The following is a 230,686-nucleotide window of genomic DNA, read 5'->3' as shown; positions in this document are numbered from 1 at the left end:
AACTCTTTGCTGCGCGCTTCGTGTGCCTTGATTTCGGCCAGCTTGGCCTGCAGATGCAGGTTGTGTTTCTCCAGCCCTTCCGCCGTCAGGTTGAGCGACGTGATCGAGCGGTGGTGGCGGCCGGCCGCTCCGCTCAGCGCCCAGTCTGGTCTCTCGGTGCGCAAGGGTTTGCTTGGCGGCATTTCGGCCGGTTCCATCATCTGCCCGATGGTGCCATCGGCCAGGATGACGACCGTGGTGCGGTATTTGTCGGCCAGGTCGAAGGCCTCGTAGGTCATGTCAACGGCCTCTTGCACGGTGGCCGGCGCCAGCACGATATTGTTGTAGTCGCCATGCCCGGCGCTCTTCACCATCTGGAAGTAGTCTGACTGTGACGGCTGGATGTTGCCCAGGCCAGGCCCGCCGCGCATGATGTCTACGATAACGCAGGATACTTCTGATCCGGCGATGTATGAGAGGCCCTCTTGCATCAGGCTGACGCCGGGGCTGGACGAGGATGTCATGACACGGGAGCCGCCGCACGCGGCGCCGTACACCATGTTGATGGCGCCCAATTCACTTTCGGCCTGCAAAAAAACCCGCCCAAGTGCAGGCATCTGGGCGGCCATATATTCCAATAATTCAGTCTGTGGGGTGATGGGATAGCCAAAATAGGCTTCCAGGCCGGCACGGATGGCGGCCTCGGCTATTGCTTCGTTGCCTTTCCATAGCTCCTTTGCCATGGTCAATCTCCTTTGCTGCGTGCTACCTGATGCTCGCTTACGCGACGGCTGCTGCCCGCTGCGGCATCTTTGCCTGATAGCGGTAGACCTTGAACACGACATCGGGGCAAATCACCGCGCACAGGCCGCAGCCTGTGCATCGGTTCTGGGGATCGTTCAGCTCGACCGGGTGATACCCCTTGGCGTTCAGGGCGGTTGACATATGCAACACCTCCTGTGGGCAGACAGTGGTGCATAGTTCGCAACCTTTACAGCGATTCGTCGTGATGATTACAGTACCTCTGGCCATTGTTGTTCCTCCATTGGAATCTCATCTGGCATCTCATCCGGAATTTCATCTGGCATCTCATCCGGAATTTCATCCGGAATCTCGTCGTCGTTGACGATGTTTCAGGTTGGCGCCTGATTTCGCTGAACCACTTATTCGGCCTCAAGCAGTTCGATCAAATGGTCGAGCAGGTCCGTTTCGGTGATGATTCCCACCAGCACGTCGCCGCGTACGATCGGGATGCCACCGATTTTGCGGCTGCGCATGATGACGGCCGCCTCGAGTATGTCCGCATCCGGTGACAGGGTTGTCGGGTTGGACGTCATGCAGGATCCCACCTCGATATGTTCGAGGAGGAAGTTGTCATACCATGTTTCGTGCAACAGGATAGGCGAGTTGGTCGCACGGCGCATGTCGCGATCGGTCACGATACCAACCAGGCGCCCGTTTTCGACCACCGGCAAGCGGCGGAAGATTCCCTGGCGCATCAGGGCAATGGCTGTGCCAATAGATTGCGAAGGTTGAATTGTGACAGGATCCTCTGTCATGATTTCGGCAACTCGGGTCATCCGTTTTCACCTTTGACAAGTGTTGAACTCGCGTACCATGGTGGGCTACCGCCGCTGTGAGTTCATTGTAACCCCAAGAACGCCGTTTCAACATGATACCCATCATACATCTGCTGACGATGGGTCGCCATTTGTAACGCACTGTGCCACGGACGCGTGCTGTCCGGCCTGATGTGCGCAGGGTCGCAGCGCCAGCAGGTAGAAATGAAAAAACCGGGATGCCTTGCGCAACCCGGTTTCGGGAACAGTCTGGAGCCTTAGCGGATCTGGTCTACAGGTAGAAAGTCATGCGTTGCAGGTGCGCCACCGGGTCAATATACTGCACGCGCACACCGTGTGGAACCGTCAGGGTGATGGGCGCATAGTTGAGGATTGCCCTGATCCCTGCGCTGACCAGGGCGTCAGCCACGGGTTGGGCGCCGCTGGCTGGCGTGGCAATCAGCGCCACGTAGATCGCCTGCTGGCGCACGACATCCACCAGGTCTTGGCTGTCCTGGATGACGAGGTTAGCCAGGGGCTGGCCTACCTTGTCAGGGTCGCTATCGAACACCGCGGCGATGCGAAAGCCGCGCCCGCTAAAGCCGCCGTAGTGCGCCAAAGCATGGCCCAAATCGCCGGCGCCGATCAGCACGACATCCCAGATGCGATCCACCTGCAGGATGCGCTGCAGTTGATCGCGCAGGAAGGAGATGTCGTAGCCGGTGCCTTGCTTGCCAAATTCACCGAAGTGCGATAAATCTTTGCGGATTTGGGCCGAACTGATGCCTAATCTATCGCCCAGCTCTTGCGAGGACGTGATTTCACGCCCCTCTGCCACCAAGAAGTTGAGCGCTCGCAGATAGATGGGCAAGCGACCCACCACGATGTCGGGTATGGTGATGATTGACATCGAATGGCGTTCCTTTTTGTGTACGAAATTTAACTTGTGTGACTTTTGTGAAGTTGTGTACACAATACTAACACACCCGACGTTTTTATGCAAAACGCAGGCCCTCCCCCCCTCTCCCGTCGTGTGCTTTTCCACGACGGGAGAGGGGGCCGGGGGGTGAGGGCCGGGTGACTGTTATCGCCCGTTCGCCGTCATATCAGGGTACAGAAAGCGGCGCCGTTATTGACGCGGAGTGACAGGCGTGGTAGAGTAGGTTTATGCAAAGCTTTGGCAAACCTGGCTTGATTGACGGTGCCTTGCTCCCTGGCTGAGCTGAGCTTGAAAAAAAGGAATAGAAAAACGAGACGAATCTATGCGCAGAACTCTGATTATTTTAGTCATTTTGGTAGTCGTAGCGGCCGGGGGCTTTCTCCTGTGGCGAACACTGGCACAGGCCCAGGCGCCCCAGACGCCCAAGTATGAGACAGTGCAGCCAACCCGCACAACGCTGCGTTCGATTGTCAGCGCCACGGGCAGCATCGAGCCGGAGGGGCAAGTCTCCCTGGCCTTCAAAGGCGCGGGCCGTGTGGCCGAGGTGAAGGTCAAGACAACGGACCGCGTGCAGGTTGGGCAGGTTTTGGCCCTGCTCGATAGCCAGGATGTGGCGCTGTCGGTGCTGCAGGCTGAGGCCGGCCTGGCCAGCGTACAGGCCAACCTGGCCCAGTTGACGCGCAAGGCGCGCCCGGAAGACCTGGAGGCCAGCCAGGCATCGTTGGACAGCGCGCAGGCCAGTGTCAAGAGCGCCGAGGCCAATCTGCTCAGCGCCCGCGCCAGCTACACCAAGCTGCAGGCCGGCGCCACAGAAAATGACAAGAAGGTGGCCGCGGCCAACCTGGAGCGCACGCAGGCCGCCTTGCAACAGGCGCAGTCTGCCTACGACCAGGTAGCCAGCCTGCCCAACGTGGGGCTGCTCCCGCAGTCGCTCAACCTGCAGCGGGCGACCATTGATTACGAGCAGGCGAAGGCGCAATACCAGATTGCCACCGCCGGCGCGGACGCGGCGCAGCGTGCGCAGGCGCTGGCCGCCGTTGCCCAGGCCGAAGCGGCCGTGGCCGGTTCACGCGCGCAGGTCGCACAGGCCAAGTCTTCGCTGCTGAAGTTGCAGGAAGGCGCCACGCCTGAGCAGACGGCCGCCTCGCAGGCGCAGGTCAAACAGGCCGAAGCGGTGCTGGCGCAGGCGCACCTGAATCAAGACAACACCATTCTGCGCAGCCCCATCGCGGGCGTGGTCGCGCAGGTGAACATCACGCCCGGCGAGTTCCCCAACGCCGCACGGGCCGCCATCGTCATTGTCAACATTGATCGCTTCCACATTGACATCAGCGTAGATGAAATTGACATTGGGCAGATCAAGGAAGGCCAGATCGCCGTGATTACGCTGGAGTCACTGCCCGATGCGCAGGTGACCGGGCAGATCAGCCAAATTGCCCCGATGGCCGAGGCCAACACCAGCGTGGTCTCTTATCTGGTCACCGTCGTGCTCGATCCCACCGATGCCGTGCTGCGCGCCGGCCTCAGCGCCACGGCCAATGTGACCACGGCCGAGGTTGAGAACGTGCTGGTGCTGCCCAACCGCGCCATTCAGCGCGACCGCACTTCGGATAAGACCTATGTCGAGAAACTGGTGGATGAGGCGCCGCAGCGGATCGAGGTGAAGATTGGCATGCGCAATGAAGGCCAGACCGAGATCAGCGAAGGGGTGAGCGAAGGCGACGTGATCATCATCCCCAATACGACTGCGGGCGACCAGTTGCGGCGCACTTTTGGCTTCTAGGGTTCCTCGAGCAAACTCGTGCGGGAAAGGCCCGTGCCAGGAAAGGCAAGACGATGGCAGACAATAACAAGCCAATGATCGAGATCCGGGATCTGCGCAAGGTCTACCGGATGGGAGAAATGGAAGTACACGCGCTCAGCGGCGTTGCGCTGCGCGTGATGCCGGGCGAAATGGTCTCCATCATGGGGCCGTCCGGCTCAGGCAAGTCCACGTTGATGAACATCATCGGCTGCCTGGATCAACCCACCAGTGGCACCTACCTGCTCGATGGCGCTGATGTGTCGCAGATGAACGACAACCAACTGGCGGACATTCGCAATCGCAAAATCGGGTTTGTTTTCCAGAGCTTCAACTTACTCTCGCGCACCGAGGCTCTGCAAAATGTGGAGCTGCCGCTGATCTACGCTGGCACCCGCCAGCGCCGGCAGAAAGCGATTGCCGCGCTGGAAGCGGTGGGCTTGGGCGAGCGTATTCATCATCGCCCCAATGAGCTATCGGGCGGCCAGCAGCAGCGTGTGGCAATTGCGCGTGCCCTCATCAATGACCCGTCCATCATCCTGGCGGACGAGCCGACCGGCAACCTCGATTCGAAGTCGGGCGCTGAGATTATGGCGATCTTCCAGCACCTGAACGAGGAGCGCGGCATCACCATCGTGTTCGTGACGCACGAGCCGGATATTGCCGAGCATACGAAGCGTATCGTACGCATCATGGACGGCTGCGTCGAATCTGATAACCTGGTGGCACATCAACGCCGCGCCGGCGAACGCGCCTACACCCGACGCACGCGCGACCTGGTGCAAGGCGGCGAGCAAATGGACGCCGTGGCAGCCGGTATCTGATTTTAGGAGTAAGTTGTGAATTTAAGCGAAGCACTACGAGTCGCCCTGCGGGCACTTGCGGCCAATAAATTGCGCTCGGTGCTCACGATGCTGGGCATCATCATCGGCGTGGGCGCGGTCATTACTCTGCTTTCGGTGGGGCGCGGAGTTGAACGCTACGTCACCGATCAGTTCCAGAGCATCGGCTCCAACCTGCTGTTCGCGGTGCCGGGGCAACTCACCAGCGGCGGCCCCCCGCGCACGCGCGCGAACACAGGCTCCAGCCTGACGATGCGCGATGTGATGGCGCTGCGCGACACCTTGCGGGTGCCTGATGTGATGGCGGTCGCCCCGGAAGTCAGCCGCGTGGCCGCGGTCAAGGCGGGCAAGCGCGAAATCACGCCTCAGATAGGCGGTGTGGAGCCTGAGTACGCGGCCGTGCGCAATTGGGTGGTCGAGGCCGGGCGCTTCATCACACCTGAAGATGTGACGGCCCACGCACGCGTGGCCGTCATTGGTCAAACGGTCGTGACGCGCCTCTTCCCCGAGGAGGAAAACCTTGCCAATCGCACCATCGAAATCAACGATGTGGCCTTCCGCATCGTGGGCGTGCTGCAAAAGCGCGGCGGCAGCGGCTTTGGCGATGAGGACAACCAGATCTTCGTGCCCATCACCACCGCACAATCACGCCTCTTCCCCAGCCGCACGCCAAGCGGCGACTATCGGGTGTCGGTCATCTACTTGCAGGCCACGGCCGAGGACCGCATGGAAGCTGCGGCCAGTCAAATTACCGACGTCTTGCGTGAGACGCACGGTATCACCTACAGCAACGATGATGATTTCAGCGTGGTCAGCCAGGCGGACCTGATCAACATCTTCGGTCAGATCACCGGCGTGCTGACGCTATTCCTGGGCGCCATCGCCGCCATCTCGTTGTTGGTCGGCGGCATCGGCATCATGAACATCATGCTGGTGTCGGTGACGGAGCGCACGCGCGAGATCGGCATTCGCAAGGCGGTCGGCGCCAAACGCCGCGACATCCTGGCCCAATTCCTGCTCGAAGCCGTTGTGCTCTCTCTCATCGGTGGCTTCGTTGGCATTGGCCTGGGCGCCAGCGGCGCGGCGGCCGTCTCGAGCTTGCAGAGCGATTTCCAAACCTTCGTCACGCTCGACTCGGTGGCCCTCGCCACCGGTTTCTCCGCGGCGGTCGGACTCTTCTTTGGCATCTACCCGGCCACACGCGCCGCGCGTCTGAACCCGATTGATGCACTGCGCTACGAGTAAACCAAGAAATGCTACAATTCGTGTTCACCCTTCGATGGCGCAGCAGGCGCCTACCCATGCGTCCCCTACTGATTCCTCTGGCTCTTCTCATCGGCTCTTTCGCGCTGACGGCATGTAGCACACCGCCGGCGGCGCCGACGCCAACCCTGGTGCCGCTCGCCGGCGATGAGACCACCGCGACGGTCATGCCGACGACCAGGCCGCTGCCGAGCGTGACGCCTCTGCCTACGGCCACAGCCACGCTCGCGCCGACGCTCACCGCGGTGAGCGCAACAGCCACAGCGACGGTAGCTCCCGGCGCAGTCACGCCGGCAGTCACGGTGATCGGCGACGCGGCGATCCATGTGCGCAGCGGCCCCGGCACGGCTTATCCGATTGTTGGCCGTCTGTTGCCGGCGGTCGCGGCCGAGGTCAGCGGCCGTGATGACAACGGCGCCTGGTGGCAGATCACGTTGCCGGGCGGTCAGCGCGGTTGGGTAGCCGCCAGCCTGGTGCGCCTAACCGGCGAGCCAGCGGCGCTGCCGGTGGTCAAGGTCGCGCCCGCGCCAACAGTTCGACCGCAGCCTGCGCCGGCCGGCAAGATCGTCTTCCAGGAGAGCAACGGCGGCTCCATCTACCTGGTCAACGCCGATGGCAGCGGCCTGCGCCGCTTGACCAGTGGTTTCGACCCGGCCCTGGCGCCGGACGGACAGCGTGTGGCCTTCACGCGCTGGAACGAGCCGCGCGGGGTCTGGATCTACGACCTGCGCACGAACGAGGAGTATCTGCTGGTGCAGGCCAATGGCGCGCGCACCCCCACCTGGTCACCGGACGGCAGCGAGCTGGCTTTTGCCTGGTGGCGCAAGACGATTCCTGGCCGCCAGGTGTGCATTGGCGATTTCTGCTTCGACATTCCACCGGAAGACTATAATGGCCTGGCCACGGTGCGAGTGGATGAGAAGATTCTGCGCGATCTGCCCGCCAGCCAGACGGTGCAGTCCCCGGCCTGGGAGCCGAATGGCCTGCGCATTGTCTACCGGGGCAAGCAGGGCCTCAAATCTACCGAGCCAGGCAGCGCGGATGCGCGTGAAGATGTCTTGACAGCCAATCTGTTCCAGGAATCTCCGGCCTGGAGTCCCGACGGCCAACATCTGCTGGTGCAGACGCGCCTGCACGATCATCGCGATATTTTTATGCTCGATCGTGATGGGCAGGTTGTGGCTCGCCTGACGGCCAATGATCCCCTGGCCGACCGCGCCCCCAACAACGTTGCCCCGGCCTGGTCGCCTGACGGGCGCCAGGTCATCTTCTTGAGCGATCGCAGCGGCTCCTGGCAGGTGACTATGATGGAAGCGGACGGGTCGAATCCGCGCTTGTTCCTGCCGGCTGTGTTCGGTCAGATGACGTTTCGTTACGACTTTGCCGCGGAGCGCATGTTCGATTGGGGATCCTGATCCCCGTTGCCCGGCGTTGCTGCGCGCAGGCTGGCAATCAGCGCGCCGGCCAGCAGGCCGAGCAGCATGGCGGCGCGCCACGAACTGGTGAGCCAGGGGTAGTTGTCGAACAGACCGCACACGAACAGCGCCAGCCAGCAGGCCGAAACGGCATCGAAGAGCGCCAGCGCGGCGCTCCCCTGCGCCGCATGTCCACGGCGCAGGCCGACCAACCAGGCCCCGTTGAGCCACAGCCACAACAACCCGCCGCCAACCCCCAACTCCGCGGCGGCCAACAGCGGTGCATTGTGGACCACCGGCGGGGACGCGCCAGGTACCAGCGTCATCGCGTACAACCCACTGCCGACGCCCAGCAGCCACTGATCTCGAATCAGGCCAGCCGCGGCGATCAGTCCACTCACGCGCTCGCTGATGGACCGCGCTTCGAGCGGACTGGTCAGATCGAAGAAACGAGTCCAGAGCAGATCGGGCTGGCGCCACACGAAGAAGATCACCCCAATCAGCATCCCCAGCAGCAGCCAGCGGCTGCGCCGCCAGGCGTGACGTTGGCGCCAGCAGAGCCAGGCCGCGCCAACCCCAAATCCCAACCAAGCCGCACGTGAAAAGCTGACCAGCAGCCCCATCAACCCGACCGCGCCAATGACCAGCCAGAGCACGGTGCTGATCGCGGGTGACACGCGCGGCCAGGGCACGCCTGCCAGCCATCCCGCCATGATCCACAGGAGGCCGATGCTGAGCAGGCCGCCCAACACGTTGGGATGCGCGGTCAGGCCATAGGCGCGCAGGCGATGTTGACCCTCCGGACCCACCACGCTGGTGGCTTCGACGCGTGGATCGAGCGCCGGTTCGCCCAGGAAGGTCAGATGGGCGGAGTCCTGGCGCACGAACTGCACGACGCCAACGGTGCTTTGGCCCAAGACGACCAGGGCAAACAGCAGCGAGAGCCAGCGCATCACCTGCGCGGCCGGCGCCTGGGCCAGCCAGAAAGTCAGCAGCCAGAAGAAACCAATGCCGGCCAGGACGATCAAGGCCATGCCGGGCGCGACAGCCGGGCGCAGCCGTAGCAAGGTCAGCGCGCCGAGGCCGATCACCGGCAGCAGCACCGGCCAGGCGTCGCGCCAGGCGTGGAAGCGCATCGAGTCGCGGCGCGCGGGGCGAACCATCCACGCGGCAACCCGCAGCAGCGCAGCCAGCAGCGGCAGCAACGCCAGCAGGCCAATCTGCGCCGGGCGCCCGGCCAGATTGGCGGTCAGCAGCGGCCACCAGGTGAACGGCCCCTGGCGCCAGGACGGGGTGAGAAAGGCCAGCGCCAGGAAAATGGTGAGCAGGGTATGGGCCGCGACGGTTAGCCGCGACTGCACCTGGCTGCACGCGGCCCGGCTCGCTGTGACGGCCGACGCGGGCAGGACAGGGACGGGCGACGTCTCGACGCTCATGCCGCCATGACCTGACGGTAGATGGCGGCCGTTTCGGCCGCTGTGCGCGCCCAGGAAAACTCGGTCGCGCGCGCAAGCCCGCGTGTGCGCTGGGCAAAACGCTGAGCATCATCGCTGAGCAAGGTGACCAGCGCCTCTGCCAGCGCCTCGGGGTCGTGCGGATCGGCCAGGGTGGCGGCCGCACCGGCAATCTCGGCCAGCGATGAGCCGTTCGAGGTGAGCACCGCCGCGCCGCAGGCCATGGCCTCGATGATGGGCAGGCCAAAGCCTTCATAGATGGAAGGGAACACGAAGACCGTGGCCAGGTTGTAGAGCGCAACCAGGTCTTCCGTGGGCACATAGCCGACGAAACGCACAGCCTCGCGCAGCCCCAGGCGCTCGATGGTTGCCAACAGGTCGTGGTAGGGGAGCGGTCCCCATTGGCCAGCGATCAGCAGCGGCACGTGCAGCCCTCGGTGGTGCAGCAGGGCCAGCGCTTCGACCAGGCGCACCAGGTTCTTGCGCGGTTCGATCGTGCCGGCATAGAGCAGAAAACGGTCGGGCAGGGCGTAGCGTTGACGCACGGCTGCCAGGTTCGCCGCGTCGTGCAGGACGCGAAACTGCGGCGCGGCGGCCTCATAGATCACATGCACCATGGACGCGGGAACGCCCAACACCCGTACCAGGTCGGCCTTGGCGCTGGCGCTGACGGTGATGATGGCCTGTGCCCGGCGCACAGACGGTTTGATCAAAGGACGCGCCATGAGCAGGCTGCGCGGGCGATGGTACCGGGGAAACAGGAAGAGCGACATATCATGGACGGTGACGATCATGCGGCCGTGGGCGGCCAGCGGCAGGAGCGAGTTGGTGAAATGGCACACATCGAGGTTGAGTTGGCGCAGCCAGAGCGGCAGAACGACCTGCAGCCAGAGCGGCCGCAGCGGCATCGAGGGGCCGCGTGGGCCGACCGGCGGCACGATGGCGCCGGCGAGTGCATGCGCCAGGTGCGGCGAGCGGCGATTGCTCAGCAGCTCGAAGCACCAGGGGTCGGCGCGGCGTAAGAGATGGGCGAGGAGATGCGCCGAGTAGTAGCCAACGCCGGTCATTTGCCCTTCCAGGGTGGTGACATCATAGCCGATGCGCATCACGGCGTTTTCTCCGTTGACGCCCTCACCCCCCGACCCCCTCTCCCGTCGTGAAACAGCACACGACGGGAGAGGGGGAGACGAAGCGAAACGCTCTGTGCCCCGATCTCTGTTGTGCAGGAGGCCAGGCTGCCGACCAGGATCCACCACAGCAGGTAGGTAGGCGTAAACTCCAGGAAATAGTCGAAAAACCCATGCACCAGGAAGGCGACCAGGGCCGCACACAAACCAAGTAGCCAGTTGAGGGAGTGAATGCGGGACTTTGCAGGTAAGGTGGGTGGGGCAAGGGTCAGCAGCCAGCGCAGCCGCGTGAAGACGTGCTGTGCCAGGCTGAGCAGGAGCCAGGCGAAGCAAGCGCCTCCCGCCAATCCAAGCGTCACCAGAATTTCGACATACAGGCTGTTGCTGTGCAGGACAGACGCCTGCCCGGCCGGGCGCCAGTCTGTCAAGCCCAAGGCGTCGCCCCACAGGTAGCGGAAATTGTCCGGGCCGACGCCCAGCCAGGGGTGTTGGCGCCACAGCAGCCAGGCAGCCCGCCAGAGGGTGGTGCGCTCAACCTGGGTGCTGCCCTGGGCTGCGGTCAGCAAGCTGGCGGAAAGAGGGGGCGGCAGGGGTGGGGCCGCAGCGCCGCCGGCCCCGGCCGCCACGTCAACCGTGGTGCGCCCCAGGCCAGCTCCACGCGTGGAGAACCAGGCCACGTGGTTTTGCAGCAGGTCCCAGGCCAGAATGTAGCGGCCAGGTTGAAGGAGCGGCAGGACGTAGGCCGACACCCGCGCGGACCCGCCGGGCGGCACATCATGGGGCAGGGCGGTGCGATCGCCTTCGAAGAAGACGATCATCTCGGCGCTGGCGTCCAGCCAATGATAGCTGAGCAAGATCGGCTCCGCGCCGTGTGCCCGCCAGAGCAGGCGCCCGGCATTAGTAAGATGCACCGGAACCTGCGTGCGTTGACCGGCAACCAGGGTGAGATGGGCCGGCGCGGCATACTCGGCCTGCATGAAGCCGGCTTCAACCTCGCGCTGCAGGCGCGCCTGCTGCACCGGACTCAACGCCACCTGGACGCTCGCCAGCGCCACAATCACGATGATCGTGATGGCGGCCGCGCGGGGCAGCGACACACCGACGAGCGGGGGAGAATCGGGCGCCAGCCGGCGCAGGCGGCGCAGGCTCCAGCAGGCGGTCGCCAGCAACAGCCCGCTGCTGAGTAGGATGGCTACCAGGCCGCCGCGGCTGGCCGTCAAGACGAGTGCCGCGCCCATGAGGCCGATGGCGAACAGGATTAGAATTTGGTCGCGCCGCCGGCTGACGGTGGTGAGCAGAACACTGAGCAATACCAGGGCCGCTTCCCAGTACTGGGCGGCGATGTTGGCATAGCCAAATGTGCCGCTGGCCCGGATCGTACCGGCGACGCGCGTGGTGTGGAGCTTGAAAAGGCTCAGCCAGGGGGTCAGCACGGCAGGCCACAGGACCTCGGCGCAGCCGAGGACGGCAGCTAACAGGGCGCCGCTCGTCAGCGCCCAGGCCAGGGCGGCGACAGGGCCGGTTGCGCGCGCATCTGCGGCGCGCTGCCTGGTCAGCACATCGAATGCAGCCAGACTCACGATGACTCCGGCCAGGCTGCGCAAGGCGAACTTGAGCGCAGCGCCCCGTTCGGTTGGCGCGAGCAGGGCCGACAGGCACAAGACCAGGCTCCAGGCCAGGAGCGGCCACCCCAGCCAGGCCGGCCAGCGCGGCATGCGGCGGGCCGCCAGCAGAGCAAGCGCCCACAGCATGAGCGCGAGCGCGGCCAGCAGTTCGAGATTGGTAAAACGCAGCGGGCCGGCCTGCAGCCAGGGCTGCACGGCCTCGAAGGGCAGGCACAGCGCCAGGGCTAAGAAAGCCAGCCAGGTGATGCGTTGTAAAAAGAATGCGGATCGTGTCATCGAACAGGTAGCCGGTTCAGATTTTCAGCGACCAGCGGTGCGTCGCGGGTTCATTATAAAGAAATCGAAGCGATGTGTAAAACCTTGCAAGGCAACTAAAATTAGTGTATGATGACTGCAATTGTTGAGCGGTTGTCAGCACGTTCGCAGCAGATTGACCTCGTTTGCTTCGTTATAAAAGGGGGACAAAAGGGGGACGTATGTTACGTAAGTTGATCGTTGTGTTCGTGATCGTCTTGGGTATTTTGTTCGTACTCTCGGCCTGTACCGGTCCCGTCGGCCCGGTTGGGCCGTCCGGGCCACAAGGCGCCCCTGGCCCGCAGGGGCCGGCTGGGCCTGCTGGCGCCCCAGGTCCCGCTGGGTCTGCCGGTCCTGCCGGCGCTGTGGCCAGCGCCGCCATCGGCGCTGAATACGTTGGTTCTGACAAGTGCGGCGCCTGTCATAAAGCAACTTATGATCTGTTCATGAAATCGGGCCACAGCTACAAGTTGAACAAGGTGGTGGACGGCAAGGCGCCAACCTATCCCTTCACCGCGGTGGAGAAGCCGCCCGAAGGCTACACCTGGAACGACATTTCGTATGTGATCGGCGGCTACAACTGGAAGGCGCGCTTCATGGATAAGAACGGCTACATCATCACCGATAAGCCGGGTGCCACCATCAGCGACACCAATTACCTGAACCAGTACAACTTTGCCAATGTGGCTGTGGGCAAAGAGGCCGGCTGGGTCAAGTACAACTCCGGTAAGCCCAAGCTCGTTTACAACTGCGGCGCCTGTCACACGACCGGTTATCGGCCAGACGGCCATCAGGACGATCTGCCGGGCATCGTGGGCGTCTGGGCCGCGCCGGGCATCCAGTGCGAGGCGTGTCATGGGCCGGGCAGCCTGCACATGGCAAATCCGTACGGGATCGCGCTGAAGGTTGATCGCAGCGGTGAGGCGTGCGGCGCGTGCCATCGCCGTAACGCCGTCGAAGCGGTTGACGCCAGTGGCGGCTTCATCGAGCACCACGAGCAGTACGAGGAGTTGTACCAGAGCAAGCACATCACGCTGGATTGTGTGGTGTGCCACAACCCGCACGAGGGTGTGGTGCAGTTGCGCGCTGAGGACAAGCCGCCGACGCGTACCACGTGCGAAAATTGCCATTATCAGCAAGCGCAGAATGCCCAGGTGAGCAAACATGCCGCGCTGAACGTGCAGTGCGTTTCCTGCCACATGCCCCGTGTGGGCAAGAGTGCGTGGGGCGACGCCACGAAATTCACCGGCGACATTCGCACGCACCTGATGGCCATTGACCCCACGCAGACGAGTCAGTTCAGCGCCGACGGGAAGAAGGCGCTTTCGCAGCTTGGCCTCGATTTTGCCTGCAAGAGCTGCCACATTCCAGGTTCGGCGGTTGAAAAGACGGACGAGGCCCTGAAGGCTGCTGCTGTCGGTTACCACGATAAGCAGTAGACGGGCAGCGCTAACATCTGTTGACTGTTGACGACGACGCCTCTACCGGGCCGGCGCCCACCGGCCCGATAGTTTATGCTGAACGATGCTGAACACTGAAGTGGAGGAGTAACGGATGAAAGGTGCGCAACGTTGGTCCGGAGGCATAAGCGGTTTGAGCCTCGGCTTGATGGTGGTCTTTGCTGGCGCGGTGCTGTGGCTGGCTGCCCTGACCTGGCCCGTGGCTCCTGCGGCCGCCGCCCCGCCTGTACAAGATACGACGCCCCCCACCAGTTCCCCTCTGTCCCCGCCAATCATGGTGAGCAACGAAACCTGCCTCGCGTGTCACGCGACCGCTGCAACGACCAGGCTGCCGAGCGGCGAGGATCTGTATCTGGGGATTGACCCGGCGCGCTACGCCGCTTCGGTGCATGGCAGCGGGGGCTACTTGTGTACTCAGTGCCACACGAACATTTCGGGCTATCCTCATCCTCCGCAGCAGGCGCAAGACCTGCGCGGGTATGCCATCGCCAATTACGAATTGTGCAAGACCTGCCATGCCGACAAGTATGAACTGTCCAAAGACAGCGTGCATCAAACTGCGCTGCAGGCGGGCAACCGACAGGCAGCCGTCTGCGCAGATTGTCATGATCCGCACGCGCAGGGGCGCATCCTGGATCAGAAGACCCATCAACCGCTGCCGGACGCGCACCTGGCTATTCCACAGACCTGCGCGACCTGCCATAACACGATCTACGAACAGTACAAGACGAGCGTGCATGGCGCGGCCCTGGTAGATGCGCAAAACCCGGATGTGCCAACCTGCATTGACTGTCATGGTGTGCATGGCATCGCCGATCCCACTTCCGCAACCTTTCGCTTGAACTCTCCATCTGTGTGTGCCAAGTGCCACACCGACGCGGCCAGAATGGACAAGTACGGCATCTCGACCCAGGTCATGAACACCTACCTGGCTGATTTCCATGGCTCGACGGTGACGCTGTTCGAAAAGCAGGCGCCAGACCAGTTGACGAACAAGCCGGTTTGCATTGATTGCCACGGTTTTCACGACATCAAGCAAGCCAGTGATCCCCAGAAGGGTTTGCATGTGCGCGAAAACCTCGTGGCCCAGTGCCAGAGTTGTCATCCCGACGCCAACGCCAATTTCTCTGAAGCCTGGTTGAGCCACTACACGCCCGATCGCGAGAAATACCCAATCGTCTACTATGTCAATCTGTTCTACCAGATTGTCATCCCCACCCTCATCGGCGGCATGGTTTTGTTTGCGGCCGGGGACGCCGGCCGTCGTTTTCTCAACCGGCGGCGCATCTCCACTCCCCCCGCAGCGAAGGGAGAGAAAGGAGCATGACTACGACCACGAAAACCTATCTGCGTTTCTCTCTTTCCCAGCGTATCGAGCATCTGTTGATGGTCGCCGCCTTTGTCGTTCTCGCGCTGACCGGGTTACCGCAGAAGTTCATCGGCCAGCCCCTGGCTGAGATCATGATCGGGCTGTTCGGCGGTATCGAGGTGACGCGTGTCATTCACCGTGTCGCAGCGATCGTTCTGATGCTGGAATCGGTTTACCATGTCGTTGTCGTTGCCTACAAGATCTATGTGCGCCGCGTTTCCCTGTCCATGCTGCCCGATCTGCAGGATGTCCGCAACTTCGGGGGTTTGATTCTGTATCTCCTGGGGCGCCGTTCTGAACGACCGGCCATGGGGCGCTATGCCTTCGATGAAAAGGTCGAATACTGGTCCCTGGTGTGGGGCACCCTGATCATGATCCTGACCGGCTTCATGCTTTGGAATCCCATCTCCACGACGCGTTTCATGCCCGGCGAGTTCATCCCGGCCGCCAAGGCCGCGCACGGCGGCGAGGCGCTGTTGGCTGTGCTGGCGATCATCGTCTGGCACATGTATCATGTTCACCTGCGGACGCTCAACAAGAGTATGTTCACCGGCGTGCTCAGCGAAGAAGAGATGCTGCACGAGCACCCGGCCGAGCTGGCCGCCATCAGGATGGGTACGGCCACGCGACCGCTGGATCCCCAGAAGATGCAGCGCCGGCAGCGCCTGTTTTATCCGACGGCCGGTGTTCTGTCAGTCGCTCTGTTGATTGGCCTTTACCTGTTTGTCTCCTTCGAGCAGACCGCGATCACCACCCTGCCGGTGCGGGCGACTGTGGTGGTCTTCGTCCCGCAGACGCCAACGCCCATCCCGCAGACGCCAACGCCGGCCCCGAGCACACCGCCGGCGGTCGGCGCCGTCACCTGGGATGGCTTCATCGGCCCGCTGTTTGTGCAAAAGTGCGTCGCCTGTCATGGCGCTCTCGGCAATCTGTCACTGGCCAGCTATGCGGACGCGCAGAAAGGAGGGAAGTCAGGCCCGATCTTCACGGCCGGTAAGTCAGATGAAAGCCTGGTCGTGACGATACTGAGCGGCAGCGCGCATCCGCTCAAACTGAGCGATCCTGAGATGGCTCAGATCAGGGCCTGGATTGACGCCGGCGCGCCAGAAAAATAGGCTTGTGTCTTATGATAGATGTCATAGACGCGTAACGCCAGCGCAGGTAGACTTGCATCTATCCCACGCATTTTGTTTCGTCAAGCCCTCTCGCCGTGCGACGGAAGTCAAGACAGCCCTCCGCCGTGCTTGATTGGCCGACCGACGAGGAGCCTCAGCCATCTCCGGAAATCCTTGACGCTGTTGTCAGGGAAAGATTGCTCGCTGGAAAGGAAGGGTTCCTTATGAAGGTCCTTATGAAGGTAAGAGATGGATTGTTTGGTGTTCTCGTGCTCGCAACCATCGTTTTTCTGCTGGTTGCGTGCCAGGGAACGCCCCCGCCGCCCACCGCGGCGCCGGCGCCGACGCCGGTGCCATGTCCCACCTGCGCGGCTTGCCCCGCACCCGCGCCCTGCCCTGAAGCGAAGCCAGCCGTCGAAGTGCCATTCGAAGCGGCCTGGACCGGTTCACCGCATAATGACAAAACAGCCGAGGCATTCGTCCATTGGGATGCCGCCACCCCAGCCGAGGTTCCGGCCAGTTGTGCCAAGTGCCATAGCACCCCTGGTTACCTCGACTTCCTGGGCGCCGACGGCAGCGCCGCGGGTAAGGTTGACAAGGCGGCCGCGATCGGGACGACCGTTCAGTGCGCGGCCTGTCACAACGACGTGACGGCCACCAAGACCAGCGTCACCTTCCCGTCGGGCATTGAAATTCAGGACCTGGGTGACGAGTCCCGCTGCATGGAATGTCACCAGGGCCGTGAGTCCAAGCTCAGCGTGGACAAGTTGATTACCGACACGTTCAAGATTACGGACATGGATGCGGTCGTCAAGCCGTTCGTGGATAGCAAGGGCGTCACCCAGACCTTTGGCTTCCGCAATGTTCACTACTTTGCGGCCGCGGCCACTCAGTACGGCACCCTGGTCAAGGGCGGCTACGAGTATGAAGGCATGCTGTACGATGGCAAGTTCCGCCACGTAGAAGGGTACGACACCTGCATCAGTTGCCACAACTCGCACACCCTGGAAGTCAAGGTTGAGGAATGCACCGCCTGCCACAAGGACGTCAAGGCCGTGACCGATCTGCTCGATATCCGCATGAACGGCTCACTGATGGACTATGACGGCGACGGCAATGCCAAAGAAGGGGTGTCGGCGGAGGCGGCCGGTCTGCAGGAGAAGCTGTTGGTCGCCATCACGACCTACGCCAAAGAGGTCCCGAAGCAAGACATCGGCTACGATGCGGTCACTTATCCGTACTTCTTTGCCGATGCGAACGCCAACGGCAAGCTCGACACCGGTGAGAAGTCATATTCCACCTGGACCGCCCGCCTGTTACGGGCCGCGTACAACTACCAGGTTGCGAGCAAGGACCCAGGCAAATTCGCGCACAATGCCAAGTACATCATCCAGCTCCTGCACGACTCGATCGCAGACCTGAACACCAAGCTGGCTGCACCGCTGGACCTCTCGAAAGCTGCTCGCAACGATGCCGGTCATTTCGACGGCACAGCGATGGCCTTCCGAGACTGGGACGATGCGGGCATGGTGCCGGCCGGCTGCGCCAAGTGCCACTCGGCCACCGGCCTGCCCCAGTTCCTGACCAATGGCGGCACCGTGGCTGTTACCGGCAGCGGTTCGATTGTGACATCGGGCGTTGTTGGGGCCGAGCCGTCCAATGGCCTGGCCTGCACCACCTGTCACGATGACCTGACCGACTTCTCGGTGCGCGCGGTGACAAGCGTGCCGTTCCCCAGCGGCAAGAGCGTCACCTTCAGCACGGAGAAGGACGAGAAGGGTAACCTCAAGCCGGTGGATGCGAATCTATGCATCGAGTGCCACCAGGGTCGCCAGTCCACGGTCGCGGTCAACAACCGCCTCAAGGGACTGGAGGACGATGTTGTGCCGGAGAAGAAGCTGAGCTTCCTGAACGTACACTACTTCGCAGCCGGCGCCACGCTGTTTGGCAACGATGCGCAGGTTGCGTATCAGTACGCGGACAAAGAGTACGCGGGCCGCAATACCCACGCACCGGGTCTCGACACCTGCACGGGATGCCATCAGACGCATGAGCTTGAACTGAGCTTAGACAAGTGCGTCACCTGCCATGCCGGCGTCAAGTCGCCGCAGGACATTCGCGCCACCGCCGCCGACTTCGACGGCGACCAGGATACGAAGGAAGGCGTCGCGGGTGAGATTGCGACCCTGGAAGAGAAGCTGTTCGTCGGTCTGCAAACCTACGCGCAGGATGTCGCCAAGACCGCCATCGCCTACAGTTCGACTGCCTATCCTTACTTCTATGCAGATGCCAACGGCAACGGCGCGGCGGACCAGGACGAAAAGGCCTACACCGATTGGACGCCGCGCCTGCTGCGTGCGGCTTACAACTACCAGTACGTTCAGAAGGATCCGGGCGCCTTTGCCCACAATCCCAAGTACGCCGCGCAGATTCTGTACGATGCACTGGAAGATCTGGGCACGGGCGGCGTCAAGATAGACATGACCGGCATGACCCGGCCCTAACCTCTGCGTTAGTTTGCCCCTATTGATCGTTGTTGCAGCCGGGCGTTCAGTTTCTGACTGGGCGCCTGGCTCCTGTTTTTGCCTCTGTCAGCCAGGCAGGTACACCAATGAAACGATTCTTTTCCTGGATCAGGTCTCTGCGTCGCCCCTGGCCGTGGATTGTTGGCGGGTCGCTGACTATCCTGATTGTGCTGGCCACCATCACGGTCAGCGCAACCGCGTGGGAGTACACCAACAGCGCCCAATTCTGTGGCACCACCTGCCACACTATGCCCCCCGAATACCTCGCCTACCAGGCTTCACCCCATGCACGCGTGGCGTGCGTGGACTGTCACCTGGGACAAGATTCGATCCTGCTCACGGTGCCCCGCAAGGCGCGTGAGTTGAGCCATGTGATCAACGCCCTGACCCAGGCGTATGAACCACCCATCTATGTCAAGAGTCTGCGCCCTGCGCGCGACACCTGCGAGCAGTGTCATAGTCCCGATAAATTCTCCTCAGATACTTTCATTGAGATCAAACGCTACGCCGGTGATGAGCAGAACACACACACGCGCAACTACATGGTCATCAAGACCGGCGGCGGTTCGCAGCGTGAGGGGCTTGGACGCGGTATTCATTGGCACATCGAGAGCGAAGTCTACTATTACACCGATGACCGCCTCAAACAGACGATTCCGTATGTCAAAGAGGTCGCGCCAGATGGCAAGGTGACGGAGTACTTCGATGTGGAAGCCGGCCTGCCGCCCGATTTTGGCACGCAGGTCGCAAGCCAGTTGCACCGCATGGATTGCATTGACTGCCATACCCGCATTTCCCACCTCTTCCGTTCGCCCAATGATGCCATGGACGCTGCCCTGGCACGCGGTCAGGTTGACAGCACCATCCCCTACATCAAATGGCAGGGTAGCCAGATTCTGAGTCAGGACTACACCAGCCTGGACGCGGGCATGAAGGCGGTTGAGGGAATCGAGGAGTGGTACAGGAGCAATCAACCCGCCTATTACGCGGCCAATGCGCAGAAGGTGCAGGAAGCCGTCATTGCGGTCAAAGGCATTTTCAGCCAGACTGTCTTTCCCAATCTGAAGGTTGGTTGGCAAACCCATCCTGACAACGCCGGGCACCTGGAATTTCCTGGCTGTTTCCGCTGCCATGATGGCAAACACGTCTCTCCGCAGGGTCAGACGGTGCGCCTCGAATGTAACGTGTGCCACTCGATCCCGGAAGTGGTGACAGGCGACGATACCGCACCAGTGCTCAGCGTGGACAGGCCAGGCGAACCCGAATCGCACAAAGACTCCAATTGGATCGCCCGTCACCGTTTCGTGTTCGATGAGAGCTGCGCCGGCTGCCACAACGTCACGAATCCCGGCGGCGCCGACAACAGCAGTTTTTGCAGCAACAGCGCCTGTCATGCCTCTGAGTGGAAATTTGCTGGCCTGGACGCTCCCGCTGTGCGCCAGTTGGTGCAACCGCCCGCGGTGCCTGGGTCTGGGCAACCCCGTCCGGTGCCACACCCGGTCGGTGAGCGCACCGATTGTGTGTTGTGCCACGGCCTCAAGGCTGCGGTGCGCCCGTTCCCTGAGAATCACGCCGATTTCGAGCGTTCGTTGTGTACGCAGTGCCATGCGTCGGCTGCCACCGATGCCAACGCTCAGCCAGGCGAGCCGGCCACTGCTGCCCCGCCGGCGATTCCGCATTCGCTCGAAGGACGACGCGATCAGTGCCTGGTCTGTCACGCGGCGGGTGGGTTCAAGCCGTTCCCGGCCAACCACCAGGGGCGTACCACTGAATCTTGCCTGGCGTGCCATAAGTCGCAGAGTTGATGTGAAAATAGCACCTCCCGGCCGTAGGTCACGTCTCCGGCGTGACGGCGCTCTCTGCAATAGATCACGCTCTCCCGCGCCCAACGTCGTCCTACTCCTCTCCCCCCCTTCCCCCCTTCTCCTCTCCGCACAGCGGAGAGGAGAAGGGGCCGGGGGATGAGGTGAGGCCGCTCTCCGGAACTTGCCAAAAACAGACCCTGCCAGCAAGAGCTGGCAGGGTCCTTTTTGTGGTCATGGCCCGACAGAAAGATCAGGCCGAGCCGTGGTGCTGGCTAGTTGCAGCCGGGATACTTGAAGGCGCCGATACGGGTCTGCCAGTTGTTGCCGGTCGTCTCGTAGTATTCAGTGGTGAACCAGAAAGTGCAGTCGTTACTCGGATCCACCGACATGGACGCGTAGTCGCCCCAGCGGTTGTAGCCGCCCGATTGTGCGCCGGTGCCCGCGATCAACGTCGCCTCACCCTGCGCCAGTTGTCCCAACGCATCGCCCACCAAACGTCCCGCATAGTTGATGGCCGGGAACATCTGCTTGCTGGAAACGCTGTAACCTACGGCCATGTTTCCCTGCTTGTCCACGGCCAGGCTGCCCATCCAGCGATACTTGGTGTCCGGGGCGTAGGTGCCCTGCTGATAGACCGCAGGGGCACCGCTCATGCCGCGCACTTCATACCAGCGCACACCGGTCGAGGTTGAGCCGACGGCCACGGTATGGTTGACCCACAGCGATTCGACGCCGCCAATGTTGCGGTACTGTAGGGCCGACATCAGGCGGTCGCCCAAGGTGTCCAGGCGCTCGCCGCTCTTCTGGGGCACGCGGCCGCTTGGCGTGGAGTAGCTGGCGACGCTGATGGAGGTTGGCCCGGTGAAGGTGGAGCTGGCCTGGTTGGCCCAGTTGACCGAGAACTTCCACAGGCGCAGCGCGCTGCTGGTGCGTGAAACGAAGTAGGCGGGCGCGCCGGCGGGCGGCATGGCGCCGCGTACATTGCTCGGCAGCAAACTGGCATAGGCGGTGCCCAGCGAGAAGGCCACGTTGCGCAGCGGCGCGCCGCTGATCAGGTCATCGCGGTTGAACGCCCAGACCTTGACGCCGTTGAAGCTGCTGGCGTTGAGGAACATGTTGGCCGACATGTAGATGCCGTCGGCCCAGACGCCGAGTTTGGGATAATCATGCAGGGCGTTACTGCTGGCCACAAAACCGTAGAACCACCAGCCGCCGCTGACCGGATCGGCCGTCTTGGAAACGGCGATGCACTCATAGAATGGCCCGGAGGTGGATGACCAGGCGAAATCGGTTACGATCCAACGGCCAGAGACCGCGTCGTACAGCACGTAGGGGTCGCCCCTGTTGTTGGCATCGCACGGGGTGCCGGTGCCTGCGAACAGGGTGTCGAAGGTAAAGGCGGCTAACTGCGTTCCAGTCTTGCTGTAGATGCCGATCGATGTGTTGACGGCCTGCACGTAATGGTTGGGACCAACGTCGCCATGGGTATCGGGCGGCCAACCGGCGCCCCAGGCCTGCAGATAAAGGCCCTTGAAGCTGACCGAAGCGGCCGGCATGGCCAGGGGGCCATCGGCGCTCTGCAGCACCGGATCGGGCGCGGTCACGGCGTCGCGCAGGTTGCGCGGCAGCTCCAACTCGCGAAGAACGGTCTTTGTTTCAGGGCCAGTCTGCGGCAGCGAGCGCACATCACCATCGAACGAGACGGCCGCGACCGCTTCGCCCACGATGGGAGCCGAAATGTCGAACGTTGGGGCCACATCGAGGAGAGGAACGCCATCGGCATCGGGGGTTGTCCCCTCATCCAGACCGGGTGCGGCTAACTGGGGAGCCACACTGGCGACAGGGTTTGACGGCCGCACGGCCACCACGGCCAGGCTGACCACGACAAGCAGAGCAACAAGAGTGAGAACGGTGCGTTTATTCATAGGTGGTTGATTCTCCTAAGCTGAGCTAACGATTCTGTGGGGCAAAAGCCCCAAGCCTGACGGTGCGGGCCGTCATCGGGATTGAGTGACACATTGAGTCCCGGCGATCATGTGAGGGCAAGATTGGATTCTCCTCCTTTCCCCTCTTTTCTCCTCCTTCGTGCTGCGATGCGGCTCGGCGGGTCGAGTCTGTGTACCGAATCAAAGCGGTGCAACTGTATACGATATAACACAAACCGTCAAGCTGGAATAGTGTACTATATGACCATTTTTGCGTGTCGCCCTGAGAAAGGCAGTGGGCCTACACTTGCCGCGCGCCGATCCAATGAGGCTTCGTCCCCAGGCTCCCCTGCCTGCTGCAAGGAGGTGGCAAAGAGGTTTGACAGCGCTGTGTGAACTGGCTATAATCGCGGGGAATCTCTAGGAGACGATGATGGTATGGCGATTCGTGAAATAGTCAGAATTGGACAGCCGGTGTTACGCCAGCGTGCCAATAAGGTGAATCGGTTTGGGAGCGGCCTGAAAACCCTGATTGATGATATGGTGGCAACGATGCGCGCAGCGCCAGGTATCGGCCTGGCGGCGCCCCAAGTGGGTGTGCCCGAACGGGTCATCGTGGTTGAAATACCCGAAGATGAGAAAATCCCCGGCAGCGGGAAGCTGTATACACTGGTCAACCCAGAAATTGTGAAAGCCTCACGCGACGAAGTGCTGGGCGAGGAGGGCTGTCTCTCTATTCCGAACCTGGTGGGCGATGTCTGGCGCGCGCAGTGGCTGACCATCAAGGGCCTGGACGGCGACGGTAAGGAAGTGCGCATCAAGGCCGCAGACTGGCTTGCCCGTGCCTTTCAGCACGAGATTGACCATCTGAACGGGCGCTTATTTGTGGACATGGCGACCGAGATTCGCCGCCTGGTGCGCACCGAGGATGGGGTCGTGGCGGTGCCATTGGACGGCAGCGGTACTTCAAGCCCGGGTACGCCGGTCATCCACTCAAAGACGCCGAGCCTGGGCTGACCTGAAAACAGCCCTGTAACGCAATCCTCCGGATTGTAGCGCCCACAGAGGCAAGCAGCCGGCTTGCGCACCATTTTCATCTATGGTTGTGTCCCACGGCGCATGGGCAACTAATCACACATCAATCGCGTGTGTCATCGTCGTTGTGTGTTCTATTGCAGAGACCCGTTTTCTGTCAGAAAACGGGTCTCTTGTGTCATGAGAAATCCGTTTTCTGCGAGAAAACGGGTCCCTTGTCTATTGCTGCTTAGCGTCGGCCGCCGCGATCACCGCCGCGTGAGCCGCCGCGGTCACCACCGCGTGAGCCGCCGCGGTCGCCGCCGCGATCACCGCCGCGGTCGCCGCCGGGTGAACGACGGTCGCGCGAGCGGGCTTCGTCCACGGTCCAGCCTTCGAGGACGGCCTGGCGACTGAGGCGAATCTTGCCCTGGTCATCCACATCGGTGACCATGACCATGACTTCGTCGCCGATGCGTACGACATCTTCGACGGACGGGGCGCGGTAATCGGCCAACTGCGAGATATGCACCATGCCATCTACACCGGGCAGAATTTCGACGAAGGCGCCGTAACTCTCGGTGCGGACCACGGTGCCCACATAGGTTTTGCCAACTTCCACCGTCTCGGTCAGCCCTTCGATTTCGTGAACGGCCGCTTGCGCACTGGCGCCATCACTGGCCGCAATGTAGACGGAGCCGTCGTCCTCGATGTCAATCTTGACGCCGTACTTCTCTTGCAAGGCCCGAATCTGCTTGCCGCCGGGGCCGATGATCTTGCCGATCTTTTCTGGGTCAACGTGGATCGTCAGGATGCGCGGGGCCAACATCGAAAGGTCCGGTCGCGAGGTGGGCATCACAGCCAGCATCTTGTCCAGGATGAACAAACGCCCCTCGCGTGCCTGTTCCAGCGCCTTTTCCATGATGCTCATGCGCAGGCCCTTGATCTTCATATCCATCTGCAGCGCCGTGATGCCATCCTTGGTGCCGGCGACCTTGAAGTCCATGTCGCCCAGGGCATCTTCCATGCCCTGGATGTCACTGAGCACGGCGTAACGGTCGCTGTTTGATTCGGTGATGAGGCCCATGGCAATGCCGGCCACCGGCGCCACGATCGGCACACCGGCATCCATCAGCGCCAGGGTGCTGCCACAGACAGACGCCATCGAGGTGGAGCCGTTGGATGACAGCACTTCGGATACCACGCGCAGGGTGTACGGGAACTTGTCCACGGCCGGGATCATGGATTGCAGGGCGCGCTCGGCCAGGGCGCCGTGCCCGATCTCGCGGCGCTTGGGGCCACGCATCGGGTAGACTTCACCGGTGGAGTAGGGCGGGAAGTTGTAGTGGTGCATGTAGCGCTTCGATTCTTCCGGCATCAGGGTGTCCAGCGTCTGCGCCTCGCGCGGCGTGCCCAGCGTGGCGATGGAGAGCACTTGGGTTTCGCCGCGGGTGAACAGGCCGCAGCCGTGCGTGCGCGGCAGAACACCCACCGCGCAACTGATCGGGCGGATTTCCGCGGTGCGCCGGCCATCGGGGCGGATGCCCTCATTCAGAATGCGATCACGCACCTGCTTCTTGACCAGACTGTCAAAGACGGCGATGCGCTCGCGGGTATCGTCAATCGTATCTTCTTCATCCACCACTTCGCTGCGCAGGATGTCCAGCGCATCGTTGCGTTCGCTCTTACCCATGCCACTGGTCACCACCTCGGCAATTTTGCTCTGGATTTGCTCAGTGACCGATTCAACGGTCTCGGATTTGGGCAGGTACGACTTGAACGTCATCTTGGGCTTGCCCACCTGCGCGGCCATTTCAATCTGCATACGGATCACATCCTGGATGGACTCGTGTGCGAGGCGCAGCGCCTCCACCATCGTGTCCTCAGGAATCTCGTCGGCGCCGGCTTCCACCATCAGGATGGCGTCCTTGGTGCCCGCGACACGCAAGTCCAGGGTGCTATTCGCCATTTCAGTGGCCGTGGGGTTGACGATGAATGCGCCATCTGCGTAGCCGATGCGCACAGCACCGACCGGCTCGCCGAAGGGAATGTCGGAGATCATCAGCGCGGCTGAGGCGCCAATGATCGCCAGCGTGTCCAGGTAGTGGTCTGGGTCAGCGGAGAGGGCGGTGAGAATGACCTGAACTTCGTTGCGGCAACCTTTGGGGAAGAGCGGGCGCAGCGGGCGATCTACCAAGCGGCAGAGCAGGATGGCGGACTCACTGGGGCGCCCTTCACGGCGGAAGAAGCTGCCGGGGATCTTGCCCGCGGCATAGAGTCGCTCTTCGAAGTCAACGGTCAAAGGGAAAAAGTCAATGCCAGCACGGACGGTTTTGGATCCGGTGGCGGTGGCCAGGAGTACGGTGTCGCCAATGTGAATGGTCACTGCACCACCGGCCTGTTGGGCCAGGGTGCCGGTCTCGATGGCAATCTCATGATTGCCCAGCCGGGCACTAAAACGATGCTTCTGTATCATATTCGGTCCTTTCATGCCTGGGTCAACAGGCACGAGTGTGTCCCCCTTTGATCGTGGGGGAGGGTGGGGGCAACAGCAGTCAGTGAGGTGTATCAACTCGTGCGATACACCAGCGCCTGGCGTCTGGATTGACCAGCGCCAAATTTATGGGTCGGACCGAAAGGCCAGGAACTGGGGAAAGCGGAGAACAGACCTCTGTTCTCCGCTTTCCCCAATGCCTGTTCCTCAGGCCGAGGTGCGTGATAATCCGTTTCGACGGTGAGGCGGGAGACCGCCTGCCGCGGCGCCGTAAAAACGGTGAGCCTACTTGCGCAAACCGAGACGACCAACCAACGCCATGTAACGGTCGTTGTTGATGTGGTTCAGATAGTTAAGGTGGCGACGGCGTTTGCCAACCAGTTTGAGCAGGCCGCGGCGCGAATTCTCGTCATGCGCGTGCGCCTTGAGATGCTCGACCAGGGAATTGATGCGCTTGGTCAGCAGGGCCACCTGAACTTCGGGTGAACCGGTATCGGTTTCGTGCGTGTGGTATTCCTGGATGACGACTGATTTGTTTTCACGTGACAGTGACACAGTTTCTCTCCTTTTTTGCAATCCCTTTGCGTGAAGCCAGGGCACCGCTGGAACACCAGTGACGTATGCTCTCGCAACCGCAGTTTCAGATTATAGCATAGGCGGGGGTCTGTAGCAAATGGTTTGTCGCTTTTTAATCATCCGGGGGAATCCGGGGTAGGGGCATGGCCTTGCGCCTGCCCGTGTGGGCGACCGCAAGGGTGCGCCCCTACAAATTGAGAAGGTGCCGCGATGAGGCCCCTACGCCTCACCATGCAGTGTCAGCAGCACCTGCCCTTGATCCACGCGATCGCCCGGTTTGACCTTGACCTGGCCGATGATGGACGCGCGCGGCGCCTTGAGGTCGTTTTCCATCTTCATGGCTTCCAGGATGACAAGACTCTGCCCGGCATGCACGGCCTCGTCTTCGGCGACCAGTACCTTGACCACCAGGCCGGGGATGGGCGCCTTGAGTTGTAGCTCGCCGCCTTGCACCGCGAGAAGATCACGCGCTTGATTCAGGCGACGCCAGCGTTCATCCTCCACCCGTACTTCCAGGACTTCACCGCCGATCATTATCCGGTAGGTGTTGCCCTGCAACTCCTCGGCCACTACTTCGTGCGAGGCTTTGTTGAGCAGCAGCGAAAAGACCGGCAGGGTGCCGATGCGCTTGAGATCAACGTCGAACGGCTTGCCGTCCACCGTGATGTGGTGGTCCAGGTCAATCTCAACCAGGAAGTCCTTACTCTGGACGGATGCAATATACTTCATACGCGTAACCCTCCCCAACGGCTGGCACGCTTCCAGATTGAGGTGCCGGCGTCGGCCGACTGGCGGACGCTGATGGCCCGGCGTTCGCTTTCGTGCAAGAGGAGCGTGGCGATAATCGCGGCAATCTCTTTATTTTCCGGCTTCTCAGTGCTTTGCAGGGCAAAGCGCTGCTCCAGGAAGGTGGTATCGAACGTCCCCCACATGAAGCGCGTGCTGTCCATGATCTGTTGATGGAATGGGATGCTGGTCTTGATTCCGCCAATTTTATATTCACGCAGCGCGCGGCGCATGCGTAGAATCGCTTCGGGTCGTGTCTCGCCCCACACAATCAACTTGGCAATCATGGGGTCGTAGTATAGCGACACCTCAAAGCCTTCGTAGATGCCGCTTTCCACGCGTACCCCTGGCCCCGTTGGTTCCGACAGTGTGACCACGCGGCCGCCGGACGGCATGAAGTTGTTGAAGGGGTCCTCGGCGGTGACGCGGCACTCGATGGCCCAGCCGCGCGGGCGAATGTCCTCTTGCTTCCAGCGCAGCTTACGGCCGCTGGCAATGGCAATCATCTCTTTGACGATGTCCACGCCGGTGACCATCTCCGTCACCGGATGTTCCACCTGCAGGCGGGTGTTCATCTCCAGAAAATAGAAATGCCCATCGTGATCGAGCAGGAACTCGAAGGTGCCGGCGTTGACGTATTTGACCGCCTGCGCGGCACGTACGGCAATCGCCCCCATGCGCGTGCGTAATTCGTCGTTCACCGCCACCGAGGGCGCCTCTTCGATCAGCTTCTGGTGACGGCGCTGAATGGAGCACTCACGTTCGCCCAGGTGGATGACGTTGCCGTGTTGGTCGGCCAGAATCTGAATCTCGATGTGGCGGGCGTTCTCCACCAGTTTTTCCATGTACACGGTGTCGTTGCCAAATGCGTTCCTGGCCTCGCGGCGTGCGGCATCCAGGGAACTCAGCAGGTCTTCGGCGCGGCGCACCGCGCGCATGCCCTTGCCGCCGCCGCCGGCCGCCGCCTTGATGAGCAGGGGAAAGCCAATCTGCGCCGCGGCGCCCGGGGCTTCATCGTCGCGCAACCCGTGCGGCGTGCCCGGCACCACCGGTACCCCGGCCGCCACCATGCTGCGCCGCGCCTCCACCTTGTCACCCATCGCGCGGATGGCGGCGGCCGGCGGACCGATGAAGGCGATGCCTTCAGCCTCACAGGCTTCGGCGAAATCTGCATTTTCAGATAGAAAGCCGTAGCCAGGATGAATGGCCTCGGCGCCGGCCTTGTGCGCCACTTCCAGGAGCTTGTCAATGCGTAGATAGCTCTCACGCGACGGCGCCGGGCCAATGTGGTACGCCTCATCAGCGAAACGCACATGCAAGGCGTTGCGGTCGGCATCCGAATAGACAGCGACGGTTTTCAATCCGCGCTCCTCACACGCGCGCAGGATGCGCACGGCAATTTCACCGCGATTGGCGACCAGAACTTTTTTGAACATAAAATGGTTTGCCTCCTGTTGGAGCAACCGGTGTACGCCCCCGGAGCGGGTCATAGGGCCGGCCGGGTTTGTCGGGGGGGCGGATGCTCCAGGTTTTACCAGCTTGCGACATACTTGAAGTCAGCGGGCACTTCGTGCAGTGCCTCCCAGGCCGCCACAACCGCCGGATCGAACTGTGAACCGGACGCGGCTGCCAGGCGACGCATGGCCTCGCCGTGCGGCATACCTTTACGATAGGGACGATCCATGGTCATGGCATCGTATGAATCGGCCACGCTCAGCGCACGGGCGACAGGTGGAATGGCCTCACCCTTGAGGCCGGCCGGATAACCCCGGCCGTCCCAACGTTCGTGATGATGGCGCAGGAGGGCCAGCGCCTCATCGCTCAGGCCCAGGGCAGCCTGCAGCAGAATCTCCACCCCCTCTTCGGGATGGCGTTTCATCAGATTGAACTCGTCTTCGGTCAAGGCGCCTGGCTTGTTGAGAATCTCCGGCGGCACGCGCATCTTGCCCAGGTCGTGCAAGGGGCCGATGTAGGCCAGGGCGTCTATGCCTGCAGCCGGCAAGTTGAGCTGCCGCGCCAGCAGGAGCGCATAACGCACCACCCGATCGCTGTGATCTGCCACCTCTTCTTCCACGGTGTACATATCGAAGAGCAGATCCATGACCTGGCTGAGCAATACGAACGAACGTTCATCTTCGGTCGAGAGCAAGTTGGGCCGTGCCGTGGGTAGCAAACTGCCGCCCTCCAGCAACATGCGCCCCAGGGCCAACTGCAAATGGACGCGGTCGGCCTCGGCCACCATGCCCCGGTGATGGTAGATGCGTTCGGCGCGCTGCAGACAATCGAGGCCGGTCTGGTAGGCGCCGCTGGCCAGGTAGATGTTGCCAATCAGGGCATTGACGTCGGCCACCACGGAGCGGTCGAAATGGAACAACTGGCGCACGTGCATGTCGAGCGCCTGGCTGGCGTAGCGCCAGGCTTCACGCAGTTCGCTGCGGCGGAAGCAGACTTCGGCGCGCATCTGGTGGAAGTAGCTCAGGCGCTCCAGCCAATCGGCATGGGTGGCCGTGCGCGCCAATTCTTCACCTTCGATCAGATACGCTTCGGCTTGCGCATAGTTGCCCAGCAGGATCTCATAGTGGCCCAGATTTTCAAGCAGGGTGATGAGAGCCACCTGGTTGCCCACCGCCCGCGCCAACTCCAGACCTTTCAGGTACAGGTCACGCGCCTGCAGGTACTCGCCAACCAGGGCAAACGAGTTCGCCAGGTTGATATACGCGCGCAGCAAGGTGCGCTGTTCGTGTACCGACAGATCAACCGGCTTGCGCTGCTGCATTTCTGCCAGCGTGTCCAGCGCCTCACGCAGCGCCCAGACTGAATCTACGTAATGATGCTCTTGGGCGGCACAAAAGCCAATGACACTGTAGGCCGTGGCGATTTTCGTCTTGTTGTCGCCGAGGAGCTGTTCGCTCAACTCCAGGCAGTGTCGCGCATTCTGCGCCGCCGCCTCGTAGCTGCCCAGCAGAAAGGCCTGATCCTCAGCCAGGTGGACATAGATGTTGGCCTGCTGCGCCAACATGCCGTGCTGCTCGGCCAGTTTGTTGGCCTCTTGCGCCTTTTCAATGGCCGCGACCGGCAGGCCCTGGCTGGTGAAGTAGGCGCGCGCGCGCAGCAGTTCGACGATTTGCGCCAGGGCTTCGGCGGAGGTCATTGACGCACCAGGTTCGTTCACAGATTCCCGCCTCGACCATGCAGGGTCACGTACACCAGGTCCGGGCCAAACGGCAAGGGGGCCAGCTCGGCCAGCGCTTGAAGATTGCCAAAGGTCTCTTCCGTGCTGCGCAAGCAGCACTGTTGAATCTCCTGCACGATGGCGGTCAGAGGTTGACCCAACAGGCGCGTGTCTGATTCGGCCATGACGGCGGTCAGCACCACCAGACCGCTGACCCACAGCCCGTGCAGCGGCAGTTCGCTGTTGTCTGGCAGGCAGGTAAAGCGCACGGACAGGCCGCAATCCACCTCGAATTCGAGCAGGGTGTCATCGTCCACCTGGAAATCGGTGATCGCGGTGACCACACCGGCTAACGCGTAGACGCCCGGGGCCAATGCCACCAGGCGCGGCTTGCCCTGCACGGCACGGTGCAACTGGCCCAGGCCACCCTCTTCGCCGAAGGTGACGGCGCCGCCATCGGGGATGACGGTGATGAGCGAGCCAGGGCGGAGGCTAGGATAACCAGCGGCGGCAAATTGCCAGCCAGGTAGTTCGATCGTGAGTTGCATAAGAGTGGGCGACTTTCAGAGCGGAATGTTACCGTGCTTTTTCGGCGGGTTCGTGTCGCGCTTGTTTTGCAGCATCTCCAGCGCGTTGATCAGCCGCGGCCGCGTTTCCCGCGGCTCGATGACATCATCAATGTAACCGCGGCTGGACGCCACATAGGGATTGGCAAATTTGGCGCGATACTCCGCTACCAGGCGCGCTTTTTCGGCCTCCGAATCCGCGGCCTCCATCAACTGGCGTCGGAAGATGATGTTGACCGCACCCTCCGGCCCCATCACCGCAATTTCGGCCGTGGGCCAGGCCAGGTTGAGGTCGCCGCGAATGTGTTTGCTGCTCATCACGCAGTAGGCGCCGCCGTATGCCTTGCGCGTGATGACCGTGATCTTGGGCACCGTGGCCTCGCACAGCGCGTAGAGCAGTTTGGCGCCGTTGCGGATGATCCCGCCATGCTCCTGGGCCGTACCCGGCATGAAACCGGGCACATCCTCGAACGACCACGATCGGAATGTTGAAACAGTCACAGAAACGAACGAAGCGCGCCGCCTTCCAGGATGCGTCTATGTCGAGTACGCCGGCCAGCACCATCGGTTGATTGGCAACCAGGCCCACGGTACGACCGCCCAGGCGCGCGAAACCGATCAGGATGTTGCGCGCAAAGTGCTCATGCACCTCCAGTAGATCGCCATCGTCCACGATGCGCTGCAGAATATCCCTCATGTCATAAGGCTTGTTCGGGTTGTCGGGCACTAACTGATCCAGCGCCGCATCCATGCGCAGCGGATCGTCACTGGCGGTGCGCCGAGGCGGGTCTTCCAGGTTGTTCTGCGGGAAGAATCTCAGCAGCTTCTGACTGAGGAACATGGCCTCTTCTTCACCTTCGGCCACGAAGTGCGCCACCCCGCTCTTGTTGGCATGAACCAGGGCGCCACCCAACGTCTCGAAGGTCACATCTTCGTGCGTCACGGTTTTCACCACCTCCGGCCCGGTGACGAACATGTAGCTGGAGTCCTTGACCATGATGATGAAGTCGGTGATGGCTGGCGAATAGACGGCGCCGCCGGCACAGGGGCCGAGAATGACCGATATCTGCGGCAGCACGCCGGAGGCCAGGGTGTTACGCAGGAAGATGTCGGCGTAACCGCCCAGGGAAACCACCCCTTCCTGGATACGAGCGCCGCCGGAATCGTTCAGCCCCACCACCGGTGCGCCATTCTTGAGGGCGAGATCCATCACTTTGCAGATTTTTTCGGCATGCGCCTGCGACAGGGACCCGCCAAATACGGTGAAGTCCTGGGAATAGACAAAAGTCAGGCGTCCATCAATCGTGCCGTAGCCTGTCACCACACCATCACCCAGGATGAGCTGATCGGCCAGGCCGAAGTCAGTGATGCGGTGGGTAACGAACATGTCAAGTTCGCGGAAGCTCCCTTTGTCCAGCAGAAGTTCCAGGCGCTCACGCGCCGTGAGCCGGCCTTTTTCGTGCTGACGGGCGATGCGCTCGGCGCCGCCCCCCAGCGTGGCCTGCTCTTTCAACTCACGTAGTTCTTTGATCTTTGGGTCGAGCGTCACTGGCCTGACCTCCAGTCGAGATTAGGATTTGCTACCAGATGCTTGCAACACGGGCGCCTTGCGTGCAGCCAGGAAGGCCACCCACGCGCACAACAACCACGTCATGCTGATCGTATGCCACTGCATGAGCCATAAAGGCACGCTTGGATAGAAGAACGGGTATTCGCCCAGGCCGTAATCCACAAAATCACTGAGCACAAACCAGGCCAGGGCGACCAACACATGACGCATTTCGGCACGGAACTGCGTCAACAAAAAGATACCTTGCGTAATCATACCGAGGTGGGCGACGGTCATGATGACACCTTCCAGGGTGATGGGGGCGCCCACGTTCCAGTACGTAAGCCAAAAAGTGACCGTCCACACGCCATACTTGATCAAACCGATGGCGGTCACGGCGTAGAACCAGTTCCAGTCCCTGTGGCGGCGTAAGCCGATGTACGCCAGCACAAAGAGGAACGCAAAGAGCGGGCAGTCAGGGATGAACACCCAGAGCAGGGGTGACGGCGCGCCCAGGCCGTTCTTGCCGACCATGAAATGCGGGCCATACCAGTAGACTGTGCCCACGATAAAACCGATCAGGTTCAGGCTGATGATCGTCCAGGCCAGGTCGCGGCGCTGCAATAGATCGAAAAGTTGTCGCAGGGGCCGATTGACATTCAACATAGCTCAGCTCTCCGCTCCCCGCTCTCAGCTTCAGCCAGCACCCGAACAGGCACGCCGCCCACGGTGGCGCCGGGTGAAACGTCCCTGTTGACCAGGCTCATGGCCGATACCACGGCGCCATCACCGATGATGATCCCCGGCAGGATGGTGCAGTTCGCGCCAATGACGACATTGCGCCCGATCACCACCGGCCCTTTACGCCATTCCCGCTGCAGATACTCGTGCGCCAGAATGACCGTGTTGTAGCCGATGATCGAATTGGCGCCGATCGTGATCTCTTCGGGAAAAAAGACATCGAACACCGCGGCAAGTCCCACCGATACATCCTCGCCGATGGTCACGCCGACGGCCTGGTACAGGCGTCGTTTGACATGCAGCCACGGCAGGTAGCGTGCTGTGTAGATGACCAACCAGTTGCGCACCACCCGCCAAAAGGGAACTGTGCTGTACAGGTGCTGCAGCGTGTTGCGTTCATCAGGGGATGGGCGAATCTGCAGACGGTCATGGCGTCTGTTGCTCGGTGTCATAACGGCTTATCCGATCTCCACGACGAGCTTGCCGAAGTGCTGGTCGGTCATCATGCGTGCCAGCGCCGCCGGGTACGCCTGCAACGGGAAAACTTCGTCTACCGCCACCTTGATCTTACCCGCGAAGATCAGGGTCATCACCTTGTTGAAGTCCGCCTGACTGCCCATGGTGGAGCCGATGATGTGCAGTTGACGGGCAAAGACGAGATTGATGGGCGTGACCGCATTGTAACCGGCCGTGCCGCCCACCGTCAACAGGCGGCCGCCGGCGCCCAGGCTGCGCAGGCTGTTGAGCCAGGTGGGTTCCCCCACATTGTCAACCACCACGTTGACGCCGCGCCGGTTGGTTCTGGCCCACACCGCCTTGCCCCAATTGGGCTGCACGCTGCGATCAATGGCCCAATCGGCGCCCAGGGCCAGCGCGGCCTCGGCCTTGGCGGCATCACCGGCTATGACAAAGACGGTGGCGCCGGCAAATTTTGCCAGTTGCACCGCTGCCGTGTTGACGCCCCCGCCCGCGCCGACAATCAGCACACTTTCGCCCGCTTGCAGGTTGCCCTTGGTGAACAGCATGCGCCAGGCAGTGACGAAAACCACCGGCGCCGCGGCCGCCGCCAGCAGATCGGCGTCATCCGGCACGGCCAGCAGATTGCGTGCCGGTACGCGCACGTACTCGGCGTAGTTGCCGGGCGCATGTTCACCCAGCATCGCAAACTCGTCACAGTAGGGGTGTTCGCCGGCCACGCAATAGGCACACTTGCCACACCACAGCGTGGGATTGTAGGTCACCCGCTGACCGATCTGCCAGCCGCTGACGCGTTCGCCCAGAGCGGCAAGCGTACCGGCGCCGTCAGAGCCGAGAATGTGCGGCATTTTGAGCTGCAGGCCGGCCCAACCCCTGCGCACGAAGTTGTCCAGCCGATTGAGCGCAGCATAGCGCACCTTCACCAGTACATCGTCCGCACCGATTTCAGGTACCGGAATATCCTCCCGGTATTGCAGCACTTCGGGGCCGCCGTGTTCGTAAAATACAACCGCTTTCATTGTTTACTTTGTTTACTTTGTCTACTTTGTTTACTTTCGATTCAACGCAGTCCCAGTTCGCTGCGGGCAATCACCAGTCGTTGCACTTCGCTGGTGCCTTCGTAGATCTCAGTGACCTTCGCATCGCGGAAATAGCGCTCCAGCGGCATCTCCTTGCTGTAACCCATCCCACCGTGAATCTGAATGGCCTGATGCGTCACGAACATGGCCGTCTCACTGGCGTGCAACTTGGCCATGGCCGCCTCCAGCGTGTAGCGTCCGCCGGTTTCTTTGGCCGCCATCTTTGCCTGCGCAGCATTGTAGATGAGCAGGCGGCTGGCTTCGATGCGGGTCTTCATGTCGGCAATCTTCCATTGGATGCCCTGAAATTCACCGATGGCCCGACCAAACGCCTGGCGCTCACGGGCGTAGAGCACACTGGCCTCGTACGCGGCTTCGGCCACGCCCAGCGCTTGCGACGCAATGCCAATGCGCCCAGTGTCCAGCACCGTCATGGCGATGCGGAAACCCTGACCCGGCTGGCCGATCATGTTTTCGGCCGGGCAGCGGTAATCCTCGAAGATCAACTCCGACGTGGCGCTGGCCCGAATGCCCAGTTTTGGTTCTACCTTGCCCGGGCTGAAGCCGGGCCGGTCGGTTTCGATGACGAACGCCGAAATACCATTGTGGCGCTTCTCCGGCTCGGTCATTGTAAAGAGCACCACATAATCGGCTACCGGCCCGCTGGTGACCCACGATTTGCGGCCATTGATGACGTAGTGGCTGCCGTCCGCACTGCGCACCGCACGACTGATCATACTGCCGGCGTCCGAACCGGACATCGGTTCGGTGAGCGCGTACGCGCCAATGGCCTGTCCGCTGGCAATCGGCGCCAGGTATTTCTGTTTTTGCGCCTCGCTGCCAAATTTGAGCAAGCCGTGGCCATAGAGCGAGTTGTTGACCGACAGGATGGTGCTGGTGGCGACATCGGCTTTGGCCACTTCTTCGATAGCCAACACATAGGATAACGTGTCCAGCCCGGCGCCGCCGTATTCTTCCGGCACCTCGATGCCCATCAGGCCCAGGGCGCCCAATTTCTTCACGATCTCGTAGGGGAATTCCCCGGTCTCATCGTGGTGGGCCGCAACCGGCGCAATTTCCTTGCGCGCAAAGTCGCGCGCCATATCACGAATCATGCGTTGCTCGTCATTGAGCCTAAAGTCCATTTCTGACCTCCATTGATATCTCTCGGCTGATATCTCTCGGCTGATATCTCTCGGCTGATATCTCTCGGCTGATATCTCTCGGCCATCTCTCGGCCTCTATTAGCCTTTGTTGAACTGCGAGCACTGAATGCCTGCGTCCCGGATCAGGTTTGGAGCCAGCAGGTGGCATGCCGGCGCACAGCCTAGCTGCCGGTGATCAGAACCGCCAGCATCGCCCATACAAGCCCGCAGCCCAGGAAGACGCCAAGTAGCACGGGTAGCGCGATCAGGGTGGCGACCAGGTTGCCGGCCGGCCTGCCGTCTGGTCGCGACAAGGCAAACGCCAGGCCAAAACTGATGGCCAGGGTGAGGATGCCGGCAGTGAGTTGACCGATCCATGGGGTTGTTGGCAGCACAGCGGTCAACAGGTAGAGAACGGCAGCGCCAACGATCAAACCGCAACTGGCGCTCAGCAGGGCAATGCCTAATCGTTTCAAGCGGGTGTTCCTCTCGCGAGACAGTGAGATAGATTCATTTTACACGATCCGGGGAAAAATCACAAGGCAAATTAGCAGAAATCAGCAGAAACTAGCAGAAATCAGAAGAAAGGAGAGCCTGCCCTTCACCGGCGGGGATCAGGTGGCGCCATGGGGTCGAGCACAGCCAGCAAGCGCTCATAGGTAGTTTCCAGCGCCTCCGGGATGACGCGTGTGCGGCCGGTCACCGTCATGTAGTTGGTGTCCGCACCCCAGCGCGGCACGATGTGCATGTGGACATGCTCCGCCACTCCCGCGCCGGCCACAGCGCCCAGGTTGACGCCCAGGTTGAAGCCGTGCGGCTTGAGCGCCTGACGCAGCGCAGCCAACCCCTGGTTGGTCATGACCATCATCTCGGTCAGCGTCTCCACGGGCAGATCTTCGATGCTGGGCCGATGGGCGAAGGGGGCAACCAACAAATGACCATTGTTATAGGGATACAGGTTCATCATCAAATAGTTGTACTGCCCGCGCAACAAGATCAACTCGTCGCGGTCGTGCGCACCGGCGGGCTTGTCACAGAAGATACAGCCGACGATCGGTTGCTGGGAATGACTACGAATGTAGCTCATGCGCCACGGCGCCCACAGGATTGACATGGTGATGCTACCTTCCAGAACGGTTTCTCGTCCCAACCCGTGTCTCGACTGTCGTGCCCGAAATCAGGGTTCTCGATTGCCGGATGATGTCCGAAGTCGCTGGATACGCTTGCAGTGTACCAGATATGCCGCGCAGCGTCAACTCAGAACCAGACCGTGCTGTTTGCGGAAGCTACCTTTCTTGACCTGGCAGCAGAACCGATGTATCGTATGGGCATGACGCATGACTTACAGACGCTGCCCGATGATTTGACCACGGCGCTGCGCGCGGGCCGACCGTTGACCCTGCCGACACGCCGCCTGGGCCACCCGTTGCGCTACCTGCCCATCGTGCCCTCCACCCAGCCGCTCGTGCATATCGCCGCGCAGCAAGGCGCCGGCGATGGCTTCGTGCTGCTGACCGACGCGCAGACGGCCGGCAAGGGACGCCTGGGACGCGTCTGGCAGGCGCCATCTGGCTCCAGCCTGTTGCTCTCCATGCTTTTTCGCCCCGCGCTCAGCGCGCCACAAGCTTGGCGCGCCACAAGGCCCCCGCTTGACCATGTGCGTGGGTCTGGGCGCCGCGGCCGCGGTGGAAGAGGTTACCGGGCTGCCTGTGCAGTTGAAGTGGCCCAACGATCTCCTTCTGCACGGGAAAAAGCTGGCGGGCGTGCTGACCGAAACTCAGTTGGAGGGCGATCGCATCGCCTACGCGGTCGTGGGGCTGGGGCTGAACGTCAACCTGGCGCTGCCGGCCGACCACGAACTGGCGCCGACCGCCATCAGCCTTTCCCAGGCGTTGGGGCAGCCTGTCAGCCGGCTGGCGCTCTTGCAGGCGCTCCTGCGTCACATCGAGGACCATTACACACGCCTGCAAGCAGGACATTCACCCTATGCCGCGTGGGCGCAGCGGATGGCATACTACGGACAGACCGTGCAGGTGACGCTGCCGGACACGACGCTCACCGGTACGGTGGCAGGTGTCAATCCCGACGGCGCTCTGCTCGTTCAGGACGCGGCCGGCCTGACTCACACCGTATGGGCCGGCGATGTGCTGTTGTTGCACAAGAAAATAGCAGACGATAGGTAGCTCCATGAGCATTCAGTTCGATTGGCATGATTCTGAAGACGAGCGCTGGCGTCATGGGGATGGCGACCACCGCCCGGCCCGGCACGATTGGCGACCGCCTGAGGACCAGGAGTCGGCGCCGCCTGCCGCATCGGCTCTCCCGCAAAAGCCAAAGGGGCGCCAGGTTGCCTCGCAGCACACCACGCATTGGGAAGCCACGCGCGTCGTGCGCTATCTCGGCCTGGGCGCCCTGATCGGCACGATCATCAGCCTGGGCGTGATCTATGCTGTGGCCCAGCGTAATCGTGAGATCGCACAGGCCGACCTGCAGGCAGTCATCACCGTCGAGGCCAACGCGCTGGCGGCCGGTGATGAAGAGATTTTCCTTACGTTTCAGGATGACAGCGATGCCGCCTGGCAAAATCTGCAAAAAACGCAGATGGATCAACTGAGCAGCAGCGCCGTCAGCGCGACGTTGACCCTGGAAGACTTCATCCTGACCGGCGATGTCGCGTGGGCCACGGTACGCTATCAGCACGACCAGGTAGATTATCAACGCATCCAGTTCTACCGGCTGGTTGCGGGCCATTGGAAACGCACCGCGCCCGACACTGCGTATTGGGGCGAGGAGCGGAGCCTCGAAACCCGACACCTGATCTTTCACTACCGTGAAAAGGACGAGGCGCTGGTCAAGGCCCTCAGTGACCTGGCCGAGGATTTCTACAGCCGGACGCATCTCGATTTCAACGTGGGCGCCAGCCCGCAGCTTGAGTTTTACCTCGATGCGGACGCACCACCCACGCAGGCGCGCTTCGATGAGGGGCGCTTTCACCTGTCGTCACCGCAGCTCAGTGGCGTGCGCCTCGACGGTCAACTGCCAGCAGAGCTGGTGGACACTGTCGCCTATGACATCAGTTTGCGCCTGGCCATGGAGAAGTCGGGGCTGTTCCTGCGCACGCGCAACTTCGCCAATGGCAACTGGGTGCTGCTGCAAGGGGTGGTCTTCTGGCAACTGCAGCGCCTTGTGCCCGACAACGCGATGACCGCAGGCATCAGCGAACAGTTCGGAACTGTCGCCTCCCAGGGGCAGTTCTTGCCCATCAGTGCCCTGTGGCCGCCATTCCGCTACGGCAGCATCGAACGCACCTCGCAGGCGCTGGCCCAGTCCTACCAGGTGGTCACTTATCTGGCTAACAGCACCGACCCCGGTCGCATTCCCGTCCTCCTGCGCGCCCTGGGTGACGGTCTGTCGCCCAGCGACACGATGCAGCGTCTGGGTCTCGACCTGCGTGAATTCGAGCAGCAGTGGCGCGCTTATGCGTTGGCGCCCTGATGGTCATCTGCACTCATGGCCCCAAGCGCGGGCTTGCCGATGTGTGAATATAGTGATTCGATTCTTTCTTGATTGTTACCGCCATCTTACTGCGCTCGTGGCGCGGTCCGCGGCTGAACGTCGGCTGCAGGCGCCTGCCACCGCAACGCACGGTGCGCGCAGCTTGCTGTGGCTGGTGCTGGCTTCTCTGTTGATCGGCCTGCAACTTGAAGCCGGTCGCGCCGCGCCATTGCCTTTTCAATCGAATTCCACGAACCCCACCGCGACGCCCACGCCCACCATCACCCCGACCTGGACACCCTCGTTCACCCCAGGCGCCGTGACCGATACACCGATGCCGACGCCGACGGCCACTCCCCTGCCCGCAGCCACCCCGCCGACACCCACGCCCACGCTGCCTGGGCCGACGGCTTTCGTTACCGCGACTCTTACCGCGACTCTGCCTGCCCTGACCGACACGCCTACCCCGGCCAGTCCCGATACGCCGCCGCCCCCAACCGAGGTGATGACACCCACCGCTCTACCTGCCCTTCTACCTGCGACCTTGCTGCCCGCCGTGGTTGCACCACCGCTGCCGCGGCCGCCTGCCACCGATGGCCTCGTGCAGCCCGCCACACCCACACCGCCCGTTGCATCCGCGGGTGAAGCCGGCCTGTTCGCGCAAACCCTCATCCAGGCGCTCAGTTTCGTCTGGCTGGGCTGCGGCATTCTCGTCATCTTGGGCCTCGGCTCCGGGCTGTTCTTCCTGCTGCGGCGCGGGCCGGCCGAGTAAGCTGCCATGCACCGGCCGCCACGCTCAACTCAACCCGCCGCCGCGCTGACAGTCGCCCGGTCGCCGGCCAGCCGGGAGCACCCTCACCCCTTTCCCCTCTCCCAGCGGGAGAGGGGCCATGGGTGAGGGTCGCCGCCGTCACCCATGGCTCTTGTGGGCCATCATCCTGCTCGCCTTTGCCCTGCGCGTCTATCACCTTGATTTTCAGAGCCTGTGGCGTGATGAGGTGGACGCCCTGCGCTTTGCCACGCGCCCGTTGGCGCAACTCCTGGACACGTTCACGAAGCCCGGGGAAAACGGGCCTCTCTTCTTCCTGCTCCTGCGCCCTTGGCTGCAGGTCTTCGGCCAGAGCGAGACCGCCCTGCGCTTCCCTTCTGTGCTTTGGGGAACCCTCAGCGTGCCGCTGACCTGGGTGCTGGCGCGGCGTCTGCTGCGTTTTGGCGCCACAGCGACGGCGCACGCGGGCGCGGCCGGCGTCTCCACCCTGGCGATGCTGCTCACCGCCACGTCGCCCTACCTGGTGTGGTACAGCCAGGAGGGCAAGATGTACGCCCTGGTGGTGGCGCTGGCGCTGGGCAGCGTGTTGGCCCTCCTGTGGGCCTTGACCGCCGCGGCCGCGGACATCCGCCTGCGCTGGTTGGTTTATATTGCGCTGACCAGCCTGGGCTTCTATCTGCATGTGATGTTCGTGCTGCTGCTGCCGGTGCATGCGGTGCTCTTTGCCCTGGGTTGGCCGTCCACGCGACGGCATTGGCGCGGCGCGCTGCTGGCTCTGGCCAGTTTCGTCTTGCCCTATCTCCCCCTGGTCTGGTGGCAATGGCGGCTGTTCACCTCACCCACGTTCGACCCCGGCTTCAGCCCCGTGTCCCTACCGAGGATGTTCGCCATTCTGCTGGTGGCTTTTGGCCGCGGTATGCGCGGTGTGCCCACCATCGGCCTGGTGAGCGTCTGGGTATTTCTGCTGTTGGCGGCCCTGCTGCTGGCGGGCGGTAAACCAGGCTCCTGGCGACGGCCGGTCATCATACTGGCGGCCTGGCTGCTGGTACCGCCGCTGCTGCTCTTTGTCATCACCCTGCGTGTCCCGCTGTTCAACGACCGCTACCTGATCTACCTCGGCCCGGCGTTCTATCTGCTGAGTGCGGTTGGCGCCTACCTGGTGGCCCAGCGCAGCCGCGCCCTCGCGGCCGGCGCGCTCCTGTTGGCGCTGAGTCTCAACCTGGTGGGCGTGGGCGGCCAGGCCGTGACGCCCATCAAGGCCGACTTTCGGACCGCGGCCGCGTTCGTGCAGGCGCAGCGTGGCCCGACCGATGTGCTGATCTTCCTGCACCCCTACAGTCGCTTCACCTTCGCCTATTACGCGGGCTGGGATTACGCCTGGCGTGAGGCGCCGTTCACTAACGACCGCCAGCGCGTGTCACTCGACAGCACCGGCGCGGTCCTGACCCGGCTGGTGCAAGGGGCCGACCACGTCTGGTTGATCGAATCGGAGGCAGAGACGTGGGATCGGCGCGCTTTCAATCGGCAGTGGCTGGACGCGCACGGAGAGCCGGTGGTCACGCATGCGGTTACCGGGGTGCGCGTCACGCGCTGGGCGCTGCGCTGAGTCGCTCTCCGTGGCGACGCCGCGCCGCTCCCTTCATGGTTTGACACGTTTGACTTTTGGCGCTTTGGGCGATGGCGGTTCTTGGGCGGCCGCGCTGGCCTTGCTTACACTGCTTACCCTGACCGGCTTCTCGGTGATGGCCGCGGGCGCGGCGGCGGAGAGGCGGAGAAGGGGAGAGGGGGAGATGCGGAGAGGCGTGGACTTGCCCGGTTTGGCCGGGGGAACCGCCGCTGGGGCCGGCGCCGCAGGCACAGATTTGGGCGCGGCCGCGGTCTTGCCTGGCTTGGCTGTGGGCGCGGCCGCTGCTGGCACGGGCGCGGCGGCCACCGGCGCGGACTTGGGCGCGGCCGCGGTCTTGCTCAGCTTGGCTGCGGGAGCGACTGTTGCTGTCACGGGCGCGGCAGCTACCGGCGCGGACTTGGGCGCGGCCGCGGTCTTGCCTGGCTTGGCTGCGGGCGCCGCCGCTGCTGTCACGGGCGCGGCAGCTACCGGCGCGGACTTGGGCGCGGCCGCGGTCTTGCCTGGCTTGGCTGCGGGCGCGGCCGCTGCTGGCACGGGCGCGGCGGCCACCGGCGCGGACTTGCCTGGCTTGGCTGCGGGCGCGACTGTTGCTGTCACGGGCGCGGCGCGGCGGCGGCCGACCGCCTGGGGGGGCGGGCTGCGGGGGCGACCGGCGGGACTTGGGGCACCGGCGGACTTGCGGCCGCGGTCTTGTCTGGCTTGGCTGCGGGCGCGACTGTTGCTGTCACGGGCGCGGCGGCCCCCGGCGCGGACTTGGGCGCGGCCGCGGTCTTGTCTGGCTTGGCTGCGGGCGCGACTGTTGCTGTCACGGGCGCGGCGGCGGTGGTCTTGCCCGGCCCAGGCGCGATCGTTGTCACGGGCGCGGCGGCGGTGGACTTGCCCGGCTTGGCTGCGGGCGCAGTCCTGGCTGCGGCGGCCGGCGCCTCCCTGCCTGACGGTAGGGCCAGGGTCAACTGGCGCTCGGCTGCGGGCTGCGCCTGACCCTTCGCCCCGCGCGCGGCACTGCTTGGCGGTCGGTTAGCGGCCGGGGGAGTCTCTCTGGTCTCACCTGGCTCAGCGCTCCCCCCCTGACCCACCACCAGCAGTCCGCTCACCTGTTCGCCGCGGGCCAGGGAGAGCAGCGCCTTGCCCTGCGTGTTGCGTCCGGCCAGCGGCACATCGGCCAGGGCCAGGACGTGCCATGACGCTTGACTGGCGCCCAGCGCCAGCAGGCCCCCCGGCGCGGCCACGGCCGCCTGTGCCAGCTTACCGGAACGAGCGTTGAGGCTGTGCGCGACGACGCCGCTGCCGGCGCGGCCTTGCGTGGGAAAATCGCCCAGCGCGCTGCGCTTCAGGTAGCCCAGTTCGCTCACTGTCAGCAGTTCGGCCGCGGGCGCGGCCAACCCTGCGTGGATGACCTGATCCTTGTTGCCCAGTTTGATGGCGTTGACGCCGCCCGCGGGCAGACCGACGGGACGCACATCCTCGTCCTTGAAGCGAATGGCCTGCCCTTGGCGGGTGACGAGCAGCAGCTCGCTGCCGGCCGGCGCCAGCATGACCCAGCCCAGTTCGTCCTTGTCATCCAGATTGAAAACGACGGTTGGCTCCAGGTTGACGCTGTCCAGGAAATCGTTCAGCGCCACGCGCTTGATCCGGCCCTGCCGCGAAACCAGTACCAGGAAACTATCGCCGTTGAGATTGCGGGGTATGGTGACGATGGCCGCGATGCGGTCGCGCCGCGTGAAGCCGCTGAGATCGGCCCAGTGACTGCCGCTGCCCTGATTGCCCTGATTAACCTCGTTAACCTGGTGCAGCCCCAGGCGTACGCTGCGGCCATCGCGACTGAACAGCGCCAGGACGTGGCGCGTGTTGGCGCGCAGTAGCGCCAGGTCGCTGTTGGCTGCCAGGCTGCGCAGCATGGCGGGCTTCAGTTCCTCCAGCGGGCGGCGGGCAAGCGTGCCTTCGCGGGCCGCCATCACCCACACGTCCTGGTCGGGCAAGAGGTCCTGCGCGCTCATTTTGCCTTTGGCCCGTTCTACAATCTGCGTGCGGCGGGCGTCGCCGTACGTGGCCTTGAGTTGGCGCAGTTCCTCTTGAATCAGGGCCAGCATCTTGCCCTGCGAGGCCAGCAGCGCCTCCAGGCTGGCAATCAGGCGCAGTAATTCCTTGTGCTCCTGCTCCAGTTTTTGCTGTTCCAACTGCGCCAGGCGTTTGAGCGGCATGTCGAGGATGGCCTGCGCCTGAACTTCACTCAGTTGAAAGCGACCCATCAGGTTGGTGCGCGCGGTCTCGGCGGTGCGCGAACTGCGAATGATCTGAATGACCTCGTCCAGGTTCTTGAGCGCGATCAACAGTCCTTGGATGATGTGCGCCCGCGCGCGGGCGCGGGCCAGATCGAACTCCGTGCGGCGCCGAATGATCTCGCGACGATGCTCGATGTAGTGGGTCAGGATTTTCTTGAGCGACAGCAGGCGTGGCTCACCGTCCACCAGGGCCAGCAAGGAGACGGCAAACGTCTGCTGCATGGGCGTCAGGCGGAAAAGGTCGTTCAGAATTTGCTGTGCGTTCACCGTGCGCGTGAGTTCGATGGCGATGCGCATCCCTGTGCGATCAGATTCGTCGCGCAGGTCGCTGATGCCTTCCAGGCGGCCATCGCGCACCAACTCGGCGATGCGCTCCAGCAGGCGCGTCTTGTTGGTCATGTAGGGCAGCTCGGTGACCACGATGCGATTGCGGTTGCGGCTCATCTCTTCCAGGTGCGCTTTGGCCTGGATGACGAAGCGCCCCTTGCCCACGGCATAGCTCTGAGCGATGAGGTCTTCCTGCTCGCCGGTGGCGGTACCGCCATAACGGAAGACCAGCCCACCGGTGGGAAAGTCCGGGCCTTGGATGAACTGCATGAGGTCTTCGATGCTGACATCGTCCATACGTTGGACGTTGTCAATCAGATAGATCAGCGCGTCGCAGACTTCGCCGATGTTGTGCGGCGGCACGTTGGTGGCCATGCCAACGGCAATGCCGCTGGCGCCGTTGACGAGCAGATTGGGCAGGAGGGCCGGCAGGATGATAGGCTCGCGCAGCGATTCGTCAAAGTTGGGGCCAAAGGGCACGGTGTCTTTGTCCAGATCAGCCAGCACGGTGGAGGCAATGCGCGCCAGGCGGGCCTCGGTGTAGCGCATGGCCGCGGCGTTGTCGCCATCTACGGAGCCGAAGTTGCCCTGGCCGTCCACCAACATGTAGCGCAGGGAGAAATCTTGCGCCATGCGCACCATCGCCTCATACACCGCGGCGTCGCCATGCGGATGGTACTTGCCCAACACTTCACCGACGATGCGGGCGCTCTTTTTGTGCGTCCGGTCATGGCTCAAGCCCATGTCATGCATGGCGTAGAGAATGCGCCGATGCACCGGTTTGAGTCCATCGCGCACGTCGGGGAGCGCACGGGCGACGATGACGCTCATCGCGTAATCCAGGTAAGCCGTCTGCATTTCCTGGTCAATGTCAATGGGTTTGATAATACCGATATTCATAGGTGGTTCCATCTACTGCTATGGCGCGTGTTTTGAGCTACATGCAAACTGGTAAGATACTAAGGGTCGGGTAGTAGTGGGCGTGCAGGTGATATCCGGGTGGAACGCCCCTGCGGCCCGAATTCATTCGGCGGCCGTAATCGGCGCCGGATGCCTGAGCGGTTACGTTTTCTTCAAAAATGAGTCAGCCAATCCGCGAGATGGGCGCGCGGCGCGGGCGGGGGGGGGGGCGGGGGCGGGGCCCCCCGGGGGGCCGGGGGGGCGGCGGGCGCGCCCCCCCCGCGCCCCCCGCGGCCCGGCCCGGGCCGCCCGGGGGGGGGGGGGCGCGGCGGGGGGGGGGCCGGCGGGGGTCGGCCGGGGGCCCCGGGGGGGGCGGGGGGGGGGGGGCGGGGGGGGGGGGGGGGGTGGGGCGCGGGTGGGGGTGTGAAGCGGCCCCCCCCCGGGGTCCTCCCCCCGCCCCGCCCCCCCCCCCCCCTCTCTTCCCCTCCCCTCCCCCCCCCCCCCCCCTCCCCCCCCCGCGGGCTCCCCCCTCCTTCCCCCGGGCGCCCCCAAGAGAACAACTTGTCCGGCCTGTTTCATGCGAACACCACCGTGAGGTCAGATAGCGCGTAGGTGGGTGTCTCTTCGTCCTCCATTCCGCGCATAGCAAAGGAGAGCGACAACGACGACCAATCATCCTCTCGATACACTGCCTCGCGTTTCGCTTTTGCCAGAAGATACTCAGTGAAATCAAGCACTTCTGTCTGGTAGGAAGGAGGCAATCTCAGAAGAACTTGTTGAATTCGTTCCAGAGCGACCATGTCTTTACACCCCTTTCGATTTCTATCATTCCGAAGTCGGCTGATCTGTTGGCCTTTTTTCAATCTGCCGCTATCGATCGCGTCATGGTCACATTCTATCATTTTCTCGACGGGTGGTCAACCGTCCTTTGCGTGCAGCAGGTCGTCTGGCGCTGCGGGCAGCAGGTCGTCTGGCGCTGCGGGCAGCGTCACGATGAAGGTTGTCCCCTGCCCGCTGGCGCTGGCAACCTCGATGGCGCCGTCATGGCCGCGGATCAATTGACGGGCAATCGCCAGCCCCAGCCCGGCGCCGCCGCCGCGGCGACTGCGGCTCTTGTCCCCGCGATAGAAACGATCGAAGACATGCGGGAGGTCATCCGCGGCAATACCCGAACCGGTGTCGCTGATCTGCATCTGCACCTGGTCGGCGCGGTGGGCCAGGCGCACGGTGATGGCGCCGCCGGCGGGCGTGTGGCGCAGCGCGTTGCTCAACAGGTTGCGCAGCACCTGCGCCAGGCGATCAGCGTCGCCCAGCACAACGGCCGCGGCGTCGTCAGCCGCCAACTCCAGCCTGACGCCCGCCGCCTCGGCCGCCGGGCCGAATTGATCGAGCGCGCTGGCAGCCAGCTCGGTCAGGTTGACCGGCAGCCGCTCCAGGCGTAGTTGGCCGGCGTCGGCCAGGGCCAGATCGTGCAGATCATCCACCAGGCGGGTCAGCAGCCGCGTTTCGTCGTGAAGGCCGGCCATCTGCGCCATTTCCAGTGGGTAGACGCCATCCAGGATCGCCTGCAGATTGCCCTGGATGATCGTCAGGGGCGTGCGCAGTTCGTGTGAGATGTCAGCCACCAGGTTCTTGCGCAGCGTCTCCGATTCAGCCAGGCTGGCAGCCATCTCGTCGAAAGCCGCGCCCAGGACGCCGATCTCGTCATGGCTCTGCACCGCGACGCGCTGCGAAAGATCGCCGCCGGTAATCGCCTGCGCGGCCTGCGTCAGGCGCGCCAGCGGCGCGGTCAGCAGGCGACTGACGAGGACGCCCAGGGTGAGCGAGAGGGCGGCCGCCAGGAGCGCGGCCCAGGCCAGGGAGTTCTGCACGCGGCTCAGGAATGCCAGTCCCTGCGCATCGAGCACCACATCGGCCGGCCGCACATTGACCAGGGCGCCGATCGGCCGGCCATTCAGCGTCAAGGCAACGCCCTGCGCCAGCGCGCTGGCCGGCAGGACATCGCCGACAAGCTCTCCGGTCCTACTCGCCACCACGCGGCCGGAGGCGTCGGCCACCGCGATGTTGGGACCGGCCGCGCCGGCCCGTCCGCGCCCCATGTTGCCAGGGCCAAGCTGCGCCAGCACGCTCTCCACGCCATCCCAACTGCCGTTGGCCGCATAGTAGTCGGTCAAAGTCTGCGCCCAGGCCGGTTGACCGCTCATGCCGCTGGCAACCACGTACTGGCGAAACTGTTCGCCGGTGGCGAGGGCCGAAAACACAGCCACCACGCCGATGGCGGCCAGGGAGATCGCGAGGAAGGCCAGGCTCAGCTTGAGCCACAGGCGGTTCACAGATCGCCTCCCAGTCCCCCTAGTCCCCCTAGTTTATAGCCGATGCCGAACACCGTTTGGATGAAGCGCGGGTGGCGTGGGTCATCGCCTAACTTGGCGCGCAGGTTCTTGATGTGGGCGTCAATCGTGCGCTCATAGCCCTCATAGGCATCGCCCTGCACGCGGTCGAGCAGTTCCAGCCTGGTGAAGACGCGTCCGGGGTTCTGCAAGAGCACGGCCAGGAGCTCGAACTCGGTTGGGGTGAGATCGAGGATGCGACCATCGAGGGTGGCCTGGTGTCCGCCCGTGTCCAGGACCATTTCGCCGGCGCGCAAAACCGCCGGCGCCGGCGCTGCGCTCCCGGTCCGCCGCAGAACCGAGCGCACCCGCGCCACCAGTTCGCGCGGGTTGAACGGTTTGGTGATGTAATCGTCCGCGCCCAGTTCCAGCCCCACGATCTTGTCGGTATCTTCGATGCGCGCGGTCAGCATGATGATGGGCGTGGCCCGCTCGCGGCGCAAGGTGCGCGTAACCTCAAGCCCGTCCAGCCCAGGCAGCCCCAGATCAAGCACGATCAGGTCTGGCTGCTCGCGCCGGGCCTGGATCAGCGCAGTTTGGCCGTCAGCGGCCTCCACAACCGCAAAGCCGGCCTGTTCCAAATACGAACGCACCAGCTTGACGATCTTGGCTTCATCATCCACAACCAGGATTTTTGCAGTCATACCCCTTCCGTCCAATCCTTTGATTCAGCCAGTCTTCCGAACGCGAGGCGGGTCCCTCCGCCTCACGGCGCTGGCGACCCTGCGCGAGCGGCCAGCCATGCCCGCAAATCGGCCGTTGAGAAGGTGTCGCTCTCCAGCGACTTGATCTGTGTCGCGCCGGGTGTATCGGTCGGCAGATTGAGCGCCGCCAGCATCTCCGCCACGGGCACCTTGTAGGCAGCCGACACATCGTCCAGTGTCATCCAGCCCTTGATCTCCTCCGCGTTGGCGCCTGTCGGCAGGACTTTGCCGCCCGCTGAGGTCATGCGGCCGGAAATGGACCAGAACCCCGCCGCCTTTGCCCCGCCGATGACGCCGAAAAAGAGCGTCAAGATCAGTATACCATAAACAAATGGATTGACTCTCACGGTTGATTCTCCTCTCGCTGCTCAATGACCAAAGACCGGCAGGCCAAGTTTCAGTTCCAGGGCGCCCTCGCGCGGGCACTCATCCACGCACTCCAGGCAGCCGATGCAGTCCGCGCTCTTGATGGTCGTCGCCGTGTGGACCGCCAATCCCATCGGACAGGCTTTGGTGCAGATGGCGCACGCCTTGCAGGCCTCAACCTCACGCTTGAGGTAGAAGGGACTGAGCGCGCCAACCAGTCCGGTGGCTGCGCCCAGGGGACAGGCGTAGCGGCACCAGGGGCGTTCCACAAAGAGCGATCCGATCAACGTCAGCGCCAGCACGGCTACGCCCGGGCCAATGCTCAGCTCCAGCAGATTCCAGAGAGCCGCCCAGGGATCGTAGTCGCGAAACACCATGAATCCGTAGACGGCCGCGCCGGTCACAGCCCAGGCCAGAACGCCGTACTTCAGGAAACGCAGATAGCGGTCGAGTACAGCCAGGCGCTGCCCGCGCGCCTTGAGCGTCTTGACCGCGCGGCGAACGGCCGGCACGCGCTTTTGCACCAGGGTCGAGAAACGGCTGGTCATGTCCTGAATGAAACCAAGCGGGCAGAGCCAGCCGCAAAAGGCGTTGCGCGCCAGCAGGGCCGTTGCCAGCGCGGCCGCCAGTAGGACGATATTGGAAAGGTGCGTGTGTGAAACAAAACTGCCGCCGGTGGTCAGATATTTGACCATCGTCTCCAGGCCGCCCATCGGGCAGTAGGCTTCCCAGGACGCGGTGACCGTCCCGCTCTCTTCGCCCACCAGCAGGTGCTGGACGGCAATGAACAGAATGAACAGAAACACGCCGAGCTGCGCCAGTCGGCGGAAGGTGTGGTGCGTGAGCCAGGCTGCCAGGCCCTTGCGTCGGGGTTTGATCCTACCAAAATTCGGAATGTGGGCGGTCGTCGTCATGAGCTTGATTCCTCCATCTTCTGTCTCTCTCTCTTGTCAGTTTGCACCGGAGCTGTTCGACTACCCCGGCCGCGCCTTCATCGCCTTCATCATCGCGACGCGCTGAGAAGATCTGATGCGCGACTTGCGCAGAAGTTGTGAAGAAGGAGTGCGTACGATCAGCGCATCCAAAGCAGGGAGGAGAGCGAAATGGGGACTCCGCGGGCAGAGAACCAATCGAAAGGCTGCGTTCGCGATCGGTGTTCATGGCATCACCTCCGCAGATGCGACAAGGTTAGCGAACCAATTCAGGATGGCGCCGATGCACCTGATTACGGAGCCGACGCGCGATGAGCACTTCATCATTCAGGAGATCGAGCATACAGCACTTTCCCTTCGCGCAGTGCAGGCCGGATGATCGTGCCAACGATGTCGCGTCGCCGGGTCACTTCGTCCGGAGTCGCCAGAATGATGTCTTTTGGAATGGTGATGTCACGCAGCGCCACGCGCATCTCAAGTTGTTTGGCGCGCTTGGAACCGCTGAACGGCATGATCACCAACAGGTCTACGTCGCTGGCCGGGTTGGCCGACTCGCGCGCCTGTGAGCCAAACAGAATGATTTGCTCGGGATCGAAGCGAGCGACCAATCGCTCTACCATCATTTGGATAGCTTGTTGGACTGTCTGATTTGGCATGATGTTCCTCGCTACCTGAAGTATACCATCTTCGGGCCGCGGCGCCATTCGGGCCGCGGCGCCAGACCTGAGAGGGCTATCGCCGGGCGCGGCCGGCGAAGGGCAGCGCCCGGCGCACGGTCTGCATGTCAGGGTCGCTAAAAGTTCCGCTGAGGATCAGGATGACGAGGTAGATCAGCGCGGCCAGCGCGATCTGCGCCAGCAGCGGCAGGGCCAGACGCTGTGCGCCGAGCAGGCTCGCGGTCATGCCCAGCCCGGCCAGCAGCGGCCGGCCGGCGATTTGTCCCCACGGCAACGGCCCCACGTGCCGGTAGACGCTGAACATGAAGGTGATGCAGAGCGCCAGTTCCGACAGTCCGGTGATGGCGGCCGCGGCGTATAAATTAAAGATCGGGATGAAGACCAGGTTGGCCGCGACGTTGAAGACCACGCCGATGATGAAGGCCCGCGTGAGGAAGCGCTGTTGATCCACGGCGATGAGGACGTATTGGGTGACGCTGTTGGTGAAGCCGATGGGAATGGACCAGATGAGCAGTTGCAGGGCGATGGCGGAGCCGGGCAGATAGGCCGCGCCGCCCAGGATGGCGATCAGCGGGGTGGCGATGAATGTGACCAGGATGGCGATGGGCAGGCTGACGAGGACGAGCAGGCGTAGGGCCACGACGTAGGAGCGCAGGAGCGCGGCGCGGCCACCGTTGCCCTGGCCGGCCTGCGCGTAGCGTGACAGCAAGGGGAAGATCGCCAGCGTGAAATAGGAGGGGATGACGTTGAGACCGTCAATGTACTTGTAGGCCGCGCCGTAGAGGCCGACGGCCGCCGCGCCCGCCAGCGGTTTGAGAATCCAGACATCGAGGCGGAAGAAGATGTGCGCCAGCAGGTGATTGAGCATGAGGGGCAGCGAGCCGGTCAACATGCTGCGCTGCAAGGTCGGGTCGAGATCGCGGCGCGTGAGCGGCGCGAGCGGCAGCTTGCTGCGCATGAGGGCCAGCAGCCAGAAGACCTGCAGCAGGTTCATGACGACGGAGACGCCGGCCAGGCCGACGAAGCCCCAGGAGAGGGGCGGCAGGAGCACGAGCGCGCCGAGGGCGACCTTGCCCAGGACGATGGCGGTCGAGACGCCGGACGGGTATTCCATCCCCTCGAACGCGTTGAAGACGGCGCTGATGCCATCGGAGATGGCGGCGAAGAGCAGGGCCAGGGCGAACAGGCCAATCGCCCAGCCCTCCGCCGGCGTCAGCCCGCCCCAGGCGCCGTAGGCGAGCATGACGAGCGCCAGCAGCGGCAAGGAGGCCAGCCACAGCCAGCCGCGCAGGACCGTGACGTTGAGCAGATAGCGACCGGCCTGGCTGCGGTCGCGCGCCACTTCACGCGTCAGCAGGGTGCCGAGGCCGAAGCGCACCAGGATTTCGAAGATGACGTAGAAGCCGATGGCGAAGGTGTAGCTGCCTTCGCCGGCCGGGCTGAGGATGCGCAGGCGCAGCAGGGCAAAGGCAAAGTCAATGCCTTTGTTGAGCAGCGCCAGCCCCATGGGCACCAGGCTGTTCTTGGCGACGCGTGAGACCTCGTGCGCCTCGTGTTCGCCGCGGTAGAAGCGTCCCCATGCCCACCAGCCCAGGAGGAGGAGGAGGGTCATCAGCGCCAGAAAACTGGTATAGAGGCCCAGTTGGAACGACAGCGGCGCGTACTTGAAGCGCACCGTTTGCTTGCCTGCGTCCAGATGCACCGCGCGGAAGTTGCCGTCGGCGCGCCAGAGGGTCAGGGACTGTTCGGGCAGCACGCCTTCTGCGGCCAGGGGACGCGTGTACGCCTTCCAGCCGCTGAAGTAGGCGTCGGTCAACACCAGCCAGGCCGGCGCGGGCAGGTCAACGAAAATGGTAATCTCGTTGGGCTGGTAGCTGGCGATGTTGACCACGGTCGCCAGGAACCCCCCTGACCCCCCAACTTTGGGGGGGGCGGAGGGCGACGCTGCGCCCAGCGCCGCGGGGTCGTCGAAGAGGACAGTCTGGCGCAGGTCCACCTCGGTCAGGCGGTCGAGCAGGCGGTCGGCGGGGACGAACTCCGCGGAAGGGGCCGCAAATGCGCGCGGGAAAGCACCCTCGTTGCGGTAGATCTTGACCGGCTCGGTCGGCAGGCCCCCCCCTGACCCCCCAACTTTGGGGGGGACGGAGGGCGACGCAGGGTAGATCAAGGTGTAGCCGGGAAGGTCGAGGGTGAGTTCGGTCATCACCCAGCGCACGCCGAGCAGATGCGTGCGCGGGTCGGTGAGCGAGGCCGGGTCGTAGAAGGGCGAGATGCGGTTGTAGAGCAGACCACCCTGCGGCTCGATGGCCTGCATGTACTGCACATACTGGCGGGGGATGATCGAGTCGTAGCCGCGCACATCCTGCAGGCCCAGCAGCCAGCCCAGGTTGGCGTTGAGGGTTTTGGAGGTGCTGCCATCCTCGAAAGTGGTAATGCGCCCCAACTCCTGGCCGGCCTGCTCCCGCAGGAAACGGACGGACGGCGGCTCGACCGCCAGCAGCGCTGGATCCACCGCGGGGTTGAAGGCCCCCGTGGCCAGCCAGAGGTCGAGCGCAACCAGGGCCACCGCCAGCAGCGGCCAGCCGCGGCTCAAGGGTCCGGGCCTCTCATTCCGCTGACTCCAGCGCAAGACCGCGCCGGCGCCGGCCAGGGCCAGGGCCAGCTTGAGCAGACCGGGCGCCTGGTAGCTCCAGAACGCGGCGCCATCGCTGAACGCGACGCGGGCCAGGTCCGAACGGGCGAGCACGCCGGCGCCCAGGGCCAGGAAGGGCGCGGGCCAGACCAGGCTGAGGCCGACGGCCGCGGCGAGGGCAGCGCCGGTCAGGATCAAGGGCCAGGCCAGCCGCGCCGGCCCACGCCGGCCCGCGCCGGCCCGCAGCGCATCCAGGCCAAACGCGGCCAGCACGGCCAGGCTGAGGGTGAGCGGGAAGACCCAGCGGAAGGCGGAGTGCAGTTGACGGTAGCCGGGCAGGCCGTAGAAGAGGATGGCGTAGAGCGGCGTGCCGAAGGCGAAGGCGAGGGCGAGCAGGGCCAGGACGGCGAAGAAGAGGACGGTGGCGCGGCGGAGAGGGGGAGAGGGGGAGAGGGGGAGAGGCGGAGAGGCGGAGAGGGGGAGAGGCGGAGAGGCGCGACGCGGGCGGCGGCCGTGGAGCAAGACGGCGACGCCGGCCAGAAGCAGGGTGAGAATGCCGACGTAGTTGGCGCCTTCGACGTAGTTCTTGACGCCCCAGAAGATGGGGGGGGTGGCCTGCCAGGCGCGCGTCCAGAGGTCGGTGAAACCGTGATGGGAGGGGTTGCCGAAGAAGTCGGGCAGGAGGAAGGTGACGAACTGGCGCACGGGCCAGGCCCAGCCCACCACCTGGTCGTAGGAGGCGGAGCCTGCGCGAAAGCTGCTGCTGACCAGTTCGACCAGGGGCCAGAGCTGGACCGCGGCCAGCGCGAGGCCGAGCGCGGTCATGACGGCGAACCAGGCGGCGAGGCGCAGCACGGGGCGCCAGGCGGCCAGCAGGCGCTGCAAGGTCCACAGGCGCCAGAGGGCAAAGAGGGCCATCACGAGCAGGGTGTAGTAGGTGATTTCGATGTGACCCGCCAGCACTTGAACGCCGAGCACGAGCGCGCCGCCGACGATGTAGGGGACGGGCGAGAAGGGCGCGTTGCCTTTCTCAGCCTGTTTCTGAATCACCTTTTCGATGATTGCCAGGAGCAGGGGCAGCCAGGCGATGGCGGCCAGGATCATGCTGAAGACGACGCTGGCGATGCTGAACGCGCTGAAGGCGAAGACGATGCCGGCCAGGGTTGCGGCCAGGCGCGAGCGTTGGAAGACGCGTGCCAGGATGTAGACGTTGAGGCCGGTGAGGGCGAGCTGCAGCGCGGTGAACCAGCCGTAGGCGGCCGGCAACGGCAGGATGTAGAAGAGCAGACTCAGCGGGTAGAGCGCGGAGTGCTGGCCGGCCGCCAGGAAGGGCACGCCGCTGAAGATGTACGGATTCCAGAGCGGGAGCTGGCGCTCGGCCAGGGCCTGGCGCATGAAGGTCTTCCAGGGCAGATTTTCGAGGAGGAGGTCGCTGAGCAGGCTGTTGTGCGGCGCGGTGATGCCGTAGGTCGCGGCCAAGCTGCGCCAGGGCTCGAAATCGAAGAGGTTGTCGGCCGGCAGCAGGGTGCGATTGCTGAACAGGACGGGCGCAAACCACAGGAGCGGCAGGACGATGAGGATGAGCGCCGGCCCCCTGATCAAGCGGCGCAGCCAGGCGGCCAGGATCGGTCTCATGAACGTCCGGGCGCGCCATTGGGGGATTGCGCCGGAGCCGGCGCGGGGCGGGCCAGGGGACGAACCTGGCGGTAGCGCCAGCGCAGGAGCCAGGTGCGCCAGGCGGCTTCGATCTTGATCCGGTTGGACATCTTGGAGCGGCCGGCGCGGCGGTCCTCGAAGTAGATGGGGATTTCCTGGGTGTGAAAACCGAGGCGCTGCGCCAGGTAGGCCATTTCGACCTGGAAGACGTAGCCGTTGCTGCGGATGGGGTAGGCCAGGATGGCCTCCAGGGTGGCGCGGCGCCAGCACTTGAAGCCTGCGGTGGCGTCCTTGACGCCCAGCCCCAGGATGATCCTGGCGTAGATGGCGTTGGCCCACCAACTGAGCAGATGGCGCCACCAACTCCAGTTGCGATCGAGACGGCCGCCCTCGACGTAGCGTGAGCCGACGACTACATCACAGGTCTGGATGTGGCGCAGGAATTCGGTGAGGTAGGTCGGGGAGTGAGAGAAATCGGCGTCCATCTGGATGATGAGGTCTGCGCCCTGGTCGAGGGCAAAGCGAAAGCCGTCGCGGTAGGCCGAGCCGAGACCCAGCTTGCCTGGCCGGTGCATGACGTGCAGATGACGCGGATGGGTCCGGCGCAGGCGTTCGGCCACATCGCCGGTGCGATCAGGGGAGTTGTCGTCTACAATGACAATGTGCAGGTTGTCAATCGCCAGCGCAAAGAGGGCGCTCACGATGGCAGGCAGGTTGTTGGCCTCGTTGTAGGTGGGGATGATCACGAACGTGGCTGGCGGCGTTACGGTAGCGCGTGGGTTGGTGCTCATCATGACGACCATTATACTAGCCTGCCACATTTGGCGCAAGACGCAAATTGGCCGAACTACAAGCTCTCAGCCTCTGAATTTAGGTCGTCCAGATCGCACAGGAAGGTTGTGACCTCCTGCGCCTCGGCGGCGCTGAGGCGTGCGGTGGCGAAACCGATGTTTGCCAGCACGTAATCTCCCACCTGCACCTCAGGCAGGTAGGCCAGGCAGATGCGTTGAATGTTGCCGGCAAAGTCAACCGCGCCCATGGTCATGCCCAGCGGGTTTGGCTCGATGGTCACGATGCGACCTGGAAGTCCGAGGCACATAAGGCTCTATTTCCTCTCCCGGTTGGCGGCCGCAGCCGACGCCAGCCACTGCATCCACGGCTCGAAGCCGGCGCCGCTACGACAGGAAAGCACGAACAACGGCACGCCCGGATTGACCATCTGCAGGCCGCGGCCGAAGTAGTCCAGCTCGAAATCGAAGACGGCCAGCAGATCGGCCTTGTTGAGGATGACGACCGTGGCGCTGGCGAACATGCCGGGGTATTTGTATGGCTTGTCGTGCCCTTCGGGCGCGCTGGCAATGACGATGTTGGCATGGGCGCCGAGCGCGAAGTTGGCCGGACAAACCAGGTTGCCCACATTCTCGATGAAGAGCAGATCAAGGTCAGGCAGGGGCAGCGCCGGCAGCGCGGTCTGGATCATCGGCGCATCCAGATGACAGCCGCCGCCGGTGTTGATTTGCACCACGGGGATGCCCTGACCCGCGATGCGATCGGCGTCAATGCGCGACGCCAGGTCGCCTTCGATGACGCCGGGCCGGAGGTAGGGGGAGAATGCCGGCAGACGGCTGGCGGTTGCCAGGATGAAGCTGGTTTTGCCCGCGCCTGGTGAGGCCATCAGGTTGAAGACCGTGACCCCGGCCGCGTCGAAGGCCGCGCGGTTGGCGGCCGCAACTGCGTCGTTGGCGCTGAGGATGGGCTGTGCCACCGTGATGGTTGTTGTCATCTGGCTTTGGCTCCGTCTGGTAACTGCTCACCCTGCAAGTTGATTTGACAGGATGAACAGGATGAACAGGATTCTTGCTCTGTGGTGTGCAAAACTACCGCCACGAGAGTTCGAATATCCTGTCAATCCTGTGAATCCTGTCTGAATTCCAGGCAGACCCAGCAGTTACGATAAGAGCCTGACCCGGATGGTCAAAAACTGATTGAAGGGAGCCTATAACGGTAACTGCTCAGCCAGGCAGTGAGAATGGTCTCGATAGCGCCCGGAGTGCCCCCCTGCCCCCCAATCCTGGGGGGAAAAGCATTCGGCTCCCCCAGGATTGGGGGGCAGGGGGGCCGCCTGAGCAGTTACCTACAACGTCTGGTTGGCAAGGCGCAGGTGGTACTGCGTCCAGTATTCGAGCTGACGCACCTGCGCCGCGGTCAGGGCTTGACACGCCCAACCCCAATGAATCGAAATCCAGTCGCCCGGTTGCACGTGGTCGGTAAAACCACGCCCGTCAATCTGGCGCAGCACCTGGCGCATGACCGGCGCGGCGAGGGTGAGTTGACCGTCCTGCAAGATGAGCGGCGGCGTCGCGGTCCGGAGTTCGGCGCCAACCAAGCCCTGCACCTGCCCCCAACTGATGCGGCAGTTATCCATGTAACCCAGCGCCTGCGGCCAGCCGTTGCGCGGGCACACTTCGATCACGTGGAAGCTGTGGTGGGGCCGGGCGCCGGCCGGCGCCTTGCCCAGCACCAGTTCCAGCGTCTTTTGGCTCATCTGGCGGGCGAAGCGCGCCTGGAGGGACGCGTGCAAGGCCCGTGCTTCGACGTGATTCAGCAAGTCGTTGCCGATCCAATAGGCTTCGACCACGCGGCGATCGAAGGGGTCTGCAATCAGATTGCCCTGGGCGATCAGCTTCATGTAGGGCACTGCGCCCTGAAACGAACCGAGCAGCAGGCGCAAGCCGGTGTCGGTCATACCGGCGACGGCATAGTCGAACAGCGCGCCAGGGTCATCCGCGCCGCAGTAGCCCAGTTGATTGGGCATGAACGAGTAGCGCGCAAAGACCTGGGGGCCATCCAGCCGGGCGCTGCTGTCCCCGTTGGGTAGGACTTGGCGTGCAGGCGGCGTCAACAGCGCCACCGTCACGCTGCGGCCTCGGCGCGGGGCAGGGCGCGCAGTTGTCGCCAGAGAAACAGCAGACAGCCGCTGATGAGCAGCGCGGAGCCGGCCACCTGCAAGCCGGTGGTGGGTTTGCCTTCGAGCACGATGCTCAGGCCCACCGTGAGGACGGCGCCGATGGTCAACACACTGGTGACGACCGTGGCCGGCGCGGTTTGCAGCGCCCGATACCATGTCCACACATAGCCCGAGAGGAGTACGGAGGTGAGGAGCACCCATATCCATTGCGTGCCGCTGAGCGTGAGGGCCGCACCCGCGCGGCCGCTGAGGATCAGGAAGCCCCACATGACGATCGCGCCCACGCCCATACGACTGAGCGCGCCGGTCTGCCCGGCCACGGTGCAGTAGACGCCGCCGTCCTTCAGGGGGATGGCGCCTTCGACCACGGCGATGAATTGTCCGGGCATCTGAAGGCTATTATGGAGGGTGTCCATGAGCGATTTCTCGGCCATACGGCCGGCCGGCGCCATGATGGTCTCGTGGTAGTTGACCGACAGGAGTTTCAGGACGATTTCGGTCACGGTGGGGTCGCTGGCGCGCAGGAAGGACTCGGTGTTGCCAGCGCAGTCCTGAAATTCCAGCCAGACGACCGCGACGCGGGGGGCTGCAGCCAGGGCGCTGGCGATGCGTGGCGCGAAGCGGGGCGGCAACGCCAACGCCCCGGCCATGGCGCCGCAGAATTTGAGAAACTGGCGCCGACTGATACCACGTTGCGCCAGGCGTTCGGCCAGCCCTGGCGGGGCCGGCGCACTGACGGGCGACGAAGCTTGCATGCAGTGCCTCCTTTTCATGTATCTTGTAGGGGCGCACCCTTGCGGTCGCCCACGCGGGCAGGCGCAAGGCCATGCCCCTACCCCGGGTTCCCCCGGATTATTGAAAAGATACCATCAGGGGGGCGCCCCGGCGCCCTGGAGTGACCCAGGCGGGCAATTTCTGAAGAGCGGATTGGCGGGAAAGGTCGAGCGCGGCAATGTGAGTTTGTACTTGCCGCCCTGGCGCGCCGGTATGATATAGATCGTATCCGCCGTGCAGATTTGGCCGCACCTGTGACGCGATGCGTAAACCAGTGCAGTTGAACATCGTGTGCTTACCCCCGACGCCGGCGCGCATTGGCAACATCGGACCGATCACGCCATCCCCGATCACGGGGGGCGCCTGCTTGAAATTCAGTCGGTGGGACGCGACGTCACCGAGCACAGAGAGTCCCATGAGCGCGTGCGCCGCACGGCGGCCGCCTGCACAACAGCAGCGAGATCGGCGTGGGCGCCCCCGTTGCTGTTGAACTGCCCCTGGCGGAGGAATCGGAAGATTAAGATGCCGTGAAGAAGCAGTAAAGGGCGCTTCGCGTTGCAGCAGACACTTTGACAAGTGCCAGTTGATGTGCTAAACTCAAAGTTGTCCATTCCGTTCATTGTTCATCCTTCGATCACGCCCAGCCAGGGAGGCGCCCATGGGAGTCCTGCTTGATGTTCGTGGACTGCGCACTCAGTTCTTCACAAAAGATGGCGTAGTCAATGCTGTCAATGGCATCTCTTATTCACTCAATGAAGGGGAAACCCTGGCCATCGTCGGCGAAAGCGGCTGTGGCAAGAGCGTCGGCGTCATGTCGTTGACCCGGCTCATTCCCTCGCCGCCCGGTAAGGTTGTGGCTGGTGAGGTCATTTTTGATGGCCGTGACCTGTTGAAGCTGGATCCGGATGAGCTGAGGCAGATTCGCGGCAATCGCATCGCCATGATCTTTCAGGATCCGATGACCTCGCTCAACCCCGTGCTCACCATCGGCTTTCAGATCAGCGAGACGCTCATCCTGCACCTCGGCATGAACAAAGAGCAGGCGCGTAAGCGCAGCGTGGAGCTTTTGGAGCTGGTCGGTATTCCGGCCGCAGCCGATCGTCTCGACGACTACCCGCACCAGTTCTCGGGCGGCATGCGCCAGCGTGTGATGATCGCCATGGGCTTGTCGTGCAACCCGCAGTTGCTCATCGCTGATGAACCGACTACCGCCCTGGATGTGACGATTCAGGCCCAAATCGTTGACCTGGTGCAGAGCCTCAAAGATAAGATCGGCATGGCGGTCATTTGGATCACCCACGACTTGGGCGTGGTGGCCGGCATGGCTGAGCGCGTGCTCGTGATGTATGCCGGATTCATCGTCGAAGAGGCGGCTGTGCGTGAGCTGTACCACAACCCGCGCCACCCTTACACGTTGGGTCTGCTCGGGTCATTGCCCCGCCTGGACGAAGACAAGCCGGTGCGCCTGAAGTCTATCGAAGGTTTCCCACCAGACTTGATTGCGCTGCCAAAGGGGTGCCCGTTTGCGGCCCGCTGCGAATATAAGATTGGCAAATGCGAGGAAGATAACCCGCTGCTGGCGCCGGTTGGTCCGGGACACAAGGCGGCCTGCTGGGTAGACGTCACCACAGGAGGAGCGCGGTCATGAGTACGAACGGTTCAGTAAAGTCCGACGACTATATCCTGCGCGTGGATGGCCTGAAGATGCACTTCCCCATTACCCAGGGGATCATCTTTCAGAAACAGGTCGGCGCCATCAAGGCGGTTGACGGTTTGAACTTTAACATCAAGCGCGGGGAAACCCTGGGCCTGGTCGGCGAAAGCGGCTGCGGCAAGTCAACCACCGGACGCTCGATTTTGCAGCTCTACCGCCCCACGGCCGGCCATGTCTTCTTCGAAGACAAGGACCTGACTGCCCTCAAGGGTGAAGACCTGCGTCGCCAGCGCCGCCAAATGCAGATGATCTTCCAAGATCCCTATGCCTCGTTGAATCCACGTATGACCGTGGGCAGCATCGTGGGTGAACCGCTGGATGTACATAACGTTGGCGACAAGCAGAGCCGCCGCAACCGTGTGCAAGAACTGTTGCAGATCGTGGGCCTCAATCCGTATTTCATCAATCGCTATCCGCACGAGTTTTCGGGCGGCCAGCGCCAGCGCATCGGCATTGCCCGTGCCCTGGCCATCAACCCACAGTTCATCGTCTGTGACGAACCGATTTCCGCGTTGGACGTTTCGATTCAGGCGCAGATCGTCAATTTGTTGGAAGACCTGCAGGCCAAGTTCAACCTGACCTATCTGTTCATTGCCCATGACCTCTCGATGGTGCGCCACATCAGTAATCGGGTGGCCGTCATGTACCTGGGCAAGATTGTGGAACTGACCGAACGCGTCGAGTTGTATCGCAACCCGCTGCATCCATACACCCAGGCCCTTCTGTCGGCTGTGCCGATCCCGGACCCCCAGGCCGAGCAAACACGTAAACGCATCATTCTGAAGGGGGATGTGCCCAGCCCGGCTAACCCACCTCCGGGCTGCTACTTCTCCACCCGCTGTCCGCGGGTCATGGATATTTGTCGCCAGGTGGAGCCGGAGTTCAAGAGCGTCGGCAGCGACCATTTCACGGCCTGCCATCTCTACTAGAAGCCTATCCGCAGTAGCTGCCGTGGACCGGCCAGAGCGGTTTTTGGGATAGGCGCTCATTGCGGTCGTCATGCTGCTCCGGCTGTGCCCCTGGGCCGGCGCAGGTTGGCGAAGAAAGACGTAACGTCTTGCAGGCGCCCGAATTTACAGATCGCGCCTGTGACTGCCGTATATTTTATGGATGAAGGGGGGTGATTGAGGCTCGATGATTCGTTTGCTACTGCATACGGCCTGGCACGCTGCGTAGAAGGTGGCACAACGCGCTTCACGACAAATGGTCGTGAACGCGACAATTTCTGTACACCCTTTTAGGAGGAGATACTCATGCGTTCGACAAAGCGGACTGTTTTGCTCGCAGTCCTGGTTATTGCTAGTTTAGTTCTGTCGGCTTGCGGCGGCGCTGCACCGACACCGGCCAAGGAAACCGTCGTGGTTGAGGTCACCAAGGTAGTCGAGAAGACGGTGGTGGTCGAGAAGACGGTGGTTGTGGAAGTGACGGCAGTCCCGCCGGTAGGCCCCAAGGTTCTGCGTCAGAACTTCGGCGCCGGCGATGTGCCGACGATTGACCCGGCCCTTTCGAGCGATACGTCGTCCGTGCAGGTGGTGGATTCCACGACCGTCGGCCTGACCCGTCTCGAGGAAGTGACCTCGGCGCTCAACCCTGGCATGGCGACCAAGTGGGACATCTCAGCAGATGGCAAGAGCTACACCTTCCAACTGCGCAATGATGTGCCGTGGGTCAAGTATGATGGCGCCAAGAACGTCGTCAACAAGGTTCAGGACTGCAACGGCGCGGACCGCATGGTCAATGCCTATGACTTCCAGTATGGCATTCTGCGCACACTCAAGCCTGAAACCGCCTCTGACTACGCGTACGTGCTGAGCTTCGCCGTTGCCGGCGCCACCGACTTCAACAGTGGCACGGTCACCGACACAGCCACGGTGGGCGTCACAGTGGTTGACACCTACACCCTGAAGGTTGACTTCAACGAAGCTGCTGCCTACAATGCCAACATCATCGGCCTGTGGGTCGCTCATGCGCAGCCCAGTTGGGTCATTGATGGCAGCGACTGCACCGACGCCCGCGGCGATCGCTGGACCGAGCCTGGCTTCTTCCAGAGCTATGGCCCCTTTACGCTGAAGAGCTGGATCCATGACTCGCAGTTGAGCATCGTCAAGAATCCCTTCTGGCCCGGTACCGATGCCGTGCCTCAGCCCAAGGTGGACGAAGTGGTCTTCTCGATGCTGGATGAAACGGCCGCCTTCTCCGAGTACGAAGCCGGCAATCTGGATAGCACCAGTGTGCCGCTGGCCGACATTGATCGCGTCAAGGCTGACCCTGACCTGTCCAAGCAGTATGTGACGGCCCCGAACCTGTGTACCTACTACTATGGCTTCAACACCCAGGCTCCGTTTGTGGACGACGCCCGCGTGCGCCGTGCCCTCTCCCAGTCCATTGACCGCCAGAGCCTGATTGACAACGTGCTCAAGGGTGGCCAGGAGCCGGCGCAGTGGTTTGCTCGCCCCGGCCTGGCTGCTGCACCGACCATGGCGGATCACCCGGATCTGGGTATCAAGTTCGATGTCGCCGCGGCCAACAAGAACCTGGATGAGTACCTGGCCGAAAAGGGTCTGACCAAGGACAAGCTGGATATCACCCTGATGTTCAACACCTCTTCCGGCCATAAGAAGATTGCTGAGGCCATCCAGCAGATGTGGAAGACCAACCTGGGCGTTGATATCAAGGTGACCAACCAGGAATGGAAGGTCTTCTTGCAGACGATCCGTGATCCGATCGGTACGCCGCAGATCTACCGTCTGGGCTGGTGCCAGGATTACCCGGATGCCAACAACTTCACCCGCGAAGTGTTCATCAAGGGTGGTTCTGCGAACCCGACCGAGGGTGGCGGCATCAACTGGCAGAACGATACGTTCCAGGAGATCGTCCTGAAGGCTGCAGTCGAGGCAGATCCTGCGAAGCGCCTCGAGCTCTACGCGCAGGCGGAAGACATCCTGGTCAACACTGACGCTGCGATTGCACCGATCTACTGGTACACGCGCAACACAGTGACCAAGCCGTACGTCGTCCGCACCTTCTCGGCCTCTGGCCATGAGTCCTACGAGAAGTGGGACATCACGCAGTAAGTTGATCCAATGGGGTGGGAGGAGCAGTGCTTCTCTCACCCTCTGTGCGGTGAGATGGCGGACATGTTCGCCATCTCACCGCCGCCGGCAATGCGTTGTGTCATGCTGAAGGCAGCGAAGCGACTGGCCGCGGCTGCCCCATCTGTGCGCAAGATGTCCTTTCGCCTCATTTCAGGATGACAGAACTTCCACCGTAAGCCCTCACCCCCTACCCCCCTCTCCCGTCGTGTGCTTTTCCACGACGGGAGAGGGGGCCGGGGGGGTGAGGGTCTGAACGCCTACCCACCTTCTTTGCTGCACGCTGATGGATAAAGGAGACCGCAGAAAATGGGACGTTACATCGTACGCCGCCTGCTCTGGATGGTGCTCACCATGTTTGTGGTGTCAGCCATCACGTTTACCCTCATGCACTCTGTGCCCGGTGGCCCGTTCGACAAAGAGAAAGCCTTGCCGCCTGAGATCATTGCGATCTTGGACAAGCGCTATCATCTGAACGATCCCCTCTACAAACAGTATTTTGACTATCTGTCCAACGTGATTGTGCCCAAGCTCTCCTCTGTACCGCCCAACACCTCTCTCCTGGATGACGCCATCGTCAACATCAAGGTGGGTGACAAGCAGTGGATCAAATGGATGAATTTTGGGCCGTCGTTTACGTCACGCAGCCGCACAGTCAATGATATCTTCCGCCAGCAATTCCCCATCTCCGCGCAACTGGGCCTCATCGCCCTCATCGTAGCGGTGATTATCGGTATGCCACTTGGCATCCTGGCTGCTCTCAAACAGAATTCGTTTTTTGACTATCTCGGCATGGGTGTCGCTATTTTCGGTGTCTCGGTGCCGGTCATCGTGATGGGGCCGATCCTGGTGTGGATCTTTGGTGTCACCCTCAAGTGGCTGCCACCCACCGGCTGGGGCGCTCAACCGCCGTTCGTGCTCGGTTTTCTGCCCTCCAACCTGGGGCCGGATTTTTTCCGCTATGCAGCCATGCCCTGTATCGCGCTGGGGCTGGGCAGCTCCGCCATCATCGCCCGCCTGACACGCGCCAGCTTACTCCAGGTGGTCCGCGAAGACTACATCCGCACGGCGCGCGCCAAGGGCCTGACCGAGCGCACGGTGGTGACACGCCACGCGCTCAAGAATTCGCTCATCCCTGTGGTCACCATCCTGGGACCGATGTTTGCCGGCTTAGTGACCGGTACCTTTGTCACCGAAACCATCTTTGGTATTCCGGGGATGGGCAAATACTTCGTTACCAGTATCACCAACCGTGATTACCCCGTGATCATGGGCACGATTCTGCTCTACGCCATCCTGCTGGTCATCGCCAACCTGGTCGTGGACGTTCTCTACGGCTTCCTGGATCCGCGTATCCGCTACGCCTAAATTCGGAAGAGGAGCCTCGCAAATGAGTACACAAAATAGCAGCGCCGTCACGATCAACTTGGCGCGCAAGGGCGACAGCTTGTGGGCTGAGGCCTTCCGCCGGCTCATCCGCAATCGCGCAGCCGTCATGGGCATGGCGATCATCTTCCTGCTCATTGTTCTGGCTGTGGGCGCCCCCTTCATTGCGCCCAGGTCATTTTCTGACCAGACGCTGCTGGATGTCAACAAAGTGCCTACCTGGGTGCCCACCATCTTTACCTCCATGAAGCCCTACGCCAGGTACAGCGCGGACTATCCTGTCGGGGCCGACTATGTGGGCCGCGATATTTTCAGCCGCATCGTCTTCGGCTCGCGCATCTCCCTCACCGTGGCCATCATCGGTCCATTGGTGAGCCTGCTGATCGGCGTGATCTTTGGCAGCGTTTCCGGCTACCTGGGCGGTCGTGTTGACAACATCATGATGCGCATCGTGGACATTCTCTACGCCTTCCCGCAGATCCTGTTCATCATTCTGCTCATGGCGTTCTTCCGCTCCACCTTCGCCAAACCAGAGCCAGGCACTTTTAGTTACGCGATCAGTCAACTGGACGCCGCCCTGGGAGGTGTGCTCTTCATCTACGTGGGCATTGGACTGACCGCCTGGGAGACGATGGCCCGCCTCTCCCGCGGCCAGGTGCTGTCAGTCCGTGAAAAGGAATATGTCGAAGCGGCCCGCACCATCGGCGCCAAAGACATGTCCATCATGTTCCGCCACATCATGCCCAACATCATTGGCCCCCTGATCGTGGCCGAAAGCCTCTCCATTCCCGGTTACATCAGTCTGGAGGCGTTTCTCTCCTTCATCGGCCTGGGGGTCAATCCGCCGACGCCCTCGTGGGGTTCGATGATTTCTGATGGCTCCCAGGTGATACGCACCTATCCCAACCAAGCCATCTTCCCCGCCCTGGCCCTGGCCATTACGATGTTCGCCTTCAACTTCCTGGGCGATGGTCTGCGCGACGCGCTCGACCCACGCCTGAAGGGTACCAGCTAACAGCCAACCATGGCAGCCTTGTACATCAAGCCCGGCGGTGACAGCCGGGCTTTTTGTTGGACAGGATTGACAGGATTAACAGGGTTTCTGCCTGAACGCCTCAACTATGAAAACAAGTCTAATCGCTCCCCTCTTGCTTGTCATCGTGGCCGGCGTCGCGGTCGCAGCCTGGTTGGCTCAACCGCCGGATGTGGCGCCCTATCGTTTTGCCGGCACACCCACTCCCCCCGGCCAGACCGGCGTCGAAGTCTACGCCCAGCGCTGCTCCACCTGTCATGGCGACGTGGGCCAGGGACTCACCGCAGCCTGGCGCGCCACCTGGGACGAGGAGCACCAGAACTGCGCCTCTGCCAAGTGCCACGGCCGTGACCATCCGCCGGAAGGTTTCCAAATACCCAACAACTACGCGCCGGCCGTGGTCTCTGCCGGCGCCCTGCGTCGTTTTGCCAACGCCCAGGTTTTGTACGATTACGTCTCGCTCACCATGCCCTACTCTGCGCCGGGCGATTTGACCCCAACCCAGTATTGGCGCGTGGTCAACTTCTTGCTCTGGGCCAACGGCGTCACCGATGTCCCCAACGGCGTCACGGCCGAAAATGCGGCGCAGATCGAGTTGGGCACGCGCCTCCACACCCTGCCGGTCATCCAGCCGGCCACTCCCGTGCCTCAACCCATCATGGGCGGGAGCAGCCGGCCATAGCGCGCCGGCGGGAGCCATTGCCATGAGCATCGAGGATTGCCTGGCTGAGTTGCGGCAGGACGCCGACTTCATGCGCCAGGTAACTGCCTGGCAGGAGCTGCCAGCCCGCGCCGGGCAATTCGCGCCCATTCCGACCGCGCTCGACCCGCGCCTGCGCCAGGCGCTGCAGCAGCGCGGCCTGACCCACCTGTACACGCACCAGGCTGAGGCGTTGGAAACCGCCCTGGCCGGCGAGAACCTGGTCATCGTCACCGCCACGGCGTCAGGCAAAACCCTGTGTTACAACCTGCCGGTCCTGCACACCCTTCTGCAGCAGCCGCAGGGCCGCGCCATCTACCTTTTCCCCACCAAGGCCCTGGCCCAGGATCAGTTGGCCGAACTGAACACCTTGCTGACCACCCTCCACGCCGCGGAATCAGGCCCGACCGCTGCGCCGATCCGCGCCAGCACTTACGATGGCGACACCCCGGCCGGCCAACGTCGCACCATTCGCAGCCAGGCGCGCATCCTGCTCACCAACCCGGACATGCTGCACACCGGCATCCTGCCCAACCACCCGTCATGGGCCGCCTGGTTTACGCATCTGCGCTTCATTGTGCTGGATGAACTGCACACCTACCGCGGGGTGTTTGGCAGCCATGTCGCCAACGTGCTGCGCCGCCTGCGCCGCCTCTGCCAGTTCTATGGCAGTGCGCCGCAGTTCATCTGCACCTCGGCCACGATCGGCAACCCGCAAGAGCTGGCAGAACGCCTGCTGGAAGCGCCGGTGCGCCTGCTGGACCGTGACGGCTCGCCGCAGGGCACGCGTCACGTAGTCCTATACAACCCGCCCGTGGTAGATCGCGACCTGGGCCTGCGGCGCTCCAGCGTTCTGGAGGCTGAACGCCTGGCTGCTCATTTCCTGGCGCACGGGGTGCAGACGATCGTCTTTGCGCGTAGCCGGCTGACCACCGAACTGCTGCTGACCTATCTGCGGCGCCGCGTGCAACGGCCTTTGCCCACAGCCCGCCAACAGCCGGGCGGCGCGCAGCACCAGGTTGACCCGGATGCCGTGCGCGGCTATCGTGGAGGCTATCTGCCGGAAGAACGGCGGGCCATCGAAACCGGCCTGCGCCAGGGTCGGGTGCGCGCCGTGATTGCCACCAACGCCCTCGAATTGGGGGTGGACATCGGTCAAATGGGCGCGGCCGTGTTGACCGGATTCCCCGGCGCCATTGCCAGCACCTGGCAGCAGATGGGCCGGGCCGGGCGTCGTCAGGGGGTGGCCGCGGCCATCCTCATTGCCGGCCCGGGCGCGCTCGATCAGTACGTCATCACCCATCCGCGCTACTTCTTCGAGCAAAGTCCGGAGCGTGCCTACATCAACCCCGACAACCTGGTCATTCTCTTGAATCACTTGCAGTGCGCGGCCTTCGAGCTGCCGCTGACGACCGCTGAAACTTTTGGACAGGTTGCTTTCACGCAGGAACTGCTGGCCTACCTGGCGCAGCAGGGGCTGCTGCATCAGAGCGGCGACGCCTGGTACTGGATGAACGAGAACCAGCCGGCGCGCCAGGTGTCACTGCGTGCGGCCGGCAATGACACCGTCACCATTCTGGCCGCCGACGCCGCAGCCCCGACCGCGGCCGCCGCGCCGGTCATCGGCGTGCTCGACCGTTTCAGCGTGCCGCTGTTGTTGCACGAAGGGGCGATTTATCTGCACGAAGGCAGCAGCTACCTGGTGACGCGCTTGGATTGGCCGGCCGGGCAGGCCTTTGTGCAGCCTGTCAGCCTGGAGTATTACACGGAAGCCAGCAGCACCACCACGGTGCTGGTGCGTCGTGAGGAGAAACAAGAACGGCTGGGCAGCAGCCTGCGTGGCCAGGGCGAAGTCACCGTCACTACCCAGGCCACCACCTACCGCAAAGTCCGGCTCTACACGCAGGAAACCCTGGGCACTGGGACGATTGAACTCCCTGAACAGCGCATGGACACCACGGCCTATTGGCTCAGCTTGCCGGAGGAAGCCAGTGAGAGTTTGCGTAGCCAGGGCCTGTGGTGGGACGAGCCGATTCTGGACTATGGCCCCAACTGGCAGGAGCAGCGGGGCCACGTGCGGGCGCGTGACGGCTATCGCTGCACAGGCTGTGGCGCCGCGGAGACGCCCGCGCGCCAGCACGATGTGCATCACCGCGTCCCCTTTCGTTTCTTTGGCTACATCCCCGGCCCGCCGCCGTTGGGCAACCAGGCCTACCTGGAGGCCAACCGGCCGGAGAATCTGACCACCCTCTGCCGGACCTGCCATCGCCGTGCGGAGATGATCGTCCACGTGCGCAGCGGTCTGGCCGGTCTCGCCTACGCCCTGGTCAACGTGGCGCCGCTGCACCTGATGTGCGATCCGCGTGACCTGGGCGCGACGCACGATTTCAAGAGCCAGCACAACGGCCTGCCGACGATCACGTTGTACGACCGCATCCCCGGCGGCATCGGCCTTGCCCCGCGGCTCTTCGAGCTGCACACCACCCTGCTGCAGGCCGCACGTGACCTGGTCATGGCCTGCGGCTGTCGCGGCGGCTGCCCGGCCTGCGTCGGCCCCAATCAGGAAACCGCAGACAGCCCGGTCAGCACGCGCCAGTTGACGCTGGCACTTATTGATACAATTTGTAACTGCTCACCCTGCGGGCCGATTTGGACAGGATGAACAGGATGTACAGGATTCTTGCCTGTGTGGCAAAACTTCGGCACGAGATCCATCCCCTCCCCCCCTGTCGACCCCTCCCTGTTTTCAGGCAGGCTGAGCAGTTACGAATCCTGTCTGAATTCCAGGCAGGCTGAGCAGTTACGCCTCTTGCGTCTATGATGCCGGACCTGTGAACCAGTTATACAGGCTGTAGTTCCTCGACGATGTTGCCATCGGATACCGTTTCCACCGGCGGTTTGTCATCACCGCGTTCCCACATCATGGAGAATCCCCAAATAGTGGCATCCCCTATCCAGAAATCTGCCGGCGTAAACTGCATCTTCGAGTGCGGCGGTGGTTCGGGTCGGGATGGGTGATATTCCACGTCCCATCCGAATGCTTCACCCTGCCAGTATTTGTTCTGCTGATGAACCTGTTCAGCTAACGCTCTCACGGCATCCAGGTCGGGAATGAGCACGGGCGCATAAGGCCTGAACTCGGGGTCAATGGTGATCCTGACCTTAGCGATTGTGCCGCTTAGCCTGTTCATGGCGCCAGGCGATGATGATTTCGTCGTATCGCTCGTTGATGATTCGCTCAATTTCGTTAAGCTCATGATAAATACTCCAAGAAAGCGTAGCACAGCGATTAGGGCTTGTCAAGAAACAACTTCCCAATCCTGTGGTCGTGCTCTGCCAGGGCAGAAGCTGGTAAGATACTAACCTTCGCCTGGGATGGGCGGGCGTCAGTTTCAGCGGTTCCAAATGAAGCCTGGTTTTTAACCACAGAGATCACAAAGAACGCAGAGAAGTTGCTGATTTGCGTCTGATCTGCCGTTTCTTTGTGTTCTTTGTGCTCTTTGTGGTTGAATGTGTGCTACATTTGGAACTGCTGCGTCAGTTTGGCCTGGCAGCGCCCACCGTAGAGATCACAAAGAACGCAGAGAAGTTGCTGATTTGCGTCTGATCTGCCGTTTCTTTGTGTTCTTTGTGCTCTTATATGATATGGGGGAAACAAGAAACGATACAAACAGAGCCATGTCTTTGACACCGCAGAGAGATCATGGTCGGTGAGAAAGGTTGTCAGCGACACAGGAACGTTGAAGGCGACAGACACTGACAATCCCCCGATCCCTCCAACATCCGGCTGGATGCGAAGACGATGGTCAAGCCAAATATGTGCTAGAATTCTATTGTTAGTTCATCAGTGATGAGGTTGTCGTCGGACGGCGCATCTCAACACTGGTAGGACGGATGGGCCAAGAAGAGAGTGAATCCGTTTTGTGCTTAGGATCAGCGAATCAGTCGCAAAGATTAAGATCCTCTCTTCTAGCCCGTGTCCGAGCACGAACAGTATCTCAAGCCGATTGGTCGTAGCAGACATGAGCTTGGATTGATAAGACTACGCGTTGACACGGGTCTGGCCTCCGCCATAGCACGCTGAAAGGAGACAAGAAGATGGCTACAATAATGCAAGCATACCTGGGTATTGACATATCAAAAGACACTTTTGATGCGTTCCTTACACAGGAAAATCGCTCTACACCGTTCCAGACAAGCAACAATCAAGTTGGGTACGAAAAATTGAGCAAATGGCTGAAGAAACATGGCGGGAGCAATGTCCACGCTTGCATGGAAGCAACCGGTCGTTATGGAGATGAACTGGCCGAGTTTCTTCACAAGGAGGGCTTGACCGTGAGTGTGGTCAATCCACGTCGAATTGCATCCTATGCTGCCAGCCAATTGAAACGCAATAAGACCGACAGCCTTGACGCCGCTGTGATTGCTGATTTTTGTCGTACCCAGAATCCTGATCCGTGGCAGCCGCCTCCTCCAGCCATACGTGATCTGCAAATGATGACTCGACATCTCGAATCATTACTCGACATGCGCACCGAGGAGCGCAACCGCCTTCAGTCTGGCGTTACGGCCCCCGCTGTCGTCAAGGCCATCGAGCAGCATATCACTTTCCTCAATACCCAAATCGCTGATCTTGAACGTCAGATCGCTGATCATCTCGATCAACATCCTGACCTCAAGCAACAGCGAGACCTGCTCGTTTCCATCCCCGGTATCGGCGATACCACCGCTGCTAAGCTGATCGCCGAGATCAAGGACATCAACCGCTTTGATGATGCTACTCAACTCGCCGCCTACGCCGGCCTTTGTCCCAGTCGTCGCACGTCTGGCACCTCGGTGCGTCACAAACCTAAACTGTCCAAAATCGGTAATGCCGTCCTCCGTAAAGCCCTTTACTTCCCAGCTCTCTCGGCAAAATCTCACAATCCATTGGTGCATAGTTTCTGTGAGCGTCTCGCTGAGCAGAAAAAACCTAAGATGGTCGTTGTTGCCGCCGCCATGCGTAAACTGTTGCACATTGTCTTTGGTGTCCTCAAACACCGCAAACCCTTTGATCCCGATTACCTAAAGCTCGTTATGCAGCCTGGCGCTGCTACCTAGCTCACAGCATACCTTGCGCTCTCAACCAGCGCCAACTCGAAACTTGACATTCAACACAGTATCTTTGTGGTTGAATGTGTGCTACATTTGGAACTGCTGCGTCAGTTTGGCCTGGCAGCGCCCACCGTGCTATACTGGCGCATGCGTAGCCCGGGCTGCGCAAAGCGCCATGTCAGCGCCAGGACAGAGAGGTCTTTGACGATGCACCGTAACGAACACCTGTACGCCGTCATTCTGGCCGGCGGCGGCGGCACCCGCCTGTGGCCGCGCAGCCGCCAGGCTCACCCCAAGCAATTCCTCGATCTCACGGGCGAAGGCACCATGCTGCAAGAGGCCTACGCCCGCATCGCGCCCATCATCCCGGCGGAGCGGGTCCTGGTCATCACCAATGCCCGCTACGTTGACCTGGTGAGCGAGCAGGCGCCGGCTATTCCCCGCGCCAACGTCATTGGGGAGCCGGCCGGGCGCGGAACAGCGCCCGCGATTGGCCTGGCTGCTGCGCTCCTGCGTCAGCGCGACCCCGACGCGGTGATGGCCATTCTCACGGCCGACCATTTGATTGCACGTAAGGAAACCTTTCGTCGCGCCCTGCTCGCCGCCGCGGAGGTGGCGACCACACCGGGGCGCCTCGTCACCCTGGGCATCACACCGGCCTATGCTGAAACCGGCTATGGCTATGTGGAGCGGGGCCCGGAAATCACCACGCTGGATGGCCTGACCGCCTACCGGGTGCTGCGTTTTACCGAAAAGCCCAATCGTGAGACGGCCGAGCGTTTCGTGCAGAGCGGCCAGTTCTCCTGGAACAGCGGCATGTTCCTGTGGCGCGCGGACAGCATCCTCGCTGAGATTGCCCGCCAGATGCCCGAACTGAGCGCCCAGTTGGCCGCGATCGCGGCGTCGCTCAACCAGCCGGCTGCAGACGTAGCCTGGGTCCCGGCCTGGATGCAGATTCGCAGCGAAACGATTGATTTTGGCATCATGGAGGGCGCGCTCGACACCGTCGTCCTGCCGGTGGACATCGGCTGGAACGACGTGGGCAGTTGGGCCGCGCTGGCCGACGAACTGCCGGCCAACGAGCAGGGCAACGTGGTGCAAGGCCCGCATATCCTGTTGGACACGCATGACAGCTTCGTCTTCAGCGAACAGCGCCTGATCGCGGCCATCGGCCTGCAGCGCATGATCGTGATTGATACGGCCGACGCGCTGCTGATCTGCCCGCGTGAGCGCGCCCAGGAGGTCAAGGGGATCACCGAGGCGTTGAAGGAGCGCGGCCTGTCCGCCTACCTGGCCTAGAGAAAGGAGTCATTGTATGGATCGCGCGGTCCCATTTGCCACCAGTGAAGGCATCGAACTGTATCTGCGCACCTACTACTCGTTGCTGCGCAGCAGCGGTTCCATTCGCGTGCGCTCGCTGGAAGAAGCGCACATCAGCACGAATTCCAGCCTGCACTTCAAAGCGGCCGACCCGGAGCCGGACATCTCTGCCTTTCTCTACGCCTGGCTGCGCCTGCCGCCGGAGATCGTGCATGTGCGCTACGTGCTGCTCGGCCAATCGGAAGATGTCTTTGCCCGTCGCGGCTACGGGGCCATCGAAAGCTGGCGCCTGGTGCGCGCGCCGGCGCGGCGGCGGCGCATGTTCTATGACGATCATGAGAACCTGGCCTGCTTCATTGCCAGCGTCTCCGACATTGATGATCTGATCCCCATCCTGACCGCCTTCCAGATCGAGTGGAACAAGATGCACATGCGCCTGCGCGGTTCCGTGCTGCTGCAGACCATCAAGCAGCACCATGTGCAGGGCAAGCCGCTGGGCGATGTGGAGCAGGAGGCGCTGCAAGAGATTTTGGAGATGAGCAGCGATGACCTGGAGAAACTGGCGGGCACCTGGGGATCTCACCTGGCCGAACGCCTGGAGCAGATTGGCCAGTACGAAATGAACCTGTTCGTTAACCTGTTGGCGGGGTCACGCACCGATTACCGCAAAGCCACGCAAGGCTGGTGGCGCACCATCGAAGACCGCACCGCCGAGGCCAGCCAGGGGCGCCTCGATGCGGCGACGGTCACCAGGCGCCCGATTTACTTCGTTTCGAGTAACACGCACAGCCTGCCCAACGCCCTGTGCGGCTTCGCCAGCCAATATCGGGCCGAACTGCTGACTTTTCTGGAGACGAACAATCCTGAAAACCTGTGGCCGGAAGCGCAGACTGCCCAGGCCATCGGTTCACAGGGGCGCCTGCTCAATCTGCTCTACTACATCCAGCGTTTCTTTTTGGCAGAGCGCGGCCACACTCAGCGCATGGCCGACTATCGGCAGGCCGAGACCGCATCGGGCATCAGCACCATCAGTACGCCGGCCTATCTCGATGTGTCGAGTCACATCATCGAACTAAACCGGATTGATCCGGCCAAATGCGATCCGCGCCTGCAACTGCCGCAGATGGAGCGCCTGCGCCAGAGCGAGGCCATCATCATCAACATTGACTATCCGTTAGGGATGGCGGCCTATCATATCCTGGCGCAGGTGACCACGAGCGTGCCGGAGTTGCGCGGCGCCTATTTCATGGGCAAGGCAGCCACCCTGAATGGCCGCGTCGGTGATGTGATGATTCCCAACGTGGTCTATGATGAACATTCGCGTAACACCTTCCTGTTCAAGAACAGCTTCACCGCGGCCGATGTGGCGCCCTATCTCTCATTTGGCAGCGTTTTCGACAATCAGAAGGCGATCACGGTGCGCGGCACCTTTCTGCAAAACCGCGAGTTCATGAGCATCTTCTACCGTGAGGGTTACACCGACATCGAAATGGAGACCGGGCCGTATTTGAGCGCCCTGTACGAGGACATCTACCCGCAGCGCTACCCGCAGGACGAAATCGTCAATCTCTTCATCAACGCGCCCTACGACATCGGCGTGTTGCACTACGCGTCAGACACGCCGTACAGCCGCCGTCAGCAGTTGCTGTCCAAGAGTCTGTCTTTCTTCGGCGTAGATGCGACCTATGCGACCACGATCGCGATCTTGCGCCGCATCTTCAAGCAGGAGATCGAGCTAGTGGGTGAGGATCGGGATGCGCTCTAGCATCCGATAGATGACGACGGCCTCGCGGGCGCGTGCCAGTGCCCGCGACATATCCCCCTGGCCTTCATAAATCGTGCTCAGGACGGTCAGCAGTTGGGCCTGCTGCTTCCAGGCGCCCAGGCGCTGAAAGCCTTCCAGGGCCAGCGCAGAATGATGCTCGGCCTCTGCCAGGCGACCGGCCGCCTGGTGAATCTCCCCCAACCGTTCATGCGTGCGGATCTGCCAGAGATCGGAGCCGGGGAGGTTCAGCACCTGCTGCAACAGGTTGAGTGCGGCATCGTCTTGTCCTGTCTGCGTAGACAGATCAGCTAGGACATGCGCCAGGTGGATGCGACTGCTCACGTCGCCACGCGTTTCTACGGCAGAGCGGGCTTGGAGCAGTTTTTGTTGCGCCTTTTCCAACTGACCCAATCGCAGCATGACCTCTCCCTGCTGGGTCAACAGATCAGCCGGCAGGGTTGTGATGAGGTCGGCCGGCAGATTGTCGCAAGCGGCCTGCACGTGAGCGGCGGCATTCTCCCGATCATCGTGTTGCAGACTCACCTGGGCCATGCGACAGCGGATGAGGATGTGCTCTGCCACGTCACCGGTACACCCCAGGGCGGCCTGATAGTGTTCCAGGCCGGCCCGGTAATCGCCGTTCAACTCATGGATATCACCCAACGCCCGATGAATGAGCATCTGGGTGGTCGTGTCCCCGGGCTGGGTGGCTTGCGACAGCGCGCCCCAGTACAACTCACGCGCACTGTCCAGGGCATTCAGGCTGAAGGCCCAGCCGGCCAGGGCCATCAGCGCCGGCAGGATGTCATCATCGCTGGCGCCGGCCAGGCGGGCGTGCATGGCGGCCTTCACCGCCGCTTGCACATCGCCCTGCTCATGCCAGGCATTCAACTGGCCGGCCAGGAGGCGATGCAGGCGCCGGGCCTGATCCGCACGCGCATCGTCGTAGATCGTACGGCGAATCAGGCTATGGCTCAGACCGATGACCCGGTTCTCTGGCGGCGCGCTGGCCGTGCGCTCAGGCCGCGGCTCTGCTCTCAGCCAGAGCAGGCCTGTCGGCGCCAGTTCGGCCAGGGTGGTCTGCAGGGTTTGGGGACTCCAATCGAGCACGCGGCGCGCCAGTTCGAGATCGAGGGGCCAATTGCTCACCGCCAATACCAGGAGGAGTTGGTGGCCGTTGCTACTCAAACCGGCACGACGCTGCTGCAGGACGCTGCGCACGTTCGGCGCCAGCGCCGGCCACCGGCTTGGGTTGGCTGCAGCCGCAACCATCGGCTGCCCGGGGGGCGAGGCCTGGGCGCTCGCCGCCAGCAGATGGCGCTCCTGCCAATCGGCCAGGGTGTGTAACAAGAAGAGCGGGTTCCCTTCGCACCCTTCCCACAGGTAGTGCGCCAGGGCGGGGTCTGCGGCCCCGGGCAGCAGCGCCATGAGCCATTGACCGACGGCCTCCTGGCTGAGCGGCGCTAACCGGAGCCGTTGCACCGCCTGAATGCCGTTCCAGCCACTCACTCTGCCATTGGTGCGCACCCCGCGCAGCAGATGATGCAGGGGATGCGAATCGTCTATTTCATCCGGGCGATGGGTCAGGACCACCATCAGCGGTTGGCGCATGCTGTTGTTTAGCGGGCGGCCGATATGCACCAAATAGTGGATGAACGCCAGCGTCGAGCGATCAGCCCATTGAACATCATACAGGGCGATGACCAGGGGTTTCACGCGCGCAACGGCGCTCAGAAAGTTGCACAGACCGGAGTGCAACCGATTTTGATCTATGCGGCCCTCGATGGCGGGCGCCGGCGTTGCCACCGAGCCGGTCAGCAGGGCCTCCGGCACGAAACGCCCAACCTCAGCCCAAACCGTAGTCGGCAGATTCAGGTCGGCTGGCAGGTCGGGTCCCAGGATGCTGGTCAACTGATCCCACAGCGACGCCAGCAGTTCGATCAAGGGTTGATAGGGTATGTGCAACCCGGTGTCGTAGCTGCGACTGCTGACGAACAGGGCGCCTTGCGTGGTCGTTTGGGCGCCGAATACGTCAACCAGGGTCGCCTTGCCCACCCCAACGTCGCCCTCGACGGCCACCAGCACACTGTCGCCGCGCAGGGCCTGGCCCCAGCGGGCCTGCAGCCAGGCCAACTCGGCCTCGCGTGCCACAAATGGCGACAGGCGCGTCATGACGGTGCTTTCATCCTGCCCGCTGACGGTCCTCACATTTGGTTGTTGCCTTGTCATGCGACTCAAACCTTACAGCACGAACAGAATTGCCTATGTGCCTCAAATACGGCATAATAACGTGGCCTGACAGGAGAGTGCTGCCAGATCACGCGCCGGTGGTTGAATCTGTTCAGATCGAACGACGGCGCTGCCCCGATTCTTGGGTCAGGAACGACACCGGCAGGAGTATAACCGACTTTGAACAATCTCGCAATGCCCGCCGCTGATCTCACGGCTGTGCCCTGCGCAGTGGCCGACGTTGTTGTCAACACGCCGGTCAACCGCGCCGGTGGCTACGCGGCCACCAGCGACATCTTTAGCTACGAGATTCCACCGCTGCTGCAGGGACAGATCGAACCTGGGCACCTGGTGTGGGTGCCGTTCAGTGGTCGCCGCCTGCAAGGGATCGTGGTCGGCCTGCGGTCGGATGCCCCGCCGGGCGTCACCTTGCGCGCCCTGGCTGAACTGGCCGCGGCTGAGCCGGTGCTATCGGCTGTGCAATTGGAACTGGCGCGTTGGCTCAGTCAGCGCTACCTGGCGCCGCTGCGCGATTGCCTCTTTATCATGCTGCCGGCCGGCGTGGCCCAGCGGGTGGATGTCGTCCTGAGCCGCCAGGGCGCGGGGCCGCTGCCCGATGATCTGAGCGCCGAGCAGCGGGCCTTGCTGGTGCGTTTGCAGCGCAATGATGCCAGCCAGCGTGTGCTCAAGAAGGAAAATCCGGTTTGGGTGCAGAGCCGCGTGCTGCAACCGCTGCTGCGGCGCGGCCTGGTCACGCGGCGCAGCGCCGTCACCTCGCCCACGGTGCGCCCGCACGTGCAGCAGTTGGTGCGCCTGCTGGCGGAGCCGGAGACCATCCGCCAGGTGCTGCCCACGCTGGGGCGCCGCAGCAAGCAGGCTGATGCCCTGGAGATGCTGGCACGCCACACGCCCCCGGTGCTGACGATGGACGCTCTGCAAAAACTGGCTGGCTGTGGGCCAGGGCCATTGCAGGCCCTGGCGGATCGCGGCTCGATTCGCATCGTTTCTGCCCCGGACACCCACGGCCGCCAGGCCTCCCTGGCGCTGACGCCCGCCGAAGCCGACGCGGCCGTGATCAGCCTGCGCGGGGGCGAAAAATATCAACGAGTGCTCGATGTTTTGCATGAGTCCGCCGAGCCGCTGTGGGTGGGCCGCGTGCTGGCCGCGGCCAATGTGGACATGCCCACCCTGCGTACACTGGCCGGCGCCGGCCTGATTGCGCTGGAATCGGTCGAAGTGATGCGCGATCCCCTGGCCGGCCGCACCTTTGCTCAGCAAACGCCGCCGCTGTTGACCGCCGAGCAGGACAAGGCCTGGGGCGCGATCGAGTCTGTGCTGACCGCAGCGCGGCCGGCCAACATGAGTAGCCGTTTTTTTCTCTTGTTTGGTGTCACCGGCAGCGGTAAGACGGAAATCTACCTGCGTGCCATTGCCACGGCGCTGGCACAGGGGCAGCAGGCCATTGTGCTGGTGCCTGAAATTGCACTGACGCCGCAGACGATCGCCCGTTTCGCGGTGCGCTTCCCCAATCGGATCGCGGTGTGGCACAGCGATCTCTCGGTCGGCGAACGCTTCGACACCTGGCGGCGGATACGTCGGGGCGAGCTGCCGGTGGTGATCGGTCCGCGCTCCGCGCTTTTTGCGCCGCTGACCAATGTGGGCGTCATCATCATGGATGAGGAGCACGATAGCAGCTACAAGGAGCACGAACGTCAGCCCCGCTATCAGGCGCGCGCGGTGGCGCTGCGCCTGGGTCAACTGACGGGGGCGACGGTCATCCTGGGCAGTGCCACGCCCGCGCTGGAAACCTTCTACGCCGCGCAGCGCGGTCAGTTGCAGCTCCTGTCGCTGCACAACCGGGTGATGGGGCATCGGCCAGGCACGGAGGGTGGGGATGTCCAGCCCTTGACGATCGAGCTGCCCGAGGTGACGGTGGTGGACCTGCGCCAGGAGCTGCGCGCCGGCAACCGCAGCATTCTCAGCCGCGCCCTGCAAGCCGCTCTGCAGCAAACGCTCGACGCGGGCGAGCAGGCCATTCTGTTCCTCAACCGCCGCGGCAATGCCACGGTGGTGATGTGCCGGGATTGCGGCCATGTGGAACAGTGTACCCGCTGCGAACTGCCCATGACCTACCATGGCCCCCTGGCGGAGCAGGAGCAGCCGGTAGGGGTTGAGCTGACGCCGCAGGGCGCCCGTCGCCTGGAGCAGGCGGTGCTGACGCCTTTTTTGCTCTGTCATCAGTGTAATCGTCGCCGGCCGGTGCCCACCACCTGCCCGGCCTGCGGCAGTGTTCGCATCCGCTACCTGGGCGCTGGCACGCAACGCATCGAACAGGCGGTGCGCGAGCAGTTTGCGCAGGCGCGCACGCTGCGTTGGGATCGTGACACCACGCAGCACAAGGGCGCCCATGCCGAAATCCTGGAGCAGTTCAGCAATCACCAGGCCAATGTGCTCATCGGCACGCAGATGATTGCCAAAGGCCTTGATCTGCCGATGGTCACGTTGGTAGGGGTGATCAGCGCTGACATGGGGCTGTATCTGCCCGACATGCGCGCCGCCGAACACACCTTTCAAGTGTTGATGCAGGTGGCTGGGCGCGCCGGCCGTAGCGCACGCGGCGGACAGGTGATTGTCCAAACCTATACCCCCGACCATTACACGGTCAGCGCGGCCAGTCAGCATGATTACATCAGTTTCTTCAGGCGGGAATTGGATTATCGGCGACAGTTGGACTATCCCCCGCTGACGCGCTTGGTGCGCCTGGTGTACAGTCACAGCAACGCAGAGCAGGCAGAGGCGGAGACGCAGCGAGTTGCACGTTTGTTGCAAGGGGAAATCAGCCGGTTGGGGATGAGCGATGTGGGGATGATTGGGCCGGCGCCCTGCTTTTTTGCGCGGCTGCGCTATCGCTACCGCTGGCACATCCTGGTGCGGGGACGTGGCAGTGATCCAAGCGCGGTGGTGCGCCTCATCACCCTGCCCGCGGGGTGGCACATTGATGTTGACCCGGTCAACCTACTGTAGCCCAGCCCAGCCCTGCATGCCTGGCCGGCTGATCTGATCGAGAGCCATGCATAGGCGCTGCACTTCTGTTTCCAGGGTGGTGCTGGCTTCTGTCATGCGCGCCAGGTTGTCGTGGCGTGCCACTTCTTCCAGGCGACGGGCCGCCTCGAATGCGGGCTTGGCCGCGAAGTTGCTGACGACGCCCTTGAGCGAGTGCGCCACCTGCATGACGGTCTGCCGGTCCCCACAGCGCGCCGCCTCGGAGACCTGGGCCAGCATCAAACCAGAGCTCTCGAAGAAGAGTCCGGCCAGTTCACTCAAGAAAGCATGGTCATGATCGAACCGTTGCCACAGTTCGTGGCTGTCAAGAACTTGACTCATAGAATAATACCGCCTGGTTCAGAATATCGCGTTGGGCTGCAACGTTGGCAGATCACGTTGGCAAACCTCAACGTTCAACAGTCAGTATAATTTACTGATTGTTGGATAGCAATAGCCCACAAGCCCCATACTCGCACCTTGAGGCGCATGTCTGCGTCTTTGCTTGTGGCCGACTTGAAAATCAACGACTGGGAGCGCAGGCGTCTCGCCCGCAGGCCGCCCGCAGGGCCGCCATCTTCCCCCCTTCTCCTCTCCGCCGCGCGGAGAGGAGAAGGGGCCGGGGGATGAGGTGAGGCCCCTCCTCCCGCACTTGAGAACTCTGTGGCAGACCGGCTGAAGCCTCGATTCCGGGTACATTTGGATTTGCAGGGCGCCTGCAGGGCCGCCATCTTCCCCCCTTCTCCTCTCCGCCGCGCGGAGAGGAGAAGGGGCCGGGGGATGAGGTGAGGCCCCTCCTCCCGCGGTTGTGCATCCGGTATGACGACTGACTTGTCAGGCTGAACGTTTCCGTTTACAATGTTGGCTATCCCTTGCCAGACGCCCTTGTCTCAGCTCGATTGAAGACAGCGCCGGGGACACAGCCAAGCCATGAAGAAGAGACCGTCCATGCAATTTGCGGTCTATTTTCAGAACAGCGAGATGACGATGGCCATTAAATCTATCCTCATGATTGACGACGATCTTCAGATTAGTCGCCTGGTGCGCTTCATACTCGAGTCCGCCAAGTATAAGGTGCGCACTGCAAACAACGGAGAGCAGGCGCTACTCCTGTTGGCGGCCGAAAAGCCCGACCTGATCTTCTGCGATGTGGCTATGCCTGTCATGGATGGATTCATGACGGTGCAGGCCGTGCGCAGTAATCCAGCCTGGCACGATGTACCGATCATCATGCTGACGGCGCTGGGCGATGTGCGGGACCTCGACCGTGCCTTCAGCGCCGGCGCCAATGGCTTCCTCGGCAAACCGTTCAGCCCAAAAGAGATGCTCGCCACGGTGGCCCAGTTGAGCGACGCTTGACGGTCGCGCCTTTTGATTCGTGATGAAAGGGCTTGCGCTATGATCAATCCCTTGCTCCAGCGCCAGTTGCAGGCAACCGGCCTGACGTCAGAAGCTCTGCCGGCCAACGACGGAGCCTGGCTCGACTTCCTGGCGCGGCTCAGCCTGGACTATGACAGCCTGTGTCAGTCGTCTGACACGGAGTTGGAGCAACGCCTGCGGGAGACGCTGCTGCTCAATCGCGCGCTGGCCGCCACCTCCTCCGCGCTGGAACCGACGGCCATTTTGACCATCCTCTGCGAGGAACTGGCGCGCGCCTTCGATGTGCCACAGGCGGCCGCCACCCTGTTGAGCGAAGACGGCAAGGATCTGCGCGTGGTGGCCGAATACTGCGCACCCGGGCGGCCTTCGGCCGCAGGCGTGGTAATCCCGGTTGCCAACAATGAGGCATCGCAGTACGTGCTGGCGCAGCGCAAACCGCTGGTCGTGCGCGACGCTCAGCATGACGAACGCCAGGCGGTGATTCATGATATGCAGCGCCGCCGCGGCACGATCTCCCTGTTGATCGTGCCAATTCTGGTGCGCGACCAGGTGATCGGAACGATCGGGCTTGACGCCATTACGTGGCGGGAGTTTAGTGACGAGGAGATTGCGCTGGCGTTGAACGTGGCCTCGGCCGCGGGCAAGGCGCTGGAACACGCGCAGTTCTACGTGGCCCTGCAGCGGGACCTGCTCGACCGTCAACGCATCGAAATGATGCTGGCCGAGGAGCGCAACCTGCTACGCACCTTGATTGACAATCTGCCCGACTACGTGTACGTCAAAGATACTCAGAGCCGCTTTTTGCTCAACAACAGCTCCCACATCAGGCTCTTAGGCGCTGCCACCCAGGAAGCGGTGCTGGGAAAGAACGATTTCGAGTTCTTTTCCCAGGAACATGCCAGCCGCTACTATGCCGATGAGCAGGAGCTGATGCGCAGCGGCCTACCGCTCATCAATCATGAAGAGCCGGTGATTGACCAGGTCACCGCCGCTCTTTCCTGGTGCGCGACGACGAAAGTTCCCCTGCGCGACAGCAGCGGCCTGATCGTGGGCCTGGTCGGCCTGAGTCACGATATCACGGAGCAGAAGCGCGCCCAGGAAGCCTTGCGCACCCAGGATCGCCTCCTGCGCGGCGTGGCCGATGCGGTCAACCACCTGCTGCGAGCCGACGACAACGAGACGATCCAACAGGCGCTGGGCATGTTGGGAGAGGCTGCCAATGTGGACCGCGCCTACATCTTCGAGAGCCACGACAATTCTCTGACCGGTGAACACCTGGTCAGTCAACGCGTCGAGTGGGTCAGTGACCAGACCACGCCGCAGATTGACAATCCGGCCTTACAGCACGCCAGCTACGCGTTGATGCCCCGCTGGTATGAAGTTCTCTCTTCCGGTTCCTCGCTCTGCGGCCGTGTGCGCGACTTCCCTGCCGATGAACGTCTCCTGCTCGGACCGCAGGACATTTGCTCCCTGCTGGTGGCGCCGATCATGGTGACCGGGCAATTCTGGGGCTTCATCGGTTTCGATGACTGTCACAGTGAGCGTCAGTGGTCAGAGTATGAGGAATCGGTGCTGTTCACGGTGGCCGGCAGCCTGGGCAGCGTCATGGCGCGCAAGCAGGCGCGTGAAGAACTGGAACGCAAGAACCAGGCGCTCGACGCCGCACTGGTGGCCGCGGAATCCGCGACACGGGCCAAGTCCGAATTTCTGGCCAACATGAGCCACGAAATTCGCACGCCCATGAACGCGGTCATCGGCATGACCGGGCTGCTCCTGGATACGACGCTGAGCGGCGAACAGCGCGATTTTGTGCAAACTATTCGCGCCAGCGGCGATGCCCTGCTGACGATCATCAACGACATTCTCGATTTTTCCAAGATCGAGTCCGGGCACATGGAGATGGAGCAACAGCCGTTCGATAGTCGTGTCTGCGTCGAAGAGGCGCTCGATCTCTTTGCGGCCAAGGCAACGGAAAAGAGTTTGGAGTTGGTATCCTATGTGGATGCCAACGTCCCCAGTCATATCGTCGGTGACATGACGCGTCTACGTCAGATCCTGGTGAACCTGATCGGTAATGCCCTGAAGTTCACCCAGCACGGCGAGGTGGTGCTATCGGTAGCGGCGCAGCCTGTGCCGGCACGCCCGCCAACAGAAGAAGGAGCGCTGCCCACCGCATCTACGGCCTATCAACTGCACTTTTCTGTGCGCGATACCGGCATCGGCATCCCTGTGGAGCGGATGGATCGGCTTTTTCATGCTTTCAGCCAGGTTGACGCCTCGATCACGCGCCGTTACGGCGGCACGGGCCTGGGGCTGATTATCAGCAAACGCCTGGCCGAACTGATGGGCGGCGCCATGTGGGTCGAGAGTGAAGTGAATCGCGGCTCCATCTTTCACTTTACGATTTATGCAGCGGCCGCCGCCGCGCCGTTGGGCCAGTCACCCGTGGGCGACCTGGCGCAGCTCAACGGCAAGCGGGTGTTGATTGTGGATGATAATGAGACCAATCGGCGCATCCTGCTCCTGCAAACACAGGCCTGGGGCATGATCGGCCATACCGTGGCCTCCGCCCAGGAGGCGCTCACTCTGCTGCGCCTAAATACGCCGTTCGACCTGGTCATCATGGATGTGCAGATGCCAGAGATGGACGGCGTGACGCTGGCGCGCGAGATTCGGCGCTTGCCCGATGGCCTGCACCTGCCCCTGATCGTATTGACCTCCCTGGGCGCGCAAGATGTGCGCCGCCAAGCCGCCGGTCTCAACCTGGCCGCGTTTCTCAACAAACCGGTCAAGGAGAGCCAATTGCAGTCGGTGCTCCTGACGGCGCTGGGCGCTGCCCAGGTCGCGGCCACCCAACCTGCATTGACCCGTTTTGATGCCAACTTTGCCCAGCGCCATCCGTTGCACATCCTGGTGGCTGAAGACAACGCCATCAACCAGAAGGTGGCCCTGCGCACCCTGGAGCGCCTGGGGTATCGGGCCGAGGTGGCGGCCAACGGGCTTGAGGTTCTGGAGGCTTTGCAGCGCCAGTCGTTCGATGTTGTCCTGATGGACGTGCAGATGCCGGAGATGGATGGCCTGGAGGCGACGCGGCTGATTCGCCAACGCTTCGATCTGAGCCGGCAGCCGCACATTATCGCCATGACGGCCCACGCCATGTCGGAGGACCGCGAGATCTGTCTGGCGGCTGGTATGGACGACTATGTGGCCAAGCCGGTCCGCATCGAAGCTCTGACGGCTGTACTGGGCCACGCACGCACGTTGCCGGCGCCAGTGGCGCCGGCGCCGCAAACGCTGACCGCGGAAGTGGTTCTGAGCCGCCATGCCCTGGATGAGCTGCGGCTGTTGGTGGGCGACCAGGACACGCATGTGCTCAATGAATTGATCGAAGGCTATATCAATGACCTGCCCAAACAGGCGCAGGCGCTGCAGCGGGCCTTGGCCGTTGAGGATTGGGTGGCGCTGCGGCGTATCGCGCATACGCTGAAATCGAGCAGCGCCATGTTTGGCGCGCTGCGCTTGACGGCCCTCTGCCAAACGCTTGAAATCATCGCGGTGCCCGGGCATTTCAGCGAGGCGCAGGAGAAGATTGGGCAGATGTGGATCGAGATGCAACGGGCAATGGATGCCTTGCTCGTCGAACGGCAGTCTCATGCATGAGGCGGCCGCGCGCGAGCAGCCTGATGCTGAGTTGACGCGCGTTGAGCCATTGCTCGCGCGTTTTGTTGAACGACTCAACTTTGTCCATGACGTGGACCGCACCATTCTGACGGCCAACACGCTGCAGGAACTGGCCGTCAACGTCGTCTCGCGTATCCATCGCCTCGTCCCCTACGATTACGCGGCTGTGGTTGAGTTCGACCTGGTCCGCAACACGGTTTACGTCCTGCACCAGGAGGGCGGGCCGGCCCTGACCCAATTTCCCCGCCAGGCCTGGCCCCTGCAAGAGCCTTGTCTCTTGCGTACACAGCAGGCGTTTGCGGTCCTGGTCTTCGACGATATTGGCGCGGTTCTGCAGCGTTACCCCGGATTCAGTGCGTTCGTGGACAGCGGTCTGCACAGCGTACTCAGCGCGCCCCTCCACATTGGCACACAGGCGACGGGCGGCCTGGTGCTGGCGACCACCACACGTGGCCTGTTCACCATCGAGCATGTCGAAATCGTGCGGGAGGTCTGTGATTTGCTGTCCGTCGGCTTCCAAAACGTGCGCCTGCGCCTGGAGTTACAGCGCGAGCGCGAGCGCCTGCAGGGCCTCTCCCGGCGCCTGCTGGCCACGCAAGAAACTGAGCGCCGTCATCTGGCGCGTGAACTGCACGATGAAGTGGGACAGATCTTGACCATCATCAAAATCAACCTGCAAACCATGCAGCGTAGGCCCGGCGCCGCCGTCTTCGACAAACCGTTACGTGAGTCCATCGGGATGGTGGAGAGCGCCTTGCAGCAGGTGCGCAACCTCTCTCTCGCCCTACGCCCCTCCTTGTTGGATGACCTGGGCCTGGCCGCGGCCATGCGCTGGTATGTCAACCGCCAGGCCGAGGTGATGGACCTGACCGCCCATGTCGAAGTCAACCTGGAAGAGAAGCGGCCTCCGCCAGCCCTCGAAACGGCCTGTTTTCGTATCGCCCAGGAAGCGCTGACCAACGTGGCGCGTCACGCCGCCGCCAGCACGGTCTGGGTGACGCTGCAGCGCACGGCCGACCGTCTATCGCTGACTGTGCGCGATGACGGTGGCGGCTTCGATGTGGCGGCCGCGCGTGAACGCGCGGTGCTTGGCAATAGTATTGGCCTTCTGAGTATGCAGGAGCGCGCCCTACTCACCGGGGGCCATCTTGTCATTGAATCGGCGGTTGGCGCTGGCACCACGATCCAGGCCGACTTTCCCTGGGTGTTATCGCCCCCTGATGGCGGAGGCTGAGGCTTGTGTAGATGATACGCATTCTCCTGGTTGAAGATCATTCCCTGGTACGCGCCGGCATACGGGCTTTGCTCGCCGGCCTGGACGACATGATCGTGGTGGCCGAGGCCAGCGATGCCGAGGGCGCCATCCGGCAGGTGGCGCAGCAGAACCCTGACATGGTGCTGATGGACATTGCCCTGCCGGGCGTCAATGGCCTGGAACTAACCGCCCATTTCCGGCGCACCCATCCGCAGTTGCAAGTGATCATCCTCTCTATGTACGCCGACGAAGAGTATGTGCTGCAGGCCCTGCGCGTCGGCGCCAAGGGCTACCTCCTCAAAGATTCGAGCATTGGCGAGCTTGAACTGGCGATTCGGGCCGTCATGCGTGGCGAGGCCTACCTGAGCCCTCTCGTCTCCCGGCATGTCGTCTCGGCCTTTGTCAAACAACAGGGCGGCGATGCGGATGCCAACGGCGCGCGCAGCCGGGCCACGAGTCACCTCAAAGAAGGTCTCGCAACGCCCAATCAACTGACCCCGCGCCAGCGCGAAATTTTGCGCCTGATTGCCCAGGGTCAAACCACCCAGGGCATTGCCAATCAACTCAGCATCAGCATCAAAACCGTCGAAACCCATCGCGCCCAACTGATGGAACGCCTCAACATCCACAGCATCGCCGGCCTCGTGCGCTACGCCGTTCACACCGGCCTGGTCAGCCTCGACGACTGAAGTGAGTACAAATCAGGTTTTCCCTGAATCCAATTCGCCTTTTCCTGATGGCCTCTGCCCGCGTGGTACGCGACACTGGCATGAGAGGCTCAACCCATCATGATTCGTGTCTTACTGGTAGACGATAGTCCGGATTTTCTCAACGCCATCACCGAATTCCTGACTCTTTTTTCAGACATTACGGTGGTCGGCCAGGCCCTTTCAGGACCCGAAGCGCTCGACCTGGACGACGACCTGCACCCCGATCTGGTTCTGATTGATCTGATTATGTCCGGCATGAATGGTTTGGAGGCCACCCGCCTGCTCTGTCAGCGGGCGTTGGCCCCGCGGGTTGTCATTGTCACCTCGTATGACGATCTCGAATACCGTGTGGCGGCCGTGGCTGTGGGCGCCAGCGGTTATCTGGTCAAGCCTGACTTGGCGCTGACGCTGCTGCCGCTGCTGCACAGTCTGTTTCCCAGCCGCGTCATGGCGGTCAGCGTTGCGTAGCGAGAGGGGATCGTGTCATGCGTAGTATCTTACTCCCGCCTCCCCCCCCCCCCCCCCCCCCCCCCCCCCTCCCCCCCCCCCCCCCCCCCCCCTCCCCACCTTCCCCCGCACCACCGTGGAAAAACTGTTATCGGGGCAGGAGAGCCGCCCATGACTGCACCGACCGTTCTTGACAGCGCCTTCTTTGCCGAATTCCTCAACGACTACTTTGCGGAGTGCGACGAGCATCTGTTGATCGTGCGGCAGCGCCTGCTGGTTCTGGAGGGACTTGTCAACGCGCCAGCGCTGGATCACACCCTGCTGGATGACCTCTTCCGCAGCTTTCACACGCTCAAAGGGCTGTCGGCCATGGTGGGCGTCAAAGATGCCGAGCAGTTGGCGCACCAGATGGAAGACACCCTGCGCGCGGTGCATCAGGACAAACTGGCGCTCAGTGCGGCCGTGTTGGCTGCCTTGAATGCTGGCGCCGTCGTTCTGGCGCAAGTCATCGCCGCGCGGCGTGACGAGCGCAGCGGGCCGGACATTCGCCCGATCAGCCAGCGCCTGTTCAGCCTCGGAAGCGATGGCACACCTCCGGCGCGTCCCGTCCCCCCGACGCCAGTGTACGACGCGCCTTCGGCCGCCGTTCCATCCCCAGCGCTTCCATCCCCGTCGCTTCCATCCCCGTCGCTTCCATCCCCGTCGCTTCCATCCCCATCGCTTCCGCTTCTTCCCGGCCAGGCCGCCTGGCGCTTTCACTTCGTCCCCAGCCCGGAACTGGCCGGTCGAGGCATCACCGTCAACCAGGTTCGCGCCCGCCTGCAGCAGGTCGGCGCCTTGATCCACGCCGCGCCGCAGATTGGCTCGGATGGCGCCATCGCCTTCGAGTTCGTGGTAGCCGGCTCGCCTACCCCGGCCCTGGTCGCTGCCTGGCAAGAGGATGGTCTTTACGGCGAGCCGGTGGACTGGACCAACCCGCCACCGGGCCTGACCGCCCCCTTCACAGCCGATCAGCAGCCCGCCGCGGCTGCGTCTTCAAGCGACCCTGCGGCGCCGGTCGAATCGGCTTCCGCCGCTGCGCTCCTCAGCCCTGCCGGGCCGGCGGTCACGCCGCGCACCAACCACACCCCCGCCGCCTCGGCGTCCCATCCTGCGTTCGATACGGCAGCGACCATGCTGGCGCCCACCAATGTCGTGCGTGTGGACCTGGGGCGCCTGGATGACCTCATGCGCATGATGGGCGACCTGGTCATCAGCCGCGCCCGCCTGGAAGACAGCCTGACCTCCTTGCAGGCCCAGGCGCCTGCGCTGGGCATGCGCAACCTGCAGGAGATCAACCTGGCCCTGGAGCGCCAACTGCGTGTCCTGCGCGAAGGCCTGATGCGCGTGCGCATGGTGCCGGTGGGCGAAGTCTTCACCCGCATGCAGTTTGTCATCCACGACCTGGCCCGCGACAGCGACAAGAAAGTACGGCTGACCTTGCAGGGTCAGGAAACCGAAATTGACAAATACGTGGTCGAACGTCTGATTGACCCCTTGCTGCACCTGGTGCGCAACGCCTTCAGCCACGGCCTGGAATCGGCGGACGAACGCGTGGCCGCGGGAAAGCCGGCCGAGGGCCATTTGCTGCTCAGCGCAGCGGCTGCCGGCGATGCGGTCATCATCGAAGTGGCCGACGATGGCCGTGGGGTGGACATCGAGTCTGTAGCGGTGCGCGCCCGCGCCCACGGCCTGCTCGGCCGCGACGCAGAGTTGGACGCCAACAGCCTGCTCGATGTTCTCTGTGCTCCCGGCTTCTCAACGCGTGATGAGGCGGATCTGGCCAGCGGTCGCGGCATGGGAATGTCCGTCGTCAGGGACACGGTACAAGGGCTGGGCGGTTCGCTCACCCTGGAAACGCAGCCGGGCCAGGGCACGCGCTTCGTCATCGAGCTGCCGCTGACCCTGGCCATTGTGGATGCGCTCATCGTCCGTGTCAGGGAACAGCGTTTTGCCGTGCCCCTGCCCGTGGTGCGCGAAGTGCTGCAACTGACGGCGGCTGCCATCACCCGCTTCGAACACAATGAAATCATGGCCTATCGCAACGCCGTGCTGCCCCTGCTGCGATTGGCCGACTTTTTCAACCTGAACGGCGCCGCGGCCGCCCCCTCCGGCGCCGGCCATGAGCAGCAGGTGATTGTCGTCGGCAGCGATTCGAACCTGTTGGGCGTGGTGGTGGACCGTATCCAGGGCAAGCGCGAGATCGTTGTGCGAGCGGTCACCGATCCGTTGGTGCAGGTGCAGGGCGTGGCCGGCGCCACAGAATTGGGCGATGGCCGCGTGGTGCTCATTCTGGACACCGGATCGCTGCTGCGCGCCGCCCGTATGCGCTGAGGGAGCAAAAAGGAGAGGATGAATGTCAGAAAGACGCGCCGATCTCGATAAACAGCAGCAGACGAAGCAGGAGACAGAACCCTACATCCTGTTCGAGCTGCTTGGCACCACCTACGGCCTGCGCAGCCGCTCCGTCAAACAGATGGAGATGGTTGAACACATCACCCCGGTGCCCAATGCGCGCCCGTTCGTGGATGGAGTCGTCTTTTCACGCGGTCAGGTGATTCCGGCGCTGAATTTGCGCCGGCGTTTTGGCTTCGACAAGGCGCCGTATGACCTGCGCACGCGCTTGATCGTGGTCACCTCGGCCGGGCGCACGGCCGGGCTGATTGTGGACACCGCGCGTGAATTCGTCAGCATTGCCGCTGAGACCATTCAGCCGCCGCCAGACGCCATCGCCGGCCTGAGCGGTCGTTATCTGCAAGGCATTGCCACCCTCGAGGAACGCCTGGTGCTCATCTTGAACGTGGAAGCGATTCTGAATGACGCCGACTTGGGCGCCGATGCCGCGGCGCCCATGAGCGCCTGAGGGTACTGCTCAGGTATCCGGCGCCGACCGGCAGCCGCCGAATGAATTCGGGGCGCAAGGGCGTGCCGCCGCCATGTCGGCCTGCGCCGACCGGCATGCGTCCGCGAATGCAGCCGCCAGCGCAGGCGAAACCATTGAAGGGACAGGAGTGTAATATTATGTTCGGACTAGGTCAGTCAAGCAATGAGACAAAACTGGAGATGGAGCGGGTACGCGATCAGGTCACACAGATCATCACGGTAACCGACGAGATCACGCGCACCACCGACCAAGTGCAAGAGGGGAGTGAAGCGCAGATGCGCTCGTTGGACAGCCTGGCCAGCAATGTCAACGAGATGGCCGCCTCGCTCAAGGAGACAGCCGGCCAGGCTGAATCGGTGGCGACATCAACCGAAGAGCTGGCCTCCTCGGTCAATGAAATGGCGGCTTCGGTGGAGCAGGTGACGAGCAATGCGGTGAGCCTGACCAGCGCGATTGCCCAGAACGCAACCGCCATCAAGGAAGTCAGCGCCTCGATTCAGGATGTAGCCTCCACGGCCCAGGAGATGGCGACCTCGACTGAGCAGACCACCACCTCGATGGTGCAAATGGCCGCTTCGGTCAAGGCGGTCAGCGGTGACACCCAGGTGCTGGTGTCGTCGGTCAATGAGACGGCTGCGTCCATCGAGGAAATGGCGCGCTCGGCGCAGGGAGTCACGGGCAATGCCAACGATGTGGCGGTGGCGGCTGAAGAAACCTCGGCCGCGATCAACGAGATGGCCGCTTCGATCGAGGAAGTGACGGCCACCACCGAATCGTTGGTCGCCTCGGTTGAAGAAACGGGAACCTCCATCGAACAGATGGTTCGTTCCATCACCAGCGTGGCCCAGAACGCCGAAAAGATCAACGAGATGGCGACCGCCTCGGACATCGGCGCCAGCCAGCTCGATCGCAGCATCCGCTCGGTGGCCGCGCTGGCCAAGCAGGCCGATGAGATTACGCGCCGCGTGTCGCGTGACGCGGAGGATGGCGGCGCGACGATCAACCGCTCGATTCAAGGCATTGGCCGGGTACGCGAATCGCTGACCGCGTCGGCCAGTGTCGTGCGCGAGATGGGCAAGCGTGCCAACGAGATTAGCAGCATTGTGGACACCATCAATCTGATTGCCGAGCGCACGAACCTGCTTTCGTTGAACGCCTCCATCGAAGCCGCGCGCGCGGGTGAAGCCGGTCGCGGCTTTGCGGTGGTGGCGGAGGAGATTCGTAACCTGGCCGATCGTTCGGCGCGGGCCACGGCGGATATTGCCGGCATCATCAAAGCCCTGCAAGAAGTGGCGCAGGAGGCTGTGATTTCATCGAACGATGGCCTGCGCATTGCCGAAGACAGCAGCCGTCAGGCCGAAGATGGGATGGCCGGTCTGCAGAAGATCTTGCGGGGTGTCAACGAAGCCACGCAGGTGGTGAGCCAGATTGCCCGCGCCACGGATGAGCAGTTGGTCGCAGGACAGAATGTGGTCACCTCCGTCAGCACGACGCTGGCGCAGGTCAAACAGGTGACGGTGGCCACGGCCGAACAGGCCAAGTCCGCGCAAAGCATTGTGCAGGCCACAACCCATGTGCGTCGTATCTCACAACAGGTGATGCAGGCCATGAACGAACAGGCGCGCGCCGCGCGTGACATCATCAAGGCCTCACAAAACACGACCGGCCTGGCCAACCAGATGCGCAAGGCCAGCACCGAGCAACTCCGTGCGGCCGCTGACATCACACAGGCCGTCGAGGTGATGCGTAAGGGCGCCAACCGCACCGAACGTGCCGTGGCCGAACAAGTGACGGTCGGTGATCAGATCAGCAAGGAGGCCGAACGCCTGGCGCGCATGGTGGCCGGTGTGACCAAAGCGATGGGTGAGCAGGCCACCGCCGCCAGTCAGATCTCGACCACGGTGGATAATCTTCGCCGGCAGGCTGAACAGGTCTCCAAGGCCATGGCTGAGCAAACCCGTGCGCTCAAAGACATGACAATTGCCTCACACAACGTCAGCAAGCAAATCGCGCAGATCACGCGGGCCAACCGCGAACATTCGGTCAACGCCACCACCACGCTTTCCAGCCTGGCCGATGTGCGCCGGATCACGGAACGTAACACACAGGGCGTCAGGGACACCCGGCGCGGCGTCGGCAGCCTGCAGGAACGTGCCAAAGCGCTGGGCGACATCACCAATCGCCTGACGCAGCGCCGCTAGAGAGCTCGAGATAGGAAGAGAGCATCACATGGCAGCATTCGATGATAGGGTAGGTATTCTTACAACTGATACTCATTTGGTCATCCGCACGTGGGACGACTGGCTGGCACACGTTACCGGCGTGAGTCAGCGCGCTGCCCTGGGTCAGCCGTTGGAGACCCTGTTCCCCGAAATTGCGACACGCGGCTTGGTGAGCCGTTTCGAACGCGTGCTCAGCGCAGGCGTCGCCGAGATTTTGGCGCCGGCGTTTCATCATTACCTGATCCGCTGCCCTGTCCAGGAGCCGTCTGCGCATTTCGACGCCATGCAGCAGCATGTCACCCTGGCGCCCATCCGGGACGGCAGCGACATGGCCGGCGTACTGGTGACGATTCGCGATGTGACGGCGCGCATGGATCGCGAGCGTGACCTGGCCGAGCAATTGCACAGCCCGGACGAAAATCAGCGTCTGGACGCGGCCGAGCGCCTCACCGCGGACACAGACCTGGATACGGCAGAACCGCTGGTCGGCGCACTGAGCGATCAGAGTTGGCGCGTGCGCCGGGTCGCGGTGGATGGCCTGGCGCGCCGCGGCAGCGCCGACGCCGTGAGCGCGCTGCTGCGCGCCCTGCACGACGAGCACGAGAACGCCAGCCTGCTGAACAGCGCGCTGCAAGTTCTGGCCATGAGCGATCTCGACGTCATTACCCCACTGGTGGATTTCCTCGATGACCCCGATCCCCATCTGCGCACCTACGCGGCGCAGGCGCTGGGCGAACAACGGACGCCGGCCGCGATCCCCGCCCTGGTTCATACCCTGCAGTACGACGCCGACACCAACGTGCGCTTCCATGCCATCGAAGCGCTGGGCAAATGCAAGGCGAGCGAGGCAGTTGATCTGCTTCTCACCATTGCCGAGCAGGACGATTTCTTCCTGGCTTTTGCCGCGCTCGACGCCCTGGCGCTGATTGCCGATCCACAGATCGCCGCGCGCCTGGCGCCGCTCCTGACTAACAGCCTCTTACGCGCAGCGGTCGTGGACGCGTTGGGGCAATTGGGCGATCATACCAGCGTGGCCCCACTGTGCGATCTGCTCAACCTGGCCCAGGCGCCGGCCAGCGTCGTCGCCTCAGCGCTGGCCCGCCTCTACGACCGCTACCAGGCAACATACCAGGAGGGCGCTTTCATTGCCGACCTGGCGCGCCAGCACGTCACCGCCGGCGGAGAACAGGCCCTGCTGGCCGAGATTGCGCAGGCCGGCCAGGGGGATCTGCGCAGCCTGGCGCTGGTCCTGGGCTGGCTGGAAGGCCCTGCAGTGGACCGCACCTTGACCGGCCTGCTGGCCCAGCCATCGGTGCGTCGCGAGGTGGTCGAAGCCCTCGTGCGCCACGGCAAGGTTGCCACGCTGCACCTCATCGAGCAGCTCGCCCGGGGCGACATGGAGACCCGGCAAACGACGATCATCGCGCTGGGGCGTATTGGAGACAGCCTGGCCGTGCCAGTCCTGATCGAACAACTATCGGCCGCGCCCGACCTGATCGTGGTGACAGCCGGCGCCCTGGCCAAGATCGGCGACCGGCGGGCGTTTCACGCGCTCTTGCCGCTGCTGGGTCACGGGGATACGGCCGTGCGCCAGGCCATTGCCTCGTCCCTCAACTCGTTGGGACATCCTGATATGCCAACCTACATCGAACGTTACCTGGCCGATCCCAACCCGCTCCTGCGTGAATCAGCCGTGCGCATTGCCGGCTACTTTGGCTATGCCAACTGCATCGAGGCGCTTTTTGCCTGCTGCCGCGATGAGGATGAATCGGTGCGCCGCGTCGCCATCGAACACCTGCCTTACCTGGATGATACGCGCGTGGTTGCCGTGTTGGGCGCCGCCCTGATGCAGGAGACGCCCAGGGTGCGGGCGGCCGCGGCTCGCGCCTTCGGCCAGCTCGACGAGATCAAGTCGTTGACCTATCTCGTCCCCGCCCTGGCCGATGCCGACCCCTGGGTGCGCTACTTCAGCGCGCGCTCCCTCGGTCGTCATGCTTATCCGGAGGCGCTGCCCGCGCTGCAAGTCCTGGCGCAGGCCGATCCTGCGCCCCAGGTGCGCCTGGCCGCGCTGGAAGCGCTGGGCCGTGTGGGCGGCGTGCGAGCGGTGGCGATCCTGGCGCCGCTGGCTGAGGCCGAGGATGCCGACGTGGCGCGTGCGGCCATTCAGGCCCTGGGCAGCATCGGACATCCCGATGCCATGCCACCGTTACTGGCCGCCCTGCATGCCGCTGATCCCGAACACCGCGTCGAGGCCGTGCAGGCCATCGGCGGTCGTGGAGGCCTGGATGCCGTCGGGGTTTTGGAATGGGCGGCCGCCACCGATACTGACGACAGAGTCGTGCGCAGCGCCATCGAGGCCCTGGCCCGCCTGGCGACGCCCGAAGCCACCGCTTCGCTCATCTCACTCCTGGCCGATGTCAGCCGTCGTGAGCTGTGTATCAGCGCCCTGGCGCAGTTGGGCGCTGAACAGATCGCGGTCGTTGGCCGTGGGCTGAGCCATCACCATCCCGGCGTGCGCAGCGCCGTGGTGGCCGCCCTGGCGCGCATGAAACATCCCCGCGCCTCCGAGGCGCTGGCGCGTGCGCTGGAGGATGCGGAGGCCAGCGTGCGGTTTGCCGCGGTCACGGCCCTGGGACACTTGGGTAACTTGCCGGCAGGGCGTCAGGTGGCCTACCTGGCGCGCACGGACCCCGATATCAACGTGCGACGGGCCGCGCTGGCCGCGTTGGCCTACTAGCGGGTACCTATGCGATTCTATGCTGAAACCCTGGGATTGGCCGAAAACACCTTTATCTTACTACGTGACCTCATTCATGAGCGCACGGGGCTTTTCTTCGGGTCTGACAGGCGCGAGCTATTGGCCGACAAGCTGTCGCCGCGCGTGGTGGATTGCGGCTTTGAATCATTCATTGATTACTACTATTTGCTCAAGTATGATACGGCGCGCGCGGGCGAGTGGCGGCGTCTCATGAACGCATTGGCGGTGCCGGAGACCTATTTCTGGCGCGAGGCCGATCATATCAATGCCCTGGTGAATGTGGTTGTGCCCGCCCTGGCGCAGCAGGGGCGGCCGCTGCGCATTTGGAGCGCAGCCTGCGCCAGCGGCGAGGAGCCGCTGACCCTGGCCCTGGCCCTGACCGAAGCCGGCTGGATGGAGCGTCTGCCGATCGAGATTCGCGCCAGTGACGCCAGCGAGGCGCTGCTGGACAAGGCGCGGGCGGGGGTCTTTCGCGAACGTTCATTTCGGGCGCTGCCGCCGGCGCTGCAGGCCAAATACTTCGAACCGAACGGCAGCGGTTGGTGTGTGGCGCCGCAGATCCTGCGTGCGGTGTCGTGGCAAACAGCCAACCTGACGGTGGAAGCTGATGTGGCCGCGCTGGCAACGGCTGATATCATCTTTTGTCGTAACGTTTTTATCTATTTCTCGGACGCGGCAACCGCCAAAGTGGTCAACACGTTCTATCGGCTGATGCCGTCGCCGGGCTATCTCTTCGTCGGCACTTCGGAGTCGTTGTTGCGCCTGGGCACTCGCTTCGAATTGGAGGACATCGGCAACACATTTGTCTATGTCAAGCGCTAAGGCGCAGATGACCTGGGAAAGCTCAGAACAGGGAGGAACAGACAACATGGATCGAGTGATACGCGTGCTGGTCGTAGACGACTCGGCCTACGTCCGCAAGGTGGTGAAGCAGATGCTGGCCCGCAGCCCCTTCATCGAGGTGGTGGGAACGGCGCACGACGGCGCAGAAGCCCTGGAGTTGACGGCACAACTGCAGCCTGATGTGGTGACGCTGGACCTCATCATGCCGGTGATGGATGGCATCACCTACCTGCGCACGCAAATGGCACGCCGGCCCGTGCCGGTGCTCGTGGTCAGCATTGCCAGCGAGAGCGGCGAAGCCGCCCTGACCGCGCTCGATGCCGGCGCGGTTGATTTCTTGCAGAAGCCAACGGCCCTGGCCACCGATCGCATCTACGAGATTGCCGATGAACTGATCGAGAAGGTCAAGGCGGTCGCCGCAGTCAACCTGGTGCAAAAACGTCCGGTCGCCAGCGTTGCTGCCACGGCGCCCATTTCGTCGCCCACGCCGCGCGCGCGCCGCAACCAGGCCGATGTGGTGGTCCTGGGCATCTCCACCGGCGGGCCGTACGCGCTGAAGGTGCTCATTCCGCAATTCCCGGCCGATTTCCCTGTCCCCATTGCGATGGTCATGCACATGCCGGTCGGCTACACCGAGATGTACGCACGCAAATTGGATGAAACGACCGCGCTGCATGTGCGCGAAGCCCAGGAGGGCGATTTGCTCGTGCCTGGCACGGCCCTGTTGGCGCCGGCCGGCCGCCATCTCCACCTGCAGCGCGGCCAGGACGGGCAGGTTTTCGCACACCTCGATGCGCGCCCCTTCGACACCCCGCACCGGCCGGCCGTTGATGTGCTCTTTCAGTCTGCGGCCGCGGTCTTCGGCAGCCGCACCCTGGGCGTGGTGATGACCGGCATGGGCGCCGATGGCCGTCAGGGCGCGGCCTGGATCAAGGCCCAGGGTGGTATAATACTGACCGAAGCCGAAGAGAGCTGTGTAGTTTATGGGATGCCGCGCTCGGTGGTCGAAGCCGGCCTCAGCGATCGCAGCGTTCCCCTGGAAATGATGGCTCAAACCATCCTGGACATGATCTGAGCCAATGAGGCAATGAGGCAAATCACAATGGCGCGTATCTTGATTGTTGACGATTCGAATCTTTCACGACGCATTCTGCGTTCGATCCTCGAGCCGGCCGGTTACGAGATCATCGAAGCCGGCGATGGCATGACTGCGCTCGAATGCCACTTCCTGCAAAAACCGGACCTGACGATTCTCGATCTCAATATGCGAGAGATGGCTGGCATGGAAGTGCTGACGCAATTGCGCCGGCTCGACCCCCGCGCGCGCGTCCTGATCGGCTCGGCCGACATCCAGGACTCCACGCAAGGCATGGCGTTGGCTGCGGGCGCCGTCGGTTTCGTGGGCAAGCCCTTTACCCAGGCTGCCGTGCTGAACGCAGTGGATGCTGCACTTTCTGGAGGTGATGTGTGAATCTCACGGCGCAACAAGAGGATGCCCTGGTTGAACTGATCAACATTGGCTTTGGTCGAGCCGCGGCTGCTCTGTCTGAACTAACCGGACAGCGCGTTCTGCTCGACGTGCCCCGCGTGACAATCACCCCGCTCGATCAACTGCGTCAGGCCCTCGATGGCTTTGTCAGCGGCGACATTGCCACGGTTCATCAGATCTTCGGCGGTCAGGTGGCCGGAGACGCCATGCTGGTGCTCAGCTACGAAGGCGCGGTGACATTGGTCAGCCTGCTGATGGACGATCGGCCGCAGACGCACCGGCTCGACGCCTCGGACCGGGAGGCGCTCACCGAGGTGGGCAACATCATTCTCAACACCTGTTTGAGCACCTTCGGCAACATGCTGCAGTCGCACATCTCGTTTGCTGTGCCGCGGCTGCATCTCGATTCGCTCAACACGCTGCTCAACTCCTTGTTGATCGGCGCGGATGAGCTGCGCTACACCCTCATCGTCTTCACCAATTTCCGCCTGCGCGACAGCGCGGTCAGCGGTTACCTGGTCATCATTCTGGGGGTGGCTTCGCTCGATCGTCTGATCGAAGCAGTGGAGGGGCTGGGTTGAGTGTGGAAGAATGGGGGCATGAAGCAAACATGACCATTGATTATCAAACATTAGGCTTGAACTGGCTGAACAACGTCGGCGAGCTGGGCGTGATGATCACCGATGAAGCGTTGATCATTCGCAGTTGGAACCCCTGGCTGCAGACCCACAGCGGCCGCTCGGTCGCGTCGGTGGTGGGACGGCACCTTTTCGATGTCTTCCCGGACTTGCTCAGCCGCCGTCTCGACCAGGCCTACGCGCGAGCGCTGGCTGGCGAGGTTGTCGTCCTCTCCCAGCGCTTTCACCACTATCTGCTGCCCATGACCGCCGGTCCGCACGAGGACCACTTCGCCATGATGCAGCAGAGCGCACGCATCGCACCGTTGTATCACGGGGGCCACAGCGTCGGCGCCATCACCGTGATCGAAGATGTGACCGAGCGCGTGGCTAACGACCAGATTTTGCTCGAATCCGAGGCGCGTTACCGCACCCTCAGCGAGCAATCGCTGGCCGGGGTTTTCCTGGTGCAGGACGGCCTTTTCCGCTACATCAACCCAGCCCTGGCCCAAATGCTTGGCTATCAGCCGATCAGCGTCATCGCCCGCCTCGGCCCGCTGGACCTGGTGGCGCCGGCTTCCCGCGCCCAGGCCGAAGACACCCTGGGACGCCTGCTCAGCGGCGCCGAGGGGAGCATCCGCACCGAGGTGCAGATGCTGCGCAAGGATGGGCATACGATTGACCTGGAGATTTTGGGCAACGCCATCCTGATGGGCGGCGAGCGCGTCATCCTGGGCATGGCGATGGACATCACGCAGCGCAAACGCGCCGAGACTTTCCAGGCTCTCCAATTTGCGGTGACGCGCGTGCTGGCCGAAGCCGAGTCGAGCGAGGCGGCCGTTCTGCGCCTGCTGCGCAGGGTTTGTCGCGACCTGGCCTGGGACCTGGGCGAGGTTTGGTGGGTTGACGAGGCCAGCCAGCACCTGCGCTGGGGCGCGGTCTGGCATGTGGCCGAGCCGCTGCCGCAGGCTTTTGTGGAAGCAAGCCGCGGCATGACCCTGGCGCGCGGGGTGGGATTGGCCGGCACGGTATGGGAGCAGGAGAACACCGCCTGGTGGTCCCCCCTGCCGCAGCCGCCCATCCTGCAGCGCGGTCAACTGGCGCAGGAATGGGGCTTGCAGGCCGGCCTGGGCGTCCCCGTCACCGATGATCGCGAGACGATCGGCGTGCTGATCTTTTTGACGCGCGAGACGCGCCCGGCGCAGCCCGATCTGATCGCGCTGCTGAGCGACATCGGCGGCCAGATCGGCCAGTTCGTGGCGCGGCAGCGGGCCGAAGAGGCGCTGCGCCGCCGCGATGCCATCCTGGAAGCGGTGCGATTTGCCGCCGCGCAGTTCTTGCAGGCGCCGGATTGGCGTGACAGCATCGAAGCGGTGGTGGCGCGGCTGGGTCAGGCCATGCAGGTCAGTCGTGTCAGCCTGTTCGCCAATCGCACGACGGACCGCGGCGACCTGCTGCTCAGCCGGGAGATGTCCTGGACAGCACCGACTCTTGAGACGGGCGCGTTGGCCGTGCCAGAGTCCTATGCCGCGCGTGGCCTGGCGCGCTGGCCCGCGATCCTGGGTCAGGGCCAGGTCATTCACACCCACGTACACCAGTTGCCCGCCCCCGAACGGGGCGCCTTTGCCTGCTGCGGGGTCCGTTCGCTGCTGGCGGCCCCGATCTTCGCCGGTCAGCAGTGGTGGGGTTTCATTCAGTTCGAGGAGGTTGGGCAACCGCGCACCTGGACCGAGGTTGAAATTGGCGCGCTGCGCGCCGCCACCGACGCGCTCGGTGCGGCCATTGCCCGTCAGCGGGTCGAGGACCTGCTGCGCCAGCGTGAGGCTCGTCTGCGGCAGATCACCGACAACATGCTCGACATGGTCAGCCAGATCAACCTGGACGGCGTCCTTGAATATGTCAGCCCGTCGCACTACCCGGTGTTGGGCTACCGGCCTGAAGCGCTGCTAGGGCGCTCAGCCTATGAGTTGATCCATCCAGACGACGTGAAGTTGGCCCTGTCCGCGTCGCAGACAGGGCTGCAGACCGGCATTCCCAGCCACATCGAGTACCGCTATCGGCACGCCGAGGGTCACTATGTCTGGCTGGAATCGGTGGGGAATCTCCTCTACGGCGAAAACGGAGAGCCGATCGGCGCGGTCCTGGCCTCGCACGATGTGACGGAGCGGCGGCGCAGTGAAGAGGCCATGCGCCAGGCGCAAAAGCTGGAGAGCCTGGGCGTAGTTGCCGGCGGCGTCGCCCATGACTTCAACAACCTGCTCGCCGGCATGATGATGCAGATCACGGTGGCGCAGGCCAAGCTGCAGCCCGACAGCCCGGCGCTTACCCACCTGCAAAAAGTGCTGACGTCCGCGCAGCGCGCCGCCGACCTGACGCGCCAACTGCTGGCCTATGCCGGCAAGGGCCAGTTCCAGGTGCAGGACGTTGATCTCAACCGGTTGATCAGCGACAACATTGACCTGCTGCAGGCCACCACGCCGCACCATGTCACGATGACCCAGCACCTGGCGCCTGATCTGCCGTCCATCGTGGGTGACCAGGGACAGGTGCAGCAGATTGTGATGAACCTGGTCATGAATGCCGCGGAAGCCACCGAGAACGGCGAGGGGCAGGTGACGCTGACGACCGGCGTGCAGACCGTGACCGAGGAACATCTGCCCGACTTCCTGCCCACCGCACGCCCGTTGCCGGGTCATTACGTCACCGTCGCGGTGACCGATAACGGCGTTGGGATGGACGCGGAGACTCTCTCGCGCATCTTCGACCCCTTCTTCACCACCAAGTTCACCGGCCGCGGACTGGGGCTTTCGGCCACCCTGGGCATCACGCGCGCGATGCATGGCGGATTGCAGGTGCAGAGCACGCCGGGCGTGGGCACGACTTTCCGGGTCTTCTTTCCCGCGGTCTTTCCCGCGGTCCCCACACCGGCCTCCGCCGAGGACCTGCCTGCGCCTGCGCCTGTGCTGCCCGCCGCGTCGGTGCAAACGCAGCCGCGCTCGACCATCCTGGTCATTGATGACGAAATGCCGGTGCGCGAAGCCCTGACCGACATTTTCGAGGACATGGGCTGGCCGGTGTTGACGGCCGCCAACGGGAGCGAAGGTCTGGAGGTCTTCCATGACCACCGCGCCCACATTGGCGTCGTGCTGCTCGACCTGCTGATGCCGGTGATGGGCGGCGAGGAAACGCTGACGGCCCTGCGCCAGCTCGATCCGGCCCTGCGCATCCTTGTGGTCTCTGCCTATGATGAAACAGAAGTGCTGCGCCGCTTTGCCAAAGACCCCGCGCTGCGCCCCACCGCCGTTCTGCAGAAGCCCTACGACCTGTCTCTGTTGATTGACCTCATTCAGCATCACATCGCTGCGAGTAACGAGTCGCCGTCATAGCCCTGGCTTACAGGTTTTCACCCAGCCTATCCAGGGCAAAGGCCGCGTGGATGCGACGCACAGCCGTGTCGGCATCACCGACCAGCACGACCAGCGAGATGTTGACCTCCGATGACCCCTGCGCAATGGCGATCACGTTGACGTGCGCCTCGCCTAGGGCGCCAAATACCCGCGCCGCGATGCCCGGTGTGCCGGCCATCTCCGCGCCCACCACCGCCACGATGACGATGTCATCGCGGCCGGTCACCGCATCCACCCAGTGCTGTGCCAACTCCCGCGCCAGGTCATGGCGCAGGTCATCGAGCACGGTCGGCGCATCACTCTGCGGCACGACGAACGTAATGCTCTGCTCCGACGACGACTGCGAGATCATCAGGACGTTGGCGCCCGCACGCGCCACCGCGGCAAAGGTGCGCGCCGCGATGCCAGGCACGCCCATCATGCCCTTGCCGGCCACGTTGACCAGGGTCAGGTTCTTGATGGCAGTAATGGCTTTAACCGCGCCGAGTTTGCGCCCGGTCTCTGTCAGTTCCTTGACGATACAGGTGCCGGGGTGCTCCGGGTTGAAGGTGTTGAGCACGCGCAGGCGAATTCCGCGTTCGATGGCCGGCAGAATCGTCTTGGGGTGCAGCACTTTGGCGCCAAAGTACGAGAGCTCGGCCGCCTCGCTGTAGGAGAGTTCCGGCAGAGTCCGCGCTTCCGGCACGATGCGCGGATCGGCCGTGAGCACGCCGTTGACATCGGTCCAGATTTGCACTTCATCGGCGTCGAGCACCGCGCCGAAGATGGCGGCCGAATAGTCCGAGCCGCCGCGGCCCAGGGTAGTTGGAATCCCCTGCGCGGTGGCGCCGATGAACCCGGTGAGGACCGGCACCACGCCCCCTTCCAGCAGCGGCCGCAGGCGCTCCTGGCAGTGCATGCGTGTCTCGGCCAGCAAGGGGCTGGCGGCGCCGAAGCTGTTGTCGGTCACCAGCACCTCGGTCGCATCAATGGCCTCGGCATGGACGCCCTGGCTGCGCAGCACGGCCGCCAGCAGCGGCGCGGCCAGGCGCTCGCCCAGGCCGGAAACCACATCCAGCCCGCGGTTGGTCAGTTCGCCCAGCACCGCAATGCTGCGACACAGGCGTTCGAAGCTGCGCAGGCGCTCATCGAACAGACGCCCCAGCGCCGCCCGCTCCACACCATCGGCCACCAGTTGGCCGGCCACCACCTGGTGTTTGACCAGCAGCGCAACCCGCGCCTCGCGATAGCCTTCCTCCTGCCCGCCCGCCGCCGCCTGCGCCGCGGCAATCAACGTGTTCGTCACCCCGCTCATGGCCGAGGTCACAACGACAACCTGCGGATCCCGCGTCCGCGCCTGCGCCACAATGTGAGCCACCTGGCTAAACGCATCGGCGCTCCCCACGGACGTACCGCCGAATTTCAACACTAACATAATTTCTTTACTCCCATCGCGTCAGTTCGAACACCGCCACAGTCGCCAGCAGGTTGCTCGCCCAGGTGATTGGCCGCGCATGTTTCCCGGCCAGGAAGCGCACATTGAGCACGCGAATACGCTGACTGGCGCAGAACTCCGTGAAATCGCGGATCGTCAGGGCGCGGGCGCGCGGCGAGGCGTGCCAGGGCTGCAGATCGGTGGGCGCCGCGGGCATGCGCCCGGTCAGCAGCAGGCTGAGGCGACTGCGCCAATGGCCCCAGTTGGCAAAACTGACCAGGCTGCGCTCGCCCACACGCACGATTTCGGCCAACGTGTGGGCCGGATCATCCACGAAGGGGATCGTCTGGCTCAACACGACATAATCAAAGGCGTGATCTGGATAATCAGGCAGGCTGGTCTCCAGATTGCCCTGGCGCACGCTCAGCCCGCGGCGCACGCAGGTCAGCATACCGCTTTCGGACAGCTCCAGCCCGCGGCCGATGACCTGGCGCTCGGCCTTGAGAAAGGCGAGCAGATCGCCATTGCCGCAGCCAATGTCGAACACGCGACTGCCGGGCGCAATCAAATCGGCGATCACGCGCAGGTCGGGCCGCAGACGAGGCTGCGCCTGCGCGCGGTCCGTGGTCTGACCGGGGTTTTGGGCATAGCGCCCTGCGTGCAAGGTTTCCACAGAGGGTAGCTGGACAGTCATGGTCATGATCCCCTTTCGGTGTGCATTCCGGCGCCTGCAATCAGTGCTGTTCCTGCTCGACGCGGCGCAGGAAATCGCGCAGCAGTTGCGTCATGGTATCCACTTCGAGCAAGAAGGCGTCATGTCCCCAGGTTGATTCGAGGTCACACGAGGTGACATCCGCGCCGACCTGCGTGAGGGCCTTGACGATCTCCTGCGCTTGATACGAGGGATAGAGCCAGTCCGACTTGAACGAGACGACCAGGAAACAGACATCCCTGGCCTCGCTGAAGGCCTCGGCCAGGGTGCGATTGACACCGGCGCCGTTGTCTGTCAGATCGAAATAGTCCATCGCCTTCGTCACATACAGATAGGTGTTGGCGTCGAAGCGGCGGGTGAACGCGTCGCCGTTGTGCGCCAGGTAGCTCTCCACCGCGAACTCCGTCGCGAAGTCGAAGCCGTAGTGCTGGCGTGATTGCAGGCGGCGACCGAACTTCTGCTGCATGGATTGGTCGCTCAGATAGGTGATGTGGCCGATCATACGGGCCAGGGACAGGCCCGCATCGGGTCGCGGGCCGTCGTAATAGTTGCCCTGACACCAGGCCGGGTCGCGATAGATCGCCTGGCGCCCGACTTCGCTCAAGGCGATGGTCTGCGGCGACAGGCGCGCGGTGGTTGCCAGGGGAAGGCAGGCGCGCAGGCGCTCCGGGTAGCTGGCCGCCCATTGCAGCGCCTGCATGCCGCCCATGGAACCGCCAACCACCGCCAGCAGCCGCTCGATGCCGAGGTGATCGAGCAGATGGCGCTGGGCTTCCACCATGTCCCTGATGGTGATGACCGGGAATTGCAGGCCGTAGGGGCGTCCGCTGGCCGGGTTGATGGAGGCCGGCCCGGTGGAACCCATGCAGCCGCCGAGCACATTGGAACAAATCACGAACAAGCGGTCGGTGTCGAAGGCCTTGCCTGGCCCGATGCAGTCGTCCCACCAGCCGACGCGGCCATCCGCCGTGTCCAGGCAACCGGCCGCATGCGCGTCGCCGCTCAGGGCATGCAGCACCAGGATGGCGTTCGTGCGCGCGGCGTTGAGCGTGCCATACGTCTCATAGGCCAGGGTAATTGGCCCTAGCTCCACCCCGCTCTCCAACCGCATGGGGTGCGGCGGTTGCGCGAAGGTAACGAATTGAGCATGCACGATGCCCGCTGTGCCGACCGCGATAGTTTCTGGTTCCATTCTCGCACCATTTCGGTGAACCGATAGCCGTAGGTCACGCCTCCGGCGTGACAACGCCGTCCGCCGCGTGACATGCCAACCCGTAGGTCACGCCTCCGGCGTGACAACGCCGTCCGCCGCAGAGCTTGCTTCCCTCATCCAACGTCGTCCGGCCAGGAGGCCGGACCTACAAAATCCAATCAAGCCGCGGCCAACGCCTGATCCAGGTCCCACAGCAGGTCGTCAAGGTCCTCGATGCCCACACTCAGGCGCACGAAGTCAGGCGTGACGCCGGCCGCGAGCTGTTCCGCGTCGCTGAGCTGCTGGTGGGTGGTGGTGGCCGGATGAATGGCCAGCGATTTGGCGTCACCGACGTTGGCCAGGTGCGAGAAGAGTTTCAGGCTGTTGATGAAGCGCCGGCCGGACGCAAGCCCGCCCTGGATGCCAAAGCCGAGGATGGCGCCCGGGCCTTTGGGCAGATAGCGCTTGGCGCGCTCATACGACGGATGGCCGGGCAGACCGGGATAGTTGACCCAACTGACCTTGGGATGGTCGCACAGGTATTCGGCCACGGCCTGAGCATTGGCGACATGACGTTCCAGGCGCAAGCTCAGCGTCTCCAGCCCCTGCACGAAGAGCCAGGCGTTGAACGGAGCCTGGCAGGCCCCCATGTCGCGCAGCACTTGCAGGCGTGCCTTGAAAATGAAGGCGGCCGGGGCCAGGTTGTTGAAGATCAGGCCGTGATAGCTTGGGTCCGGTTCGGTGAAGTTGCGGAAGCGCCCGCTGGCGCCCCAGTCGAAACGGCCGCTGTCCACCAGGACGCCACCGATGCTGGTGCCATGGCCCCCGATGAACTTGGTGGTTGAGTGGACGACAATATCGGCGCCCCAATCGAACGGTCGGCACAGATAGGGGGTGGCGAAGGTGCTGTCAATGATCAGCGGCACGCCCGCCTCATGCGCGATGGCGGCCACTTCCTCGAAGGGGAAGACATCAATCTGCGGATTGCCCAGGGTTTCGCCGTAGAAGAGCTTGGTGTTGGGGCGCACCGCGCGGCGGAAATTCTCCGGGTCGGCCGCGTTCACAAACGTAAACTCGATGCCCAGCTTGCGCAGGCTGTACGCGAACAGGGAATAGGTGCCGCCGTACAAGGTGCTGCTGGAGACGACATGATCGCCGGCTTCGCAGAGGGTCAGGATGGCAGCCGTCTCTGCGGCCTGGCCGGAGGCGAAAGCCAGGGCGCCCACGCCCCCCTCCAGGTCGGCGATACGGCGCTCGAAGACATCGGTGGTGGGGTTCATGATGCGGGTGTAGATATTGCCCATTTCTTCCAGGGCAAAGAGACGTGCGGCATGGTCCGCGTCGCGGAACTGGTACGACGTCGTTTGGTAAATGGGCAGGGCGCGGGCGCCTGTGGTCGGGTCGGGCGTCAGCCCGGCGTGCAGTTGACGGGTGGTGAAACCCAGAGTGCGGCTGTCGGTAGCGCTTGACATGGTTCTGATCTCCTGTGCATGTTGATAGACGTGACTCGGACGAGTCCCCCCGGTGGCTGCGCGGGCCACGGTGCGGACCGACTGCACTGATGCGGTTGCGAGCGCCGCTGCTCGCGGGTACCCCGTCAGCTTGGGGTAACAAAAACCGTCTCGGAATGTGGTCAAGAGGGCAGGCATCGTTGCACGACTGAGCGACTGGAAACAAAAAAATCCCTCCTCGAAGTGAGGAGGGATGACAACGCATCGCGTCAGTCACTGCCTCTCATCTTCCAGATTGCCTCTGCCGGATTTGGCACCATAACCTGTTGGCAGTGAGCAAGTTGTGCGATGACTTCGCCGCCGTTGGCGATGCGTCGCATGACTTGTGTCTGGCCACCAGTAGTCTGGTTGCCGAGGCTTCATAGGGCCGGTCCCTCAGCCTCTCTGGATAAGAGCATCAGCGCTATTCAATTGTTATGATGCTTATAGCATATATTCAGCGGCCTGTCAATTTTACCAAAGCGGCAAAGGCAGCAGATAGCAAACTTGATCGAAGGTGTTCATTCTGGTATCATCACACTCATCAAGTCTTCGCGCCAGTCATCATTTGGAATATTGAGATTGTCATGACTAAACCCATTGAAGTAACGAGACCCCCGGATATTCTGCCCGATCAGGTGCAAAAATCGGCCTATGTCAATCAGATGTTTGCCGCGATTGCTGGGCGCTACGATGTGATGAACCGGGTGATGACCGGCGGTCAGGATCAGCGCTGGCGGCGCCTGATCGTCAAGGAATGTCGCTTGCCCAGCGGCGGGCATCTGTTGGATGTGGCTACCGGTACGGGCGACATTGGCTTCGAGGCGATGCGCCTGCGGCCGGATGTGCATGTCACCGGGGTGGATTTTACCCACGAGATGATGCTCGTGGGCCAGCGCAAGGCCGACCGCGAAGGATTGCTCGATGTGCATGGTTCGCGCCTGCGCTTTGCCGACGCGGACACGCTCAGCTTACCCTTTCCCGATGCCACCTTCGATGCGGTCTGTTCCGGATTCCTGATGCGCAACGTCAGCGACATCGCACGCGCGTTTGCGGAACAGCGCCGCGTGGTCAAGCCGGGCGGACGCGTGGTCTGCCTGGAAATCACGCGACCCCAAACGCCGCTCTGGCGCGACCTGTTCGGCGTCTATTTCTTCCGCCTGGTGCCGTTGATCGGCAGCCTGCTCAGCGGCGAGCGGCAGGCCTACACCTACCTGCCGCATTCGACCCTGGCTTTTCCCCTGCCACAGGCGCTCAAGGGCATCATGGAAGGGGTGGGCTTGCGCCGCGTGCGCTACAAGGTGATGATGCTCGGCACGGTCGCGCTGCATGTGGGCGAGGTATCAGCATGAAACGGATCATTGTGGGTCTCAGCGGCGCCAGCGGGCAAATCTATGGCATTCGCCTGTTGGAGGTTTTGCGCGCGGCGCCTGACATCGAAACACACCTGGTGATCAGCCCATCCGCACGCATGACCATTGCGCAAGAAACCGATTGGGACCCCGCGGCGGTCGAAGCGCTGGCCGACGTGGTCTATCGGCCTGGCGATGTGGGCGCGGCCATCGCCAGCGGCTCGTTCAGCACGGCAGGGATGATCATCGCCCCGTGCAGTATCAAGACCTTGTCCGCGATCGCCAACTCCTACGACGCCGACCTGTTGACACGCGCGGCCGATGTGCAGCTCAAAGAGGGGCGGCCGGTGATCCTGGTGGTGCGCGAGACGCCGCTGCACCTGGGGCATCTACGCTTGCAGGTGCAGGCTGCCGAGATCGGCTGTGTGATCTTCCCGCCCGTGCCGGCGTTCTACGGCCGGCCCCAAACCGTTGATGACATCGTCAACGGCACGGTGGGCCGCATCCTGGCTCGCATGGGGCTGGAGAATGAACTGTACCACCGCTGGCAAGGGATGCGCGCCGCGGCGCAAGAGGACCGGCGCCGGCCCCACACTCCCCAGACTGCATGACACCGGCCGCACTGCGGCGGCCGGGTAGGAGAGGCTCATGACTACGTCATTCGAGGAACAAGTTGACGACTTTCTGCAGGCTCACACCACCCTGACCCTGGCCACCTGGACGCCGCAAGGCCCCCAGGCCGCGCCGCTGTTTTATGCACACGCCTGGGTAACAGACTCCGCCGGGGAGACGATGCTCTGCTTCTATTTCATCTCCAACCCTACTTCCAACCACTGCCAGGCGTTCGAGACGCAGCCGACCATTGCCGCGGCCATCTATCAGGATGGGCAGGAATGGCGTCAGATTCGCGGGCTGCAACTGGAAGGCCGCGCCCGCCGGGCAACACCAGGCGCAGACGCTCAGCAGGCCACGATGGTCTATTTTGCCAAATTCCCCTTCGTGGCGGCGGCGCAGACGGGCGCGCCGGATGGGCCGTTGGAGCTGGCCGGCCCGTTGGCCGAGAGCGCCTTCTACGTCATCGAGGCCGATTGGCTGCGCCTGATTGACAACACGCTTGGTTTCGGGCATCGCGAGGAACAGGTGTACTAGCGTCCCCGGCAGCGCATGAACCCGGCGGGAAAGGATCAGTCAGCATGGAACATGCGACAGCGACAGCGACAGCGCCATACGACCGGGCGGCCGACCGCGGCGTGCCCTCGCTGGTTTGGCGCTTTGGGCAAGATCGGCGCCTGGACATGATTCGGCAGTGGGCCGGGCTGGAAGGCGCCGTGGTGCTGGTGGACGGCTGCGGCATTGGCGCCTATGTGCAAAAGATGCAAGCGGTGGCCGCCCAGGTGATCGGGCTTGACATCGAGTGGGAGCGCATTCACGAGGGTGTGCAGCAGGCCAGGCAGGCGCCGAAGCACGGACTTCTACACGTCGGCGCGTGCGAGGCGTTGCCCTATCGCGACCGCACCTTCGACGTGGTGCTTTCGCACGAGGTGCTGGAGCATGTGCAGGACGATCGCCTGGCCGCGGCCGAGATGATACGTGTGCTCAAGCCGGGCGGCCGGGCCGTCATTTTTGCGCCCAACCGCCTCTACCCCTTCGAAACCCACGGCCACTATTGGCGCGGCCGCTACCATTTTGGCAACACCCCACTCATCAACTATTTGCCCGACCCGCTGCGCAATCGCCTGGCTCCGCACGTGCGCGCGTACACCGCGACTGGTCTGCGCCGCCTGTTCGACGGCCTGCCTGTGCGGACGGTGCATCACAGCCAGATTTTCCCCGGCTACGACAAGCTCAGCGCTCGCCGCCCGCGCCTGGGGCGCGTGCTGCGCACCGTCACCTATGCGCTGGAACGGTCGCCCCTGCGCTATTTTGGCCTGTCGCACCTGCTGGTGATCGAACGCTGCTGAACCGGACGCTTGGCCAGCAGTTCCAAATGTAGCCTGGTTTTTTACCACAGATGCGTTTTCTCCGAAAACGCAGAGATCACAAAGAACGCAGAGAAGTTGCCGATTTGCGCCTGATCTGCCGTTTCTTTGTGTTCACCAACCCCCGCATGTGCTTTTTGTGGTTGAATGTGTGCTACATTTGGAACTGCTGACGCTTGGCCGACCGAATTGACGCAGATGCAATCCTTGCTATAATTCATGGCACCCACTGTTTGTGACCTCCCCGCTCTCTGTCTATGATTCAGATCTGTTCGTTGTCAGTGATCGTCTGCATCCCAAGAATAGTTTGGAATGGCCTGAAAATGGCTGGAAATCATTGGAAAATGGAGGAATCGAGATGGATTACGCCAAGCTGCTCGAAGACTCAATCAGCACGTGTCGGGCCTGGGCCTGACCCTGTTGACTTCGGGCCTGGCGCTTTTCATCTTTCGCGTGCTCTTCAAGGGCAGCGCCAACCCGCCCGCCATGACGCCATTTCAGCAGCCGCACTTGCCGGCCCTCGGCCCCGTGGCGCCTATCTTCGAGCAGTATTGGCTGACCTATGTTGCTTTCCTGCTGACGCCGCTGGGCACCTGGGTCTTGTACCGCACAACCTTCGGCCTGTGGGTGCGCGCCGTGGGCGAAAATCCCGAAGCGGCCGATTCTGTGGGCATTGATGTGCGGCGTGTGCGCTACGCCGCGCTGGCGCTCAGCGGCGCGTTGATGGGGGCAGGCGGCGCGTTCCTTTCGCTGGCCCAACTGGGCACCGCCACCTTCGGCATCGTGGCTGGCCGCGGTTGGGTAGCCATTGCCATTGTCATTTTCGGCAACTGGGAGCCAGGCCGGGTCATGCTGGGCGCGCTGCTCTTCGGTGGTGTGGAGGCCCTGCAACTGCGGCTGCGCGCCATCGGCGTCAACGTGCCCTATCAGTTCTTGCTCTCGCTGCCCTACCTGGTTACGATTGCCGCGTTGGCTCTGGCCGGCCGCAACGCCTCATACCCCGCCGCCTTGCTCAAGCCGTACCGGCGCGAGGGGTAACGACTTGCGCCCGCAACACGAGAACGATGATACGTATCATACCTGCCGCCAGAGCTATCGAGTAGAATACCTGCGTATTGGCTGACCAGCCAGGGGCCGGTTGCCAAAGTGGACGACAACTTGACGTGGATTCTTATGCCACACGATGCAGAATAGAGGAATTATGCTCAACTACCCATCGAACCTGAAACACGAAACGATCCGCACCTGGGTTGCCGAGATGGCTGCCCTGTGCAAGCCCGACGCCGTCTACTGGTGTGACGGCTCCCAGGCCGAGTACGACGCCATGTGCGCGACCCTCGTGAAGGCGGGCACCTTCGTCCGCTTGAACGAGGAGAAGCGCCCCAACAGCTTCCTGGCCCTGTCGGACCCCAGCGATGTGGCGCGCGTGGAAGACCGTACATTCATCTGCAGCGTCAACAAGCAGGACGCTGGCCCCACCAACAATTGGATCGAGCCTGCGGAGATGAAGGCGACGCTCAATCGCCTCTTCGACGGCAGCATGGTCGGGCGCACCATGTATGTCATCCCCTTCAGCATGGGGCCGCTCGGCTCCTACATTGCGCACATCGGCGTTGAGTTGACCGATTCACCCTATGTGGTCGCCAACATGCGCATCATGACGCGCATGGGCGCGGCAGTGTGGGATGTGCTGGGCACAGACGGCGAGTTCGTGCCGTGTATGCACTCCGTGGGCGCACCCTTAGCGCCTGGCCAAAAGGATGTGTCCTGGCCCTGCAACAAGGATCAGAAGTATATCGTACACTTCCCGGAAGAGCGCGCGATCTGGTCCTATGGCAGCGGCTACGGCGGCAACGCCCTGCTCGGCAAGAAATGCCTGGCGCTGCGCATCGCCTCCACCATGGCCCGCGACGAAGGCTGGCTGGCCGAGCACATGCTGATCCTGGGTGTCGAAGCGCCCAGCGGTGAGAGGACCTATGTAGGCGCCGCGTTCCCCAGCGCGTGTGGCAAAACCAACTTCGCCATGCTCATCCCGCCCGCGGCCTTCGAAGGCTGGAAGATCACCACGGTGGGCGATGACATCGCCTGGATCAAACCTGGTCCGGACGGCCAGTTGTACGCCATCAACCCCGAAGCCGGCTACTTTGGCGTGGCGCCAGGCACATCTGAGAAGACTAACCCCAACGCCATGGCCAGCATCAAGGCCAACACCATCTACACGAACGTGGCTCTCACGCCGGACAACGACGTTTGGTGGGAAGGCATGACCAAGACGCCGCCTCCCTCCTTGATTGACTGGCAGGGCAAGCCCTGGACGCCTGACTCAGGGCGCAAGGCCGCGCATCCCAACGCCCGTTTCACCGCGCCGGCCTATCAGAACCCGGTGATTGACCCAGAGTGGGAAAACCCGAACGGCGTGCCGATCAAGGCCTTCATCTTCGGCGGCCGGCGCAGCAACGTGGTTCCGCTGATCATGCAGTCCTACAACTGGAACTACGGCGTCTATCTGGCCGCGACGATGGGTTCAGAGACCACGGCGGCCGCGGCCGGGCAAGTGGGCCAGGTGCGCCGCGATCCGTTCGCCATGCTGCCCTTCTGTGGCTACCACATGGCCGACTATTTCGACCACTGGCTGCAGTTTGGCCGCACCATCACCAACCCGCCACTCATCTTCGGTGTCAACTGGTTCCGCACCGACAAGAGCGGCCGCTTCCTCTGGCCGGGCTTTGGCGACAACATGCGCATCCTCAAGTGGATCGTGGAGCGCGCCAATGGCGAAGCCGTTGCTGTGGAAGGCCCGTTGGGCCTGATGCCGCGCTACGAGGATTTGGATTGGCGCGGCATGGACGACTTCTCGCGCGACCAGTACACCGAATTGATGTCGGTTGACCGCGAGCTGTGGAAGCAGGAGATGCTGTCACACGATGAACTGTTCATCAAGCTGTATGATCGCCTGCCCAAGGAAATGATCTTCATGCGCGAGTTGATACTCTCTGCCCTGTGGCGATCGCCCGAGCAGTGGACGCCCAAGTCTGCTTGACGCGCTGAGCGCCGACCTGCGCCCAGCACCTGAGAAGTGACCACAAGACCGGGCCTGCCGCGCAGGCCCGGTCTTTGCATGATTGTGACCTATACTGCAAGCGCGGGAATAGACTTCACTTCTCCGCCTAAGGAAACAGGCGCAATTCGTGCCCGCTTGCAGTCTATTTGCACAGGCCCGCTGATTTGCATCTTGCGTCTTTGTCGTTTATCCTTCCTTTGCGAGTCCGCACCTGTGAGGCCTTTGCATGAGGTGACCTGTTATGGCTGATTGTATCAAATGCAAGACATGGAATCCAGACGATAAGCTGGTGTGCTGGCGTTGCCAGACCCCCCTGCCCAAGCCCGAACCGCCGCGGCGTAAACGTCAACTGTCCAGCACCACGATCCTGTTGGTTGTTGGCGCTTTCTTTCTGATTAGCTGGCTGTTCTTTCAACTCTTCGTGCTCAGCCCCGTTGGCCGCTAAGGGGCTGGCATGACACCGCGCGTGCGTCCCGCTTCCGTTGCTTCCCCGTTGTCTCCGTTGTCTCCCTTGCCTCCCGCTCCCCTGTCTGAGCCTCCCTCTCCGGCGACCCTGACTGCGCGACTGCTGGCCTGGGGGCAAGACCAGGGGCGCTCGTTGCCCTGGCGCACCGTGGACGCCGAGGGCCGCCGTGACCCGTACCGGACCTGGGTCAGCGAAATCATGCTGCAACAGACCCAGGTGAGTACCGTGATCCCCTACTTCGAACGCTGGCTGACGCGCTTTCCCACCGTGGAGGCGCTGGCCGCGGCCCCGCCAGACGACGCCTTGAAAGCCTGGGAGGGGTTGGGCTACTACGCCCGTGCGCGCCATTTGCATCGGGCGGCACAGATCGTCGTCGCGCAGCAGGGCGGCCACCTTCCGCGCACGCGGACGGAGCTGGCCAGCCTGCCGGGCATCGGTCGTTCCACCCTGGGCGCGATCTTGAGCCTGGCCTTCGGTCAGCGCGCCGCCGTGCTCGATGGTAACCTGAAGCGCGTTCTGAGTCGTGTCTTCGATGTGGACACGCCCCTGGGGCAGGCTGCCACCGAGGCGCGCTTGTGGGCGCTGAGCGAAGCGCTGGTCATGACCCTCGACCGGGACGATCAGGCCGGCCCGCTGAACGAAGCGTTGATGGATCTGGGGGCCACGGTGTGCCTGCCGCGCAGCCCTGCCTGCCTGGCCTGCCCGTTGACCGGCCACTGCCTGGCGCAGGCACGCGGCGTGCAGGCCGGCCGCCCCGTGCGCACCCCGCGCAAGGCGCTGCCCTACTTCGATGTGACCTGCGGCCTGATCTGGAAGGGCGACGGTCGTTTGCTCATTGCGCAGCGTCCACCCCACGGTATGTTGGGCGGGCTGTGGGAGTTTCCAGGCGGCAAGCAGGAGCCAGGCGAGAGCCTGCCAGAGTGCCTGCGCCGCGAGATCATGGAAGAGCTGGGGATTGCTATCGAGGTGGGCGAGAAATTGACGGCTGTTCAGCACACCTACACCCACCTGCGCATCACACTGCACGCATTTCACTGCCGTCTGCTGCACGGAGAGCCGCAGGCCCTGGGCGTGGCCGCGTGGGCCTGGGCGTGGCCAGAGGAATTGGCGGCCTATGCCTTTCCGGTGACCGACCTCAAGGTCATCCGGGCGCTGCAAACAGCCATTTCTGTAGGTCCGGTCTCCTGGCCGGACGACGTTGGCGCAAGAAAGCAACCTTTGGCGCAGAGAACGCCGTCATCGTAACCTGAAAAAGGAGGAATTCGATGTCAAGAATTTTGCGTTGGGGCCTCTTGAGCACCGCGCGCATCAACCGGGCCATTCTGACGGCCATGCCCCACTCCCCGCGTAATGTGGTGACCGCGGTGGCCAGCCGCAGCGCAGCCCGGGCCGCCGCCTATGCCGCAGAATGGCGGATCCCTCGCACCTTTGCCAGCTATGAAGCCATGCTGGCCGATCCTGACGTGGATGTGATCTACAATTCATTGCCCAACGCCCTGCACACGGAATGGACGCTCAAGGCGGTGCAGGCCGGCAAGCATGTGCTGTGCGAAAAACCGTTGGCCCTGACCGTGACCGATGTGGATGCTATCACCGCGGCGGCGCAGCAGGCCGGCGTTGTGGTGGCCGAAGCCTTCATGTATCGGCATCATCCGCAGACCCTGCGGGTCAAAGAGATGATCGGACAAGGCGCAGTCGGCGAGATGCGCCTGCTGCGCGGCGCCTTCAGCTACCTGCTGACCAACCGCTCGGATGTGCGCCTGCTGCCTGAACTGGGCGGCGGTTCGCTCTGGGACGTGGGCTGCTACCCCATCAGTTTTGCCCGCTTCCTGGCCGGCGCGGAACCGGTTGAGGTGTTTGGCTGGCAGGTCAGCGGTCCCAGCGGCGTGGATGAGCTGTTCGCCGGTCAGCTGCGCTTTGCCAACGGCCTGCTGGCCCAGGTTGATTCGGCCTTTCAACTGCCCTTTCGTAGTTTCATGGAAATCGCGGGCAGTGAGCGCACGTTGACGGTGGCCGCGCCGTTCAAACCGCAGACCAACGAAGAGCTGATTCTGCGCCATAAGAACGATCTCATCGAAGTTATCAAGATCGCCGGCGAACCATTGTATCGCGGCGAAATTGAGGATATGGCCGACGCGGTGCTGTTGGGCAAGCCGCCGCGTGTCGGCCTGGCCGAAAGCCGCGGCAACGTAGCCACCATCACCGCGCTGCTGGAATCGGCGCACAGCAACCGGCCGGTGAGGCTGTGAACTGACCATGTCCACTCTGTTTCCCGGCTCTCTACCGGCCTCTGCTTTTTTCTGGGGCGACGCGCTCATTCGCATCGGCGTCATTGTGCTGCTGACCCTGATTCTGCTGCGCGTGGTGCGCCTGCTCGCACGCCGCGCGGACCGTCGCTTGCAGGCCGCGGAGAGCGATCGGCAGCAGATGATGCGGGTGCATACCCTGTTGCAGACCGGGCGCAGCGGCATCGAGGCGCTGGTTATCATCCTGGCCGTCTTCATGATCCTGAACGCGCTGGGGATCAACGTGGTGCCCCTGCTGGCCGGCGCCAGTGTGGCCGGCCTGGCTATCTCCCTGGGCGCGCAGACGCTCATCAAGGACTACATCGCCGGCATCCTGATCCTGCTCGATGATCTCTACCGCGTGGGCGACGGGGTCGTGGTGGCAGGCGTGAGCGGCAGCGTCGAACGCATCACCCTGCGCTCCACCTACCTGCGCGATGAAAGCGACGGGCGTCTGCACGTTGTTCCCAACGGCGAGATTCGAGTGGTGGCCAATCGCACGCGCGGCTGGGCGCGCACCGTGGTGGAAGCGCGCCTGCCTTTGGCCACCGACCTGCGCCTGGCGCTGGCAGCCCTGGACGCGGCGGCGCAGGCTGCTTTTGCCGATGAAACGCTGCGCACCACTCTGTTGGAGACACCCCTGGTCGTTGGCCCCGTGAGCGTGCAGGACGACACGGTGCTTGTGCGCCTGACCGCCAAGACCCTGCCTGGCAAACAGGAACAGGTGGCCCCTGCCCTGCGCAGGTTCACGTTGGCCGCGCTGCAACGCGCCGGCATCGAGGTTTTGCCCCTGGTACGACCCGCGGCCGCGCTGCGCGTGCAGATTTTGCCGCCGGAACCAGCGCCATGAAGGCGCGCGCGGGTATGCGCACTCAACCCGACACGGCGCCGGAATCCTGGGGAGTGGCGCTTGTGACAAACTCAAGGAGGTGCCTCGATGCGACGCTGGAATGGCTGGGGTGACGACGCGATCACCTACCCGCTGCCCAAAGCAGCCGGGCAATTTCTGCGCGATTTGGTGGGGCCAGGGACGCGGCCGCGCGATGCAACCTGGCCGGCAGTCATGGCCGCGCTGCCGCGCTCGCGCCTGATTCCCCATCCCCTCGTCTTCGATGAACCCGCTGACCGCCTGCGCCACAGCCGCGGCCAAAGCCTGCCCGACTGGATTGCCCTGCGCAGCGGCCGCCTGGGCGCCTTGCCTGACGGCGTAGCCTATCCCACCAGCGACCGCGAGGTGCGCGCGCTCATCGCCTATGCGCAATCCACCGGCACACGCCTGATTCCCTACGGTGGCGGCACCAGCGTGGTCGGTCACATCAACCCGCTGGCGGAGGCTGCGCCCGTGGTGACGGTTGACATGGGGCGTCTGAACGGACTGCTGCACCTGGACGAACGCAACCACCTGGCGACCTTTGGCGCCGGCATCAGCGGACCAGACCTGGAGACGCACCTGCGCGGCCGCGGCTTCACCCTGGGACATTTCCCGCAGTCGTTCGAGTATTCCACCCTGGGCGGCTGGATCGCGACGCGCTCCAGCGGACAGCAATCGCTGGGCTTTGGGCGCATCGAGCGCCTGTTTGCCGGCGGCCACCTGGAAGCGCCGGCTGGCGTCCTGGATCTGCCCGCGTTCCCTGCCTCGGCCGCGGGGCCAGACCTGCGCGAGATCGTGCTCGGTTCCGAGGGCCGCCTGGGCATCCTGACGACGGCGACGGTGCGCATCACGCCGGTCGCGGCCTGCGAGGATTTCCGGGCCGTCTTCTTCCCCGACTTTGAGTCCGGGCAGGCGGCCGTGCGTGCCATCGCGCAGTCCCGGACGCCCCTGTCCATGCTGCGCCTGAGCACCACGGTAGAGACGCAAACCAGCCTGGCCCTGGCCGGCCACCGGCGCCTCATCGCGGCGCTGGCGCGCTTTCTGGCCGTGAGCGGTATCCGTGACGAGAAGTGCATGTTGATCCTGGGCTTCAGCGGCTCGCAGGCGCAAGTCAAGCTGTCGCGCCAGGTGGCCCTGAGTCTGGCGCGGCAGCATGGCGGCGTCCATGTGGGCCGCACCTTCGGCCAGCAGTGGCACAAGAACCGTTTCCGGGCGCCCTATCTGCGCAACACCCTGTGGGACATGGGCTACGCGCTGGATACCGTGGAGACCGTAACCGACTGGGCCACGGCGCCCGCGCTGATTGCGGCCCTGGACACGACACTCCACCGCGGCCTGCAGGACAGCGGCGAGCGCACGCATGTTTTCACCCACCTCTCGCACACCTACCCCAGCGGCGCCAGTGTCTACACGACCTATCTGTACCGGGTCGCGTCCGATCCAGAAGAGACCCTGCGCCGCTGGCAGGTGCTGAAAGAGGCTGCCAGTCAGGTGATCTTGCAACACGGCGGCACCATCAGCCATCAGCATGGCGTGGGGTTGGACCACAAGTCGTACCTGGCGCAGGAAAAAGGCGCATTGGGCATGGCCGTGCTGGGCGACCTGTGCCGGCGCTTCGATCCGGACGGCTTACTCAATCCGGGCAAGCTGATTGCCTGATTGACAACAACCTGTTTTTCGGCTATATTCAGACGAGTTCCCTAATCAATAAGAGGAAGATGATGGCAAACGAATTTCATGTCAGTATGCAGTTGAATGACCAGGAGCAAGAAGTGGTGGAGATGCTGAAGGACGAGATGCATCTCGCATCCACCGATGATGTGATCCGGCTGCTGGTGCGCCAGGAAGCGCAGCGCAAGGCAGTGGTGTGCCCCACCTGCGGTCATCTGGCGCGCAAGGCGGCGACGGATGTGGCAAACTGCAATTCCTGCCTGTCCGTGATTAACCTGAGTGAGGGCATCTGGGAAGTCGTACAGATGCAGCGACGTCCTTAGCTCGGCTGGGTTTGGCCGCACCATGCGGCCAAGCCTGGCCCCTACGTTCGTTCGCCCGGCACAGCACATAAGGTGGTACGCGTATGGCGTGGAAACGCAAAATGTTGTTCTGGATGGCATACCTGACCGGTAAAGCGCCCTGGGACACCGGCGTCACCCCGCCGGAGGTGATTCGCCTGGTGCAATCGGGTGAGCTGACGCCCGGCTGCGCCGTAGACCTGGGCTGCGGCACCGGTCTCAATGCGATTTTTCTGATTCGTCATGGTTGGCAGGTGGTCGGGGTGGATAGCGAGCCGATCGCCATCCGGCGCGCCAGGCGGCGGGCCGCACAGGAAGTGCCTGCCCTGCGCCAGCAGGCCTGTTTCATGGTGGCTGACGTGACCGATTGGCGCTGGGCCGGTATCCGCTATGATCTGGCCCTGGACATCGGCTGCCTGCACAGCCTGACGCCGGCCGAACAGCAGAGCTATGCCATGTATCTCACGCGTTACACGAAGCCAGGCGCACACTTTTTGCTCTACGCCCGCGGCGCCCAGCGCCTGAACGGGGACGCGGCCTCGTTTGGCCTGGACCAACCGCAAGTCGAAGCGCTGTTGGCGCCGGCCTGGCAGTCGCTGTGGGTTCAACGCGGCCAGGAAGGGGCGCATGCTTCGGCCTGGTATCTCTTCAAGAGGGACGATACGTGAATCAGTTCGATCTCACGGGCAAGGTAGCCATCATCAGCGGCGCGTCGCGTGGCATCGGCGAAGCCATCGCCCTGGCCTACGCGCAGGCCGGCGCGGCGGTGGTGCTGACCAGCCGCAAGCTGGAGAATGTCAGCCTGGTGGCCGATAAGATCAAGGCGGCCGGCGGGCAGGCGTTGGCGTTGGCCGCGCACGCGGGTCAACAGGCCGATACAGAGGCGGTGGTGGCGCAGGCCGTGGCCACCTTTGGCCGCGTGGATATTGCCGTCAACAACGCCGGCACGAATCCGCACTTTGGGCCGCTGCTGACGGCCGAAGGCAGTCATTGGGATAAGATTTTCGAGGTCAACGTCAAGGGCTATTTCTACCTGGCCAAAGCGGTGGTACCGGTCATGCGCAAGCAGGGCGGCGGCAAGATCATCAATGTGGCCTCGATTGCCGGCATCAACCCTGGGCCGCTGATGGGTGTCTACAGCACGAGCAAGGCCGCGGTCATCATGTTGACTAAAGTCCTGGCGGTTGAGCTGGGACCGGAGAACATCCAGGTCAACGCGCTGGCGCCTGGCTTCATCCGCACCAAGTTTTCGGCCGCGCTGTGGGGCAATCCGCAGTTGAAGCAAATGCTGGAGAAGGCCACGCCGCAACATCGCATCGCCCCTGCACAGGAGCTGACCGGCGCGGCGCTCTACCTGGCCTCAGACGCGTCCAGCTTCACGACCGGCAGCGTACTGGTGGTGGATGGCGGTTTCAGCCTGGGCGCTTTGCCTGTCGGATAAGACACAGCCGGCAGGATATTCGCAAGAAACCCGTTTTCTCTCAGAAAACGGGTTTCTTGTTTGATCATTCGTTCAAACCACGCCGCAGTAGGTCTGCAAGCCCTGGTTGAGCGCCCGATGAATTTCGTAGGCGATGGCTTGCGCGACGATGGGGCGAATCAGCGGCACCAGTGGGCGCAGCCACACCGGCAGCCGGTCGGTGATGCGGGCGATCAGTTCGCCAAGCAGTTCGTCCACCTTGGCCTTGATCTCATCCGCGGAGACTACGATCAGCCTGTCGTAGACCTCGGGGCCGCAGATGACCATTTTCGCCACCCGCGCGACCTGATCCCAGAGCCAGCCCAGGATACCCTGCGGATGCTCCAGCGCCCGTTCAGCCTCGGTGGCTTGCGTTACATCGGCTGGAACGACGGCGCGTCGTCCCTCGCCGGCCTCGTACTCCTCAAATGAAGATGGCGCACCGGCCAATAGTCCACGCACCTGTGCGACGAGTTCTTCATCAGCTTGCGGTAACACTGTCTCAGACATGATCTACCTCCGTAATTGTCAAAGAGAGATTGAAATGGATGCTGCAAACCTGGAATGTTGAGCGATCGGGAGGCAACTGGGTGTAGCCCGATCATACCACAAGCGCGGTCAAATAGGAAATAGAAAATAGGAAATAGAAAATAGGAAATAGAAAATAGGAAAAGATGAGAGATGAAGAAATTGTTGCTCACGTCAAAAATGGCTTGATGCGCGGCCAGGCGTGGGTCAGGAAGAGGGCGACGGCCAGGACGAGGAGTGTGCCCCCAACGGCGTTGAACCAGGCGGCGGCCGGCTTTGACCAGGCGCTGGCCAGCCACGGCGCCAGCAGCAGGCAGAGCAGCCCGACGTTAAAATTGACATAACTGATACGCGGCAGCGTGTCGTTGCCGCGGTTGCGGCCTTCGGTCACACCCCAGCGCGGCAAGATCCAGTAGGCAACACCCATGGTGAACTGAATGATCCAGCCGAAGAGAACCAGGAAGACATGCGCCGGCAGCCAGACCCAGATGCCGGGCAGGATACCAAGCCCTTTGGCCGTCAGGATGAGGTCGCCCAGCCCGAAACCGGCGGCCAGGTAGAGAAACGACGTGCGTACCAACCAGCGTGATAGGGTGGGCATTATTTGCTCCCTGTTGCTCCGCCCAGCGGCTTGACGCGCGACCACGAGTTCCAGACGAAAACCCAGCCTGCGCTGACCTGCAGCAGCCCGGACGCTACCAGAGTCCAGCCCCAGACCGGCGCTGGCTGGATGATCTGCAGCGGCTCGGCCAACAGGCGCAGCAGCAGTCCGCTGTTCAAGGCTGCGTAGACAAACCACGCGGCGCGTTCGTTACCCCGCGGTTGTTCCTTGCTGAGGCGTGGAAACATCCAGAAGACAATGCCGAAAATGAGCTGGCTGGCCCAGCCGACCATCAACAGGTGGTAGGCCACGGGGCGCAGCGCAGCCACAACCGGCGGCAGCGTAAGCACCTGCGACCAGAGCAAGACGGCGAAGATCAAGACAGCGATGGTGAAGTAAAGAAATGCAGTCTTGATGCACCAACGGGTAAACGTAGGCATGGAAGATCGTGTCCTTCAGTTCTTGATGAGGGTGAACCCTCGTCCAAATCATCGCGCCATGCCCGGCCGTTGTCTGCGACTTTTGTCATGTCGGTTCCTGCCCCAACTCGCTTCACCTGTAGGCCTGGTCTCCTGGCCGGACGGCGTTGGGACGCGAGAAGGCCGGAGATGAATTTCATCTCCGGCCTTCTCTGCTTCATGTGCGGCGTCAGCAGTCAACTTGCTGTTGGCTGAGACGCAACGTCGTTATGGCTTGTTGATGCTGCGCATGTAGGCAATGATGTCCTGCAGGTTCTGATCGGTCAGCGCCGGGTTGCCGCCCTTAGAAGGCATATCCACACCGGTGGTGTTAGCCGGATCCGTAGCGGGGCGACCCTTCTTGACGAAATCTAAGATCTGGGCATCGGTTTGTGTCTTGACGAATTCCGAAGTGACCCAGGATTTGCCCAGACCCTGCACGCCCACGGCATCAGGGCCATGGCAGGCAATGCAGGCCGAGTCGTACAGCTTCTTACCGGCGACCGCGTCGCCCGTTGCGGCCGGCGGTGCCTTGGGCGCCTCAGTGGCCTTCGGCGCTTCGGTCGGCTTGGCCGGAGCGGGCGTCGCGGCTCCTCCGCCGCAGGCAGCCAGGGACAAAACGACGATCGCCAATACTGCAATCAACCACAATTTTCGCATACGATGTGTTCTCCTCCATGTCAATGAGAAAAGGTGTATTTTCTGTTGCGCCACATTGGGCAGAGACTGCGTCTTGCGCAGCGCAGACCAAAGCATACTACAAAGCGCCGATTTCGTCAATCCTGCAAACACTTGTGACACACTGCGCAAGGTGCGAACAAGGTGGCAGGGAAGACACGATCGGGAGATCGTGTCCGCTCTATGAGCCTGCCTACTTGGTGGGCGTCGGCTGATTGCTGCCGCCCATTCCGCCCATGCCGCTGCGCATGGTGCCGCCCTGGGCCTTGACTGCTTCCCAGTCCATGATTGTGCCGTTCCATTGAGCGGCCAGGGCCTCGGCTCCACCCTGGCTGGAGCTGGCGGCCAGTCCGGTTGCCATTGGCGTCTTGAGGGTATCGCTGTCCACGTAAACGGCCTTCTCGGCCTCGATCCAAGCCTTCGTATCATAATCGTGGACATAGGAGGCCACGAATGTCTGATCCTTGTGCTGCGCCAGGTAACGCACCAGATCGCCGATGTCATCGAAGAGCAGGCTCTCATAGTCGCCCGCGCTGATTTCACGAATCGCCGCGGCAGCAAAACGCTCGTCGTTGATAATCATATCGCAGTCGGCGCACTTGTCTTCGCCATAGCGAATCGTCGGCGGTTTGATCTCGGTTGCCTGGCTGCAACCCGCCAACAGCAGAGTCAGAACAACCATCACCAGAAGGGTAACACGCATTTTCATAGCCAATCAATCTTGCCTTTCTAAAGGTTCAACGTGATGAGGCACAGTTCATCATAGAAAACTAGCGCGGGGCGCTCAAAAATCACCCCGCTGCCTAAACCGACCATAGGCCACCAGTAGGGGCACGAGAACCCAAACCAGGAGCACGGCCAGGAACACCCACAGCAGGCTGTCGCCGTAGGTTTGCAGCGCGTAGAGACCGGCCGGTCCCAACACATCCAGCGTCGCGTTGATGCTCAGGATGGAGGCCATCTTGAACACCTGCAGCGGGTTGGCGCTGGCCAGCAGGAACAGATCGGCAATTTTCAGCCGCATCGAAACGGCTGTCCCCATCATGCCCAGGTCGCCCAGGAAGACGAAGGTCAACCAGAGGAAGAGGGAGATGCCGATGGCGATGCCGGCCTTGTGGGCAAAGGCCGAGATGACGAAGCCGACGCTGAGCATGGTCAGGGCCAGCAGGAACGCCAGGCCAACGAGGACCAGGTACGACTCGGCGTAGGCCATGCCGTTCGCCACCATGACCAGCCCGGAGATGCCGAAACCGAGCGTCAGCGCGGCCAGGATAGCCAGGGCCAGCCCCAGGTACTTGCCCACGAAGACTTCCAGGCGGGTGACGGGCTGCGCCAACAAGTAGCTCAGGGTGCCCCGCTCGGACTCGGCCGCCAGACTCTGCGCGCCGACGGTCAGCGCCATCAGGGGCACAATCAGGAGGACCAGGTTGATCAGGCTGGCGGCTGTGCGCCCAAAACCGGCGAACCCGACGATGCCGGCGCCGGACAGGGCCAGGAACGAAAGCCCCAGCGCCAGCACGGTGAAGGCCACGGTGTAGAGCACGAACCAGCGATTGCGCAGGGAATCGCGCAGTTCTTTTTGCAGCAGCGTTGCCACATTCTGGAAATCCATGGGTTTGCCTCAGATGACTTCGAAATCGCGCACGGTGATCTGGGCCGCGGCCAGGGCCTGTATCGGCTGCGCCTTGTGACCGGGCTGCACATCCACGTAGATGCCGGTACCGTTGCGCGAGGCGCTGAAGCCATCGCGGGTGAGGACCTCCAGCGCCGCGTCCAGCGCGGCGTCGGGCAGATAGAGCTTGACCCGACTCTTGAGGCCGACCGTCCCGGCCAGATTGACCGCCGGCACTTGGGCGATCAGTTTACCTTTCTCAAGCACCAGCGCGCGGTCGGCCAGGGCCTCCACCTCTTCCAGGCGGTGCGAGGTGAAGAGGATCGTCTTGCCGGATGCTTTGACCTCAACCAGGAGTTGCAGAAACTGGTCACGGGCCAGGGTATCCAGGTTGGAGGTTGGCTCATCGAGCACGAGCACCGGCGGGTCGGCCAGGAGGGCCAGGGCCAGGGCCAGCCGTTGTTTCATGCCGCCGGAGAGCGCACTGACCGGCTTGCCGGCATGGTCGGCCAGGCCAACCTGGGCCAGGACCGCATGCGCCCGCGCGGGCGGCACATGCTTGAGACGACCATAGAACTGCGCGGTAGCCAGCGCAGTCAGGTCGTCGTAAAAGGCGAGTTCCTGGGGCACATAGCCGAGTTGGCGGCGAGCGTCACGCCCCCGCCGACGGGCATCCAAACCGTTGATGCTGATGCTGCCCCGGTAGTGGAGCAAGCCGAGCACGCATTTGATGGCTGTCGTCTTGCCGGCGCCGTTGGCACCCCACAGCGCCAATGCTTCACCGGCGGCAACCTCGAAACTAAGGTCGGTGACAACCGTCGTCTTGCCGAAGCGCTTTTCAAGGTTGGCAACCCGAATCATGCCGGTGGAAGGAAGCGGGGAGGATGGTGAGGTGTTCATGGTGTGGCCTGCTTGTGCCGGAACATGGTCAGCCGGCGTCGAATTTGTGGTTGGGGGTAGGCGATCGTCAGGATGGCGGCGGCCAGGGCCAGCAACCCCAGGGCCACGGCCAGCGCTGGCGCCCGCGGCGAGCGCGTCATACCGGGGCCGGGCGGGATGACCGGCGGGTTCATCAGGGGGTTGGCATCACTCATCTTGGGCCGCGGCTGCGTGATGGGGAAGGCGCGCGCGGCCAGGTCAATGGCATCGGTAGCCGGACTGAGATTGAACAGGCGCAGGCCCGGATAGCGGTCCATCAGGTTCTCGAACAGGCTTGTGGACTTGTAAGCAAGGTCGCCGATGCCGTCCTCATTGGCGTCGAAACCGGTGTAATCGCTCCAATAGTTGCCGCGGCCATCCTTCTGCCACAGGTTCCCCTTGAGCTCGCCGCCGCCCTGAATTGCCACCTGCTCGGTGTTTTCCCAGAAGATGTTGTCCCACAACTGGGTGTTGCGCACGTGTGGTAGAAACAGGATACCGATGTCATTGTGAGCAAACAGGTTCAGGTGAAACTGGTCGGTAATGCCGGTGGCTGACGGCGGGTTGTCCAGGTAAATCGCCACCCGGTTATCCAGGAAGCGGTTGCCCTCGGCCTGCACGCCGTCCATATCCTTCAGCCCCAAGCCGTAACCGCTGGGGCCGCGGCTGCGCGCCATCGTGTTGCCGGTGAGGGTGAGGTTCTTGCTATTCATGAGATAGATGCCGACCGAATTGCCTTCCAGTCGGTTGCCGATCAGCGTGTTATTATCGCAAAACATGAAGTGCAGGCCGTATCGCCCGTTGCGAATCACGTTGTTGCGAATCATGACGTTGCTGGAGAACCAGATCACCGCATCGCGGCCGTTCTCGGTCGTGTTATCTTCCAGCAGGCTGTCGTGGCTGTACCAGAAGCGAACCAGGTCGCCGCGATGGGCGGAGGGCAGATCCATGCCGCGCACGAAATTGCCGCGCACAATGCCGCTCGCGGCGTTGTTGAGGTAGATGCCAAAGAGGACATTTTCCAGGTGGTTGCCTTCGATGACCGTTCGTTCGGCCTGGCTTTCGATGCCACCGTCTTCATGTTCGAGCAAACGGCCGCTGTTGCGCAGGGTGAAGCCGCGCAACGTGACGTCAGGCGCGGTGATGAGGACGATGATGCCGACGCCGCCGCCGTCAATCACCGGGTTGCCCAGGCCCACCAGGGTCAGCGGTTTGTCAATGACCACGTGTTCCGGGTAGACGCCAGCCTGCACTTCGATGGTGTCACCGGGTGCAGCCCGGGCAATGGCCGCACTAATGCTGGTTACCGGGCTGTTGGGCGCGACGGTGATGGTGCTGGGCAGGGCCTGGGCTTGGACAATGCTCAGCAAAACGGTCAGGAACAAAATCATGCTCAAATTTCCACGGGGGTCATGTCAGGAGCCGTCATGAAATAATGATCGCAACTCTCACGCTTGCCAAAGGGGCACAGATGTAACACTTGTTTCGTAACGACTCCTTAGCTAACGGCCTGAGCTTGGCGCGCTCTCTCGGCCTCTAGCAGCGGCTTGTAGGCCGCGCGATGCAGCCAAAGGCCAATCAGAATGACCACCGAGGCCGCCATGGCCAGATAGAAACCGGTGTCTACCATGGCGGTGGTACTGAATTGACCGACGGTGCCGGTGCCCAACAGGGTGGGCGTGAATGGTTTGATGCTGCTCGACAGCGGTGCGGCTGGGTCCAGGTTGTGACCAAAGCTGTAGAGCCAGAAGAAGAGGTCGGCCAGGAAAACCAGCGGGTAGGCGATGACCGGCAGCGCCAGCAGGGCCGCCCATTGGTTGTGAATGAAGATCGCCGCAATGAGTAACAGAGTGAGCGCAACAATGGCTATCACGGCGAATGAACGCTCGAACGCGGCGGCTTCTTCCATCTTGGGCATACCGATGTAGTGGTTCAGGCCGTCAATTTCTTTGGCATCGCCGCCCACGCGGTTGACATACAGTTGCACCGTCAGTCCCTTCGGGTACTGTGGTGCATGGAGGGTCAGCGTCCAATAGGGCAGGAAGATTGAAACGACAACCAGCATGGCCGCTAACATGAACATGACGGTGGGCATGACGTAGGTGTTGGGATTGACCATGCGTGGCTGTGGCGAACTGGAAGGTATTGTCATAGGTTGTTTATTTTCGTTTGTCATTATTTCTTTTTTTGTCAACCTTTTCTGTGATGAATTTCACTATTCGACATGGCGTCGGGCGGGGGGCTGCGTGATGCGGCGGCAACCGCATCACGCAGCAGGGCAGTCGCAATGCGTGACGTTACGGCTTGATGAGCATGTAGCCCAACATCTCCAGGTGCAGCGCCGAGCAGAACTCGGTGCAGTACCAGGTGAAGGTGCCAGGCAGGTTCGCATCGAACTCGATGGTCGTGGCCTCACCAGGCTCCAGGCTCAGGTTGATGTTGTAACCGGAGAGGGCGAAGCCGTGCGTGGCATCGCGCGCGCGTTCGACGTTGGTCAGGTGCCAGATGACATGATCGCCCTTCTGCAACTCGATGCGGTCCGGCGTGTAGTGACTGCGCACCACGGTCATCCAGATTTCAACCTGGTTGCCATTGCGCACGACACGCTCCTGACCGGACTCAACGGCGTTTTCATCCTTGGCCATGGTGATCGTGTTGAAGCCCACCTCAGGGTAGACTTCCCAGGCGTGCAGTTTGTCGGCCTTGATGATCTGCGCGTAGTGCGGCTCAGCCTCGCCAACCGCCATGTCGTACAGCAGTTGCATCTTGTCGCCGGGCTGGCTGATGTCCACGAGCTGGAAGTTTTGCGGCAGCAGGGGGCCGACGTTGACGAAGCGATCTACCGACCACTTGTTGAGCGCCACCACGTATTTGCCATCCGGTGAGGCGGTGTCGCCTTCGGCCGAGGCGATGTGGCCGATGTTGTAATGCACCGGCAGCTTGCCTTCCAGCTTCCAGCCGTCCGTGCGGTACGGCTCGCCCAGGCTCCAGCGCGCGACGGCGCTGTCCAGGAACAGGCTGGTGTAGGCATAGCCCTGGTCGTCATAGACGGTGTGCAGCGGGCCGAGGCCCAATTCCACCTGCGCCTGCAGGACATCGTCGAACTTCAGCACCGGCACGCCGTAGGCATCCTTTTCGGTCGTGCCCGCGGCGATGGCAGCCTTGATCTTTGCAATGCTGTAGATGCTGACGTGCGGGTCGAGCTTGCCGCCGATGGTGATGTAATCGCCCCTCGGTGTCACATCCACGCCGTGCGGGCTCTTCGGTTCTGGTGCGAAGTAGAGCAGCCCTTCGTCAATGGCGGTCTGCATGCGGATCACGGCAATGCCATTGATGGTTTCGAACTTGCCGGCCTTGTAGACCTCTTCGGCCTTCTTCCAATTGATGATGTGCAGGTAGTCCATGTCATTCTTGGACACCCCGGCCTCGAACTGCGGATTCGCACCGTCCGGCCCGGCGCCGGTCGCCATCTCGGTGTTGAACGAGTTGCAGAAGACCCAGCCATCGCTCTCCAGCTTGCCGGCGTCGCACAGGTCCTGCCAGTAAGGCGGCAGCTCGATCTGGAAGGAGGCGGCCATGTCAATGCGTCCCTTTTCCTTATCGAACTTCCAGAACGAAATCAGGCCGCGATACTCATCCTTGTAATCATCCATCGAAGCATAGCCGAAGCCAATCGGCGCCGCATACTGCGGGCCTTCGACGACGTACTCGGTGTTCGGCGTGACGAAGCTGCCGCCGTGATCGTTGATAGCGTTGGGGTTCTTGATGATTTGCTTGGTCTCGAAGTCGCGCAGGTCAATCACGGCCACGCGCGCATTGGCCTTGTCATTGATGAAGAGGAAATTGCCGTCGTATTCGGCCGCGGTTTCACTGAGGGCCGGATGGTGCGTGTCGCCCCAACGAATCTTGTTGGGACCGACATTACCGCCGTCCAGCACCGCTTCCGATTCGATCGAGCCATAACCCCAGCCTTGCCACGGTTCGGGCGTGAAGACGCCGATGATCTTCAAGATACGCATGGAGGGCAGGCCGATGACCAGGATCTGACCGCCGTGCCCGCCAGAGGCAAACATGACATAGTCATCGTACTTGCCGGTCGGTACATAGGTCTTCAGGGCCGCGGTAACGTCATCGGGTGTCAGGCCGCGCTCGGCGGCGATGGCCGCTGCGCTTTGTGGCAGGCCGCCGTCGGCTGGCAGGGCCGCCTGTGGGGTGGGTGTTTGCTGCGCCCGGTTACAGCCGGTCAGCGTGAGCAGGGTGATGAGCAGGACAAGGAACACGGTGCGCTTGATCGCCATACGCTTCATTGGACTTTCGTCCTCCTTTCCGAAAACAGACACTTACGAGATAGGTTTTGGAACTCAGGGCGTCGTCGCGTGGGCGTGCAGGCTACGGGCTGCACGGACCTCGTGACACAAACGCCCATCCGCATAAGACACTCAAACAAAAACGATGACAAATGGCAGTTCGATGGCGTTTTCTGGACACAGATCCTGACAGATGGTACAGTAAGTACAGGCATCGGGTCGCACCAGGCACGCCACCTCACCCACCCGGGCCAGGGCATTGGTGGGGCAGGCTTCGATGCAACGGCCGCAACCGGTACATTTCTCTTCGATGACCCTGGGGAGTGGCAGGTCATCCTCTTTTGGCAATCTCACAGAAGATTTCATCTCGAACCAGCCTCGTTTGTGCTTGCATGCACAAGTATAGGCAAGGCCTACGCGTCAGGCAGCGACTTTTGTCTCATCGGCCCCTTGTTTTGTATAATTAGTCAACGAGGTGATCGCATGAATCAAGCACCTAAGCCAACCGATGCTGCCCGTTTGCTGGCGCAGTTGCAGCGCCACCAGCAGTCCGTCCACAAGCCCCTGGCCGGGAACGCGCTGTCGCCTGCGGAGCTGTTCTTTCGCGCCTGGCAAGCGCAGCGCCTGGCAGGCGCCTACGCCGACCTGCTCAGCAGCGAGCGCTACGGTCCGGGCTGTCGCTTCTTTTTGGATCATGTCTACGCCCCGCACGATTTCAGCCAGCGCGACCACGACGTGGAGCGCATGTATCAATTCATGCTGCGCTTCTTGCCGGAGCGTCTGCTGCACACCTTGACCCTGACTATCGAGCTGAACAATCTGACGCGCGATCTGGATGCCCAACTGCTGACTGTGTTGACCACTCAGGTGGGCGTTACTGACACCTTGACCCCGCAGCAGTACGCCCAGGGCTACCAACTGTGCGACAACCTGGACGTGCGTCGCCATCAGATCGATCTGATCGGTGAGGTGGGCCGCGGCATTGATCGCCTTACGCGGCTGCCCCTCATTGGCCTGACCTTACGCCTGGCGCACGGGCCGGCTTATCGCGCCGGCTGGATCGAGCTGCAGGACTTTCTCGAACAAGGTTTTGCTGCGTTCAAACACATGCAGGGCGCCGATTATTTCTTGCAGACCATCCAGCACCGCGAGCTGCGCATCCTGGATCAACTCATGGACAATGCGGCGGATCCGTTCGCCGTGTGAATCGGGCGGCGAGCTAGACAACCATCCTGATGTGTGCTACACTCTTTTGATGAACCGACTCCTAATGAACCGGTTTCGAGACAGGCTGATTTCATGAAAAGCAGTGCAATTTATTCTCCCACGGCCGCGTTCGAACGCTTCAATCGCGTGCAGAGCCAGGCGCTTGTCAGGCAGATCCTCAACTCGCTGACGGGCAAGTCACAGCGCCTCCTGTCTTACGATGAAGTGAAGGAACTGCTACTGGCCCGCGGGCAGATCAAGATGCCCGAAACGCAGATGATCCGGCTCGACCGCATCGTCGGCAGTGTGGGACGTTACCGCGACTTCGACCGCTACTTCTTGCCCCTGGGGGGCGCCAATGCCGAACGCTGGAAGCGGCTCGACATGGCCCTCAACCGCCTGGAGGACCTGCCGCCCATCGAGGTCTATCAACTGGCCGAGGTCTACTTTGTGCGCGATGGCAATCACCGAATCTCCGTCGCGCGGGCCAACGGCCTGAGTCACATCGAGGCATGGGTTACGGTCATTGATGTGCCGATCGAGCTGACGTCCGCTGTGCAGCCCGATGAGATGATCATCAAGATCGAATATGCGCACTTCCTCGATCAGACGCAGCTGCACGACATCCGCCCTGGTGCGCTGATCGAGTTGACCGAGCCGGGGCGCTACCAGCAGTTGCTGGAGCACATCCATGTGCATCAGTATTACCTGGGTCTGGAACAAAAGCGTGACATTCCCTACGGCGAGGCGGTGGCGAGCTGGTACGACCATGTTTACCTGCCGAACGTGCAGATCATTCGTGACAGTGACATTCTCACAGATTTTCCCAAGCGCAGCGAGGCCGACCTGTACCTATGGATCTCCTACCACCGCGATCGCCTGCACGAACGCTATGGCGTGGACATTGACCTGCAGACAGCGTTGGCCCATTTTGCCCAGCGCCACAGTGAACGCCCCTTGCCGCGGGTCGTCAAAGCGGTCACGCGCACCATCAGAGCGGCGATCGAAGCTGCCACCGAGGCCGCCGCATCGCCGTTCCCGCCGCCCCCACCGCTCCCACATATAGAACCGTCGCTGCTCACCCTGGATGATACCGCTCTTGAACCGACACGAGAGATGATTGCCCAATGAACCAGATCCGTTTGCGCACCAAGATCATCTGCACCATTGGCCCGGCCAGCCGCGAGCCAGCCGTGTTGAGCCATCTGATCGCCGCGGGCATGGACGTGGCGCGCATCAATTTTTCGCATGGCGATCACCCCGCGCACGCGGACATCATCGCCCGCGTGCGCGCGGCTGCGTTGGCGGCCGCAAAGCCGGTGGCCCTGTTGGCCGACCTGCAAGGCCCCAAGCTGCGGGTGGGGGACATGGGCGCCGGCCTTGTGCTGGAAGCGGGCAAGACGGTGGTGCTCACCACCGCGCCGTTGACGGGGCAACCGGGGTTGGTGCCGATCCAATATACAGAACTGCCCCGCGTCGTGCGTCGGGGCGAGCGCATCCTGCTCGATGACGGCCTGCTGGAACTGGAGGTGCGCAGCATCTCCGGCCCGGAGATCACCTGCCAGGTGCTGACCGGCGGCCTGCTGACCTCCAAGAAAGGTATGAATCTGCCGGATGCCTCCCTCAGCATTCCGGCCATCACCGACAAGGACCGCGCCGATCTGGCCTTTGCCCTCAACCAGGGCGTGGACTGGATTGCGCTCTCCTTCGTGCGCAGCGCCGCGGAAGTACGGGAACTGAAGGCGCTTGTTCGAGCCGCCAATCCGTTCGATCAACCGGCGCTGGTGATTGCCAAGATCGAGAAGCCCCAGGCGGTCATCGCCATCGAGGAAATCATCGCCGACGCCGATGGCATCATGGTGGCGCGTGGCGACCTGGGCATCGAAATGTTGACCGAAGAGGTGCCGGTCATCCAAAAGCGCATCATTCGCCTGTGCAATCAGGCTGGCAAGCCGGTCATCACCGCCACGCAGATGCTCGACTCGATGATCCGCAACCCACGCCCGACCCGCGCCGAAGCCTCGGACGTGGCTAATGCTGTTTTCGATGGCACCGACGCGGTCATGCTTAGCGGCGAGACAGCCAGCGGTCAATACCCGGTCGCGGCCGTGCAGACGATGGCGCACATCATTCAGCAGGCTGAACGGGCCATGGCCTGGGGCGTGCGCTTCACCGACGCGCCGGAGGCCAAAGTAACCGTCGCGCAGGCCGTGGCCCATGCCTCTTGCGAAACCGCACGCGACCTCCGGGCCAGGGCGATCATCACCCCGACCGCCTCTGGCAGCACGGCGCGGCTGGTTGCGCGGTTTCGGCCACAGACGCCGATCATCGCGGTAACGCCCAGCGCGCAGACACAGCGCCAGCTCATGCTCTCGTGGGGCATCTACCCCTTGCTGGCCGAGCGCGAGACCACCACTGACCGTATGCTTGCCGGCGCCATCCGCACGGCGCAGCACCAGGGCTTCGTCAGTCTCGGTGATACCGTGGTGGTCACGGCCGGCAGTGTGGGCAGTCAGCCTGGCGCCACCGACGTGATGAAGGTGCATGTGGTATGAGCGCGCGTGCCTCTCACCTGGACGCCAAAACGACGCCACGTTGGCATTGGCAGCACCTGTCCACGACCCTGGTGGAGGGTGATTCCCGCGCGGCGCGCCGTACCCTGTGGCTGCTAATCGTCGCGGCCGCGCTCTTGCTCGGCCTCTACGTGGCGCTGTTAGGGCCAACCTACGCCATCGCCGGCGCGCTGGGGCTGGCCGCGGCCTACCTGGTCTTGCGCAGCACGCGTTGGGGCTTCATCCTCCTCGCCGCGGTCATCTGGATTTTGCCCTTTGCCGCCTTCCCCTTCAAACTCGGCTTCACGCCCACCTTTCTCGATGCGGCCCTGCTGGCGCTCTTCTTCGTCTGGCTGGTGCGCATCGCCACCGGGCAGGATCGCACCTTTGTCTTTTCGCCGTTGGGCGGCCTGGTGCTGCTCTTCATGGCCCTGGCGATGTTTACCTTCGTGTTGGGCAGCACGCACGCCCGGCCCACGCAACAAGTCCTGCGCCAGTTCATCGAAGTGGTGATCAGCATTGCCCTCTTTTTTGTGTCCGTCAATGAGATTCGCACCCGTCAGGATGTGGACTGGCTGACCCGTGTCCTGATCATCGGCGGCGGCCTGTGCGCGCTGATCGCCATCATCTTCTACGTTATCCCCGACGTTTGGACTGTGCGTATTCTGGATGCGTTGGCGCGCCTGAAATACCCCGGCGGCTACGGCGCGCTGCGCTACATCGAGGACGACCCGAACAACCCCATGCGCGCCATCGGCCTGGCCGTGGACCCCAATGTGCTGGGCGGCATGATGATCCTGGCCGCCGGGCTGACCGCGCCGCAGTTCTTCAGCCGTTCGCCGCTGCTGCCGCGCTTCTGGACCAGCGTTATTTTCCTGGTGCAGGTGCTGGCGCTCTATCTGACCTACTCGCGCTCCGCGCTGATGGGCCTGGGCATCTCGCTCTTCATCCTGGCCAGCCTGAAATACCGCCGCCTGCTCTGGCTGGGGCTGCTGGGCGCGGTCCTGCTGCTGCTCTTGCCGCAAACCGAGGCTTACGTCGCCCGTCTGCTGGCCGGCCTGCGCGGCGAAGACCTGGCGACGCAGATGCGTTTTGGCGAATACAAGGACGCGCTCTTGCTCATCGGCCGCTATCCGTGGTTTGGCGTCGGCTTCAGCGGCACGCCTGACATTGATCTTTACATCGGCGTGAGCAGCGCCTATCTGCTGATGGCCGAAGAGATGGGACTCTCCGGGCTCCTGGTGTTCCTGACCGTGCTCGCGGGCTTTTTTGCCTTCCTCTGGCGCACCTGGCGCGGCGGCCTGGCGGTCGGGCGCGATGCCGTGCTGCTGGGCCTGGGCGGCGCGCTGGCCGGCGCGCTCGCGGCCGCCACCCTCGATCACTACCTGTTCAACCTGACCTATCCGCACATGAGCAGCCTCTTGTGGCTGTACATTGGCCTGGCCGTAGCCGCGGCCCTGGTAGAGCGAGCCGCTCCGGCCGCGGCAACGCAGGGGGATCGCTCCGGGAAATCAAACATGGTTGAGCGCGACAGCGGACAGGAAATTGCGGATCGCGGAGCAGCTCCAGAGGGCTTCAAGGAATTGGTGTAGCTTGGAGACCAGCCATTTTGACAGCGCGAGCCAGGCCGGCGAGCAACGCTACCGTCACCTGTTCGATCACATGCCGATCTGTATCCTGGTGACTGACCTGACCATGGCCCCGGTGACCATCCTCGAGGTCAACCGGCGGGCAGAGTTGGCCTACGGCTATACGTCCGCCGAGATGGTGGGCATGCCTGTGGGCAACCTGGCGCCCGACGATGCCAGGTCGGCCGTCTTGACCCTTGTGCAGCGGGTGCGGCAAGGCCAAACGGTGACGGCCGAGATTGCCGGCCAGCGCCGGGATGACACGCGCTTTCCCGGGCGTGTCATCGCTGCGCCCGATCCGACCGATGACAGCCGCATGATCGTCACTGTCGAAGACATTAGCGCCGAAAAACAGCGTCGGAGCGAGGCCGAAGCCATCGAGGCCGAACGCCGCCGCATCGCTCACGAGATTCACGACGGCGTGGCGCAAAACCTGGCCGGACTGCGCTTCAAGTCGGCGCTGTGGTCGCACCTGGCCGATGCGGCTCCCCCGGGTATGCGCGACGCGCTGGACGAACTGCATACCGTGCTCACCGCGGCCATCGTGGACATCCGGCGCGTCATCTTCGCCCTACGCCCGTTGGATTGGGACGCGCTGGGATTCTTCCCGGCGTTGACACAACTGGTAGATGACTTTGGCGACCAGAACCAACTGGCGGCCCGGCTCGAGATATCCGGACCGCAGGACACCCTGCCCGCGGTCTACGAACTACCCATTTTCCGCATCATCCAGGAAGGCTTGAACAATATCGGCCAGCACGCCCGTGCCAGCTCGGCGTTGGTGTGCGTGACGGTGGATGCAGCCGGTGGCGTGGTCGTCTCGGTGTGTGACAATGGCCGCGGCTTCGACCCCAGCCAGCGCGGCCCGGCCGATCATTCCGGCCATTTTGGGCTGCGCCAGATGCGCGAGCGCATCCTGGACTTCGACGGCACGTTGGACGTTCACAGCGCGCGCGGCCTGGGCGCGGAGTTGGTCATTACCCTGCCACCGATCGCCCAGAAGGGTCACCATGCCGCCGATTAGGCTTCTGATTGCCGACGACCACACCCTGGTGCGCCAGGGCTTGTGCCAGCTCTGCGAAGGGATGGGCGGGTTCGCCGTGGTCGCCGAAGCCGAAGATGGTGCGCAGGCGGTGACGTTCGCATGCATGACGCGGCCGGACGTGATCCTGATGGACATCATCATGCCCGACATGGATGGCGTGGAGGCTATCCGCCAGATCATAGCTGAGACCCCCGCGGCTCGCATCATCGCGCTGACCATGTATCGCCAGGAGCAGTACATGCTCGACGCCATCCGCGCCGGCGCCCGCGGCTATCTGCTCAAGACCGTGGACGCCCGCGACCTGATCGAGGCCATCGAGGCCGTGCATCGGGGCGACTACCTCATTGACCCCATCAGCGCCGCCCGTGTGTTGAGCGAACTTCACCTGGCGATGCCGAAACTGCCGCACGTCGAGCCGTTGACGGAGAGCGAGATGGTCGTCCTGCGCCTGGTAGCCAAGGGTGTGGACAACCATGAGATCGCCCAGTTGCTCAACTTCTCCGTTTACACCGTGGCCAATCGGCTGCGCACCATCTACGCGAAACTGCACGTGACTAACCGCACCCAGGCTGCGCTCTACGCTCTGCGCCAGGGCTGGGCCGCGCTGGTCGAGTCGCTGGAATAAACGCCGACGGCTTCCGCTCCTAGCTCTTAGCTCGCAACCTGTTCATCGGCAAAGAGATGCCCCAAGCGCACCAGGTAGACATGGATCGTCCTGCCGGCGACCTGCGTGGTGTACTCCAGCGCATCGTCGGGTAATCTGCCATAGACGGTGGGGCGGGCGTGAAAGAGCACGTAATAGCCCGTCGTTTGCCCCTCACTCGCCAGGTAATCGGCCAGTTGGGTCAACCCTTCTTCATAGAGCGCCTGCCCACGCCAGATTTTGGTCTCGATGATCGTCCGACGTCCCTGATGCACCACAATCAAATCCAGCCGTCCTTCACCGCTGTTGATTTCAGTGAAGTGCGCCGCGCCGATCTGGCGGACCACGATGTCGAGATAGGCCATGAGCAGATATTGCCCGGTGGCTTCGTGCGGCATGGGCGTCACCTTGAAGGCTTCGCGCCCGCGCCGTTCGATGAACTCGCGGAAGCGGGCGAGGATCGCATCCATCTGCAAATGGTTATTCACCACATAGGGGCGGAAGTCATAGCCATTGACCAGCATCGCCCCCTGGAGTCCGGCCTGGCGTGGTTGGAAGGCATCAATGAGCACCTGTTTGTAGATCGGGTTGGCAATCCGGCAAAGTTGTGCTGGCGCCTCTTTGATAATGCCAAAAAGATGCAGTGAATTGACGAGCGGATCATTGAGGCGAAAAGGATAATCGGCGCCAAAGAGAATGCGCACCACATCTTCTTCATATTCGGCCGCGCGGCGGATGACAGTCTCGAAGTTGTAATTGCTCTCACGCGTCAGCTTTTGCAGGGCAACACGCAAATCAGTCATTGTGATCGGTCGCGTGCGCTCTTTCACCACCTCTTGAGTGAGGATCGCGGCGGCGCGGTTGACCAGGAAAGGCTGACCCGCTGTCTGCTCAACCAGTTTCTCGATCACACCGGCGGCAAAGGGCTGCCCGGTTTCAGTTGTATATTGCCCCAATAAATCACGCACCTCGTCCGGCGAGAAGTCTTCCAGGCGATGTTGGTAGGCGATGTTGAAGGGCGAGCTGCGGCCAAAGTTCAGGCGGGCGATATTCTGAATGCCAACCAGTACGACGCTATGCAGGCTGTGAGGCGGCTGTCGGTCCAAGTACATGGTACGCCAGGTTTGCAAGAGCGGCGAGAGCACATCCTGCGGTGTGGCATCGAACTCGTCAATAATCAACACCACTTTGAGAGTTGGCGCCAGTTGATGAAGCTGGCGGAAAAAGCGTTGGAAGCTGCGTTCATCCACTGCCAATTGTCCGGCAAGCAGCGCATTGATGGCCTCGCTGTTCGGATGATTCTTGCCGGGCAATGCAGTGCTCAGTTGATACGCCATTCGTTCGCTGAAATCGGCCCAAAAATCGCTTAACGGCCAGCTTTCATACGCTTCGAAGCTCAGTGCAATGGCAAGGAAATCGGGACGGGCGTCCAATGCATCGTCTAGTGCGCGCAGCAGCGTCGTCTTGCCCATCTGCCGCGGCGCGTAGATGGTGAAAAACTTGCCCTGTTCGATCTGGGCCGTCAACTCTTCGATCAGCGCCCGGCGCGACACCACATAGTGTTCCTGGACGTTGACTGGCCCGTGGGTGTTGAAGTAGCGCATGGGCGCATTCTAGCACAAGGCGCCCATTATTGATAATGAGGCAGATTGCCCCGCACCGCATCACCCGAAGATTCCAGTAATTACAATTTATTGTAGCGGAACTGCCCCAAAAGAAGATTGATTCATGTCTATCGCTGCGCGGGGAATGAGCGTAAGATGATACTGTCGTCAATCAACCAATCCCCGCAACGTATGAAAGGTAAAGAGTTCCATGATTCGAAAGCATCTGTTGACCGTCTTGTTTGTTGCGGTGGGCGTCATCCTGTTGGCCGGCCTGGCCGTGCAGTTGCCCGACAGCCAGGCCCGGGCGCAGGAAGAACAGCCTGGCGCGGTCCTGGCGCCAGCCGTTGATGTCAGCGGCAGTTTCACCTACCAGGGTTCATTACAGCAGAACAGCGCCCCGTTCAGCGGTAGTTGCGATTTCCAGTTCAAACTGTTTAGCGCGGCGGCCGGGGGCGCGCAGATCGGCGCGACGCAAGCACGCAACGGGCAGCCCGTGAGCCAGGGCCGCTTCGCAAGTGAGCTCGATTTCGGCGTCAGCGCGTTCGACGGCCAGGCTCGCTGGTTGGAGATCGCTGTGCGTTGTCCCAGCGGGGTCGGCGGCTTCACGACGCTCTCGCCGCGGCAGTCGCTGACCGCGTCGCCTTATGCGCTCAGTCTACAGCCAGGCGCCGTCATAGTCGGCAGTGTGGGGCAAGTGCAAAATGCCGCGTCTGGTATCTTGAATTTGACGAACAACGGCACTGGCCCTGGCATTACCGTGAACTCGGCCGTCCGCGGCGTGTATGTGGGGACGGGAAGCATAGCCGGCATGCAGGTGGACAATGCGGACCTCGGCGTGTTTGTGGTCAACGCCAGGAACGGCTTTCTCGTACAGACAGCCACGGAGAACGGTGTGCAGGTCAACTCCGCGCTGAACGGCATTCGAGTGCTCTCGGCCAATACGGGCCTGCGGGTGGACTCGGCGAACCTCATCGGCGTGGACGTGCAATCGGCGGGTGGCGCCGGGGTGTTCGTGAACGCTGCGGGCAATAACGGCCTGCAGGTAGGCTCCGCGGGCAACAACGGCCTGCAGGTGCAGTCGGCAGGCGGAAACGGCGTGCAGGTGGACGCGGCGGTCAACAGCGGCTTCTCCGTGAACACCGCGGGTCAGGATGGTTTATTCGTGTGCGCCACCGGCTCCCTCACGACCTGTGCCCCCAATAATTCCCTGCACAACGGTGTCGAGATCGCCAATGCCGAGCATTACGGCTTGTGGGTGACCAATGCGGGCGCCGACGGCGTGTTCATTGATAATGCAGGCGACACCGGCCTGGAGGTATGGCAGGCGGGCGGCGATGGCATTGACATCGTATCGGCGGCCGACGACGGCGTGCAAGTGCGTTCGGCCATCAATGGTCTGCATGTGCAATCGGTCACTCGCGGCGTGCAGGTGGACTCGACAACGACCTTCGGCGTCAGGGTGGAGAACGCGGGCAGCGCGGGTGTTTCTGTCTCCAATGCGGCGACAGCCGGTATCGAGATAGGATCCGTCAGAGATGGCGTTGTGGTCTGGTCTCCCTCGAATTGGGCCGGATTCTTCAACGGCCCCATCTCCTCGACTTCCTGCACCGGTTGTCTCATCGCCACGTTTGGCATCAACACTGGCGCCACAGCATTGGCGCCAGGTGATATCGTGGCCGTTCAGGGTACCCGCCCTGGCGACACGATCGGTCAGCCAATGTTCATGGAAGTGGGCCAGGCCACCCAAGCCGGCGCTCCCGTGGTGGGAGTGGTCTACGGTCGCGGTGAGCTGGTGAGCATCGTCGGGCCTGATGGAACGACGGCCACGCAACTTGTCCCGCGGCAGGGCGCCGCCCAGGCGGGCGACTACGTACATATCATCATCTATGGCCCGGTGCAGGTCAAGGCCAGCGCCCTGGGCGCGGCAATAACAGTGGGCAACAAACTCGCCGTTGATAGCAGCGGTGCGGCCCGCAGTCTCGAGACCGTCGAGGTTGGCGGCGTGCGGCTGGCCGAAAGCGCGCCCACGATCGGCATGGCCCTGGAAAACCTGGATGCAAGCAAGGCGGGGCTGATCTGGGTGCTCGTGAACCCGCAATGAGAGGCGGCGCTATGAAACGATTGCGCATTTTCTTTGCACCTGTTCTGATGTTGATCATCACGAGCGCGGTCCTGGCCCAATCCGGTAACGGATTCGACTTGAGCTGGGCGACGGTTGATGGCGGCGGCGGGACAAGCACAGGCGGCGCTTACACGTTGCAGGGCACGATCGGCCAACCCGACGCAGCCGCGCTGCTTGGCGGTAGTTACACCGTGCAGGGCGGTTTCTGGGGTGATGTCGAGGCTCCGACGCCGACCGCCACGCCCACGCCAACCCGGACGCCCACACAGGTTCTGACCTGGACGCCGACCCGGACGCCGACCCGGACGCCAACACAGGCGCCGACCTGGACGCCAACGCGCACACCGACGCAGGCGCTGACCTGGACGCCGACCCGGACACCAACGCGCACGCCGACGCAGGCGCTGACCTGGACGCCCACGCGCACGCCAACGCGCACGCCAACGCAGGCGCCGACCTGGACGCCAACCAGCACGCCGACGGCTACGCCTGTCGGGTCCTTGCTGCCGATCACACTCGCGGTTGACTCCGGCAACCGGGCCATGCAGTTGGGTTGGAACGTCACCAACGATCCCACCGTGACCGACTATCGCATCCTGCGTGCGGAAGGCGCCAATGGCATCTTCCAGCCCATCGCCGAACACTGGCTCGATACGGTCTACTTCGACTCGGATCACGACGCCGGTAACAACCTCATACCCAACACCACCTACTGCTATCGGGTGGAAGCGCGCCGCAGCAACGGCGTCGTGGTCATGACTTCCAACGTGAGCTGCGTCGCCTTTGGCTCGCTCGATCTCTACGTGCCCGACACGATTGGCCGGCCAGGCGAGCTCGTGATCGTGCCTGTCAACATTCGCAACGCCGACGGACTGGCAATCACCTCCAGCGACATCTGGATGGAGTTCAACGGCGACGTCATCGAATCTGTGGCGATTTCGCGCACGGCGCTGACGGAGAGCTATCAGTGGGAGAAAGCCGTACATGATACGGGCAATCCACCCACGAAACGGCTGATCATTTCCTATATCAACCTCAACCCGGATCGGTTGAATGGAAACGGCTCGCTGTTTTGGTTGACCTTCAGGGTGAGGGGGCAGCCGGGCAATACCAGTCTGCTCAACCTCAAGGAGTTCATCACCAACATCGGCGGCTCCAGCATCCAGGATATCTCCAATCCAGGACAAGATGTGCCTCTGCGGTTGACAGATGGTCTCTTCACCGTGGGAGCAGCGACGGAGCCTTACACCCTGGGCGACGTGGATGGGGACGGCGTGATCCGCGCCGCCGATGCCGCCCTTGCCTTGCGCCTGGCCACCGGTTTCCGGACACCCACTTCACGTGAGCTGCGCGCCGGTGATGTCAATGGCAACGGCGTCCTCGATAGCGCCGACGCCAGCATGATCCTCTACTATGCGGCGAGGCTCGCCTGGCCGGTTCCCATCGCGCTCGAGAGCGCCAGCGGCATTCAAGTGACTTCCAACGTGCGTCTCAGCAGCATCCAGGCGCAGCAAGGGGCGAATGTCCTCATCACCCTCGGTGCGGATAGTCTGAGCCAGATCGCCGGCGGTCTCTTTGGGATCACCTATGACACGCGCGTGGTCGAGAGTGTGGTGAACGTCACCAAGACCGGTCTCGCCACCAACTTCAGCGTGGCCTTCCGCGACAGCGGCAGCGGCCTGCTCACCATCGCCCTGGGTGATGATGAGGAGATCAGCGGCAGCGGCAACCTGGTGATCATCGAATTCAAGCTGCGCAGCAATGCAACCGTGGGCGCCTCGCCGCTGACATTGGGCAGCGCCCGTTTGAACGACCACTACGGTCGCGACTTCATTACCAGCTTTGCCAGCAACAATCTCACACGGCAGAGCGGCACGATTACCGTGGCGCCGGCGTCAGTCAGCGGCAAGGTTTATCTGCCACTGATGAGACGGAGATAATGACCTGACAGGGTGGACGGCAGCACTCCCGGCTGCCGTCCACGCTCAGTTTGGCCCCCTCTGCCAGCGTTCTCTCCCCATTCATATCAAGGCTGTCAAATGACCCTGGCGTTGAGCAAGATCATCATCATTCATGCCCCGGCGGACGCCATTTGGCAAGTGATCCGCGACTTTGGCGCCTCCTGCCGCTATCTCCCAATGGTTGTCAACTGCGCGGTGGCGGGCGCAGGAGTAGGTGCGCTGCGCACGCTGACCAGCGCCGATGGCAGCACGATTGTCGAGCGCCTGGAAACACTGGACGAGACCGCCCTGCGGTTGAGCTATGCCTTGCTGACCGACACCCCCTTTGGCGACTGCCTGACGAGCATGGCCGTGCGTGATTTGGGTCCGAACCAGGCCGAGCTGACGTGGTCGGTGACCTTCCAGCCCGATGGACTGCCGGCGGATGAAGCCCTGGCGCTGCTCGAAGGCGCACTGACAGAGAACTGCCTCGCGCTGAAGCAGATCATGGATCGTTTGCCTGTGCTTGTCGCGCGTGGTAAAATCTAGTCCGTGCTGTGTCTAATACACACGAGGGCCTAGATCATGTTCGTAGAAGGAAAGAGCCTGCCTGTGTTTGAACCTGCCAATCCAATCCACGTGTACCTTGAGATTGGGCAGAAGGTCATCTTTGCCGGCGCGCTGGCGTGGCCGGGCTGGTGTCGGTTGGGCCGTGATGAGCGCGCGGCGCTGCAAGCGCTGTGCGATTACGGCCCGCGCTACGCGCGTGTTCTACACGCCGCGCAGGTTGAGTTTCAGCCGCCGGCCGACCCGTCGGGGTTCGTGGTGATCGAACGGCTGATCGGCAATGCCACCACCGATTTTGGTGCGCCCAACATCCCTCCTTCCGACGACGCCCGTCCATTCACCACGACTGATGTTCAAAACGCCCAGGCCCTTCTGCGGGCCTGCTGGTCTGCCTTCGACGCTGTGCTGCAGGATGCCGCGGGCAAGACCCTGCGCAAAGGTCCGCGCGGCGGTGGTCGCGACCTGGAAACGATGGTCAAACACGTGCTGGACGCGGACGCGGCCTATCTTGGCCGGCTGGCCTGGAAGACCAAGCGCAGCGAAGCGGCCGATCCAGGCACAGAGCTGGATCGCACCCGCCGGGCAATCCTGGCCGCGCTGGCCGCGGCGGGGCGGGGCGAAATCCCGGCGCAAGGCCCGCGCGGGGGCGCCCTCTGGGCGCCGGCCACCTTCGTGCGCCGCGTAGCCTGGCATCTGCTCGATCATCTCTGGGAGATCGAGGATCGCGCCGAAACTCCTTAGTTCATGGAGATGGAATCCATAAATTCTGCTAAATTTGTGGGGTCGAGCTCCATAAATTTTGCCAAATTTGTGGAGTTGAACTATCATGGGCGCCATGATAGCACGCGCATATGAACCGCTCGATCGTTTCTTGCAGCCGAACAAGGTGTTGCTCATCTACGGACCTCGTCGCGCCGGCAAAACGACGCTGCTTCGCAATTTTCTCAATCAGACCACGCTTCGCTACAAGCTCGACTCTGGCGACAATATCCGCACGCAGCAGCTCCTCAGTTCACAGGACTTCAGTCAGATCTTGGCCTACGTCGAAGGCTATGAGCTGTTAGCCATTGATGAAGCCCAGGGAATTCCCAACATCGGGATGGCCCTCAAGATCATCGTGGACCAGGCGCCGGGTATCCGGGTGCTGGCAACCGGATCATCCTCGTTCGAACTGGCCGGCCAGGTGGGCGAGCCGCTCACCGGGCGCAAACACACCCTGACGCTGTATCCCGTTTCGCAAGCTGAGCTGCTGCATTCACAGGTCAACCGCTTCGAGCTGCGCCAGCGCCTGGAGGACTACCTGGTCTATGGCAGCTATCCGGAAGTGATCGTGGCTCCCACAGACAATGCCAGAATCGAGGTCATCACCGAAATCGCCAACTCCTATCTGCTGAAGGATATCCTGGCGTGGGACCGGTTCAAAAGCTCGCGCACGCTGCTGAGCCTGCTCAAGCTGTTGGCTTTTCAAGTGGGGCAGGAAGTGTCACTCAATGAACTCGCGACGCAGCTCAGTGTGGATGTCCGCACGGTGCAACGTTACCTCGACCTGCTGGAGAAAGCGTTCGTCATCATACGCGTGGGTGGTTTCAGTCGCAACCTGCGCGGCGAAGTGACGAGCAAGGCAAAGTATTATTTCTTCGACAACGGCATCCGTAACGCCCTCATCGCCCAGTTCAACCGCCTCGATCAACGCAACGATGTGGGGCAGTTGTGGGAAAACTTTGTTTTTGTCGAACGCATGAAACACCGCACCTACGCCGCGATTTACGCAAATATCTACTTCTGGCGCACGTATGACCAGCAGGAGATTGACCTGGTGGAGGAACGCGACGGCAAACTGTTCGGCTACGAATGCAAATGGTCGCCCAAGCGGGTGGGACCAGCGCCGCGCAACTGGACGGCGACCTATCCGGAGGCGGAATTCGCGGTCATCACACCGGAAAACTACCTTGATTTCGTGTTGTGACCACTGCGGCTGTTCCCACAACCGGATGCGGTTGGTGAAAATGCAGCCGCAGCGGTCAACAACACCTTTCCGCTATCCTCCCAACCACCCCGGTGCGTAGTCGAAATTCACCTCATTGTGGGTCAGCAGCACCAGTCCGCTGCCGTCAGGCTGGACGCGCAAGATTTCGCTGTAGCCATTGCCGGGCCGGTAGCCGCTGAAGACGATGGCGTCGCCCTCGAAGCCCCAGGCGGGTGAGCCTGGTCCCAGCAACTGCGGCACGAGCAGGCTGATGTCTGTCCCATCGGGCCTCATCGTGTAGAGCGCCTGCCCCTGCGGCCGGCTGCCCCAGAATACGATGCGACCGAACGAAGGCTCCCAGCTTGGATCGCTGTCGCCGCCGGAGTTGACCGTCAGGCGCTGGGCGTTGCTGCCGTCGGCGTGCATGACGAAGATCTCGCCGTTGGGCGTATACAGGTCGGAGGTGTAGACGATGCGGTCGCTGTCGAACGACCAATTCGGCTGCATCTCGTGGGTGGTGTTATTCGTCACCTTGCTGATGGTGTGCGTGGTCAGATCGAAGATGTAGATATCCCAGTCGCCATCGCGGTCCGACTCGAAGGCGATCTTTTGGCTGTCGGGCGACCAGGCTGGGTTGCGGTGGTTGAATGGCCCCTCGGTTAGCATCGTGGCCGCGCGACCGTCGCGGCTCATCACCCAGATCTGACTGGTCGCCGGGCTGCCGGCGTCATGACGCTCGTAGGCGATCCAGCGGCCGTCGCGCGAGCCGGCCGGCGCGGTCTCGAAGGCGTCCGCGGTGAAGGTCAGGCGCACCTGGTTGCGGCCGTCGGGCCACATGCGATAGATCTCGCTGTTGCCGTCCCGATCGCTGGCGAACACCACCTGCGGCTGCCCGTCGTCCTGAATTACCGTCAGCGCGTCGCTCTCCTGACTGGTCACGAACACCCTGGTCAGCATCGGATCGGAGGCGATCCCCTCATCCGCACCGGCCGGCACGGGGATGCTGGTGATCAACGACCAGTTCAAGGTATCGTAGATTTTCACCTCGTCGCCGCAGGCCACGAACAGGTGCCCGGTCCGCGGGTTGACCAGCAGGACGTAAGGCTCTTTGCCCACGTCAATGACGCCCACGATCTGATCCAGGTAGACGTCAATCACGGTCACCGTGTGCGCCGGCCCGCGGTTGGCGACGTACAGCCGCCGGCTGGCGGGGTCATAGGAGATGCCGTACGGCGCTGGCACGTTGTCCCAGTGGCCCAGCACGCTGGTCCCGCGCAGGTGATACACCTGGTTCGAGCCGTGGGCCGTCAGGAACACTTCATCTCCCCCGGGATCGCTGGCGAACATGGCCGGTTCGTGGCCGACGCCGCTGAGCGTCTGCACCACAGCCAGCGTGGCCGGGTCGAACACGGTCACCGTGTCGCTGCCGTAGTTGGCGATGTAGCCATAGCTGCCCGCGATGACCACGCCATCAGGCATGGATCCGGTTGGGATCGTGCCGACCACAGCGCCCAAGACGGGGTCCACCACCGTGGCATTGCTCGTCTGCCGGTTGGCGACCACCACGCGGCCGCTGGACGGGATGAGCGCCACGCCGTTAGGCCCCTGCGTGGCTGACCCTAAGTCAATCTGCGCTTGCAGGCTCAGGTACTCGTTGACCACCCCTAGCGTGTGACCGCTGTGGTCTATGCCGTGGAACGCCACGTAGACGCGAGTGTCCATGTAGACGCTATCGTGCGAGGCGTTGACCGCCACGCCGTGCGGCCGGCTGCCGACCGGCAGGTTCAACCGCCCGGCCCAGTAGGGTGTCCTCACGACACCGGGCGCGGCCGTCGGGATAGCCGTGCGCGTCGCCGTCGGAGTAGGGCTTGCCCCTGCCCCCGTCGGCGTCGGGGTCGCCGTGTGTGTCGCTGTGCGCGTCGGCGTCGCGGATGGCGTCGCATTTTGCGGGCAGATATTCAGCGAAGCGTCGTCAATGATCGTGCGACTGATGCCGCCCGTGCCGTTGTTGTAGGTGCCGAACTGCAAGCGCAGCGTCTGGCCCGCGTACGGAGTCAGGTCAAGGGACGTGGCCTCACGCCAGGTTGGGTTGTTGATCCGCTCGGTCAACAGCCAGACGAGGCTGCCGTCGCTGCGGATGGCGAGGACATAGAAGAAATCGGCGCCCAGCGGCGCCAACGGGCGATCGCTGGCGTCGCGGTTGAGAAGCTGCCGAAGTTCCGCCTCGCTGCGTGGCAGCATCTTCGGATCGGGCGGCGCGGCCGTTGCCTGGCCGCTGGCGCCGTCACCCCACACGTTGATGCGCCAGAAGCGCACCTCTGACCTCCCTAAGCCCGCCACGACCACGGCCTGTTCGACGGGTGAGTAACTCGCTACGTTCGCGCCACCCTGTGCGATGCCCGTGCGCATGGCGCGATCACCGCTGTGGACCGGCGCGTTGACATAGGCGGCCAGCACCGGATTGGTGCGGATGACCCACGCCTCGTTGGTCTCGAAGCCGCCGTTCACCAGCATGTTCGAGCAGTCGGAGGGTGTCGGCGTGGGAGTCGGCGTCGGGCTGGCGCCGGCCGGTGGCGTCGGTGTGGGCGTGGCGTAGCCGAAGTAGAGGTAGAACGCGCCGTCGGGGCTGTTCAGCCACACGCCGTTGCTGCCATCGGCCAGCAGCCCATCCACCGGCTGGTTGTCCCAGCTATAGCCACTGATCTTTTGCCATGTCTGGCCGTAGTTGAAGCCCTCGTACAGCCCGGCCGCCGTGCCCACGTACAATCGGCTGGGATCGTCCAGGCGATTGATGATCTCTAGCAGGCCGTAGGTTTCTCGACCTGGCGCCCAGAGTACGTTCTCCGGCCCCCCTCGCCGTGTCCCTGGCCCCCATGTGCGGGCGACCATGCCGCCCCCCTGTGCCGCTGGCGTAGACCGTGGTCCAGCCGACAACCGCACAAAGGGCGCAGTCGGGTCCTGGGCTGCCAGGTGGCCCCCCCCGCGCACCGCCATCGCGCCGGCTGATTCTGTGACGTTGGTCGGGGGCCCCGCCGGTTAGCCGCCCCCCGCGCCGTGGGTGTCGGCGATCTGGCGGCCGTTGACGTGGTGGTTGCTGGGGGCGCGCACTCCGGGTCAGGTGACGAGGCGCCGCCCCCCAGCCGGCCCCGCCGCCCGGTTGCGGCCCCTGAACGCCGAGGCCAGGCCGGTGTTTACATAATAGCCCATGAGGGCGCGCCCGCGTCCCAGGTGCGCCAGCGTGGGGTCTCCGGCAATGATGGGGATGGCCCCCCCCCCCCCCGGCCCCCGGGGCCCCCCCCCGTGTGTTGGAACTCCCTGGCCCTGGCGTTGGGCGGAACAGCCCGCCACCCGGTAGCTGGGTGGCGTGCCATGCCCAGGCCAGCTCGGCCTACGGCTGCCGGCACGCCTTGCGGCGCCTGCTGCCAGGTCTCACCGCGATCGGTGCTGACCAGCAGCAGTTGGCTGTTGGTCAGGGCATACACTGGGCCTGGCTCGCCGGGTGCCACAATCAGCTCGCGCACAATGGCGGGGAAGATAGCGCCGGTCGGGGTGGGCGTGGGGGTGCGTGAAGGGGTGGCGGTGGCCGTTGCCGTATGTTGCACGGTCGGCGTCGGCGTAGCCGTCGGCGGAACCGCGGGCACGCTGTACTGAAACAGGGGCAGGTAAAGCCAGAACGTCCGAGGCTCAACTGGTCGGCCACCGGGGGGAGGTGTCAGAATGAACCAGGGATCCTGGACAGGGGCAATGCGCCCCAGACTCGCCGAGGCCACGCTCGCAAGCACGAACAGGGCCAACAGCGCGCCGCCGATGAGCATCAGTGTTTTGGATCTCATGCTATCCTCCTGCGCAAGGGGAATCGCTGCCACCCGTTGCCCAGCCAGGTGCTGGCAACCCGGCAGCGGGCACGACGACCTGGCCGGTGCCAGAGTCGCCTGTTTTCCCATTGTGATGACGCAGGCCGTCTGCAGGAGATGTGCTGACCTCATGACCAGACGTCCGCCGGCGCGCGGCAGCGTGGTTCTGGCACAAGCAGAGGCTGCCGTGCGCAGAAGTGAACCCTGAGCGGCACAACTGGCCCATCCGTTATCTGCCTCCCCCGGCCATTTGGGCCACTGATACCCCGATGTTATAATCACGTTACGCCGCTCTGGTTGTATCAGGCGGTGACTCTGAACCTGTTGTTGCGAGAATGAGTCCTATGCGTATCAAACCTACTGTGAATCACCGCCGCGCCTGGGGTCTACCCTGGCTGCTGATTGCGATCCTGCTGCTGACCAGCTGCGGCCAGCCCACCCCCGCGCCTTCACCCACGCCAACGAAGACGCCGAAGGCGCCCGCGGCCCAGGCCACCGACGCGCCCAAAGCCGTCCCGCCGACCGATACGCCGGCGCCGCCGGCAACGGACACCCCGGCGCCGCCCACCGACACCCCCGCCCCAACTGACACGCCTACGCCGGCGCCGCTGCCCGGCAATTATCTCGATCCGGCCAAAGACCCCAACCTGGCGCCTTTCACCGGCCTGCCGCTGACCGACGCGACCGTGCGTGACCGGCGGCCCCTGGCGATCAAGGTGGCGAACACCGAAAACGTGCGGCCGCAGGACGGGCTGAGCAAGGCGGATGTGGTGATCGAGCAGCGCGTCGAGTACAACCTCACCCGGTTCACGGTGATTTACTACAGCCAGGGCGCGGAGCGCGTCGGCTCGATTCGCAGCGCGCGCTTGCCTGATCTGGAATGGCCGGCGGTGTTCGACGCGGTGCTCTGCTTCTCCGGCGGCGTCGAGCCGGTGCGCCAGAAGCTCTACGCCTCCGATTTTGCCGACCGCATCCTGGAACAGGCGCGTAACGGCAGCGCCTACTTCCGCGACCCCAACATCGCGGTGCCCAACAACCTGTTTGCCAGCACCACCACCCTGTGGAACGTGACCGCGGCCCGCGGTTGGGACAAGCGGCCGCAGCCGGCGTTGGGCTGGGTTTTCAGCGCCAACCCGCCGGCCAACGGCCGCAGTGTGACCAGTATCAAGATTCCCTATCCCACCGGCACTGACCGCGTGGAGTGGCGCTACGACGCGGGCAGCGGTCGCTGGCTGCGCTGGCAGGGCGGCGTGGCGCAAAATGATGCCAGCATCGGCGCGCAGTTGAGCAGCGCGAACGTCGTGGTGATGGCGGCCAATCATGTGCCCACCCTGATCCTGGAGCACGACACCGTGGATCGCGGCGTCAACCGCTCGATCGAAATCCAGGTGTGGGGCGAAGGCCCGGTGACCGTCTATCGCGATGGCCAGGCCTACCAGGGCAAGTGGATTCGCGGCGGCCGTCAGGACCCGCTGCGCTTTGTGGATGGCAATGGCAATCTGATCCCACTCAAGCCGGGGAACACCTGGATGCAACTCGTGCCGCTCGATATGACGGTGACGGCGCAGTAAGTACAAAGTACAAAGTACAAAGTACAAAGTGCAGAGTATCCTTCGCCCTGTTGAGTGAGAACGCCTTCGTGCGCAATGAATAGCGGGTGGTGAAAGAGGAGAGAGAACGGAGAACGGAGAACGGAGATCGGAGAACGGAGAACGGAGAACGGAGAACGGAGAACGGAGAACGGAGAACGGAGAACGGAGAACGGAGATCGGGTGGTGAGGGTGTTGATTGGAAGAAGGTTGATTGAGGAAGAAGGTTGACTTGGGGAAGAGGGAGGAAGGTGAGGATGCGACGGCTTTGGGGTGTAGCGCGGGTGTTGATGGGGGTGGTGGTTTTGTTGACGGGCTTGCTAAGCCCGGCGGCGGCGAGTCCGGCGCCGGCGGGAACGACGCCGGCCGATGGTGCAGTTGCGCCGTTTACCGGGCTGCCGGTGCGCGATTCAAAAATTCTGACGCGGCGGCCGCTGGCGATCAAGGTGGCTAATACGGTGAATGTGCGGCCGCAAGGCGGTTTGAGCAAGGCCGATGTGGTGATCGAGCACCGCGTCGAGTACAATCTGACGCGCATGACGGCCATCTTTCACAGCCAGGGCGCGGAGCGCGTCGGTTCGATCCGCAGCGCACGCCTGCCTGACATGGAATGGCCGGTGATTTTTGATGCTGTGCTCTGCTTCTCCGGCGCGTCCACCGAAGTGCGCAAGATGCTGTACGAATCGGACTTCAAGGAGCGGCTTTTGGAGCAGGCGCTCAACGGCCCGGCCTATTTCCGCGATCCCAAGCGCGCGGTGCCACACAATTTGTATGCCAGCACGACCACGTTGTGGAATGTGGCGCAGAAGCGCGGTTGGAACAAAGCGCCTGAGCCGAAACTCGGCTGGACGTTCGACGCGGCCGCGCCAGCCGGCGGCAGCGCGGCGTCCAACCTCAAGATTCCCTATCCCACCCGCAGCGACCGCGTCGAATGGCGCTACGATTCCAAGGCGGGCCGTTGGCTGCGCTGGCAGGGCGGCGCCATCCACAAGGACGCCGGGACGAACACGCAGTTGAGCGCGGCCAATGTCGTGGTGCTCACGGCCGTGCATGTGGCGACGCCCATTTTGGAGCACGGCACGGTGGATGTGGGCATCAATCGTTCGATTGAGATTCAGGTGTGGGGCGAGGGCGTGTTGACTGTCTACCGCGACGGCAAGGCCTACCCCGGCAAGTGGGTGCGGCCAGAGCGCCAATCGCCTTTGACCTTCCTGGATGCTAACGGCCAGGTCATTCCGCTCAAGCCGGGCAACACCTGGATGCAACTCGTGCCGCCCGATATGACAGTGACGGCGTCCTGAAACTGCCAGCCTACGGAGAGTCCATGCCTGACGACATTCACAGCACCCCTATTCCCGACCTGAATACGCTTGCCCCGGCCATGCGCGCGTACATCGAGATGTTGCAGGCCGAAAATCGCAGCCTGCGCACGGAGTTGGAACAGACCAGGGGCGTGCGCCGCGTGGAACGAGCGGCCGCGCCGCGGGTCAGCGCTCCCCGGCCGTCCGCGGCCGAGCCGGAGCCGCTCAATCTGCCGGCCATCCAGTATTCGCCCGCTACGATGCTCATCAGCATCAGCGGCCAGGGCATGGTCAAGCGCACGCCGCTCAACGCGTATGGCAAACAGCGCCGGGGCGGTATGGGCGTTTACGACATCAAGCTGAAGGACGATGACGCGCCCGCCTTTCTCCTGATTGCGTTGGAAAGCGAGACGCTGCTGGTGGTCACCAGTCGCTGCCGCGCGTACCGCGTACCGGTGAGCAGCCTGCACCTGGGCGAGGTGCGTGACCGGGGCGATGGCCTGGCCGAACGCCTGCGCCTGACTGAGGGCGAGAAGATCAGCGCAGTGCTGGCCGTCAACGATGCCAATGAAAACGATCGCCCCTGGGTGCTGCTGGGCACGGCCACAGGCGCTGTGCGCCGCATGCGCCGCAACTTCGTCGGCCCCAATCTGGCCGATGGCACCATTCTGTATGAGCCCAAGGATGGCGGCCCGCCGACGGTGATGTGTCTGAGCCGCGGCGATGGCGATCTTTTCCTGGCGAGCAACACCGGCCTGGGCATCCGTTTCGAGGAGAAACTGGTGTCGCACCGAGGCACCCGCGGCATCAGGCTGACGCCGCAGGAGCGCCTGGTGGGCATGGCGCCGCTGCCCGCTGACGGCAGCGTGCTCCTGGTGAGCGCGGATGGACAGGGGGTGTTCCGGCCGATGGAGAGTTTTGCCGCCAGCAAATCCGCAGGCGGGCAAGGCAAGATCGCCATCAAGACCGAATCCCTGGTGGCCGCGCTGCCGGTCCGCGCCGCGGATGAGATGTTGTGCATCAGCGCGTTTGCCAAGCTGATCCGCTTCGACGCGGCCGAGGTGCCGCCCCGCACCAGCGTGGCGCAGGGAGTCAATGTGATGGAACTGCGCGGCGACCGCGTCACGGCGGTCACGGTCTGTACGCCGCCGGGCTAACGAATCAAGGAGAATCAACATGGGAGAGATCAACATTGTCCAGGCTGTGGAGGAGTTTGCACGCGTTACCCAGGGCGCTGCGGCCGCCGACCTGGAACGTCCCTGGGTGTGGGGTGCATACGACGAGGAAGGTGTGCGCTTTGCCTTCTTTCGCACCTACGAGGAACTGCGAGAGCTGGAAGTGCGCCTGTTGACGGCCCGCGTCGCCGCCGGCTGCGCGCCGACGGCCGGTCAGCGCATCCTGGCGCTCTACCACCTGGCGCATCGTGATCTGCAGGCCGCGCTGCTGGGTGTGTCGCCGGCCCTGGCCGCCCAGGCGCCTGCAGCGGGCGAATGGTCCGTGCAGCAAACCCTGGCCCACATGACCAAGGCCACGATCGGTTTCTACGCGGTGGTGCGCGGCGCGCTGGACAGCCGGCGCGGCGGCGTCGCAGAGCCGCCGGACATGACCGATGAGCTTTGGCAGTCCACGGCTGGCGTCAGCTTCGAGGCGCTGAACGCGCAGCTCGAAGGCGAGTTTACGGATCTTTTGGCTTTCGACGCCGCTTGGCACGATCGCGTCCTGGCCGAATTGGCCGACGTGACAGAAGATGAATTGGCCTGGCCCGCGCGCTACTGGGAAGGGTACGACATGCCGCTGCGCTTTCGCCTGCATCGCTTCGACGCGCATCTGCGCCAGCACACCATCCAGGTGGACAAGACGCTGCTGGCGCTCGGCCACGAACTCACGGAAGCCCGGCGCCTGCTGCGCTTGATCTACGCCGCGCTGGCCGAGGTCGAAGGCGCGTTGATCGGCGCGCCGGCTGCTGTGGGCCTCGATCTGCGCCGTCAGACCGCCGCCGCTATTGCCGGCCGTACTCATGAGATCGCCGCCATCCTGAAGTCATAGACGACAGGAATTCCAAATGTGAACGGAATGGCTGCCCGTAAATGGGCCTGCGCTCCTCGTTTGGGCGGTTTTGGCCCAAGATCCCCGAGATAGGTGGGCAGCAAGAGGGATTGTGGGCGTTGGAAAGCTACATTTGGAAATGCGGCGCCCCGTAGGGGCGCCTTGACTTGAGCGAGCGATGCCCCCCCCCACACCCGTCGTCCCGTAGGGACGCCCTGACCTTAGCGATGCCCCCCACACCCGTCGTCCCGTAGGGACGCCCTGACCTTAGCGATGCCCCCCACACCCGTCGTCCCGTAGGGACGATTGAATGAGGCCGCCCCGAGCGCAATCCGTCGCCATACCACGACCGCGGGGGATGGATTCAACCGTCCCTACGGGACGGATACGGCTCGTGCGATGATGGCTAAGGTCAGGTGTCCCTACGGGACGCGTCGCGCCCACCAGGACGGCCTGGCGCTGGCCAGTCACATGGATGGCTACATTTGGAACTGCTGCATAGACGACGAGCAATGACATCTGCTTGATCCTGCATCGAGGCAATTTGAGCGGGCAGTAGCGCGATTTCCGGCAGCGCCAGGTACTTGCTCAAGTGTCCCCAGTAGAAGTTGCCCAGGTCATGCGGCCAGGCGGCGGCGTACTGCGCCGCGTACTGCTGCACCAGGCTGCGCACCCGTTCGTCTGCCATCTGCCCCTGCGGCGTCAGCGGCTCGGTACACTGCATCTGCACGTGACCGGACAGGCTCAGCGTCACGAAGACAGGAATCACGGCCGCGCCGCTGCGCACGGCCAGCTCGGCAAAACCGACGCCAAACGGCCGTTGGCGACCGTAGAAGGGCAGCGTGAGCGCCTGACTGACCTGGTAGCCATCCGCCGCGATGCTCAGCACGCCGCCGCGGTTCAGGGTTTGCAGGCCCACCACCATCTGCGCGGCCAACCCCACCTTTTCATCCACCCGCTGGCTCTCATCATCCACCAGGAAACGGCCTTTGTAGCGGTGCAGGCCGAGCAGATCGAGCTTGGCGCCTCCGCGGCCCACGATCATCAAGTCGTCCACACCCTGGCGGGCCAGGATCAACAGGGAGAGTGTGCTGAGGGCGGCATGGCGATTGAGGATGATGACGCCGCGGCCCTGCGCTTGGGCCGCGGCCAAAATCTCCAGGCCCTGCACCTGCACGTACGCGTCGAAGACCGCCGGCGTGGCCTGGGCCAGCGCGGCCAGGCGCCAGGCATGCCACAGGTTGGAGCAAAGGCTCAAGCGGATCACCGCCTTCGCCGCGACCGGCTGATCGAGCAGCGCCAGGCAGCGGCGCAGCAGGGCCACCTGCGGCTGGAACGCGCGCTGCTGCAGCCAGGTCTGGCCGCTCAACCAGGCCAGAAGCCGGGCGCCGGTCGCGTAGGGCAGCCGGCTGCCCACGGCCTGCGGTCCGCCGCGCATGAGCGCCTGCGCCAGCGCGCTGATCTTCTGGCGGGTGGACAGATCAGGCCGGGCCAGGATGGTATGCACGCGCGGCCGCGGCGGCGTAGAAAGGGCGGTTTTCTCCAAAACTGGCTTAGCCGCGGGCGGCTCGCCAGGCTCTGCGCTCACCAGCGCCTGGGCCATGCCGGCCACGCTGGGCGCCTGCAGGAGCGTCTGCGCAGGCACGGTGCGTTGCAGATGTTCCTCGATCAGCACGTGCAGCTCCACCAGGGCCAGGGAATCGCCGCCCAGGTCGAAGAAACTGGTGTTGCGATCGGGCACGGCCGCGCCCAGGACGGCCTGGAAAAGCTCCTGCAGCGTCAGCTCCACCGCTGCGCGTGACAGATCCGCGGCCGCGGCCGTGGGCGGCGGCGCGGTCCATGCGGCCACGGTCTCCAGCGCGCCGTCGAGGTACAGGCGGCGGGTGGTCTGGTGCTGCACCTTGCCACTGCTCGTCTTGGGCAGGCTGAGCGGGGCGATCAGGGCGATACTGTAGGCCAGGATGCCGTGCTGCCGCGCCACGGCCAGGCGAATGGCGCGCACGATTTCATCGGCCTGATCCTGGCGCTTGCGGAACTCGCGACGCAGCTCTTGCACGATCACCAGGCGCTCCTGGCCGGCGACGGTGACGCCAAAGGCCGCACAGCTATCGGTTTGCAGGGCCGCGTGACTGGCCGCGACGGTCAGCTCGATGTCCTGCGGGTAGAAGTTGCGCCCCTGGACGATGATGAGGTCTTTGATGCGTCCCAGGATCATCAGCTCACCTGCATGCCAGAAGCCCAGGTCGCCCGTGCGCAGGAAGGGGCCGGCGCCGCTGTCGGCCAGGGTGGCGCCAAAGGTGTGCTGCGTCTCGTCCGGGCGATTCCAGTAGCCTGCGGCCACGCTGGGGCTGCGGAACCAGATTTCGCCGATCGTGTCGGGGCCGCAGAGGATGCGCTGTTCAGGCTGGGCGATGACCAGTTCCACGTCAGGGGCACTCAGCGGACGTCCACAGCCCACCAGGGCGTAGCCATCCACGCCCGTGGCCGGGCGCACCTGCTGCTGCTCCAGGCCGCGCGGGTCGAAGGTGAAGATGGACGGCGCCGTCGCTTTGCGGCTGCCCGCCACGAACAGGGTCGCTTCGGCCAGCCCGTAGGCGTGATAGAAGTTCTGCGGCCGAAAGCCGCACGGCTCGAACGCGGCGTCGAAGCGGGCCAACGTTTCGGCGCGCACCGGTTCTGCGCTGTTGACCGCCACCTGCCAACTGCTGAGATCGAGGCCGGCCTTTTGCGCGGGCGTGATCTTTTGTGCGCACAGGTCGTAGGCGAAGTTGGGCGCGGCGCTAGTGTGCCCGCGGAAGCGGCTGATGGCCTGCAGCCAGCGCACCGGATTTTGCAGAAAATCGGTGGGCGAAAGCAGGACGCAGGGCGCGCCGATGAAGATCGCTTGCAGGGCCATGCCGATCAGGCCGCCGTCGTGCTGCAGCGGCATCCAGTTGACGACGACCGTCGTTTCATCCTGCTCCCAGACGCTTTGCAGGCAGCGGGCATTCGCCAGGATGCTGCTGTGCGGGATCATCACGCCTTTGGGGTCGGTGGTGGAGCCGGAGGTGTACTGCAAGAAAGCGATCGTCTGCGGGGTGAGCGGGCGCGGCTGCCAGGGCGGCCCTGGTTCGGCCAACGCCTGCTGGAGGTCCAGCCAGTGCAGCGCGGCCAGGCCGGGCGTCTGGCCGATGCGGCGATCGAGAGTGGCGATGACCTCGGGCGCGGCCAGGGCCACGGTCGCGCCCGCGTCCTGCACGATCCATGACAGGCGCGTGGCCGGCCGTCCCGCGCGCTGCAGGGCCGGCGGGTGCGCGGGCACGGCGATCATGCCCGCGTACAGGCAGCCCAAGAAGGCCGCCATGAACGCCAGGTCCGACGGGAAGGGGACGAGCACGCGGTCGCCTGGTTTGGCCACGCGCTGCAGCGCCGCGGCAATCTGACGTGCCTGCTGGTCCAGTTGACCGTAGGTCAGGCGCTGTTCCTCTGTCTCGCCATCGGTCAGGTAGATGTAGGCGGGGCGGTCCGACTGCTGACTGGCGCGCCAGCGCAGCACATCAACCAGGGTGTCGGCCTCAGGCGCTGTCATCACTCGGCCAGACTTTTCTTGTCAATTTTGCCGGTGGGGCTTTTCGGCAGGCTGGCGAGGAATTCGATCAGACGCGGGCATTTGTACTCGGCCAACTGTGATTCGCAGTAGGCGATCAGCTCGCGCACGCTGGCCTCGGCGCCGGGCTTGAGTACGATGAAGGCTTTCAGACGCTCATCCAGGTTTTTGCGCTGCAGGCCGATGACGGCGACTTCGGCTACGGCCGGATGGGCCTGCAGCACCCGTTCAACTTCGGCCGGGAAGACCGAATAGCCGCTGACCTTGACCATCTCGCGCAGGCGGTCCACGATGAACAGATAGCCGTTGGCGTCCAGGTAGCCGGCGTCCCCGGTGTGGAACCAATCGCCGCGCAGGGCTTCGGCGTTGGCTTCTGGCCGATTCTGATAGCCACTGAAAACCTGCGGCCCGCGCACGATAATTTCACCAGCGCTGCCCGGCGGCATGTCGGCGTCCGTCTCATCCACGATGCGCAGGGAGGTGCCCCACACCGGCTTGCCCACCGAGCCGGGCGGCGCGCTGCGCATCAGGGCCGCGTTGGCAAAGGTCAGGGGCACCGCCTCGGTCATGCCGTAACCGGTGATGACTTCAACCTGGAAGCGAGCCTTGAACTGCGCCATGACTTCGGAAGAAATGGTGGCGCCGCCGAACATCACCTTGCGCAGGGAGCTGAGATCGAAGGCGGCCACTTGCGGAGAGTGGAGCAGCAGGTTGGCCAGCATGGGCACACCCGCGAAGTAGGTCACGCGGTCGCGCTGGATGTTGGCGGCCAGGGTGGCGATGTCAATGCGGCCGACCAGGCTCAGCGCGGCGGTGGTGGCGCAGGCCACAAGCAGGATGGTCTGGCCGAAGATGTGCGAGGCCGACGCGGTCATCAGGATGACGTCGCTGGGGCCAAGCTCCCACTGATCGCGCGCGAGCAGTTCGGTGAAGAAGTGCAGGTTGGCATGGCTGAGCATCGCGCCTTTGGGGCGCCCGGTGGTGCCGGAGGTGTAAAGCACGACGGCTACGTCCTGCGGTTGGGTGACCGCGGTCGTGAAGTCGCTGCTGGCGGCGCTCAGCAGCGGCGCCAGGCGTTGGGCCGCGGGCGGGCAGGCCGTGCTGCCGGGCAGATTGTCGAACAGGAAGTGCTGGCAGGTGCCGGCCGCCTGAAAACCGGCCTGGGCCGCTTCCAGGAAAGGCTCGGCGGCCACGAACGCGCCGGCATGGGAATCGGTCAGATAGTAGGCCACTTCTGGGCCGGGAGACTGCGGGTTGAGGGGTACTGGTACGGCCCCCATCTTGAGCGCGCCGAAGTAACAGGCCATGAACGTGGGTGAATTGCCCAGCAGGAACGCGATGCGTTCGCCGGGTTGAATGCCCAGGTCGGTGAACATGCGAGCCGCGCGGCGCGCGTTTTCTTCGACCTGGCCAAAGGTCACGGGCTGCTGTCCGGTCAACAGAAACGGTTTGTCACCGGCCCGCTGTGCGGCGTCCTCCAGGAACATGGCGGCATTGAGCGTATGCATGGAACGGCCCCTCCTTCGAGAAAAAGTAAGACAAAGTAAGACAATGTAAGAAAACGTAAGAAAACGTAAGAAAATGTAGATCTGCATTTTGGGGACTACCCAGAGTATACTGTGATGGCTGCCTGTCGGCAAGATTGCCAGTAGTGATGGGCGTAATGCTGGCGCGCCCCTCAACCGCTTGGAAGTCCCCTCTGTGGTGTGGTAAAATGACTCACCATGTGGGGGCATGAATGATGAAAAAAGTGGTTGTTTTGGGCGCGGGCATGGTGGGCGGGGCCATGGCGGCCGATCTTTGCACCGAGTACGAGGTCGTGGTGGTGGACGCGGATCGCGGCCGCGGGGAGGCCCTGGTCGGCCGCCATCGCCTGGCCTTTCAACAGGCAGACCTGACGCAGCCGGCGGCCATCGCCGCGGCCGTGGCGCCGGCGGACCTGGTCATCGGCGCAGTGCCTGGCTTCATGGGCTTCCAAGTGCTGGCGGCCGTCATCGCCGCGGGCAAGAACGTCGTGGACATTTCATTTTTCCCTGAAGACCCGTTTGCCCTGGATGAACTGGCGCGCCAGGCCGGGGTCACTGCGGTGGTTGATTGCGGCGTGGCGCCGGGCCTGGGCAATCTCATCCTCGGTTATCACTATGGCCGCATGGCGGTGGATTCGTTCGAGTGCATGGTGGGTGGTTTGCCCAAGGCGCGGCCTTATCCCTGGCAGTACAAAGCGCCCTTTTCGCCCATTGATGTGATCGAGGAGTACACCCGGCCCGCGCGGCTGGTGGTCAACGGCGAGATCGTGGTCAAACCGGCGCTCTCCGATGCAGAACTGGTGACGCTGGCGCCGGTCGGCGAACTCGAAGCCTTCAACACCGACGGGCTGCGCACGCTGCTGCGCACCGTTTCTGTGCCCCACATGCGTGAGAGGACGCTGCGCTATCCCGGCCACATCGAGCTGATTCGCGTGCTGCAGGCGAGCGGTTTCTTCGATGCGACGCCGCGGCGCATTAACGGCGCGGAGGTGCAGCCGCTGGCGGTGACCGCGGCGCTGCTGTTCGAGCAGTGGCGCTTGACGCCCGGCGAGCCGGAGTTCACCATCATGCGGGTGCAGATTCGTGGCCGTGAAAACGATCAGCCCTGCGCCTACAGCTACCATCTGTACGATGAAACCGATCCGGTGAGCGGCACCTCTTCGATGGCCCGCACCACCGGCTACACCTGCACCGGCGTGGCACGCCTGCTCCTGGACGGGACTTTCCGCCGCACCGGCATCTGCCCGCCGGAGTTCGTGGGCGCGGACGCCGATTGTTTCGAGCGCGTCCTGGCGCACCTGGCTGCGCGCGGGGTTCACTGCATGGACATGAAAACGATATAACAGCTATGACTGACGCAACCAAGACCTATTTTCGCCAGGCGGACACCGTCCTGCACTGGTGGTTTCCGGAAGACCCCACCCATCCGCTCTATGCGCATTTTGCCGAACAACTGCGCTGGGTGCTGGCGCAGCAGACGTGGCGCGATCAGCGCGTCCTGGACATCAGCACGGGCAAGGGGCGTTTTGCCGTCAACCTGGCCGCGCGCGGCGCCGATGTGACGGCGCTGGACATTGCGCCGCAGATGCTGGCGCTGGCGCAGCACGCGGCCGATGAGCACGGCGTGGGCGTGCAGTTCCTACAGGCCGATGCCGAGCAACTGCCTTTCCCTGACGCGGCCTTCGATGTGGCGCTCTGCATGGAAGCGATCATGCATGTGCCGCATCCGCAGCGTCTGCTGGATGAGATGGCGCGGGTGACGCGGCCCGGCGGCAAGGTCATCCTGAGCATGACCAACCGCTGGCGCCTGAACGCGTTGGGCGAAGCGCCCGGCGCGCTCTACCGCCGGCTGGGCCTGGCGCAGCAGCCCACCACCCCGCGCTACATGTGGCACTATTCGGCGCCGGAGTTCAAGCACTTTTTCGAGCGGGCCGGACTGACCATCGAACGTCTGCATGGGCAAGGGCTGTTCCAGGCCAACGCCCGTTTGTGGCTCAACAGCGAGGTTTCGCTGCCCATGTTCCCGCGTTGGTTTGCGGATGCTTTCTTTGCCCACGTCGAGCCGTTCCTGCGCGAAACCCCCCTGGCCGCGGTGATGGGCACCGTCATGGCGGTCGCAAGCGTCAAGTGACGCTTGTCCCTACTCCAAAATGTGATACAATAGGCCATCCCCAGACGCGCCAGGAGAACGCCCAATGCAGAACCAACGCCGCTGGCTACCGATCCTGATCCTCATCCTGATCGTTCTGTGTCTTGTGCTCTATTTCCTGCTGCGTCCGCTCCTCCCCATCATTCCGGGGACGGCCACCCGCACCTCCACGCCTACGAGCGTGCGTGACCTGCATACGCCCACCGCCACCGCCACCCGCACGCCCACCGCCACGCCCACGCTGGCGCCCAAGCCGGTGTGGGGGCCGGGTAACTACATCCTGGTGCGTCGCGACGACTATCAGCCGACAACGCCGCTGCCGACGAGTCTTCCTGCCCTGGCCTCTCACATTGATGTCTACTGGGATCAAATCTCGGCCACGGGCAGCACTTTCAACTGGGCCGCTATCGAGGCCAAAGTCAGCCAGATCGCGACCCAGCAGATCACCCTGTCCGACGGGCGCCGGATTTCCCGTCCTGTCTGGCTCACCCTGCCCGTCTTCTGGACGCAGGGCCTTGAGCGCAGCGGCCAGCGCTTCTGCAACAACAACGTTCCCAACTCAGTCAAGGCCCTGGCGCCCGATCATGTCATCCAGATCACGCAGACGCTGGATGACCCGCCGCGCCCACTGACGCCTTACACCGTCAACGTACCGGCCTTCGATGACCCCGATCTGCTGGCGGCCTATCGCACCCTTGTCATGGATGCCGGCCGCCAGTGGAACAACGACCCGCGCATCGCCGGCATCATCATTGCCGGTGGTTACGACAACGAGACGCAGATTGGCGCCAATTGGTGTTACGTCAACGGCGATGACGACAACTTCCCGGTCAGAAAATGGCAAATGACCGCCTTCGTCACCGGGGCCATCCAGGCCTTTCACGACGCCTTCCCCAACAAGCCGGTCTATCTCAACTTCGCGCCGGCGCCCACTGATGAGAGTCGCTGCACGTGGGTCAACTTGATGATGTCCTACAACCCGCGCCACATCGGCGTTGGCTTCAATGGCATGAGCCCGGACGTGCCCCAGTTTGTGGAAAACCCCAGATCCACGCCCCCGCCTGGCATTGACTGTGGCTCGCTCGAGTTGATCAAGCACTACGCTGAGATTTTGCCGACCAAGTTCGAGCCGGTATTGCCATTTCCAAGCGGCAATCAAGCGGACATGCAATGGCGCTACTGGTCCTGGCTGGCCGCACTCAACGCCCGCGCCGACTTTGTGGATGTGCAGGATGCCTGGTTCTGCCCGGCTGATCGTAACAGCGGCGCATGTACCAGCAGCGTCAGCACCCTCAACGCCGTGCAGACGCCCAATCCGACCACGGGCGACGCCGGTTTTCCCGTGCATTTTGGCAACTGGATCGAACGCCAACTCGGCAAGACCGCTGCCACCAATGATCAACTGTGGGTGGCCCTACGTGAGACAGAGTACCCGCTTGGCGGCACCTACTGCGGATCTTTCTGCAGCGGCTGGCCTGGCGACTTCGAACACTACATCAAGGTTATCGCGACCTCACCCGCGTCGGTTCATCTCAGCGCCTACTGCGGCGGCAATTCGTGCAGCACGGCCGGCTTGCCGTCTCCCATCGAATCTGTTTACTCGCGCCACGCCAAGCAGATGCAGTCCACGCGGCTGGGCTTCGACGTGGCGGACACGGTCCACGCCGGGCGCCAACTGGGCAATGTCACCCTGCGCCTGGCCTACGTGGACAGGGACACCAGCGATTTCGACATCGTCTACGCGTCGGACGCGGCCGGCACGCGCCGTCGCCTGACCATCAACCGTCAAGGCACGGGCGCCTGGCGCTGGGCCACCTTCGATGGGTTGGACCTCTTTGCCGGCAATCAGCTCGACAACGGGGCCGACATCCAGCTCGAATACACCGGCTCAGGCATCAAACCGATCCTGCACATGCTCTGGCTCGACCTGCGCAACGTCACCACGGGTGGAGTGACGCCGACCGTCATCATCCCACCGCTGCCCACTAACACCCCCACCGCGCCGACGCCGACGCGCACCCGCACCCCGACGCGCACGCCGACCCCGACGCGTACGCCGACCTGGACTCCCACGGCCACGTCTATGCCGACGAACACGTCGACGCGTACCCAGACCTGGACGCCCACAGCGACGCCGACGCCGACTATCACGCCGACGCGCACCTGGACGCCGACTTCGACGGCTACCCGGACGCCGACTGTGACCGTCACGCCGACGCGCACCTGGACGCCGACTTCGACGGCTACCCGGACGCCGACTGTGACCGTCACGCCGACGCGCACCTGGACGCCGACTTCGACGGCTACCCGGACGCCGACTGTGACCATCACGCCGACGCCTACGCCTACGCGCACCTGGACGCCGACTATCACGCCGACGCGCACCTGGACGCCGACTTCGACGGCTACCCGGACGCCGACTGTGACCATCACGCCGACGCACACCTGGACCCCGACCCCGACCATCACACCGACGCCCACGGCTACCCGGACGCCGACTGTGACCATCACACCTACGCGCACCCGGACGCCGACCCCGACCAACACACCGACGCCGACTGTGACCATCACGCCGACGCGCACCTGGACCCCGACCCCGACCATCACACCGACGCTCACGGCTACCCGGACGCCGACTGTGACCGTCACGCCGACGCCTACGCGCACCCCGACCCCGACCCCGACCATCACACCAACGCCCACGGCTACCCGGACGCGCACACCGACGCCAACCAACACGCCCACGGCCACGAACATGCCGACGCCTACGGACACCCCGACGCCGACTGTGACCATCACGCCGACGCACACCCGGACGCCGACCCCGACCAACACACCGACGCCGACTGTGACCATCACACCAACGCCCACGGCTACCCGGACGCCGACTGTGACCATCACGCCCACGCGCACCTGGACGCCGACCCCGACCAACACACCGACGCCGACTGTGACCATCACGCCGACGCACACCCGGACGCCGACCCCGACCAACACGCCGACGCCGACGCGCACCCCGACCGCGACCAACACGCCGACGCCCACGGCTACCCGGACGCGCACACCGACGCCAACCAACACGCCCACGGCCACGAACACGCCGACGCCTACGGACACTCCGACGCCAACCGATACCCCGATGAACACGGCGACGCCAACGAACACACCGACCGCGACCGACACGCCGACGCCGACTAACACGCCAACGGCTACGGACACCCCGACGCCGACCGACACCCCAACCGTTACGCCGACGGCTACGGACACCCCAACCGCAACCGATACGCCAACGGCTACGGACACCCCGACGCCGACCGATACCCCCCACGGATACCCCGACGCCGACCGACACACCAACGCCGACCGACACGCCGACCGCGACCGACACCCCAACCATTACGCCGACGGCTACGGACACCCCCACCGAAACGCCGACCACGGTGCCCACCGGGGTGGTGATCCTGCAGCAGGGGCGCGCCGGTTACGAGGGCGGCGGCGATGCGGCTATCCGGGCCGACGCACCCACGGCCAATTTCGGCAAAGAACCACTGCTGGCCGTGCAGTCCGGCGGCCGCTCGGCCGTGCTGCTGCGCTTTGACCTGCCCGATCTGCAGGGCTTCGCCGCTGTCTCTAAGGCCACGCTGGAGATTCACGCCCGTCAACGCTCGGCCAGCACGCGCCTCTTCATCGCGGCCTACGAGGTGACGCAGGCCTGGGATCCGGCCACAGTGACCTGGCAGGAGGCGGCCGCGGGCACCGCCTGGGGAACGCCCGGCGGCGACAAACGCCAGGCGCCGGCAGCCACCGGCGTGCTGCTCAGCGACCACATCTGGTACCGCCTGGACATCACGCCGCTCGTGCAGCGTTGGCTCAGCGGGCAGACGCCCAACTTCGGACTGCTGATCCGGGCCACCAGCGATGCCCCGGTGCGTTTCGATCTCGCCAGCAACGAGATCACCACGGGCGCCTTGCAGCCGCGCCTGGTGCTCAACTACCGCCCGGTGACGCCTACGCCGACGGCAACGGATACGGCCACCCCGACGCCGACCGACACGCCTACTCCGACCACCACGGCCACACCCACTCCGACGGCAACGGATACGGCCACCCCGACGCCGACCGCGACCGATACGGCTACGCCAACGCCGACCGATACGGCCACGCCAACGCCAACCGCAACGGATACGGCCACCCCGACGCCGACCGACGCGCCTACTCCGACCGGGACCGACACGGCTACGCCAACGCCGACGGCAACGGATACGGCCACCCCGACGCCGACCGACACGGCGACGCCCACGCCGACCGACACGGCGACGCCCACGCCGACCGACACGGCCACGCCGACCGAGACGACGCCGACCGACACGGTCACGCCGCTACCGATACAGCCATGCCAACCGCTACCGATACAGCCACGCCGACCGCGACCGATACGGCCACGCCGACGCCGACCGCCACGGCTACGCCAACTGCGCTGGCGACGCCCACTCCCACACCCACGGCCACGCCGGGCATCATCACCCTGCCGACGGTCACGCCCACTCCCGGCCCAACCCCTGCGCCGACCGCCCTTGCGCCCGTGGCGACCACCGCGCCCGTCGCCGGGATGCAGGCCAGGATCGAGATCGTGTGGCCGCACAACGGCGCGGCGGTCAGCCAGGCCGATCAAGCCAATGTCACCGCGTATCTGTTTGCGGACGGCAGCCTGAACCCGGTGAGTTGCAGCGCCACGCCCACGGTGCGCCTGTGGATGGCGCAGAACAGTGAGCCAGCGACCTTCGTGGGCCGCGGGGACAAGCGCCTGGCCACCGAGGCCGGTCGCACCTTCCCGGTGTGGGACTTCAACGATGTGGATGTCAGCGCGGCGCGTAACCCGGCCAACACGCTGCACTTTTTTGTGACCGTGGATGAGGAGAGCGCCGCGCACAACGTCTGGTCGCATGGCAGCAGCCCGCTGACCCGCCCGGCCGCGGTGCGGGCGCCAAGCGGGGTGGCGGCCGGACGGCCGTTGGCGCTCGATGCGCGCATCGTCTCGGTGCAGAGCGCCGGCAACCTGCCGGTGGCGCAGGCCACGCGGGGCACGCTGAGCGTCCATCTGTTCGTCGCCAACAGCCTGCAAGCCGTGGTGGGCGACCGCGCCTGGCAGCCTGACGTGCGCCTGCATTGGGCGGTCAACAGCGGCGTGGATCAAGCGCCGCAGGGCATCGCCGGCGCGCCGCGGCCGCTGACGGTCGGCAACGTCACCTTCACCGCCTGGGACTTCGCCGATTTCGACCTCAGCCTGGCGCGCGACCCGGCCAATCAGATTTACTTCTGGGTGGATGTGCCCGGCGTGCCCACCTTCAGCAACGTCTGGGTCTACGGCACAGACACACGCACCTATCATCCCCTGGCCGATGTACCCGCACGCGGCTGCCGCTGACACGCAAAAATCCCTGCGGGCCGTGAGTATCGTCACGGTCCGCAGGGACTGGATTCAAAACGGGGGCAAACGCCCCTGTCTTTTACTGCCGCGCCGTGCGGGACCGCGGAAAGGCCGCGCCCTCGGGGGAGCCTCGGCAGCCTGGTTTCTACGGCTCCAGGTACACGATCGTCAGTTTGGGCCGCTGCGACGGCACGCCCCACAGAGGCGAGGCGAGATTGTACTGCACCTGCGCCTGACCGCTGGCTTCCAGCAGCAGTCCCAGGTTGGATGCAGGCGTCCCCTGCCAGGCGGTCACCAGGCCGGTCACATTCCAGGTAAACCAACGCGCCACCCCATTGACCTCGGCGCTCGCCAGCGCGGGCGTCAGGCGATCGCTGGCGCCCTGCGCACCCGCCAGCTGCCAGGCCGCGGCCGCGCTGGCCCGATTCCAGGTAGCCTCGGCGCTCACCCACGGTCGCAGCAGTTGAAAAACCTCTCCGGTCAGGGCAAATTGGTTCGTACTGCTGTCCGCGTAGAGGGCCAGTGTGGCGCTGACAATCGTACTGCCAACGGGCAGCGCGCCGGCGAGATCGAAGCGCAGGAGCACGCTGGCGATGGCCGGTGCGCGCAGACTGAGCATGGCATCGCTGGCGTAATTGGTGTCCGGGAACCACTGGTTGAGACTGGCGCCGCTGCCGGTCTGGATTGTGACCGTTTGTGGCGCCGTCAGCCGCGGGCGGTAGGTGATCGTCAGCTTGGGGCGCTGTGCGACGGACGCCGCCTGCGCGCTGGCGTAGCCCCACTCCACCTGCGTGCTGCCGCCGGCGCTGATCAGCACACCGTAGTTGCCCGCCGGATTGGCCGCCCACTGCGCCACCGCGGCGGTCAGGTCGAAGTTGACCCAGGCGCCCACGCCGGCCGTCTGCGCCACGGCCAACGGCGTGACGCCCCGGTCGGCCGCACCACTGGCGCCAGACGTCTGCCAGGTCTCCCCGGCACGCGGCGCCAGCCAGGTGACGGCATCCTCGTCCCAGGGTCGTAGAAGCGCGTAGGCGGTCAATGTCTGCGCGGCGCTGTTGCTCTGGCTGCTGGCGAAAATCTCCAGGCGGGCGCTGATGATCTCGGCTGCGGCGTTCAGCCCGGACAGGGCGCTGAGATCGAAGCGCAGCGCGGCGTGTGCGCCATCGCCCGTGCGCAAAGTCAAGGCCGGCGCCGCGCCAAAGTTGCTGCTGGGATACCAACTGTGCAGCGTGGCATCGGCCGCGCCGCCATAGTTTTCCAGGCCCTGCTGAAGCGTGACCGTGGTTGGGGCGGCGGTCGGTTGTGGCGTGGGCGTCCGCGTCGGCGTGGGTGTGCGCGTCGGCGTCAGCGTCACGCTGGGCGTCGGCGTTGGCGTCGCGCTGGGGCCAACGGTGGGCGTGGCGGTCGGCGTCGCGGTCGGGCCAGGCGTTGGCGTGCGCGTCGGGGTGACGGTGCGGGTGGCGGTACGCGTGGCGGTTGGGGTCGCGGTGGGCGTGCAGGCCACACAGGCCGTGGCGGTCGCCGTCACGGTCGGCATGTCGCCCGGCAGCAGGTATTCGATACGCAGCGAGGGGCGATAGGTGATATCCGGCCATTCGCTGCTGGCGAATTCATACTGCACGTTGCGATTGGCAAATGACTTCAGCACCAGGCCACGGTTGTTGCCGGGATCTTGCGCCCAGCGTTGCACGATCTCGGTCAGCTCCAGGCGCGCCCAGGTGTTGGCGCCGAAGACGTGGCCCCAGTCTTCGGCTTCGGGCGAGCGATCGGTCGTGGTGTCGTTGGCGCCCGGCAGTCCCCAGGGCGTTCCGCTGTGCGCTTGCAGCCACGTGACCTGCCAGACCGACCAGTTACGATACAGGTCATAAGCGCGCAGATAGAATCCGGTGTCAACCGTGGCCGCGGTCGAAAAGAGCTTCAGCTCTGCCTTGCGAATCTGAGCGTTGGCCGGCAGTTGACCCGCCAGGTCGAAGTAGATCAGGGCGGCAAATTCGTCAGGATGGCGTACGACCAGCTTGGTTTGCCCCTCGAAAATGCCGTTCGGGCTCCAACTGCTGATGTACGTGTCAATGACGCTGTTGTAGCCGCTGAGGCCCTGCTGCAAGGTGCGCACGCGTGGGGTGGGCGTGGCGGTGGCCGTGGCCGTTGGCGCCACGCCAGTGCTGGTGGGGCTGGCCGTCGGCGTCGGCGTTGGGGTAGGCGCCCCATCCGGCAGCACATAGCGGATGACCAACTGCGGGCGCTGTTCCATTTGGGGCCATTCGGCGCTGGCAAAATTGACCTGGGTCGCATTGCTGTCTGCGCTGAAGAGCGCCAGCCCGCGATTGGTCAACGGATCGGCCTGCCAGGCGCGCACCGCCGCGGTGACATCCAGTTCAACCCAGGTGGCGGTATCGCCGGCCGGGCCGCTGCTTTCCGGCGCAGCGCGGCGGTCGCTGCCCAGACCGTTGGCGCCCGGCTCAGTCCAGGGCGAGCCGGCGGCGGCCTGCTGCCAGGTGGCGTAGCGGTCGGCCCAGGGGCGCAGCAGCCGGCTGGCGCTCAGCGTGATTTCGCCCGGCGCTGTGCGTCCGGCCACGGCCAGGCGCAGGGTCGCCACGACCACCGGCGCCTCTTTGGGCAGCGTCTCCAAGTCAAAGGCCAGCAGGACGACGCCGGCGTTGTTCCCGCGCACACCCAGCACGTCATTGGCGCCAAAGTTGCGCGTGGCAAAGGCTGCACTCAGCGCCGTGTCGCGATTGCCCGCGTACGCCCGCCCGTTGTCCAACACTCGCCCCTGCTGCAAGGTGAGCGATACCGTTTGTGGCGGCGTTGTGGCGTTGTGCGGTTTGACCTGCACCAGGTGGATGGTTTCGTTGCCGTCGCCGCGGCTGTGCAGGCGAAAATCGCTGCCGGGATGCTCGCCGCCGCCCGGCTGCTGATTATTGAATCTGGCGCCGGTCGCCGTGAAGGTGACGGTCTTCCAGGTGGCCGTGTTGGTCTTGCGCACCTGCCCTGCGCCCTGGTAGAGGGTGGCGGCGGTGGGATATTCCAACTCCCAGGTGTCGGCGCCCGTATCCAGGTAGGTCACGCTGATGTCCAGCGCCTCGCCGTCATGCAGGGCCACGTAGCCATCGGCGATGTCGAAGTAGAGATAGGGATTGGCCGGTGCGTCGGTGCGCCGCGTGTAGCGCCCCTGCGGCGCGGGGCCGCTGTTCCAAAGCGGCGTGCTGCGGCCGCCGGGCGCCTCATCGTTCTGCCACAGCCAGAATTCGTAGTTGCCGCGATCGGGATACCAGGTTCGTTCCGTCTCGCGCAGAGCCACCCACACGCCTGGCGTATCCAGCAGGCTGCTGCCTAAGTGCGCGTTGGCGAAGTCAAGAATGGCGCGGCGGTCGGGGTCGGTGGTGATGTCACTGGCCAGGACCATGTAGTCGGCGTGCTTGTCCAGGCCGTTGAAGATGCCCCAGGTGGTGCCGGTCAAGCCGGTGATCAGATAATCGTAGCTTTCCCAGCCAATCGGTACGCGGTCGCCCCATTTATTCATCAGGTCGAACGCGCCGGCCTGATAAAAGCTGTAGGCGGGATTATCGTAGACCACGCCGTCGTTGTCGGGCAGCATGCCGTTGTGCTTCAGGCCGATGCCCCGGCTGGCCGCGTAGTCCGCAAACTGGCGTCGTTCGGTATCGTGCTGAAAGACAGACGCCATTTGCAGCAGCAGGGGCGTGCGCTGAAAGGCGTTGGCGTAGAGGTCCGTGATGGATTCAACCGCCTGCACCCACAGGTCGGAGGTCAGCCCGGCGGCGATGGCGCAGGCCTGAAAATCGGCGTCGGTTGGGTGCGTTTCACCGAACGTGCCGACGCCCATCTCCACCCAGGCCAGGCGAGGATCGCCGTCGTAACGGGCGGCCAGCGCCTGGATGAACTCACCGTACGCGGCCTGGTAGGTGGCATCCCAGGTCTTGGGAATGGTCCAGCCCTGGTCGCAGGTCAGGCGGGCGCTGGGGTGTTCGACATAGACCCAGTGCGGCACCATGTTGCCGCCGCAGCAAATGCCCGAATAGGTCGTGATGCCCATGCCGCTCGGCAGGCCCCAGCCAGCTTCGGTCTGCAGCCAACTGTCAATGCCACTCCAATCGTAGACGCCCGGCGCCGGGTTGAGATATTTCCATTCGAAGATAATGTTGCTGCCCTTGATGGGAAAACGCCGTGGATCGAGATGGCCGAAATCCTCGAACGCGTAGATGCCGGGAGAGATGGCATGGGCTGCGGGCTGTGGCCCATCCCTGCCTGGTAGTACGTCTTTTTCCGGCTGATGCGCTGCGGCTGCACCGGCTAACACGGAATTGGGGAAAGTCGTCAGGCCGGCCAGGAGGGCTGCCAGCATGAACGAAACAGCAAGAAAAGATAAGAATAGTTTGTTCTTCAACATAGATGACCCCATGACAGATAATCAGGATAACGGGTCAACATTAAGGGTGCATGAACCTGGCGTCTGGCAAGGTGTCAATTCTGTCAGAAAACAACAGAAAACGGAGGGTTGGATACCCTCCGTTTTCGATTCTTGCTTACAGATGACCTGGATCGGTTCCAGGCCTGTGCTCTGTTTACTTGGCTGTCACCTTGATGCTGCGCGGGCGCACCGCCTCAGCCTTGGGGATGGTCAGTGTCAGCTGAATCAGGCAGGTGAGGTCAGTGCGCTGAACAGGCTGGCAACCGGTTGTTCGACCGGGGTCAGAGGCATTTCCTCCTCCTCCACGGCCCGCACCCCGGGGATGCCCTGCACGATGTCTAAAGCTGTTTTGCGTGCCGCCGCCGGTAAGACGCCCACAATCGTGATGCGTCCCAGGTAGGCGTTGACACGCAGCGGAAATGCAGCCGTGCGGCTGTCGGCGGCCAGGCGCTGAGATGCTTCCATCTCCAGAACGTTGTCAACGATCAGCTTGCTCGTCACCGCGACATTGCCGGCCGTGGCACGGGCCAGCGCCAGCGCGCTGTTCGCAATCGCCTCGCTGCGCACAAAGCCGTACAACTCAATTCTGTCTGCACTGGTCTTGACGGCGGTCTCCGCGGCCGCATGTCGAAACGGCGGATAGCTCGCCAGTGCGCGACGCACCGCGTCCGCCGTCTGTTCGATCGTGGATGGTGATGTCATTCCCCTGCTCCTCATGGTCGTGTGGGGGTGGTCCAAATGTTGTCCTTAGGAACGAGAATTTTTCAATTATCTGGTTTAACGGCCCACGGGGTGGCTATGTTCGGACACTTATTTAATTCTCGTTCCTTATTATCGCGCCAAACCGCTTTTTTTGCATCCTCAGCCGCGTTCGATTTGCGATCTCTTGTCGCGCGTTATTGCACCTGTAAGGTTATGCTGGTATCATGGTTTGTACTTGGATCAAAGGAGACTGAGTCATGAACATAAACGACCTTTTACAGGCAATGTTGGCGCCGCGCGGCAATCAGCCCGCGGGAACTGGGACTGGGACTAACGATGATCCGCTCGCAGGGATTCTCGACGGCTTACTCGGCGGCGCGGGCGGTGCGCAGCAGCCAGGCGCCGCGGGTGATGATCCGCTCGCAGGGATTCTCGGCGGCTTGCTCGGCGGCGCGGGCGGTGCGCAGCAACCAGGCGCCGCGGGTGATGATCCGCTCGCAGGGATTCTCGGCGGCTTGCTCGGCGGCGCGGGCGGTGCGCAGCAGCCAGGCAGCGGCGGGCTGGAGGACATTCTGGGCGGCCTGCTTGGTGGTGCGGGAGCCACACCTGGCGTTTCGCAGACGCCGGGAAGTGCGGGTGCGGGCGGCCTTGCGCAAGTCCTGGTTCAGGTCCTGGGTGGCAACCGGGAATTTGCGGGCATCATCGAGGGCCTGGCCGCCAAGATCGGTTTGCCTCCGGCCGTTGCACAGATGGTCGTGACGTTCGTGCTGGAGAAACTGCTCGGCGGCAGCAGCACGGCGACCAGTACTACCTCGTCACGCAAACGTCAGGCGGCTGCCGCTGCACCACAGACAAAAACCGGCCGGCCACGCACGCAAACCCGCCCGGACAGCGGCGCGCTGCGCGACATGTTCCAGCAAGGCACGCGTATCGAACCGGGCTACCTGAAGCGATCTGGTCTGGCCAGCGAGCTGGCGCAGCGCACCGGGATGGACTCCGCGACGGCCACGCAGAGCCTTGACTATGTATTTGGCGCGTTGCAGGGCCGCACCACTCAGATGAGCGGCGAGAGCACCCAGGTCGAGGGCCTGAATACACCGCCGCAGGGACATCGTCGCGATTTACCGGCCGCGAACCGCTAGGCAAACAACCGGTGGCCTGAAGTTTGGCAGCGCGTCAAGAAACGTCCGCTGACAGGCGCCAGGCCACGATGAAGAGCACGGTAAAGAGCGTACTGACGATCAACTGGCGCACACCGATGCGTGTCGGTTTGATCCCCGCTGCCGGCCGCAGCGTGCCGTAGACGGTCTCCACCGCCTGCAGCAGAAAGGGCAGGGGTAGCAAGGTCGGGAGCACGTCGGTCAGCACCAGCGCGGTCACGGCCACCAGGTTGAACCAGGTATAGGCCAGGGCGCGAGCGGCCACACGCAGGCGCTGGCGCACGGATGGCAGCGTCTTCCACGGGCGCTGCTCCAGACGCAAGCCGGCATAGACGATGGAAGCGGCCGATTGGAACCAGGCCAGCGCCCAAAGCCACCAGCCCATCGGATCCGGCGTTCCGCGGCCAATCCAGTAGGCAGCCGGGGCCGCAAGCGCCAGCACACCGCTGGCTACGATCTCGACGCCGAGTTGACGCCGCTCGGCGCGGCGGGCTACCAGGTACAGATACCACACAAAGACAGGCAGACCCGGCAGGGCCAGGATGGCAAGCTGCGCCTGGCCTTCCCACCACAGCCCAGCCAGGCCGATCAAGGCCAGCAAGCCGTAGAATGCGCTCCAGAAACAGGCCGGCGCCAGGTCCTGCGGGCCACGACGCTTACTCCACACCTTGACGATGACCGTCAACGGCTGGCGAAACAGGAAGACGGCCAACGCGGCTACGATCAGCCAGCCTGAGGCGGCCGTCCAGCGGGCGCCGGCAAACAGTCCGATCAGCAGCGGGCTGAAGAGAAATACCCACGAACCATGTTCTTGCGTGATAGCAATGTGCTTTTGCCACAGCGATTGTTTCAAGACGACTTTTTTCCTCTGCATGTACTGATTCGTCACACGTCATCGGGCGCCGGTCGAGGGCGCCGTGCATTGGGTCATCGGTCAGGGCCGCACCGTGCATTGTACCGGCAGAACGCCGTTCGGTCAACGTCGCAAGTGCCCCCTGCCCCCCAATTTTGGGGGAGCCGAACGCTTTCCCCCCCAGGATTGGGGGGCAGGGGGCCGCCTGAGCAGTTATCTTTGCACGAGCATACTGACTTATGACGCGCTGTGACGTGACAGGTTGCTTGTTTGGAAAAAACTGTGTACAATAAGATTACAGTAAGATTACAGTAAGATTACAGTAATCAAACGAACACGGTAGGCCCTCACGGGGTCAGTTTGAGGTCCGTAGGACAGAAAGGGTGCGGGGCGATGATCAAGGTCGTCAGTGTGGTGGGCGCCGGTACCATGGGCAGCGGCATTGCCTACGTCAGTGCCCTGGCCGGCGCAGACACGCGTCTGTACGATCCGTTTGCCTCCGCGCTGCACAAGGCGCGGAACTACCATGCGCACACCCTCAGCCGGGCGCTGACCAAACAGCGTTTGACCCAGACCGCGGCTGACGCGGCCCAGGCCTGCCTGTCTTATCATGACCAATTGGCCGATGCGACGCGCGACGCCGATCTGGTGATCGAGGCCGCGCCCGAACAGATCAGCCTCAAACAGGAGTTGTTTCGTCAGATCGAGACGCTGGTCGCATCAACAACCATCTTGGGTAGCAATACGAGTTCCCTGCCCATCACCGAGATCGCGAGTGTTTTGGGCTATCCTGGCCGGGCCATTGGTATTCATTTCTTCAACCCTGCCCCGTTGATGACCCTCGTCGAAATCATCCCCGGCCTGGACACGACACCGGCTACTGTCGCTGCGGTGGAAGCGTTCACACGCCAGGCCGGCAAAGACCCGGTCATCGTCAAGGACTATCCGGGCTTCATCACCACGCGTATCGGGCTGATGTACGTGGCCGAGGCCATCTTCGCCTTGCAGGAAGGCGTGGCCGAACGCGACGCGTTAGACAAGGCCATGCGCCTGGGTTACAACTTTCCGATGGGGCCACTGGAATTGGCGGACCTGGTGGGCCTGGATGTCATGCTGAATGTGCTCGACGCCCTCTATGACAACTATCGCGATGCCCGCTATCGCTCCCCCATCCTCCTGCGCAAGATGGTGCAGGCCGGCCGGCTGGGACGCAAGTCGGGCGAAGGATTCTATCGCTACCCCGGCTAGCCGGTTAAGCCAGGCTTGTGGTGACCTCCGATGACGTGAATGCGATTCCGGGGAATTCGATTCTGGAATGGAGGTAGGATATTTACATCACATGAATTGCATGAATGGCAAGAGACACGGGTCATGGCTGGTGCTTGCGCTGGTGATGGCCATTGGTTTGAGCGCCTGCAGCGGTGCGCAAACCGTGACGTTGAGTGGCCAGGACCGCGAGGCGGTCCTGGCCTACAGCGAGCCGATGACCGACAACCTGCTGGCCGGCATGAACGAAGCCGATTACGCCCGCTTTGCGCGGCACTTCGACGAACCGATGCAGAAGGCGATGACCGAGGCCGCGTTTCAGGGCATACTTAGCAGCATCGGCGCTAAGCTCGGCGCGTATCAGGCGCGGGAAGTCGCCCTGGTCGAAGATACCGGTGCGTTCATCCGTGTCACCTATACGGCCAGTTTTGCCAACGAAGACGGTGTGACCGTGCGCGTGGTTTTCAACGACGGCACACCCGATCATCTGGTCAGCGGACTGTGGTTCGATTCGCCGGTACTGCGCCAGAAGTGATGAGGGGCGCACGCTATTTTCTGCTGAACAAGCCCTATGGCGTGCTGTGTCAGTTTACAGATCCGGCCGGACGCCCGACCCTGGCCGATTGGTTTCCGGTGGCCGCTATGTACGCAGCCGGCCGCCTGGATACAGACAGCGAAGGACTCTTGCTGCTGACGAACGATGGCGATCTGATTCATCGCCTGGCGCAGCCCGAGGGCAAGCAGCCCAAGACCTACCTGGCGCAGGTCGAGCGCATTCCCGATGCAGCCGCGCTGCTGAGTCTGCGCCAGGGCGTTGTCATCGAGGGCCGGCGTACGCAACCGGCGCAGGTGGAATTGCTCGACGCAGCGCCGATCTTGTGGGAACGCCCCGTACCGATTCGTTTTCGGCTGTCGGTGCCAACAGCCTGGCTGCGTATCACGCTCACCGAAGGACGTAACCGGCAGGTGCGCAAGATGACAGCAGCCGTGGGCTTTCCAACCTTACGCCTGGTGCGCGTGAGCATCGGGCCATTTGAAATTGGAGATTTGCAGCCAGGCCAGTGGCAGGAAGTGCCCCCCGCGCAGGTCAGGCTGCTGCTCAGCAGTCGTGTGTAAGTTCGCCGCCCCTGTTGGGGCTTGGACGTGAACGATTTCTTCAGGAGGCAACGTGAACGAAAAACCCTGGTTAGCGCACTATGATGAGGGCATTCCGGCGACGGCGGCCCCCTACTCCGGCACCCTTTTGGACAAGCTGGATGAGGCGGTCAGGCAACGCCCGGATGCCGCGGCAGTCTGGTTCAAGGGTACCACCTTGAGCTGGGGACAAATGGACGAGTTGAGCAATCAGTTTGCCAATGCTCTGATCGCCATGGGCGTGAAAAAGGGCGAGCCGGTGTCTTCACTGCTCGTCAATTCGCCCCAGGCTGTCATTGCCCAGTTGGGCTGTTGGAAGGTCGGCGCGGTCTATGCACCCCTGAACCCACTCTACACCGAACGTGAACTGGAGGAGCTGCTCAACACCAGCGGCGCACGCGTCATGCTGGTGTTGACGCCCTTCTACGCACGCGTCAAGGCGATTCAGTCCAAGACGAAGTTGGAATACGTCATTCCCACCCGCATCCGCGAGTATTTGCCCTTTGTGTTACGCCTGCTGTTCATCGCTCTCCGTGAGAAGAAGGCCGGGCACCAGGTGACACCGGCAACCGGCGACCACTACCTTCCCGAACTGTTGGCGGCGCAGGTCGGCAAGCCGCGACCGAACGTGCCGATAACGCCAGATGACGACGCGCTGCTCCTGGGCACCGGTGGCACCACCGGCATCCCCAAGGTGGCAATCGGCACGCATGGTGGCCTGTTGGCGGCCGGCAAACAGATCCGCACCTGGTTCAAGGATGCCCTCGTGGACTGGGATAGCTACTTCTGCCTGCCGTTGCCGCTGTTTCATGTCTTTGGCAATGGCGGCGCGCTCAGCACTAGCCTGTATGGACATTTCCCGCTGGCGCTGGTCCCCGACCCGCGTGACGTCAAGGACCTGGCCGAGACGATTGGCAAGACCAAGCCGGCCTTCTTCATCGGCGTACCCACACTCTATATCGCGCTCCTCAACAACCCTGAGGTCAAGGAAGGCAAGATTGACTTCCGTTCGATGAAGGCATGCATCTCTGGCGCGGCGCCCCTGCTGGCCGAAACCAAGATGGCCTTCGAGAAACTGACAGGCGGCCGCATCGTCGAGGGCTATAGCCTGACCGAAGCCATGATGGCCTGCTGCATCAACCCGTACAAGGGCGAGTTCAAGCTCGGCTCGGTCGGTATGCCAGTGCCCGACATGACGGTCCGCATCGCCGATGGGGTGACGGGCGAGGGCAGTCTGCCGACGGGCGAAGTGGGTGAGATCATCATCCAGGCGCCGCAGATCATGAAGGGCTATTGGGGGCGCCCCGATGCCACTGCCGAGATGATCCAGATGCACGACGGTGAGCGCTGGCTGCACACCGGTGACTTGGGCTACCTGGATGAGGACGGCTATGTCTTCATCGTTGACCGCAAGAAGGACCTGATCAAGCCCAGTGGCTACCAGGTGTGGCCGCGTGAGGTGGAAGAGGTTCTAAGCCAACATCCGGCCGTGCAGGAAGCGGCCGTGGCCGGTATCCCTGACGCGTACAAGGGCGAAGCCGTAGCCGCGTGGATTGTGCTCAAGGCCGGTATGGTCGCCACCGTGGATGAGATACGGGCCTTCTGCAAGGAGCGCATGGCCGCGTACAAGGTGCCTACGCGCATCGAGTTCCGCGACACCCTGCCCAAGACGATGGTCGGCAAGGTCCTGCGACGCAGCCTGGTGGAAGAGTACAAACAGAAGAACAAGTAGCCGGCTGATGTCACCCGCCAGCGAACCGTCCGTCACAGTCATGCAGGTGCGACCCGCACGCGCCGACGAGCAGGCGCTGATCCGCCACATGGTGGCGAAGGCCCGGCTCGACCCGACGAATCTGCACTGGCAGAACTTCTTGCTGGCTGAGGTGGATGGGCAGGTGGTGGGTTGCGGTCAGATTCGGCCCTATCCGGGGCTGCGTGAATTGGGTAGCATGGTGGTGCGGTCGGCGTATCGTAAGCGCGGCGTGGGCGCTGCCTTGATGCGGGCGTTGTTGGCCCAGGGCACACCGCCGCTGTTCCTGGAGTGCCCGGCCTACCGGGTCAGCTTCTACGAGCGCTTTGGCTTTCGCCTGGCCGGTTTTGGCGAAATCCCATGGGTTTTGCGCCTGAAATGGCTCCTGGGCAACACCCTGGTGCGCTGGCTGAGCGGCGTGCCGATCCGGGCCATGCGTTGGGACGGAGACTCGCCGTTCGACAAGGTCTCCTGACCGCAGTCGGGGTGCTCGGTCGCACACCTGAACACCGTCATAAAAAGAGGCGGGTCACTCGACCCGCCTCTTTTGTTTTTGCTCAAATCACAGATCCAGTACCATCAACCACTGGCGTGCGGCCTCGTCCAGGCCTATGCGGGCCTTACTGGCCTGATACGAGAGCACCGGCAACTCCGTGGTAGTCCACGGCAGCGCCGGCAGTTCTTTGTGTGTACGAAAGCCGAGCTTTTCCCAGAAGGTGCGTCCACCGCTTCCTACCAGGCCATAGATGATGTCCAGGTCCTGACCGGCGCCGATTTGCAGTCGCGCCCATCCCCGTTCTCTGGCCCATGTCACCAGCGCCTGGGCTAAGGCTGTGCCGATGCCGCGCCGCTGGTAGGCCGTGGCATCCTCATTGTTTTCGTCGGACAAGGCGAGCAAGCCACTCTGAAACGTGGGGGCGCCCATCTCGATGCATTGAATGAAGAGGGTGTTGGCGGGATCATCGGCTTCCACCGCCGGCCAGAACCAGCTGTGGCGTAGGCCTTCCGAAGAACGCCCCATGCGCAGCAAAAGTGCGCTGGGAAAGAAACGAATGACACCGACGATCTTGTCGTCGTGCCAGGCTTGAATGGCACAGGTGCCATAACGGTGGTTGACTTCGCGCAAGAATTCGCGCCGCTCGCTGGAGGCGCCAGGCGGGCAGACCAAATTCTGGCCCAGTCTCGGCGCTAGTTCGTCGAGCAGGCTATCAGGCCACGGGTGGTGCAGCAGGCGCGTATCCACACCATTGTCGGGTGAATGACGCAACTGTGCGGCCGCCAGCGGGCCGTGATGCAAACAGAGCGTAGTCACCAGATCGTCGCCCATCGGGCGAATGTTGATAGCGCCGTCGCTGGTAGGTTGCATGAGCAGGCTCCTCGTCGTTTGTCAGCACGCCTCGTCACCATCAACCATGTGCGGGGCGGCGCAACAATCATTTGTTGCCGGTGAGCGGTCATGCAACCCCAGTATATCAGAGCTGTTGCATCGCTTGCAGTAAGATTTCCTTCCAACGGGCGCCCATAAGCCACTGTCTGCCCGGAGAACCGACATTTTCCAGTTCACTGCGGCCCACGACAACGTCTGCTGTCAGCTTCAGTTCTTGCAGCAGCCAGGCCACCAGGCGCGCGCCGCTGCTGATTTGGGCTGCGGTGGGCGGCACGTCGGTGAAATTGCCCGCGAAGGCGACCGCCACCCCGTCTGCGTTGACGGCCGGCGTCACCGTCTGCTCGCTCACGGTGTCCAGCGCGTTCGTTTGGAAAATCGTACCATCGCCTGTGATCAGGAAGTGATAGGTGATGCCCGCGCGCCCCTGGCTGATCTGCACCTGCGCAATGCGTTCGGGCGTCACGTTGTCGCGCGTCACCGTATGATGTACCACCACGCGCCGGATGGCGTTCAGGCTGCGGGTGGCATAGCGCGCCGTGGCGTGGCGGGGCAACTGCGCGCTGACATCCCGGAGGTCAGGACGCGTGCCGCCTGGCGGCTCACCACCGCCTGGCGGCTCACCACCGCCTGGCGGCTCACCACCGCCTGGCGGCTCACCACCGCCTGGCGGCTCACCACCGCCTGGCGGCTCACCACCGCCTGGCGGCTCACCACCGCCTGGCGGCTCACCACCGCCTGGCGGCTCACCACCGCCTGGCGGCTCACCACCGCCTGGCGGCTCACCACCGCCCTGGCGGCTCACCACCGCCTGGCGGCTCACCACCGCCTGGCGGCTCACCACCGCCTGGCGGCTCACCACCGCCTGGCGGCTCACCACCGCCTGGCGGCTCACCACCGCCTGGCGGCTCACCACCATCTGGCGGGAGTTGCCCGGCCAGGCAGTCGGTCAGCCGCTGCTGTAAGTCGGTAATTTGTGCCTGCAGGGCGATGATCGCGGTCTGCTGTTCTGCCACCTGGCGGCGCAGATTGCCCGTCAGGTCCTGCAAACCTTCAACCTGCACCTGGTACTGCGTCAGGGCCAACTCGCCATCGGTCAGTTGCATGCGCAGGTTTTGATTATCGGCCTGCAAACGGGTTACCTCGGCTGTGAGGCTGGACACCTGCGCGGCCTGGGCTTCGGCGCGCTGTGCTCGCTCCAGGGCGGCGGTCAAATCGCTACGCGCCTGCGTCAGATCCGTGAGCGCCTGGGCCAACAACTCATCGCAGGTAAGCCCGATCGGCGGGAACTGGCTGCGCACCTCGCTGAACAGCGTGTTTTTCCAGGCCGCGCCCTGCAGCCATGATGCGCCGGGGGAAGCGACGCCCGGGTCAACCTCGCTGCGTCCGTTGATGTTGTCGGTCGTCAGGTCGAATTCTTGCAGGAGAAAGGCGCACAGTTTGGCGACGCTGGTCAGTTGGCGGGCGGGCGGCGGCGCGGCGCTGAAATCGCCGGCCAGCGCGACGCCGATACTGTCCGCATTGACAGGGTCAGCGCCGCAGTGCGTGGCCGTGGTGCGCAGGGTGTTGGTTTGGTAGATGGCGCCGTTGGCCTGGATCAGGAAATGATAGGTGATGCCAGGCTTGCCCTGCTGCACCTGGGCACGCGCGATCAGATCGGGCGTGATGTCGCCAGAGGTGACGGTGTGGTGGATGATGAGACGCCTGATCGTGTTCCACGGACGCACGGCGTAGCGAACCGTGGGGCTGCGCAGGAGCAACGCATGAACATCGGTCCAGGCGGGTCGTGTCACCGGCCCGGGCGCCTGACGCCATTCGTCGGCCGGGTACTCAACAGGCGTTGTGCAATCCGGGTTGAGGGGCGGCGCCTGGCGGTCTTTCAGCGTGGCGATCCGGTTACTGAGCGTAATCGGTCGCTGCTGATTGTCCACGCCCAGGTGACGGAAGGTTTCCCAGCGCCCGGCGTGACCCACCTGGAACAGACAGGCGCCCAGCGCGTACGCGTCGCGGCACAACTGGTCGTTGTACCAGTCCAGCGATTCCCAGTATGAATCCTGGGTCACGCTGTCTGGTGAGTAGAGCCAGCCCACATCGCCGCCATCACCAATTTTGTACATGCGCGCCAGACCGGCTTCCGTGATGATGGCGGTGTGGCGGTTGTTGTAGCGCTGACAGATCCCGCGCATCGCGCCGCGGTAGAGCAGCGCCGCGCTGGAGGTGTCGGCGCGTGGCATGAGGGCCGGCCAACCGTACTCATGAAAGCCGAGATAGCGATAGGTTTCCAGGGTACGCGGGAACCAATCCAGGTAGTGGGAGGCGTCTGTGTAGTTGCCGGCGCCAAAGTTGAACGCCACAGCCTCGATAGCGGCCGTCTGCAGGCGCGTGCGAAACGCCGCTTGGAAGCGATCGAGCGCCTGGCTGCGCCGCTGATAAAACTCGGCAAACTCCGGGTAACGGTCAAGGGGCGTGCCTAACTGGTAATTTTTGAAGGAAGCCGGGCCTGGCAGCGTTTCATTTGGCCCCATCCACGCGTTGATGAGCAAGCGGCCGTTGACGCGCTCGGTGGCATAGCCAAAATCATACTCCAAAATGCGATCGGCGTAGGCGGCGCCGGCGCCCTCAGGATCATTGGCGTCCAGCCAGCGCACCTGCTCGTCCAGGGTGACGAACAGGCGGCCGATGATGAACGAATCGGGCGAGAGGCTGGTGCGAATCTCGCGCAGCAGGCCACGATCGCCGGCGTGAAACAGAATGACTGGCGGCTTGATCAACGCCAATGCCTCACGGATAAATGGCACCGTGCTGTTTTCGATGTAAAATCCCAGTTTGTTCACGGTGATTTCTCCCCAAAAAAGAAACCGGGTTTCAGCGAGAGAAGTTCGTCAAGCGAAGATCATCGTGAACCCGGTTTCTGTCTGATCGTTATGTTTGGGCTGGCGTCGCGCTCGTGGACTCAGTAAGCATCTGTTCGATCTGCTGCACCCGCTCCTGCTCGCTCGCCAGAAAGGCGTTCCACAGTGCGGCTACGTCATCCGGCGGTTGCGCGCCTAACTCCTGCTGATACCAGCGGATGGTGGCATACGACCGGCCGCGCAGGAGGTCCAGACGACCCTCCCGGCTTCTGACGTAACGCGCCTCGTCCACTTGACTGCGCACGGCATAAACGTCGGCTGAAGACAGATCGTACAGACGCAGCATGCGTGAGATGTCCGCCATATCGGAGCGCAGCGTCTCAGCCAGTTCATCCATCCAGATCGCCATCTCCGCTTCGGCGGCGGCGGCATTGCGCTGATAGTATTCGCAAATGGTCAGCAGCGTGCGTTTTTGACGTAGGTTGACCATCAGGCTTTTCTCGACGGGCGTCAGGCCGACCGCCAGCGTTTCTTGCTGTTTGTCTGATCGCTTATCCATCCCACTCCTACGAGCTGGCGCCATCCGGGGGATGGCGTTACGGCGCTACCTGCACAAATTGGCTGTCCCTGACCTGGAAGATGAAGACCTTGGGATTCTTCACATCGCCATTGACATCGAATTGCAGCTCGCCCATCACACCGCGAAAGTCAATCTGACGCATGGCGTCGGATATTTTGGTGACATCGAGCGAGTTTGCTTTCTTGACACCTTCGGCCAGCACCGCCATGGCGCTGTAGCCATTGACAGAATAGGTGTCCGGGTTGCGAGATTCCACCGCCTGATAGGCCTGAATCCAGGGCTGCCCGGCAACTTGCGGGCTGGGCGCAAAGGCACTGACGTACATGCCCTCAGCGGTGCCGTTGGCCTCGTCAATGGTCGCGGCCAGGAAGGCGCCATCGCTGGCCAGCAGCGGCGTCGTCACACCATTCTCAACCAGATCAGCCCGCAGATAGGGCGCTTCGATCTCGTAGCCGGCGTAGAAGATGGCGTCCGGATTGGCGGCCTTGATCTGAGCTACCTCGTCCAGGTAGCGGGCCTGACCTTCCTTGACCTGCAGAGCCAGGACCACCTCGGCGCCGACAGAAGCCAGCGCCTTCTGCATCTCGTTGCGCAGACCGATACCATAAGGGGTATCGTTATGCACAATGGCGATGCGTTTGGCCTTCAGGTTGTTGACCAGGAACCCGGCGTCCACCGCAGCCTGCACCGTGTCATTGGCGTTGACGCGAAAGAAGTTACGGTAGCCCTTCTGCGTGATCGAGGTTTCGGACGATGTCGGTGTGATGATGATGAGCGGCAGGTCCTTGTACACTTCCATGGCGGCCAGGGTCTGCCCGCTGTTGAGGTGACCGACGACGCCGAGCACCTTTTGACCGGATGCCAGCGCTTCTTTGACCTTCTCGGCGCCGGCGAGCGCCACGTCCGAATCAGACTCATCGTCGAGGCCGATGACGACGACCTTGTAGCCCAACAGACCGCCCTGGCGGTTGATTTCTTCGGCCGCCAGGCGCACACCGCCCAGCACGGTCTGCCCGCCGTTGGCCTGAAAACCGGACAAAGGCACGGCCACGAAGACCGTCACCTCCCCACGGGTGGGTTGCGGATTGGCGTTGCAGCCGGCGAGGAGCAAACTGAACATTAACAAAATCAAGACCAAGTTGCGCATGGCAAACTCCTGTTGTCTGATAGCCATTAACCGGCCGCCGACGTCTTGCGCACCGGCTGCCGCGGTTGCATGGTTCCCACATCATGCTCAGCATCGTACGTGTACACTTCGTTGATCGAAGTAATCATGTCGTTCAGGGTACTGACTTGACCGGAGATGTCAGCCTGCAGGCGTTGGGTGCGGCTGCTGTCCACATCGCGGGCGCCGATCAACTGTATTTGTGGATAGATGGTGCCCAGCGCGGCCAACGATTGCTCCAACTGGAACTCGGCCTTTTGCATCATGTTTTCCAGTCGGTCGAGCGCCTCCCCTTGCGTGGTGCGCGCGTTGATGGCGGCTTCCATTTGTTGGCGCACCGACGCGTCGCGCTCCAGGTTGAGGCGCTGGCGATAATTGGAGATTTCAGTGGGCACCGACCTCATGTCACGTTTGATGACCTCGTCGCGGCGATAGGCGTCCAGGCGGCGGGCCAGTTGAAACATGTTCGCCAGCCAATCGTTGATCTGTTGCACCGTGTCGCCCAGACGGTCCTGCATGACGCCGCCCTTCTGCGTCTGCACAGCGGCCTGAATGCGCCGGAAATAGTCGAGGGCCTGCTCCAACTTCATCTTGATCGTACGGTCGGTAATGCCCGCCGTGGTGAATTCCTGCAGGAACAGGCCCGTCACCACCTGGCGGTTGTGCTCGGGGTCGGTCAGGCTGCTGACGACCAGGCCGGCGATGCCGGCGAGGCCCAGGGCCGCCCATCCCCAGACCGGCCACCACGGAAACGGCTGGGGCGCGAAGTAGGTGGCGAGCAGGGCGCCGGCCACGATCAGGGCATTTTCCACGCGCAACAGCGCATGTTCCAGGATGGCCTGGCGCGCCTGGCGCTCGATTTTCTGACTAATGGACTGGTCGGGCATAACGGCTTCACACGCTCAGAAATAGCTTGACAGCAGCTTGTACAACTCACGAATCGTCTGCTCGGTGCCTTCGCGCACCTGGCCTCCAGACGCGTCGGCCACGGCGCGCAGCGTATCGTAGTCGGCGTCGCTGCCATAGGCGATGCAGAAAATCACCACCGGTACGCCGGTTTGATTGCCGCGCTGAATCTCGCGCACCAGGGTATTCAGGCTGACGCTGGAGGCGTTCTCACGGCCATCGGTCATCGCCACAATGGCGTTGATGCGCTCTTTGTCACCGCGCTCCTGCAGGCGCTGGTAAGCCGTGCGCACTCCATCGAGCAGGGCGGTGTCGCCGTTGGCGTTGAGCGCGGCGATGGCGCTGTCAAGGGTGTCGCGCGTGCGCCCCAGCTCCTCCAACTCGATCACGTTGTTGACCTGACCGCTGAACTCCACCAGGCCAACCCGCTCCTGGCTGCCTTTGATTTGGGCCAGGAACGCGCCGAGCGCCGTTTTGGCCGCATCCAGCTTGTCACCGCGCATCGAACCGGAGGTGTCCACCACCAGGAAGACGTTGGTCAGGCGCTTGGTGTAGTACCAGACATTTTGCACGACTTCCACCACGGCCGCGGGCGGCATCTGCAAGGTGGTTTGCGGCTGTTTGGGGTCAACGCCATTGGTCACGGTCAAGGGCGAGTCCGCGCTATCGAGCGCGATACTCAGGTCAGCCGGACGATAGCCATAGCTGAGCACCAGCTTTTGCGAATCTGCATTCAGCAGAAACTCACGCAGGGCCTGGTAGGTGCGGCGTTGATTGGCTGACAGGCTGGGTAGTTCGAGCAGTGCCAACGGATGATCGGCCCACAGGGTGCCTTCCGTTGGGTAGAGCGCCACCAGTTTCTCGCCGCGCTGATCACGATTGAAACGCACCACCAGTTGTTCCTGCACCACAAAGGCATCCAGGAACGACCGCCCCTCTTTTTGGGCGCGCTCGATGACGGTCAACTCGCCTTCGCCGTAATACTTGACCGTGCGCTCGATGTTGCGCACATAGTCCAGGGTGGTCTGCGCGGTGGCATCGTCGGCCGTCAGCCCGCGTGTCTTGCCTGCGCCTGCATAGAACTCGGCCAGTGTCGCCAGCAGACCGCTGGCATGACCGGTGGAGGCGTGGTTCCATTTGAAACTGGCGTCGTCGGCTGCGCGCTTTTGGATGGTGTTCCAACCCACCGGCTGCGGCCAGCCCAGGTCACGCGCCACCGTTTCCCACGCGGCAATGACGATGGGGCTGACCGCGTAGCGGGTTGCCTCACCGACACGGCGCGGCGCAATCTGCCCGGCTTCTACCTGTTGGCGCAAAGCCCACTGGCGGTCGAGCTGATCGAGCCACAGCATGGAGTCGGGCGTCAGCGCCTGGAAGGTTGGATCTTCCAGCGCCGCGCTGACCATGTCTTCCGGGTTCATCTCCACCAGCTTGACCTGCATCGCCTGGCCGTCGGCGGTGCGCAGATTCTGGCGATTGAACTGATCCACCAGAATCTGCAGCATCTGCCCTTTTTCCGGGGAATAGGCCAGGGTCAGGGTGGCATTACGAAAGCCCACCGTGTTATCGGCCTGCTGGGCAAGCGGCGCCAACGGCCCCCGCAGGCCGTTCCAGGCGATGGCGGCCAGGGCGCAGCACAGGAGCAACGCCAGGGCGCCGCCGATAATCGTATACGTTGCCGCGGGCGGGACACCGCCCTGCTTTTCTCGTTGTCTTGACATCGTGGCCTCTTTTGTTTGCGCGTCAGCCTTAGCGCTGGGCGACATTCAGGTCAAACCAGCGGAGCAGCGCCAGGAGCACATCACGATTCGGGGCACGCATGGCCGTGGTGCGGGGCACGATGGCCTGCGCGCCCTGTGATTCCCAGCGGGCAAACAGGCTATCGCCATCACCCGCAGGGGCAACCGGCACGTCAGGATTGGCAGGGCGCAGGCCGCGAGCCACAGCCTTTTTCTGCACATCGGCTGACAGCAGGTATTTCTGAAACTCCAGCGCCGCGTTCTTCTCGAACGCCGTGGTCTCCGGCCCCACCCAGACGGTAAACGGGAAGTCGAACCAACTGACATAGTTGGGGTAGCGGATGAGCAGTGGGTCGGCCCAGCGTGTCTGGATGCCGGCCATGTTGGTCAGCAGGTCGCTTTCCAGCAACTGCCCGCCATCACCCACCGAATAGCCGAACAGCGCGAAATCTTCGGCGGTGTAGGCACTGGAACCGCTGACATCGGTCAGCGCGCCCATCAGCTCCTTGAGCCAGGTCTGAAATTCAGGATTGGTGACGTCCGCCACGCTGATGTCGGTGCGATTGTAGAACTCGCCGGCTGCGGCGATCATGGCCGCAAGCCCGCCCACGTTCTTGCGCGGGTTGGGCACCACCAGCTTGAAGAAACCCCAACTCGGATCTCCGCCCAATTCCGGCCAGCCGCCTTTGCTGACGGCCGCGTCATGAATAGATTTCCAGTTGATGTCGCCAAACTTCTGCTCCAACACCTGCGCACGGGTCTGATAGATGCCCCAGGCGAAGAGCGAGATGGCGATAGGCCGCGCCCGGTACTCGCCGTCGGTCAGGAAGACATCGCGCCCCAGGCGTTCCTTATAGGTCACGTTGGCCAGTTCCACCAGGTAGCGGCTATCGGGAATCCAAACCGTGGGGAACTGTGTCAGCTTGTCCTTTTCGGCGTCGGTCAGGTCAGCCAACGTGCGGTCGCCGAGGATGCCAAAGTCGTCGCGGTCCCATTTGCCCAGGGCGGTCAGGCCATCCATAGCGATCACTTCCACCTGGATGACCTCGTTGCTGCCGGTCAGCTTGCGTTTTTCATCGTTGAACTGTTTGGCGGCGTCACGCACCCACGGCTCCACCGGTAAGGCCGTCAGGACGCGTATCTGGATTGGGCCGGTTGGTGCAACCACGAGAGGCTGCTGCGGTCGGGTCTGCAGATAGCCCAGGCCCCAGGACACGCCAATGACCACCAGTGCCAATACGATGATGGCAATGAAGATAATGCGAGTGCGATTCATGTGATTTGTCTCTTATGGCTACCTTTGTTACTTCTTGGCCCACCGATAGACGGCTTTGCCTTCATTCGGTAGGGCGGTCAAGGTTGGCGCTTCTGCGCCCTTGACCGGCTTGAGCTTGCCACGGGTGACGACAGCCTGCAGCAATTCAGGGTCGTATGGTACGTCTTCATAGTAGTAATTGGGCAGCTTGTCGGCCTTGATGCGCATGCTGCGTTGCTCGTCGCGTACGCTCAACTCAAGCTGCTTGACCTCATCCCAACCAAAATCCTGCCGCGTGCCCCACAGGCGCAACGGATTGCTGATGGTGAGTCCTTGATCGGTCACAATCACCTTGCGGCTCGACACATAGAGGGCATCCAAGATGGCGTACAGACCGAGGAAGCCCGCGATGGACAGGACCAAGATGCCCATCGCTTCGGTAATCAGGCCGCTGATCCAGGCCAGGAAACAGCCCAGCAGCAGGGCAAAACCCGTGGCGAACTTTCCATTGATGCTGCGTGGCTCAAAAATGATCGCGTTATTCATACCCGTTGTGTAATTTCCCCCTCTGCAATGGCATTGACAGGCAGTTCCGTCGGTCATGCTTCCGGTGTGACAGTCTCGTCACGGCGTGATAACCGTCCGGCCCGGGGCCTGACCCGCAGGCTATGACGCGGCGCTCATGCCCAGCCGGCGTTTGCGTTCTTCCAACTGGCGATTGAGCGTCTCGCGCTCCAGCACGTCGTCCATCTGCCGATCGAGGCGGGTGGTAACCATGTCGCTTTCGGCCTGCGCCTTGTCCAGGCGGGCGCGGATAGAATCGGCGACGCGTGCAACGTCGGCATCGCCGGAGCCAACCAAATCGTCCAGTGACTTGATCGCCTTGACGCTGACCTCTTTGGACTTGGCCAGAGTGAGCAGGGCTTGCAGTTCTTCACGCTCCTGCTTGACGGTGGTCAGCTTGGCTTCCAGCTTGAGGCGTGCGTCCAACAGTTTCTGATACTCGGACTGCTGGCGGTCGGCCTGATCCTTGTACGAATCGGCCAGGCGCTTGGTCGAATTGAATTTGGTCTGTGCGGCCGCAGCCAGTTCCTCGCGACCCTCGCTGAGGAAGATGTCAATGTTTCTGTCGAGTTCCGCAGTCTTGGCCGCAAATTCATCATATTTACGACGCAACATGCGCGCCTCGCCGCCCACCGTGGCCGCGGCATCTTCCAACTCATCCAGGTTGTTATCAACCTGGCGAATGTACTGATCGAAGACGGCGATGGAATTGGATTTTAGTGCCTCATCCACCATGTAATGCAAATTAGCCGAAATGAGAGTGCCGATTTTTTCTAACAACGATGCCATGCGTAAGTTACCTCCCTGTGCTGTCCAAATGTTTTTTGTGAGCCTCGCCGTTGCCCGGGCCAGCGGCAAAGCCTCAAGTGCGGCTTGATTTTACCCGCAATTTACAAATTACGCTAGACGACGCGCTGACGTGTGACTGACGGTCTGTCGGGATCCTTGGCTAGACGGCGCCCACCAGCTTGTAACCGCGTCCGCGCAGGGTCATCAGGTAACGTGGATTCGTCGGATCCGGTTCGATCTTGGCGCGCAGGCGACTGACCAGTTTTTCGATACGCGCATCGTCCACCGTATCCATGTAATCTTGTCCCCACACCGCCTCCACCACCTGGTACTTGTCACAGATCTTGCCCAACTGCCCGTAGAGCAAGAGCAGCAGGCGATATTCCAGGTTGGTCAGCGCCTCCGTGGTGCGACCATCCACCGTCACCTCGCCGGTTCCCACGTCCACGCGCACGCCCTGCGCGCCGGGGCGCACCAGGGCGCTTTGCTGCGCCAGGAACTGGCCGAACAGGCGGCAAAACGGGCGCGGCGCCTCGTCATTGTCCCCCAGCAACAGATGCTTGCTGCGCAGGGCGGCAATCGCGGGCAGCGGCGCCTCTCCACCTGGAGTGCTCAAGTCCATCAGCGCACCACGTTCGATTTCGCTCAGGCCGGCCCAGATTTTGCCGCACTCGGTCTGCACTGTCATGTTGCGCGGCAGGCGTTGGGCCGCTTCGCGCTGAATGATCCAATCCTGGCTGGCATCGCGCAAGGGCGCGCCGGTCAGGCTGCCGAGCACGCCGCAAGTCGCTTCGATCAAACCGATGTGACCGCCGGCCCAGTCGAGGACGAAATCCACATCGCGACCGCTAAACGTCACGTTCAGCTCTTTGGCCACCTGGTGAATCATATCAGCTGCATCGGTTGAGTTAAGCGGCGGCAAGTAGTAGGTGTGATGCGTAAACAATTCGATGAATTCGTCAATCGCCTCGTCGCGGCGCAGCAGAGGCAGACTTTCGTTGGTGGCCGTCATGAAGGTCAGTCCACGCCGGTATTGATCCTTCAGCGCGCGCAGATTGAGAAAGACACGGCCTTCGACGCGGGTCAGGACTTCGTCGAACTCATCGAAAACGATCACCAGCTTGCGTCCCAGCCCGTCGAGCACCGCGGTCAGCCCTTGGTTGAAGCTCAGTGGCACATGAAACGGGCTGTGGGGATTGATGAGTGCTTCGTATGCATTACGCAGCGTGCGCAGCAGTGTATCGGGCACGGCCTGTCTGCGCAGGGTATCTTGCAGGCAGCGCAGGACCAGCTCATAGAAACCCTGGTCGTTCAGGCCCAGCATCCGATTGCAGTCAACATAGACGAAAATGGCGTCACGACCCGGGCCGTCCATGCCCTGCTGGGATTCTGGCAGGCAAATCATGCGCAGCAGGGCCGATTTGCCGATGTTGCTGATGCCCACCACGGAACAGCACTCCTGGGCATTCAGATAACGCCAGACAACTTGTGATTCATCGCGGCGCAGAAAGGCGCCGTCACGACGCAACATGCGATCGGGCATACGTGCTCCCGTCCTTGGCTATGGTTTCAGAAGAATCGAGGACCGATGACAGTGATGACAGTATTGTAGCACATCCGGCCCGCCCGACCAACTTCGATGATACTTCCTGGCGTTTGCATCACCCAACTCATTTGAACTCATTTTGAGCGTCCGCGCTTGTATGTTAGAATTCAGCCAGGAACCAACATCTTCTGGAGGCAACGATGCACATCCACCTTACGCTCAATGGCGAACAGACGACCTGGGACACGGCGCCCCATGAATTGCTCCTGACCGCGCTGCGCCGGGCCGGCATGTGGAGCGTCAAGCACGGCTGCGAGACGGGCGAGTGCGGCGCCTGCGCCGTGCTCCTCGATGGCAAACTGATCAACACCTGCACCCGCCTGGCCGTCCAAGCCCACGGCGCCGCCATCGAAACGTTGGAACACCTGGCGCCTGATCAACCCGGCCGGCGCGACAACGACCTGCACGCGCCATCTCCGCAGGCCACGCTGCACCCGCTGCAGCGCGCCTTCATTGAAACAGGCGCCATCCAGTGCGGCTTCTGTACCCCGGCCCAACTGCTGGCCGCCAAGGCCCTGCTCGATCAAAATTCAGAGCCTGACGAGGCCCAGGTGCGTGAGGCCATCGCCGGCGTGCTCTGTCGTTGCACCGGCTACGCCCGTCCCGTGCAGGCCGTGCTGCGCGCGGCCGCGCAACTGCGCGGTGAGCCTGTGCCGCCGGTTGAGATGCCCGCAATCACCGTGGGCGGCCTGGCCGACCAACAGCCGCACGCGCCGCCAGACGACACCCCGGAGTTCCCGGATGACTCCTTCGGCGGACGCCCTGTGGACACCCTGACGCGCACGCGCCTGCCGGTGATGGTCGTTGCCCAGCCCGAAACGCACGTGGTCAACAAGGCTGAGACCAAGGTGGATGCGGTCAAGCTGGCGAAAGGCCGTCCGGTCTTCACCGATGACATGACCCTGCCGGGGATGCTGCACGCGGCCCTGCTGACCAGCCCCCATGCCCACGCCCGTATCCGCTCCATCGAAGTGGCCGCGGCGCGCGCGTTGGAAGGCGTCCACGCGGTGCTGACCCATCAGGATGTGTCGCGCGTGATGTACGCCAGCGGCGGGCAGAGCTACCCGCAGCCCCACCCCTACGATCAGGTGTCGCTCGACAGCAAGGTGCGTCATGTCGGCGACCGCGTGGCGGTGGTGGCGGCCGAAACACCAGAGATCGCCCAGCGCGCGCTGGCGTTGATCGAAGTGGATTACGATGTGCTGCCGGCCGTTCTTGACCCCCTGGCCGCTATGCAAGAGGGCGCGCCGCAGATTCATGATGAAGCAGACGCAGTGGGCATCCACGACGCTGCGCACAATCGCTCGCATCACATCCATGTCAAGCATGGTGATCTGGAAAAAGGCTTTGCCGAAGCTGCCTGGACCTTCGAGCACGAATACCGCGTGCATCAGGTGCAACAGGCCGCCATCGAACCGCACGCCTGCATCACCTATTGGGACGAGGACGATCGCCTGGTGGTGCGCACGAGCACGCAGGTGCCTTTTCATGTGCGCCGCATCATCGCGCCGCTGCTGGGCCTGCCCTTGCGCCGCATCCGCGTCATCAAGCCGCGCATCGGCGGTGGCTTCGGCGTCAAACAGGAAGTGCTCCTGGAGGACCTCTGCGCACATCTGACCATTGCCACCGGCCGGCCGGTGCGCTTCGAATACACGCGCGCCCAAGAGTTCAGCAGCGCCCGCTCACGCCATCCGCAGATCATCCGCGTCAAGACGGCCGTGCGCAGGGATGGCACCCTGGCCGCCATGCGCATCAAGACCGTGGCCGACACCGGTGCGTACGGCACGCACGGCCTGACCGTACAGATGGTCAGCGGGTTCCGCGGCCTCAGCACCTATCGCCTGGGCGCGGCCGAGTTCGACTGTGACGTGGTTTACACCAACAAACCAACGCCCGGCGCGTACCGTGGTTATGGCGCGCCGCAGGCCCTATTCGCATTGGAGTGCCACCTGGAGGAAATCGCGGCCGCCATCGGCTGGGACCCCATCGAGTTCAAGCGCAAGAATTGGGTGCGCGCCGGCGATGAGATCATGATGGCGCGGGCAATGGGCGAGGGACGCGAAGGCTTTGCGCAATGGGTCACCAGCAACGGCCTGGAGGAATGCGTGCAAGAGGGCATGCGGGCAATGGACTGGGAACGCAAGACATTGCCGGGCTTCCACACCCCGTACCCTGATCGTCCTCACATTCGCCGCGGCCTGGGCGTTGCGCTCTGTATGCACGGCACCGGCATCGCCGGCCTGGACATGGGCGCAGCCAGCCTCAAGCTCAACGACGACGGCAGTTTCAACCTGCTCGTCGGCGCCACTGACCTGGGCACCGGCTCCGACACCGTCCTGGCCCAAATTTGCGCCGAAACGTTGGGCGTGCCGCTGCGTGACATCATCATCTTCTCGTCCGACACCGACTTTACGCCCTTCGATACCGGCGCCTACGCGTCCAGCACCACCTACATTTCGGGCGGGGCGGTGCTCAAGGCTGCCGAGCAGGTCAGAGACCAGATCGTCGAGCACGCGGTCAAACATCTGCTGCCGGGCGCGGACGCCGAGCGAGTGTGGTTGGAGGATCAGCACGTCTGCGCGCCAGATGGGCGCAAGGTCAGCCTGGAAAAAGTAGCCCTGCACGCCACGCATCAGGCCGATCAGCATCAAATCATGGCGACGGCCAGCCACATGAGTTACGTCAGCCCGCCACCCTTCGCCGCGCAGTTTGTCGAAGCCGATGTGGATACAGAAACGGGTCAGGTGACGGTGAACCGGCTGTTGATGGCGGTTGACTGCGGCGTGGCGATCAACCCGTTGACCGCGGCCGGCCAGGTGGAAGGCGGCATGGTGCAGGCGCTCGGCTATGCCCACTGCGAGGAGATGGTCTACGACGACGAAGGGCGCCTGCTAAACCCGCGCTTCGGGCCTTACCGCATCTACCAGGCCGACGAGATGCCCCAACTCGATGTCATCCTGGTGCAGACCTACGAGCCGAGCGGGCCATACGGCGCCAAAGCGATAGCTGAGATTCCCAAAGATGGCGTGGCGCCCGCGTTGGCCAACGCCATTTACGACGCCACCGGCGTGCGCATCCGCCAACTCCCCTTCACCCCGGAGCGGGTGTGGCGCGCGCTGCAAGCCGCATCAGCCTGAGCTATCCGTTTGCAGCCCGGCATCAATCAACGCGCGTAGCTGGCTTACAAACTCGCCCGGTGCTTGGATCAGCAGACCGCTCTGATCGGCCACATTGGGTGTGAAGTCCTTGGGATTGAGCGTTAGAAAACGATCCACGGCAGCGTTGACCGCGGCTGTCAGAATCGGTGCGTCTTTGGTCTCGATCAGGTGTTCCCATCGCTCTGTCTCGCCAGGCGATGGATCGGCAACGACCTCAAGACGCATGGTAGCGAGCAGCGCGGCAAACGTCGGGAGGGCCTGAGGCAGCTTCTTGCGTAAGTTGCGCTCTACTTCATCCAGCACCTGGCGCGAGACCACGAGGGTGAACAGCCCGATCTCGGCCATCCTCATGACAGCGTTGCTGGCGCCAGTGGGTGAGGCCGCGCCAGCGATCAAAACGTTCGCGTCAACGAAGATTCTACGCATCTCGATGTTGCCGCTCGCGCCAGATGTACTCTCTCTCTTCTCTCAAGCCGTCTAGCAGGTCCGCCAGGGTGACGCCTTCCCGCTGCATCATAGCGACAAACTGCTGACTCAACTGTGGAACGCGCGGCTGCTTTGGCGTGAGCATCACGATGTCCCCAATTTGCACCAGGAGGAGAATATCGCCATCCCGCGCAGCCAGGGCCGTACGCAGGGGCTGCGGGATGGTCATTTGACCTCGCTCACGCAGACGTACCGCGTAAGTGCCAGTTTCCATCATCATGTCCATTGCTGTGCCTCCGTCATCGTGTTTTGGATACCATTCTGATTTTCGTACAATCGCATTATACGATTGAACATTGACGGTGTCAATGCAGGAATGGCTCTTGAGTGATCAAACTCGTCAAACTCGAAGAAAGCAGGTACAATGAGTTTTGGATTGCGTCGCTTTTTTCGAGCTGGTAGCGCTAACCCGGCGCCGTCGTCGGCCAGGGCGGCTGCAACGCTGCGGGATGAGGTCACGATCCTCAGCCTGAGTCAACAAAGAAATGGAGTAAATCAATGGATACAGTAAAGGCAACCCTGGTAGATGCGATGCACTTCGACATCGAAGTAGACGGTCATCATTTCATGGTGGATGCAGCCAGCGAGGTAGGCGGCATCGACGCGGGGCCGCAGCCGGTGCGCCTGCTGATCGCGGGCCTGGCCGGCTGCACCGGCATGGACGTCATTTCGATCTTGCGCAAGAAGCGCCAGGAGGTGACTCACTTCGAGGTAGAGGTCAACGGCGCTCGCGCCACCGATTACCCCAAGGTGTACACCGACATCGAGGTCGTTTACAGAGTGCGCGGCCACAACATTGACCAGGCATCGTTCGAACGGGCGATTCAGCTATCTGAGGAACGGTACTGCCCGGCCATGGCCATGCTGCGCAAAGCGGCCAACATCACGAATCGTTACGAGATCGAGCAGGAATACTAACCCGATCGAGCGCGTCTGCTTCTTCAGCGGTCATCTCCCAGCCCAGGGCGCCGGCGTTTTCGGTCGCTTGACGGGCGTTTTTGGCGCCGGGGATGGGCAAAACGCCCGGATGGCGCACGAGCCAGTTGAGCGCGACCTGGCCGGCCGTCTTGCCATGCGCAGCGCCGATCTCTGTCAGCAGATCAACCGTGGGCATGGCCGCGGCCAATTGTTCGGAGGAAAAGGTCTTGAGTCGCTGCCGCGCGCCTGATACGGGTGTGCCGGGCCGGTACTTGCCGGTCAGTCGTCCTTTGCCCAGCGGGCTATAGGCGATCAAGGTGATGCCGAGTTCCTGGCAGGCCTGGAGGACGCCATTGCGTTCACATTCCCGGTTGAGCAGGTGATACTCCACCTGGTTGGAGGCCAGGGCCAGCCCGCGCTTGGCCAACACCTCGTGCGCCAGGCGCATGCGTGACTCACGGTAGTTGCTCACCCCAATGGCGCGAATTTTGCCCTCCTCCACCGCGTCGGCCAGGACATTCATCAGGGTTTCGATGCGAATGGTGGGCAGGTACCAGTGTACCTGGTAGAGATCAATGCAATCAACCTGCAGGCGCCGCAGACTGCCATGCAGGGCACGCCGGATCGAGCCGGCCGTCCAGCGATGGGGCAGCGGCGCAAACTTGGAGGCGATAAGAATGGGCGTTTGCACCGTGGACACCAGTTCGCCCAGCAGGCGCTCTGAGGTGCCGGTGCCATAGACCTCTGCGGTATCGAACAACCGCAAGCCGGCGCTCAGGCTGGCGTGAAAGGCCGCAACCACATCCTCTTTGCCGTGACTGCGACCATACTGCCAGGTCAGCTTGTCACCCCAAGCCCAGGTGCCAACGCCCAGGGCCGGCGCCTCCACACCGCTGGCGCCGATTCGAATCGTCTGCATGTTCATAGATTCCTTTTGTTTCTCCATCTTCGTTTGCTTTCTCTTTTTAACCTACATACGCGCGAACGTCAAGTTCGCACCTTTGTCATTACCGGGTGTATAATCGTCAGGAGTTGAGAAACCCGGTTTCTCACAGAAACCGGGTTTCTGAAATAGTCCAATCCAGGGAGCACATGCGGCGCCGCCATGAAATCCCACCGACAGCCTGCAAGTAAACGCTATCTTCTGCCGGCTTTGGGCCTGCTGCTGGTCCTCGGTCTGGCCGCGTGCGCGCAACCGCCGCTGCCGCCTACCCCACCCTCTGCCTTGGTCACGCCCACGCCGGCCGCCAGTTTGACGCCGCCGACTCTGCCGCCGCTGCCGTCACCGCCGCCGCCGCCGCTCAGCACGCCTGGCACCGCCATTGCCACCGGCCTGGCGCCGGGCACAGTGCGGCCTGTGACGATCACGGCCGCGCCAACCACTCTGCCTGCGTCCGACACCCCCGCGCCAGCATCAACCATTGCCACCGACACCCCCGCGCCCACGCCCACGGCGCCGCCGACGCCCGTCCCCTTGCCCACGTTGACGCCGCGCCAGCTCTTTTTCCCCGGCATCTCCAGCCAGGGGCCGACGCCCACGCCTATCACCCGCACGCCGATCCAGCACGTGGTTATCATTATCAAGGAAGGGCGCAGCTTCGATGCGCTCTTTGGCCGCTTTCCGGGCGCGGAAGGCGCGACGCGCGGGGAAAAGGCTGATGGCACGCTCATTGACCTGACGCGGGCCGGGGACCGCCTGGGCGGCAGCCCCGATACGTCCCGCGCGTCGGCGCAGATCGCGATGGGCGGCGGCCGCATGAATCAGTTCGATCTGATTCCGGGCGCGGCCCTGGCGGATGGCTTCCTGCTGCCCTTTACCCAGGCCTGGCCCGAAGATATTCCCAACTATTGGCGCTATGCGCAGACGTTCGTGCTCAGCGACCGCACCTTCTCCGCGGCGGCCGGACCAGCCTTTCCCAATCTGCTACACCTGGTGGCTGCACAGTCGGCGCTCGTCACCGACAACCCCACGCAAAGCTCCGACACCTGGGGCTGTGACGCACCGGCCGGTGCGCGTGTGCGCACAGAACCAGTCGCGGACAATCCGACATGGGTTTTTCCCTGCTTCAACATCCCCAATCTGCCTGACCAACTGCAGGCCCGGCCGCTGTCCTGGCGTTTCTACGGGCCGCGGCCCGGTGCAGACGGCTATCAAAATGTCGTGCTGAACGCCATTCAGACGATTCGCACCTCGTACCTGTGGAACAACAACGTCACCAGCGACGGCCAATTCCTGGTAGATGTCCTGCGCCGGCAGCTCCCAGCCGTCAGTTGGCTGGCGCCCCCTGGCGAATTCAGCGAGCGCCCCACCGCCAGCCTGTGCGCGGGTGAAAACTGGACCGTGCAGCAGATCAACGCCGTGATGCAGAGTGACCTGTGGGCCAGCACCGTCATTTTTGTCGTCTGGAGCCATTTTGGCGGCTTCTATGATCATCTGCCGCCGCCGCAGGTGGATCTGTTTGGCCTGGGGCCACGCGTGCCGCTGCTCATCATCTCGCCCTACGCCCGGCCCGGTTTCATTTCCCACAACCAGGCCGAGCTGACCTCGCTGGTTACTTTTGTCGAACGCAACTTCGGCCTGGCGCCCTTGAGCGAGCGCGACGCCCGCGCCAATGACCTGCTGGAAAATTTCGATTTCCGCCAGGCGCCCTTGCCGCCGCTGCTGTTGAGCGCGCGGCGCTGTCCAGATTGATCCGACAAGGACGCTCCCCCAACCGTAGGGCACGCCTCCGGCGTCTCTACCACAACACGGTGGCACGCAGGACGCCGGGGGCAAATTGAATCAGCGCCTCGCGCCCGGTTCGCAGCAGTGGCCGGTCAAGCTGTTGTTGGAGATCAAAATCGAGCGCGGTTTGCAGCCACAACGTGGTGTCGTGACCTGTTAACCGGTATGGATAGCCCCATGCGGCCGTGCCGCGCATGAAGTTGAAGGCGCGCCGCGCCGACCAGGTGGGGCTAAGCTTGAAATCAGAATCGCTGGGCCAGGGAAAGTAGGTGCTGCGCGCCTCGTCCTGCGGCCGGACTGAGAGCGGCCCTTGCGCCAGGCGGGTCAGCGTTTGCAGCATCAACGCGGCGCCGGCCTGAGCGATCAGCGCATCGGCCTGCGACCCGCTGCTGCCATCGGGCAAGGGTACGCCGGCCTGTGCAACGACTTCGCCCGCATCCACGGCTGGCGTCATCCGGTGCAGCGTGACGCCGGTTTGCTCTTCGCCCAGGCGCCATTGCCAAAAGAGGGGCGCGGGGCCGCGGTAGCCGGGCAGCAGCGACGGGTGCAGATTGAAACAGCCCAGGCGTGGCGCCTGCAGCAGCTCGGCGGGCAAGATCAACGAAAAACATGCAACCAGGATGACATCAGGGGCCAGCGCGGCCAAACGCGCAATCACCGGCGTGCCGCGCAGATGCTTGACGTAGATCACCGGCAGCCCGGCCGCGGCCGCCTGCGCAACGATGGATGGCGGGTGTGCGTTGACCGAGAGCAGCAGCGCGGATTCCTCCGGCGCGGAGCCTGGCGTCACCACCGCGCAGACCTGCACGCCGTGCGCCAGCAAATACTGCATGGGAATGGCCGAAAAAACACCATCCATGCCCATGAAGACGATGCGCAGCTTTTGGGTCTCAATGCTCATTGGTGTACAATCACCCGCACCACAAATTCAGATCAGGAGATTCGACATGGCCGATCCAGCCGCCAACATTGGTTTCAGCCCCGACAACACGCGCATGGTGATGTGCCGCAAGCTTGGTCGCCTGCTGCCGGGCTTGGACAAAGCACCGTTCAAGGGCAAGCTGGGCGAGCGCATCTTCAACGACATTTCGCGGGAGGCGTGGGAGATGTGGCCGTCTTACCAGACGCTGCTCATCAACCATTACGGACTCAGCCTCGGTGATCCAAATGCGCAGGATTTTCTTCTGCAGCAGATGGAGCAGTTCTTCTTCAGCGACGAAGGCCAGATGCCCGAGGGATGGACGACGCCGGGCGGTGGACAGAAACAGAAAGGCGGCGCCGCACGCAAGTAGGATTTTGCGTGAATGCGGCATCCTGTAGTAACACCATCCATCCTGCTCATCTCCACCTACGAACTAGGCCATCAGCCCTGGAACCTGGCCTCGCCCTTGGCGATAGGCAAACCATCCTCGATGTCAAAGTGCAGGCACGCGTGCGCCGCGCGCAGCGCGCCTTCGACGAACGCTGGGTCAGGCCCGCGCGCAAAGATGAAGCCGAGGTAACTGGCGCCCTCTGGCAGCGGCACGATCGGGTTGTGCAGCGGCGCGCTGATGATGATTTCGTCAATACCGGGAACGGCTCGCGCCGCCGCCAGGCCAGAGACATGCCGCAGAAAACCAGCTTTGGGGATGGGGATCATCATCACGCCGTTGGCCTGGCTGGTCGGGTTGAGCGGTCCCAAGTCAAGGCCGGCGGCCTGGCGCAGAATCAACTCCTCCAGGCTGCGATCGAGGTCAAAGCGCAGCGTTTGCGAGCAGTAGCCGCCGATCGAACGCCCGGCCATCTCCACCATCCACGGGCCATCCGCGTCGATGCGCAGTTCCGCATGCACTGGCCCCACGCGCAGCCCCAGGGCCGCCGCGGCCTGTGCAGTCACCTCGGCAATCTGCGCCTGCACTGCGGACGGCAGTCGCGACGGCGTGACGTAGATTGTCTCCTCGAAGAACGGCCCCTCCAGCGGATCAGGCTTGTCAAACAGCGCCAGCACGGTCAGTTGCCCATCGAAGAGCAAGCCTTCGAGCGCCACTTCCACGCCAGGAATGTACGTTTCCACGAGCAGCGCATGGCCATCCGCGCCGGCGTGACTCGACGCGTCGCTCACGATGGCGGCGGTACGCGCAAAGGCTGCCACAAACCCGGCCGGGTTGTTGGCGCGAATGACACCCCGGCTGCCTGATAGCAAGAGCGGCTTCAGCACCACGGGGTAGCGAAACTGCGCAGCCAACGCGACAGGGTCGGCGTCCAGATCATAGCGCGCCGACTGGGGTGAAGGCGTCCCGGCCGCGGCGAAGAGTTGGCGCATGAGGTGTTTGTTGCGCGCCGCCAACGCGGCCTGCGGTGAGTTGTGCTGCAGGCCCAGCGCCGCGGCGACCTGCGCGGCCAGGAGGCTGCCGGTGTCATCGGTTGCCAGCACCGCCTGCACCGGATACTGGCGCGCATAGTCAACAATGATCGGCAGCGCAAGGTCAGGCTGGCTAAACGGCACTGCCAACGGCATGTGCCAGAGATCGGCCAGCGCGCGCGGCAGGTCAACCACCTCGATCACGTCCAGCCCCAGGCGAGCGGCCGCGTCGAGGAAGGCGTTGTTGCGGTAGCTAAGCGCGCCGCTGAGAAGAAGAATCTGTTTGCCCATACGGATGGGGCGGATTCTACCACAACCGCGGCTGTCACGCCAAGGTTGGACAGCCTCGGTCAGCAATTCCGCATACAGCGTACACTCGACCACCAGGAGCGCAGGGAACATACAGAAGCCGGCCCGCCAAAACCGGTCGGCGCCGCGCCGAAGCTTGTGTTACAATAGCGGCTGCCTTTGCGGCATAAATCTATGGCGAGGTGATTCGATGTCAACGCTTGAACAAGAGACTCAACTCAGTCCTTTTCAGAGGTATCTGCGCACCCATTTTCATCAAGATGACGCTGACCTGGTGCAATTGCAGCTCGAGGCGCAGGCGGCCGGTCTGCCGGCGATCAGCATTGGCCCCGAGCAGGGTAAGTTCTTGCAACTGCTGGTGGCCCTGACCGGCGCGCGTCATGTGCTGGAAATCGGCGCCCTGGGCGGTTACAGCGGCGCCTGGATCGCTCGTGCGCTACCGGCCGCTGGCCGGCTCATCAGTCTGGAGATGAACCCCCGTCACGCGGCGTTTGCCCAGGGTCAGTGGAATCGCCTGGGTCTGGGCGCCACGGCGACCGTGATCAGCGGCCCGGCTCTCGCCACGCTGCCCACCCTGACGCCGGCCGCCCCCTTTGATATGATCTTTATTGACGCGGACAAGGAAACTTATCCTGACTACCTGGAGTGGGCGATCCGTCTGGCACGACCCGGAACGGCGATTGTGCTGGATAACGTTGAGTTGCATGGCCGGCTGGTGGATCAGGCAGCCCAGGATTTACCGCACGTACGGGCCATGCAGCGTACGATGACCATGCTGGCCTCCGATCCACGCCTCGTCAGCACGGTTGTGCCTTACGTGGATGGGCTGGCAGTGACGGTTGTGAGGGGGAGGGAATGAGGAATGCTGAATGCTGAATTGACCTCTGCGCCTCATCCCGAGATAGTCATTATGTCAAAACTTTTGGCTACGAAGCCTGCGCCGGGCCAGAGCTGGCAAATCCTAAGGCGATCACCGCCAAGAGCATGACGGTTGTGCGCAGCCGAGCAGGAATCCCAAATGCTGTCACGAAACGATGTCCATTGGCGAATTGACTCGCGTGCGACGCCCGTGTCGAGGTTGCGGCCGACCACGGTCGCAATGCTGCCCATCATGACGATACGTCGCAAGCCGGGGGACCGAGGGGTGCGGCTCAGATCCCGGCCGTGCGCAGCCGATGATACGCCTCCGCTGCCAGCCCAGCGGTGATCGTCTTGCGAAATTCGGGGTCGTTCATGAAGCGCACGAAGATCTCTTCGTTCTGGTCTATGCGTTCCATAAAGAGGGTTTCGAGCAGGTTCTTGAAGACCAATTCGAATTTGTCGCCGGGGTTGACCGCCGCGGCCTGTTGTAAGGTTGCGTCGCGCAGGGCAACTTCGACGATTTGATCGAAGAAGAGTTGGTCGGCCTGGTTGAAGTCGGTGCCAAACTGTTGGTTCACGATGTCAATGAGGCGCGAGAGCGAGATCGGCTGCTCGCGCACCATGCCGCTGCCCACCTCGGCCGGGCCGTCGAGACGCTGCGCGTACCCCTGCCGCAGATCAATCGAACCTTCGCTGATCTTCTGCAGGCGATAGTACTCCAGCCACACATCCTCATCGAACTTGTAGGCCGGACCGCCGCGCCGCCGCGGCAGTTTGGCGCCGAGATGGCGCAGAAAGATGTAGAGCCGCTCCAGGTCCGAGTCCTGGTAGGGGATGATCTGGCTGAGGAAGCTGTAGAGATTGCGGAATGCCTGCTGTTTGCCCCGCCACAACTCGGCTTCGGCTTCGTCCTCCCGCTGGCGCACAGTGAAGCGCTGCACCGGGGGATCCAGCGCGGCGTTCATGGCCTGGTGATCGGCGGCGCTCTGGCGCTCTTTGGGTTTGAAGTAGATCGCGCAGAAGCGTGCCACTTCTTCGGCCAGGTAAATGCCTGAAGCGTCCAATTCGGCCTGAATCTGGTAGAGGCGCGCCGGGTCCACCGCCTCGCCGACTTCGGCGCCTTCGTAGTAGACCTTGAACGCCTCACGAATCTCGGCCGGATCGTTGACGAAATCAAGGACAAAGGTATCTTCCTTGAGCGGATGGGTGCGGTTGAGCCGCGAGAGGGTCTGCACAGCCTGGATGCCGGCCAGCCGCTTGTCCACGTACATCGTGTGCAGCAGCGGCTGGTCGAAGCCGGTCTGATATTTCTCGGCCACCAGCAATACCTGGTACTCCGTGGTTGCGAACTTCTCGGGCAGCTCATTCTCGCGGATGCCGCGGTTCATCCCCTCCTCGGTGTAGCTCACGTCGGGCAGTTTATCGTCCTGCACCGTGCCAGAGAAGGCTACCAGCGTCTTGATGGGATAGCCTTTCTCCTGGATATAGCGGTCGAAGCTCTGCTTGTAGCGCACAGCCGCGAGTCGTGAGTCCGTCACGACCATCGCCTTGGCCCGACCTCCGATCTTGTGCCGCGTGACGGCCTGGAAATGCTCCACCATCACCTCGGTCTTCTGGGCGATGTTGTGCGGGTGCAGCGCCATGAAGCGGGCCAGGGCGCGCGCCGCCTGCTTGCGCTCGACGTTGGGGTCGTCCTCGCAGGCTTTGAGCAGCTTGTAGTAGGTGGCGTAGGTGGTGTAGTGGGCGAGCACATCGAGAATGAAGCCTTCCTCGATGGCCTGGCGCATGGTGTAGCGGTGGGCCGGCTCCCCGTTCTCGGCAAAGACGGCGAAGGTCTTGTACTTGGGCGTGGCGGTGAAGGCGAAGAAGCTCAGGTTGGCCTGGCGGCCGCGCTTGACCATGCTGCGGAACAGCTCCGCCATGTCGTCCAGGCCTTCTGCGGCCGCCTGCTGCTGGGCCGCCTGGCGCAACTCCTCGCCGCCCAACACTTCTTTGAGGTCGGCGGCGCTCTCGCCGCCCTGGGAGCTGTGCGCCTCGTCAATGATCACCGCGCAGCGCCGCGTCGGCAGCGCGCCTGCGCTCTGTTCGCCCCGCTCCTCCGCCATTTTGAGCAATTGCCTGGAGACGAACGGGAACTTCTGCAGGGTGGTGATGATCACCGGCACCGCGTTCTCCAGCGCCTCGGCCAGTTGACGGGAGCTTTCATCAATTTTCTGCACCACGCCGCGCTTGTGATCGAACTGGTAGATGGTGTCCTGCAACTGCTGGTCGAGCACGATGCGATCGGTGACCACGATGACGCTGTCGAAGACGCGGCGGTTGGCCGTGTCGTGCAGCGAGGCCAGGCGGTGGGCAAGCCAGCCGATGGTGTTGCTCTTGCCGCTGCCGGCCGAGTGTTCGATCAGGTAGTTGTGGCCCACGCCCTCCGTGCGGGTGGCCGCCACCAGGGTGCGTATGGCTTGAAGCTGGTGGTAGCGGGGGAAGATCAGCGTCTCCTTCTTGACCTTGCGGCCCTGGTCGTCGCGCCTTTCTTCGATTTGCAGATGGATGAAGCGCGCCAGCAGGTCGAGGAAGCTGTCCCGCTGCAGGACTTCCTCCCACAGGTAGGCCGTGCGGTAGGTGCGGCCGGCCGGGTCGGGTGGATTGCCCGCGCCGCCGGCGCAGCCCCGATTGAAGGGTAGGAAGTAGGTCGCCGGCCCGGCCAGCCGCGTGGTCATGAAGACCACCTCGGTATCCACGGCGAAATGGACCAGGGTGCGCCGCTTGAACTCGAAGATCGGCTCGCGCGGGTCGCGATCCTGCTGGTATTGCCGGCGCGCATGTTCCATCGTCTGGCCGGTGAACGGGTTCTTAAGCTCGGCCGTGGCGACGGGGATGCCGTTCAGGCTGAGGGTGACATCCACTGATTTCTCGGAGCGCGGCGAAAAGTGAAGCTGGCGGGTGATGCCCAGACGGTTGGCGGCGTAGCGCGCTTCCAGTTCCGGGTTCAGCTCGTGGGCCGCCTTGAAGAAGGCCACCCGCAGGGTCCGGCCGTAGCACTTGAAGCCGTGGCGCAAGGTCGCGAGGCTGCCGTTCGCGTCCAACCACTTGCACAGGTCGGTGAGAATCTGCTCGCCGGTTTTGTCGCCATGCAGTGCCTCGAGTTTGGCCCATTCCTTCGGCTGGGTCTCGCGGATGAAGGCCAGCGCCGTCGCCGGGAAGATGGCGCGCTCACGGTCGAAGCCGGCCCGATCCACGGGGACGTAACCGTGAGCCAGGAGGTGAGTCTCGATGACGGTCTCGAAGGCCGTCTCGGAAGTGCGTGGGTCAGACATCACAGGCTCCTGAGACGCTGCAGAAGCGCTTTGGCGTGCGGGCACGCCGCTTCCACCTTGGCCGGGTCCAGGCTGGCGAGTAAATCGAACGAAACGCCACCCTTCCGGTACGCCTGTTTGCAGTCCGCCGTCGCCTTCTCCAGAACTTCGTAGACCGTTTGCTTCGGCACCGCCTCCAACGCGGGCCAGACCCGGAAAGGCGCGTCCGAGAAGTGCGGGCCAAAGTATCGGCGGAGCATAACCCGATCGGCCAGGAACCAGGTTTCCATGACCTGGACCATCAGGAAGGCACGGTCATCGCCCGCGCCGGCGGGCCTATTCCAGTCATCGCTGGGGCGTGCTTTCAAGTGCTGCCAGGTCGTGTGACCCGCTGCGATGGCATCTTCCGCGTCGACCAATAGCAGCGGTAACTGATTAGCGTCGGCCGATTTCATGGCCCGGCAGAAGTTGTCGAATGCTTCTCTCCGGCCCCCGCACGGCTCTACCCCCGGTCGGTTCTTCACGCCCGCCGACTCGAAGAACTTGGCGAAGGCCCGGCGGCACTGCGACTGCTGAGCGCGTCGCGGCCCCGCGCCCTCCACGTAGAGTTTTGCCGTCACCATCGGTTGCCCCCGATTTCGCCCATGCTCCACAACTGGCCCAGGGTATATTTCTCCAGCCATTCCTTCAATGGATCGGCATCCAGCCGCCGGAACTGCGACTCGCCGTCATGCTTTTCGCAGACGATCACGCTGTCCGGGTAAGAGGAGAGCGCATCTACCAGCACATCGCTGTGGGTGGTGACGACAAGTTGCGTGCGCGCAGATGCCGCGACCAGGAGTTTCGCCACCTGCGGGATGACGTCCGGGTGTAGGCCAAGTTCCGGTTCCTCGATCGCAATCAGAGGGGGCGGGTCGGGATGAAGAAGGATAGCAAGCAGGCACAGGTAGCGTAATGTGCCGTCGGAAAGGCGCGTGGCAGGAATTTCACGGCCGCCGCGCTCGATGAGGATCAATTGGACGTTGCCCCCGACAATCGGTAGCTTGTAATCCTCGATTCCCTCATACAGTTCGTTGAGTTCAGCCAACAACGCTGCCCGCTCTTGGCTGCCCCAATGAGAAAGAACGAGGGGCAGATTTCCCCCACCATCGGCGAGAAAATCGGCTCGATCCAGTGTGCTTTGCTCGCGCCTTAGGGCCGATCCAGGCCCGAAAGACCAATTTCGATACAAGTAAATCTGATCGTACTTTTCTTGCAGCCAAGTTAGCTCAGGATAACGTTCTGGGTCACGCACTTGCGAAAGGATTGATTGCTCGACTTTAACATTATCGCGGCGTAGCAACCTATCGCCCTCTTGCGCGTCACTCAATACTGGGTTGCCGCGCTTGAAAGCGTAATATAGATAGGGGCTAGTATAGGATGGTTTGGGTTTCTCATTCTCGATCCATTCATCTACGACCTCGAAGCGTCCACCATGATCGGCAATAGCCAGTCCATGCCGTAAGGATTGTCGTCCAGCAGGGTAGCACACAATTGCCTCTACGACCGCCTCTTTAGCGTCCGATTGGCCCTTCCACAACCATTCCCGCACGCCACCCATCTTTTTCACGGGCGCGGGAAAGTTGGCTGGCGCGGCTTTGAGCAACGCCAGCACCTCAAGCAGATTCGACTTGCCCGACCCGTTCGGCCCGATCAGTACGTTGAGGCTCGTCAACGGAAGATCAATCCCGCGCGGCCCAAATGACAGCAGGCCGGACACCTTGAGACGCTGAATTAACATGATTGTGCTCCTCTTGTAGGGGCGCACCCTCGCGGTCGCCCCGGCGGGCAGGTGCAAGGCCATGCCCTTACTATCATTATCATATCACGTTTTCCGATATTTCAATCTGCCCCGTCACCGCCGCGGCGATGAGCGCCGCGCGGCGCTCCTTGAGCAGGGCGAGGCTGCGCGTCGCGGCCGCGGCCAGGGCGTCCAGGCGGGCCGTCTCTGCCGCGATGTGGGCGACGATTATCCGCTGTTCTTTGAGCGGAGGTACAGCGATGCCCAAGTTAGCAACCACCTCGACAGCCAGACCTGGCTGCGCCGCAGACTGAGAAAACTGGTTGAGATTCATGATTTTCAGCAGTTCACCCAGCCACACGAACTCATGCTCGCCTTGGATATAAGCGACAACCGCATGCTCGGTCGCCCAGAAGCGCCCAGAAGCATAGTTGATGTTTCCGCATAGCGCACCCTGGCGACCAATCAGCACATAATCACCGTTATGTGTGAATAAGGAGGAAAAACCTCTTACTCCGTTTCCACCAAACACTGGGTAGTCACCAGTTGGTGCGATTGAGTCGGAGGTAATGAAGTCACCACTCTTCAATAACGCGATGTGCTTCAGCTTTTTAACTTCCCAATGCGCCGGCACCTGCCCCAGCCACGGCAAACCCGACTCGCGCAGCGGCGCATGCGGATCGAGGCCACGGGTGACGGCGCGGGTGATGAGCGCGCGTCGCTTCTCTGCCAGCAGCGTCAACAGCCGCGCCTTGGCCGCGATCAGCGCATCTATCTGCGCGGTCTCGCGGTCGAGGTAGTCAGCGATGGCGCGTTGTTCTTCAAGTAGTGGATACGCAACCCTTTGATTGAGATACGCGTCGGTGTCGAGGTTCTGAATTCCGGTGGTCTGCTTTATTGCAGGTATGTTGAGGCGGCCTGTGTATAGGCGCGCATGCGCGTATGACCAATATCGCGGATGCATTCCGGCGGCAATAACCATTCGTCCGATGAAGTTAGAGCAGATGGCGTCATAACCATGATCGAAATACACAACACAGCCCACGGGCTGATTATCGCCACCTCCCGACTTTTCGATCAGTAAGTCACCTGTATGAAGCAATCGGTTGGTGCGGTCTTTGATCTCGATAGCCCGGCGCGTCGGCGGATCGTCCGTAACTTTGAGCCGGGTTCGGTCAAAATCTGCAACACGAACACAGATAATGTCGTCGATGCCGTTGGGCTCATCGCCCCACACGCCATTGAACAATCCAGTAATCGACCATTTCAGCCGGTCGATCCTCCAATGCGTTGGTACACCGTCGAGCCATGCCGGTTCGCTCAGCGCGCGAGGTGCATCTCCGCCGTTAGTCATTGCGTCACCTCCCGCAGCAGCCGCAGGATCTCCTCCTCCGCCTGCTTCAGGTCCGCATCAATCACTTCCAGCGACCGCGGCGCGGTGTATTTGTAGAAGTGGCGGTTGAAATTGATCTCGTAGCCCACCTTGTCCTTGCTACGATCCATCCACGCGTCGGGACGTGAGGACGCACCTCGCGGGCGAAGTAGGCGGCGATGTCTTCGGTGAGCGGGATGTTCTCGAAGTCGCGCAGGTCGGGATCAGGTTCGACGCCCTCACCCCCGGCCCCTCTCCCGGAGGGCGAGGGGAGTCTGACCGGCGCGGCGGCGGGGTCTTTGACGGTGAAGACGCTGCGGAAGAGTTTCTGTTCGGGCGCCTTCCAGCGCGCGCCGCGTCCCCGCAGGAGAAGCTCGATGGTGGCCCAGGTCGCATCCCAGTCGTTCGACGGTTCGCGGCCGAGCGTCTCGTCAATGGCCTGCACGTCGTCCAGCAGATGCGGGCAGGCGTCCAGGAAGCGCGCCTTGTCTTCGGTGGTCATCTGATAGCGCAGGCGCAGCGGCCGCTCCACGGTGACGCGGGTGGCGCCGAAGTCGGCGTTGGCGAAGATCTTCGAAGTCTCGCCGTCTTCGAAACGACCGTAGAGCCGCACGATCTCACCGATCTGGTCGCGGCCGTCCTCCTTCTCGCCGATCTTGCGCCGCTTGTCGCCCAGGCTGCGGCGCATGGGCACGTAGAACGCGCGCGCGTCGAGCAGTTGAATCTTCCCCTTGCGCCGCGGCTCCTTGCGGTTCGTCACGATCCAGACGTAGGTGCCGATGCCGGTGTTGTAAAACATCTGCTCCGGCAGCGCGATGACCGCCTCCAGCCAGTCGTTCTCGATGATCCATTTGCGGATGTCGCTCTCGCCCGCACCCGCGCCGCCGGTGAAGAGGGGCGAGCCGCTGAAGACGATCGCCAGCCGCGAGCCGTACTTCTGCTGGTCGGGCAATACTGGCTCGAACTTGCTGATCATGTGCTGCAGGAAGAGCAGCGAGCCGTCATTGACGCGCGGCAGCCCCGCGCCGAAGCGACCGGCGTAGCCCAACTTGTCGCGCTCGCGTTCGATCTCGCGCTGCTGCTTCTTCCAATCCACGCCGAAGGGCGGGTTCGCCAGCAGATAATCGTAGCGCTCGCCGCTGAACTGGTCGTCGGTGAAGCTGTCGCCATAGCGCACGTTGTCGCCGCCGCCGTTGTGGTCCACCTGCTTCATCAGCATGTCGGAAGCCGCGGTGGCGAAGGCGCGCTTGTTGTAATCCTGGCCGTAGACGTAGAGCCGCGCCGCGGCGTGGTGCTCGCGCAGGTAGTTCTGCGCTTCGGCCAACATGCCGCCGGTGCCGCAGGCCGGGTCGAGCAGCTTGCGCACCGTGCCGGGCGTGGCGAGCAGCGCATCGTCGTTGATAAACAGGATGCTCACCATCAGCCGGATCACCTCGCGCATCTTCTCGATCTCGCTCTCGAACTCGAAGAAGTCGAAGATGGTGCGCACGTTGGCCGAAAAGCCCTTGATGTAGCTGACCAGGTGCCTGTCAATGTGATCGGGGTCGCCCTTGAGCTTCTCGAAGTCGAGGGGCGAGTGGTTGTGGAAGCGTTGGCCGGCCGCGCGGTTGAGGAGCAGGTCGAGCGCGTCATCGTTCAGCTTGCCGCCGGCGCGACGCGCATGTTCAGCCAGCACCTGCGCTTTTGTGGGCGATAACAGGCAGTCGAAGCGGCGCAACACCGTCATAGGCAGCATGACGCGTTCATACTGCGGCGGCCGATACGGTCCGCGCAGCAGGTCGGCAATCTGCCAGATGAGATTAGCGAAGTAGTTGTGATCGGGCATCGTTCACCTGGGATTGAATTGGTCAGATCATACTGAGAGGAAGCCTGGGCCATGGGCAGAGTCGCCTATACAGCCCAGGCTTCTTCATGCCTGCGTGGGGGCAGGCAAACGTCTACTCTCCGAATTCTGTCTCAGACGAATCCGGATCGAAAAGCTGTGCGCCGGGGTCGTCAACGAACATCCGCAGGACGGCGAAATGATTGGGGTCGCCGCTCAGCAAGGCGTGGTTGACGATCAACAGCGAGCGGGTGCGTGCGTCGAAGGCGATGCCGGCCGGGTTGTCGAGCGGGATGGCGTCGCCCGGCGCGCTGGCATATCGAACCGTCTCCGTGCCGTTCGCCGCCAGCACCGAAATCTGATTCGAGAGCGCCAGCGAAACATACAGGTTGCCCACGGAGTCGAACGCCAGTTGATCGGGCATCTCGCCGGCGATGTAGGTGTGGATGACTGCCAGGTCGGCCTCAGTGGGCTGATCCACCAACGGCAGCCGGTAGATAGTGCCCTGGGCTGGATTGGCCGCCGAGGAGGAGATCGCCACGTAGACATGGGTGCGCTCGCGATTCAGGCGGATGCCGTTGGCGCCGAAGGGGATGGGGCCGCCGCCCTCGAACTGCGCGCTCTGGAACCAGATCTGCGCCGCGCCGCCGCCGGGCGCATAGCGCCAAATGGTGGCCTGCAGCGAATCGGTCACGTACGCGTAGCCTTGCGGATCGAAGACAACGTCATTGACAATGGGCGGCATGTCGAACGCGGTCGGCGAACAGGAGCCGCTGAACGGGCAGATCGGCAGATCGGGGACCGGATCGCCATAACCTACCTGGGCGTAATCCAGGCCCTGCTTGGTGAAATAGATCAAGCCAAGCTGCGTGCTCAAGGCGAAGAGCCGGCCAGCGCCGCCCCATGCCATGTTACTCAACGCGTGTTCGAACGCCAGGTTCTCGCCCGTGACCAGAATAGTCTGCTTGAGTGTACCCGTTCGTCGGTCGAAGACCTGGATCGCCGAAGGGCCGGTGCCGGCCGTGCCGAAGCGCGCCGGGCCTGATACGAAGACAGAGCTGCCATGCGCAACGACGCCTTCTGGAAAGCCTGGCGTTGCGGGTACAGTGGCCAAGACATCAATATCGCCGATTTGCACAGCCTGCGCCAGGCCAGAGCCAGCAAATCCTAAGGCGATCACCACCAAGAGCATGATGGCGGCACGCAGCCGCCTGCCAACGGAAACATACATACGATTCATCGTGTCCTCCTGAGACTCACATATTACGTCCGGAAAACTCAAGGCCCTGGTAAAGGCCTGTTTGCGATCGTCGGGAATTATAGCACAACTTCACGTCGTTTTTGGAATCGGCCCCCGCGGCGCGCGACAATCTCACATTGTCAGCCAACTGTAAAGCCAATCCCCGCATCTCTGTGCTATGATAGCCGTCGAGAACGAGCAGGACGCCGGCTATCGTACGCCCGTCCGTTGTTTTTGGCGATTTTTACCCGACTGTCGCTCAGCGATACGATTGGTGAAGACGCCCGGGTTTTCGGTCGTTGAGCTAGAGACAGGAGATCATCCAGAATGTTTTACCGCCGAATGCAGGCCAATCAGGCCTACCTTGTGCTTGTGTCTTTGTTGGTTGTCTTGTTGACCCTCGTCGCGCCGGCTGCACCGGGCCTCGCGGCGACTGCCAACGCCGAACGTTTTGCGGCCCCGCAGGCCGTTACGCCTGTCGCCTCTCTGACCGTTCCCTCCACCACGATGATTAGTGAAGGCTTCAGCTTCACGGCCGCCTTCGATAACACCGGTACGGGCGCCGAGGTTGGCTATGGCCCCTATGTGGACCTGTTCCTGCCCATTGGCGGCGTGGACGCCACCAGCAACAGCGGGCCGAACGATGGCGTCACGTTCACCAGCGCGACCTACCTGGGTATAGCCGTGAATTCTGTCACGCAGACCTGCGCACCGGACGGAACCCTCACCCACCCGCTGACCGGCCTCTCGGTGACCTGCCCGGCCTTGCCGGGTAACTTCGATACCTCTTTCACCTGGCAGTTTATCAACCTGGAACTGCCTTTCGGCTCCTTTGCGGCTGACCAGCCGGCGGCAGACATCACAGTGACCGCCAATCTCAGCAATTACGCCGATCTGAGCACGGCGCTGCCGATCAAGGCACGCGGCGGCTTTCGCTACGGCGCCGATCCGCTGGACAACCCAACCACCGACCCGCCCATCATCCAGGCGAGCCTGACCAGCGCCGACGTCACGCCCACCCTGATCAAGCTGATGAAAACCTACCACGGCCCGGAGGATGAGACCGCCACCGGCCCCAACTTCCCGCGCGAGTACACGGTGGCCGTGGATATTGCCGATGGGCAAACGGTGACCAACCTGGACATCAGTGACTACCTGCCCGGCAACTTACAGTTCGTCCAGGTGGTCAGCACCAGCCCGACCGCCACCTGCGGCACGCTGCCCGGCGCCACCACGCCCGGCGGCAATCTGGTTTGCACCTTCGCTTCGGTGACCGGCACGACGGGCACATCCGACGCCACGGTGCGTTTCCGTTTCTACGTGCCTCTCAACGATGCGGGTAGCAATCCAGTCATCAACGCCAGCACCGGCGACGATGTGCAGTGCATCAATCAGGCCGGCGCGCTGGGCGATTGGACGCCGCTCGATCCGCGCGACCTGGGGGGAGTGGATAACGCGTCAGCGGGCGGCAGCGGCGATCCGCCCGAACACATCCTGGGTTGCAAGTCTATCGCCATCCAGAAGGGCGTGGCCAACCTCACCGACAGCACCAACTCGCCCGGCGATGTGCTCGAGTACACTCTCAACTTCCAGGTGTCCGACTTCTTCGCCTTCCAGAACGTAATCATTGACGATCTGGCGTCCGACGGCCAGCACTTCCAGTCCAGCTTTGCGCCGACCCTCCAGGTAAACGGCAACGACTTCACGCTGGCCGCGGCGAGCATGGACGGCGGCAACGTGAACATCGTCTGCAACTACACCGGCGGGCCGGGCGCGGAGTGCGACAGCGACAACGGCGCCGCCAACGACGGTACGACCGCCATCGCCTTCGACATCTCCGCCGAAGTGACGCGCGGCCGACCGGATGGCAAGCTACTGGGCGGCTGCGTCCCCACGGCGGGCGGCAGCGACTACGACTGCGATCCCTTCGACAACGGCGCGACGACAGCTACGCTCAAATTCCGCACCGTCATCCTGGACGCCTACACCGACGACTACCCCTCCGGCGATCCGAGCGTGGACCAGGGCGATATCCTGAACAACGATGTGACCATCAGCGGCGATGTGTTGAACAACGCCGACCTGATCCCCACCGGCAACAGCGAGGCCGACACCAGCGCGGCCGGGCTAAACATCGCCCAGGGCAGCCTGGAAAAGACGATCTACGCCAAGAACGGCGTTGCCTGTGCGCCGCAGCCGTGCAGTGCAGTCCAGGGGACGCCGGGCGATACCATCACCTATCGCCTGCGGTACACACATCCAACCAGCGACTTCGAGCAGTTCAGCATGGAAGACTTCGTGCCGCTGCCGGTCTTCAGCGCCACAGAGGTAACCTCCTTAAGCAACACGGTCTGCGGCACGCCGGCGGCCGGCGCGGCCTGCCTGGGGCCAGCCGACACCTATCATCTCCTGAGCGGCGCGGTGACCCCCGCCATGACCACTAATGCGGCCAACAACACGGTCAAGTTCACCTACGGAAATTTCGACGATCCGACCAACCCCACCAGCGTTGTGGACATCCTGTTCACGGTGACGATCGAGGGCGATCCTTTCGCCGACGGGCTGTACCTGACCAACCAGGCGCGCTCGACTGAGGGCACCACGCAAACCACCGTGCGCACCGCTGACGCCATCGTGCAGTTCCAGATCTTCGAGCCGGTGCTTGGGATTCGCAAGGGCGTCATTGCGACGGACAAGGCCACCGCGACGTTCAGCCCAGCGACCGTTGCACCTACCAACGTCTCCGTCTCGGCGCCTGGTTCCGCCTGTCCGCGTCTGAGTGGCAGCGGCCTGCCGGTCACTTCAAGTAACCTGGGCACAACGTTTACCAGCGACCTCAGCGGCCTGGATGCCGGCGACCTGGCGACCTTTGTCATCGTTGTGGAAAACACCGGCCGCGGTCCCAACGGCGCCTTCGATGTGCGCATCAAGGACGATTTACCGGCCGGTTTTGTGGCGCCGGCAGGAGGCATCAATCTGTGCGCCACCGACGGCACGGGCGCCCTGTTCAGCGTCACCGACCTGGGCGGCGGCCTCCTGAGCACAGGCATCGAGTTGATTGACCCCGGGCCGACCAACCCGGCGGCCGGCGCTCTCGACCGCGGCAAACTGGCCGATGGCACGACTGTGACCGATGGTCGCAATATCGTCATCTTGACCTTCGACCTGCAATTGGACAGCTCGGTGCGGCCCAATCAGGCCATAGACAACACCGCCACCCTCTTCAAGTACGCGGGTCAGGAGGGGGGGGCCGATTTCACCGCCACCGATCGCACCGACAGCGCCCAGGTCAAGATTTCGCCGCCGGCATTCGCCAAGGCGCTCACCGGCACTGAGGTCACCGACGGCGACAACGGCGCCACCCAAGCCGTGATCGGCGAACTGATCACTTACGAGCTCACCGTCACGATCCCGGAAGGCGTCACGCCCTCAGCGCAAATCGCCGACACCCTCGCCACCGGTTTGGCGTTCGTCGATATCACCAGCGTCACGCTCTCGCCGGGAGTGAGCACCGCCAACGCCATCGGCACGGGCGCCAACCCGGCCAACGTCGCCGTGGCCGGCGGTGGCGGCTCGTTCACCGTCAACTTCGGCAACACCACGAACGCGAACACCGACAACGGCGTCGCCGAGACCATCGTCATCGTCTTCCGTGCGGCCGTCCTGAACCTCGCAGGCAATCAAGCGGGCACGACGCTCGGCAACGCCGCCACGTTCAGTTACGACACGGGCCCGAGCCTGCCCGCCACGGCCGCCAACGTCACCCTGGTCGAACCCCGCGTCCTCGCCGGCAAGGAGGTTTCGAACGACGGCACAACCTGGTCCGCCAGCCTCAACACCGGCGACGCTTCCGCGCCCCTCTACTACCGTGTTCGCCTTAGCAACGGCGGCGCCGCGCTCGCCCCGAACGCGGACGTCGCCACCACCGCGGAGTTGGCCAACTTCACCTCGAGCGGGTCGATCCCGGGCCGGTTTACCTCAGTGCCATCGCCGATGGACGGGGTGGCGCTGGCCGTCGGCCAACGGGTGCTCGTGAAGAACCAAACCACTGCCAGCCAGAACGGCATCTACAGCATCACGGCGACGTCCAGCGGCACCTTCACGCTCAACCGCGCCACCGACGCAGACACCGCCGCCGAACTGTACCGCAGCCGCCTGGTCAAGGTCGGCAGCGGCACGGCCAACGGCGGACAAGTGTTTGAGTTGACCAGCACGGTTGCCACGCTGAACACCGACGCGGTCGTCTGGACCAGCATGACTTCCGGCGCCCTGACAGCGTTCGACGTCACGCTCAACGACCCGCTGCCGGCCGTTTACGCGTCCGTGGCACTCAACAACCCTGTGACCACCGCCGGCTTCGGCGCCACGCCGGCGCCGACCTTCGCCGACTTCGAGATCGTCGGTGGCGTCCTGCGCACGAAGGCCGGGGTTTCCTTCGACATGCCCACCGGCAGTTCCGTCGAACTGGTGCTCTCCGGCACGTTGTCCAACGGCGTCAACCCGCAGCAGAACCTCGACAACATCGCCACCGTTCTCTGGACTTCGCTCAACGACGACAAGTCCAGCGCCGATACCCCAACCCAGCGTTCGGTCCACAACGCCAGTTCGACCGAGCGCACTGGCGCGGACGGCGTGGGCGGAGCGTTGAACGACTACGCGGCCAAAGGCTCCGCCAACGCCGTGTCGTCGGCCCCGATCCTCAGCAAGTTGATCGTCGCGACTTCGGAAAGCCACACCCTCGAAAACAAGGTGTTGGCGGACTTCACGGGCACGGGCTTCACCAGCTTGGCCGGCACTTGGGCGTCCGCGCAGACGATTCTGCCGGAGTTCGTGCGCATCGGCAGCCCGGCCACGGGCACGGGTGGCAGCGGCACACTCACCTTCGGTTCCGCTCAGGACCTCCGTGGCTACAGCGCGCTCGGCGTCGCCGTCCGCGCGGCCGCCGGCAATGCCGCCACCACGATGCGACTGACGCTCACCGACAGCGACGGCACCACGGCGCGCTTCGATGTCACCATGTCGAGCCTGACGGTTGGCGCTCCCGGTTTCACGCAATTGACCTCGGTGGCCCTCACGGTGCCATCTGCCGCACCGACGGGCGGCAACGGCGTGCTCAACCTCGAAGCGATCGTCTCGATCCAAGTGGCCGGGAGCGCCAACAATGCCGTCCGCTGGGACATTGACCGCATCGTCGCCCTGCGCACGCTGGCCGTGCCCGGCGAGATCGTGCGGTATCGGCTAACGGTCGAATTACCTGAGGGCACTTCGCCCGATTTCATGGTGCAGGACAACCTGCCGCCCGGCATGCGCTTCATCAACGACAGCACCGTGCGCGTGGCTTTCGTCGCCAACGGCGGCGGCATCGCCTCGACGACTGCGGGAACCGGCAACGCGACGGTACCAGCCGTCACCGACACCGGCACGGCGTTGAACCTGAGCGGCAACGGCGACACGGTGTCTTCCTTCAGCCTTGCCGTCGGCAGCGTCAACGGCTTGCCCATCGGCGAAGGCACGGGTTTCGATTCCACCGTGTCGAGCAGCCGCACCGACGCCCGCGTGACGGCCGATACCTATATTGACGGCACGGATCCGATCTTCCGCCTCGGCACGCTCGTCAACAGCGACAACGATGCCGATGCCGAGTATGTCGTGATCGAGTTCAATGCCTTGGTCACAAACGACCGCGACAACACTTCACCCGACAACGGCAGCGCTCAACAGGCCGGCGTCAGTCTCGACAACACCTTCCAGACCGCCATCAACAGCAGCACAAGCAATACTCAGGTCGGGTCCACCAGCTCAGCCAACGATTTCAGCCGCGTCGTCATCGTCGAGCCGCAGATCAACAATCTCAGCAAGGCCATCACGACGGCGCCGGTGGATGCTGGCGACCCGATCGCCTACCAGATCGAGTTCTCGAATAACACGGCGCACCCGGCCCAGTACGCCCCGCAGGTGCGGGCCGCGACCACGGCCGCGTTCAGCGCCACGTTCAGTCCCACCGGCGGCATGGGCGGCGCGGGTCGCTTCACCGGCGCGCCCGCCAGTGTGGACGGCGTGACGCTGGCCGAGGGCGACCGCGTGTTGGTCAATAACCAGTCGAGCGCCAGCCAGAACGGCATCTACAAAGTGGTGGACAGTCTCAACGGCATCTGGGATCGCGCAACGGATTTCGACGCTGCGGCCGAGATGAACCTCGGCTACCGCGCCTTCGTTGCCTCGGGCACGGCCAACGGCGGCAGGACTTTTGCTCTGGATGCTGCCGTCACCACGATCAACACCAGTGCGATCAGCTTCTCTGCAGTGTCCGCCAATCCAGCGGTCCAGGCGGCGACAACCGGCGTACTGCCCGGCACGTACACCTTCAACGCGACGGGTGGCACAGGCGGCACGGGCCGGCTCACCTGGACCGCAAGCCCTCCGGCGACCATTGACGGTGTGACCTTGTCTCCAGGCACGCGTATCCTCGTCAAGGACCAGAACAGTACCGCGCCATCGGCGCAGGTCCAGCGCGGGTGTACGTGGTGGTAGACGCCAACAACTGGGATCGTGCCAGCGACTTCGACACGGCTGCGGAGTTCCCGGTCGGAATCCAGACCTACGTGGTGGGGGGGACCAACAACGGCGGCCGGACGTTTGCGCAGACCGTGTCGGTAACCACCATCAACAGCAGTGTCCCGGGGTGGACTGTCGTTGATCAGGTTACCGCCTTCGATCTGGTGCTAACCGACGCGCTGCCACCTGGCGTGCTGTTCCAGAGTGTCACCATCGTCACGCCGGACCTGCCGGCCGGCCAGACCTTCACCGCCAACGGCCCGTTCACCGGCGGCTCGGTCACCGTTCCTACGGTTGATACGAATGGCACGATCACCGTCAACCTGGACAAGCTTGCGCCGGAGTCGAAGATCAGCGGCACGCCCACGGATGTGACCATCACCGTCAACGGCATCGTCAGCAGCTCCGCTGCCGCCCGCCAGGAAATCGTCAACACCGCCCGGCTCAGCTACACGGGCCTGCCGGGGGACAAGGGCACAGCATCGAACCCCACCGGCACTGATCCGACTTCCAGTAGTTCGGTGGACGCTTCCGGCGGCCAGTACGGCGAGCGCAACGGCAGCGGGGTGACGGCAACGGACAACACGCTAGTTAACTACGGCGCCTCCATTCGCAACAGTTACAGTGTAGCCTCCACCGTCATCACGTCGCTCGATCGGCCCAGCGTCAGCAAGTCCTTCAAGGACGGCACTCTGACCAACGACGATACCAGCCTGGCTGCCACCAGCGGCGCCAATCTGACGATCGGAGAACAGGCGACTTTTGACATCCTGGTCACCCTCCCCGAAGGCTCGACGCCAGATATGGTCGTCAGCGACGTACTGCCCGACGGTTTGCGCCTGGACAGCTACGCCGTGATCACCCTGGCCTCCGGCAGCGGCCGGCTCAGCCAGGACTTCGTGGGTACGCTGACCAACAACCCGCCCTCGGTCTCCCCGGCCCTACCTGTGACTGGCGCCGGCGCCGCTTCCTTCAGTTTCGGCAACAGCGTCGCTACCGCTGATGGCGTTGCTGGCAACAACGCCTTTGTCCTGCGTGTCACGGCCACTGTTCTGAACATCCTGGGCAACCAGAATGGCGTCACCCGGACGAACAGCGCCACCGTGCGTTTCGACGACCCCGCCATCGCCGACCGCACCGTGACCAGCACCGGCGGCGATCCCACCATCACCGTGGTCGAACCGATCCTGGCCCTGACCAAGCAGCAGATCTCAGTCGCGCCAACACCGGCGCAGGTCGGTAGCGTCGTCACCTACCGCGTGACTGTGGCCCACGGCGCGGGCAGCGCCGCGCCCGCCTACGACGTGCGCATCACCGACGCCTTGCCCGCCGGTCTGACGCTCAACCTCGGTTCGGTGAGCGTGACGCTCAACGGCAGCGCCTCCGGCGCCGTCAACAACTCGGCAGGCAATGCCATTGACGTCAGCGTAGACGCGATTCCGAACGATGGCAGCAACGTGGTGATCGAATACCAGGCCACGGTCAACGGCAACGCTGATGTCACCGTGACCAATAGCGCCGATGCTCTCTGGACCACGTTGCCCGGCGCCAGCACCGACGAACGCGGCGAGGGCGACGGCAACCCCGACGGCGCTGAGCTGCTGGGCAGCGGCGCGCTGAACGATTATGAAGTCGTTGGCAGCAGCAACCTGAGCGTGCCGCTGGACATGGGCGATCTGCCCGACAGTTACGGGACGACGACCGCCAATGGCGGCGCTCGCCATCTCCCCAACGGCCTGACCCTGGGCAGCAGCATTGACCAGGAAACCAACGGCCAGCCGAACGCCAGCGCAACCGGCGACGGCGCGGACGAGAACGGCGTCAGCGCCAGCAGCCCTTCGGCCAACTGGGGCGGCGGAACCGGGGCTTTCCTGGTGACGGTCAACGGCGGCCCTGGCTGCCTCAACGCCTGGATGGACTTTACCAACGACAGCGGATCGGGGGTTGGCGCCAGTTTCGCCGACGGCAACTTCACCAAGACCGGCGGTTACGACACCTATTCGAGTTTCTCGGAACACCTCGTGCAGAACCAGTTGCTGACCAACGGCGTGACCGACGTGACTTTCTCTGTTCCGACCAGCCTGCTCGGGGGCGGCAGCACCAGCTACTACTTCCGCTTCCGCCTCAGCCCAACCGACGGCAACGGGCAATGCACGGTCCCGGTTGGCCCAACAGGCCTGGTTTCGGGCGGCGAGGTGGAGGACTACCAGGTCACCTTCCCGCCGTTGGCCGCAACGCTGAACAGTTTTAGCGCCGAAGCGCAAGGCGACCGCATCATGGTCATCTGGGAGACGGTGAGCGAGCTGGACAATATCGGCTTCAACCTCTATCGCAGCGACAGCGCAACAGGCGCCCTGAACCTGTTGGCCTTTGTGCCGTCGCAGGGGCCTGGCAGCTCCCAGGGCTTCGCCTACTCCTACGATGATCTGGACGTACAGATTGGACAAACCTACTGGTACTGGTTGGAGGACATCAGCGTGAGCGGCGTCACCACACTGCATGGGCCGGTCAGCGCCACGCTGCAGCAGCCAACTGCTGTGACGCTTGGGGAGTGGCAGGCAGGGACGTCGCAGCCCGCCCTGCTGGCGGCGCTGCTGGCCGTTGCAGTCGGGTTGGCGATCGTCCTGGGCACTCACGGAGTCAATCGCCGCGAGTCGGTATTTTTCAATATCGAAAGATTTGATGTAGAATTGAAAAATTGAACTGAACGAGTTGAGTGATTTCACAAAAAGGGAGATAAGCACATGAAGATCGGAATTCTCGGTTCGGGTATGGTGGGGAAGGCGTTGGCGGCGAAGCTGACGGAGCAGGGGCAGGATGTGATGGTCAGCTCACGCAGCCCGGAGAAGGTAGCCGCGTGGGCGGCGGACGCGGGGGTCAAGGTCGGTTCCCTCAGCGAAACGGCTGCGCACGGGGAGATCATGATCAACGCGACCAAAGGTGATGCGTCGGTGGACGCGCTGCGGGCCGCGGGCGAGGCCAATCTGGCCGACAAAATCCTGATGGACATCGCCAATCCGCTCGACTTCTCACGCGGGATGCCGCCCACGCTGTGGGTGTCCAACACCGACTCGCTGGGCGAGCAGATTCAGCGGGCCTTCCCACAGGTGAAGGTGGTCAAGACTCTCAACACCCTCAACGCCAACCTGATGGTCAACCCAGGCGGACTGGGCGGCGGTGATCACACCATTTTCGTCAGCGGGAACGACGCCGCGGCGAAGGCCGAGGTCAGCCGCCTGCTGGCCGAGTGGTTCGGCTGGCGCGACATCATTGACCTGGGCGACATCACCACCGCCCGCGGCACCGAAGAGCTGCTGCCGGTCTGGGTCCGCCTGATGATGATGTTCGGCCACGCCAACTTCCAGTTCAAGATCGTGAGGTAGGCCGGCGAGGAACATCAGAAGTTTCATGGCTTTTCACGTAACTGCTGGGTCGCCTCATTCGGCCGGTTGACAGACCTGGCCCCCCCCGCCAACCCCCTTTCCTCCCCCTGGGTCCCCCGAATATCCTCTTCGGGGGGGGCCGGTTACCTTTTCACAGGATAACCGGGATGCCGAGCGCCTTGCCGCCCAGCGTCATTGCCCACTGCAACGCCGCGCGTCGCGGCCCAAACGGCGCCAGCCACCACTGCTCGAATAACACCTTGCCCCAGTGCCAGGTCTTGCCCATCCGGCGCAGTTGGACTTGCGGCGCCGGCTCGGCGTAGAAATCGCCAAACGCATAGCCGGCCAGGCTCTCGCCCGCTTCGAGCATACAATAGCCGATCCCTGGGAAGGTTCCCCCTGCGCCGGTCCCCATGATCTCCGCGGCGATGCGGCGCGCGACGACCTCGGCTTGGGCGTGGGCAAAGACGCCGGCCTTGGGCAACAGCATCGGTACGTCGGGTTTCCAGCGGCCGGGGATCGAGACCGCCGTGACATCGCCCAACGCGAAGACGTTCTCGTGCTTCGTCGCCAGCGTGTGGCGGTCTACCGGCGCCCAACCTGCCTCGTTGGTCAGGCCCAGTTCGCGCATGATGCGCGGGCCGCGATGCGGCGGGATGGCGACCAGCAGATCGTACTTGACGGTGTCCCGGCCCTCGAAAGACAACTCGTGCGTTGCCCCCGCCACCTGCGTCAGTTTGTGCAGCGGGTGAAAGGCGACGCCTTGCCCTTCCAGCATTTGCTTGACCGCATCACCGAGCGCCGGGCCGGCCACCGGCATCGGCTGGGCTTCCGGCGTGAAGAGGTGAACGTCCACGTTGCGCAGCCCGCGCTGCCGCAGGGTGTTGGCGATGAGCATCGCCCCCTCGTGCGGCGCGCCGGGGCACTTATAGGGCAACGCGCTGACCACGACGGCCACGGTCCCGCCGCCGAACTCCCGCAACGCATCACGCAGCCTGGCCGCGCCGTCGAAGGTGTAGAAGGTGTGCGCCGCTGCGGCCAGGCCGGGGATGGCCTCCGGCGCCAACTCCGCGCCCAGCGCGATGATCAGGGTGTCGTAGGCCAGCGTTTGCGCGGTGGTGACCACGCGGCGATTGGGCAGATCAATGCTTTGGGCTTCGGCCAGCACGACTTCGACGCCGGGCCGCGCCAATTGGCGCACGTCGCGCGTGATTTGCTCCGGCCGGCGGTCGCCCGTCATCAGCCACAGGAACGAGGGCGCGAACGCGTGCTGCGCGTTCTTTTCGACCAGCACGATGCGATGCTCGCGCGGCAGGAGCCGCCGCAACTCGTTGGCGGCCACCAGCCCGCCGATTCCGCCGCCCAGGATCAGGATCGTTTTTCCGTTCATCTCACTCATCTCACTTTCTGTCGTCTTCCATTGCTTCGTTCTCGACCCATGCGCCACCCGCGGGCGGGCCGAGGTTCGATCCGCTCATGAACCCCCTCACCGTCAGGCCGATCACCTGGAGCGCATCGTGGCTGCCCCCATCCAGACCCTTCTCGAAGTCGCCTTCCGCGACCGCCATCTGGTTGGTGATGTGCGCGAAGCACACCACGTCTCTGTCCTGGGCCTCGGCGAAGGCATAGAGCGCGGCCGCTTCCATCTCTACCCCGGCGATGCCTTCGGCGCGGGCAAATTCGATGGCTTCGGCCGTTTCGCGGAAAGGCGCATCGGTGGTCCAGGATGCGCCGCGCAGCACGCGGATCGCTGCGCCCGCGAAGGCATTCTGCAAACGCCCGGCCAGCGCGGGTCTGATGACGCTGTAGGCCGCGGGCGGCCGGTAGTGATAGCTGGTCCCTTCATCGCGCAGCGCCCGCTCGATCAGTACGAAATAGGGCGGCTGTCCCGCTGGGACGATTTGGCCGGCTGATGTGATGCTGATGAGCAACCGGCAGCCGGACGCGAACAACTCTTCGGCAACCAGGACGGCGAACGAACCGCCGACGGCATAGGGCACGACGCCGCACTCGATGCCCGCGCAGGTGAAGGCATAGAGCTGGGTATGGTAGCACGCCCAGTGCGCATGTGGCGTGGCCTGCCCGGTCGCGATGAGATGCTGGGCGAGGTCGCCGTCCGGGTCGAGGACGCAGACGGCCGGGATGGCGCCCTCCGGCGTTGTGCGCTGGCGCCGGGCCTCGCGCAGCAGGTTGTCAACCTGGAAGACCGAAGGCGCAGCATAGGCTTTGTGCTCGAGGATCGGCGCGCGGCGCTGTTGCATGTTTACGAACCTCCGGCAATTAGAAAACCAACACCTGGTCGGCGGCGGCCGTCCAGGCCGCCAACATCTGCATGTTGCCCGGCTGCGTACCTTCGAAGAATCGCTCTGGCCCGAACCCGCGGGCCTCTGAACAGGTCCCTCAGGTGGCGACCTGGCCCTGGCGGGCGATGGATTGCAGCATGCGCTCGATGTTGTAGTAGCCGTTCGGGGTCTTCTGGCCGGCCACAGCGCAGTTGACGCCGTCCCCCAGCATGAACACCTGCACGTGGGCGTCCGGCAGCTTGGCCAGGTTCATCGCCAGGCGCAGCGCGTTGTAGGGACGCTCGTTGCCGTAAGGCCCGTCGTTGATGATGAATAAATAGGTCCGTTTACCGTCCTCAGTCATGGTTTGCGCTCCTCTTGTGTCTGTGTGGCGCGCGTCGCGCGCTCAGGGTATGACCTGGATCCGCCCCGGCGCTCCGGGTGTGATCTCGCCGATGACTGATCCTGTGATGCCGGCCTGGCGCAACTGCGCCAGGAGCGCGGCGCTCTTGGCGGCCGGCGCGGCGATCAGCAGCCCGCCGGAGGTTTGCGCATCGCACAGGATGGCCTGCGTCTCGGCCGAGATCCCCGGCGCCCAGTCTACGAAGCGGGCCAGGAACCGGGCGTTGTTGCGCGAGCCGTCCGGGATCGCGCCCTGCCGGGCCAGGTCCCAGGCTTCCGGCAGGACGGGCGCTTGCCCGGCGTGGATCCTGGCGCCCACCCCGCTGGCTTCGACCATCTCGCGCAGGTGGCCGAGCAGGCCAAAACCGCTGATATCGGTGCAGGCGTGGACCCCGACCGCCAGCATGGCCGCGCTGGCCGCACGGTTGAGCTGGCTCATTACCGCGATCACGGTCGCGATGGCGCCGTCGGTGACGAGACCCCGATCAATGCCGGTCGTGATGATGCCCAGACCCAGCGGCTTGGTGAGCACCAGCACGTCGCCCGGCCGCGCGCCGGCATTCGTGACCATGCGCCCCGGATGCACGATACCGGTGACAGAGAGGCCGTACTTCGGCTCGAAGTCTTCGATGGAATGACCGCCGCCCAAGGCGACGCCGGCCTCCGCCAGTTTGGCCGCGCCGCCGGCCAGGATCTCGTCGAGCATACTCAGCGGCAACGTCTTGACCGGAAAACCCACCAGGTTGAGCGCCAGCACGGGCCTGGCCCCGACCGCGTAGATGTCGGACAGCGCATTGGCGGCCGCGATGGCGCCGAAGGCAAACGGGTCGTCCACGATCGGCGTGATGGTGTCCACCGTTTGGACGAGCGCCAGCTCGTCGCTCAAGCGGTAGACGGCGGCATCCGCGCCGTGGGCGAACCCGCTCAATAGATTGGGGTCGGTGGGGGGCGGTAAATGACGCAGCACCTGCGCCAGATCGGCCGGGCCGATCTTACAGGCTCAGCCCGCGCCATGTGAAAGTGAAGTCAGTTTGACGCCAGGATAGGTTGACATGCAGGCACTCCGATGCGATGACGGCGGATAACAACAGTTGACAGTCTACGCCCGATGAGGTGATAATGCAATAGTCAATGATCTATCGGAGCGATAACTTCAGGTTATAACTATGGACTACCGACTCACCGTTTTTCGCGCGGTCGCGCGGCGTCAACATTTTTCGCGCGCGGCCGACGATCTGGACCTCAGCCAACCGGCCGTCTCCAAGCACATCCGGCTGTTGGAGGCGGAATGGGGCGTTCAGCTTTTTCACCGGCTCGGCAGCCGCGTGGAGCTGACCGACGCCGGCCGCATCCTGGCCGATTACGCCGAACGCGTGGCGGTGCTCACGGAGGAGGCGCGGCGCGTGCTGGCGGAGATGGCGGGCTTGCAGCGAGGCTATCTGCGGCTGGGGGCGAGCACGACGCCGGGGCTCTATCTGCTGCCCGAGATATTGGCCCGCTTCCAGGCGCGCTATCCGGGGGTGGAGGTCACATTGGCGATCTCCAACAGCGCGGATGTTGCGCGCCGCGTGCTCGATGCCGAGTTCGACCTCGGCTTCGTCGGCGCGCCGGCTGCGGCGCCCGGGTTGCAAGTGCGTCCCTTTGCGGAGGATGAGATCATCCTGATCGTGCCGCCAGGCCACGCGCTGGTTCAACAACGCGCCCTCGCGCCGGAAATTTTCGCCGGAGCCACCCTGATCCTGCGCGAAGCAGGTTCAGGCACGCGGCAGCTTGTCGAGGCGCACCTGGCGCAATGGGGGTTACGGCCCAAGCGGGTGCTGGAGTTGCCGGGGTGTGAAGCGGTGAAACGCGCGGTGGCGGCCGGGCTGGGCATCGCGTGGATCTCACGCCGCGCCGCCGCGCTGGAAATCGCGTACGGGCTGATCTGCGCGCCGGACATCCCGACCCTGCGTATCTCCCGGAGCCTGTGCGTCCTGACGCGCAAGGACGCGCGCCCCACGGCAGCCAGCCTGGCGTTTCTGGCGCTGGTCTTGCAGGAGGCGGCCACGTCGCACTCCGAAAAATCGCCGCGGCCGGTCTCCTGACCGATGGCATTCCTGCCGCCACGATGTCCAGGTGGCCGTCGAAGTCGGTCTGTTGATGGGGCAGACGCGCGGATCGCACGTGACCGCTGATCACCCTGGCAGCGGCTGCTCGCGAAAGCGCCAGATGGCCCAGGTGGCTGCGGCGTAGGCCAGCAGGGAGATGACAAAGAGCGCGGGGAAACCGGCGCCGTCCACGATGAAGCCGCCGATGCCGGTCAGCAAGACGGTGATGCCAACCAGGGTGTTGGTGAAGCCGATGTAGAGCGAACGCGCGGCCGGCGGGGCCATGTCGAGAAGCAGGGGGCCAAGTGAGACGCCTACGGCCGCATCACGCACGCCGACCAGGATGAAAATCAGGACAACAAGCGTCTGCGCGCCGAGGAGACGGCTCAACGGCCAGGCCATGAGCGCAAAGGCCAGGACGAGCACGCCCAGGCCGGCGCCAATGCGCAGCACGTAACGATTACCACGCCGCGCCGAAAGTTGACCCCAAACGATGTAAGCCACCAGGCTGGCCGCGATGTTGGCCGACAGGAAAATACCCACGGCGCCGGCCGCAACCTGCAGACGCTGCGCAGCAAAGACGGTGAAAAAAGGCGTAGCCATGCTGCCGCCAATCAAGGCCAGGCGCAGCCCCAGGAAGCCGCGAAAGTTCGGGTCGGTCTGCAAGGCGGTGCGCGCCCGCCGCAACTGACCGATCAAGCTGGCACGCGGGACCAACGCTTGATTGATCGGCTCGCGCAGCGCCGCAAACGCGGCCATGCCGGCCGCGGCCAGAACGCTGGCCACGGCAAACATCAGCGCAAAATTGTTGGGAAAACGGATAGGGCTGGTTTCGCTGAGCAGGCTGCGCACCCAAACGCCCGCGCCCACGCCCAGCAGGCTGCCCAGCGACAAACGCCAGGCAAAGAACAGCCCGCGCTGACCGGGCGGTACGACCTTTGCCACCACATCCATGAAAGACAGGCCGCTGAAGCCAGCCGCCAGTTGGTTCGCCATCAGCAGCGTGAAAAAGAGGAGCAACTGCCAGCCTTTGTCCTTGACCGCGTAAGCGGTCAGTGCCAGCAGGACCAGGCAGATCGTGCGGATGACGGCCATGACCCGATAGATGGGCAGCGCCGTCGGTTTGCTCTGAAACCAGCCCGACACCCACAGTTGGGGCAAGAACCAACCCGCCTGGCTCATCGGGTAGACCAGGCCCAACAGGATGGGCGAATCGGTCAGGAAGCTGGCGAACGTCACCAGCACCAGACTCGGATCGAACAGGGTGTCAACGCCGCCGAACAGAACACCGTTGAGCACGCCCAGGTTGAAATCGCGACGCCGCGCGGCCGCGGTGATGGATTGAATGACGCTCATACGCCTCTCACATGAACCTTGCACGCAAAACCGGCCCGGCTGCGAAGCCGGGCCGGCCCTCAGGGTTCCCATCCTAGCATAGATAGCACAAGTGGGCAAGAATCACATCACAAGCATCAAATGTAGACACAGCGCATGTCTTACGATATAATCAGCCCTCAGAATACTATCCAATCAGGGAGCTAAGAAACGAGAATTGAATAAGTGTCCGAACGTAGCCAACCCGTAGGCCCTTGAACCAGACAGATCAAAAATTCTCGTTCCTAACCAGACACCATTGAGTAATCCGATTCATCCGCTATTACAGATCGAACAAACCACGTTGCCCAACGGGCTGGCGCTGTGGTGCAAGCAGCGCCCGGGCAGTGGCTCGGTGGTCCTACGGCTGGTGGTGCGCGTAGGCGCCCGCTACGAGTCCGAAGGCCAGAACGGCATCGCCCATTTTTTGGAGCATCTGATCTTCGACGGCACCCCGCGCTGGCAAGAGAAGGATATTCGCCAGGTCATCGAACGCGTGGGCGGCAGCTTCAACGGCTACACCGGCCACGAAGGCACCATCTATGAGGTCGAAGTGCTGGCCGAACACCTGGGCCTGGCGCTGGACTGGCTGGCAGAGATCGTCTTCCGCAGCAACCTGAGCGACGAGCAGGTGCGTAAGGAGAAAGGGGTCATCTTCCAGGAGCGCGGCGGCCGCATGGGCGCCTTTTTCAACTGGCTGGAAGACCTGGCCGACCGGCTGCACATTGAATACGATTTGTACAAGAGCCTCATGCGCCAGTTGTTTCCCGGCGCCGCGCTGGAGCGTGAGGTGACCGGCTACGAGCGCACCCTGCAGCGCATCACACGCGCCGATCTGTTGGCCTTCTATCACCGCTTCTACATTCCCAACAACATGACCCTGCTCATCGTGGGCGATGTGCAGGCGCCGGCCGCCTTTGCTGAGGCGGCGCGCTGGTTTGGCGACTTCAAGGTCGGACCGACGCCGCCAGCGTTGCCGCGGCCACGGTCAAGCCCGTCCCGTTTTGTGGAGGTGCGCATGCAGTGGCCCGACTGGATTGACCGGGCTTATCTGTGGTACGGCGCGCGCACCGTGGGCCTCAATCACCCGGACCAGGCGTCCATCCTGGTGCTCAGTTGGATCATCGGCGACCGCCTGCGCGAGGAGATGCGCGAGCGACGCGGCCTGGTCTACTGGCTGGGCGCGGCTAACAATACCATGACCGATATCGGCTACTTCAGCATCGAGACCGATGCCGATGGCGACAAGGTGGACGCCATTCTGGAATATATTGATCAGGTTTTGGCTGGGGTCAAGCGCGGCACGCTGGAACAGACCGATCTGGACTATGCCAAGCGCGCCATCCGCGGGCGCAATGTGCTCTCCATGGACAGCAATGATCGTCTGGCCGAAGTTTTTACCGGGCCGGCGCTGACCCTGCGCCCCGGCGAGTCGCTGCCCGATTTTTTTGCCGAGATCGAAGCCGTGACCCTGCACGACCTGCAGCGTGTGGCAAGCACCTATTTTACGCCAGATAACAGCTATCTGGCCCTCTCGCGCCCCGCCTTCACCTTTCGCGACGCGGCCATCGGGGTGGGCGGCGCGCTGCTGGCCCTGGCGCCCGTGGTTTACACGCGCCTGCGGCGCAAGCAGCAGACTCCCGACGCCTGAGCCTATCTTCTCCAAAGTGGGACAAGGAACACCATGCAGACCCAGAAAGCACGCAAGTTGCTCATGATCCCCGGCCCCATCGAATTCGAGCCGGCGGTGCTGGCGGCCCTGGCGGAGCCGACACCCAGCCATGTGGCGCCGGATTTCATCGAGGTGTTTGGCCGGGCGCTGGACAATCTGCGCACGGTTTTTCAGGCGCCCGACGGCCAGCCGTTCGTCATGGCCGGTTCCGGCACCCTGGCCATGGAAGCGGCGGTCGCCAATCTGTTGGAGCCAGGCGACCGGGTGCTGCAAATCAACACCGGCTACTTTAGCGACCGCATGGCCGCGATCTGCGAGCGTTCGGGCGCGCTGGTCACGCACGTGCCCGCGCCTGCGGTGGGCGATGCGCCTGGCCTGGCCGAGGTGGAGCGGGCACTGCAGCAAGATCGTTTCACACTGATGACCATCACGCATGTGGACACTTCCACCGGGGTGTTGACCGACGTGGCCGGCCTGGCGAAACTGGCGCGCGCCGCCGGCGCGCTCAGCGTGGTGGATGGCGTCTGCTCGGTAGCCGGCGAAGCGCTGCCCATGGCCGACTGGGATGTGGACGTGGCGCTGACCGCGTCGCAGAAGGCGCTGGGAGCGCCGCCGGGCCTGGCGTTGGTGATGGCGCGACCGCGTGCCCTGGAAGCCTTCCGCCGCCGCACCCGGCCCGTCGCCAGCTATTACGCTGACTGGAGCAACTGGCTGCCGGTCATGCAGGCCTATCAGGCGCGCAAGCCGGCCTATTTTGGCACGCCGGCCGTCAACCTGGTGCTGGCGCTGGATGTCAGCCTGGCGCAGATCATCGCTGAAGGCATGGAGGCCCGCGTCGCTCGCCATGCCCGCCTGAGCGAGGCGATCAAAGCGGCGCTGACCGCCCTGGGGTTGAGCCAGGTGCCGCTGCGGCCGGCCGTGGCTGCCCACACCCTCAGCGCGCCCTATTTCCCCGACGGTGTTGACGGCGCGGCGCTACTGGGCAAAATCAACGCGGCCGGTGTCATCCTGGCCGGCGGGTTGCATCCGGCCCTGCGCACGCGCTACTTCCGCATCGGTCACATGGGCGCGGTCAACGCGGCGGATGTCCTCGCCACGGTCGGCGCCATCGAACAGGGCCTGCACGGCGTGGGCTATCGCTTCGACGCCGGCAGCGGGCTGGCCGCCAGCCAGCGGGTGATGCAAGGCCAGGCCGGGCATCCGCCGTTCGCGTAGCATCCCATTACTCTGACCATGCCGCCTTTGGAATCTGATATGCCGCCAGGCTGGCGCCGGGAACTGAGCCGGATGCAATCGTTGAGTGATGCAGCTTTGTGGGGCATGGCTGGCAGCATCATGGATGAACGTCAGCAAGCCGAGCTGGAAGCATTGGCGGAACTGCAAGAAGAACGCGCACTGACCGCAGCGGAACACGATATACTCACGCGCTTGATGCAGGAGGCGGAGTACACCATGTTACGTCGAGCCGAAGCCTTCCATTTACTCGCGCGTCGGGGATACTCGGTCTTCGTTTATCAAGACAAGGATTCTGCATGGCTATTAGCGCCGCGCTTGCCTCCCTGATCGAACAACTCCGCAAAGTCGTCTTCCTGACCGGCCTGGACGACTCGGTCCTGGCTGCGCTGGCCCGTGACGCGCTGTGGCGCGACTACGCGGCAGGCGAGGTGGTTTTCCTGGAAGGCGAGACATCCCCGGGCCTCTATGTGCTGCAGCGCGGCTGGCTGAAGGTGCTCAAGACATCACCGGAGGGCCGGGAGCAGGTCCTGCGCTTCATCGGCCCCGGCGAGACTTTCAACGAGGCGGGGGTTTTTGCCAGGCGCCCCAACCCGGCTTCGGCCATTGCCCTCGAAGAGGCGGGGGTGTGGCTCCTGCGCCGCGATTCTATTCGGCGCCTGCTGAGCGAGCGTCCCGACTTCGCCGAACGCGTGCTGGAGAATATGGCGGGTCGCGTGGCTGACCTGGTCTCGCTCGTGGCTGACCTGTCGCTGCGGCCTGTCACCGGCCGGCTGGCGCGGCTCTTGCTCGACGAGGCCATCGGGGATACGCTGCACCGCCCGCGCTGGTTCACCCAAGCCGAACTCGCCTCGCGCCTGGGCACGGTGCCCGATGTGATCCAGCGCGCCATGCGCAACCTGGAAGCAGAAGGGGTCATCGCCGTCGAACGGCAAAGCATTCGCATCTGCGATCGGGCCGCGCTGGAGAAGCTGGCAACGTAAGCAGGCGAGACGCAAGGCCAGTCGGCGCAGGCCGACATGGCGGCGGGAACGCCCCTTCGCCCCGAATTCATTCGGCGGCGCCCCCCCGTCACAAGAAACCGACTTTTGTCGGCGACACGGCCGACCTCCCATGCTATGCTCTGACATCCCCTGCTCTCATCTCGATGAGTCAGAAGCAAGGAGAGTTGACATGACCCATGTATTGGTTCCCCATTGGCAGGAAAAGGTGATATTCTCGCCGGCCGGCCCACAGCCGCAGGTTGTGGCCGAGAGCGCCAAGTTCAAGACGATCATGGCCGGGCTGGAGCCTGGGCAGAAGATTCCCCGCATCCAGAGGCAACCGCCATCTATCACTTCCTCGACGGCAGCGGCTGGATGCAGGTGGACGATGAGCGTTTCGCGGTCGCGGCGGGCGCTACGGTT

General features: G+C 63.3%; 178 protein-coding genes, 4 pseudogenes and 1 riboswitch (1 of these 183 cut by a window edge). Of the genes and pseudogenes, 92 read left to right on the top strand and 90 right to left on the bottom strand.

Going from position 1 to position 230,686, the window contains the following annotated elements; translation table 11 throughout:
- The 4 genes from IPM84_24935 to IPM84_24920 all read right to left on the bottom strand — a co-directional run.
- A protein-coding gene (locus IPM84_24935) for a 3-methyl-2-oxobutanoate dehydrogenase subunit VorB (GenBank protein ID MBK9095940.1) crosses the window boundary here: on the bottom strand, positions 1-722 show its 5' portion. Its footprint begins 469 nt before the window's first position; 722 of the gene's 1,191 nt are visible here — the first part of the coding sequence; it begins with the start codon at positions 720-722; its stop codon lies off the left edge, out of view.
- Positions 723-759: 37 nt separating this feature from the next.
- Positions 760-1,011 carry a 4Fe-4S dicluster domain-containing protein gene (locus tag IPM84_24930; GenBank protein ID MBK9095939.1) on the bottom strand — a complete coding sequence of 84 codons (252 nt, stop codon included), beginning with the start codon at positions 1,009-1,011 and terminating at the stop codon, positions 760-762.
- Between the two features lie 131 nt (positions 1,012-1,142).
- Positions 1,143-1,538, bottom strand: a complete 396-nt coding sequence (locus IPM84_24925) for a CBS domain-containing protein (protein MBK9095938.1) — start codon at positions 1,536-1,538, stop codon at positions 1,143-1,145.
- A gap of 292 nt (positions 1,539-1,830) precedes the next feature.
- A complete protein-coding gene (locus IPM84_24920; protein ID MBK9095937.1) occupies positions 1,831-2,448 on the bottom strand; it encodes a redox-sensing transcriptional repressor Rex in 618 nt (205 codons plus the stop codon).
- Positions 2,449-2,800: 352 nt separating this feature from the next.
- Between IPM84_24920 and IPM84_24915 the strand changes: the two genes are divergently transcribed.
- The 4 genes from IPM84_24915 to IPM84_24900 all read left to right on the top strand — a co-directional run bounded on the left by IPM84_24915 (position 2,801) and on the right by IPM84_24900 (position 7,799).
- Positions 2,801-4,261, top strand: coding sequence for an efflux RND transporter periplasmic adaptor subunit (locus IPM84_24915; protein ID MBK9095936.1), 1,461 nt, complete (start codon positions 2,801-2,803; stop codon positions 4,259-4,261).
- 74 nt (positions 4,262-4,335) lie between these two features.
- Positions 4,336-5,103 carry an ABC transporter ATP-binding protein gene (locus tag IPM84_24910; protein ID MBK9095935.1) on the top strand — a complete coding sequence of 256 codons (768 nt, stop codon included), beginning with the start codon at positions 4,336-4,338 and terminating at the stop codon, positions 5,101-5,103.
- Between the two features lie 15 nt (positions 5,104-5,118).
- Entirely contained in the window at positions 5,119-6,366 is a 1,248-nt protein-coding gene (locus IPM84_24905; protein MBK9095934.1) for an ABC transporter permease, read from the top strand.
- Positions 6,367-6,422: 56 nt separating this feature from the next.
- Complete coding sequence (locus IPM84_24900; GenBank protein MBK9095933.1) at positions 6,423-7,799, top strand: PD40 domain-containing protein; 1,377 nt, start codon at positions 6,423-6,425, stop codon at positions 7,797-7,799.
- Here IPM84_24900 and IPM84_24895 read toward each other — a convergent pair.
- The 3 genes from IPM84_24895 to IPM84_24885 are packed head-to-tail and all read right to left on the bottom strand — an operon-like array spanning position 7,757 to position 12,281.
- A complete protein-coding gene (locus tag IPM84_24895; protein ID MBK9095932.1) occupies positions 7,757-9,235 on the bottom strand; it encodes an O-antigen ligase family protein in 1,479 nt (492 codons plus the stop codon). The two genes, IPM84_24900 and IPM84_24895, sit on opposite strands and share 43 nt — an antisense overlap.
- On the bottom strand, positions 9,232-10,362 hold the full coding sequence (locus IPM84_24890) for a glycosyltransferase family 4 protein (GenBank protein MBK9095931.1): 1,131 nt from the start codon (positions 10,360-10,362) through the stop codon (positions 9,232-9,234). Before IPM84_24890 ends, IPM84_24895 begins: the two co-directional genes overlap by 4 nt.
- Complete coding sequence (locus IPM84_24885) at positions 10,359-12,281, bottom strand: O-antigen ligase family protein (GenBank protein MBK9095930.1); 1,923 nt, start codon at positions 12,279-12,281, stop codon at positions 10,359-10,361. The genes IPM84_24890 and IPM84_24885 overlap by 4 nt, the downstream gene beginning before the upstream one ends.
- A gap of 464 nt (positions 12,282-12,745) precedes the next feature.
- Here IPM84_24885 and IPM84_24880 point away from each other — a divergent pair, with 464 nt between their 5' ends.
- From IPM84_24880 to IPM84_24860, 5 genes are all read left to right on the top strand, one after another.
- Complete coding sequence (locus tag IPM84_24880) at positions 12,746-13,738, top strand: hypothetical protein (GenBank protein ID MBK9095929.1); 993 nt, start codon at positions 12,746-12,748, stop codon at positions 13,736-13,738.
- Positions 13,739-13,892: 154 nt separating this feature from the next.
- Positions 13,893-15,086: a cytochrome c3 family protein gene (locus IPM84_24875; protein ID MBK9095928.1), complete on the top strand. Its 1,194-nt coding sequence runs from the start codon at positions 13,893-13,895 to the stop codon at positions 15,084-15,086.
- Positions 15,083-16,243 (top strand): cytochrome b/b6 domain-containing protein, encoded by a 1,161-nt coding sequence (locus tag IPM84_24870; protein MBK9095927.1) that lies wholly within the window; start codon positions 15,083-15,085, stop codon positions 16,241-16,243. The genes IPM84_24875 and IPM84_24870 overlap by 4 nt, the downstream gene beginning before the upstream one ends.
- Positions 16,244-16,479: 236 nt before the next feature.
- The gene (locus IPM84_24865) at positions 16,480-18,747 is read left to right on the top strand and encodes a hypothetical protein (GenBank protein ID MBK9095926.1); all 2,268 of its coding nucleotides are present in this window, start codon (positions 16,480-16,482) and stop codon (positions 18,745-18,747) included.
- A 107-nt stretch (positions 18,748-18,854) separates the two neighbouring features.
- Positions 18,855-20,573, top strand: coding sequence for a NapC/NirT family cytochrome c (locus IPM84_24860; protein MBK9095925.1), 1,719 nt, complete (start codon positions 18,855-18,857; stop codon positions 20,571-20,573).
- Between the two features lie 272 nt (positions 20,574-20,845).
- On the opposite strand, the gene IPM84_24855 is transcribed toward IPM84_24860, so the two are convergent.
- The gene (locus IPM84_24855) at positions 20,846-22,498 is read right to left on the bottom strand and encodes a hypothetical protein (protein MBK9095924.1); all 1,653 of its coding nucleotides are present in this window, start codon (positions 22,496-22,498) and stop codon (positions 20,846-20,848) included.
- 438 nt (positions 22,499-22,936) lie between these two features.
- On the opposite strand from IPM84_24855, the gene def reads away from it, so the two are divergent.
- The gene (gene def, locus IPM84_24850) at positions 22,937-23,515 is read left to right on the top strand and encodes a peptide deformylase (GenBank protein MBK9095923.1); all 579 of its coding nucleotides are present in this window, start codon (positions 22,937-22,939) and stop codon (positions 23,513-23,515) included.
- 247 nt (positions 23,516-23,762) lie between these two features.
- Here def and IPM84_24845 read toward each other — a convergent pair whose 3' ends face one another.
- From IPM84_24845 to IPM84_24780, 14 genes and pseudogenes are all read right to left on the bottom strand, one after another.
- A complete protein-coding gene (locus IPM84_24845; protein MBK9095922.1) occupies positions 23,763-25,988 on the bottom strand; it encodes a polyribonucleotide nucleotidyltransferase in 2,226 nt (741 codons plus the stop codon).
- Positions 25,989-26,291: 303 nt separating this feature from the next.
- Entirely contained in the window at positions 26,292-26,561 is a 270-nt protein-coding gene (gene rpsO / locus IPM84_24840; GenBank protein MBK9095921.1) for a 30S ribosomal protein S15, read from the bottom strand.
- 240 nt (positions 26,562-26,801) lie between these two features.
- Positions 26,802-27,311 carry a biotin/lipoyl-binding protein gene (locus tag IPM84_24835; GenBank protein ID MBK9095920.1) on the bottom strand — a complete coding sequence of 170 codons (510 nt, stop codon included), beginning with the start codon at positions 27,309-27,311 and terminating at the stop codon, positions 26,802-26,804.
- Entirely contained in the window at positions 27,308-28,804 is a 1,497-nt protein-coding gene (accC, locus tag IPM84_24830; protein MBK9095919.1) for an acetyl-CoA carboxylase biotin carboxylase subunit, read from the bottom strand. Before accC ends, IPM84_24835 begins: the two co-directional genes overlap by 4 nt.
- Positions 28,805-28,899: 95 nt before the next feature.
- Positions 28,900-30,540 (bottom strand): HD domain-containing protein, encoded by a 1,641-nt coding sequence (locus tag IPM84_24825; protein ID MBK9095918.1) that lies wholly within the window; start codon positions 30,538-30,540, stop codon positions 28,900-28,902.
- Positions 30,537-31,088, bottom strand: a complete 552-nt coding sequence (locus tag IPM84_24820) for a hypothetical protein (protein ID MBK9095917.1) — start codon at positions 31,086-31,088, stop codon at positions 30,537-30,539. The genes IPM84_24825 and IPM84_24820 overlap by 4 nt, the downstream gene beginning before the upstream one ends.
- 15 nt (positions 31,089-31,103) lie before the next feature.
- Positions 31,104-32,655 (bottom strand): annotated as a pseudogene (locus IPM84_24815) (acyl-CoA carboxylase subunit beta).
- A gap of 21 nt (positions 32,656-32,676) precedes the next feature.
- Complete coding sequence (locus IPM84_24810) at positions 32,677-33,321, bottom strand: DUF1405 domain-containing protein (GenBank protein ID MBK9095916.1); 645 nt, start codon at positions 33,319-33,321, stop codon at positions 32,677-32,679.
- Complete coding sequence (locus tag IPM84_24805) at positions 33,315-33,848, bottom strand: acyltransferase (protein ID MBK9095915.1); 534 nt, start codon at positions 33,846-33,848, stop codon at positions 33,315-33,317. Before IPM84_24805 ends, IPM84_24810 begins: the two co-directional genes overlap by 7 nt.
- A 6-nt stretch (positions 33,849-33,854) precedes the next feature.
- Positions 33,855-34,892 (bottom strand): zinc-binding dehydrogenase, encoded by a 1,038-nt coding sequence (locus IPM84_24800; GenBank protein MBK9095914.1) that lies wholly within the window; start codon positions 34,890-34,892, stop codon positions 33,855-33,857.
- 41 nt (positions 34,893-34,933) lie between these two features.
- Complete coding sequence (locus IPM84_24795) at positions 34,934-36,097, bottom strand: acyl-CoA dehydrogenase (protein ID MBK9095913.1); 1,164 nt, start codon at positions 36,095-36,097, stop codon at positions 34,934-34,936.
- A gap of 182 nt (positions 36,098-36,279) precedes the next feature.
- Positions 36,280-36,573 carry a hypothetical protein gene (locus IPM84_24790; GenBank protein ID MBK9095912.1) on the bottom strand — a complete coding sequence of 98 codons (294 nt, stop codon included), beginning with the start codon at positions 36,571-36,573 and terminating at the stop codon, positions 36,280-36,282.
- A gap of 125 nt (positions 36,574-36,698) precedes the next feature.
- The gene (locus IPM84_24785; GenBank protein MBK9095911.1) at positions 36,699-37,211 is read right to left on the bottom strand and encodes an HIT domain-containing protein; all 513 of its coding nucleotides are present in this window, start codon (positions 37,209-37,211) and stop codon (positions 36,699-36,701) included.
- Between the two features lie 228 nt (positions 37,212-37,439).
- Positions 37,440-37,721 carry a hypothetical protein gene (locus IPM84_24780; protein ID MBK9095910.1) on the bottom strand — a complete coding sequence of 94 codons (282 nt, stop codon included), beginning with the start codon at positions 37,719-37,721 and terminating at the stop codon, positions 37,440-37,442.
- Between the two features lie 25 nt (positions 37,722-37,746).
- On the opposite strand from IPM84_24780, the gene IPM84_24775 reads away from it, so the two are divergent.
- From IPM84_24775 to IPM84_24760, 4 genes are all read left to right on the top strand, one after another.
- Positions 37,747-38,280 carry a biotin--[acetyl-CoA-carboxylase] ligase gene (locus IPM84_24775; GenBank protein MBK9095909.1) on the top strand — a complete coding sequence of 178 codons (534 nt, stop codon included), beginning with the start codon at positions 37,747-37,749 and terminating at the stop codon, positions 38,278-38,280.
- Between the two features lie 4 nt (positions 38,281-38,284).
- Complete coding sequence (locus IPM84_24770; GenBank protein MBK9095908.1) at positions 38,285-39,592, top strand: hypothetical protein; 1,308 nt, start codon at positions 38,285-38,287, stop codon at positions 39,590-39,592.
- Between the two features lie 52 nt (positions 39,593-39,644).
- Positions 39,645-40,364 (top strand): hypothetical protein, encoded by a 720-nt coding sequence (locus IPM84_24765; protein MBK9095907.1) that lies wholly within the window; start codon positions 39,645-39,647, stop codon positions 40,362-40,364.
- Between the two features lie 118 nt (positions 40,365-40,482).
- Positions 40,483-41,967 (top strand): glycosyltransferase family 39 protein, encoded by a 1,485-nt coding sequence (locus IPM84_24760; GenBank protein MBK9095906.1) that lies wholly within the window; start codon positions 40,483-40,485, stop codon positions 41,965-41,967.
- A gap of 33 nt (positions 41,968-42,000) precedes the next feature.
- On the opposite strand, the gene IPM84_24755 is transcribed toward IPM84_24760, so the two are convergent.
- From IPM84_24755 to IPM84_24690, 14 genes are all read right to left on the bottom strand, one after another.
- Positions 42,001-42,585, bottom strand: coding sequence for a hypothetical protein (locus IPM84_24755; protein ID MBK9095905.1), 585 nt, complete (start codon positions 42,583-42,585; stop codon positions 42,001-42,003).
- Complete coding sequence (gene gyrA, locus IPM84_24750; GenBank protein MBK9095904.1) at positions 42,582-45,497, bottom strand: DNA gyrase subunit A; 2,916 nt, start codon at positions 45,495-45,497, stop codon at positions 42,582-42,584. Before gyrA ends, IPM84_24755 begins: the two co-directional genes overlap by 4 nt.
- A 575-nt stretch (positions 45,498-46,072) precedes the next feature.
- Positions 46,073-46,297, bottom strand: a complete 225-nt coding sequence (locus IPM84_24745) for a DUF2281 domain-containing protein (protein MBK9095903.1) — start codon at positions 46,295-46,297, stop codon at positions 46,073-46,075.
- Between the two features lie 117 nt (positions 46,298-46,414).
- Positions 46,415-47,830 carry a HAMP domain-containing protein gene (locus tag IPM84_24740; protein MBK9095902.1) on the bottom strand — a complete coding sequence of 472 codons (1,416 nt, stop codon included), beginning with the start codon at positions 47,828-47,830 and terminating at the stop codon, positions 46,415-46,417.
- Positions 47,827-48,531 carry a response regulator transcription factor gene (locus tag IPM84_24735; protein MBK9095901.1) on the bottom strand — a complete coding sequence of 235 codons (705 nt, stop codon included), beginning with the start codon at positions 48,529-48,531 and terminating at the stop codon, positions 47,827-47,829. The genes IPM84_24740 and IPM84_24735 overlap by 4 nt, the downstream gene beginning before the upstream one ends.
- A 62-nt stretch (positions 48,532-48,593) precedes the next feature.
- Complete coding sequence (locus IPM84_24730) at positions 48,594-48,938, bottom strand: hypothetical protein (protein MBK9095900.1); 345 nt, start codon at positions 48,936-48,938, stop codon at positions 48,594-48,596.
- Between the two features lie 21 nt (positions 48,939-48,959).
- Positions 48,960-49,871, bottom strand: a complete 912-nt coding sequence (locus IPM84_24725) for a 4Fe-4S binding protein (protein ID MBK9095899.1) — start codon at positions 49,869-49,871, stop codon at positions 48,960-48,962.
- Positions 49,872-50,212: 341 nt separating this feature from the next.
- Positions 50,213-50,545: a nucleotidyltransferase domain-containing protein gene (locus IPM84_24720; protein ID MBK9095898.1), complete on the bottom strand. Its 333-nt coding sequence runs from the start codon at positions 50,543-50,545 to the stop codon at positions 50,213-50,215.
- A gap of 76 nt (positions 50,546-50,621) precedes the next feature.
- Entirely contained in the window at positions 50,622-54,833 is a 4,212-nt protein-coding gene (locus tag IPM84_24715) for an oligosaccharide flippase family protein (GenBank protein ID MBK9095897.1), read from the bottom strand.
- Entirely contained in the window at positions 54,830-55,648 is an 819-nt protein-coding gene (locus IPM84_24710) for a polyprenol monophosphomannose synthase (GenBank protein ID MBK9095896.1), read from the bottom strand. The genes IPM84_24715 and IPM84_24710 overlap by 4 nt, the downstream gene beginning before the upstream one ends.
- Positions 55,649-55,701: 53 nt before the next feature.
- Entirely contained in the window at positions 55,702-55,953 is a 252-nt protein-coding gene (locus IPM84_24705; protein ID MBK9095895.1) for a HypC/HybG/HupF family hydrogenase formation chaperone, read from the bottom strand.
- A 6-nt stretch (positions 55,954-55,959) separates the two neighbouring features.
- The gene (hypB, locus tag IPM84_24700) at positions 55,960-56,637 is read right to left on the bottom strand and encodes a hydrogenase nickel incorporation protein HypB (GenBank protein ID MBK9095894.1); all 678 of its coding nucleotides are present in this window, start codon (positions 56,635-56,637) and stop codon (positions 55,960-55,962) included.
- A gap of 351 nt (positions 56,638-56,988) precedes the next feature.
- On the bottom strand, positions 56,989-57,756 hold the full coding sequence (locus tag IPM84_24695; GenBank protein ID MBK9095893.1) for a hypothetical protein: 768 nt from the start codon (positions 57,754-57,756) through the stop codon (positions 56,989-56,991).
- Positions 57,757-57,767: 11 nt separating this feature from the next.
- Positions 57,768-58,577 (bottom strand): EamA family transporter, encoded by an 810-nt coding sequence (locus tag IPM84_24690; protein MBK9095892.1) that lies wholly within the window; start codon positions 58,575-58,577, stop codon positions 57,768-57,770.
- 677 nt (positions 58,578-59,254) lie between these two features.
- On the opposite strand from IPM84_24690, the gene IPM84_24685 reads away from it, so the two are divergent.
- The 7 genes from IPM84_24685 to IPM84_24655 all read left to right on the top strand — a co-directional run bounded on the left by IPM84_24685 (position 59,255) and on the right by IPM84_24655 (position 69,183).
- Entirely contained in the window at positions 59,255-60,244 is a 990-nt protein-coding gene (locus IPM84_24685) for an ABC transporter ATP-binding protein (GenBank protein ID MBK9095891.1), read from the top strand.
- Positions 60,241-61,239 (top strand): dipeptide ABC transporter ATP-binding protein, encoded by a 999-nt coding sequence (locus IPM84_24680; protein MBK9095890.1) that lies wholly within the window; start codon positions 60,241-60,243, stop codon positions 61,237-61,239. The genes IPM84_24685 and IPM84_24680 overlap by 4 nt, the downstream gene beginning before the upstream one ends.
- 324 nt (positions 61,240-61,563) lie before the next feature.
- Positions 61,564-63,384, top strand: coding sequence for a peptide ABC transporter substrate-binding protein (locus IPM84_24675; protein ID MBK9095889.1), 1,821 nt, complete (start codon positions 61,564-61,566; stop codon positions 63,382-63,384).
- 327 nt (positions 63,385-63,711) lie between these two features.
- Positions 63,712-64,770: an ABC transporter permease gene (locus tag IPM84_24670; protein ID MBK9095888.1), complete on the top strand. Its 1,059-nt coding sequence runs from the start codon at positions 63,712-63,714 to the stop codon at positions 64,768-64,770.
- Positions 64,771-64,792: 22 nt separating this feature from the next.
- Positions 64,793-65,803, top strand: coding sequence for an ABC transporter permease (locus IPM84_24665; GenBank protein ID MBK9095887.1), 1,011 nt, complete (start codon positions 64,793-64,795; stop codon positions 65,801-65,803).
- Between the two features lie 106 nt (positions 65,804-65,909).
- The gene (locus tag IPM84_24660; GenBank protein ID MBK9095886.1) at positions 65,910-66,503 is read left to right on the top strand and encodes a c-type cytochrome; all 594 of its coding nucleotides are present in this window, start codon (positions 65,910-65,912) and stop codon (positions 66,501-66,503) included.
- Positions 66,504-66,525: 22 nt separating this feature from the next.
- On the top strand, positions 66,526-69,183 hold the full coding sequence (locus IPM84_24655) for a DEAD/DEAH box helicase (protein MBK9095885.1): 2,658 nt from the start codon (positions 66,526-66,528) through the stop codon (positions 69,181-69,183).
- 178 nt (positions 69,184-69,361) lie between these two features.
- Here the strand turns inward: IPM84_24655 and IPM84_24650 are convergent, their stop codons facing one another.
- A complete protein-coding gene (locus IPM84_24650; GenBank protein ID MBK9095884.1) occupies positions 69,362-69,778 on the bottom strand; it encodes a hypothetical protein in 417 nt (138 codons plus the stop codon).
- Positions 69,779-70,628: 850 nt separating this feature from the next.
- On the opposite strand from IPM84_24650, the gene IPM84_24645 reads away from it, so the two are divergent.
- The 3 genes from IPM84_24645 (at position 70,629) to IPM84_24635 (ending at position 74,700) form a co-directional block, all read left to right on the top strand.
- Positions 70,629-71,621 (top strand): IS110 family transposase, encoded by a 993-nt coding sequence (locus tag IPM84_24645; GenBank protein MBK9095883.1) that lies wholly within the window; start codon positions 70,629-70,631, stop codon positions 71,619-71,621.
- A gap of 78 nt (positions 71,622-71,699) precedes the next feature.
- On the top strand, positions 71,700-72,914 hold the full coding sequence (locus IPM84_24640; GenBank protein ID MBK9095882.1) for a mannose-1-phosphate guanylyltransferase: 1,215 nt from the start codon (positions 71,700-71,702) through the stop codon (positions 72,912-72,914).
- A 16-nt stretch (positions 72,915-72,930) separates the two neighbouring features.
- Positions 72,931-74,700, top strand: coding sequence for a hypothetical protein (locus IPM84_24635; protein MBK9095881.1), 1,770 nt, complete (start codon positions 72,931-72,933; stop codon positions 74,698-74,700).
- Here IPM84_24635 and IPM84_24630 read toward each other — a convergent pair.
- Complete coding sequence (locus IPM84_24630) at positions 74,671-76,929, bottom strand: AAA family ATPase (protein ID MBK9095880.1); 2,259 nt, start codon at positions 76,927-76,929, stop codon at positions 74,671-74,673. The genes IPM84_24635 and IPM84_24630 overlap by 30 nt on opposite strands.
- Positions 76,930-77,109: 180 nt before the next feature.
- On the opposite strand from IPM84_24630, the gene priA reads away from it, so the two are divergent.
- The gene (priA, locus tag IPM84_24625; GenBank protein MBK9095879.1) at positions 77,110-79,953 is read left to right on the top strand and encodes a primosomal protein N'; all 2,844 of its coding nucleotides are present in this window, start codon (positions 77,110-77,112) and stop codon (positions 79,951-79,953) included.
- Here priA and IPM84_24620 read toward each other — a convergent pair.
- Positions 79,945-80,313: an Hpt domain-containing protein gene (locus IPM84_24620; protein MBK9095878.1), complete on the bottom strand. Its 369-nt coding sequence runs from the start codon at positions 80,311-80,313 to the stop codon at positions 79,945-79,947. The two genes, priA and IPM84_24620, sit on opposite strands and share 9 nt — an antisense overlap.
- A gap of 606 nt (positions 80,314-80,919) precedes the next feature.
- Here IPM84_24620 and IPM84_24615 point away from each other — a divergent pair.
- The 14 genes from IPM84_24615 (at position 80,920) to IPM84_24550 (ending at position 101,682) form a co-directional block, all read left to right on the top strand.
- Complete coding sequence (locus IPM84_24615) at positions 80,920-81,330, top strand: response regulator (protein MBK9095877.1); 411 nt, start codon at positions 80,920-80,922, stop codon at positions 81,328-81,330.
- Between the two features lie 39 nt (positions 81,331-81,369).
- On the top strand, positions 81,370-85,011 hold the full coding sequence (locus IPM84_24610; protein MBK9095876.1) for a response regulator: 3,642 nt from the start codon (positions 81,370-81,372) through the stop codon (positions 85,009-85,011).
- A complete protein-coding gene (locus tag IPM84_24605; protein ID MBK9095875.1) occupies positions 84,977-86,266 on the top strand; it encodes a hypothetical protein in 1,290 nt (429 codons plus the stop codon). The genes IPM84_24610 and IPM84_24605 overlap by 35 nt, the downstream gene beginning before the upstream one ends.
- Before the next feature lie 11 nt (positions 86,267-86,277).
- Positions 86,278-86,976: a response regulator transcription factor gene (locus IPM84_24600; GenBank protein ID MBK9095874.1), complete on the top strand. Its 699-nt coding sequence runs from the start codon at positions 86,278-86,280 to the stop codon at positions 86,974-86,976.
- Positions 86,977-87,075: 99 nt separating this feature from the next.
- Positions 87,076-87,465 carry a response regulator transcription factor gene (locus IPM84_24595; GenBank protein MBK9095873.1) on the top strand — a complete coding sequence of 130 codons (390 nt, stop codon included), beginning with the start codon at positions 87,076-87,078 and terminating at the stop codon, positions 87,463-87,465.
- A gap of 150 nt (positions 87,466-87,615) precedes the next feature.
- Positions 87,616-89,817: a chemotaxis protein CheA gene (locus IPM84_24590; GenBank protein ID MBK9095872.1), complete on the top strand. Its 2,202-nt coding sequence runs from the start codon at positions 87,616-87,618 to the stop codon at positions 89,815-89,817.
- A 22-nt stretch (positions 89,818-89,839) separates the two neighbouring features.
- The gene (locus IPM84_24585; GenBank protein MBK9095871.1) at positions 89,840-90,346 is read left to right on the top strand and encodes a purine-binding chemotaxis protein CheW; all 507 of its coding nucleotides are present in this window, start codon (positions 89,840-89,842) and stop codon (positions 90,344-90,346) included.
- A 95-nt stretch (positions 90,347-90,441) separates the two neighbouring features.
- Positions 90,442-92,568, top strand: a complete 2,127-nt coding sequence (locus tag IPM84_24580; GenBank protein ID MBK9095870.1) for a methyl-accepting chemotaxis protein — start codon at positions 90,442-90,444, stop codon at positions 92,566-92,568.
- A 28-nt stretch (positions 92,569-92,596) separates the two neighbouring features.
- Positions 92,597-95,326 (top strand): HEAT repeat domain-containing protein, encoded by a 2,730-nt coding sequence (locus IPM84_24575; GenBank protein ID MBK9095869.1) that lies wholly within the window; start codon positions 92,597-92,599, stop codon positions 95,324-95,326.
- A gap of 9 nt (positions 95,327-95,335) precedes the next feature.
- Positions 95,336-96,169, top strand: a complete 834-nt coding sequence (locus IPM84_24570) for a protein-glutamate O-methyltransferase CheR (protein MBK9095868.1) — start codon at positions 95,336-95,338, stop codon at positions 96,167-96,169.
- Positions 96,170-96,215: 46 nt separating this feature from the next.
- Complete coding sequence (locus IPM84_24565) at positions 96,216-97,265, top strand: chemotaxis response regulator protein-glutamate methylesterase (GenBank protein ID MBK9095867.1); 1,050 nt, start codon at positions 96,216-96,218, stop codon at positions 97,263-97,265.
- 27 nt (positions 97,266-97,292) lie between these two features.
- A complete protein-coding gene (locus IPM84_24560; protein MBK9095866.1) occupies positions 97,293-97,661 on the top strand; it encodes a response regulator in 369 nt (122 codons plus the stop codon).
- Positions 97,658-98,260, top strand: a complete 603-nt coding sequence (locus tag IPM84_24555; GenBank protein MBK9095865.1) for a chemotaxis protein CheC — start codon at positions 97,658-97,660, stop codon at positions 98,258-98,260. Before IPM84_24560 ends, IPM84_24555 begins: the two co-directional genes overlap by 4 nt.
- Before the next feature lie 29 nt (positions 98,261-98,289).
- Entirely contained in the window at positions 98,290-101,682 is a 3,393-nt protein-coding gene (locus IPM84_24550) for a PAS domain S-box protein (GenBank protein MBK9095864.1), read from the top strand.
- 7 nt (positions 101,683-101,689) lie between these two features.
- Here IPM84_24550 and IPM84_24545 read toward each other — a convergent pair whose 3' ends face one another.
- The 4 genes from IPM84_24545 to IPM84_24530 all read right to left on the bottom strand — a co-directional run bounded on the left by IPM84_24545 (position 101,690) and on the right by IPM84_24530 (position 106,493).
- Complete coding sequence (locus IPM84_24545) at positions 101,690-103,117, bottom strand: aspartate kinase (protein ID MBK9095863.1); 1,428 nt, start codon at positions 103,115-103,117, stop codon at positions 101,690-101,692.
- A gap of 7 nt (positions 103,118-103,124) precedes the next feature.
- On the bottom strand, positions 103,125-103,811 hold the full coding sequence (gene metW / locus IPM84_24540; protein MBK9095862.1) for a methionine biosynthesis protein MetW: 687 nt from the start codon (positions 103,809-103,811) through the stop codon (positions 103,125-103,127).
- Positions 103,812-103,851: 40 nt separating this feature from the next.
- Positions 103,852-105,021 (bottom strand): homoserine O-acetyltransferase, encoded by a 1,170-nt coding sequence (locus IPM84_24535; GenBank protein ID MBK9095861.1) that lies wholly within the window; start codon positions 105,019-105,021, stop codon positions 103,852-103,854.
- A gap of 179 nt (positions 105,022-105,200) precedes the next feature.
- A complete protein-coding gene (locus IPM84_24530) occupies positions 105,201-106,493 on the bottom strand; it encodes an O-acetylhomoserine aminocarboxypropyltransferase/cysteine synthase (protein ID MBK9095860.1) in 1,293 nt (430 codons plus the stop codon).
- Positions 106,494-106,752: 259 nt separating this feature from the next.
- Positions 106,753-106,927, bottom strand: a riboswitch (SAM riboswitch).
- A 171-nt stretch (positions 106,928-107,098) separates the two neighbouring features.
- Between IPM84_24530 and IPM84_24525 the strand changes: the two genes are divergently transcribed.
- From IPM84_24525 to IPM84_24510, 4 genes are read left to right on the top strand one after another with little or no spacing between them, the layout of a single operon-like run.
- Positions 107,099-107,863, top strand: coding sequence for a ubiquinone/menaquinone biosynthesis methyltransferase (locus IPM84_24525; protein ID MBK9095859.1), 765 nt, complete (start codon positions 107,099-107,101; stop codon positions 107,861-107,863).
- Entirely contained in the window at positions 107,860-108,474 is a 615-nt protein-coding gene (locus IPM84_24520; protein MBK9095858.1) for a UbiX family flavin prenyltransferase, read from the top strand. The genes IPM84_24525 and IPM84_24520 overlap by 4 nt, the downstream gene beginning before the upstream one ends.
- Before the next feature lie 37 nt (positions 108,475-108,511).
- A complete protein-coding gene (locus IPM84_24515; GenBank protein MBK9095857.1) occupies positions 108,512-109,012 on the top strand; it encodes a pyridoxamine 5'-phosphate oxidase family protein in 501 nt (166 codons plus the stop codon).
- Between the two features lie 44 nt (positions 109,013-109,056).
- Entirely contained in the window at positions 109,057-109,824 is a 768-nt protein-coding gene (locus IPM84_24510; protein ID MBK9095856.1) for a class I SAM-dependent methyltransferase, read from the top strand.
- 41 nt (positions 109,825-109,865) lie between these two features.
- Here IPM84_24510 and IPM84_24505 read toward each other — a convergent pair whose 3' ends face one another.
- Positions 109,866-110,072 (bottom strand): hypothetical protein, encoded by a 207-nt coding sequence (locus IPM84_24505; protein MBK9095855.1) that lies wholly within the window; start codon positions 110,070-110,072, stop codon positions 109,866-109,868.
- A gap of 97 nt (positions 110,073-110,169) precedes the next feature.
- On the opposite strand from IPM84_24505, the gene IPM84_24500 reads away from it, so the two are divergent.
- The 10 genes from IPM84_24500 (at position 110,170) to IPM84_24455 (ending at position 119,978) form a co-directional block, all read left to right on the top strand.
- Entirely contained in the window at positions 110,170-110,880 is a 711-nt protein-coding gene (locus IPM84_24500; protein ID MBK9095854.1) for an ABC transporter permease, read from the top strand.
- A 145-nt stretch (positions 110,881-111,025) separates the two neighbouring features.
- Positions 111,026-112,882 (top strand): phosphoenolpyruvate carboxykinase (GTP), encoded by a 1,857-nt coding sequence (locus tag IPM84_24495; protein ID MBK9095853.1) that lies wholly within the window; start codon positions 111,026-111,028, stop codon positions 112,880-112,882.
- Positions 112,883-113,144: 262 nt separating this feature from the next.
- Positions 113,145-113,348: a hypothetical protein gene (locus tag IPM84_24490; GenBank protein MBK9095852.1), complete on the top strand. Its 204-nt coding sequence runs from the start codon at positions 113,145-113,147 to the stop codon at positions 113,346-113,348.
- 9 nt (positions 113,349-113,357) lie between these two features.
- Positions 113,358-114,614, top strand: a complete 1,257-nt coding sequence (gene mutY / locus IPM84_24485) for an A/G-specific adenine glycosylase (protein MBK9095851.1) — start codon at positions 113,358-113,360, stop codon at positions 114,612-114,614.
- Between the two features lie 20 nt (positions 114,615-114,634).
- A complete protein-coding gene (locus tag IPM84_24480) occupies positions 114,635-115,618 on the top strand; it encodes a Gfo/Idh/MocA family oxidoreductase (GenBank protein MBK9095850.1) in 984 nt (327 codons plus the stop codon).
- A gap of 7 nt (positions 115,619-115,625) precedes the next feature.
- Complete coding sequence (locus IPM84_24475; GenBank protein MBK9095849.1) at positions 115,626-116,504, top strand: mechanosensitive ion channel; 879 nt, start codon at positions 115,626-115,628, stop codon at positions 116,502-116,504.
- Positions 116,505-116,591: 87 nt separating this feature from the next.
- Positions 116,592-118,184, top strand: a complete 1,593-nt coding sequence (locus IPM84_24470; GenBank protein MBK9095848.1) for an FAD-binding oxidoreductase — start codon at positions 116,592-116,594, stop codon at positions 118,182-118,184.
- Between the two features lie 59 nt (positions 118,185-118,243).
- Positions 118,244-118,519 (top strand): hypothetical protein, encoded by a 276-nt coding sequence (locus IPM84_24465; GenBank protein MBK9095847.1) that lies wholly within the window; start codon positions 118,244-118,246, stop codon positions 118,517-118,519.
- 101 nt (positions 118,520-118,620) lie between these two features.
- A complete protein-coding gene (locus IPM84_24460) occupies positions 118,621-119,205 on the top strand; it encodes a methyltransferase domain-containing protein (GenBank protein MBK9095846.1) in 585 nt (194 codons plus the stop codon).
- Positions 119,202-119,978, top strand: coding sequence for a glucose 1-dehydrogenase (locus IPM84_24455; GenBank protein MBK9095845.1), 777 nt, complete (start codon positions 119,202-119,204; stop codon positions 119,976-119,978). The genes IPM84_24460 and IPM84_24455 overlap by 4 nt, the downstream gene beginning before the upstream one ends.
- Before the next feature lie 72 nt (positions 119,979-120,050).
- Here the strand turns inward: IPM84_24455 and IPM84_24450 are convergent, their stop codons facing one another.
- The 11 genes from IPM84_24450 to IPM84_24400 all read right to left on the bottom strand — a co-directional run bounded on the left by IPM84_24450 (position 120,051) and on the right by IPM84_24400 (position 129,452).
- The gene (locus tag IPM84_24450; GenBank protein MBK9095844.1) at positions 120,051-120,506 is read right to left on the bottom strand and encodes a hypothetical protein; all 456 of its coding nucleotides are present in this window, start codon (positions 120,504-120,506) and stop codon (positions 120,051-120,053) included.
- A 187-nt stretch (positions 120,507-120,693) separates the two neighbouring features.
- On the bottom strand, positions 120,694-121,125 hold the full coding sequence (locus IPM84_24445; protein ID MBK9095843.1) for a hypothetical protein: 432 nt from the start codon (positions 121,123-121,125) through the stop codon (positions 120,694-120,696).
- Positions 121,125-121,565, bottom strand: a complete 441-nt coding sequence (locus IPM84_24440) for a hypothetical protein (GenBank protein ID MBK9095842.1) — start codon at positions 121,563-121,565, stop codon at positions 121,125-121,127. Before IPM84_24440 ends, IPM84_24445 begins: the two co-directional genes overlap by 1 nt.
- Positions 121,566-121,811: 246 nt before the next feature.
- On the bottom strand, positions 121,812-122,243 hold the full coding sequence (locus tag IPM84_24435; GenBank protein MBK9095841.1) for a c-type cytochrome: 432 nt from the start codon (positions 122,241-122,243) through the stop codon (positions 121,812-121,814).
- 211 nt (positions 122,244-122,454) lie between these two features.
- Entirely contained in the window at positions 122,455-122,964 is a 510-nt protein-coding gene (locus tag IPM84_24430; protein MBK9095840.1) for a nitrous oxide reductase accessory protein NosL, read from the bottom strand.
- Positions 122,965-123,045: 81 nt separating this feature from the next.
- Positions 123,046-123,873, bottom strand: coding sequence for an ABC transporter permease (locus IPM84_24425; protein ID MBK9095839.1), 828 nt, complete (start codon positions 123,871-123,873; stop codon positions 123,046-123,048).
- A 9-nt stretch (positions 123,874-123,882) separates the two neighbouring features.
- On the bottom strand, positions 123,883-124,773 hold the full coding sequence (locus tag IPM84_24420; GenBank protein MBK9095838.1) for an ABC transporter ATP-binding protein: 891 nt from the start codon (positions 124,771-124,773) through the stop codon (positions 123,883-123,885).
- Positions 124,770-126,182, bottom strand: coding sequence for a nitrous oxide reductase family maturation protein NosD (gene nosD / locus IPM84_24415; GenBank protein ID MBK9095837.1), 1,413 nt, complete (start codon positions 126,180-126,182; stop codon positions 124,770-124,772). The genes IPM84_24420 and nosD overlap by 4 nt, the downstream gene beginning before the upstream one ends.
- Before the next feature lie 107 nt (positions 126,183-126,289).
- Entirely contained in the window at positions 126,290-126,943 is a 654-nt protein-coding gene (locus IPM84_24410; protein ID MBK9095836.1) for a cytochrome C, read from the bottom strand.
- Positions 126,944-127,088: 145 nt separating this feature from the next.
- Entirely contained in the window at positions 127,089-129,098 is a 2,010-nt protein-coding gene (gene nosZ / locus IPM84_24405; GenBank protein ID MBK9095835.1) for a Sec-dependent nitrous-oxide reductase, read from the bottom strand.
- Positions 129,099-129,230: 132 nt separating this feature from the next.
- Positions 129,231-129,452, bottom strand: a complete 222-nt coding sequence (locus IPM84_24400; protein MBK9095834.1) for a 4Fe-4S binding protein — start codon at positions 129,450-129,452, stop codon at positions 129,231-129,233.
- Positions 129,453-129,581: 129 nt separating this feature from the next.
- Here IPM84_24400 and IPM84_24395 point away from each other — a divergent pair, with 129 nt between their 5' ends.
- The 6 genes from IPM84_24395 (at position 129,582) to IPM84_24370 (ending at position 136,154) form a co-directional block, all read left to right on the top strand.
- Entirely contained in the window at positions 129,582-130,304 is a 723-nt protein-coding gene (locus tag IPM84_24395; GenBank protein MBK9095833.1) for a hypothetical protein, read from the top strand.
- Positions 130,305-130,397: 93 nt separating this feature from the next.
- Positions 130,398-131,435 carry a hypothetical protein gene (locus tag IPM84_24390; protein ID MBK9095832.1) on the top strand — a complete coding sequence of 346 codons (1,038 nt, stop codon included), beginning with the start codon at positions 130,398-130,400 and terminating at the stop codon, positions 131,433-131,435.
- Complete coding sequence (gene pyk / locus IPM84_24385; GenBank protein ID MBK9095831.1) at positions 131,432-132,859, top strand: pyruvate kinase; 1,428 nt, start codon at positions 131,432-131,434, stop codon at positions 132,857-132,859. The genes IPM84_24390 and pyk overlap by 4 nt, the downstream gene beginning before the upstream one ends.
- The gene (locus IPM84_24380) at positions 132,856-134,448 is read left to right on the top strand and encodes an O-antigen ligase family protein (protein MBK9095830.1); all 1,593 of its coding nucleotides are present in this window, start codon (positions 132,856-132,858) and stop codon (positions 134,446-134,448) included. The genes pyk and IPM84_24380 overlap by 4 nt, the downstream gene beginning before the upstream one ends.
- Before the next feature lies 1 nt (position 134,449).
- Complete coding sequence (locus IPM84_24375) at positions 134,450-135,508, top strand: PAS domain S-box protein (protein ID MBK9095829.1); 1,059 nt, start codon at positions 134,450-134,452, stop codon at positions 135,506-135,508.
- Positions 135,495-136,154, top strand: coding sequence for a response regulator transcription factor (locus IPM84_24370; protein ID MBK9095828.1), 660 nt, complete (start codon positions 135,495-135,497; stop codon positions 136,152-136,154). Before IPM84_24375 ends, IPM84_24370 begins: the two co-directional genes overlap by 14 nt.
- Before the next feature lie 26 nt (positions 136,155-136,180).
- Here the strand turns inward: IPM84_24370 and IPM84_24365 are convergent, their stop codons facing one another.
- Positions 136,181-137,776 carry an AAA-like domain-containing protein gene (locus IPM84_24365; GenBank protein ID MBK9095827.1) on the bottom strand — a complete coding sequence of 532 codons (1,596 nt, stop codon included), beginning with the start codon at positions 137,774-137,776 and terminating at the stop codon, positions 136,181-136,183.
- A gap of 211 nt (positions 137,777-137,987) precedes the next feature.
- On the opposite strand from IPM84_24365, the gene IPM84_24360 reads away from it, so the two are divergent.
- The 5 genes from IPM84_24360 (at position 137,988) to IPM84_24340 (ending at position 144,374) form a co-directional block, all read left to right on the top strand.
- Positions 137,988-139,880, top strand: coding sequence for a hypothetical protein (locus IPM84_24360; protein ID MBK9095826.1), 1,893 nt, complete (start codon positions 137,988-137,990; stop codon positions 139,878-139,880).
- A gap of 11 nt (positions 139,881-139,891) precedes the next feature.
- Positions 139,892-141,841, top strand: a complete 1,950-nt coding sequence (locus IPM84_24355) for a hypothetical protein (protein ID MBK9095825.1) — start codon at positions 139,892-139,894, stop codon at positions 141,839-141,841.
- A 99-nt stretch (positions 141,842-141,940) separates the two neighbouring features.
- Positions 141,941-142,390 (top strand): SRPBCC family protein, encoded by a 450-nt coding sequence (locus IPM84_24350; protein ID MBK9095824.1) that lies wholly within the window; start codon positions 141,941-141,943, stop codon positions 142,388-142,390.
- A 63-nt stretch (positions 142,391-142,453) separates the two neighbouring features.
- A complete protein-coding gene (locus tag IPM84_24345) occupies positions 142,454-143,149 on the top strand; it encodes a hypothetical protein (GenBank protein MBK9095823.1) in 696 nt (231 codons plus the stop codon).
- Between the two features lie 94 nt (positions 143,150-143,243).
- The gene (locus IPM84_24340; GenBank protein MBK9095822.1) at positions 143,244-144,374 is read left to right on the top strand and encodes an ATP-binding protein; all 1,131 of its coding nucleotides are present in this window, start codon (positions 143,244-143,246) and stop codon (positions 144,372-144,374) included.
- Positions 144,375-144,446: 72 nt separating this feature from the next.
- Here IPM84_24340 and IPM84_24335 read toward each other — a convergent pair whose 3' ends face one another.
- Positions 144,447-147,263, bottom strand: coding sequence for a PD40 domain-containing protein (locus tag IPM84_24335; protein MBK9095821.1), 2,817 nt, complete (start codon positions 147,261-147,263; stop codon positions 144,447-144,449).
- Between the two features lie 302 nt (positions 147,264-147,565).
- Positions 147,566-148,207 carry a hypothetical protein gene (locus tag IPM84_24330; GenBank protein ID MBK9095820.1) on the bottom strand — a complete coding sequence of 214 codons (642 nt, stop codon included), beginning with the start codon at positions 148,205-148,207 and terminating at the stop codon, positions 147,566-147,568.
- Positions 148,208-148,572: 365 nt separating this feature from the next.
- Between IPM84_24330 and IPM84_24325 the strand changes: the two genes are divergently transcribed.
- The 4 genes from IPM84_24325 (at position 148,573) to IPM84_24310 (ending at position 153,164) form a co-directional block, all read left to right on the top strand.
- Complete coding sequence (locus IPM84_24325; protein MBK9095819.1) at positions 148,573-149,799, top strand: DUF3048 domain-containing protein; 1,227 nt, start codon at positions 148,573-148,575, stop codon at positions 149,797-149,799.
- Between the two features lie 275 nt (positions 149,800-150,074).
- Positions 150,075-151,118, top strand: a complete 1,044-nt coding sequence (locus IPM84_24320) for a DUF3048 domain-containing protein (GenBank protein MBK9095818.1) — start codon at positions 150,075-150,077, stop codon at positions 151,116-151,118.
- Positions 151,119-151,141: 23 nt separating this feature from the next.
- A complete protein-coding gene (locus IPM84_24315) occupies positions 151,142-152,275 on the top strand; it encodes a hypothetical protein (GenBank protein MBK9095817.1) in 1,134 nt (377 codons plus the stop codon).
- Positions 152,276-152,294: 19 nt separating this feature from the next.
- Entirely contained in the window at positions 152,295-153,164 is an 870-nt protein-coding gene (locus IPM84_24310) for a DinB family protein (GenBank protein ID MBK9095816.1), read from the top strand.
- Positions 153,165-153,576: 412 nt separating this feature from the next.
- Here IPM84_24310 and IPM84_24305 read toward each other — a convergent pair whose 3' ends face one another.
- Positions 153,577-156,732: an AMP-binding protein gene (locus tag IPM84_24305; protein ID MBK9095815.1), complete on the bottom strand. Its 3,156-nt coding sequence runs from the start codon at positions 156,730-156,732 to the stop codon at positions 153,577-153,579.
- Complete coding sequence (locus IPM84_24300; GenBank protein ID MBK9095814.1) at positions 156,732-158,258, bottom strand: AMP-binding protein; 1,527 nt, start codon at positions 158,256-158,258, stop codon at positions 156,732-156,734. The genes IPM84_24305 and IPM84_24300 overlap by 1 nt, the downstream gene beginning before the upstream one ends.
- 230 nt (positions 158,259-158,488) lie before the next feature.
- Between IPM84_24300 and IPM84_24295 the strand changes: the two genes are divergently transcribed.
- The 5 genes and pseudogenes from IPM84_24295 to IPM84_24275 all read left to right on the top strand — a co-directional run bounded on the left by IPM84_24295 (position 158,489) and on the right by IPM84_24275 (position 165,850).
- The gene (locus IPM84_24295) at positions 158,489-159,619 is read left to right on the top strand and encodes a saccharopine dehydrogenase NADP-binding domain-containing protein (protein ID MBK9095813.1); all 1,131 of its coding nucleotides are present in this window, start codon (positions 158,489-158,491) and stop codon (positions 159,617-159,619) included.
- 5 nt (positions 159,620-159,624) lie between these two features.
- A complete protein-coding gene (locus tag IPM84_24290) occupies positions 159,625-160,407 on the top strand; it encodes a class I SAM-dependent methyltransferase (protein ID MBK9095812.1) in 783 nt (260 codons plus the stop codon).
- Positions 160,408-163,036: 2,629 nt separating this feature from the next.
- A pseudogene (locus IPM84_24285) lies at positions 163,037-163,444 on the top strand (hypothetical protein).
- 433 nt (positions 163,445-163,877) lie between these two features.
- Complete coding sequence (locus IPM84_24280; protein ID MBK9095811.1) at positions 163,878-165,137, top strand: DNRLRE domain-containing protein; 1,260 nt, start codon at positions 163,878-163,880, stop codon at positions 165,135-165,137.
- A complete protein-coding gene (locus tag IPM84_24275) occupies positions 165,056-165,850 on the top strand; it encodes a hypothetical protein (protein ID MBK9095810.1) in 795 nt (264 codons plus the stop codon). The genes IPM84_24280 and IPM84_24275 overlap by 82 nt, the downstream gene beginning before the upstream one ends.
- 148 nt (positions 165,851-165,998) lie before the next feature.
- Here the strand turns inward: IPM84_24275 and IPM84_24270 are convergent, their stop codons facing one another.
- Both IPM84_24270 and IPM84_24265 read right to left on the bottom strand, forming a co-directional pair.
- Positions 165,999-170,261, bottom strand: coding sequence for a DNRLRE domain-containing protein (locus IPM84_24270; GenBank protein MBK9095809.1), 4,263 nt, complete (start codon positions 170,259-170,261; stop codon positions 165,999-166,001).
- Positions 170,262-170,507: 246 nt separating this feature from the next.
- A complete protein-coding gene (locus IPM84_24265) occupies positions 170,508-170,984 on the bottom strand; it encodes a BON domain-containing protein (GenBank protein MBK9095808.1) in 477 nt (158 codons plus the stop codon).
- A gap of 257 nt (positions 170,985-171,241) precedes the next feature.
- Here IPM84_24265 and IPM84_24260 point away from each other — a divergent pair, with 257 nt between their 5' ends.
- Positions 171,242-172,126 carry a hypothetical protein gene (locus tag IPM84_24260; GenBank protein MBK9095807.1) on the top strand — a complete coding sequence of 295 codons (885 nt, stop codon included), beginning with the start codon at positions 171,242-171,244 and terminating at the stop codon, positions 172,124-172,126.
- 34 nt (positions 172,127-172,160) lie between these two features.
- Here the strand turns inward: IPM84_24260 and IPM84_24255 are convergent, their stop codons facing one another.
- On the bottom strand, positions 172,161-172,997 hold the full coding sequence (locus IPM84_24255) for a YwiC-like family protein (protein ID MBK9095806.1): 837 nt from the start codon (positions 172,995-172,997) through the stop codon (positions 172,161-172,163).
- A 393-nt stretch (positions 172,998-173,390) separates the two neighbouring features.
- Between IPM84_24255 and IPM84_24250 the strand changes: the two genes are divergently transcribed.
- The 5 genes from IPM84_24250 to IPM84_24230 all read left to right on the top strand — a co-directional run bounded on the left by IPM84_24250 (position 173,391) and on the right by IPM84_24230 (position 177,622).
- Positions 173,391-174,245 carry a 3-hydroxyacyl-CoA dehydrogenase family protein gene (locus IPM84_24250; protein MBK9095805.1) on the top strand — a complete coding sequence of 285 codons (855 nt, stop codon included), beginning with the start codon at positions 173,391-173,393 and terminating at the stop codon, positions 174,243-174,245.
- Positions 174,246-174,336: 91 nt separating this feature from the next.
- Positions 174,337-174,798: a DUF3887 domain-containing protein gene (locus IPM84_24245; protein ID MBK9095804.1), complete on the top strand. Its 462-nt coding sequence runs from the start codon at positions 174,337-174,339 to the stop codon at positions 174,796-174,798.
- A complete protein-coding gene (locus IPM84_24240) occupies positions 174,798-175,379 on the top strand; it encodes a pseudouridine synthase (protein MBK9095803.1) in 582 nt (193 codons plus the stop codon). Before IPM84_24245 ends, IPM84_24240 begins: the two co-directional genes overlap by 1 nt.
- 52 nt (positions 175,380-175,431) lie before the next feature.
- Complete coding sequence (locus tag IPM84_24235) at positions 175,432-177,129, top strand: AMP-binding protein (GenBank protein ID MBK9095802.1); 1,698 nt, start codon at positions 175,432-175,434, stop codon at positions 177,127-177,129.
- Positions 177,130-177,136: 7 nt separating this feature from the next.
- Positions 177,137-177,622, top strand: coding sequence for a GNAT family N-acetyltransferase (locus IPM84_24230; GenBank protein MBK9095801.1), 486 nt, complete (start codon positions 177,137-177,139; stop codon positions 177,620-177,622).
- Positions 177,623-177,709: 87 nt separating this feature from the next.
- Here IPM84_24230 and IPM84_24225 read toward each other — a convergent pair whose 3' ends face one another.
- From IPM84_24225 to IPM84_24175, 11 genes are all read right to left on the bottom strand, one after another.
- The gene (locus IPM84_24225) at positions 177,710-178,513 is read right to left on the bottom strand and encodes a GNAT family N-acetyltransferase (GenBank protein MBK9095800.1); all 804 of its coding nucleotides are present in this window, start codon (positions 178,511-178,513) and stop codon (positions 177,710-177,712) included.
- 106 nt (positions 178,514-178,619) lie between these two features.
- The gene (locus IPM84_24220) at positions 178,620-179,426 is read right to left on the bottom strand and encodes an N-acetylmuramoyl-L-alanine amidase (protein ID MBK9095799.1); all 807 of its coding nucleotides are present in this window, start codon (positions 179,424-179,426) and stop codon (positions 178,620-178,622) included.
- On the bottom strand, positions 179,314-181,365 hold the full coding sequence (locus IPM84_24215) for an N-acetylmuramoyl-L-alanine amidase (protein ID MBK9095798.1): 2,052 nt from the start codon (positions 181,363-181,365) through the stop codon (positions 179,314-179,316). Before IPM84_24215 ends, IPM84_24220 begins: the two co-directional genes overlap by 113 nt.
- 88 nt (positions 181,366-181,453) lie before the next feature.
- Positions 181,454-181,942: a hypothetical protein gene (locus IPM84_24210; protein MBK9095797.1), complete on the bottom strand. Its 489-nt coding sequence runs from the start codon at positions 181,940-181,942 to the stop codon at positions 181,454-181,456.
- A gap of 37 nt (positions 181,943-181,979) precedes the next feature.
- Positions 181,980-183,110, bottom strand: a complete 1,131-nt coding sequence (locus IPM84_24205; GenBank protein ID MBK9095796.1) for a branched-chain amino acid ABC transporter substrate-binding protein — start codon at positions 183,108-183,110, stop codon at positions 181,980-181,982.
- A gap of 26 nt (positions 183,111-183,136) precedes the next feature.
- The gene (locus IPM84_24200) at positions 183,137-184,015 is read right to left on the bottom strand and encodes a hypothetical protein (protein MBK9095795.1); all 879 of its coding nucleotides are present in this window, start codon (positions 184,013-184,015) and stop codon (positions 183,137-183,139) included.
- 15 nt (positions 184,016-184,030) lie between these two features.
- On the bottom strand, positions 184,031-185,755 hold the full coding sequence (locus IPM84_24195) for a VWA domain-containing protein (GenBank protein ID MBK9095794.1): 1,725 nt from the start codon (positions 185,753-185,755) through the stop codon (positions 184,031-184,033).
- A 28-nt stretch (positions 185,756-185,783) separates the two neighbouring features.
- Positions 185,784-187,049 (bottom strand): substrate-binding domain-containing protein, encoded by a 1,266-nt coding sequence (locus IPM84_24190; GenBank protein MBK9095793.1) that lies wholly within the window; start codon positions 187,047-187,049, stop codon positions 185,784-185,786.
- A gap of 27 nt (positions 187,050-187,076) precedes the next feature.
- Entirely contained in the window at positions 187,077-187,574 is a 498-nt protein-coding gene (locus IPM84_24185) for a hypothetical protein (protein ID MBK9095792.1), read from the bottom strand.
- Positions 187,575-187,694: 120 nt separating this feature from the next.
- The gene (locus IPM84_24180) at positions 187,695-188,381 is read right to left on the bottom strand and encodes a PspA/IM30 family protein (GenBank protein ID MBK9095791.1); all 687 of its coding nucleotides are present in this window, start codon (positions 188,379-188,381) and stop codon (positions 187,695-187,697) included.
- A 160-nt stretch (positions 188,382-188,541) separates the two neighbouring features.
- The gene (locus tag IPM84_24175) at positions 188,542-189,924 is read right to left on the bottom strand and encodes a winged helix-turn-helix domain-containing protein (protein MBK9095790.1); all 1,383 of its coding nucleotides are present in this window, start codon (positions 189,922-189,924) and stop codon (positions 188,542-188,544) included.
- Between the two features lie 203 nt (positions 189,925-190,127).
- Here IPM84_24175 and IPM84_24170 point away from each other — a divergent pair, with 203 nt between their 5' ends.
- Positions 190,128-193,124, top strand: coding sequence for a molybdopterin-dependent oxidoreductase (locus IPM84_24170; protein MBK9095789.1), 2,997 nt, complete (start codon positions 190,128-190,130; stop codon positions 193,122-193,124).
- Here the strand turns inward: IPM84_24170 and IPM84_24165 are convergent.
- Positions 193,116-193,571, bottom strand: coding sequence for a PIN domain-containing protein (locus IPM84_24165; GenBank protein ID MBK9095788.1), 456 nt, complete (start codon positions 193,569-193,571; stop codon positions 193,116-193,118). The two genes, IPM84_24170 and IPM84_24165, sit on opposite strands and share 9 nt — an antisense overlap.
- Positions 193,564-193,851: an AbrB/MazE/SpoVT family DNA-binding domain-containing protein gene (locus IPM84_24160; protein MBK9095787.1), complete on the bottom strand. Its 288-nt coding sequence runs from the start codon at positions 193,849-193,851 to the stop codon at positions 193,564-193,566. The genes IPM84_24165 and IPM84_24160 overlap by 8 nt, the downstream gene beginning before the upstream one ends.
- Positions 193,852-194,129: 278 nt before the next feature.
- Between IPM84_24160 and IPM84_24155 the strand changes: the two genes are divergently transcribed.
- Positions 194,130-194,549, top strand: a complete 420-nt coding sequence (locus IPM84_24155; GenBank protein MBK9095786.1) for an OsmC family protein — start codon at positions 194,130-194,132, stop codon at positions 194,547-194,549.
- On the opposite strand, the gene IPM84_24150 is transcribed toward IPM84_24155, so the two are convergent.
- A complete protein-coding gene (locus IPM84_24150; protein MBK9095785.1) occupies positions 194,515-195,468 on the bottom strand; it encodes an aldo/keto reductase in 954 nt (317 codons plus the stop codon). The two genes, IPM84_24155 and IPM84_24150, sit on opposite strands and share 35 nt — an antisense overlap.
- Positions 195,469-195,654: 186 nt before the next feature.
- Between IPM84_24150 and IPM84_24145 the strand changes: the two genes are divergently transcribed.
- Entirely contained in the window at positions 195,655-197,241 is a 1,587-nt protein-coding gene (locus IPM84_24145; protein MBK9095784.1) for a hypothetical protein, read from the top strand.
- A gap of 46 nt (positions 197,242-197,287) precedes the next feature.
- Here the strand turns inward: IPM84_24145 and IPM84_24140 are convergent, their stop codons facing one another.
- Positions 197,288-198,175 carry a methionyl-tRNA formyltransferase gene (locus IPM84_24140; protein MBK9095783.1) on the bottom strand — a complete coding sequence of 296 codons (888 nt, stop codon included), beginning with the start codon at positions 198,173-198,175 and terminating at the stop codon, positions 197,288-197,290.
- A gap of 94 nt (positions 198,176-198,269) precedes the next feature.
- Here IPM84_24140 and IPM84_24135 point away from each other — a divergent pair, with 94 nt between their 5' ends.
- Positions 198,270-198,566: an oxidative damage protection protein gene (locus IPM84_24135; GenBank protein ID MBK9095782.1), complete on the top strand. Its 297-nt coding sequence runs from the start codon at positions 198,270-198,272 to the stop codon at positions 198,564-198,566.
- Between the two features lie 71 nt (positions 198,567-198,637).
- Here the strand turns inward: IPM84_24135 and IPM84_24130 are convergent, their stop codons facing one another.
- Positions 198,638-199,906 (bottom strand): ATP-grasp domain-containing protein, encoded by a 1,269-nt coding sequence (locus IPM84_24130; protein ID MBK9095781.1) that lies wholly within the window; start codon positions 199,904-199,906, stop codon positions 198,638-198,640.
- Between the two features lie 208 nt (positions 199,907-200,114).
- Between IPM84_24130 and IPM84_24125 the strand changes: the two genes are divergently transcribed.
- Positions 200,115-200,783: an O-methyltransferase gene (locus IPM84_24125; protein MBK9095780.1), complete on the top strand. Its 669-nt coding sequence runs from the start codon at positions 200,115-200,117 to the stop codon at positions 200,781-200,783.
- Between the two features lie 292 nt (positions 200,784-201,075).
- On the opposite strand, the gene IPM84_24120 is transcribed toward IPM84_24125, so the two are convergent.
- The 6 genes and pseudogenes from IPM84_24120 to IPM84_24095 form a co-directional block, all read right to left on the bottom strand.
- Positions 201,076-204,099: a type I restriction endonuclease subunit R gene (locus IPM84_24120; GenBank protein MBK9095779.1), complete on the bottom strand. Its 3,024-nt coding sequence runs from the start codon at positions 204,097-204,099 to the stop codon at positions 201,076-201,078.
- A complete protein-coding gene (locus IPM84_24115) occupies positions 204,099-204,701 on the bottom strand; it encodes a DUF4276 family protein (protein ID MBK9095778.1) in 603 nt (200 codons plus the stop codon). Before IPM84_24115 ends, IPM84_24120 begins: the two co-directional genes overlap by 1 nt.
- Positions 204,695-205,858: an AAA family ATPase gene (locus tag IPM84_24110; protein MBK9095777.1), complete on the bottom strand. Its 1,164-nt coding sequence runs from the start codon at positions 205,856-205,858 to the stop codon at positions 204,695-204,697. The genes IPM84_24115 and IPM84_24110 overlap by 7 nt, the downstream gene beginning before the upstream one ends.
- A gap of 79 nt (positions 205,859-205,937) precedes the next feature.
- The gene (locus IPM84_24105) at positions 205,938-206,840 is read right to left on the bottom strand and encodes a restriction endonuclease subunit S (GenBank protein ID MBK9095776.1); all 903 of its coding nucleotides are present in this window, start codon (positions 206,838-206,840) and stop codon (positions 205,938-205,940) included.
- Positions 206,841-207,208: 368 nt separating this feature from the next.
- Positions 207,209-209,055, bottom strand: a pseudogene (locus tag IPM84_24100) (N-6 DNA methylase).
- Positions 209,056-209,167: 112 nt separating this feature from the next.
- Positions 209,168-210,244, bottom strand: coding sequence for an SMP-30/gluconolactonase/LRE family protein (locus IPM84_24095; GenBank protein ID MBK9095775.1), 1,077 nt, complete (start codon positions 210,242-210,244; stop codon positions 209,168-209,170).
- 375 nt (positions 210,245-210,619) lie between these two features.
- Between IPM84_24095 and IPM84_24090 the strand changes: the two genes are divergently transcribed.
- Genes IPM84_24090 through IPM84_24080 form a run of 3 tightly spaced genes read left to right on the top strand, consistent with a single transcriptional unit; the run spans position 210,620 to position 220,230 of the window.
- Positions 210,620-216,823 carry an isopeptide-forming domain-containing fimbrial protein gene (locus IPM84_24090; GenBank protein MBK9095774.1) on the top strand — a complete coding sequence of 2,068 codons (6,204 nt, stop codon included), beginning with the start codon at positions 210,620-210,622 and terminating at the stop codon, positions 216,821-216,823.
- Positions 216,817-219,549 (top strand): isopeptide-forming domain-containing fimbrial protein, encoded by a 2,733-nt coding sequence (locus IPM84_24085; GenBank protein MBK9095773.1) that lies wholly within the window; start codon positions 216,817-216,819, stop codon positions 219,547-219,549. Before IPM84_24090 ends, IPM84_24085 begins: the two co-directional genes overlap by 7 nt.
- Before the next feature lie 42 nt (positions 219,550-219,591).
- A complete protein-coding gene (locus tag IPM84_24080; protein MBK9095772.1) occupies positions 219,592-220,230 on the top strand; it encodes an NAD(P)-binding domain-containing protein in 639 nt (212 codons plus the stop codon).
- A 151-nt stretch (positions 220,231-220,381) separates the two neighbouring features.
- Here IPM84_24080 and IPM84_24075 read toward each other — a convergent pair whose 3' ends face one another.
- The 4 genes and pseudogenes from IPM84_24075 to selD all read right to left on the bottom strand — a co-directional run bounded on the left by IPM84_24075 (position 220,382) and on the right by selD (position 223,968).
- The gene (locus IPM84_24075; GenBank protein ID MBK9095771.1) at positions 220,382-221,620 is read right to left on the bottom strand and encodes an NAD(P)/FAD-dependent oxidoreductase; all 1,239 of its coding nucleotides are present in this window, start codon (positions 221,618-221,620) and stop codon (positions 220,382-220,384) included.
- A gap of 10 nt (positions 221,621-221,630) precedes the next feature.
- Positions 221,631-222,491 (bottom strand): nucleoside phosphorylase, encoded by an 861-nt coding sequence (locus IPM84_24070; GenBank protein MBK9095770.1) that lies wholly within the window; start codon positions 222,489-222,491, stop codon positions 221,631-221,633.
- A 19-nt stretch (positions 222,492-222,510) separates the two neighbouring features.
- Positions 222,511-222,876, bottom strand: a pseudogene (locus tag IPM84_24065) (DsrE family protein).
- Between the two features lie 42 nt (positions 222,877-222,918).
- The gene (selD, locus tag IPM84_24060; protein MBK9095769.1) at positions 222,919-223,968 is read right to left on the bottom strand and encodes a selenide, water dikinase SelD; all 1,050 of its coding nucleotides are present in this window, start codon (positions 223,966-223,968) and stop codon (positions 222,919-222,921) included.
- A 112-nt stretch (positions 223,969-224,080) separates the two neighbouring features.
- On the opposite strand from selD, the gene IPM84_24055 reads away from it, so the two are divergent.
- Positions 224,081-224,998, top strand: a complete 918-nt coding sequence (locus IPM84_24055; protein MBK9095768.1) for a LysR family transcriptional regulator — start codon at positions 224,081-224,083, stop codon at positions 224,996-224,998.
- 90 nt (positions 224,999-225,088) lie between these two features.
- On the opposite strand, the gene IPM84_24050 is transcribed toward IPM84_24055, so the two are convergent.
- Positions 225,089-226,357: an MFS transporter gene (locus tag IPM84_24050; GenBank protein MBK9095767.1), complete on the bottom strand. Its 1,269-nt coding sequence runs from the start codon at positions 226,355-226,357 to the stop codon at positions 225,089-225,091.
- A gap of 277 nt (positions 226,358-226,634) precedes the next feature.
- Between IPM84_24050 and IPM84_24045 the strand changes: the two genes are divergently transcribed.
- From IPM84_24045 to IPM84_24030, 4 genes are all read left to right on the top strand, one after another.
- A complete protein-coding gene (locus tag IPM84_24045; GenBank protein MBK9095766.1) occupies positions 226,635-228,026 on the top strand; it encodes an insulinase family protein in 1,392 nt (463 codons plus the stop codon).
- Between the two features lie 63 nt (positions 228,027-228,089).
- Positions 228,090-229,262 carry an alanine--glyoxylate aminotransferase family protein gene (locus tag IPM84_24040; protein ID MBK9095765.1) on the top strand — a complete coding sequence of 391 codons (1,173 nt, stop codon included), beginning with the start codon at positions 228,090-228,092 and terminating at the stop codon, positions 229,260-229,262.
- Positions 229,263-229,301: 39 nt separating this feature from the next.
- A complete protein-coding gene (locus IPM84_24035; protein ID MBK9095764.1) occupies positions 229,302-229,610 on the top strand; it encodes a hypothetical protein in 309 nt (102 codons plus the stop codon).
- The gene (locus IPM84_24030) at positions 229,580-230,263 is read left to right on the top strand and encodes a Crp/Fnr family transcriptional regulator (GenBank protein ID MBK9095763.1); all 684 of its coding nucleotides are present in this window, start codon (positions 229,580-229,582) and stop codon (positions 230,261-230,263) included. The genes IPM84_24035 and IPM84_24030 overlap by 31 nt, the downstream gene beginning before the upstream one ends.
- The last annotated feature ends 423 nt before the right edge of the window (positions 230,264-230,686 follow it).

Source organism: Candidatus Amarolinea dominans, from assembly GCA_016719785.1.
GTDB classification, from domain to species: Bacteria; Chloroflexota; Anaerolineae; order SSC4; family Amarolineaceae; genus Amarolinea; species Amarolinea dominans.
This window is presented reverse-complemented; position numbering and strand designations above follow the sequence as displayed.

Coding starts and splice junctions, on each gene's coding strand:
- IPM84_24930 (MBK9095939.1), bottom strand. CDS start 1,011: ATGGCCAGAGGTACTGTAATCATCACGACGAATCGCTGTAAAGGTTGC.
- IPM84_24925 (MBK9095938.1), bottom strand. CDS start 1,538: ATGACAGAGGATCCTGTCACAATTCAACCTTCGCAATCTATTGGCACA.
- IPM84_24920 (MBK9095937.1), bottom strand. CDS start 2,448: ATGTCAATCATCACCATACCCGACATCGTGGTGGGTCGCTTGCCCATC.
- IPM84_24915 (MBK9095936.1), top strand. CDS start 2,801: ATGCGCAGAACTCTGATTATTTTAGTCATTTTGGTAGTCGTAGCGGCC.
- IPM84_24910 (MBK9095935.1), top strand. CDS start 4,336: ATGATCGAGATCCGGGATCTGCGCAAGGTCTACCGGATGGGAGAAATG.
- IPM84_24900 (MBK9095933.1), top strand. CDS start 6,423: ATGCGTCCCCTACTGATTCCTCTGGCTCTTCTCATCGGCTCTTTCGCG.
- IPM84_24895 (MBK9095932.1), bottom strand. CDS start 9,235: ATGAGCGTCGAGACGTCGCCCGTCCCTGTCCTGCCCGCGTCGGCCGTC.
- IPM84_24885 (MBK9095930.1), bottom strand. CDS start 12,281: ATGACACGATCCGCATTCTTTTTACAACGCATCACCTGGCTGGCTTTC.
- IPM84_24880 (MBK9095929.1), top strand. CDS start 12,746: ATGAAATCGGGCCACAGCTACAAGTTGAACAAGGTGGTGGACGGCAAG.
- IPM84_24870 (MBK9095927.1), top strand. CDS start 15,083: ATGACTACGACCACGAAAACCTATCTGCGTTTCTCTCTTTCCCAGCGT.
- IPM84_24865 (MBK9095926.1), top strand. CDS start 16,480: ATGAAGGTAAGAGATGGATTGTTTGGTGTTCTCGTGCTCGCAACCATC.
- IPM84_24860 (MBK9095925.1), top strand. CDS start 18,855: ATGAAACGATTCTTTTCCTGGATCAGGTCTCTGCGTCGCCCCTGGCCG.
- IPM84_24855 (MBK9095924.1), bottom strand. CDS start 22,498: ATGAATAAACGCACCGTTCTCACTCTTGTTGCTCTGCTTGTCGTGGTC.
- def (MBK9095923.1), top strand. CDS start 22,937: ATGGCGATTCGTGAAATAGTCAGAATTGGACAGCCGGTGTTACGCCAG.
- IPM84_24845 (MBK9095922.1), bottom strand. CDS start 25,988: ATGATACAGAAGCATCGTTTTAGTGCCCGGCTGGGCAATCATGAGATT.
- IPM84_24835 (MBK9095920.1), bottom strand. CDS start 27,311: ATGAAGTATATTGCATCCGTCCAGAGTAAGGACTTCCTGGTTGAGATT.
- accC (MBK9095919.1), bottom strand. CDS start 28,804: ATGTTCAAAAAAGTTCTGGTCGCCAATCGCGGTGAAATTGCCGTGCGC.
- IPM84_24820 (MBK9095917.1), bottom strand. CDS start 31,088: ATGCAACTCACGATCGAACTACCTGGCTGGCAATTTGCCGCCGCTGGT.
- IPM84_24810 (MBK9095916.1), bottom strand. CDS start 33,321: ATGTTGAATGTCAATCGGCCCCTGCGACAACTTTTCGATCTATTGCAG.
- IPM84_24805 (MBK9095915.1), bottom strand. CDS start 33,848: ATGACACCGAGCAACAGACGCCATGACCGTCTGCAGATTCGCCCATCC.
- IPM84_24800 (MBK9095914.1), bottom strand. CDS start 34,892: ATGAAAGCGGTTGTATTTTACGAACACGGCGGCCCCGAAGTGCTGCAA.
- IPM84_24795 (MBK9095913.1), bottom strand. CDS start 36,097: ATGGACTTTAGGCTCAATGACGAGCAACGCATGATTCGTGATATGGCG.
- IPM84_24785 (MBK9095911.1), bottom strand. CDS start 37,211: ATGTCAATCCTGTGGGCGCCGTGGCGCATGAGCTACATTCGTAGTCAT.
- IPM84_24770 (MBK9095908.1), top strand. CDS start 38,285: ATGAGCATTCAGTTCGATTGGCATGATTCTGAAGACGAGCGCTGGCGT.
- IPM84_24760 (MBK9095906.1), top strand. CDS start 40,483: ATGGGTGAGGGTCGCCGCCGTCACCCATGGCTCTTGTGGGCCATCATC.
- gyrA (MBK9095904.1), bottom strand. CDS start 45,497: ATGAATATCGGTATTATCAAACCCATTGACATTGACCAGGAAATGCAG.
- IPM84_24745 (MBK9095903.1), bottom strand. CDS start 46,297: ATGGTCGCTCTGGAACGAATTCAACAAGTTCTTCTGAGATTGCCTCCT.
- IPM84_24735 (MBK9095901.1), bottom strand. CDS start 48,531: ATGACTGCAAAAATCCTGGTTGTGGATGATGAAGCCAAGATCGTCAAG.
- IPM84_24725 (MBK9095899.1), bottom strand. CDS start 49,871: ATGACGACGACCGCCCACATTCCGAATTTTGGTAGGATCAAACCCCGA.
- IPM84_24720 (MBK9095898.1), bottom strand. CDS start 50,545: ATGCCAAATCAGACAGTCCAACAAGCTATCCAAATGATGGTAGAGCGA.
- IPM84_24715 (MBK9095897.1), bottom strand. CDS start 54,833: ATGAGACCGATCCTGGCCGCCTGGCTGCGCCGCTTGATCAGGGGGCCG.
- IPM84_24710 (MBK9095896.1), bottom strand. CDS start 55,648: ATGATGAGCACCAACCCACGCGCTACCGTAACGCCGCCAGCCACGTTC.
- IPM84_24705 (MBK9095895.1), bottom strand. CDS start 55,953: ATGTGCCTCGGACTTCCAGGTCGCATCGTGACCATCGAGCCAAACCCG.
- hypB (MBK9095894.1), bottom strand. CDS start 56,637: ATGACAACAACCATCACGGTGGCACAGCCCATCCTCAGCGCCAACGAC.
- IPM84_24690 (MBK9095892.1), bottom strand. CDS start 58,577: ATGCAAGCTTCGTCGCCCGTCAGTGCGCCGGCCCCGCCAGGGCTGGCC.
- IPM84_24685 (MBK9095891.1), top strand. CDS start 59,255: ATGGGAGTCCTGCTTGATGTTCGTGGACTGCGCACTCAGTTCTTCACA.
- IPM84_24680 (MBK9095890.1), top strand. CDS start 60,241: ATGAGTACGAACGGTTCAGTAAAGTCCGACGACTATATCCTGCGCGTG.
- IPM84_24675 (MBK9095889.1), top strand. CDS start 61,564: ATGCGTTCGACAAAGCGGACTGTTTTGCTCGCAGTCCTGGTTATTGCT.
- IPM84_24670 (MBK9095888.1), top strand. CDS start 63,712: ATGGGACGTTACATCGTACGCCGCCTGCTCTGGATGGTGCTCACCATG.
- IPM84_24665 (MBK9095887.1), top strand. CDS start 64,793: ATGAGTACACAAAATAGCAGCGCCGTCACGATCAACTTGGCGCGCAAG.
- IPM84_24660 (MBK9095886.1), top strand. CDS start 65,910: ATGAAAACAAGTCTAATCGCTCCCCTCTTGCTTGTCATCGTGGCCGGC.
- IPM84_24655 (MBK9095885.1), top strand. CDS start 66,526: ATGAGCATCGAGGATTGCCTGGCTGAGTTGCGGCAGGACGCCGACTTC.
- IPM84_24650 (MBK9095884.1), bottom strand. CDS start 69,778: ATGAGCTTAACGAAATTGAGCGAATCATCAACGAGCGATACGACGAAA.
- IPM84_24635 (MBK9095881.1), top strand. CDS start 72,931: ATGGATCGCGCGGTCCCATTTGCCACCAGTGAAGGCATCGAACTGTAT.
- IPM84_24630 (MBK9095880.1), bottom strand. CDS start 76,929: ATGACAAGGCAACAACCAAATGTGAGGACCGTCAGCGGGCAGGATGAA.
- IPM84_24620 (MBK9095878.1), bottom strand. CDS start 80,313: ATGAGTCAAGTTCTTGACAGCCACGAACTGTGGCAACGGTTCGATCAT.
- IPM84_24615 (MBK9095877.1), top strand. CDS start 80,920: ATGCAATTTGCGGTCTATTTTCAGAACAGCGAGATGACGATGGCCATT.
- IPM84_24610 (MBK9095876.1), top strand. CDS start 81,370: ATGATCAATCCCTTGCTCCAGCGCCAGTTGCAGGCAACCGGCCTGACG.
- IPM84_24605 (MBK9095875.1), top strand. CDS start 84,977: ATGCCTTGCTCGTCGAACGGCAGTCTCATGCATGAGGCGGCCGCGCGC.
- IPM84_24600 (MBK9095874.1), top strand. CDS start 86,278: ATGATACGCATTCTCCTGGTTGAAGATCATTCCCTGGTACGCGCCGGC.
- IPM84_24595 (MBK9095873.1), top strand. CDS start 87,076: ATGATTCGTGTCTTACTGGTAGACGATAGTCCGGATTTTCTCAACGCC.
- IPM84_24590 (MBK9095872.1), top strand. CDS start 87,616: ATGACTGCACCGACCGTTCTTGACAGCGCCTTCTTTGCCGAATTCCTC.
- IPM84_24585 (MBK9095871.1), top strand. CDS start 89,840: ATGTCAGAAAGACGCGCCGATCTCGATAAACAGCAGCAGACGAAGCAG.
- IPM84_24580 (MBK9095870.1), top strand. CDS start 90,442: ATGCGTCCGCGAATGCAGCCGCCAGCGCAGGCGAAACCATTGAAGGGA.
- IPM84_24575 (MBK9095869.1), top strand. CDS start 92,597: ATGGCAGCATTCGATGATAGGGTAGGTATTCTTACAACTGATACTCAT.
- IPM84_24570 (MBK9095868.1), top strand. CDS start 95,336: ATGCGATTCTATGCTGAAACCCTGGGATTGGCCGAAAACACCTTTATC.
- IPM84_24565 (MBK9095867.1), top strand. CDS start 96,216: ATGGATCGAGTGATACGCGTGCTGGTCGTAGACGACTCGGCCTACGTC.
- IPM84_24560 (MBK9095866.1), top strand. CDS start 97,293: ATGGCGCGTATCTTGATTGTTGACGATTCGAATCTTTCACGACGCATT.
- IPM84_24550 (MBK9095864.1), top strand. CDS start 98,290: ATGACCATTGATTATCAAACATTAGGCTTGAACTGGCTGAACAACGTC.
- IPM84_24545 (MBK9095863.1), bottom strand. CDS start 103,117: ATGTTAGTGTTGAAATTCGGCGGTACGTCCGTGGGGAGCGCCGATGCG.
- metW (MBK9095862.1), bottom strand. CDS start 103,811: ATGACTGTCCAGCTACCCTCTGTGGAAACCTTGCACGCAGGGCGCTAT.
- IPM84_24535 (MBK9095861.1), bottom strand. CDS start 105,021: ATGGAACCAGAAACTATCGCGGTCGGCACAGCGGGCATCGTGCATGCT.
- IPM84_24530 (MBK9095860.1), bottom strand. CDS start 106,493: ATGTCAAGCGCTACCGACAGCCGCACTCTGGGTTTCACCACCCGTCAA.
- IPM84_24525 (MBK9095859.1), top strand. CDS start 107,099: ATGACTAAACCCATTGAAGTAACGAGACCCCCGGATATTCTGCCCGAT.
- IPM84_24520 (MBK9095858.1), top strand. CDS start 107,860: ATGAAACGGATCATTGTGGGTCTCAGCGGCGCCAGCGGGCAAATCTAT.
- IPM84_24515 (MBK9095857.1), top strand. CDS start 108,512: ATGACTACGTCATTCGAGGAACAAGTTGACGACTTTCTGCAGGCTCAC.
- IPM84_24510 (MBK9095856.1), top strand. CDS start 109,057: ATGGAACATGCGACAGCGACAGCGACAGCGCCATACGACCGGGCGGCC.
- IPM84_24495 (MBK9095853.1), top strand. CDS start 111,026: ATGCAGAATAGAGGAATTATGCTCAACTACCCATCGAACCTGAAACAC.
- IPM84_24490 (MBK9095852.1), top strand. CDS start 113,145: ATGGCTGATTGTATCAAATGCAAGACATGGAATCCAGACGATAAGCTG.
- mutY (MBK9095851.1), top strand. CDS start 113,358: ATGACACCGCGCGTGCGTCCCGCTTCCGTTGCTTCCCCGTTGTCTCCG.
- IPM84_24480 (MBK9095850.1), top strand. CDS start 114,635: ATGTCAAGAATTTTGCGTTGGGGCCTCTTGAGCACCGCGCGCATCAAC.
- IPM84_24475 (MBK9095849.1), top strand. CDS start 115,626: ATGTCCACTCTGTTTCCCGGCTCTCTACCGGCCTCTGCTTTTTTCTGG.
- IPM84_24470 (MBK9095848.1), top strand. CDS start 116,592: ATGCGACGCTGGAATGGCTGGGGTGACGACGCGATCACCTACCCGCTG.
- IPM84_24465 (MBK9095847.1), top strand. CDS start 118,244: ATGATGGCAAACGAATTTCATGTCAGTATGCAGTTGAATGACCAGGAG.
- IPM84_24460 (MBK9095846.1), top strand. CDS start 118,621: ATGTTGTTCTGGATGGCATACCTGACCGGTAAAGCGCCCTGGGACACC.
- IPM84_24450 (MBK9095844.1), bottom strand. CDS start 120,506: ATGTCTGAGACAGTGTTACCGCAAGCTGATGAAGAACTCGTCGCACAG.
- IPM84_24445 (MBK9095843.1), bottom strand. CDS start 121,125: ATGCCCACCCTATCACGCTGGTTGGTACGCACGTCGTTTCTCTACCTG.
- IPM84_24440 (MBK9095842.1), bottom strand. CDS start 121,565: ATGCCTACGTTTACCCGTTGGTGCATCAAGACTGCATTTCTTTACTTC.
- IPM84_24435 (MBK9095841.1), bottom strand. CDS start 122,243: ATGCGAAAATTGTGGTTGATTGCAGTATTGGCGATCGTCGTTTTGTCC.
- IPM84_24430 (MBK9095840.1), bottom strand. CDS start 122,964: ATGCGTGTTACCCTTCTGGTGATGGTTGTTCTGACTCTGCTGTTGGCG.
- IPM84_24425 (MBK9095839.1), bottom strand. CDS start 123,873: ATGGATTTCCAGAATGTGGCAACGCTGCTGCAAAAAGAACTGCGCGAT.
- IPM84_24420 (MBK9095838.1), bottom strand. CDS start 124,773: ATGAACACCTCACCATCCTCCCCGCTTCCTTCCACCGGCATGATTCGG.
- nosD (MBK9095837.1), bottom strand. CDS start 126,182: ATGATTTTGTTCCTGACCGTTTTGCTGAGCATTGTCCAAGCCCAGGCC.
- IPM84_24410 (MBK9095836.1), bottom strand. CDS start 126,943: ATGACAATACCTTCCAGTTCGCCACAGCCACGCATGGTCAATCCCAAC.
- nosZ (MBK9095835.1), bottom strand. CDS start 129,098: ATGAAGCGTATGGCGATCAAGCGCACCGTGTTCCTTGTCCTGCTCATC.
- IPM84_24395 (MBK9095833.1), top strand. CDS start 129,582: ATGAATCAAGCACCTAAGCCAACCGATGCTGCCCGTTTGCTGGCGCAG.
- IPM84_24390 (MBK9095832.1), top strand. CDS start 130,398: ATGAAAAGCAGTGCAATTTATTCTCCCACGGCCGCGTTCGAACGCTTC.
- pyk (MBK9095831.1), top strand. CDS start 131,432: ATGAACCAGATCCGTTTGCGCACCAAGATCATCTGCACCATTGGCCCG.
- IPM84_24380 (MBK9095830.1), top strand. CDS start 132,856: ATGAGCGCGCGTGCCTCTCACCTGGACGCCAAAACGACGCCACGTTGG.
- IPM84_24370 (MBK9095828.1), top strand. CDS start 135,495: ATGCCGCCGATTAGGCTTCTGATTGCCGACGACCACACCCTGGTGCGC.
- IPM84_24365 (MBK9095827.1), bottom strand. CDS start 137,776: ATGCGCTACTTCAACACCCACGGGCCAGTCAACGTCCAGGAACACTAT.
- IPM84_24360 (MBK9095826.1), top strand. CDS start 137,988: ATGATTCGAAAGCATCTGTTGACCGTCTTGTTTGTTGCGGTGGGCGTC.
- IPM84_24355 (MBK9095825.1), top strand. CDS start 139,892: ATGAAACGATTGCGCATTTTCTTTGCACCTGTTCTGATGTTGATCATC.
- IPM84_24350 (MBK9095824.1), top strand. CDS start 141,941: ATGACCCTGGCGTTGAGCAAGATCATCATCATTCATGCCCCGGCGGAC.
- IPM84_24340 (MBK9095822.1), top strand. CDS start 143,244: ATGATAGCACGCGCATATGAACCGCTCGATCGTTTCTTGCAGCCGAAC.
- IPM84_24335 (MBK9095821.1), bottom strand. CDS start 147,263: ATGGTCGCCCGCACATGGGGGCCAGGGACACGGCGAGGGGGGCCGGAG.
- IPM84_24330 (MBK9095820.1), bottom strand. CDS start 148,207: ATGAGATCCAAAACACTGATGCTCATCGGCGGCGCGCTGTTGGCCCTG.
- IPM84_24325 (MBK9095819.1), top strand. CDS start 148,573: ATGCGTATCAAACCTACTGTGAATCACCGCCGCGCCTGGGGTCTACCC.
- IPM84_24320 (MBK9095818.1), top strand. CDS start 150,075: ATGCGACGGCTTTGGGGTGTAGCGCGGGTGTTGATGGGGGTGGTGGTT.
- IPM84_24315 (MBK9095817.1), top strand. CDS start 151,142: ATGCCTGACGACATTCACAGCACCCCTATTCCCGACCTGAATACGCTT.
- IPM84_24310 (MBK9095816.1), top strand. CDS start 152,295: ATGGGAGAGATCAACATTGTCCAGGCTGTGGAGGAGTTTGCACGCGTT.
- IPM84_24305 (MBK9095815.1), bottom strand. CDS start 156,732: ATGACAGCGCCTGAGGCCGACACCCTGGTTGATGTGCTGCGCTGGCGC.
- IPM84_24300 (MBK9095814.1), bottom strand. CDS start 158,258: ATGCATACGCTCAATGCCGCCATGTTCCTGGAGGACGCCGCACAGCGG.
- IPM84_24295 (MBK9095813.1), top strand. CDS start 158,489: ATGATGAAAAAAGTGGTTGTTTTGGGCGCGGGCATGGTGGGCGGGGCC.
- IPM84_24290 (MBK9095812.1), top strand. CDS start 159,625: ATGACTGACGCAACCAAGACCTATTTTCGCCAGGCGGACACCGTCCTG.
- IPM84_24270 (MBK9095809.1), bottom strand. CDS start 170,261: ATGTTGAAGAACAAACTATTCTTATCTTTTCTTGCTGTTTCGTTCATG.
- IPM84_24265 (MBK9095808.1), bottom strand. CDS start 170,984: ATGACATCACCATCCACGATCGAACAGACGGCGGACGCGGTGCGTCGC.
- IPM84_24260 (MBK9095807.1), top strand. CDS start 171,242: ATGAACATAAACGACCTTTTACAGGCAATGTTGGCGCCGCGCGGCAAT.
- IPM84_24250 (MBK9095805.1), top strand. CDS start 173,391: ATGATCAAGGTCGTCAGTGTGGTGGGCGCCGGTACCATGGGCAGCGGC.
- IPM84_24245 (MBK9095804.1), top strand. CDS start 174,337: ATGAATTGCATGAATGGCAAGAGACACGGGTCATGGCTGGTGCTTGCG.
- IPM84_24240 (MBK9095803.1), top strand. CDS start 174,798: ATGAGGGGCGCACGCTATTTTCTGCTGAACAAGCCCTATGGCGTGCTG.
- IPM84_24230 (MBK9095801.1), top strand. CDS start 177,137: ATGTCACCCGCCAGCGAACCGTCCGTCACAGTCATGCAGGTGCGACCC.
- IPM84_24225 (MBK9095800.1), bottom strand. CDS start 178,513: ATGCAACCTACCAGCGACGGCGCTATCAACATTCGCCCGATGGGCGAC.
- IPM84_24210 (MBK9095797.1), bottom strand. CDS start 181,942: ATGGATAAGCGATCAGACAAACAGCAAGAAACGCTGGCGGTCGGCCTG.
- IPM84_24205 (MBK9095796.1), bottom strand. CDS start 183,110: ATGCGCAACTTGGTCTTGATTTTGTTAATGTTCAGTTTGCTCCTCGCC.
- IPM84_24200 (MBK9095795.1), bottom strand. CDS start 184,015: ATGCCCGACCAGTCCATTAGTCAGAAAATCGAGCGCCAGGCGCGCCAG.
- IPM84_24195 (MBK9095794.1), bottom strand. CDS start 185,755: ATGTCAAGACAACGAGAAAAGCAGGGCGGTGTCCCGCCCGCGGCAACG.
- IPM84_24190 (MBK9095793.1), bottom strand. CDS start 187,049: ATGAATCGCACTCGCATTATCTTCATTGCCATCATCGTATTGGCACTG.
- IPM84_24185 (MBK9095792.1), bottom strand. CDS start 187,574: ATGAATAACGCGATCATTTTTGAGCCACGCAGCATCAATGGAAAGTTC.
- IPM84_24180 (MBK9095791.1), bottom strand. CDS start 188,381: ATGGCATCGTTGTTAGAAAAAATCGGCACTCTCATTTCGGCTAATTTG.
- IPM84_24175 (MBK9095790.1), bottom strand. CDS start 189,924: ATGCCCGATCGCATGTTGCGTCGTGACGGCGCCTTTCTGCGCCGCGAT.
- IPM84_24170 (MBK9095789.1), top strand. CDS start 190,128: ATGCACATCCACCTTACGCTCAATGGCGAACAGACGACCTGGGACACG.
- IPM84_24165 (MBK9095788.1), bottom strand. CDS start 193,571: ATGCGTAGAATCTTCGTTGACGCGAACGTTTTGATCGCTGGCGCGGCC.
- IPM84_24160 (MBK9095787.1), bottom strand. CDS start 193,851: ATGATGATGGAAACTGGCACTTACGCGGTACGTCTGCGTGAGCGAGGT.
- IPM84_24155 (MBK9095786.1), top strand. CDS start 194,130: ATGGATACAGTAAAGGCAACCCTGGTAGATGCGATGCACTTCGACATC.
- IPM84_24150 (MBK9095785.1), bottom strand. CDS start 195,468: ATGCAGACGATTCGAATCGGCGCCAGCGGTGTGGAGGCGCCGGCCCTG.
- IPM84_24145 (MBK9095784.1), top strand. CDS start 195,655: ATGAAATCCCACCGACAGCCTGCAAGTAAACGCTATCTTCTGCCGGCT.
- IPM84_24140 (MBK9095783.1), bottom strand. CDS start 198,175: ATGAGCATTGAGACCCAAAAGCTGCGCATCGTCTTCATGGGCATGGAT.
- IPM84_24135 (MBK9095782.1), top strand. CDS start 198,270: ATGGTGATGTGCCGCAAGCTTGGTCGCCTGCTGCCGGGCTTGGACAAA.
- IPM84_24130 (MBK9095781.1), bottom strand. CDS start 199,906: ATGGGCAAACAGATTCTTCTTCTCAGCGGCGCGCTTAGCTACCGCAAC.
- IPM84_24125 (MBK9095780.1), top strand. CDS start 200,115: ATGTCAACGCTTGAACAAGAGACTCAACTCAGTCCTTTTCAGAGGTAT.
- IPM84_24120 (MBK9095779.1), bottom strand. CDS start 204,099: ATGTCTGACCCACGCACTTCCGAGACGGCCTTCGAGACCGTCATCGAG.
- IPM84_24115 (MBK9095778.1), bottom strand. CDS start 204,701: ATGGTGACGGCAAAACTCTACGTGGAGGGCGCGGGGCCGCGACGCGCT.
- IPM84_24110 (MBK9095777.1), bottom strand. CDS start 205,858: ATGTTAATTCAGCGTCTCAAGGTGTCCGGCCTGCTGTCATTTGGGCCG.
- IPM84_24105 (MBK9095776.1), bottom strand. CDS start 206,840: ATGGTTATTGCCGCCGGAATGCATCCGCGATATTGGTCATACGCGCAT.
- IPM84_24095 (MBK9095775.1), bottom strand. CDS start 210,244: ATGCTCTTGGTGGTGATCGCCTTAGGATTTGCTGGCTCTGGCCTGGCG.
- IPM84_24090 (MBK9095774.1), top strand. CDS start 210,620: ATGTTTTACCGCCGAATGCAGGCCAATCAGGCCTACCTTGTGCTTGTG.
- IPM84_24080 (MBK9095772.1), top strand. CDS start 219,592: ATGAAGATCGGAATTCTCGGTTCGGGTATGGTGGGGAAGGCGTTGGCG.
- IPM84_24075 (MBK9095771.1), bottom strand. CDS start 221,620: ATGAACGGAAAAACGATCCTGATCCTGGGCGGCGGAATCGGCGGGCTG.
- IPM84_24070 (MBK9095770.1), bottom strand. CDS start 222,491: ATGCAACAGCGCCGCGCGCCGATCCTCGAGCACAAAGCCTATGCTGCG.
- IPM84_24055 (MBK9095768.1), top strand. CDS start 224,081: ATGGACTACCGACTCACCGTTTTTCGCGCGGTCGCGCGGCGTCAACAT.
- IPM84_24050 (MBK9095767.1), bottom strand. CDS start 226,357: ATGAGCGTCATTCAATCCATCACCGCGGCCGCGCGGCGTCGCGATTTC.
- IPM84_24040 (MBK9095765.1), top strand. CDS start 228,090: ATGATCCCCGGCCCCATCGAATTCGAGCCGGCGGTGCTGGCGGCCCTG.
- IPM84_24035 (MBK9095764.1), top strand. CDS start 229,302: ATGCCGCCAGGCTGGCGCCGGGAACTGAGCCGGATGCAATCGTTGAGT.
- IPM84_24030 (MBK9095763.1), top strand. CDS start 229,580: ATGGCTATTAGCGCCGCGCTTGCCTCCCTGATCGAACAACTCCGCAAA.